A 185,370-nucleotide genomic window follows, 5' to 3' on the forward strand; every position below is an offset into this window, starting at 1 on the left:
CAGCCAAGTGATACTAATCGCTCGATTGGCTTGACCATATTACAATTTGCATGTTTTCGAACGTGCAAGTCAGGAAGTGAGTCTCTCTTGAAAGTTTATTATCTTTTACGTATGTCGTATACGATGTTGGGAAGCCATCCTTCTATAGGATGGCTTTTTTATTATGTAACCAATGTTTATCTACGAGGAGTGACGGCTGGCGCAGTGTTCCCCGAACGTAAGCGAAGCCACGATGGCGTAGCGCCCGAATCGGGACAGGACGTCCCGTGAGGGATAGTTGGGGAACATGAAGCTTTGTGCTCCGACTGGCCATCCCATACATTTGATACACTGTCGTATATAGATTGTTAGAAGAGTAAGAAGCTCGTGTCGTAAGATGCGGGCTTTTTTATTTTGTAACCAATGTTGGTATTCGATCTGTAACGGAATGCGGAATGTCTTTCTATCGGAGGCGGAGCAGGATTGCGTAGCTCGCGAATCGTGACAGGGATGTCACGTGAGCAGGAGTTAGGAAGACATGGAGCCTAACACGGACGTCCCGTGAGGGAAAGTCGGGGAACATGGAGCACTGTGCTCCGACTGGCAATCCCATACATTTGTTACTCCGTCGTATATAGATTGTTAGAAGAGTGAGAGGCTCGTATCTTAGGATGCGGGCTTTTTTATTTGGTAACCAATGCTGGTAATCGATCGGTAACGGCTGGCGGAATGTCTTTTTAGCGGAGGCGGAGCAGGATTGCGGAGCTCGTGAATCGTGACACGGAGGTCACGTGAACAGGAGCTAAGAAGACATGTAGCCCAGGCTTTCCCTCGTTCTAGGATGGGGAGGCATTTGTGGAGATAGACCATGGAAAAGAAGATGTCGTATATAAAAGTTGGGAAGCCATCCTGTTATAGGATGGCTTTTTTATTTTGTAACAGATGTCAGTCTAGGAAGAGTAACGGCTGGCGGAATGTTTCCCGAACGTAAGCGAAGCCACGAGGGCGTAGCGCCCGAATCGGGACACGGACGTCCCGTGAGGGAAAGTTGGGGAACATGAAGCACTGTTAGAAGAGTGAGAAGCCTTACGCCAAACGATGTGAGGCATTTTTATTCGGTATGAATGTTGTTTTAAGAGGACTCATCGATCATCTACTAAATTTAATCTTACGCGACTAGGACAAAAGGTTCTCAACAGAAAGACGCAACTTGATAAAAAATGCAATAAATCCTTAACGAGTGGTAATAATATTAGATTCGAATCATCATCGAATATTTTTGGGAGGATTTGAAGAAAGCAACCTGTTATATTGATGATAGTAAATTCTTTTAAGACTGAAAAAGTTGAATCTTCTTTGCAAAAGACCAGGCTACAATTTTAATCAGCGAAAATCTTTATATAAAAAGTTTGCATCACATGGTAATGCATGATTGTTACGGCAGATTATCTCGCGATATTAATATGATAGAACATCGTATCTGTTGATTGTGCAGTGATGATCGCTGATGAAGTATCAGCAGTTTCATCGCCTGGCATAAAGGAATTCCAGTGATGGATGTAAATCCTTCCTAAATTGGAACTATAACCAGCGGCACCGAGGACTAAATCCACAGTTCCATCTCCTGTGAGGTCAAGAGCCCCAACGGAGTATCCAAATCTGTCAGATGCACTTTCGCCAATTTTGAATCGATCTGCTGAACTTGCAGTTGTAAGTGGAATTCCGCTTGCCCCAGAGGAATGGAAGACGTAGGCTCTACCTTTTCCAGAGCTATAACCATGGGCTCCTGCTAAAATATCCGCATAACCGTTACCATTCAAGTCTTGGCAGATTAAAGCGAATCCAAATTTATCGCTCGTTGCCTCTCCGGTAATTGTACGACTTGCAGAACTTGCTTGTGTGATTGTGATTCCAGACGAACCCGAAGAATGAAATATATAGACACGACCTGTATTGGAATTGTATCCCGAGGCTCCGACAACTAAATCCGCATAACCATCAATATTGATATCTCCTACAGAAACAGCATCACCAAACCAATTCAATGTGGATTCTCCCGTGATGATTGTTGAGGCAGAGGCAGCCGACGTGGTTGTGATTCCAGATAAACCGGAAGCATGGAATACATAAACACTTCCCGTGTTCGAATTTCTTTCATTTGCACTAACCACAAGATCAATATATCCATCCCCGTTGATGTCACCAGAAGTTAAAGCATATCCAAACATGCCTGAACCAGATTCTCCAGAAATTGTAATCGATGCCGAGCTATAGCTAGAAATCGTGACGCCGGAACTTCCTGCTGAATTGAAAATATAAACTCTTCCAGCTGAGGAAGAATGATTTCGTGCTCCTACAACTACATCAGAGTAGCCATCGCTATTTAAATCTGAAATGAATATCGAATAACCAAAGTTATTATTTGTCGCCTCTCCCGAGATAATCTTGTCAGCAGAACTAGCACCCGTAACCGTTATTCCAGATGTGCCAGAGGAATAAAAAATGTAAATCTGACCTGTGTAACTGCTGGTTCTATAAGCTCCGACAGCAATGTCCGAATAACCGTCACCATTTATATCTCCCATACTAATACTGTAGCCAAATCGATTGACTACAGCTTGTCCCGTGATTGTGGTTGTGGCCGAGGATACATTCGTTGCCGTTATGCCCGAACCTCCCGTTGAGTGAAAAATATAGACTCGACCCGTATCGCTTGTATGTAGTCCAGATCCGATCACCAAATCAGAATAACCATCGCCGTTGATATCTCGATTGATTCCTTTTTTTACATTGATGGTTTTGATGATAGATTGGTTGGATGATGCATCCTCACTTCTCACACTGATTGTATGAGAGGAACCTTCCTTCCATGAATTGGAACCAGATGGCAATTGAAACTTCCAGGAGGTGGTACCTGTTGCAAGAGTGTAGGAGCCAGAATCAATGGAGACTTCCACCTTTGAAACGGAAACATTATCAGTTGCCGTTCCGTAGAGAAATCCAGTTTCGACTGTAGACTTATTGATCAAATTTCGAATGGTAACGGTAGGAATTGAGGTGTCAGGCGGAGGAGATGTGATTTGTGAAATCGTATTATAGATATTTTTGTTACCAGCTTCATCTCGTATCACCAGATTGAAGTAGTAGGTTGTTGAGTCAGTCAATCCGGTAACATTGACACTTGTGATACCCGCAGAATAGGAGCCGACGGCCGAGCCATTTGTTTCCGCATTGCTTACCGAAGATAGATTGTTTGAAGTAGAGAAATATGCTAAATATTGTAAAGACCCTTGGGCAGTGATCGCATCTGATCCCGCGGTCCATGAAAGGGTTAAGCCAGAGGCCGTTACATTTGATACAAGAAGAGTTCCTGAATTTCCAACGTTTGGTGAAGCGCTATCGGCAAGTGTCGTCTGGGATTTCATAGTATACGCAGATTTGTTTCCAGCGGCATCCTTAACAATTACGTTATAATAATATGTCGTTGATGGAAGTAACGCAGTCGCATTTTTAGTCACAATGCCTGCTGCATAGGATCCGATTGCGGTTCCGTTTGTCTCTATACTGGATACAGAGGACAGATTTGATGAATTGGACTGGTAAACTAAATAGGATAGGGCATTCTGAGCGGTGACATTGTCTGTTGCTTGCGTCCAGTTTAGGGTCAGTGATGTGGCTGTGATGTTAGAAGTCGTCAATGTTCCAGAGCCACCAGCAACAGGTGAAGTTAGATCAGGTGCCGCAGTTGTCGCCTGGCTACGTGTCGTATAACTAGACTTATTGCCAGCTGTGTCTCGAATCATGACGTTAAAATAGTATGTCGTAGAGGCAGAGAGGCCAGTTATATTGAGGGATGAGATGGCGCTCGAATAACTACCGATAGCTGTTCCATTTGCCTCCATGCTGGCAACATTGCCAATATTTGAGCTATTGGATCTGAATACTAAATATTCTAAGGTACTTTGAGATGTAATATTGTCTACTCCTTCTGTCCAGGAGAGCGTCATACTTGAGGAACTAATACCAGAGACAGACAAAGTTCCACCACCACCGACGATCGGTGCCGTAGTATCTGGAGTGGCAGTAGTCAACTGATTAGCCATGGAATATGCTACTTTATTCCCGGAACCATCCTTGATGATGACATTAAAATAATAGCGGGTAGAAGGCGAGAGCCCTGTAAAATTAATCGTACTAATGGCAGTCGCATAACTTCCAAGAGCTAACCCATTACTTTCCATTTGACTTACACTACTGATATTTGCCGAAGTTGAAATATAAGCCAGATAAAGTAAAGACGTTGTCGGCGTTTGGGCATCCGTACCTTGTGTCCAAACGAGGCTTAGAGAAGTGGCACTGACATTTTGAAACGTAAGCGTGCCAGAGCTTCCAGGAATCGGAGCTGTTTGAACATCGAAGTTGGTAACACTGGTAGTTTCGTCGCTTATAGGAGATGTGGAGACGCCTCCAAATCCGAGGAGCAGACTTGCTAGCGCAGAACCGGAATTGTCTCCCGAAGAAGCTGGAGGAGTGCAGGTAAACAGGCAGAATACGAGAATAGAGTTGATTATTAGATTTCGCATATTCCAATCCTATTCTTTTGATATAAGTCGGCAAGGAAAAATGTTAAACTGACACCAGTTTCGTTCTAATTTGCAATGGATTTTAACAAATCGAAGTCGTAAATCTTTAAGATTCGAATCTCACTTAGCCCGGATTATTTCGATACAAACAGGAATAAATTTACCGATTTAGGTGCTCATGCCAAATTGTCGGAGAATTTCCAGTTTTTTTTCGATTCAATATTTTTCCGTATAGCAGCTCTCTTCAGAAAATAGGATTACCTAGAACATGCTTATGATCGAATAAGCGGTCTTGAGAGTGTTTCTGGATGCCCAGCGCAAATTCGAGGAGGCTAAGAATCCTTTCAGAGAAGCTTTTGATATGCCAGTTCGAATTACTTTCGTACATACAAAAATAAGAATGTTATGTAAAGTAAGTAACCTCGCCAGATGTTGTTTCTCTATGATTTACGTAACAGTTTGATCGCCAACGCTGGGGTGGCGATATGAGTAGATCCCGGATTTTCGACATTTATCGATGGTTCTCAAGCTTTATTCATGTCATACTAAGTATTTACGAGTCTTACTTTGTATTAACCTCTGTTTTGACATCGGAAATTTCGCAAATTAATTATACCCATTATATTCGTAAAGACTCACGAAAGGTCTTATTCACTACGTAACAAAAGTTTTTACTTTCTGATAAAAGGATATTGCTTCTAGGTTTCTATCCGTTTGAATTTTAACCTTATAGGAAGTTTGTAGCGTTTTTCAGAACTACACACCAAAAATCCAGGAGGATGCCTAATCCTACTCGCAATAGATTGCCCATTAGAGATAGCCAGTCGGCTTTAATGCGGCAATAAAGCAAACAGTCGTTACTATATAAAAATTAAATCTTGGATCAAAATTCATCGATCGGCATCCTTGATCTTTGATATGATTTTTGTATAGTGATTATTTTTACATTGATTTGTATGTATATTCCAATGATTGTTAATTTGAATCCATCTATTAAATTTAAAATATTCATTTGTATGGAAAATTCATGATTACGATTCTTTAAAATTTGTTTTAGAAAGTAAGATATCTAGTATCTTCATTCCACTAACATCTAAATTTAATTTGAAGAGCGAATCGGATACTGATTCACGATTTGTTGGAAACCATCGGAAATTTTTAAACAATCAGCATTGCTAATGTGGAAGTCCAAAATCATTTGGCATGAATCAAAAAAACGAAGGTCAGGGAGAAGCGATCGATCAAGTTCAATTCTTAGATTTTCCTTCGTTTGGTTCGAGTGCTCATCCAATTTATAAAAATAACATGTATTTTCCAAATTAAAAATCTGGGAACCAACGGGAAGGGTTGGGAAACTTAAAAACCATTTTGAAAATTCTAAGCATTCCCACGTTAACAAAAAGGGAACTTTTTTCATATAAATTTGCTCTTCCATTCGAATTTCAATTTCAAAATTCAACCAATTGTCATCAAAATACGAATCATTTTCGCCTGGGAACTGATAGCCGATGGCTTTAAATTGGATCCATTGATTTTGTTCTTTGGATTGGAAGCGGACCATATAGAATATGATACGTAGTAGGTGGGACAAAATAAAATTTCACCTATTTAGAAATTTGTCCTAGGTTCGATATAATCTTTAGCGTATGAGAATCGACCGAAAGATAAATATAAAAGCGAAAGAAAAAGAATTGATCCGGCTCGATAGGGAACTTGCTAAAATCCGGGATGAAATCAGCACTTTGCCATTGATTGAATTGAAGAAGCCTATCTTCCACTCTTACGGATTGGTTTGGAATTTGAAATTGCAATCATCAAAATATAGGGATGCGTATTTGTATATTATCGATACTTACTCCAAAATCAAGCGTGTGAAGAATTTAAAAAAAAGCCACCAAATGGAACCAGAACCTATTGCTTTGCATAAAGGGGAATATCGATTGCTTTTGGCAAAATATCCTGATTCCATACGTTGGTTTCTTAAACGAAAAAACAAAATCAATGTAACCGAATATGTCTTCAATAAAGTGGACATTTTGGAAAAGAAAATTGTTAAAGTGATGATCACCCATAGAAGAGACATTGATCCAAATTTAGAAAGTCGAAAACGAGAGATTGAAGAGATTATTTATATAAACAGAGATAATTCGGGGAAATTAGACAATTTATTTGGAAATCGGTATGAGTACGGCTCCGAATCCTATAAGATAAAATTGAAAACGATGGACCTGATACATCCGATCCATCTGGATTCGTAATATCAATTTTCATTCCATTCTATCATTGCATTTAGAATCCGCTTTTCATAATTTTCATTTCTATCCTGAATATAAAAACGCAATTCACCAAACCTTAATTTCACTCTGCAACGGCTCTAGAGCCTAAGATTTTTACTGGTCCATTAAGGTAGGTTGAATCGCTTTATAAGGCACCTCACATTCCCGTCTCTTTTTTGCGATTTTTATGCATTCGATCACAGTGAGATTTAACAGTGCTTCGTTATTTCCTTTTGAGTTGTCGGAAACGAGGGCGTTGAAGAAGACATTTCCTCCGCAAAGAGAATTGTCCCAATATTCTTGGTAGGCAGTTCTGCAACGACGTTTCTCAGTCGTGGGTACGGCAAAACAGGCAAGCAAAGAACAAATGAAAAATATAAGTAGGAAGGACAGATTTGTTTTCATTCTAAATCAACTCCCATAATAAAGATTCGCATGTCTCCTATTAGGAATCTTCTGTAGACGTCTGTCAACTGTTAAGGCATAAGGATTTTTGGAAAAAACCTCCAACGGATCAATGCGTCAAAAGAACGATGAGGCAGGCATACAAACGGAACAAAAAACATTCGTTAATCGAAAAATTTTATGAATTCCCCTTGCTAAATATTTGGGGATATGGATAGATGGTATCAGATTCAAAGTATTATCGTTTTTTTAACCACTAGAGTAGTTTCCACTTTCTTGCATTCTGATCGCTTTCTTAAGTTTTCCCCTGCATTTTCGTAGAGTTTTTACCTAAAATCCCATTCGGGATAGTCGTTTTTAAACCATAAAATTTTAAGAGTCCAAAATAAAATTTTTAGGATATCACATGTCAGTTAACATATACGTTGGCAACCTTTCTTACGAAATGACTGAGAGCAAACTCAGCGAACTTTTTTCAGCACACGGTGCTGTAACTTCTGCTAAAATCATTACAGACCAGTACTCTGGTGGATCAAAAGGTTTCGGTTTTATCGAAATGAAAGAGCGTAATGAAGCGGATAACGCAATCAGCGATCTAAACGGAAAGAACATTCTTAACCGTGAGATGAAAGTAAACATCGCAAAACCAAAAACAAACAACTGGAACTAGTTTCTAGCTAAATGATTTGATTCCAGCGCTTCGGAAATGTATTTCCGAAATGGCTGGGATCAATTTTCTACAAAATCCTTCAATCGCGAAAGCGAATCTTCCCATTGTAAAGCAATCACATCCAAGTATTCCCGAATAGATTTTAGGGGAACGGGATTTAGTTCATATAGACTCTCCCTCCCATTTTTTACTTTTGAAACAAGACCCACATTTTCTAATACAGTTAGATGTTTTGTGATCGCTTGCCTTGTAATGTCAGTTCCCTCTGTAAGCGTAGAAATAGAGTGAGCCTGCTTGTCTGTTAGTTTAGAAACTAGTGACAAACGAGTAGGATCACCCAAGGCTGCAAAAATTGTAGCCTTTTGTTCTATTTTGAGCGCAGAAGCCCTAGACTTCATTGGCGACAAAATTTGCGATATTATTAAGTTGGGCTTCCCAGCCACCACTGTGCATACGGAACGCTTCTGCTCGACGAACGGCCGTAATTTGATCGAAACCAGATTCTATCACTTTTACTAAAGTCATATTTCCCTTTCCTTCTAGAAAAAATTCAACAAGAGTCGGTTCTTCCTTGGAATAATCGAAACTCTGGTCCATTGGAAATGGGATCCATGTGTAGGAAAAATATGAGGTAGGCTGAATTTTTTTAATGTTAAAAGTCATCTGCATCTCAAATCCTTTGGATGTGTTTCTACCATGTGTCGTTTTTCCTGCAATAAAATCGGATTCTAAATCTACACCAAACCATTTTCCGAATTGTTTCACGTCCGTAAGAGCCGTCCAAACTTTTTCGATTGGGGCCTTGATTTCAATCTTTCTTTCAATTGAATTTTCTGAATTTTCCATATGCAACCTCTTTGTTGCATAATAATTCGACAGCAAAAATATGCAACTATTTATTTGCATAAATTTCTTATGGAACGGGAATAGGAAGAAACTAAGCAGATGGAGCTTCGTTTGAGGATTTTGGAAATTCTAATATAAATTTACTGCCAGACTCTGGGGAAGACTCGACTCGGATGCTTCCTTCGTGGAGGCGCATGAGTTCATAACACAGATTCAAGCCAATGCCAAATCCTTTTTCTCCTAAGGTTCCTGGTGTCGAGACTTGTTTCGTAAATAAATTGTTTTGTGATGAGAATGAGATTCCCTGACCATTGTCCTCAATCGAAATTTGTTTTGTAGAAGCAAACTCCTGATATATGATCCTGATCCATCCATTTGGTTTGTTGAATTTGATGGCATTGGTTAAAAGATTACGTAGGATTTCTGTTAAGATGGATCGATCAGCAAAAACTGTCTCCGAAGGAGATAAAGAAGTATCGAGTCTCAATGTTTTCCTTGCGAGTTCAAAGGAAAAGGATTCAGAAAGTTCTTTGATGACTTCCCATATCGGAACTTCGGAAAGATGTAAACGTAACCTTCCCGAATTGAATCGATTCAAATTTAATAAATTTTCGATCGTAGCCATTGCATTCTCTAAAATTAGAAACAACTGTTTGAGAATGTGGTCTTTTTCTTTTTTATCCTCGAACGTATCTTTTTCCGTAATCAGCATTAACCCAGAATACACTGTACTTAAAGGGGATCTTAAATCATGTGCGACAAGGGAAATGAACTTATCCTTCCACTCATTGGCATCCTCAGCAATTTGTTTTGCTTCCTTGTATTCTCTCGTACGCGAAATCACAGTTTTCTCTAAATTTTCATTGAGCCTGTTCAGCTGTAAGCTGAGTGTTTCCGATTTTGAAAAAGCTCTCGAGAAGTAAGAAGCCAGGATGAGTGATTGAAATAGAACAATCGATAGATACGAATACTTTAGGATAGATACATACGGTAAAATTCCATAGAGATAGAGAGTATCATTGATCGCACTTAAAAAAAGAAATATCTGCAAAAGCAATAAGCTCGTTGAAAATTCATACCTTCGCGCAGATGCACGGGCAAGGCATACAATCGAGTAGAGAAGTGCAAAAATGGAAAGAAGTATACCAATAAAGGTTGTTTGCGAACCAACTTCTGTTGGAGCGATTAAGACAAAAATAAATAAACCAACACAAGAAACACTAATGATTCTATTAAAGGATTTTGAAAAAACATCTGGATATAAATTTGATAAGAAGGCTAGAAATAAAGGCATAGATAAATAAAATATAAGAGAGATGGTAAATGAAAATCGGTACGTAATGCTAGGCATGAGGTAATATAAAGAATCTCCGTTTAAAGAAACTGAATGGAGGGCAATGACGAGGCTATAAAATCCAAAATATAAAATTAACTTTCGATTCCTTCTGAAAAAGTATAAAACGAAATGATAAAAAGCCATAAAAGTTAAGGCGCCTGTCAAAAGAGAGTCTCTTACAAGCTCGTACACCATCACCTTGTTTATGCTTTCGTAGTAACTTAGTGTAGGTGCGTACCAGAAGGCCCCATCATCATGGTGGTAATTCGAAATTTCTATGAGTAGTTGGACCTCGGTTTTTGGGTGCGGTATCAGGACGATTCCAGAGCTACGTGTAGGAATCATACTTTCCTTACTGATTCCGACCTGTCCGAGTTCTAATTGCAATGTCGAGTCCAAATAAACCTTAAGGGCGGCACCACCTGTTTGTGAAAAACGAAGAGCAAAAATTTTATCTTTTGCGCTTTGAGGAAACTTCAGTTTTAATCGGTAGCTACCGTATCCTAGTCCATCATATTTGTTTTTCCATCTTTCACCTATCGGTTCGTAAGTGGGTGGCGTTTGATCCAGTTTTTGTTGGTTCGAAACCAGGGATTTCCAATAGAATTCCCATTCTCCTGCTAAGAGAAGCGGAGTGGTATCCTCAAAATTCCAAGATTGCGTATCGAATACCCCTTTTGTTGCTAAAGGCATTTCTTTTTGTGCGCTAAAAGGAGCACAGGCAGAAATCAATAATATCCATATATAATGTTTCCAGTTTTTGATCATTATAGACTTTATTCTTTTACAAGGACTCGCATTTCCAATCTATCTGAACTGGATCGTTATCAGATAAAATCGATCCATCCCCAGATTAGGAAACGATTTGAGCTACTTATAATATTTCAAATATTCTCATAAATGAAAATACATTTTTACATTCGGATTCACTTAAATCTGAGACAAGCCTGATTTCTAAATTTTTCGGTGTATGCCTATGATGGTGATATCATCCTGTAAGGGCATTCCCGCTAAAAAATGGCTCTGTAATTCTAGCAGGGCATCGATATCCCTTCGGAACGATAGGTTTGTTTTCTTTGTAAAAAAGGATTCGACCGTAGTCTCTCCAAATTCCACTTGATCGACATTCCATTGTTCCGTGAGTCCGTCTGTGAACATAAAGAGGGAAGATCCTTTGGGAAAATCGATTTCTCTAGAATCGTATATACTCGTCGTTTTTACACCTATGATTCTACCAGTTTTTTCAAGTTTTTGGATTTCCGATTCCTTGATGAGAAACTGAGGTGGGTGGCCCGCAGACGCATAACGAATTTTATTTCGGTTGGAATCAATATCGATAATCGTGCAGGTAAAAAACTGATTTAGATTTTCAAAGGAATGAATGTACTCGCTATTGATATATTCTAGAAGTTCATGAACGCTATAGTTGCCTCTTTTTAAGGTTTCATAGATCGTCTTAATGGCCATGGTGATGAGGGCTGCCTGCACTCCGTGACCTGTGGCATCGGCAATAAAGACTCGGACCAATCCAGGTTTGAGTTCGGTGATGTCAAAAAAATCGCCACCGACTTCCGTGAGCGGAAGGTATTTGATTGTAAATTCTAAGTCGCCAATGATACGATCTTCCTTCGATAAAATACTCGATTGGATTTTTCTAGCAGTTGAGAGATCACTTTGGATGACACCAAGATTTAGCTCCAATTGGTTCGTTAAATTTTCCTTTTCTTTTATATTGGTTCTGATTTTCTCAAGAACCAAATTGTATCTTTCTGCAATTTGACCAACCTCTGTAAACGGTTCAATGGAAACATTTTTGCTTAAATCGCCAGTGGCTTTCTGATACTCCATCTCTGTAAAGAGATCATGCAATTCAGTTGTGGCTCTATGTTCGGTAAAGTTTAATCCTTGTTTTTCGGCAGAAACAGAAACCCGAAGCTTATAGAATTTATTTATTATAGATAATAAAAGGTAACTGAGAACAAAGGAGAGTAGTCCACAGGAAAGTATGCCAAGACATTGGACTTGAATTTGTTCGAACCTGGATAGATCCGTTTTGATCGTTTCTAGATTGGCAAAGATTCCGACTGCCAAAGTGCCCCAAATTCCACCCGTTAGGTGGACTGGGATCGCCCCAACGGCATCATCGAGCCTGAATCTCTCCAGCAGGTTTCTTGTTTCAAACATCAGTATTCCTGAGACAAAACCGATGAATAACGCCTCTCCCGAGCTTACGGCATGGCAGGAGGCGGTGATCGCGACAAGCCCCGCAAGGGCTCCGTTTAAAGGAAGTGTGGCCTCAGCATAACCTAAACGAATCCATCCATAAATGAGAGCAGCAGCCATTCCTCCGGAAGCAGATAACATGGTGTTTGCGAGAATGCCTGGAATGTTCTTGGAAAAGGAGAGCGTACTGCCTCCATTGAAACCAATCCAACCAAACCATAATATCAATGTTCCAAGCATAGCAATCGGTAGGTTATTGCCTGTAATGTGATTGACTTTTCCGTCTGCTCCAAATTTTCCCATTCTATTGCCGATGATCATCATAGCCGCAAGACCTACCCATCCTCCGACGCTATGAACTGCCGTGGAACCTGCAAAATCTATGAAACCTAAACTGGCAAGCCAACCCGTCTTTACATTCAGATCGAAAAGGGTCCTTCCCCAAACCCAATGTCCAAAGAGAGGATATATGAGTGAAGAGATAAGGGCTGTTATGAGAATGTAAGCGCCAAACTTCATTCTTTCTGCGACAGCTCCAGAAACGATTGTGGCTGCGGTTCCGCAAAACATCAGCTGGAAGAGAAAAAAAACGGGAACCTTAGGATCATTGATCTCAAAAACGGGAAGAAAGTGATCGGTACCAAAAAATCCATTGTATGAATTTCCATACATGATTCCAAATCCGACCGTAAAATAAAGGATGGTGGCGATTCCAAAATCCGTAATGTTCTTAATGGCAACGTTGATGGAATTTTTAGTTCTAGTTAATCCAGACTCTAAACACAAAAAGCCTGCCTGCATAAAAAAAACGAGCCCAGAACAAATGATGATCCATAGTATATCGAAATCTTTAATTAACATTAGATAACCTTAGCTGGGCTAATATCAATTAACACATTGCCTTTTTTGTGTCCCGCTTCTACGTATGTATGCGCCAGAGACATGGACTCCAGGGGAAATCTTTTATCAATGACGGCACTTATATGATTCTCAGAAATGAGTTTGCTGATCGCTTTTAAATTTTCTACGGCTTCTGAGGAGACACCGATTAGAAACGTATATTTGGTAGTTAGATTTTTCCAAAGTGCCCAAAACATTTGAGCTGCACTAGCATTACATAAAATCAGACATCCATTCATTTTTAAGAGAGGTAGAAAGGTATTAGGTACATATTTTCCAAGGGTATCAAATACAATATCGAAAGTTTCTTTGGTATCGGTAAAATCTTGTTTGTCATAATTAATAACATGATTGGCTCCGAGTTTTTTTACCAAATCAGAGTTAACTGAGCTGCAAATGGCAGTTACTTCCGCACCGAAAGCTTTTGCCAATTGAATCGCAGCAACTCCAACAGAACCAGACGCACCATAAATTAAAACTTTGTCTCCGGATTTGATTTTGCTTTTTGTTAGAAAGTGGTAGGCTGTCATGGTCCCAAATGGGATTGTTGCCGCTTCCTCTTTAGGCATAGAATCTGGTATGATGTCAATCGTTGCAGATTCAGAAAGACATATATATTCCGCGTAAGTCGACATTTTCATTCCCGACATACCATATATCTTGTCACCTACACGAAATTTGGTGACATTTTTGCCAATAGCCTCTACTTCACCAGAAAACACAATTCCGAGTATCGGATTTCGTGGTTTAAACAATCCGAAAACAAGCCGAACGACCTGCGGATCAGGTTTTCGTAATCGGTAATCACCGGAGTTAACGGCTGTTGCGTATATTTTTACCAATATCTCATTGGCTTTCGGTTCTGGTTTCGGTAATTCTTCCAGACGCAAGACCTCTGGAGTTCCGTAGTTTCGATAAGTGATGGCTTTCATGCATTGGTCCCACTCTTTCTTATGAAAATCAGGTTTTTTGTCAAGGCACTTGGTAACATTGCATAATCGAATGAAATAAATGGAGCATTTTATAGGCTGGCAGTATGAGACGACCTGTGATCGTGGATGGGTGTAGAACTCCTTTCGGCAGATTTAAAGGGGCATTGAAGTCTGTGCGACCAGATGACCTCGCTTCCCTTGTGATCCAAACGTTAGCAGAGCGACATGACCTTAAGAATCATCCTGTAGATGATGTCATTCTAGGCTGTGTAAACCAAGCCGGTGAAGACAATCGCAATGTGGCAAGGATGTCACTCCTACTTGCAGGACTCGCGGACGTGACACCTGGGGTGACAGTGAATCGGCTTTGCGGCTCAGGACTCGAGGCAGTCAACCAAGCTGCTATGCAAATCCAAGTGGGACGCGCCAAGGTAGTGATCGCTGGCGGCGTCGAAAGTATGACACGCTCCCCTTACGTGATGTTAAAACCAGAGATTGGGTTTAGTCGCGGGAATCAATCCTTAGTGGACACGACCATCGGCTGGAGGTTTATCAATCCACATTTGAACCAACTTTATCCGATCGTGAGCCTGGGTGAATCTGCAGAAATCATGGCGGAGAAATTCCATATTTCACGATTAGAACAAGACACATTTGCCTTCGAAAGTCATCATAAGGCAGCAAAGGCCGAAGAAGCCGGTTTATTTGCAAAGGAAATCATTCCCGTTTATGAGCCTCATTCCGAGGAAGTTCTCCTGCAAAAAGATGAACACGTTCGTGGGCAGACCTCTGTGGACGCTCTCTCAGCGCTTCCACCTGCCTTCAAAAAGAACGGAACCGTAACGGCCGGAAATTCCTCGGGAATCAACGATGGTGCCTGCGTTCTCCTTCTGATGGAGTACGATTATGCCATTCAGAATGGATACACCCCACTTGCTGAAATCCTTTCATCGGCAGTAGCCGGAGTCCATCCTTCCTTACTAGGAATGGGTCCCATTCCAGCATCACAGAAAGCCTTGTTACATGCAGGCTTACAGATAGAAGACATTGACCTTTTTGAAATTTCGGAAGCATTTGCCGCAATGACTTTAACTTCAATTAAAGAGATGCATCTCCATCCGGAAAAGGTGAATGTGAATGGAGGAGGCATCGCCTTAGGACATCCGTTAGGTGCAAGTGGCGCGAGGATGGTTTTGACTTTGATTCAAGAATTGCAGAGAAGAAAAAAAACATACGGTCTTGTGACTATGTGCATTGGTGTGGGGCAAGGCATTGCGACCATCGTTCGGGCGTTATGATTTGCTCTAAAAGTTCTTTTTATGTTCTATGATTAAGCAGCGATTGGATACAACTTTGATGCCGGCTTTCTCTGCCCGAAGTTCAGCTTCCTTATTTTCAATTCCGAGCTGTAGCCACAAAACTTCTACACCACCGATTTCCAAAATTTCATCTACAACTTCTGCGATCCGATCAGAACTACGGAACACATCCAAGAACTTCCGATCCTCTAAAGGAATGTCGCTTAGTTTTTCAAAAATTTGGAATCCACCAACTTCATGTTTTTTGGGATAGGTTCCTAGGATTTGCCATCCTTGGTTTCGCATGTATACAGGAACATAGTGGCTCGGCTTAGCTGGATCAGGACTTAGACCGTAAACGGAAATCCGTTTGTAATCTTGAAGGAGAGACTTGATTTCGTGTTCTGCGACATTCATAACAAATCCTAAGTTTAGTCCTGAAATTCATAAAGTAAATTCAATTTTTATTTCCAGAATCCTTTACCCATTCCATTCTAGCTTAATGTTATCATTAAAATTTCCAAAAGACTTCCTCTGGGGCACAGCCACTTCAGCCTACCAAATCGAAGGCGCTTTTAACGAAGATGGCAAAGGTCCTTCGATATGGGATAACTTTACAAGAAAGAAAGGTAAGATTAAAAAATTGGAAAATGGTGATATTGCCTGTGACCATTACCATAAATACAAAGAAGATGTAACTTTGTTAAAAAACTTAAACATCAAGTCTTACCGGTTTTCGGTTGCCTGGTCTCGGGTGTTGCCGAGTGGAAAAGGACAAGTAAATGAAAAGGGTCTAGATTTCTATGATCGCTTGACAGACGAACTTTTAAAAAAAAATATACTGCCTTTTGTCACTCTATACCATTGGGATCTACCACAAGCACTTGATGATTTGGGAGGATGGTATAACAGGAATACGGCGGAATATTTTGCTGAATATACTGAGGTAGTTGTACGAAAATTAGGTGATCGTGTCAAAAATTGGATCACCTTAAATGAACCATGGATCATTATGGCTGCTGGTCATCTCTTGGGTGCTCACCCACCCGGAAAATATAGGCCCTTCTCTAGTTTTAAAGTCGCCCACAATCTACTTCTTGCCCATGGCAAAAGTCTAGAGCGCATTCGTCAGATTTCGCCCAAATCAAAAGCAGGGATCACCAATGCTCTTTCTCCCGTTTACTCATTTCGCCGAGATAAAGATACACCTGCTGTCAAAAGAGCAAATGCGATCATGAATGAGCTTTGGTTAGATCCCATCTATAAGGGAAAGTATCCAGAAGAGATCGAACGGTTTGTTTTGTCGCAAAACAAGGGCAATATCCTCGACGGAGACATGAAACTGATTTCGGCAAAAACAGATTTTTTAGGATTGAATCATTACTCCCGAATGATTGTTAAAAAAATACCCTTTCCGATTTTCAATTTTTTACCTGTATTACCGAAGGATCGAGAGGCAAAATTCACAAGCATGGGATGGGAAATCTATCCAGAAGGTTTTTATGATCTACTCAAATGGGTGCAGAAGGAATATGACAACCCACCTATATACATAACTGAGAATGGTGAGAGCCTTTATGATAGGTTAGAAGCTGGCAAGGTAGACGATCCAGAGCGTATCGATTATCTCAAAAATTATTTACTCAGTATGAAAAGAGCCATGTCGGAAGGTGTAAATGTAAAAGGTTATTTCGTCTGGTCGTTTCTCGATAATTTTGAATGGCAGGAAGGTTATGAGAAACAATTTGGCATTGTTTATGTAGACCGGTCCGATTCAAGCTTGCGCCGCATACCGAAAGAAAGCGCGAAGTGGTATGCGAAAGTCTGCAAAGATAATGGTTTTATATTTTAAAGAACTTGAAATATTTTGGCACCTCGTATAATTTTTTTCCATGCCCGCTATCAGTATTGTCGTTCCCGCATTAAACGAAGAAAAATTTCTTCCCATCCTACTCGAATCAATAAAACAACAAACATTCACAGACTACGAAGTAATTGTTGCTGATGCAGGTTCTACAGATAAGACCAAAGCAATCGCCAAAAAGTATGGTGCTAAGGTTGTGCCTGGTGGTATGCCGGGTCCTGGACGGAATCGTGGCGCAGAGGTAGCGACGGGCGAGTTCTTATTCTTTTTTGATTCTGACGTCTATCTACCTAAAGATTTTTTAGAAAAGGCGTATAACGAAATGCAAGACCGCTTTCTGGATATGGCAACATGTGAATTTTTACCTGAGTCGGATTTACAGTTAGATAAAATCATGTTCAAACTTGCCAATCTACATGTGAAGCTAAATCAGACATTCAATCCTAGAGCAGCTGGTTTTTGTATTTTTATTACCAGAAGGCTTTTCCATCGGATCGGTGGCTTCGATGAGTCGGTGAAGATCGCAGAAGATCATGATCTTGTCGATCGAGCTTCTAAATTCAGAGCTCTTGGTTTCCTTAACTCAGTGCAGCTAACGGTAAGCATTCGAAGGTTAGAGAAGGAAGGAAGATTTTCCTTAGTCGAAAAATACCTTCAAGTCGAGATGCATCTTTTTACAAAAGGTAGTATCAAAGAAGATATTATCGAATATGAATTTGGAAATTTTAAAACAGACGAAGATAAAAAGAAAAGTAAAAAAGTTTTAGATGAAATAGAACAAAATCTCATAAAGATAGAAGGTCAGTATAATAAGTTGTCTAAGAATATTAAAGCCGGTATTACTGAAATGCAGGCAACAAGAACCAAGTGGATGGATAGTCTGGATGAGATGGGTAAATCCTTTCAGAATATATTCAAGAGCAAGAAGAAATAAACAATCGAGTCTACTCATATGAAACTAAAAGATTGGTTTATGATGCAATTTGATGGAAGTGTGGATCCTTCCATTCAGACTCTTCCTCTTGACTACAAAGTAAGGGATTGGGAATTAATACTCACTTCCAACCAAAAGATTAAAATTTCAGACATTATAAAACGTGGACCTCTCATTCTTGTTTTTATCCGGGGTACCTGGTGTCCATTTTGCCAAATCCATTTAAAAAATCTTTCGGAATGGGCGACACGTTTAAATGAAAAAGAAGGAAATGTTATTGTGGTGTCGACAGAACCTTTAATTTCTCTCAAAAGTTGGCTGAATCTGAATCCTATGAATTTTATTTTTGCGAGCGATTCATCGATGGAGCTCTGCCATTACTTTGGAGTCAGAATTGCACCAAACGATTTTGCGCAAGCGGCTACCTTTTTAATCGATTCTGATTTTACGATACGTTTGGCGTATAAAGGGAAGCGAACTCAGAAATATTTTGATGAAGTTGAATCTGTAATGAAACACGAAATCCATAGTTCAAAGAGTTAAGTCTAATCGATGTCAGATTTATTTTGTATTCACCTAAACTAGGAATTATACTTGAACTCACCTATGAAAGTCATTCGTTATGAATTGAGTGACCCAACCACCGGCTCCCATTTTCATTTTACAAATGATCTCACACAAGATTTAGATAAAGCATTGGCAAATCCTACAGCCAATCGAATTCTTTGGAACCGCAACCGAGAAAATTTTACATTTACCTGTGATGATAAAACGGTTGTTTTAAAAGAAAATTCATTTTGTACTTTAACGGCATTAAATTATGTAAAGATCCCAAGTAATAAACAAAGGTTGACCGCTATTTCCTTCAATCGAGAATTCTATTGTATAAGAGATCATGACCACGAAGTTTCTTGCAATGGCATATTATTTTACGGAGCACAAAATTTTTCCGTATTAAAAATCCCAGTCAAAGAAACCGGTCCGTTTGATAAGCTCACTGATCTCTTTTTAAAAGAATTTGAGGAGGGTGATAGTTTACACGGAGAAATGCTCGTTAGTCTTCTAAAAATTCTAATCATCCGGTTAACGAGAATCGGAAGAAATCATATCATCGGAATCCAGGGAGATAAACAGAGCATTGAGACCATTCGTAAATTTAATTTACTAGTGGAGGAAAATTTTAGAAAATACAAGCAAATATCAGAATACTCCATTATGCTAAATATCACTTCAAAAAAATTATCCGAATTGTTTCGTCATGCAAAACTAGATCCGCCTCTTCAAACTATCCACCAAAGGATCATACTAGAGGCAAAGCGCATGCTTTTATTCACATTGAAGTCGGTGAATGAAATCTCAGATGATTTGGGATTCGAAGATGCCAGCCAATTCAGTAAATTATTTAAAAAATATACTGGGAAATCCCCTTCAATTTTTAGATCTAAGAAAAATTGACATAAAAAAATCCTCTTTGGCCATTGCTATTATTTGCCAGAGAGATATAATGAAAGGATGATCATTACTCCTTTTTCGTTTTTCTGTGGACTGCAGCCAAAAGATGTCTAAACTCTGGATTGTTAATGCAGTGAAGCTGGCTGTCGGCATCATTTTCCTTCAGACCTTATTTTTCAAATTTAGCGCGGCTGAAGAATCCGTTTTTATTTTTTCTTCTCTCGGTGCAGAACCATGGGGGAGAATTGGATCAGGAGTCATTGAGCTTTTGATTGTAGCATTGTTATTATTCCCTAGATTGGTATGGTTAGGTGCACTTCTGGGAATCGGAACGATGATTGGAGCCTTGGGTGCACACATATTCGTCATTGGAATCGAAATATCGCAAGATCATGGATTACTTTTCTTTTTGGCTCTGTTTAATTTTTTAGGTTGTGGTTTTCTTTTGTTCCGTGAAAGAGAAACGTTACTGATGTTATTGAAAAAGGTGAGAAAACAAGCATGATCCTAGTGGAAGAATCGAAGTTGATCTTCGCATCCTTAGAGAGTCTCATTCGTCAGCTTTCTCAAATGGAATTCTGCAAGCCGCTCTCGATCTTAAATCAGAGCTCCATCTCCCAGCACGTTCGCCATATTCTGGAATTTTATCAGGAGTTTTTACTAGGCTTGCAACGTGGTGAGATCGATTTTGACGCGAGAAAAAGATCGAGCCAGTTAGAAGAAGACAAAGAATTTGCTTTAGAATTTTTAACACTGCTCCAGAAAGAAATGCTCGGTATCATTAAAGACCATCCCATCGCGATTCGTGTTTCTACACATGAGAAAGAAGTGCGTCCACTTCTTACGAGCTCCAGTTTTAGAGAGTTAGCTTATTGCAATGAGCACTCCATCCATCACATGGCCATCTTAAAAATTGCGCTTAACCACTCTTTTCCTAATGTGATTGTCTCAGAAGGATTTGGTATCGCCTTTTCTACCCAACACGTAAATCAATTGGCAGTTACTTGTTAGTTTGGGTATGATACACGACTTGATTGCGTCCTAGTTTTTTAGCTTCATAGACTGCTTGGTCTGCAATTTTTATGAGTAAGTCGATGTTCATGGAATCCTGGCTTTGCATCTTAGAAACTCCAAAGCTGGCGGTTACGTTGATACTTCGAGTGGCTAGCTGGATATTCATTTCTGCTATTTGCAGACGTAGACTTTCCATGAATTCTTGAAACGAGTCATCATTAGAATCAAAAATGAGTAAGCAGAATTCTTCACCTCCAAATCGGCAGGCATAACCCTTATTTTGCACACTAAATGAGATCTTCTCACCTATTTGACGTAAAACTTCATCACCAGCATCATGACCATAGGTATCATTAATACTTTTAAAATAGTCTAAATCTAGGAATACAAAGTATAGAGTCTCAGCTTTCATCGGTCTAACTATTTGTTTTTCTAGTAACTCCAAAAATGCACGCCTTCCGAGAAGGCCAGTCAGTTCATCATAATTTGCCAATCTTTCCATCTTTAAATAAGCGGCAGCTAGCTCTTCGGATTTAATTTTTAATTCAAATAGAGCCATAACTTGCTTTGCCAGTTGGTTTAATAATTGAAGGTGAACGTCTGTTAATATTCTTGGATGGTCATCTAAAATACAAAGAGACCCAAGTCGATATCCTTCGGATGTAATTAAGTTTGCACCTAGATAACATTGGTAAGGTGAATTTTCTTTTGCGATAGGTAAATTCCGACTGATCGGATGTGTTCTTAAATTTTCAATGGTAAGATTGATCCCATCTTGGATGGCGAAGTTACAAAGATCTTCCGCTCTCGAAGTTTCTGTATTCTCTGTACCGTAAGCTGACTTTGTCCAGACAGTATCTTTATCTACGATAGAAATAAAAGCGTAAGGAGTATGACAAAGCTCAGCGGCGACTCTAGTTAACAAATCAAATTCTGATTCTGGTAGTTTCGAGATTTGATATTTTGTTAGTACCTTTAATCGATCCTCTTCGTGAGTCATTGGAACAAATTTTTCCAATTCGCATTCGCTTTGGGAATAAACTCTTTTTCTTTTTCGTTCCAGGGTTTTAGAGTGTCTCCGAAAATTCCATTATAGAACAAATTGATTTTACCATTGATGATCTTGAATCGCTTCGGATCTACTTCCACCTTTTCTCCGTCAAGGCCCATTGCATAGGCACACCATCCACCATACTCTGGTTCGAAGCTATCCGGGTTTTTATCGAATTTTATTTTGTTTTCATTGGAAATGAAGTAATATATAATCCCTTTGTAGGTAGTGTTGAATTCACTTTTTCCTTTCGTAGGTTGGTTCGAAAAGTAAGATACCGGATCATAGCCATCCAATGCGACTCCCTGACGATTTAAGAGAAAGTGTTTCTTTCTGACTTCGCTCGATACATTGTTTGTTTGCGCTTGACTCAGTACTGAACAAAGTAAGGCGATCGAAATAACAAGAAATTTTAAAGTTCTCATGAACTCCATACTATCACAGTCTTTGCCGATGGGAATGTCTAATTGGCTTTTTTTCTTGTCAATTTTTCAAAGTATGCGATTTGAATTCTCTCTTTGGATGAAAAAGAACTTGACCTTCGTTAACTGCAAAGTGAGAGATAGAAATATGATGCCTGACCGCATAAGATTGATTTTTTTTATCGATTTTATTGGTGCCTTAGTTTCCGCCTTTATGCTCGCCATTGTCTTGCCTAACTTTGAATCCTATATCGGCATGCCCAAACATATCTTGTATGGTCTCGGCGCTTCTGCACTCAGCTTCGCGCTCTTTTCTGGGTTTTGCTATTTTTTGAAACCAAGTCGCTGGCGTCTAGCTTTGCGAACGATTGCTTTGGGGAATGGTTGCTACTGCCTTGCTTCCCTCGTGTGTATGGCATTATTTTGGGCTCCTTTGACAACCCTTGGCGTTTTCTATTTTGTATCCGAAAAAATAATAGTGATCACACTCGTTGGCATCGAGGTCTATCACGCCACTGTGACTCAAGAATAAGTATTTTTAGATTTATCAGTGACTCGAGATCCCTCGACTGGAATGCAACGTAAAATTTAGATGATTCTTCGACTTAGTATTTCTAAGTTTAAATCATGATATGGGAGAGTGCGACAGCCAATGCATGAGAAACATTCAGAGAATTCACGCTGTTTTTCATCGGTATATAAAGGATTGCATCGGCTAAAGATAGCAAGGGCTGTTCAATGCCTGTAGCCTCATTCCCTACCACCAAAACAAATTTTTCTAATTTTTTAAAGTCATAAATAGATTTTGTTTTTTCCAAAAGAGAGGATCCTTCTCTTGGTAGGCTTAATGCGAGTATGGCGTGGCCGCTTGCTTTTTCTTGCAGCAAATACTCTTTTCCATTTGTGATTCGGCAAAGTTTCGAGGCAAACATCGTTCCCATCGAGACTCGCACACTTCTTCTGAGGAAGGGGGAGGCACAGGTGCTATCGAATATATGTGAATTGACTCCAAGTGCCGTGCCCGTTCGTATCATGGACCCTATATTTTCGCTATCGGCAATCGAATTGAAAAGGATTTTGGGGGAATTTAGATCGGTATGCCCTGCCCATTTTTGATAACCGATGGCCATAAATCCTTGGTGGACTGAAAATCCGATCGTATTTTCAAAAACACCTTTCTCCGCAATGTAACAATCGTTTAAGCTTGTCAATTTTGAGGAGATCAATCTTTCATATTTATCAAAAAATTTGCGAAGACAAAATACGGACTTGATTTGGTAGTCAGATTCGAGTAACCTTAAAGTTGTTTTTTCATTATCGGCTACAAAGATATCCGCATTATCGATCTTTCCTTTTAGTAAAGAATAGTCGGAAACACGAGGGTCAAGATGAGATTCAATGATTGGCATGGGACCAGTTTATGAAATTATGATAAATTTTATCCTTCAAGCTAAGAAACCATTTTTAATATTTTTTCTTCTACTACTATTGGGCTCGATTCCGCTACGGGCACGACCTACCTATGACTTTCAATTTGTAGATGGAAATGGAAATCGATATGTGATCACGAAAGAGAAATTGATTTCGCTTCAATATTTTGCCATCACTCCGATAATGAGTTCGAGCGGAATCTATTCTGGCGGAGAATCACGCAGAATATTTATAAATCAAAAACAAGTAGATGCTTTCACTGCGCTTTTATCAGGTTTGGAGTGGAAAAATGATCAGGAAACAAGAGATAGGCGAAAAGGAATGAGTCATGTATTCTGGAGAAAGAAACGCGAGATCAAATTTCATTCCTTTGAGATGTTGGATGAGAAAGCCGAAAAAATTGAAAATCTATTAAAGGGTTATCTTATGAAGGAGTCGAATCAATCGGAAAATGACCCGTTACTGGGAAAAAAGATTTCGGTCACACGAGAGGAAAGTCCTTGGCTCGGTTTTACGAATTCTTATGAAGAAGAGGAACAAGGTAAACATCTTAAGGCTAAACCATTTCCGATGCCAGGATATAGCGTATTCAAATTGCCTACAGAAATTTCAATGGAAGCACAATCATTTCTGGCTCGGAATGACACCCTTAGAGAAGTGATCGTCAATGAAAGATATTTTTCAAATTTGGAAAGGATTGATGTCACAAAACTAATACTTGGAGAATCACAATTCGTCGGAAATATAAAAGATGTTAAAGTAAGAAGTGCAGAAGTTTTGATTCCCTTTTTATTGAAAGGTCAAATTCTGATCACGTACTGGCATACAGATTCAGAAGTGACGATCGAAAGAAAAGAGATTAAGGAAAACGAAGTGATCTATAATTTATCTGGAACACATCATTACTATACGAATGAAAAAAATTCATCCAATTTTAGATTTAAAATTAGCATCAATCAAACATCAGGTGACGTTTTCGTGTATGGAGAATAAAGAGATTTTATTAGCTTAGATTGTGTAAGACCGTATCTTTTCGCGAAGGTGTTCTATCTTCAGGGTAGTCCGTACTAAAATGTAATCCTCTACTTTCTTTACGAAGGAGGGCCGATCTAACAATCAAATCTGCAACTTTCACTAAATTTCTAAGTTCCAGAAGTCCCAAAGACACAGTGGTTCTGTTATAATAATCTTTTACTTCTTCTGAAATCAAATTCAATCGGCGAAGTGCCCTTTCCAATCTTAAATTGGATCTGACAATTCCTACATAATTACTCATGATGGTTCTCACTTCACCTAAGTTGTGTGATATGAGTACCCATTCTTCTGTATTGGTAGTACCCTCTTTGTTCCAGTCAGGAATTTCTTTACTTTCACTTGCAAAATTGATAGGACCTTCTTTTTTTATGTCCTCGGCAATTCTGTGCGAAAATACAAGACACTCAAGCAAACTATTTGATGCCAAACGATTCCCACCATGCACTCCCGTACACGTCGTTTCACCACAAGCATACAAATCTTGGATGTTTGTTCTGCCAAGTAAATCGGTCGCAACACCACCACACATATAATGAGCTGCTGGCACAACAGGTATGGAATCTGTCGTGATATCTATACCAAGCTTTTTGCACTTTTCATAAATGGAAGGGAAGTGGTGGATGATGTCATTTGCTGGTTTGTGAGTGATATCAAGTAGGACATGAGGCTCTCCACGTTTCTTCATCGTATCATCTATCGCGCGTGCTACGATGTCACGAGGAGCTAGCTCTCCCATCTCGTGGTAATCCTTCATAAAAGGCCTACCATTGATCTCTCTTAAAATACCACCATGACCACGTACAGCTTCAGAAATTAAAAAGGAATTGCCTTGTTCGTGAAAGAGAGAAGTGGGATGGAACTGATAGAATTCCATGTTTTTGATGATGGCACCTGCACGGTAGGCACTTGCCACACCATCACCCGTCGCAATACTTGGATTCGTTGTGTGGAGGTAGACCTGTCCGGCTCCGCCTGTCGCTAGTAAGGTTTTTTTGGCAATGACTGGAAACACTTCTCCCGTTTCTGTATCTACGATGTAGGCTCCGTAACAGCGAAGAGGGAGGTCAGACTTATTTTTGATATGATGCCTTGTGATAAGATCCACGCAAGCATGGTTTTCTAATATCTGAATGTTTGGCCTGGCATGAACGGCATCCAAAAGCGCAGCTTCTACGGCACTCCCAGTCCTATCGTGCGAATGTACGATACGGTTTTTTCTATGGCCACCTTCACGAGCAAGATCTAGATTTCCAGAATCGTCACGTGTAAAAGGCACCCCAATCTCTAAAAGCTCCCTGACTCTCGTTGGTCCTTCTTCCACTAGGATGCGCACCGCATCCAAGTCACAAAGGCCAGCTCCCGCACTTAAGGTATCTTCAATATGTTCTTCGAATTTATCCTTATCATCAAACACAGAAGCGATGCCGCCTTGAGCATAATTTGTATTTGATTCATAGTCAGACTTTTTTGTGACAACAACCACAGAACCAAGCGGGGCAAGCTTCAGCGCACTGAAGAGCCCACTCACTCCGCTCCCGATGATGAGAAAGTCTGCTGTAATGCGGTTCACTTTGAGTTCAAAAAACCTTCAATGTAGTCAACAGCTCTCACTAACATAAAATCTGGTTTGATGGCATCGCTGGCATGTTGTTTTAGGAAAGCATCTGCTTTTCCATTTTTCTTAACATAGGCTTTGATCGCGTCGATATTGAACTTTGATTTGGCGACACCTTCATGCGGAATTTTCGGTAGATGGTTCCACATGTCTTCTTCCCGGTAACGGAAAGGAAAGGATCCGTCAGCTTCTTCGGAAAGTTCGATATCTGGAGAAACTCCCACAACTTGAATGGTTTTTCCGGATGGTGCATAGTATCGTGAGTTTGTCAATTTGAGCACATAATCGTCGTTCCCTGGGAGGGGATCAATGAGACGTTGTACGGTAGCTTTTCCGAAAGTCCTTTCTCCAAGGAGGAGTCCGCGTCCGTGGTGTTGGATGGCACTTGCGACAATTTCCGAGGCGGAAGCAGATTTTGCATTGATCAGAACCACTAAAGGAAGTTTGGTGATATCTTCTTTGCTCGCGTACTGATCATCAGAAGACAATCTGTTAGGAACTTTTGTGGATACGATAAGACCTTTCGGTATAAACATATCGGCAATATCAACAGCAAGATCGAGATACCCACCAGAGTTGTTTCTTAGGTCAAGCACGACTGCTTTCATCTCTTTCCCGTTGTTTTTAGCTTCTTCTTCCAAAGCACGTAGGCCTTTCACAATCTGAGAATCAACAGGCTCTTCCCCAGGTGCTTTTACAAAACCTGTAAGTTTGATGTAACCGATTTGTGGATTTTCTTTGAGTAGGTGATAGGTGACGTTTTTAATCGTAATCTTATCTCGGATCACTTCGATATCTAAATGAGCCGTATTTCCTTTACGTTTGATTGTTAAAACAACCTTTGTTGCTTTTTTGCCCTTGATTTTTTTGACAACTTTATCGAGAGACTGGCCTTTGATGATTTTGCTATCAACGGCGATGATGATATCACCAGATCTTACCCCGGCCTTTACAGCGGGACTTCCTTCGAGTGGACTCTCCACGATGACATCTCGGGTTCCTCCACCGGAAAGTATAGCACCGATGCCTTCGAAAGATCCATCGCTGATTTTAGCCATGGACTCTTCCCACATTTCTTTTAAGAATACACTGGAATGCGGGTCTAGAGAATTAAGATAACCATTGGCAGCAGCGAGAAACACTTGTTCCATGCCGAATTCTTTTTTCTCTTCCTCGGAATCCTCTTGTAAATCATTATCAAGTTCAGATAGGCCTTTCAAAACTGGAACCTTATATGTGGAAAGATTGTCTTTTACATAAGTGATCACTCGATCAAAATCTTTTTTTGTGAAATTGATTTCTTCCCACTTGGCTGCCAGAACCGATTTTCGAATTTTTTCTTTTTCGATAAGAGTTTTTAGCTCTTCATCCGAAAGTTTTTTATTCTCATTCTTTTTGATCTTTTCTTTTTGAATTTTTTCTACTTGATCGTAGTCAGGATCGAATAATACAAATTTGTCGGAAGGTGAGATTTTGAAAGACTTACCTGGAAACATCTCCTCTTTTTCTTCGTATTTTTCTCTTTCTGCAAAGTAACTTTCGGGATAAAGATACATCGGATGGGGGAGAGTCATAACAGAATAAACAGCTGCGTCCGTAAAGGCCCGATTTTTGTTTATGTTTTTATCAATGTAGTATTTATCGATGGAATCCACAACTTGTTCAAAGTCACGGTAGGTAAAATCGGTGTCCCGTTTAGGAGCTTTTTTGGCTTCTCTTTCACATGAAATGAATCCTGCAGGAAGGGTAAATGTGAGAAGGAGAAAGATGGAAATTAGATATAGATTTCGTCTCAAGGGAACTCTCTGATTGGTGTATTGATAATCCAAGGAAATCTATATTTTCCATTGTGGGCAACTGAAAAAAAATATGAGACGTATCTTGAACCGCTTTAAAGGATAGACATAGTTATGAAGGCATTTGGCGGTTTTCTTTTGGTTCTTAGCTTTTATTTTGCCTGCACGGGCCCGACCAAGAACCCAACTCGGGATCCGTACAGCCTGGAAACCCTTACTTTTCTGGAGGAAGTCCTTCTGGATGTTTGGGAAAGTAGCGATTCTCGGGAAAATGCCCTCTCACGCTTGCGGTACGTTTGCCGAAATCGTGATACCGATGACGGATTTTTATGTTATACCTGGGGTCTTATCGAATTTAAAAGCGGAAATTATAACGAAAGTTATACTGCGTTTAAGCTTGCTCTCGAAAAAAATCCGAATGATTCATTGTATAAAAACTTACTTCGGCTATCGGCCGTTAAATCTAACAATTTAGAAGACTTGGCAAATTCTGGAGAGGAAGGGAGAGTGATAGCCTTATACTCCGAGACGATTTCCTCCTGCCAGACAGAATCCAAACGTGCAAACGCGTATACATCCTTTTTGGAATTGGCTCGTGCTGGGCATCTAACGAAAGATATGTTAAAAAAAGGCGTATTTTCCCTATGTTTTGCAAGTTTTTCTGAGGTTCAAAAATCTGAGATCCTACCTTGGATGAAAACGGCTCGCACCAATTATGCGGATCGCTTGGTGGCAGATAAAGTAAAAGCAGATCCTTTTTCAAGGGTCTGGGATACATCTTTTTATCACAAAGGCGCAGAACCCAAAGAAGGAATCTTTTACAGCCATCCAATCTCGGAAGCTTGGCGAAAGCTGAGGCTTGCCGCCAAGTCTGGAAACGAAGCTCAGGCACGCGAATCCTTACATCAATTTCAAAACGAGATTGCGATCGCTAAAAAGAAAAGCAAAACAGAGGCAAATCTAGCTCTTGCTTTGGAAAGATCAGCGAAATTATTATTGGAACAAGACCCCGTTTACGCAAAAATTAGTTTTTTAGCGAAAGAACTTTAAGATATTCTAAAATGGTACTTTCCATTCCGATCTCGAGGGCCCGGGAAATCAGCCTATGACCTATGGAAACTTCTGCGAGATGTGGCAGGGTCGCAAATACTTCTAAATTATCCGTATCGAGATCATGCCCCGCATTGACCTGCAGACCGAGTGCATGGGCAGCCTCAGCCGCGAGAATGTAATCCTTGAAGAAAACCTTCCCTGCTTCCGCGGAACTGTCAAAAGCGTGTGCAAATGGTCCCGTATACAATTCAATACGGTCAGCCCCAATTTCTTTGGCGATTTTATAGCCTGCAGGATCGGTTTCCATAAAGAGGGAAACTCGAAAGTTTTCCTTTCTACATCGGTCGATGATGGGAGCGAGCAATTCTTTGACAGTTGTATCGAGCAAATGAAAACCATGGTCCGAGGTAATTTCACCTGGTTTTACGGGAACAAGTGTGACCTGGTTTGGTTTTGCCGCAAGGACGAGATTCATAAAACGTTCGCTAGGCTCACCTTCCATATTATATTCTTTTTTTGTGTTATGTTTTTGATTGTAAGCTGTAAGAAATTCTTTGATTTCGAAAACGTCGTTTCTCGTGATGTGCCGTTCGTCTTCCCTAGGGTGGACGGTGATGCCATGAGCTCCCGCATTCAGAATGATTTCGCAGAAATGGGTCACGCTCGGTAATTTTCCCGCACGAGAATTCCGGAGAGTGGCGATCTTGTTCACATTTACACTTAATTGGGTCATATTAAAAAAAATACTTTCCTATTAATTTAGTCCAAGAGAAAAACGTCAAATTTCAAAAAGGTTGTCCCGTAACTGGGGTCTCCGAAGATCGTCAAAAGTGTTCCTATGGTAGCAAAGAAAGCATTGAAAAAATCAGCCCCACCGCCGAAGAAAAAAGCTCCGGCTAAGGAAAAGGCGTCCAAGGAAGTAAAACCAGCTGCGAAAAAAGAGGCGAAGACAAAACCCGCACCTTCCTCGAAAGCTGTTTCCAGTAAGCCTACTACAAAGCCGAAACCGTCAACGTCCCTAGCTTCGGCCAAACCCCCGAGCAAAGACAAAGCGCAGACCCCGAAAGCCGAAGCCTCGAGCAATGGACCGCTAGGTAAAAAATTTACCTGTTATTCTTGTAATACAAAATTTTACGATCTGAATAAACCAGAAAAAAAGTGTCCGAAATGTGGCTCTGACCAATTGGCAAAACCTGCCATCAAGTCCAGGTTAGCTGCCCTTCGCCAGAGCGAATACGAGGTTGAGGAAGAAGAAGAGCCGGTCGTTGAGGATGATGAAATCCTCGAAGATGCAGAAGAGATAGAGGAGACAGAAGAAGAAGAAGAGGTTGTTGCCGAAGAAGAGGAATAAAACACCGCACGAACTGTGGTGCCCCTGATATGCCTCCCTTTTCTCGTATCCTACCTGTTCTTGCCGGGCCTACGGGCTCCGGTAAAACATCCCTTGTCTGCTCTCTCCCCTCGGATCGTTTCGAAGTCGTTTCTTTTGATTCCCGACAGGTCTACTGGGAACTTCCTATTGGAACGACACTTCCCTCACCCACAGAACGTTCACTCATGCCTCATGCTCTTGTGGGAATCTTGACGGCGGACCAATCCATCAATGCGCGCGCTTACTCCGAAGCGGCTAGACTTGCCATTGATCGCATCTGGGATGCTGGCAAAATACCGATCTTGGTTTGCGGGAGTGGGTTTTACCTTCGTGCCTTTTTGAAGGGAATGTACCCTGTCCCAGACATTTCTCCCGAGATTCGCGAACAGGCACAAAACATACCCTTGGCGGAGGCTTTGGAGATCATTCGCAAAAAGGATACATTAGCACTTGCAAATATAGATGAAACAGATGCTTACCGAGTTCGTAGAGCCTTAGAAGTCATTCTATCGGGAAGTATGTGGTCTGAAGTGTCAAAAGTAACCGTTGGAGGATTTTTGGAAGACCATCCGGGTCTCCAGCTGAAGGGGTATTGGATCAATTGGCCAAGGGAAGAATTGTACAGGCGAATCAATGAACGTATCCCCCAACTCATCAAAGATGGTATGCTCGAAGAAACCAAAATCATATTAGAAAAATACGGAGAACAATGCCCGGGCCTGGGTTCTCTGGGATATAATTTTGCGCTTGATTTCTTGTCTGGAAAAATTGATACTAATTCATTCGTTGCGCAGTTAGCACAGGCACATAGAAACTATGCTAAAAGACAGGTCACTTGGTTTCGCAAAGACCCTCTCCTCCTTCCGGCAACTTGGAATGAGGTGCTTGATGAATTTAAAAATATAGAAAAAATATAGAAAACACTCGGGATTTTTATGTCTGCAAAAAACAACATCCAAGACCAACTACTCAACACAGCAAGAAAAGAAAAAATCGACCTCACCATTTATTTGTTAAATGGAGTCCCCCTTAAAGGGAAAGTTGTCAGTTTTGATAACTTCACTATCATCCTCGAAAATGAAGCAAAACAAAATCTGGTTTATAAGCATGCCATTTCGACCATCATCCCTGCGAAACCGATCAAACTTCATTCGGAAGATTTACCGAAGGAAGGGGTCTAATTTCTCTACCCTCTTTTTTGGTTTTGTTTTTGATCTCGTCCTAAATATTGGTGCAAACGAAAGTTTATTCCGATATGGCAAAGTTACCAAAAGAACAACCAGTAGTACTCATTATGGCTGGCGGGAAAGGTGAGCGCTTCTGGCCTCGTTCCCGAACCAATTCCCCCAAACAGCTCCAAAAGGTTTATTCCAATAAAACCCTCCTAAAGGAGACCATAGATCGTGCTCTAACAGTAACGAGCATGGATCGGATTTTTATCGGGACCAATGCAAATCTAAAAATTGAGATCCTAAAGAAAGATCCAAATTTTCCTTCGAATAATTTTATCATCGAACCCGAAGGAAAAAATACGGCACCCATCATAGCTCTTTCTGCCCTTCATTTTCAAAAGAAATTTGGAAATCCAAACCTCATCGTGCTATCCGCAGACGCCTTCATTGACCCTGTCAAAGAATTCACAAACACCATAAAACAGGCATTATTTGAAACGGAACATGGTCTGGTTCTGTTAGGAGTAAAGCCAAACCGCCCAGAAGTTGGGTATGGTTATATAAGTGCTGGAAAACCAACAGATGTGGGATACCAAGTGAAGGCATTTTTCGAAAAACCAGACTTCAAAACTGCACTAAAATACATTAAAAAGAAGAATTTTTACTGGAATCCTGGTATTTTTCTTTTCCGAGTGGAGACCATTCTTTCCGAATTTGAAAAACATGCTCCGAGCATTTTGCAGGCGTTAAAGAATGGTTTTCCCTTCAAAAATTTTGGGGATTTAAAAAACGCATTTGCACTCCTACCAAGCGAGGCCATTGACACAGCCATCATGGAAAAGAGCACCCGCATTAGAATGGTCGAAGCTACCTTCCAATGGGATGACGTAGGCTCCTGGATGTCACTTGAAAGGATACTTCCAGGGGATGGGTTTAAAAATCACCACCAAGGCAAAGAAGTCTATTATCATAAAGCGAAGGGAAATATCTCTTCTGTACAAAAAGACCTCGTTGCGTTTTTAGGGGTAGATGATTTAATTGTCGTAGAGGAACCCGACGTACTCTTTGTATCTTCTAGAGACGGCATTGGAGAGATCAAATCCATGCTCGCTTCCATGAGGAAAAATAAAGTTTTACAAAAGTACCTTGATTAGAATTTTGGCTTAAACGGCCGTAGTAAGGAGGAAGGAATGCCTTCCGGAAAAAAGAGAAAGCGCAGAAAAATTGCCACCCATAAACGTAAGAAGAAAAGAAGAGCCAACAGACACAAAAAGAAGAAATAATCTTCCTTCAGTGACTTTCTCTTTCCTCCGATAGATTTGCTATGAAGCAAGTCTGGAGGAAGCAGAAACCCCGAACACCAGGTTTCATTCGAGCATTTCATATGGTAACTCCTTGGGGCGATGTCCTTGAGGCAGAGTTTAACTTCCACGAAAAGCTCGTTCGGCTAACAGCAGAAATAAAAGAAGAAAAGGGTCGTATTTATGCGACCACGATTCGCAACGGAGTTGTACTCCAAGAAAAAGACGTCTCCTCAGGACGTGCCTATCCTGTTTTTCGCAAGATCTGGCCCTTTAGAGAGCTTTTTGGAGCTTTGCCTGACAAAGACCTCCTTTCCTGCATCGGGGGCTCTTATGAGATCTATCCGCCTCATGAGCACGAGGATTTAGAAGACTCATATGCAAGACGCGAACGACGCGGAGGTTCTCCGTTTTCCACGCGATACGATTCCGTTTTTGGTATTATCAGAGAGACCAGATTCCAGCGCTGGCGACGCAAACGAAGAGAAGCTAGACTTGCGTTAGGAACTCCTTGGGAGAGATTTAAGCGTCGAATTTGGGGAGATGTACAGGACTTATGTTTTGGTCTAGGAACAGCTAGTTTTGTATATTATGCATATTATGATTATGTCTTATTAGGTTGGAGCCTTGCTTGTATGGGTATGGTCGCAGGCCTCTTAGATTTTCTAGTGAGAAAACGTGCGATCCTAATGACAAAAGTGTTGTCTTTTCTCTCGCTTGGTTCATATTTCTTTTATAACGGTTTCGTCTATTACTAAGACAAAGTTGTAAAAGAAGAACATGGCAAAAGACCCCGCGAGCACGAATCAATTCATACACGAACAATATATTATCTTTAATTTGGGAGAGGAAGAATACGCCATTCCCATCACGATTGTGGAAGAAATTGTAAAAATTACAAATTTAATCCGAGTGCCACAATCTAAGAGTTATTTTGCGGGCATCATGGATATCCGTGGCAAAGTCGTGCGCATGATTGACCTCACCAAAAGACTCAACATTCGAAATGCAAGTACGGGAGAAACCGCGGAACGCGCGATTGTCATTAATATCGCTGGAAAATCCGTGGGTGTCATCGTGGACAAAGTTTCCCATGTCATCCACTTTCCAGCAAATCAAGTGGATCCGCCACCGCCATCCGTGAAAGGCATCTCTTCTCGTTATATCACGGGGGTTGGAAAAAAAGACAACCGCTTCATAATCCTCATCGATATCGAAAAAATTTTGACAGTTGAGGAAATTTCGGAACTGGCAGTTGTTTAACTCCTTGAACAACCATGATCATTTCAAAATTTTATTACCTTAGGAAAAATCTTTATTCGATGGCGGAACTTGTCCTAGAACAAGTCATCCTGCTCGGAGAGGCCTTAGAGAATGATGATTATGAGCTCGCCAATCAAATCGTAGAAAGAGATGATATGATCGATGTTTTGGAGAAAGAAAACGACAACCTTTCCCAAATTGCTATCTTAGAAGCCATCACAAATCGAAACATTTTAGGTATGGGAGATGTTGATAACGAAATCGTTTTGAAAAAAGATCCCTTGCGATTTGCTCTCTCTGCCATCCGCATCACGCGAAATATGGAACGAATGGGTGACCAAGTGGTAAATTGTGCGGAAGTATTCCGTTATAAAACCATTAGACCAGGAGTCTTTAAAAAAGAAGAACCAATGGGGCTCATCCTTTCTCGTGTGACGACTCTTGCTGGGATGGCCATCGAATCTCTCGTAGAAGAGAAAGAACGGTTTATGGGAAGCGTCAATACGATCGAAGATGAGTTAAATGGACTATGTGATGATGCCTTCAAAAAATATAGAAGTTCTGAAATGGAAAAAACGGAATTTGCGGATGTCTATCGTATCATTCTCGCACTAGAAAGGTTAGGTGATTATGCAGTGAATGTCGCAGAGGAGCTAGTTCGGCTCAATACCGGAAAAGACATTCGCCATTTGGAAAATTCGAGTGTCGGATCGGTTCGGTTTCCTTAGGTTTTCCTTTTTGATTTTTAAAAATGAGCAGCTTCTACTTTAAATGTAAAATAAACTCGGCTTAAGTAAGGAATCGATCTTTGGATTCTTTGGTTGGCAGAAAACAGGTTTCTCTTTTACCAAAAATTTGGTATCTATGTTTGGCAATCAAATCGTAGATCAAATCGAGGACAAATAAGGGAAATAATTTTAAAGTGAACCCAAGGATTGAGTAAATGCTACCGAGCGTTAAAAGAATATGAATCACTGCATCTGTCCTGGTATGTAAAACTCCATTGCTCCAAAAAACAACGCTCTCTTTGGCATTTTTATCTCTAAAAGAGGGAAGGGACTTCGCGATCTTTCCATCTAACGAAGAATACTTTAATCTTAGATTTTGATCCAATTTGATGAGGATTTGGACTGTCCGGCTACAAAGTACGCAGATGTCATCAAAAAATATGATAGAGTCGTGTTTCTTTGTTTGGTGAAGGGTTCGCCTTTTTTCAAAAAGTAGGGAAAGGGTTAAGCAAGGTATCGTAATTATGGCATTCATGATTCCATGGGTCATTGCCATGAAGCTCTTGCCCGCGATCTCTCTCGGAAATCCAGGATAAAATTCATTGCATAAAGCGAGAATCATAGAAGAAACAAGGGAAAGGAAGCTGAGAGCTGCAAACAAAACCGAAGACGAGTTTTTCACCTTTAAATGAAATAGATAATCTGCGATCAAAATGGGTAGAATCAAAGATAATCCCACTACGCCCAAACGCTTTATAAACGGAACACCATTGATTCCAAAGGCGACCAAAAGAAAGCAGAAAAAAATGAGATAACAACTCGTTAAATAGATTTTTCGGGATTCGCGTTTATAAAGAAAGGCAATGGATCCGACGAAAAGCCAACCGAGAAAGCACCCATGTAAGGCTGCGTAAAAGCTCCATTTCGGGTCATAGCCGAGTAAACGCAAATCTAGAATGCCCGAAACCATCCAAAGAGAAGAGATAAGGCTAAAAATAAATGGAATCGAAAAGGCCACACATGGAACCGAAAAAATAGTTTTGTATTCGTTACGTAAAAAAAGCAAAAATCCAAAAAGGCAAAATAAAGGCCAAATAAAAAACCAAAAAGTCTGATTTAAGAATTGCCCACATAACAAAGTATAGATAGCGATTTTATGTGCATCAGAGTAGGCGCGTGAGTTTTTTAAGAAAAAATGATTTGTTTGTATGGGAGCGATGATCAACCCAACGAAGAGCAGCAGTTTCAGTATTAAAATCTCAAGCATCGGAACTCCTTTTTTAAAACTTCTAATTGACTTAACTCTAAAGATACAAAGTATTTCATGATAATTACAAGTTCAAATGCATGAGAAGTATAAATCAATCTAACGAAATTTTTACGTTTCATTTGGTAAAGATACCGTTTCTTTCCCTGCCAAAATTTTTGTTTTCATCACTCCACAAAAGAAACATACCAGGTGTGTTACATTCGGAAAGTTTTTTTACCATGAATTTAGGAGAATCCATTTTTTCTCCAAATAGATACAACCTCCAGAGTTTTGCTTTTTTTGTTTGGTGGCGAGAGGAATCTTTTCTTGATGCAATGCTCAATGACCCTTCTTTTGGAATTTTGAAGGAAGGATGGCACGTTAGAATGAAACTGTACCGACGTTGGGGGGAGATTTCATCCTTAAAAGAAGCCACGATTGTCACAAAACAAGAACTTTCGGAAAAACCAGTGGTTGCCGTGACTCTTGCTCGTTTAAAATTGACGCAAACGCTTCGTTTTATCAAATGGGGCAAGCCAGTTGAGAAACAAGTTAAAAATCATAGCGGTCAAATACTTGCCCTTGCCGCCTTGCGTCCGTTAAACACATTTTCCACATTTAGTATTTGGAAAAATGAATCAGCGATGATCGATATGGTGTACGGTCGAGACAGACAATTTGACGGAGAAAGTCATCAGCTAGCGATGATGGAAAGAAACCGAAAGGATTTTCATTATGAATTCACAACGATGAGATTTACTCCCTTTAAAGAAGTAGGAGTTTGGAAAGGAGAATCAAACTACTTGAATTTGTCATAGAATTTTTTTATTTACGACCTTCGTTACCCTCCATATAAGATTGCAATTCTTGCTGCAATCCTTCTGGTAAATCTAGACCTCTTGCGCGAATCCTTTCATTGTACTTGTTAAATGACATCCTATGTTGGTTCGTGCTAAGATAACCTTCCAAGGCTTCGGATGCCCAAGGTATGATTTCTTTTACAAAGTCGTGATTTTCTTCTAACTCATCACAATAATGAATGAAAAGAGGTCTGTTGACTGGTCTGCCTATATTTCGATAAAAGAGTAAACAATACAGCGTTTCATCTCCTAGGACTTCATCCCTACGAATTTTCTCTTCAACATACTTTAGATTGATCGTATCAAGATACTCTATGTTGAAAGTTTCTGGCTGTAAGCGCTTATTGATGAATTTCCGAATCTCATCTTTTACGTAGGTAACGTTAGGGCAATGTGCTGGGCATGACCCTTGGTCTTTATGTAAATCACATTCAATGAGTAAAATACAATCTACGTCAGAGGTTGGTTCTACAATCCCAAAATTGATCGATCCTAAGATTTCTAATGCGGTTTCGTAGCCCTTTCGAGAAAGTTCTTGGGTGGCAAGGCGAAAGGCTTGCATGCGCTTAAGGGCATACTTGGTATCATAATTTCGGTATTTGTTTTTGAGAACTAGGTATCTTTCTACTATATTTTTTGACACTAAGCCTCCAGACCACTCGCATGAAAAATCTAACTATATATGACTTTCATGGCAACACCTTTTGGTAAGCCGTTCTCCTTTTTTAGCCGATAGGAGTAGTGGGTATGGCTTTAAAAATGCAAAGAATCTTCTTCCTTGTTCTGACCGTCCTTTTTTTAAGGCAGGCAACAGAGCTTGTGGCAGGAGAAGAGGATAGGCGATATGCGCTTAAGGATCTATACCTAAATCCACTGCAGGTCATATCACCGGAAGAGCTCCAAAGGCTGGATACGGACAAGAGAATCCCCATTGATGAAGATTCGGGAATTGCCTTCAAAGAGACTCCGAGACCACCCGCAGATACAACAACAATTCCACCGGCGGATGGGATCGTAACTCCAACAGATCCGACAGCCGAGACAGGCCCAAAGTCGAACGAGACCAAGATTCGTGAAGCAGAAGGACTTTTAAAAAGATATTACAGTCAGTTCATAGAAGAGAAACGTATATGGGAAGATCGGGAAAGAGGAAATATTTATAACTCTCGGTCCGATCAAAATGATATTCGGTTGTTACTTTGGCAGAATACTCATAAGGACTCCGAAACTTTCATTGTTCGAGATTCTCCTATCTTATATGATCTTCACATAAGAGCCGCTAAGCTTTATGCAGAAAACGGCAAAACAGCACCTTCTTTAAGACATTACCTTGCGGCCTTTCGTTACCATCCTTTAGACCTAACAGAAGATATGTATCGCAGTGGGGAATGGCAAAAAGAAGACTATAAGGGAAACTGGGTGAACCAGGCAAAAGACCATCAATCTGCGTATGAAAATTTAAGAAAAACTGAGAAGGAACTAAGAGAGAGTAAGGATGAAAAACATGTAATCATCGCTAATCTTGCCAGAAAAAACGCGCCTTTATTGGAAATCAAGCGAGAAGAGACAAGACTCGACCAGATTATCCTAGGAAAAGATAGGCTCTTTTTGGAGGCTAAAAAACAATATGAAGCCTCCGTCCAAGAAAGATATGGAAAATATCTTTCGGATCGACAGAAGTCAGATTCAATGACCCTGTTTGAAATGGCGAATGTGGTTAAAAAGGTCGAAGATGATAATAAAGAAAGGCTAAAAATCATCAACAAACTGGGAACAGCTGGAAAAGGGATTTATGTATTATTTGATTATAAGCGCAATGTTGATTTTTTTGCTTATGAATTAATACTCGAAAGAGCCTACAGCCAATGGCCAGACAATCCAAATGTGATTTATGATGTGGCCGAACAATACAGACAAGATAGCCAAAAAGCCAAGGCAATCGATTTCTTCGAGAAGTATGTAAATCTTCTTTCAAAGGAAAAGAACCTTGATGAAGCACAAAAAGAAAAATTGATTTATACTTATCTTCGTATTGCGACTCTTAATGCAGATATCAAACGTAAGGTCATCGCGAGTGGATATTACGAAAAATATTTCGAACTATCTCCTGATACAAAAGATAAAACTCGAGTTTCCTTCGAAATGGGCGTCTTTTTTGCGGAGCACATCGGAGATCTAAAAAAATCTAGCGCATACTTTTCCTATTGGTTGGAGAGAAATAGTAAAGATTGGAATCCAAGTCTATCAGAGGAAACAGGAAAGGAGGATCTGGAAGGAGTCGCATTTTATTACCTCGCCAAGCTTGATAAGCAAAATCGAAAAACAGATGCAGAACGTAACAAACTGAATCTTTCCTATACTAAATGGAAAAATATTGATCTGGAGCTTGTTGCTGCTGAGAAAGAATTGGGAAATTTGAAAAACCAAAAGCAAAAAATAAAAAAAGACCTTCTTGTTACCACAGAAGATGAAGCATTATCAAAATACCGGCTTTTGGATCTAAAAATTGAAGACCAGGAAGCTAGACTTCGAGTATTAAAAACAAAGTTAGATAGAATCCCTGTTCTCAAAGTTTTATTTAGGTCAGGAGTGTTGTCTGAATTTGATCGAGACTTTAAGAAAGCAATAGAATATTATGATTCTGTGATTGAGCTAGGGGGAGAGACCGAAATTCAGGCGGCATTAAAAGAGAAAAAGAGAGTCTTAAAAATTATTGAAAATGGTGTGGTTTTGTCGCCATTTAACGAGAGTATTTGATAATTTCATCTTCTTGCTCAGCTGCAAGTTCTTGTTCTATGATTTCCTCGGTATAACCTTCCTCAGGTAGTACTTGAAACTTTACTTCATCTAGGACTTCTCCATCATGAACAATTTTTATCAAGTATTCTCCCGTCCGCAGCTGTGAAAAACTATCGCGAATTGATGCTGATTCAGCTTCGACATTCTTTTTTTTGATATCTATTTCTACATAATCTAGTTCGTATCGATTGAGGGAGATATAGAAATCTGTTTCGATCCCAGGGTTCCGAGAAAATGTATACACATAATGAATGGTATCATTCGGAGAAAAGATCAGTCCATCTCGCATCATTTTATAATCAGTAATCATCTGAATGTGACGCTCTAAGAGGTCGAGACTTTCTGCTTTAGAGGTAGCCCATCCAAAATCACCCTTTGGAATCCCGCAGTGGATCGTAAAAAGGAAAACAAGAAACAAACTGAAACGGATCAGGAGAGACATGCTAAATTGATTATCGGGACGTTGCGAATTTTCCACACGGTGGAAAAGGAAAAAATGTCAGTTACTTGTCGATGACGCGGCCCTTGTCAGAAATGTCTTTTTCTTTCGGAGAATTTTTAAGGTTTTGGACGTCCTCTCGGTAGACGAATACACGGGGATTTTCTCTATCATGGTTCATGCGCGCCGGATAAGTCAAAAACCGAGCTATCATCCGAAACACATAATACAGGAGAAAAGATAAAATCAGAATCTTGATCACGTAATTAGACTGACAGAGTTTAAAAATTGATTCAAGTCTTTTCCTTATTTCCCCTCTTTTCGTCGAACGGTTTGGGGAAGTTGGAAGTCGATCGGGTTTTGCCCCCAACCTCTTTTGGTGATGCCATAGAGGCCAAGGAATAGATATGCCAGGACAAGTAGGCAAAGATACGGATTGTATTCTTCCTGCAAAAATACCTTCCCCTCCCCCGGGTTAGGTGTAATCTTTGGCGTTAATGGTAATCCAAACTTTCGTGCTAAGGATTCTATTTGAATGAAATTGATGACAGGTATATCTTTCTCCAGAAAGGATTTTAAAACCGAGTTAGGCGGATTGACGTCTTCAGGCAATTGTTTGATAAGACCGCTTTTATAAATTTGTTTGCCTAAACTTGTTCCGAGGATCGTTGTGCCCCCACCAACGTTTACAAATGCTTTGATCGGTTTCGTACCTGCAAATTTAGTATAAATCTCCATTCTCTGTTTGATGGAGTCTTCAAAGCTAGTGGGAGTTAACAACGCTACTTTGTTTCTTTTAATGCCAGCTAGCAAAAGAGATTTCCCTTCTGCAGACATACCAATGCCCTTATCTTGGGTCCCGCCAAGAGAGGCAAAATTTGTTTTCGTTGTAAAAATAGAGTCTTCTATAAATACGGATTCCATATCTAGCCATAAAAACTTAGGATGGTTGGCACCGTATTGGCTCGCAGAGACGCTTCCGACTATAATCACTTTTAATTTTAAAGTTTCAAATGCCGCATACGCACAGATATTCATAGCAGGGAATGATCCTGACATAGCCACAGCGATGGTATCTCCATCCTCTACGCCAGCTTTCTTTAGCAATTGGACAAAAACAGCTGCAAAGTTCGGATTGATAGAAGTCTGTTTTGCAGTAAGGGAACCAGAGTTACTGGTGACAGGACTTAAAAAATCGCCAATCAAACCTGTGTTTGCTGGATCTAATTCTAAATAATCTGGTTTTTTTAATTTAAGCAATTCGGGTCTAATGGCAGAGAAGGCGCGTTTCGCTAATTTTGCGGCTTGCATTTTCTTTTTATAATATGGCTGTTCTTTTTTTACTTTACATGATTCGATTGTTATTAATCCACCTATAGCAAGTAAGGCGAGGATCGCGATTCCAATCCGCGAATGTTTCCAAAGATGCCAATAAACACGTCTAATCATGTTATCTCTGAACCAAGAATGAGTATGAGTAAAATTTTGACAAGAACCGAACCTATAATCAATATAGAACTGGTCTCGATGATGCCTTGTCTTTCAAACCAAATTCCGATCAATCCGGGAATGATGAATCCGATGCTTCGAATATCTGAAACTAGAGGAGATTCAAGCTCTGGCAAAATTTGATAATTAAAAAGATAACCGAAAAAATAGCCAAACAAGAGTATAAGTACTGTTTTTCTTTTTCCAAAAAGAATAAAAAAATAGGAAAACAATTCAACAGTAAGATAGGCAAGGATTGCTACGGAAAAAGTGACAAGTAAATTTTTCGGATGATTTAAGTGTAAGGCTATGTATCCGGGAACAACGAGACCAAGGCCGACGATCCCGAAAAGTTCGGAAAACACAAGACTGATCAGCAAACTGAGTCCAATGGATAAAGATAGAATGTCATTCATAAACTAGAACTCGCTCGATTCTTCAGATATTGATTCATTTCGAGACCAATACCCGCAATGTTTCCCAAACCAATGATATAGGATTTTTCTTTCACTTGTTCCACTAGTGATTCAAATATATGATCTAGTTCCGCAGACTCCCAATTGAAAATGTGGGCTCCTTCCTTGCATCGCTTTTTTAACGTATGAAGAGCATATTTTGTTCCACTTCCGATTAAAAAAATAGCTTCGATTCCATCCCATTGTGCAATCTCTTCAGCCATAAGAGCACTTCGATCCATACGGTCCTCTCTGCAGTTGAACAAAATGTATGCAGTTCTCTCCTTTTTGTGACGCAAAGAATACTCATCCCAAATTTTTCGAGTACTTTCTGAATCGTTTGCCGCCATAGCATTTAAATAGATAATGTCTTTCCCGAAAAAATGAATCGTCGTCGGAAGAAGTGCACCAGGGTCTGGATTTGCCTTCCACATACCACTTAGTGCCGTTTCTCTATCGACACCTAATTCATTACAGACGGCAAGGGCTAAGTTGACATTTTCTCTATGTTCCCAATAGGAAAAATTATCCATTTCAGCATCTGTGATCTGGAATCGATTTGTTTCTGTTAGTATTTCTAATTTCGTTTTTCTTTCATCGCAAGCCGTTTTCAGGATATCCTCGTGAACGACTGGGTTTGAGAATAATTTTCCTGAGACGGGAATAGCAGAGGAAAGAGCGAGTGTAACGTCTCGTAATGTTGGACCCATCACTTCCAAATGGTCTGCTCTCACATTTGAAATCACACCAATATGAGATTTTAAGATCTGGCCTTCCGAAGCCCATTGGTATCTGGGTTCAAGTGCCATACATTCAATGACGATTGCAGAAGCCTTTTCAATTTTGGCAGTTTTTAGTATTCCAATTTGTTCCAGTATGGAAGGCTTTCCCCATCTTTGGATCGCATGTTCTGAACCATCGGGATAGATCATCCTTGCCATAGTACCCGTTGTTTTCGCAAAAGTGCTAATTCCTGCTTCTGAAAGACCAGCTCGGATGAGTCTTGTTATACTAGATTTTCCACGTGTACCATTGACATGAATTCTGATCTTAAAATGACGAAGGGTATGTTTATGAACAAAATACTCGATCGTTAGAAAAACGATCAGAACCAAAAGAAGGCAGAAAAAAAAGAGTGTAGTTGATTTCATGATCCTATAATACAAAGATGAAACATATGATTTAATAGAATGTCATCAGATTGAAATGAAACTCTGGTATAAAGAAGATCGGAAACAAAACCATGAGCATTCGATATAAATTTCTTTTGATACTAAGTGTAAGTCAAATATTACTTTTGGTGGCACTTACCACAAGTTTTGCCTACCTGCTTCAGGCTGTAAAGAACATCCCTCAAACACAAAGAGCAGAAGATCTTTCCCGGAACTTTCAGAGAGAACTGGAATTCAAGGAAGAAAAATTAAAATTATTACTCAATGAAATCACGAGCAATCCAACAACAAACAGTATCTTAAGGCGCGGAATTTCAAATCGAAACGTCCTGATGAGTGAGCTAAAATTTTTTCAATCTCTCATGTCAAAATACGATCTCTCGATTTTTGAAATTGGAGATAAACGGGGCATTGTCCAGTTTCGTGCTCATCGGCCAAAGGATTTTGGTGATAGCAAAGTTAACCAACCGATGATCCAAAAAGCTCTGCAAGGAGAGACTTTCGCAAGCATTGAAAATGGGCATAGTGGTTTGGGATTTCGACTCGCATCTCCCTTGTTTGATAATGCCACGATCCTCATAGGCCAGGTCGTGGATGATGAATTTACTAAAACAATTTCCAGAGACAAACGCACACATCTCGCAATCTACCAGAACACAAATCTAAAAACCATCGGCTCGGATCTAATGAGAGCAATCATCAAAGAAGAGCCTGATTTGTTGGAGAACAATCGAAGGTTCCATTATAAAGATAAGCCGTATTACATAGTAAAAATTCCTTATACAGGGAAAGAAAATACAATTCCTGATTTAAATTTTACAGTTATGATTGATGAGAATGAGGTGGAGACGAAAACGTTTCAAATTTGGACGTTTTTTGTCATCGCTGCCTTTCTGTTATTCGGCATCATTTTTTTGATCTCATTTGTATTCTCCAGAGATATGGTGGAAGCTATAAAAGTTTTAACGTTTGCAATGAACGATTTAGAAAACTGGAAACCAAATCTTCTACCCACGCATCGGTCTGACGAGATCGGTCAGATGGGGCGAGTTTTCGTTGGTATGAAAGAGGAACTTTCACACCATCAAAATCATTTAGAGGAAATGGTCGCACGTAGAACTTTAGAATTAAACATAAGTTTAGCTGAAATTCGGGAGTTGAAGGAAAAGCAGGATGGTGATTATTTTTTAACATCTCTTCTTATTAAACCATTAGGTGGCATTTTTTCAAAATCTGAGACAGTCAGAATCTCGATATTGGAAAGGCAAAAAAAAGAGTTTAGCTTTCGCAATCGAAAGAGCGAGATCGGAGGTGATCTCACTCTTGCAGATAGTATTTTTCTTATGGATAAAAAATATACTGTTTTCTTAAATGCAGATGCCATGGGAAAATCCATCCAGGGTGCTGGTGGAGCACTTGTTATGGGGACAGTCTTTAAATCTATTTTGACAAGAACTCAAAAATTAAAATACATCCAAGATCGACATCCGGAAAGATGGTTAAAAGAGTGTTTCCAAGAAATTCACAATGTATTTATCAGCTTTGATGGTCATATGTTGATATCTGCGATTATGGGCCTCGTGGACGAAGAAACCGGAACTCTTTATTACATTAATGCGGAACACCCTTGGCCTGTCTTGTATCGAGATGAGACAGCTCAATTCATCAATCCTGGAAATTCGCTACGAAAGATAGGATTCACAGAGATGAGTGGGGAAGAAGTAGTGATAGAAGTTTTCGCCATGACTCCAGGTGATGTAATCATTATAGGATCAGATGGTAGGGATGATATACTATTGAGCGGTCTCGATGAGAAGAGAGTGATCAATGACGATGAAAATATGTTTCTCCATCATGTAAATGAAGGAGAAGGGAAGTTAAATGAGATTCTCAATTCAATTCAAAATTTAGGTGAGTTAACGGATGATTTGAGCATGATGCGTATTTCCTTTCAGGAAGAACTATCAAATAACGAATCGGGAACTTATCATCAAGATGAATTCTTGCGAAGATTAGGCGAAGGCATACTCTCCTTTCGAGATGGACTTTATGAAAACGCGATCATTTCTTTGGAGTTGGCACTTGAGTCCGAGCCGCATGATGCCTACTGCCTTCGCGAATTATCGAAGCTCTACCTGAAGACAAAAAATTATGATAAAGCAATCGATCTCGCAGAAACGTATTTAAATCAAAATCCCCATGACACGGAATTTTTGTTTTATATTGCCTTTGCTTACAAACAACGAAGAAACTTTGGCTTTGCTTGTGATTTTTCGGAGAGACTAAGACTAAGGGATCCAAACAACTTTAAAAATCTGATGTTGTTATGTGAGATATTGATGCACATGAAAAATGTAAAAAAATCGGAAGTGATATTAGACCAGATGGAGGAAATGTCTCCTAACAATCCGAAGGTTTCAAAGTTAAGATACTTTTGGAAAAAGATGTCTTTAAGTGTCACATCTTAAAACGAAGAAATCGCGTCCTCAGTGGTCACATAAATTTGGATCACCGAGGATATTTTTGAAATTTTAAAGATTTGTTGGATGGTTTTTGAAACATTAACAATCTTTAAACCACCACCTTGGGCTGCCAATTTATCGTTTAACGACATGATCAAACCAAAGCCAGATGAATCGATGAAACTCACACCACCTAAATCAAAAATGAATTTAATTTCTCCAGCTGACCCAGATTCTTTGATTCTTTCTTTGAGAATCCCTGCATTTAGCATGTCAAGGTTTCCAAAAAGTTTGAGAATCGTAACGCCTTCTACTTTTGATTCAGTGTATTCCATTCAACCGCTTAGACAATAATCGTTTTTGTTGTTTGGTCAATCAGTTTAATTTACAAATTTATCCCATTTTTCCTGCATGGAAACGCTTCGAAGGATCCTCCAGATCAGATTGGATCCATTCTCGGAATTGGTCAGAATCACGATTCCGTACCCTTTTCGAGAGTTAAAAAATGCAAGGGCCTTATGACCCATGGTATGGCCACCATGGAAAAAATACTCAGAATTTCCCGTTCGATTCAGAAAAAACCCCCTTCCCACCAGTGCATGTACGGTAAGATTGGCGGCGCTCATTTTGGGAGTGAGCAAATACTTTGCCGTTGCTTCCGAAATCAGTTCCGATTTTCCCACATTGGCTTTTGCAATCTCATTAAAAAGAGAGCCGATTTCCTCAGGTCGTGTCCAGAGACCGCCCGACCCAAGTTCTGGCGTAATGAATTTTTTGAGGGGAAGTAGTTTTCCCTCTTCGTCGTGTCCGTCACAATGGTCATCTTCTGCCGACAAATTTTGTCGGAAGGTGCTCTCGGACCAGTGCAAAGGTTCTCCTACGTAACGTTCGATGATTTTTGGAAAATTCATTCGTAAGGCATCCACAAGTGCTTCTTGAATGATGGAATAGCCTCCTCCTGAGTATCGAGATTTAGAGTCAGGAGTGTAATATAATTCAAGTCCATTTCCATTTTTCGTAGAATAGATATCTTTAATGTCCGTTATATGCTTTTTGCCACTGTTGATCGGATCATCCCAGTTTCCCTTTTCCGTGAGCCCGCTTGTATGCGAGAGAAGTTGATCAAGATTTACGATTTCGCCTTTTTTTTTCTTCCCTAAACCGACTCTAAATTTTCGCAGTTTTCCATTCCAACTCTGGAAGGGATCAAGTCGTTTGGTATCAATAAGTGATGCAACTGTGAAGACGATTGTAGTTTTAGATAAAGAACCCGCACGAAATAAGGTACGATCTGTAACTTTCTCTTTGGTCTCGAGATTACGCACACCGAAATTCTTTTTCCAAAAAAGGGAATGGTTTTTATATACGGCAATTCCGACAGCAGGTACATTTTGTTCCTTCATTACATCTTCTAAAGATATTTCTGATTCTGATTTGATAGGTTCCTTTAATTTTAATCTTTTGCCGCCAAACATAATTTCAGTGATGATAGATTTATAAGAAGATAATTCCCCTTTGGAATCTCCCCATGGACTTGCGAGACAAATGAAAAAATCACTTTTTCTATCTTGGTAAATGAAATTTGAAATACCTTTATCATTTCCGTAAGTCCAATGAAAGTAGTCTCCGACGAATACTCCTTCTCCGAAAAAGATCGGATCACTGGCAACGGCATCACGCAATATAGTTCTTTCGAAAATACGATCTACCTGTTTTTTAAAAAGTAGTGTTGGTTTAAATAGTTCATCTTTCCAAAGCACTAAATCTTCCGGATTCGAATAAATTCCAGAATTGCCTAGGACTGGATCACTCATATCGACAAAAGTATGCTCGAGGTGTAAGGGAGAAAAAATCTTTTCTTGTAAATATTCTTTGAAAGTTTTTTTAGATATTTCCTCAATCAAATAGGCCAATACAAAATAATCCAATCGACTATTTTTCCAATACTCTCCCTCGGGGAATGCAGGTTTTAATTTGGATTCCGAAAGTAAAGTTTTCAATTTCGATCTTTGGTTTTTCGGGTCATTTGCGTCGTAATTTGGATCGAGTTCTAAAAGCTTGGGAAGTCCACTCGTATGAGAGAGCAAGTTTTGTATGCGAACTTTAGGATACGGAAACCATTTGAGATAGGTTTTCACATATTCGGATTCTTTAATGTTCTTTTCAAGGAGCAGAATTTTTAACGCATAGGTCGTAAACGGTTTAGAAGATTCTCCTAAGGGAAAGCTATGTTTTCTATATAATTGTTTTGGTTTGTCTCCCCTTTTGTTATAAATCGTTTCACGCATGAGGATTTCTTTTCCTTTTGCGATGAGAACCACACCTTGGTAATTTTCTGCCTTTAATCTCTGCCTAATTTCGCTTTTCTTATCTTCCGATAAAGATCCCATGGAATCTTCACCACAGGAAATAATGAAAAAGAAAGTGAAAAAAAGAGAAAAAACAAAACGCATGTTATCTTTTTATTAGACTCTCGTGATATCCTTCTGGAGCCTGAAATCCTAAGGCATCGAGCACAGTCGCAGCTACGTTTGCAAGGCCATAGGACTTTAAGTCTTTCCGAAACTGTATTTCGGAATCGGGATCGAATGCTACGAATTGAACAGGATTGAGAGTGTGGCTCGTTTTAGGAACGGGCTCTCCTTTTGTTGAAATTTGTGGGTTTCCTTTTTTATCTAATTGGTACATCTCATCCGCATTTCCATGGTCTGCTGTAATGAACATCAACGTATTCGTTTCTTTGCAAATTTTTACAAGTCTATCTATGCAAGCATCAAGATATTCTAATCCTTTGATTGTGGCTTCCATATTTCCAGTATGCCCAACCATGTCGCCGTTGGGGTAATTAACTCGTAAAAATGGGTATTTATGAGATTGAATCGCAAGGACAAGAGTGTCCGTGATTTCCTTTGCTTTCATTTCTGGCTTTTGATCAAAAGGAATGATATCTGATTTTACCTCCTCATATGTTTCTAAGGACTGATTGAAATAACCCGACTTATTTCCGTTCCAAAAAAAGGTAACATGACCATATTTTTGTGTCTCAGAAATCGCATACTGAGCGACACCTTCGTTTACAAGGTATTCTCCCATGGTTCTATCTATTTGAGGTGGAGAAACTAAGTATTGTTTGGGGATAAATGAATCACCATCATACTGCATCATTCCCGCGAATTCAATTTTTGGGAAACGAACGCGATCAAAAAATGAAAACGACTCTTCAGTAAAAGCACGTGAGATTTCTATCGAGCGGTCACCTCGGAAATTGAAGAAGATGACTGAGTCGTTATCTTTGACTTCGCCTAGCGGAATGCCATTTTCATCGCACACCACAAAACCAGGCATATACTGGTCTATAAGCTTCGGATCTTCATTATAGAAAGTTTCAATGGCTTCTCTTGCTGATTTAAACTTGCGACCCTCACCTAGAACATGGATCTTCCAGCCCCGTTCCACCATGGACCAATCAGCATCGTAGCGATCCATGGTGATTTCCATTCTGCCGCCACCGGAAGCGATCGCAATATCGAGACCTTTAGCCCTTAAAGAATCTAGTAATGATTCAAAGGGTGTCAAATATTCCAAAGAAGATTTTTCTGGTACATCTCTACCATCGAGTAGGATATGAATGCGTATGCGTTTGACTGATTCGTTTTTTGCAACATCAATCATTGCTTTTAGATGGTCAATATGACTATGTACATTTCCATCGGAGAATAAGCCTAAGAAGTGCAAGGTGGATGTTTTTGTTTTGACCTGATCTATTATTTTTTTCCAGATGGGGCCCTCAAAAAGGGAACCGGATGCAATTGAGGCACTTACTAATTTTGCCCCTTGGTCAAATATTCTTCCAGAGCCGAGCACATTATGACCAACTTCCGAATTTCCCATATCTTCATCACTTGGCATACCCACAGCAGTTCCGTGAGCTCTTAAGAAAACGGAAGGGTGTTCAGACCATAATTTTTTGAGAACAGGCATTTTTGCGGCCGCTATTGCATTTCCTTCTTTTATGCCATGTTCGGTGTATCCTACACCATCTAAAACAACAAGTAGTACTTGTTTCGAGATCGGTCCCTGGGGGTTCTTTAAAAGAGTTAACATAGATTAGATTCCTCTTGATTTTCCATAGTATGAATTAATCCGAATTTTGCAACTGGAAGATATCTAGCGGCGTAAGGTCAACGGAAATCGGTGTTGGACTCAGTAAAACATTGCCCTGATTTGTGTCATATACATTCAAGCCTGGATTTTTAAAGTCTGTAACACCAATGATGAGTTTTCCATCCATTGTCAGAGCCATCCCATTTAGGCTAACTCCAGTCGTACCAGGGATCTCTAGTAGAGTTCCTAATCGCTCTCCTGTGGCTGGTCGAAAGGCCTGTATGGTTTTTTTAAAACTCGCATCAAGTACAGACGCATAGCCAATAGACTCATCTTTGATCTGAAAATTGAGGATATCGCCACCCGCTGTGGACTCAGCAAAGAGCGCATTGGCACGGAAAGTTTTCGTGGGTAGATGGAATGCAAGAATGCCACCATCAGCTCTAGATAAAAATCCAACGTAACCAACGCATGAGATCAAAAGATATAGATCACCGAAGATCACTTTTTTATAGATTCTGCCGGATGGATTTCTGATTGGGAGAGTATAAACACCGATGACCTGGTCTAGATTCATGTCAATTTCGATGAGTAGGGAATCAGAATTTGGTGGGAAAAATCCAGAGACGTCGTTTCTGTCTAATCTCTGTAATGTTACAAATAGACTTGATTCATGTTGGACCATGGCTCCAATTTCGACGAATGCATCTGGAGTACCTGAACTCGAAAAACTTTCTTTGTAGGCAGATAAGGATATGAAACTTTGTTGGATGCCCGTAGAAGCATTGTATATAGGAATGTAATCTGCATTATAAAGAGCAACATAATACTTGTTATTCCATACGGAGATGTCTTGCGGATTTTTACCCTGGCCTACACTGAAATCTTGGACAGTTAAATAGGCAAGATTGGGATCTAGTACTTGGATGGTATCGCGATTAAGTCTATTGATGATATAAACTTTATTATTAAAAAATCTTCCGATGGCATCTGAGTGAATGAGCGCAGAAGTTGGTGAAGGAGTCAAAGAATTTGGATCAAAAGATTTAAACCTGCCCCCACTTCCAAAGTCAGTAGTGATGACCCCAACAGAAGTCGGAGAGGAAAAAAGAAATAGAAATTGGAATAAGTCTGGTTTATTGATCTCCATTTGATTGCATTGAAGGAGAAAACAAAGAAATGCCAAAGTGCTCTTTTTGTTAAATACTATCATATCAGAATCGGTAACTCCCTGTTAGGTAGACACTTCGTCCAGGCAGAGGATAGCCAACTAAATCTTCCACTTGTTTGTTTGTTAAATTTCTAATTTCAAATGTGAGCAAAAATTCCCGCTCCAATTCGAGGTCCCGGTATGGTATATATGTGAAAAAACAATTATAGATTTGACGCGCAGGAAGGTAGCCAAAATATTCATTGGATCTGTCTCTGTAGTTGGCACCAATGAATAGATACTCGAAACCGATCTCTCCCCAATCTTTGAAATAAGTAATTTGGGAACTAATTTGGTTTTTAGGTCGGAGTGGTAAATATTTACCGTTTAACGCTGGTGCGTCGGAAGTGTTTTTTGCATTTTGGTATGTATATTGTATATTAAATTTCCATCCTTGGTTCCAAGTAATCGAGTTACTTGTTTCGATTCCGTTGATGATCGCAGAATCAACATTTTCTGGTCGCAAGGTGAACTGAGAGTTGGGTAAAAATAAAATCATATCGTAAATTTTCTTTTGGAAATGGGCAATTTCAAAATCCCACTTCCAATTTTTTGCGACCTTTGATTTTGCAAAGAAGCCTAAATCAGAATTGCGACTCATTTCAGGCTTGAGTAGTGTATTGCCTACTATGCTTCCACGTTCACCGAATAGCTCGATGAAAGTCGGAATCCGAAATTCCTTACTGATATTTCCCATGATTCCAAAATCATAGTTTGCATTCTGCAATATGATCCATTTTAATCCTAGGCTCGGATTAGTAAAATTTCTGTTTACAACAAATTGATCAGTTAAGGGATCGTTGAATTGATTTCTAACGGATGTTAAATCTTTTCCGAACCTGTCTTTATATCTGTCAAAACGAATTTGAGGGACAATGAAAAGTCGATTTTGAAAAAATCGGAATTCGTCTTGGATTTGTAAGCTTTGGTAATCTCTTCGTTTTGAGGGATCTTTAGATTCTGTTTCATGGTCACTTCGTTTACGAAGGCGATTAAAGAATTCTTGCTCGGCATTTAGCGAAAGGCGTAGGATTTGATTGTATTTTAATAAATAGAGTACAGGGGTAATTTGGAGGCCATATTGTGAAATATCAGTTCGCGAATCTGGTATGCCAGAAGTGAATTCGCTTTTTGGATCAAATAAATCATCGCGAGAGCGGTTGTGGAAAAGTTTTGTTTCAAGAGCCAATTGATCGAATAAAAATTCTTTCGTATTCGTCGAAATGGCAGAAGATAATTTTGAAAATTTTCTTTCAACTGAATCAGTCTGACGATTGCCCGGACCAGGTAGACCTTGCTTTCGATAGAGGTAGTCATTCAAAAGTGATACTGTCGTTTTTCCAATATTGTAATTTAAATTTCCAGTGAAGCCAGATTTTTCATATTGGGCATTTTTACGTCTATCTATTGAATCATCATACGTATTAAATAGTAAGGTACCTTTATTGTTAAAATAAGAAAAATTTTGATCGGATTTTTCACCTAATGCCTGCACGTAAAAGGAACCATCTTTAAAAGAATTTGTATGCGAAATAGTAGATTTGACAGTATTAAAACTTCCTCCTTGAACGGTGATCCGCGTGCTCGGCTTGATAGACCCAGTTTTTGAAACTAAATTGATCGAGCCGCCGATATTGGATCCAGAAAAGCCTGCAGGTGTCGATGACTTATATATCTCAATTTTTTCTAAATTATCAAATGGTAAATCAGCAAGATTGATCTCGCCCCCCTGGGAATTATTAAGTGGGATGCCATTCCAGTAAACTTTTGTTTGGTTAGGATTTGTCCCGCGAATGGATAGAGTGGAATAGGATCCAAGACCTCCGTATTGACGAATCCGAATGCCCGCCTCTCTTTCCAAAATATCAGGTAAGGATAGGTAGCGATTTTTACTTCCTTCAAGAGAGATTTCTTTTTGGAAGGAAGTAGGGTTTTTCGAAAAATTTACATTCTTAGAGGAATTGTCTGTTTCGGCCTTTACCTCAATAGTTTTCGTTTCATTGCTTTGGGAGTATAGATTTGGTAGAAATAAAAAAAATATGGCAATAGTAACATAACAAAGATATTTCACTTAAAATCACTCTCCCTTTAGCCTAGAGGAATGTCAATTTTTAGTGGTAAAATTATTATCCAAAGGTTAAGAAAAAAAGCGGACTTTGAAGTGGAATTTCAAAGATTTGTTTCTATGAAGAAATATGATGTTTTTGGTGTAGGCAATGCCCTCGTAGATATTATCGCGTTTATCGATCCGAAGTTTTTAGAAAAACAGAAAATAAGCAAGGGAGTCATGACCCTTGTGGATGAAACTAGGCAAGGTGAGATTCTTGCAGACTTACACGATATAAAAAAAGAATTACGTTCGGGTGGCAGTGCAGCTAACACGATGATTGCGATCGCAAATTCCGGAGGTACATGCGCTTATACAGGCAAAGTCACCCATGATACCTATGGGGAATTTTATAAAAAAGATATGGAAGATGCAGGCGTCTTTTTTGAGACAAAACCAGACAAGGCAGGTCACACAGGAACTTGCGTCGTACTTACAACACCAGATGCGGAAAGAACGATGCTTACCTCCTTAGGTATTTCAACTTCTCTTGGTCCAGAGGATATTGATTTAGAAAGATTGAAATTATCAGCATATGTTTATGTGGAAGGCTACCTTTGGGATGGAGATTCGACAAAAAAGGCGAGTGAACTCTCCATGTCTGAAGCCAAAAAAAATGGAGTAAAAGTGGCATTTACCTATAGTGACCCGTTCTGTGTGAATCGATCTCGAGAAGAGTTTATCCGCCTAACAAAAGAATATGTAGATGTTGTTTTCTGCAATACTGAGGAAGGATTGGCGCTAAGCGGAAAGACCGATCCTAAGGAAGCAGTCGCCTTCATCGGAAGTCTTGCCGGTTTAGTTTTTATGACCGCGGGAAAAGATGGGGCCTATGTTTGCGAAAATGGAAAGGTAACGCTTGTTCCTGGTTTCCCTGTGAAACCAATCGATACGACAGGTGCTGGTGATGCGTTTGCTGCTGGTACGCTTTATGGCTTAACTCATGGATATTCGAATGCGAAATCTGCCAGATGGGGAAACTATGTAGCCTCGCGTATAGTGCAGGAAGTTGGGCCAAGGCTCACAATCCACTTACTTGGTAGACAAGACGAAATTTTAAAAGATTTTAAGGATTAAGTTTTTTTAACTGTTCATTTTCTTCCAGGAGAAGATGGATGCGTGTTACGATTTCGAGAGGTGCGAACGGTTTTTCAATCAAGCCGATCGCGCCTCTTTTTTTATACTCTTGGATCTCGCTTCTTTGAACTCTCGAGGTAATGAATATAACCGGAATCTGTTTCAATATCTCATTTTTATTCAACTCATCCATCAGCTCAAGTCCACTCATGCCAGGCATAAGTACATCTAATAGAATCAAATCTGGTTTTTCGATATTTGCCTTTGTGAGACCGTCCTGGCCATTGGTGGCGAACGATAGTAAGATATCGGAACTATGCTCAATGGCTATTTTTAAAATTTCGGTGATGTCTTCCTCATCTTCGATAATAAGGATGGATTTTAATTTTTTCATAAAGAGGCTACTGGTTGTTTATCGAATGTGCATGCACTTTTACTTTTGGAAGTTCTATCATAAATGTTGTTCCTTCCGTAGATGTTGAATAAGATATTTTTCCAAGCATGGCCTCGACAAATGCTTTTGTAATCGCAAGTCCAAGTCCAGAACCTCCCACCAACTTATCCTTAGGTGGAACACCTTGTGCAAACCTATGAAAGAGTCTGGGTTGAAACTCCGGATCGATGCCAGGTCCAAAATCCTGAACCGTCAAGAATGCCATCGACTCATTCTCCCCGATCTTAACTAGAATTGAGGAATACTTGGGAGTATATTTTACTGCATTGGAAATTAAATTTCCGATGCAGTGATTGAGTCTATCGTCATCAACGAAGACGAAAATTTCACTTTCAGGTTTTTCGTATTGTAATACAACGTGAAATTGTTCGGCAAAAGTTCTCATACCTTCTACTGCACTGAGTACAAGTTCTCCGAGCTGATGATTTTGATATGAAAAATTGATATTCCCAGAGTCCAAGGATTCGATATCTAGTAAGTCACTCACGAACCGAACCAACCTGAGTGTATTCTTTCTGCAGATATTTAGCAAAGATTTTGCCTGGCTATTGATCTCTCCTGCCACTCCACCTATAAGAAGTTCGATGGCACCTTTAATCGATGTCAGTGGAGTCCTGAGCTCATGACTGACTAAGCTTATGAATTCGTTTTTTAATCGTTCCGCCTTCTTTCTAATCGTTATATTTCTGACAATGGCGAGAACTTCATTGTTTCCACTTTTTGTCAGACGGATCTCATAAAATTTTTCACCATCATAATCATCAACAGAATATTCCTGAGTTGCGACAGAATCCTTTTCCAAAACTTCCTGTCTCATTTTTTCGATAGATTCTATCCGATTACCTGGGAAAATTTCATTGAGTCTTAAAAATTGAACTCCTGAATGATCCTCCCAATCCGAAAAATCTGGATATTCTTTGTAATTGATTACATTTCCACTTATATGGATTCTGTAAAGTGCATCGGGTATGGCGGTAAGTATGGCTCTATTTTTTATTATAATATTATCATAACCAAATTCTACCTGTTTCAGGTTTGTGATTTCCGAGGAAAGTGCAATTAGATAGGAACTAAATGGAATGAGCATCATCTCAAACCATCTTCCATCTCCATAGTTAAACTGATCGATTTTGATTGTTCTATTTTCTGCAAGGGCCGATTGCATGGCGATACCAAGCTTGGAATCCTTAATCTCGGGATAAACTTGCCAGACATGCTTTCCAATCAATTCTCCGTTTCGGCTACGAGTGATATCTTCTGCTTTGGCATTCAGATATTCATATTTCCACTCTTGATTGATAATGAAAACAGCATCACGTAACGAATCAATGATGCGGTATAATATCAATTTAGGCAATTTTCCTTCGGATTCAAAAAGAAGTTGCTTTGCGGCAAAAAAGCTGGGCTCATCCTTGAAAAAGCCTTTGATTTTTTCTAATTCTTCGTACATAAGTCCAAATATATCTAAATTAAATCTACAGTTATGATCCAAGTCAGCAATTTATCTAAATTTTATGGGGAAAAACGGGCCATTTCTGGTCTGAATTTTAAGCTAGAGAAGGGGGAAGTCGTTGGGCTTCTCGGCCTGAACGGTGCGGGAAAGACCACAACCATTCGAATTTTGGCTGGATTCCTGATTCCAAGTGCCGGTGATGCCTTGATTGATGGAAAATCAATTTTTGATTATCCACTCGAGGCGAAGAAGAAAATCGGATACCTGCCCGAATCGCCTCCGCTTTACGAAGATTTTGCGGTTTTTGATTATCTACAATTTGTGGGAAGATTGAAACAAATATCTGAAACAGAACTGCCCGCAGAAATAGAAAAAGTATTAAACAAAACAAATATCGTGGATGTTCGGGACCGCCTGATCTCTACGCTCTCTCTTGGTTACAGAAAGCGAGTGGGCATAGCGCAGGCGATCCTTGGCAATCCAGAAGTTGTCATCATGGACGAACCAATCTCAGGTCTCGATCCAAAACAAATTGTAGAAATTCGAAATCTCATACGAAGTTTAGCAGGAGAACATACAGTACTCATATCCAGCCATATCTTAAGTGAAATTTATAAAACTTGTGATAAGTTTTTATTTTTACATAAGGGTGCCCTTAGACAGGAGCTCAGCTTTTCTAAGTTAGATGAAGAAATGTCAAGACTTGCGGGATTGGAGATCGGGCTTTCAGGAGGCACAAAAGAGAATTTAGAGATTTTTTTAAAAACTTTTTTGGCAGCAGATGATAAACTACAGTTTATCAGTGGAAGTTCCGAAGAACAGCTTTTTCTAGTGAATAGCAAAGACCCAAAATCGTTTAAAGAAAAACTTTTTAGTCAAGCCAATGTTTCGGGCATACAAATCGAATCGATTCGCAAACAGGAAGTATCTCTAGAACAAATCTTTTTGGAGAAGATATGAATTTTCAAACATCCCTCTGGATTTATAAAAAAGAATTAAAATTATTCTTTGGAACCTATATGGGACCTCTTGTTTTAGGAGGCACTGCCTTCCTAAATGCTCTCTTCATTATGATTTTAAATTTTAACGGAAGAGCAAACTATGAGGAGGCGACGGTGGTTACATTTGTCTCGTTTATGACGACGATTCTCATTGCTATGATCATTATTTCTATGGGTTCCATTGTGGAAGAAAAGAATAAAGGTACACTTGAGCTTCTCTTTACGAGTCCCATTACAGATGTAGATATTGTCATCGGTAAATTTTTGTTTGGTGTGACAATATGTGCGATCATCACAGTTTTTATCAATGGACTATTTCCGATTCTTTTGTATTCTTATTGGCAAGCACCTTTATATATCGTAATTTCTGGAATGATAGGGGTGTTTTTATTAGGAACATTTACTTATACAGTGGGACTATTTGCGTCAAGTCTAGCGAAGAGCCAAATGATTTCTCTTTTAATTTCTGTGGTCATCATTTTGACTCTTTGGGTTGTCGGATACTTTTCTCATCTATTCCAATCAACGACGCGAAAGGTATTGTTTCATTTGCATATTTTTTCGCATTTTATCAGTTTTTCTAAAGGCGTGCTTCCGCTTACGGGCATTATATTCTTTATAAGTGGCACTTTCCTTTTTCTATATCTGACTGTAAAGGTTCTCGAATCGAGAAGATGGAGGGGGTAGTTCGATCATGATTCCATTAGATAGAGTGTTTCCGTTTTTAAGTGTTCTTTCCTTATATCTATTTTTTTTAATCGATGGAATGGTCACCGATCCTGCTAAGAGGTGGCTATGGTTAGGCATCATTGCGCTCTTTATTCTTTCCGATGTCATTTATCGGATCATCTCTTACGGTATACGGTCTGAGGATCAGAACCGATATATAGGAACAGGATTGGGTCTTTCCTCCTTTTTCTTATCTCTTCTTCGTGATTATCTGGATATATCGAATGTTGCTGGGATCAATGCAGAGGCAAGTGCCATTCCGAAGGTAAGAGAGTTCTTGCTACTCCTTGTCGTCATATTTGCTTTTTCGTTTCTATTGCAGGTGGTGTTACTCGAAGTTGGTCGAGCATCACTCGAAGCGCAGAGCAACCTATCTAAGTCAAAGAGCTCGTTGTTACAAAATGCTCTTCTTGGATTTTTATTATTGCTTCCGGTGCTTGTTGCTATTAATTATTTTGCCATCAAAAGAAATTATAATTTTGATTTAAGTGCAAAGGGAAAATATTCCTTGTCTCAAACGGCAAGAACTCTATTAAAACAAATCAAAAAAGAAACTTCCATTACTGCTTTTTATCCAAGGCCTTTGGAGGCCGATGGTCCCTCAAATTCTTTTACGTTAACACGGATTCGTCCAGATGTAGAAATCATTTTGGATCAAATCCGCGCTGAAAATGCAATGATTTCGACACAATTTATCAATGCAGACGTAGAGACAGATCTTCTCAAAGATTTTCCCCAGGCTGCCAATGGAAGCATCGTGATTCGAGCGAAAAAAGAATCTGTTGTCGGTGACATCCCTTTTGCTGAAGAAAAAATTTTCGTGAAAGATGTGGCTGATCTGGAGGAGATGGAACGTAAATTGATCTCTGCTCTTTTTACTGTAGCGACGGAGCAGAAGAAGGTATATTTTACGACATCGAATGGGGAAAGATTTGGCGTCGGGTTCAAATCTCTCCCGAATGAACAAATCAATCGCTTTACGAGTAACCTCCAATTTTTGAATTTTAAAGCGGGTGAGTGGGGTTTCGCACAAGGCTGGCCTTCTGCCTTTCCAACAGATGCAGATATGGTGGCAATCATAGGCGCGACCGTACCCTTTTCGGAGGAAGCACGTGCCGAAATTAAGAAATACGTACTTGAAAAAAATGGAAAACTTTTTGTAACCATAGACCCTCGTGGCAGAGAAGATTTTTCTTGGTTACTTTCCGCGTCTGGGCTTGAGATGAAAAACGAAGCACTCGTAGAAGTTTCAGAAAAACCAGGGGTTATTGTCGCGAAAAGAATGCCTGATCATAAAATCACAGAACTGATTCCCAAAAAAGATCTGGGAGTCTTGTTCCCGTATAGCGGGTATTTTGTGACAGTGTCCGCGGGAACCAATCCATTTTTGTTTAAATCGGAAAACATTCTCGAGACGGGATTTGATGTTTATGCCGATCTAAATAAAAATTCAAAATTGGATGCAGATGAGAAAAAAGAGAATCGAATCTTAAGTGCCATTCTCACTCCCCTATCACTTACTGGAGATAAAACAGGAAGAGTTGTGATTCATGCAGGGACGTCCTGGATTACGGATCAGTTTATTTCTTATACGATCAATGTGGCTTACTCAAATTCCCTTGTAACAGGACTCTTTTTAGACGAGGCCATTTCCGAGATTCCGAAAAAGAAGGAAGAAGCCACAACTGTGAATCTATCTGACAGTCAGAAGCTCATCGTCTGGGCGATCGGAGTCTTTCTCTATCCAGGATTCATCTTTGGACTGGGTGCTTACTATGTTAGTTCAAGAAGAAAAAAAGCATCTATAGAAGTATGAACAAACGTTTCTTATATTTAATCTTCACCTTAATTTTTTTACTCGTAGTATTCTTTTTCCAAGAAGAGAAGCTTGAGAACCAATCCGAGTTAAATTTCTGGAAAGAAAATTGGAAATCGATTCATTTCCAACCACCTAAAAAGGAATGGTGCGGAGTGGGCGAACCTGCCTTTATCTCGACGGAAATAGAGATGAGACTTTATGATAGAGGTTGGAAAAAAGCTCCTATATTTTCTATCTCCTCTATAGATGAAATGACCAAGGAAATCGTTACCTACGAAGGCAATTACAATATTAAGAATACATTCTCAGATTTAAGTGTCTTAAAAACTAAGTTTATAGATACCGCCAAGGAAGAAGAATTTAGTAAATATTGTTTGTTAGATGATGCACCGAAATTTATCTTAAGTCTTGATTCACCTCTTGTGTCAGAAACTAAATCTAATAAGACACTTTATTTTGGGAAAAAAGTAGAGTCTGATTCCGCTAGAATCCTTGCTCGCGAATCAATGCAGTTAATCTCACCTTATGCTTATTTATTAGAGAAGTTTCGAGGGAGTCTTGTTGGATTACGTGAAAGACAATTTTTTACCTATAACGGTGGTTATATTAAGAGAATTGAGCTCACAGGACAAGGTCTGAGAATTATTGCTGAAAATTTTGCAAAAAAAAATCAATATGAATCCTACGTAAACCAATGGAGTCGACCTACTGGAGAACGAATCGTTCTCCCTCCAGATATTGGAAATGATTGGGAGATAAAATTGAAAGCCTTACGCGCTGATTTGTACCCAGACGATGTGGAGGGTCCAGGTTTTTCCGAAGTTAAAAAATGGAAAGGGGCGACTCCTGAGTTTACGGTTTCGGTCGCGCATTCTGATTCCCAGGAATGGAAACTTTCGATTTATCCACGAGTAGAATGGAAGGGCAAAACCTATAGACCTGTTCTGAGGGAAATATCGCCCTATTTATCAGAGAGTATGAGCTTTGTAAATGAAGAATCTTTCCAAAATTTTCTCCAAAGCGCACTTCGCGTGAAAAGTGCTTCCCGCTACGAACGTCCCAATCAGAAAATCCAATAAGGTGCAAAAAACAGATCTATACAATGCCAGACGGCAACTTCTAAGAGACATCTTTTTCTCGCCAACGTCGGCCTTTGAGTCTTACTTCCAGAAATCAGATTTGGGCGGAAGAGACTTGTTTCTCATCCATTTGAATCTCGCTTTAATTGGCGGGCTAATGAAGTTTTTTGGCAATATAATCCAAATCTTCATATTCAAAGTGACCACAATAGATGAGGAAACGACCTTAAGTCTTACTCAAGGAATCATTCCCCTTATTACATTTTATCTTCTAATATACGCCTTACTTAGATTAACTGATAGTTTTCGGATGTATCACCAAATGCGCGATAAATCCAAAGATTGGTCGGGACCAGAACCTCACGTTTTTATACTTTCCTTTTTACCTTTTACTTCTAGCGCAGTTTTTTGGATTTTACCGCCTCCCTTTCCCTTGTTAATCCTAGGTCTTGGCTTTTTGTATTCCTTGCAATTAGCATATTTGTATTTATCCATTCACCATGCATGGACCTCTCTTGAATTTTTCTTTTTCCTGATGAGGGTCATTCTCTTCTTTTTAGTTCTAATAACCATTCCTCTGGCGTTTTATCATGTAATCAGGACGGCTCTCAATTGAAGATTTTTTTAGTTGGTATTGGCGGTATTGCCATGGGCAATTTGGCTTACATGTTAAAAGAACTTGGGCATGAAGTCTCAGGCTCGGATCAAAATTTATACCCTCCCATGTCTGATAAATTAGTAGAATGGGGTCTATCACCTAAATCAGGTTATCATGCAGATAATGTAAAAGAAGCGGATCTCGTAATCATAGGAAATGCGATCTCTCGTGGAAATCCAGAAGTGGAAGCCGTTCTTAATTCTGGAAAGGAATATATGAGTATGGCTGAGGCCATCGGTCATTTTTTTCTTAAAGGTAAAAAGCCCATTGTAATTGCAGGGACACATGGAAAAACAACGACTACATTTCTTACACATTATTTGCTTTCAGAGATTGGTCTTGAGCCGGGTTTGTTTGTCGGTGGAATTCGTGCCGATGGTCATGCTGGTTTTTCTTTAGGAAGGGGAGATTATTTTGTCATAGAAGGTGATGAATACGATAGCGCTTTTTTCGATAAGAGTTCAAAATTTCTCCATTACCGCCCCTACTACCTTGTGTTAAACGCACTCGATTTTGATCATGCAGATATTTTTGCAAATTTAGACGCGATTAAAGTGATGTTTAAACGATTGCTTAACTTAGTCCCAAGTAAAGGGAAAGTTTTGTCTTGGAAAGGATCCAAGAATCTAAATACGATATTAGAAAATTTTAAGCATGCACCAGTGGGACTTTTTGAACTTGGCGAGAAGGGCTCGGTTTTTAGCTATAAAAAAGGCATTTTAAAAGACATACAAGCAAAACAAACATTAAGACCTTCTTTGATTGGGGCGCATAATTATCGCAATGCGGAAGCTGCCGTACGTGTTTGTTTGGAGATCGCGCCTGACAAACGAAAACAAATTCTAGAAGCTTTTTTACGTTTTCCTGGAGTCAAAAGACGGCAGGAAATTTTAGCAAAGACTGAAAATAGTTTGTTGGTAGAAGATTTTGCCCATCACCCAGTAGCGATCCATGAAACGATTAAGGCTCATAAGGAGGCCTATCCTGGTTACAAAATCATCTCTCTCTTTGAACCAAGAAGTGCGACTTCTCATAGAAATGTGTTTCAAGATGATTTTGCAAAAGCTTTCAAAGGCTCCGACTTAACGCTCATAACAGAAGTGTTCCAAGTAAATAAAGTTTCGGCTAAAGATCGATTGAATGTAAAACGACTCATCAAAGACACTGCCAAACATTCAAAAAAAACAGCCATATATTGCAAAGAACCAAAAGACATTCTGCACATTTTACAAAAAGAAATTTATAAATTTAACAAACACAAGATCATCATACTTGCCATGTCGAATGGTGCATTTGGTGGAATCTACCCTGAGTTAAAAAAACTTGTTATAGAAAGAGAGCAAAAATGAGCTTACTCGAAGAAATCAATTCCCTAATCCTTGAAGCAGAATCTTCACTATCAAAATGTAATTCCGAAGAGGAATTGGATGCATCCAAGAATTTGTTTGTTGGAAAAAAAGGAAAGCTAACACAGGTATTAAAAGGACTCGCCGCCCTATCTGTCGAAGAAAAGAAAACCATCGGTAAAGTTGCCAATGAAGCGCAAGTTCGTATCGAATCCTTTTTAGAAAATCGCCGAGCAGCTTTAAAAGAAGAATTCTATCAAATCAAACTGAAAGAAGAGTTTATTGATGCACTTAGGCCAGTAAATGGCAATGAAAGAGGTACCTTACATCCGATCACTCAAATTCAATACGAAATTGAAGATATTTTTACTTCCATGGGTTTTTCTGTGATGGATGGTCCCGAAGTCGAGACGGATGAAAATAATTTTGCGGCATTGAATTTTACAGAGGATCATCCTGCTCGCGATATGCAGGATACGTTTTATACGACAGATGGAAACCTGCTTCGCACGCATACATCAGCGATCCAAGTCCGTGCACTTCGTAACCTAAAACCACCATTTCGCATCATTGCACCTGGGCGTGTCTTTCGTTATGAAGAAGTCGATGCCTCTCATGAAAACACCTTCTACCAAGTAGAAGGAATGGTGGTCGGTGAAAATATTTCTATTGCTAACTTAATTTATACGATGGAAACTCTTCTTTCTAGTGTTTTTCGAACCAGTGTAAAAACCCGACTCCGTCCGGGATATTTCCCCTTTGTGGAACCGGGTTTTGAACTTGATATCCAGTGTCTTGTTTGTGAAGGTAAGGGATGTTCGGTATGCAAACAATCAGGTTGGTTGGAGTTACTTCCTTGTGGACTCATTCATCCCAATGTCCTCAGTCACGCGGGGCACGATCCAAAAAAATGGACAGGCTTTGCCTTTGGTCTGGGACTTGATCGTCTCGTGATGATGCGGTATGGTATCAATGATATCCGCTATTTCCAATCTGGAAATTTACGATTTTTGAATCAGTTTTAAGTTACTTAAATATTCGACTTTCGTAAAATCTTTTATTTTAAGATCGCTTGTAATTTTCCATCGATCATTTTTAACTGAACCTTTGTTTTGCGAAAATCCAATCCATCAGTTGTTTCGATTTCATTTTCGTCAGAGGTGAATAGATTCGTAACACACATGCTTCCTCTTTCTGTTTGTAGTGCACATAAAACATAGGGAGGCTTTTTTTCACCACCTGGATTGAAATGTACAGTTGTCGCTGATAGGATTTCACAAACATCCCCAGCCTTTGCATCCACTTCATTCACTTGAATCGGCCGTGGGAATTGAGGGATGCGAATCGGCTTTGAACTCTCTTCAGTCGAAAAAATGACAACGGAATTGATGCTATCGATTCCTCCATTTCCGCCAAGTAGGCTTACTCGTGGCTTAGATTTTAAAATTTTTGGAATGGGATCAACGGCTAGTTGGTATTGGCTGGCTACGTCAATCAGACCGGTTACGCCTGACAGAGACATGGCGGCCTGATAGTTTAAAATTCCGCCACCGCAGTTGATAGGGATATCATTTTTACCATTGCTGATATGACCTGTTTTTAAAGAATCGGCAACGAGTCGGGGTGAGACACCGAAATACAAGCTTGCTTGCTGGATGATCATTCCTGTAAAACAATCATAGATCCAGGCATACTCGACTTCTTCCCTGGCAAATCCGGAAAGACTGAAAGCCTTTTCGCATGCGATTGCCGCGGGACTGCCCATGCCTTTTTTTTGATAAAAATATTCTGCATGAACTGCATGACTTGCGCCTGTCATGAAAATATGCTGAGCATCCTTTCTGAGGATGCCCTTATCGATCAGCTCTTGTTTTTTTTCGACAGTCGTCACAAGTGTAGCAAATGCATGGTCGGTGACGATAGCGATCATCGGTGTGGAATATGGACCCGCCAGAGGACGATGTAGCTGTTTATCCGTTAATTCTTTTTGGTATTGAAATGCCCTGGGGTTACCTACTGCATTGCTTCGAAAATGTTTGGCAATATCGATATGGTCATTTGTCGTAACGCCAGATTCACTCATCTGCCGCTCGGCAAGTAATGCATATAAGGCGATGAGCGTTGCACCATAATTGATTTCAAAATCTTTGTGGCATACGGTTTCAGTTAAACGTTTAAGATCAGATACTTGTTTAAAAACGGATTTTGGAACATCTGCCGCGGCGACTAAAACAACGGCGTTGGGATTGCTCGTTACGATTGAGTATGCTTGATGAAGAGCACCCCCGACACTTGCCCCGCCCAGGTCGACCATATGGCAGGATATACCCGTGAATCCTAAATCGTTCGCATCCCGAACGGCATGTCCGTAACCCGTTCGGCCTAAGGAAAGTGAATCTATCGATACAAAGTCTGTCAAAAAGGGAGCTAAACGATTTCTATCTGTACCCAAAAAGGTACAGAGTTTGTCGACGGATCGGAATAATAATTTAAAATATTTTTCCATCGTGCTTGCCTGTTTGTATGAATCTTGGTCAAATTCTGATTCGATCGTATCGGCAACACCGAGGAAAATAGGTTTCATATTCGTAAGAAAATATTAACTCTCCATACCTAGCAACGAATTCATACGAAAATCTTGTATGATTTCCTTGCATCGTTCAGAGATCATTTCCAGAGACCTTCCGAATCTTTTACCACCATAAACCACGTGAGCTTTCGGATATTCCCTGTCAGATACTTGTACCATTAAGTCTGGATTGATGCGATTTTTAGCAGTCAAATCTTGAATGGATTGCGAAACATTTTTTAAAGCGATGCAGCCGTCCCGGAGGAGTGCCTGCGAAACTTTTTCGATAAGTATAGGATTGCCATTCGCATCGAGCAGACTTTTTGTAACTTCTTGTATCTTAAGTGACGGCATTCCTCGTCTCGAGATACCGATCCGCTCAAGAACTAAGACGCTATCTTGTAAAAAAGAATATTCGGGAGTTCCTTTGAATATATTCAATAACACTGGCAATTCTGTATCGGCAAATTGTACCATGGCACCATAAAAATAGCGTAACTCTAGTTTGGCGACAGGATGAAAATCAATTTTCTGATATTTCTCAAGCTTTTCCATGGACTCATCCATGATTCGGTTAAGTGTGCTAGCTTTAGCTGCTTCTTTTTTCGCAGCTAAATTTTGTATCTTTCCTTTTAATTGTTCAAGAAAGGCTATCTCTTCTGAAAGAAACTTGCTTAGATTTCCTCTAAGTCTCAAAACTTGTAAGTATCTTGTTTCGAAACTTGTTTGATCAAATACTTTTGGATTTAACTTACCATGTTCTTGGTATTCGCTTCTTATCTTTTCTAATAGTGTTTTGATTTCATATTCAGATAATTCTTTGCTCATTTTTGATTTTTCCAGGTATCGACTTCCAGCATTGTTTTATCAAGGTCTTGAGAGAAATAGAGTGAGGCATTTTTTGCATCAACAAACATCAATTGGTTGGGATATTGGAGTTGTTTGACTTGGGAATCTGTTTTCAAATTCATGATATTCATAAGTTGCAAACTCAATTTTTTCATATCAATGATGATAGCAGACGTATGACGTTGCATTTCATAAAGGTGAAGTTTATCCAATTTTTCACGATCCGATTCAATTGATTTCATATCTTCTCGCATATCTGCAGGAGCTTTCGAAATATAATATGTTATTGGACGAGGGTAGGCTGTCATTTCTTTATGAAGATCGATCATTTTATCGATCGCCTCAAAAATTTGGGCTTCAAATTCTCTAGCTAAATTACCTACAATGTTTTTGTTTTCAGAAGGGTCACCCGTGACTTCGAAGATGCGAGAAGATTGGATGTTTCGGATCATCGCATTCGCACGCTCTTTATAGGTACCTAATACTTTAATGAAATGCTCTATCAAATTGCTTGGTTGGCGACTGTCAATTTTATCATTGGCAAAAATAGCCGATTCAGGATTAGAAATGGATTCGGATTGCTTTTCTGTTACGCGTGACTCATCCATACCCATGATGTCCAATTCAATTTCTCCTCCAAGAAGAGGTTCCTCTGATGCTTCTGGCTTTGGCCCTCTAGGAAATTTTCTGCGTTCTGCTTGTACTTTTTGAGGAGTGGGAGGCGCGAGAGGGGCTTGGGGTGTTAGCATTTCCTTTACTGTAGGTATGGGAGTTCGTTCCGGTGCCTCAATGGCAGGTTTTACCACCTCAACACTTTGGTTCGTAGTTAGTTTAATGATTTCCATGCGTCGGATTTCTTTGTTAAATCTTAGCGCATATCGGTTGTTATCTTTATCTATAAATCGCTGATTGATTTGTGAAATCGACATTTTGTTTGGATCGATATCCGAAATGGAGTCGATTTTGGTATAAGTTTGTTTTCCTTTCTCTGGGTTCACAGTCTGAGTATATCCAATAATGTCTGAATAAAAGCATATGAGAGGAGCACGTTTGGGTCAACTTCGATCTCTTGTGACTTTCGATATAAGTCAAAAAAATCTTTCCTACTGAGATGGACTCTCTCAAATACGGAATTTCTTTCCAAAGAAAATTCCCATTTGTCAATTTCGTTATATTGAAGTTCTAATATGGCAAGTCTTATGATAAATCCTAAGTCGAGATGTTTTTCATTTAAAATCTGTGCTATTTCTTTGTCGATTTCCAAAAGGCTGTAAAACATCGGGCACCTCTTCGATTTAAGGTCCGAATTCTCGCAAATTGGATCGGAAATTTTTATGTTTCCCCTTGACCCTCAGACTGGTACTCAAAAGATAAGTAAAAATTCCTCGTAGGGGACGTTCCTTGGCTAATTTAAGATCCTCCAAAAAAGACATCAGACGCTCAGAGCGCCGTAAAGAGCGCAACGCTCAGGACAAAACTGAGATTCGTACATATGCACGTAATTTGCTGAAAGCAATCAAATCTGGAAACAAAGAAGAAGCCTTAGGCTTTTTCGGTAAATATGCTTCTAGATTGGACAGAGCAGCGAAAACAAAACTCATTCACAAGAAAAATGCTGATCGTAAGAAATCTCGAATGGCAGCACGTATCAATACGATCGGAAAGACTGCTACCGCATAACTCTGACGCATCGTTTTTATTCCTTGTATGGGCCACAGTTTCTGTGGCCTTTTTTATTTTATCCCTGAAAATTATAGACAGCAGACACCATCTTGCTTTTAATGACATTACGAACGGGCGATTAGCTCAGCTGGGAGAGCAGCTGCCTTACAAGCAGCGGGTCGGCAGTTCAATCCTGTCATCGCCCAAATCCGTTTTCATCTCATCTCACCCCCTCTGCTCAGAGGGGATACTCCTAACAAAATGGATCTGAAAAAGATAGACTTCCGTCTGATTTGCTTCAACTTGGACTCTATTACATGATCATCTCTAGACAATACGATCTATCGAACCTGATGATCTCCATTTCGGGAGTTCGGGGAAAAATAAACAACGGGTTTGGCTTGCCAGAAGCATTACTCTTCACCCAATCTTTTGCAACCATGATGGCTGGCCAAACAGTCGTTATCGGTAGAGACTCCAGACCCAGCGGCCCCTATTTTGAACATTTGCTCATCGCATCTCTCCTTGCGACGGGATCAAATGTCCTTACTTTAGGTCTCGTACCCACACCTACCACCAAAGCAGTCGTAAAACTTGCCAAAGCAAAAGGTGGGATTATGATTTCTGCTTCTCATAACCCTATGGAGTGGAACGCTTTTAAATTTATTTCGAAAGATGGTTTTTTCTTTAATGCAAAGGAAAATGAAACGTTAGTCTCCATCTTAAAGGATGGTAAATATGCAAAAAGTTTAATCCATCCGAAAAGTTATGTGGAGTCGGGAGAAGATTATATTGATTTGCATATTAAATCTGTTCTCTCTCGAGTGAATCTAGCAAAAATCCGAAAGAAAAAATATAAAGTGTTTGTGGATGCAGTAGGCGGAGCGGGTTCATTCGTTGTTCCTAGTCTATTGCGGCAGTTAGGTTGCACGGTGATTGAACATAATTGTAAACCAGATGGTACCTTCCCTCGCCCACCTGAACCGACACCAGCAGCACTTGTATCCTCTGAAAAAGCATTTAAGAAATCGAAGGCCGACATTGGATTTGCACTCGATCCTGATGCAGACAGATTGGTGTTATTTACGCCAAAGCGAGGTGCAATTTCAGAAGAATTGACATTACCGCTAGCTTTAAGAAGTGCTCTCGGATCAGCCAAAAGAGGTAGCAAAGTGATCGTAAATCTTTCCTCAAGCTTTTTAAACGAACATGTCGCAGAAAAATTTGGAATGAAAGTCTTACGCTCCAAAGTAGGAGAGGCAAATGTAGTTTCTGAAATGATGAGCGAGAAAGCAGTGTTTGGTGGTGAAGGAAACGGCGGAGTCATTGATCCAAAAATCCCCTCTTTTGGGCGGGATACGCTTTCTGGAATCGCGCATATTTTAAACCTAATGGCAGAGGAAAATCGAAAGATCGATGATTTTGTCGATGAATTGCCAGAGATTTGTATGGAAAAGCAATCATTTCCATTGGCAAAGGATGTTTCTCTTTCCACCTTATACGAAAAATTTAAATCGGAATTTTCGAAAGCAAAGATGTCTACCAAGGATGGGCTTTGGCTCTCTGAGGGTAGTAGATGGATCCATATTCGCCCATCTAACACCGAACCAATCTTTCGAGTGATAGCCGAATCAGAATCGGCTTCGGATCTTAAAGAAACTTTGAAGAGAGTAAAAAAATGTGTGGAATCGTAGGATATTTAGGTAGGCGCCAGGCATTACCGATCATCATTAAAGGTCTGAAACGCCTTGAATATCGAGGCTACGATAGCGCTGGCATTGCGTTATTGAATGGCTCTCTTGACATCGTCAAAAAAAAAGGGAAAGTGATCGATCTTGAAAATGAGATCGGATCGAAGCCCATGGATGCAACTCTCGGCATGGGACATACTCGTTGGGCAACACATGGTGAGCCAAATGATAAGAATGCACATCCACATGCGAGCACGGATGGTAAATTAGCAATCATTCACAACGGCATCATTGAAAATTATGCTTCTTTGAAAAAAGAGTTAGAAAAAAGCGGGCATAAATTTCTATCAGATACGGACACAGAAGTTTTGATCCATCTCATTGAAGAAATCAAAATTCAAAACAATTGCAATATAGAAGAAGCAGTAAGGTTAGCATTAAACGAAGTCGTAGGTGCATATGCCATTGTCGTGTTATCTCAAGATGAAGAACGGACCTTGATTGCTGCAAGAAAGGGTTCTCCTTTAGTTATTGGTATAGGCGAAGATGAATTTTTTGTAGCATCCGATGCTACACCTATCATCGAATATACGAATAATGTTACTTACTTGAATGACCGTGAAATGGCAATCATTAAAGATGGTAGTCTAGTCGTTAAAAACCTAGAGAATATCGTAAAAACTCCCTTCATTCAAAAATTAGAATTGGATCTAGAAGATATCGAAAAGGGCGGATACGCGCACTTTATGCTGAAAGAAATCTTTGAACAACCAAAATCGATACGAGATGCAATGCGAGGACGTTTGGTTCTCAGGGAGCACCAGTTGATTCTAAGCGGAATTGATCAATATCTGAATCGGTTTATTAATGCTGAACGTATGTTGTTAATTGGTTGCGGAACTTCTTGGCATGCAGGACTCATAGGGGAATATTTATTTGAAGATTTAGCCAGGATACCTACAGAAGTAGAATATGCTTCTGAGTTTAGATATAGAAATCCCGTAATCAGAGATAAGGATATCGTTATCGCCATATCACAGTCAGGTGAGACGGCGGATACATTGGCGGCCATAGAATTGGCAAAATCGAAAGGATCTCTGATATTTGGTGTATGTAATGCTGTAGGTTCTTCTATCGCAAGAACTGCTGATGCAGGTGCCTATCTGCATGCAGGTCCCGAGATAGGTGTCGCGTCTACCAAGGCATTTACATCTCAAGTAACCATTCTTGCGATGATGGCGATGTATCTTGGATTAAAAAAAGGAACGATTCCGCTCTCTAAATACCAAGAATTGCTAAATGCTCTTGATTCTGTGCCTGATAAAGTATCCAAAATTCTTTCCAAGGCTGATGAGATTTTGGAGATTTCAAAATCGTTTTATCAGGCAACTAACTTCCTTTATTTAGGGCGCGGTTATAATTTTCCTGTTGCCTTAGAAGGCGCACTTAAATTGAAAGAAATTTCCTATATTCATGCAGAAGGGTATCCTGCCGCGGAAATGAAACATGGGCCGATTGCCCTCATTGATGAGGAAATGCCAGTTGTTTTTATCGCAACGAAGGATAGTTCCTACGAAAAGGTAATCTCTAATATACAAGAGGTAAAAGCTCGAAAGGGAAAAGTGATCGCGATTGTAACTGAAGGTGATACGGAGATCAAAGGTATGGCTGATTTTACATTCGAAATACCGAATATTGCCGATCCATTAGTTCCACTTCTTGCCGTAGTACCTTTGCAACTTCTTTCCTACCACATAGCGATCCTTAGAGGGTGTAATGTGGATCAACCTAGAAATTTGGCAAAATCAGTAACGGTAGAATAGTGTCTGTGAATAAAAAAATCTTAATAGATGAAAGGAATCGGCCCATTTCCTTAGACCCACTTTCGAGATTTCATTCTTTTATGGAATGGAACCTTGGCGGGTTGACGTTGATTCAAAAACTGGAAATTCAACATCCAGGATCTTTGGTTTATTATGCGAGTAACGATCCTCTCTTTCAAAATCTCATTTTGGAACGTTACCCAAAAGTTCTTCCCTTTAAAGAGCAATCGTATGATTTGATTTTAACACCTGATTCTTTCCTTCCATGGGATCTCCAACGAGTCATTCCCTCTGAAATTGAAGATACTTTAACTCTAAATAAAGAGTGGAAGAAATTTAGACAAAAATACAAAGTAAAGTCGGCGGGTTTTCATGTCGTTGGAAAAGACAAACATCTTTATCTTCACCCGAAGGCCATTGTCTATCCAGGGGTCGTTTTCGACACTTCAACTGGTCCGATCATTATCGATGAAGATGTGAAAATTTCTTCGTTCAGTTTTCTGGAAGGTCCACTTTACATCGGAAAAGGATCCCAAATTGACAATGCCAGAATTACTGGTGGGACACTCATAGGTAGGTCTTGTCGCATCGGCGGGGAAGTTGAAAATTCTATCATCCAAGATTTCACCAACAAACATCATGAAGGTTTTTTGGGTCATTCTTTTGTTTCAAGTTGGGTAAACCTTGGGGCTCTAGCAACCACTTCCGATTTAAAAAATAACTATGGCATCGTGAAATTGAAAATAGATTCACACGAAGTGAATACCGGAACTATAAAATTTGGCTCAATCATTGGACCATTTTCGAAGGTAGCCATCGGTGTTATGTTAAATACAGGCGCTGTTGTAGACATAGGCTCGAATTTAGTTGAATCACGGATCTCTGGTTACCAACATCCTTTCACCTGGATATCGAAAGGCAGTCACTACCAAAAAGAGGCCTTTATAGCGGATACCAAAAAAATCATGGCACGTAGGGGAATTAACCTTTTTGAATTTGAAGAGCAATATCTAAGATCATTATATTCTGAATTAGTGGATTCCAAAAATTGAGCCCCTCACTTCAAGATCACATCAACTCTGGCAAATACGCTGAAATAGATGGGATAAAATATTTTTATCGAGATTCTGGAAATAAAGAAGAAATCGTGGTTCTCTTACATGGCTTTATGACAACTTCCTATCATTATCGAAAACTGATCGCTCTGCTTGAAAAAAAATATAGGGTGATCGCTCCTGACTTTTTAGGCATCGGGCTTAGCGAGAGACCATCGACACCGCTCTCACATAGAATGCAGGCCTATTATTTATATAAGTTTTTAGAAAAAGTAACGGATGAAAAAAAAGTACATGTGGTGGCTCATGATTTTGCGCTGCCCATTCTTGGATTCCTTTTAAAAGAACATCCTGAACATATAAAATCGCTTTCCATTGTGAACGGATTTTTAAATCTTCCTAAATTTCGATTTTACTTACCATTAAGTATCATTCGAATTCCCCTGCTCGGTGATGTTTTTTCATTCTTCTTTCGACCTCCTTTCTTAAAATGGATATACCAACTCTTCTTAACTAAAAAAGGTTTTCGATTCGACCCGGATTGGGAAAGAGACACCTATCAGTTGCTATTTTCAGGAAAGAATCGTGGAAATACATTAGAGTTTCTGAGAAACGTAGACAGGTCCTCACATACTTTGAGAGATCTCGAGGATGGCGTGAAATCACTCGTCGGACTGAGACAGATCATTATCGGAGAGGTAGATTATCGCATTTCTCCTTATCAAACAGAATTCATTAAAGAAACACTGAGAACCAGCGCTTTGTCAGTAGTTCCTTCCAATCATTTGCCCATGGAAGAATGTCCAGAAGAATTAGCGATGAAGATCGAGTTTCTCGTGGATTCTTATTCACGAAACAGCAATAAAACCAAAACATTTCATTTTAAACGAACCAAACCGAATGGAGAGGAGTAGTTACTATGGAAACGATTATTTCGAATATCAAATCCAATTCAAAAGATTTCCTTGAGAATCGGTCCGCTTTTCTAGAGATTTGTGTCCCCCTTCGCAATCTCTTAAAGAAGATAAAGTTAGGTGGTGGCGAAAAAGCTACAGAGCGTCATAAAGCAAGAGGAAAGCTTACTGCAAGAGAACGAATCTCCCATTTGATCGATGATGGTACCCATTTTCTAGAGGTAGCACCCTATGCTGCAGAAGGAGTTTACCCTGACAATGTTCCTTCTGCCGGGATAGTAACTGGCATTGGGCGCGTTGAAGGCATTGAATGTATGATCGTTGCTAATGATGCGACAGTGAAAGGTGGGACCTACTACCCACTCACGGTGAAAAAGCACATTCGTGCCCAAGAGATAGCTGAAAGAAATTATCTGCCCTGTATCTATTTAGTGGATTCGGGTGGAGCGTTTCTTCCGATGCAGGATGAAGTTTTTCCCGATAAAGATCATTTTGGCAAAATATTTTTTAATCAAGCGAATATGAGTGCGAAAGGGATATCGCAAATAGCGGTTGTTATGGGTTCTTGTACTGCGGGTGGAGCTTATATCCCTGCCATGAGCGATGAGTCTGTGATAGTAAAAGGGAATGGTACCATTTTTCTCGGAGGTCCCCCTCTTGTAAAAGCGGCGACGGGCGAAGTTGTGACTCCAGAGGAGCTAGGAGGAGCAGACGTACATTGCCGTATATCGGGCGTTACTGATCATTTCGCAGAAGATGATTTTCATGCTTTGGAAATCACTCGTTCAATTGTTCGAAATTTAAATTATAAAAAGAAAGTTTTCCCAAAATCCATTTTGGACCCACTCTATCCAACAGAAGAAATCTATGGCATCATACAAAAAGATTCACGGAAGGCGTATGACGTAAGAGAAATCATTGCCCGTCTTGCAGACGGATCATTTTTTCATGAGTTCAAGAAACTATATGGGAATACTCTCATTTGTGGCTTTGCAGAAATTCACGGCTATCCGGTCGGCATCATTGCTAATAATGGAGTTTTGTTTTCAGAGAGCGCTCTAAAAGCATCTCACTTCATTGAACTGTGTGACCAAAGAAGAACTCCTTTATTATTCTTGCAGAACATCACTGGATTCATGGTCGGCAAAAAATTTGAAAATTCTGGGATTGCCCGCGATGGAGCAAAGATGGTAAATGCTGTGTCTACGACAACGGTTCCCAAATTAACAGTCGTAACTGGTGGCTCTTATGGAGCAGGCAATTACGGAATGTGTGGTCGAGCTTTTTCTCCCGACTTTTTATGGATGTGGCCAAATGCTCGCATTTCTGTTATGGGCGGGGAACAGGCTGCCAATGTGCTCTGGACCGTAAAATTGGAACAGGCAGAAAAAGAAGGGAAAAGTCTTACAACGGAAGAAGAAGTGGCATTTAAGCGTCCGATTTTAGAAGATTATGAAAAAAAGTCTTCCTCCCTTTTTAGTTCCGCGCGTCTATGGGATGACGGCATTATTGATCCAAGCGAAACAAGAGATATCCTGGGAAGAGCATTGTCCATCGTGTCATCTCGGATAGAAGAAAGAAAACCTTTTGGGGTTTTCCGAATGTGATATTTTTTTCTTTTCTATTTCACTTTAGAGAGAATCATCAGACAAATGTTGATACACGAGAAAATTGTTGATACGATCCCAGTCGTTTCCATTGAAGGAGAGGTAGATCTCTACAATGCGAAAGAGTTGAAGGATATTTTAGATCAGAAAATCAAAAACCAACAGTATGAAATCGTAATCAATTTGGAAAAGGTCCCCTTTATGGACTCCTCTGGGATCGGAACTCTCGTGACGGCTATGTACAAACTGAAAAAATATCATGGAAATCTGAAAGTCTGCAATGTACATGGTTCGGTGGCAAAAGTTTTCAAACTCACGGGAATGGAGAGCCACTTACAAGTCTTGGAAGACGAAAAGGCGGCGATTGCCAGTTTGATATCAGAAAGAGATTCTAGCCCACCCCCACCACAGTAGAGTGGTATGAATTGGCCGAGAGGCTTGCCCCTGTTAGCTTGGTAAATAAAGACCTTCCTCTACTTTCTTTCGTATCTCTCCTCCCTCTAGTATCTCCAAAAGAAATAAAGCAAATTCAAATGCAGATCCCGGACCAATGCTTGTGATAATATTCTTATTTTGAACGATGCGTTCTAAAGTATACTTACCACCGTTTGCAAGAGAGATACTTGTTGGAAAGGCTGTAAATGGATCGTCGTTTGCTATGATGCCCCAATTTCTAAGTGCATTGGGAGCAGCGCAAATGGCTCCTATCAGACCCCCTCTCTCGTTCTGAGCTTGCACCATATCTCGGAGTAATTTCGAATTTTGTAAATTCAAGGTTCCTTCGAGTCCTCCGGGCAAAACGATCAAATCAAATGTGAGGGAAAAAATTTGTTCGAGGATGGTGTCTGCTAGGTGAGAAGTTTTTCGTGAGGCAAGAACCACTCCTTCTGATAACGACGCTATGGTTACATTCACTCCCCCACGACGGAGTACGTCTGCTAAAATGATTCCTTCCATCTCCTCAAATCCTGGTGCAAATGGAATCAGTGTGTTTGTTTTCATGAGGGAAAGTCTTTTTCTTCGAACAAGTTGTTCAAGTCGAAATTATTTCTTAGATTTTTTACCCGGAAACGAAGTCTAAGATATAAGAGGAGAGTATTGTTTCGCGATCTATGAACCAAACAAAATCAAATCAAATTAAGTTTATTGCCGTTGCTTCCACATTTTTACTGTTGGGCACATTTTTATCCCCCATTTTAACCTGCGGTGATTCTCGTTCAGACAATCCCTTGCAATTAAAAGCAGACGGCTCCGATAAGTTATCACCTGCGCAGACACAAGCTGTCGCATTGGAAGACGCCTTCCAAGAGGTATTTGAAAAAGCATCTCCCAGTGTTGTTTCGATTGCAACAGAGAGACGAGTGAACCGAAGGCAAGGTGGTCCCTTAACGGGAGATCCATTCTTTGACCATTTGTTCGGTAGGCAAGGAATGAATGGAGGTAAGGTCATACAAGAAATTCAAAATGGTCTTGGCTCGGGAATCATTTTGAATGAGGAAGGATACATCCTTACCAACCATCACGTGATTGATGGAATGGATAAGTTGACAGTCAAATTGAAAAACAAAAACAAATTTGATGCCAAGTTGATCGGCTCCGATGCGACTATGGATGTCGCCTTACTCAAGATAGATGCTCCGAAGTCTGAATTGCAACCAGTAAGGATTGGAAATTCCGATAAAGTAAGAGTCGGAAACTGGGCGATGGCCATCGGTGCGCCGCTTGGACTTGAATACTCCTTCACTGTCGGTGTTGTCTCCGCCGTGCAAAGAGGTGGCATTGATGAATCTGGCCTTTCCTACATCCAAACAGATACTGCTATCAACCAAGGAAACAGTGGTGGGCCGCTTCTCAACATTCGAGGAGAAGTCATAGGAATCAACCGCATGATCTTATCTCAGTCAGGCGGCTCGGAAGGGATTGGACTGACGATCCCGATCAATGAAGCCAAGCGCGTGGCAGAGCAGATCAAAGTGGATGGAAGAGTCACAAGGCCTTGGATTGGTGTGAGTCTATCACCTATCAATAAAGAAGCTGCCGACCAATTGGGACTCAAATCGACGGAAGGGGCACTCATTATGGAGCGTGCTGGCAATTCGCCTGCCCAGAAGTCTGGCCTACGTCCGTATGACGTGATCATCGAAATTGATGGCAAACCGGTAAAATCTCCTTCGGATGTCCAAGCTGCCATTGCCAGTTCTAAAATTGGCAAGAAAATAGAGCTAAAAATCATTCGAAATAAAAATGAAATCTTGACTGCGATCGTTCCGGAGCAGAAACCAAATTGAGTGAGTCTTCGAGAAGAAATTGAATCTATTGGTGAGGACGAACCGACACTTCGTCCCACCAAGTTATCAGAATTTATAGGTCAAAAAGAAGTTTTGGCCAATCTTTCCGTCTATATTGAAGCCGCCAAAAAAAGAAAAAATCCTTTAGACCATGTATTGATTTCGGGTCCGCCAGGGCTCGGAAAGACGACACTTGCGAACATCATTGCCAATGAGTTACATGCCCCCTTTACGCCTACCTCGGCCCCTGCAATTTCGAAGGGAGCAGACCTGGTGCGTTTTTTAACTCTTTTAAAGACCAATGAAGTGCTCTTTGTTGATGAAATCCATGGTTTTGTAAAAAAACAGGAAGAGCTACTTTATCCTGCCATGGAAAACTATTTTGTAGACCTCGTGGTGGGAGAAGGGGTTACTGCTAGTGCTCTCCAAATCCAACTTCAGCCATTTACGTTAGTCGGAGCTACGACTAGGTCCGGTCTAGTGAGTGATCCGTTAAAATCGAGATTTGGAATCCATTTGAAATTGGATTTTTATTCTGATGAGGAGATGGCCATCATCGTCGACAGATCCGCTGCTCTTTTGTCCGTGAAGTTAGAAAAAAATGTCGCTTTTGAAATTGGAAAGCGAAGCCGCAAAACACCTAGAATTGCCAACCACCTTTTGAAGCGTGTCCGTGATTTTGGGGAAGTAAAGAATGAAAAGAGTATCAGTAAAGAAACCTGTTTGTATGCTTTCGAAAGGATGGGGATCGACTACTTGGGTTTAGATCCAGTTGATCGCCAAATATTGAATATACTAATCAATCGGTATAACGGGGGGCCTGTCGGCATCAAACCCATCGCCGTCGTTGTCGGCGAAGAGGAAAGGACGATCGAAGATACGTATGAACCATTTTTGGTTCGTGCAGGACTCATTGACCGAACCCCTTCGGGAAGAGTAGCGACAAGGTTTGCCTATGAGCATTTGAATCTAACTTATTCTAACAGTTTAAAAGGGGGAGATACAAATGCGCCCACCTTATTTTGAATTTGATCTTCCTGAAAACGAGGAAGGAGAAAGACGGTTATTTTATTCAGCTTCGTTTGTAGTTTTAATTTGCTCTTTATTCCTCGGTCATTTTGTCACGCGTAACATGTTATGGAAAATGTTAGGTGAAGAGAATTCGACGATGATGCTGCCCGCGGAGGAAAAAGAAAAAATTTATGATGTTCTCGTGGAACAACAGTTTATCAATCCAGAAAAAAAAGACGAATATAAGGCACTCTCAAACCAAGATTCCGCTGGAGGAGGGGGGATCACAGAAAACCAAGGATTTCATACCTTATCACCTTTTCGAGAATTTATCTTTGGGAGCGCCGCTTCGAATCCCTCCAAAGCTCAGCCAAAGGCAGAACAAAGCAAAGAAGAAGATATCTTTGAAGTAGGAATCTTTAAAGCAGATCCTATTTCCAAACAGAACCAAGAAGAATCACCAAACCAAAGTCAATCTTCTGGAAAAATGATGAAGATACCTTTCAATTATCGTTTCCAACAAGATTTTTTGTTTCGATGGGATGGAGCGAAAGCATTGACCGTCCCCACCAAACAGTTTGCAGGTTTTTATTATTTTAAGAATATGCTCAGGCGCATTGAAGAATCCTTTGCTCCGCCTGGGGGTGGGAATTTTGCCTACCGAGATATGGCAGGTACTGTAGTAAGAGAGGGGATCAAACCTGGAGAAACCAGAGTACAATTTTTACTCAGCGAAGGTGGACAAGTCTTGGATGTGAAGCTCATCTCCTCACAAGGTCAGGTCGTTGTGGATCAGTCCTGTATGGATTCGATCCGAGGACAGAATTTTGGTCCTGTCCCCGAAGAAATCAAAGCAAAAGGCTTAATTTTTGGTATTAATTTTATATTTCCGGGAGCCTACCGCTAAAGCAAAGAATCATTCGCTAACAAGAACACAGCCCTGTTTTTCGTTTAGGAAAATAGCTTTGTTGGTCCTTCCAAGTCCCGTCACACTTACTTCTTTTTTTTCTATATCATTTGTAAATTGACTGATAGGAACCCACTGCCTAGCAAAATCGTGGCACTGCTCTTCCGATTGTTTCATAACATAATAACAGGAACAAAATTCTTTTGAATAAAAGCTGGAGATGATGGAAGGAAATGCCTCTACGTGTTTCCAATTCCATTGGATCCAGAAACCAAGAAGGAAGGTAAAAACTAAAAGTGCGGTGAATATATTCTTTTTCATCTGATTTACCTGATGACCGATTCTTTAACTAATTTTAAAAATTCATTTTTGTTGAATGCTTTTTCTCTATCATCACCATATCTAACGATGATTATATCAAGACTTGGTATAACGAATAACATCTGTCCCCAATGTCCAGAGGCAGCAAATGTATCTTTGGGAGCATCGGGCCATGGCTCTGGAACTCCCCTTTCTGGAATACCTGTATTGGCATACCAATGAGAAGTATAATTATCTTCAGGCAATTCAATGGAATACGGAGTGGTTTTGTAACCTGGTGCGGGGGTCATCGTAAATGTCACCCATCCTTCAGGCAAAAGACGTTTATTTTCCCAAACTCCATCATTTAGGTAAAGGTAACCAATTTTGGCTAAATCACGTGCCGACAAATAGAGATAAGACGATCCGACATAAGTTCCTGAGGCATCTTGTTCAAAGGTAGCATTTTTTATCCCTAATGGTTCAAACAAATGTTTAAAAGGGAGATCGTTATATGCGTCCTTCCCATAAATATTTTTTAGAATCGCAGATAGAATATTTGTATCACAGCTAGAATAGTAGACCTGAGTACCTGGTTCAGAACGGATTGGAAGAGAACTACAAAAGGTAGCCATGTCTTTTCTACCTCGGGTATATAACATGGCAATGACCGAAGATTTTAAAGGACCACTTTCATAGCCTTCTTCTGCTTCTAAGCCAGATGACATATTTAACAAATGTCTGATCGTGATTTTTTTATGTGCCTCATCTTTTCCTAATGCTTCAAAATGATAATAGCCTGGATCATCCAATTTTAATAGTTCGTTTTTGATGCTTATTCCATAAAGTGTTTGAATGATACTCTTTGATACAGACCATGTTAGGTGAAGTGATTCCTTTTTGAAATTACGAGCATACCTTTCTAAAATTATTTTGCCATTGCGTATGATGACAAGGGAATCCGTGCGTCTGCCCTTTCTATCTTTTTCATCACCTGTTCGTTCAAATGCATAATCTTCTACTAATTTCAGTTTATCTCCAGAAATTCCAACAAACTCTGGTTTGGTTTCCTTCCAATCAACTGTCGGCCAATCTGGTTTGACCCTTATCGGTAAATTAGAGACTTCGGGAGCCCCGCCGTAAGGAGATAAATCCTTTCCGCAATTTAGGAGAACAAACATGAATAAGAGGAAAAATATTTTCTTCATTTAGAAACCCAAAGGAACAAGATTGATCGTTAGAGTTTTCGCGATTTGACCAAATTGGACAAATCAAAAATTAAGTTTTGGAATTTTTTGCGTAACCTTGTAGTTGATTTACCATGGAAGAAAGACCGTTGCGTCTTGAGATGGAAAGGAATTTGGAAAGTCCAATTTCATCTATAAAACCTAAAGAAGCATTCGCAATTTCACTAGCCGAATGGCCGGAAAACACACGGATCAAAATTGCTATGAGTCCTTTGGTTAAAGCCGTATCACTGTCCGCATAAAACGTCAGTGTCTCTCCTTTAAGTATAGGACAAACCCAAACTCGAGACTGGCAACCCGGAACAATGTAGGCGTCTGATCTTTTATCTTCTGGATACTCAGGAAGCTCCTCTCCTAACTCAATGAGATACTGAAACTTTTCTTCCCAATCAGTGAGTTCAGAAAATTCTGAGATGATTTGATTTTGGATTTCTTGAATGGATTTCATCGACATTGGATACTATTTAGACTCAGGAAACTGGGAAAATTTTTCTTTCTTACGCATATAGAACTTATTCAATGCTTCCCCAGGAAATTTTAGATCGATTCTATTTTCTGTCGAAACTAAAAGTTCTGCGATTTGATCCTTAAACTGGAATGTATATTCCGTACGTGTTCTCAGTGTTAGATCATACACGCCTTCGTTATAAAAAAGTTTACGTTTTTCAAAGTCGGCAAAGAGACAAGTCGGAGGTTTTGCGAGGACATAGCAGAATTCGCCTTTTTTTGGCAGACCTCTATGAAAGAGTCCACAATTAAAAATACCGACCTCAGTAAGTAAGAAGAGAAATGAAAAAATGTAGGATTTCATTTCAACGGACCAATATCAAGCTTCGTTTTCGTACCGGGACGATCCTTGATCATTTGTCTTACAATATTTAATATTTCTGGATTTCTTTTTCCTGATTTTTCATAATAAACCTCTAGTAGATCTATTCCTTTTTGCGTCAGGTTTTGCATATGGAATATCGTGGCTTCTGTTAAAATAGATGTTTCTGTGATTCGATCAGGGTTCTCCGTTTTGGTGCTGCGTAAGAGGGAAAGAGAGCCAACATAATCCTTTTTATAATATTTGCCCATTCCTTTTAAAAAGTTTTCTTCTCTTGGTGAAAACTTGATTTCACCTTTGTAGGTGCCTTGTTTGGTGGTTTCGATTATTTTTTCAAGCCCATTCGCATCTCCAGCCTGCATCATATTAAATGTTAGTAACCAAATAAACATAGATTGAAATTCAGGAGACATTTTCTCTGTATCCAGGCTTCCGTATTCTTTGGTTAGAACAAGAGGTAGTTTAACCTGTCTATGAGTTTCCACGAGAAAAAGTAAAACTCTGTTGTTCTCCCAATCAGAAAAGGGACTACTCGCAAGTGCTTCGGCCTGCCTTGCATTCCAAAAAATCCGATCGAGCGTCTCCTCGGCAAGCTGGGTACGGCCGATAAAATCTGAGAAATTTGAACCTAAATTTAAAATCAAACTAGAAGAGTCGAAGCTGATTCCTAATCGAATTAGATTCCAGTATAGACTACGTGAAATTAGGTGGAAAGCAACGGGATCAAGCGGATCCTTTTCTGAAAAAGTTTGAGCAATATTTTGAAAATCAATGATGTCCTGTTCTTTCAGATTGCCTGCTTTCCAAAGCTCAATCGCTTTTTCCTTTGCTTTTTCTGCCCGAACGCTTTGGTCCCTGGCAAAAAGGAAATAAATATCGCGACGATAAATATAGCCGAGGGAAACGATTCCAAGTAAAAAAAGCAAAAGAAACCAATTTGATTTAGATTTCTTTTTGCGGTGCGGTTCGTATCTGGTATGGTTCATCATTTGTAGTCTCCATTTTTTTTTTACCTCCGCACTTGACACGGCTTTTTCTTTGTGATTTAGTAAGAAGGGTATGGAAGAAGATATATTAGACGACGATGAATTTGATGTGGATAGCCTCAATGAGGATGGCGTTACCTATGCCTGTGAAGATTGTGATCATAGATGGGAGGCAGATACCGAAGACGAATTTCTCGAGTCCTGGGAATTGATCTGCCCGATGTGCGGCTCTGCCAATATTACAGAACTTTAGTTTGTATTGGGTTTTGCTCAAATTCCTATTCTTTTTACTTTTCACGAATGCATTGGTGGCTGAGGATTTATCCTTTAAATACATTCATGAAGAATACAAAAAAGGAAATTATGAGACGGTTGCAAGGCTCGCCGTTAAATCCCTAAAGTCCCAAGATCCTTCCAAAGATCCTAGAATTTTCTTTTTATACATTTCAACCGAGAAAGATTGGAACCTGCTAAAAGCTACAGTTCAAAGCTATACCAACCCAACAGGAAAAGATAGTTCGTTTTATTGGAATGCCATTTATTTATTCATGGAAAGAGCGCTTGTATTTGGTGAAAGCGATTTGGTCATAAGATACGGAAGGCAATTCCAAAAAGATGGCAAATCGAATGCTCGTTATCCTGACGCTTTATTTATGTTATCGTATTCTCTTTCGGATTTGAAAAATGATTCTGAAGCCAGTAAAATTCTGGAAGAGCTTGAAAAGCAAAACTTGACGGTGAAATTACAAAGCCAAATTGCTGAATTTAAATCTGAGCTCAAACAGAGTGGAGCGCAATGAAAAGCCTTCGAGTAGCGGCAGGCAAATGGAAAGGAAAAGAAATTCCAGCTCCCGAAGAGATATCAGGTCACTTAAACTTTACCAATAGCCTAATTAAAAAATCCATTTTTGATTTAATAGATTCAAAATTAGAAGGATGGGGGTTTAGTCCTGAAGAATCTTTGTTTTGTGATTTTTTTGCAGGAAGTGGGCAAATATCAGCGGAGGCTTATAGTCGAGATTATTTTCGAATTCTTGTTTACGAACTGGATCAAAAACGATTCTCAAGCCTACTTAGTTTATTTAAAGGTTTAAAAAACATAACACTTTTCCGAAAAGACGCCACCAAACATTCGCTCAAGTGGGAGGTGGGAGAAGAAAAAGTCTGCATTTTTTATTTAGATCCTCCGTATACTTATTGGTCTGTGACACCCGATCGGATGAGACAGATGATAGACTCTCTTTTCAATCATTGCAAAAGTCTAGGCAAGCCTTGTATCATTCTCTCCCAAATCCCAGAACAGCAAAAGACAGGTAAAATATGGGAAGGACTTCCTTTTCGAGAAAGACAATATGGAAGTCACATCATAGTCGAACTAACCATCGAGTAAAACGGGTATCGTTGATGAGATGCTCTCTGGTTTTTCTCTTATTGGTGTTTACACTTGGACTACCTTGCCAATCTGCACTTCCGACATTTGCCTTTGTAAAAGATAATTTTGCGCCCTCGGATTTAAAGTATTACGATAGAGAAGGAAAAGTCCTACAAGCGAAACGTGTTCGTTACGATTACCGATCTCTTTCTTGGGTTTCCCTACAAGAGATATCTAGCGATTTTGTAAAAACGATTCTATTTTCTGAGGATAAAAAATTCTTTCAACATTCAGGCGTTGATAGCTTGGCATTTGTCGGCTCCTTGTTCTCCAGCTTACGCGGTGAGCCACTTCGAGGAGGCTCCACAATTACTATGCAGTTAGTCGGCCTATTAGACCCTGAGCTACATATTAAAAATAATCGAAGGACTCTGACTCAGAAAATCAAACAAATACAGAGAGCGATCGAGCTCGAGGAGACTTGGACTAAGGAGGAAATCTTAACAGCGTATTTGAATCTTGTTTATTTTCGGAGCGAACTAAGGGGAATCGGAGCAGCTTCCATGGGACTCTTCAATAAAGAGCCTTTTCTTCTTACGCCAAACGAATCTTATTTGCTCACCGTCTTGATACGATCGCCTCAGGCACCTATGAATCGTATTGTTCAAAGGGGATGTAGTCTGAAAAAACAGTTTGAAGAAGATCGTTTTCAATCCTGTCAAGAATTTGATCTCTTCGTTAAACAAACTTTATTTAGAACTCCAATTTTTATTTCCAAACCAAGTTTTGCGCCACACTTGATCGACCTTCTGAGTAAAGACCAACCATATGAAACTCAGACAACCATATCTTTATCTTTACAAACAAAAATTCTCTCCTTAATGCAAGAAAATCTTAAACCATTAGAAAGTCAGAATGTAGATGATGGTGCAGTTTTGGTAATTCACAATCGAACAGGCTATGTGCTCGCTTATGTGGCCAATCAGGGAAAAAAAAGTAAGGTTCAATCAATGGATTTGATTCAGGCGAGAAGGCAGGCAGGGTCTACACTCAAACCATTTGTTTACGCGCAAGGATTTGAGGAGAAAAAACTTAATCCTTTATCCATGTTAAACGATGCACCGATAGATCTACCGGTATTTCGCGGAATTTACCGTCCACTCAACTACAGTAAAGGTTACCAAGGGAAAGTGACGGTGACACAAAGTTTAGGATCTTCTTTGAATATACCAGCTGTTAGAGCACTCTCCTATTTGGATATGGGAAAGTTTTTAAACACACTTTCCAAATTGGGATTTAAGGAACTTGCATATCCAGAATTTTATGGCCCTTCTCTTGCGCTTGGGTCTGCTGATATTACTTTATGGGAGTTAACAAATGCTTATAGAACTCTTGCGAATGGCGGTAAGTTTACGAAAGTAAATCTCCTCCCTTCCAACTCTTTGAATACCGAAATTGAGAGGCCAGAAGGTGAAATCCAAGTTTATCGAGAATCGGTAACATTCTTAATCCAAAAAATTCTTTCCGATAGGGAGGCACGAGCCTTAAGCTTTGGATGGGAAAGCAATCTATCCACTCCATTTTATACTGCAGTCAAAACAGGAACAAGCCAAGACATGCGCGATAACTGGTGCGTGGGTTTCTCTAGTGAATTTACTGTCGGAGTTTGGATTGGAAACACAAAGGGAGAACCCATGCGAGATGTTACTGGCGTTTCAGGAGCAGGCCCTATTTGGCGAGAGGTGATGGAAGTTCTCCATCAAGATATTCCTTCGAATCCTCCAACTATGCCCAGCGGTGTTATCTATGATTCCAACAAACAAGCATATTTTGAAATTGGAATGGAGGAGCTGGCAGATGAGAGAGGATCAAAACATAGGGAAAAAGTCCCTCCTAAAATTTTGGTTCCTGCGGATGAAACTATTTATGCGTTTGATCCCGACATACCTGTAAATCACCAGAAAATATATTTTAAGGCAAATGTGTATCATGCCAATTGGAATTGGGTTTTGAATCAAAAAGTCATTGGAGATGCATCAATCCCTTTTTTTTGGACAGTTGAGAAAGGTATTTTTATATTAGAATTGCAAGATCAGACAGGAAAAGTTTTAGATAAAACTAATTTTGAAGTGAGATAAATCGGATGCCTAAACCAAATAAATACAAACATCGTTACAAACAACAAGTGGCTTGGGGAGAAATGGATGCCTTCGGTCATGTTAATAATGTAACATACGTGAGGTATTTTGAATCAGCGAGGGCAGATTATTTTTCTGCAGAGACATTATGGGACTCTCCTCTAAAGCCTGTTAGATTTGGTCCTGTTCTTGTTCACCTTGATATGGATTATAGAAAACAAGTTGTGTTTCCTGCAACTTTGGAGATTACACTTGAGGTAGACTCGATTTCCTCACGAGGGTTTAGTGTGATCTGCTCTATGTGGAATGAGAAGGATGATTGTGTGGCTACGGCCACCGCTGGTCTCGTTTGGTTTGACTTTGAAATGGGCAAGCCAGCTCAAATTCCAGAAATATTCAAAACAAAATTTGGTAGCCAATATAATAAATAAGTAATTTATTATCATCAATGGAGAACAAGCGAAGAAGGGTAGATGCGTTTGAATTGGATGAAGAAGTCCTTAAGATATCTAGAATTTGCCTCGCTGTATTTTTTACATTTATCTCTTTCGGGATTTTTGCACCAACAGAGGAACTCGGATTACATGATCCTAAGTGGATGCGGATCCTACACAGTTCTGTAACATTAATCATTTTCGCTTTGACATTCTTTTCATCGAAACTCAGAGAAAATATCCAATCAGTGATGCTCGTTTTGTTTTATTCAATGAGCGCGCATTCTCTTATACTCTTATATTGGAATGATCTGTATATTGGATACCTGGTAGGTATGATTTTAGTCATCACCTGTATTGGTGTCAGTTTTGTGGACCGAAGATGGCTTGTTCACTATTTAGGCTTTGTTGTCACCGCGGGAATTCTCGTAGGTATATATACTGAAAAACCAGACGTAGACCTTTCACTATACTTATCAGCCATTCTGACACCGGCAATAGTCTCATATCTAACCCTGAATATACGATTGAGTTCGGTCGAAAAACTGAGAGAGTCTCAACTTCAATTAAAATTGTTTCATGAGCGTATGAGCTATGATTTAGAGTTGGCTTCGGATACCCAAAACAATCTTGTAACAAGGGTTTGGCCAAAAACTAAGGGATACAAATGCAGTAGTTTTTTTAAAGCATTCGATGGCGTCGGAGGAGATGCCATCAGTTATGTCATAAGACCGGATGGAAGGATCGTATTTTTTTTTGCAGATGTTTCTGGACATGGAATTGCATCTGCCATGGTTTCAGCGATGGCAGTTTTATCTTTTAAGAATAACGCGTTAGATTACGAGGATCCTGCATCTTGCTTAAAAGCTATGCATAACGGTCTTAAAAATTTGGTTAGCACAAATCATATCAGTGCATGCATCCTTTATTTTTCTCCAGAAGAGAAAAAAATAGATTATTCTTATGCGGGACATCCCCCCATGTTATTAATTAATTCTTCGGGTAAACTAGAAGTACTTGAAGGCAAGGGTACATTGATTGTAACCGCTTTGGAGCCTAGGTTAAAGAATTTTAATCGAATTTTAGATTCTGGAGATAAGATACTTCTTTATTCGGATGGTGTAATCGAAATTTTTAGTGAAGAAGATCATATGTACGGAGAAGATTCGTTGATATCACTGCTGAAAAAAAATGCAGAGCTAGATGGTGAAAATTTGCTAGAATCAATTTATCAAAATATTTCGGATTTTTCTAATGGCGTTTCTACAGATGATATTAGTATGTTGCTATTGGAAATGGAATGAACATACAAAGATTACTTTATCCAATTCATTGGTTTAGAAGAGAATTTATTCCGTTTCGAATTTTAGACCGTTATCTCTTCTTCGATTTTTTGAAGAATTTTCTTGGAACCCTAATCCTTCTGACATCGATGATCGTCATTTATGAGTTCACAAATAATATGAAGTATCTTGTGTCTTCGAAGGTAGACCAGCTGCATGTTTATTTATATATACTTTACTCAGTTCCTGGAATGATCGTGCAGGTAGTCTCGCCTGCATTGATGTTTTCTGTATGTTTCGTTGTGGGTCAGTATAGCGTTAACAAAGAACTTGTGGCAATTATGGTTGCTGGAGTTTCTTTTTTGAGAATCATCACACCCATTCTGTTTTTTGGTTTTTGCATATGGATTTTTATGTCTATTTTCTCACAATTTGTCGTAATCCCAGCAAATAAAAAAGCCCAAATTGAATACAGTTACATGATCAAGGGAGCGAATAAACTCGTAGATTTTGTCTATCAATTGCACATCAAGGGAAAGAATGGTTTCTATTACATTTACTGGATCGATGAGAAAGAAAACACAGTAAAAGGTGGATTTAACTATATCGATATCAGTTCTGAAGGTCTTCCAAATTTTGTAGTCGCTTCACAGAAAGCAAAGTTTACTCCTGAACCTCATCACTGGACTTTATATGATGCAGAAGAAATTAGATTTAACAAAGATTTGGAAATTACGTCACGGGAAAAGTTTGTCGAGAGGGATTATCCTTTTCCTGAAGATATTAGTTATTTTTCAAAACCAACGAGAAACCCAGAACAAATGAACTTTTTCGAATTGGCTGACGAAATTGAATCTCGCATCATCAAAGGTATCCCTTATAGAGATGTCATTGTACAAAGGCATGTAACGTTCGCTATGCCTTTAATGTCCTTTGTCGTCGTCGCACTGGGTGCGCTTGCAGGTGCCATCACCAAAAGATCTGCTGGTGTGGCTTCTTTAGGCTTGACCATCGCAGTTGTTTTGTTATATTATATTCTATACTCTACGATGAAAACACTTGCAGAAAACGGAGGTCTGCCAATTTGGTTTGGAATTTGGTTTACCCCCGTTTTATTTATTTCGGCAGCTTATATTTTGTATAAGCGGATGAATATTTAATTTAGTTTTTGCTACTTTGTTAAAAAAATCCGTTTATATAAATCTGTTTGTAAAATCTGATTCGGATCGTATTTTTTTTTGTAAGCATAGAACTTTTTGAGATTCTCTTTTGGAAAGTAAGATTCCATGATTCGATTTCGGAGAGTTGAGTCTTTCGCAAAGTAAAATTTACCCTTATTGCGGAGGACCACTTCATCCATCGCATAACACAGTTCCCATAACTTCTGCTTGTTAGCTTTTGTAACCGGAAAGTCCATGGCCATAGAAAATCCATCTAGAGAGTGGGTTAATAAAAAGGGATCAGGTTTGTGTTTTTTAAAGACAGAAAGATAATTTACGATTCCTGCCTTTTGGCCAAGTGTAAAGATTTCTTTCATTGCTTCTTTTGCGGTATCTTTTGGAAGAAATACTTGGTATTGGATCATCGAACCCGGTTTATAGATAAATTTCCAATTCGGTACATAATCCAAAAGGAAGGCGTATTCGGCATGTCCCTGATAATAGTCCTTATGGTTCACCAAAATGCTGGCAACATATTTAGCGAAATTGATGAGCCTCATTCCTAGATTGAAACTAAATGGTTTCATCAAGATCCACATCCACTTCTTAGGTATGATGTAAAAAAGCATCGAGGGAAGGTGTTGCCTTTCCAATTTGCAATTTTGAGGATAATCTGGATCTTCACCTTCTTTCAGGTTCACTGCCTTATGAATCTGACCTCTTCCCATTGACTTACCCGATGCGAAGGCATCGATCCAGCCAACAAGATAGTCCGAAGTTTTATAGTTTTCTTCAAAGTAAGTAAAAAGCTCGTCAAAATTTTTGACGACAACGGGAGAGATTCGCATTTTGCCAGCATAAATCTTTTTCATTTTGATTTGAACAGTTAAAAAGCAGCCTAACATCCCGAATCCGGAGATTGCAGAGTAAAATAACTCCGAATTTATTTTTGGTGAACATTTTAGAATATCGCCTTTCGCAGTAAGAAAGGTAAATTCTTTGATGTGTTCCCCTATGGTACCCACTTGGAAATTATTTTTTCCATGGATGTTCATAGAGAGTGCCCCACCTAATGTCGGTAGCATGGTGCCGGAAACTACAGGTGGCCAGTATCCTTTTTCGATACCTGTTTGCCAAAGGTCTCTAATTCGTGCACCTGATTGCACTGTCATGATACCAGTGGCTAAATCAAAATTTAAAACTTGATTAAAATCGGATAAATCTAATACAATTCCTTCGCTGTTAGTTGCAGCATCGCCGTAACTACACCCACCACCTCGGAGTGCGATTTTTGTTTTTGTAGTGTTTGCCCATAGAAAAATGTCCTGAATTTCTTTTTCGGTCTTCGGGCGAAGGACGGGACTATGAGAAAATGAATTCATCCCCCAAGCTTCGACTTTTTCTGGCTTTGGTAGAACTATATTTGGAGTTGTTATTTTTTTCTTTGCGACCATTGCTATATACTCATTTTCTTAAAGATAAAATTAGGAATATTCCGAATGATGAAACCTACGAGTGCCCAAATTCCTGGTACGAAAGCCTCATCTTTACCTGATTCTACGATTTTTATGATTCGATCGGCGGCATCTTCTGCTGAGATTACTTTCAGCAATCCTTTCTCAGGCAGGACCAGACCACTTACCATCTCTGTCCGAATGAATCCAGGTTTAATTGTTGTTACTTGGACACCAACTTCCGAGAGACGATTTCTGAGCGCTTCGAGGTAAGTATTTAAGGCAGCCTTGGAGGTGTTGTAGACAGGATTTCCTTTTCTACCTCGTTCGCCTGCGATCGAGGAGATTCCGATGATTTTTCCATGCTTTTGGTTGGTAAAATGTGAAGCTGCTAAATTCAAAATGGAAATAGCTCCTAAAACGTTTACATTCATCATCGCATGGTCTTTAGTTGTATTGTATTCTATTTTGCCAACTTCAGGCATTACACCCGAGGCATAGTAAATCTCATCGAGTCCTCCCAAGGTCTTCAAGGCTTTTGTGAACACCTTGTCTGCGGACTTGAAATCAGTCACATCATAGGCTAGAGCGAAAGCCCGCGGACTTTCTGCCTTGTTCCAGAGAGATATGATCTGATTCATTTCTCTCTCTCTTCTTGCCATAAGCAATACTTTTGAACCTTTCTTCCATTCAGCCTCTGCGATTGCTTTTCCGATCCCACTAGAGGCGCCAACGACGATTATTTTTTTCATCTTGTTTCCTATTTTTTGGTTTTATGGAATCTGGCAAGTTCATTCAATAGGGGAAGTGTCCAATTCCACACGAATCTTAGTCGATGGGATGAATTTAATCTATAAATTCCCAGATTTGACCTCTTTTCTTGTAGATTCTCAATTAGAAGAGGCACGCCAAGGTCTTTTATCCTATTTATGGCAGTATTACAAGGAAAAGAAAATGTCGGAAGTTTTGGTTTTCTTTGATGGGAAAAAATTATCGGATGCTGATTGTTATTCGGAAGTGTATGAAAGTATGTCCGTCCATTATAGCCATGCTAAAAAGGCCGATGATTTGATCATTGGATATTTGACTCAGACACCGATACCTTCTCAGTGTTTGGTGATTACTTCAGATAAGGAAATCGTAAATTTTGCTCGTAAGGTCAGAGCAAAACGAAAAACGTCGGAAGATTTTTATACGGAGTGGGTTTCCTACTTTCAAGCTAAAGAAGACGCAGAATTAAATCAAATAAAGGAGGGTTTAACTGAAATGCCAGAACAAGATTATTGGGCAAAACAGTTTTTAACCTAAATCAATATGCTTTTCAATTCCATTCCATTTCTTGTTTTTTTTTCCATTGTATACCTCTTTTATTGGGGGATACCAAAAGGTTATAGAAAAAACTTTTTACTATTAGCTGGCATTTCTTTTTATGCTTACTTTTCGATTTCACTTACTTTTCATTTTTTATCTGTCATTGCGATAAATTATTTCCTGTATCGAAAAATTAAAGATAACCCGACGAAGTTTATGATCAGCGTTACGGTGACGTTGAATCTTTTAAACCTAGGTGTGTTTAAATATTTTTATTTTTTTAACCGAGTTCTAGCTGACATCACCGGCTATCCTTTCTTTCAAAATATTCCAAATTTTGTACACATTGTACTTCCTTTGGCAGTCAGTTTTTATTCTTTTCAGGTCATCGCGGCAGCCATTGATACTTATAGAGACGCTTCCAAACCAATTGTAACCATTCGGGATTATTTTCTTTTCGTAGCATTTTTTCCGGTGCTGATCGCAGGGCCCATCATGCGGTTCGAAAACTTTCTTCCAAACTTAGAAAAACTAGATCCTGATAAAGATAAAATGTACAGGGCTTCCTACCTATTGATGCTTGGGCTCATTAAGAAGGTGTTAGTTGCTGATCCTATGTCGATTACCATCAGTCCTATTTTTTCAAACCCGTCAAATTATGATTCCTTCTCTTTAGTAATGGCAGGTATCTGTTATTCGATCCAAGTATACTGCGATTTTTCCGGGCTTACAGACATGGCTCGATCGATTGCTTTGTACCTTGGTTTTGAAATTCCTGAAAATTTTACGGGACCATTTTTTTCTACATCTGGCCGCGAACTATGGAGAAGGTGGCATATCACTTTGTCTTTTTGGTTGAGAGACTATATCTATTTTCCTCTCGGTGGCTCAAGGCTCGGAGAAGCTCGTACCTATTTTAATTTAATCGTGATCATGACATTGGGAGGATTCTGGCATGGTGCAGACTATACTTTTATCTGCTGGGGATTTTATTGGGGTGTGATCCTTGCTGGTGAAAGATTTTTAGAAGATGGATTAGGATGGAAGCTAACTCCTACAAAAAGTCTTCCTCTGATCGTCTTAAAAGCCTTTATAGTATTTTTCCTTTTTTCCATTAGCGGTTTGATGTTTAGGTCAAACAATGCAACTTCCATGGTTGATTTATTTATTGGAATCTTTACACATTTCCCGCACACATTGGAACATTTCCTGCAAAGTCAGAATAATGAGTGGTTAATCTCAGCTACCACTCTGATTTCGAAAGACTCTCTGTTTTCATTTTCTAACATTGAAAATTTAGAACGAGTCTCGTATATGTCTGTAGCTTTATTTTTATTTCATCACTTCCAATACTTTCCTGAATACTGGGCAAAGTTTAGGAAATATGATGCCTATATAGCACCAGTATGCGGCGTGATTACAATCTTTTTGCTCGCTACACTTTCACAAGATGGAGGAGATTTTATCTATTATAAATTTTAGATAAACCGATAAATATGGATTTAATCAAACATCGTTTTTTACTTTTACCTCTTCTTGTCATCTTGATCACCTTTGGTCTTGACAAGTTACTTTTAATAGAAAATGTACATACGTATTTTTCGAAATCATTATCGGATATAAATTATATTCAGAAAAATCAGCTTTTTCTAGATCTGAAATCCTATCTCTCCACCCCGAATCGGAAAAAGGTAATTGTTTACTTTGGGAACTCGAGAGCACTTCTCTTTGATACAGATTATATCGAAAAAAAATATCCTGGTTGGACGATGTTTAATTTTTCCGTTCCAGGAGGAAAATCCGATTATACTTTACAGTGGATGGAAAAATTTGAAACAGAACATGTTAAACCTGATGCATTTTTATTTGATCATTCCGTAGAATTGTACAATGAAACCGCAACTTTAAAAGTAGATGAGACACTGACCAATGGTCTGGATGTTAGTTTTGTACTCAGGCATTTTGATTTATTTACAATGGATGAGATATCTACCCTTATCGCCAAACGTATGTTTCGAAGTTATCAGTATCGCCCGAAGCTAGAAGTGATCCTTGGACGTGCAAAACAAAAAGAAAAATTTCTATATTCTTACAGAGAGCTTCGGAGTAGTCTACTTTCCAGACTCAATGCAAATAGAGGTTCTGCGATGACGCCAGGAACTCATCAGGCGGTTTTGCCCGAGGAGTTGTTAAAAAAATCTTCACGTGGGGATTTCCAATCGTATCTTGTGCCATTTAAATTTTCTGAAAACACGCTTACTTTTTTGGATAAATCCATTCAAATTGCAAAGATTTTAAATGTTCCATCCGCCACAATCTGGGTCAGATTGTCTCTTCCGTACATGGAGCATATCAGAGAAGATCTGGTAAAAATAAATGATTCGCGCAATGGGACAGTCTATGATGCTTGGATCCCGCGAATCTTAGAGTATCAAAAGAATACCGATGTGCCGTTTTGGAATATGAATGATGATCCCCATTATAGTTGTAATGAATTTAGTGATGCGGGGCATATGTCCCCATCATGTTACAAAGATTATACGGATTTTATTATGAAGAGAGTTCTTCTGCTCAATCCTTAGTGATCGGTGTTCTAAAAAATTCGACACGATTTTGAGTATCTATTGGCGATAGTTTTTCAGTGTCCGTGGGACTTACCTTTTGAGCAGGATTTTGCATCACTGGTTTTGTACTATTTTCTTTATCCACGGAATAACCATAGTAAAACCCGTGTACGACTTCCACGACCGCGATGGCTCCGGTAGAAGAGAGATTGCGGATTTCAACGACAACGTCTTCAGGCGGCGCTAGGATTTCGAATACCCATTGGTTTTCTCCGACAATCTTTTCGCGCCTTAAAATCTGGGCAGAATCATCCGGTCCCTCACCGTTATACACTGTTAGTTGCCATTCGCGCAAGGTTCCGTCGCCAGCAATGCCGATACCAATGGATTGAGGTTGGGATTCGGTAGCTCGTAGGTCAAATCGTATGGTTTCCCCTTTTGTAACGGCACCATACAATCGTTTCTTGGATAGATTCGGATAGAGAGCTAAATCTTGAATTCTAGCAGTTACTTCTTTGACATTGAAGTTGAGTAGAGAGCCAGTGCCACCCTGGCCAAACAATGTATAAGATGCGATCAATAGGAAAGGTAGCAAGGTTCTAGAAATTCGTTTCATCATAATATCGGACTCTCTGAATTCTCTCAGAACCTTCTGGTTATTTCAATTTATTCTACGCAAGAATTGATTTTTTTTACTGATTTTCCCAGAAAATCGATCTCTTCTGGGTCGAGGGAACCTCGTTGTTTCAAATAAAAATCGTTCATTCTCTCTTTTGCTGCTCGGAACACGGGCTTACATCGATTTTCAAAATAAACATAACCATTCATGCGGTCTTGCTGGTTTTCGCTGATGAGCTTGTAAAAAGCGAATATGTCTTTACTATCTTTTGATTTGGAATTTAGGGTTACGTAGGTTTGAAAGCATTCGGAGAGTGCAGGTTGTGGGACAGTGGAAGCCGGGCAGTTTTTGGCTTTGTTTTCTGCAAGATATGCCATAAGTTGCGCAAAGCTATACGTATGTAAGCCTATCCCGCGCGGAACTTCGATGGGCGTAGCCACTACTGTTTTTGGTTTTTCCGGTTCCCTCTCTATACTTAGGAACTTAGGGATCTTTTGAGGTTTTTGATATGGATTGATGATCGTTAAATCATACTCGCCTGGATGTGCACCAGTGGTATCGACCTTAACATCGATACGTTTCTCATTATAAAAATTTTTACTAAGAATCGGTAGTTGTTTTTTCTCTTGAGAGATTTCGACCTCAGTGACATCTAAAAAATGTTCTCCATCGATCTCAATGAGAGAGACCTTGGACTTCTTTTTCCCTTTGCTGACTGGCGGCCCATGGATCGGTTTTCCATCCTCACCAACCTCGACAGGACCTCCGGTTAGCGCATCCACCAATTCATCCACTTCTTCTTCTGAATCGACAGATTTGATTTTAATTGTAGGTTTGTCTTTGTAAAAATCTACTTTTGGAACCGCAGATAAAAGAACTTCCATCTCTTGCCAGGGTGACCATATAACTGGCTTCTTAAAAAGGTTGAGAGGTGCCGTACGAACCGTATAATCACCGATATTTAGTTCTTGGACAGAATAAAAGTTTTTTTCAATTTTTCTATCAATGATGATATTCCCTTTTTTATCTTTGATTTGGATTTGATAGCCAGATGCATCGACAATCGGTTTCCATGCGATAAATTTTAATGGATCCGACGCATGCATCGGGGAAAATAATGAGAATAAAAAGCTAATGAGTATTAAATATCTTTTTTGCTTTTTCATTTTTATTTCCCTTCCTTATAAAGTCTCTTAGGTGATATAAATTGTATGTCGGAAGACTTCAAAGTCTTTAATTGATCTAATGTGATGATGAAATTTCCTTTTCGAGACTGTGTTGCCTCACCATCACGATACTCAATCAGCTCCCATGAGAAAGGACCTTCATCTAACAATGATAAATCTTTAATTGTAACGGGAGAAGTTTTCGATTGTGATCTAAAAACCGCTGTCCGTTTTGCGCCTTCAACTTGGTAGAGAACAAATTCAAATTTGTCTGCGCCAGGGCCAGCTTTCCAAGTAAATACTATGCTTTGTTTTCCTTTCATCTCTACGACTGTATTGAAGGGCGAAATGAGTTCTAGTGGAGGTGGTTTAGGCTTATCATCTTTTTTAATTTCTTCAGGCTTAGGGATCTCGTCAGGAGTTTTCTTATCTACGATCGTGAAACGAGAAACAGGTGAGACCTCTCCCTCTTTTCCATTTTCAGCAATCCCTCTGATTCTGGCATAAAATACCCCTTGGCCGTATTCTTTCCAATTCGGTGTGAAAAAATTGGATACACTTTCTTTTGAAAGTAGAGTGGATGCAAATTTTGGATCTTTGGAAAGCTCGACTTTGTATTTTACGAGTTCTGGGTTCCCTTCCCAAATCATGATGGCTTGACCCTTTTGAATTTCTTCTAAAGTGATTTCAATTCCATTCGAAGGTCGTATCAGATGAGGGGCAGGATAGGATTCATTTTTTTTAATTTTGAAATGATTAGGTCCTACCTTCTTATCGGGCGAACCCGGAAAAGAGGAATGAGCTGTGATTCTCCAATGGTATTCTCCAGCGGCAAGGTCATCAAAAGATAAGGTGTTGGCCTCGGTTTCAAGACTTTTTACTAAATGAGTAAATTGAGCGGTGTCTGAAAGCTCAAATTTATAAGCACGGGCCGTGGTAATTTTCGACCAGCTAAAGTTTATGAGAGGAGGTTCCGTAACATAACTAAATTCAGTCTGATTACTTGGTGTATCGAGACGAAGTGGCTCGTCTTTTGCGACAAAAAATTTACCCACATCACTGGATTCCCATTTTTCAGTTTTTGGATCCTTTACTTTTACTCTCCAATAATAGGTTCCTTCTTTAAATCCAGTTTTATAATTATTCCCACTTACTTGCTGTTTAATGAGCTGCAGTTTAAACAAAGGGGACCTAGATACCTCTAATTGCGATTCCGTGTAACCAGCATCTGGCTGCCAGTTAAATGATACAGGGGCGTCGTGTCCTTCAACACTTAAGTATAACTGTTGCGAAGAAGGGAGCGCCAATTTAACCGGAATTTTTTTGACTGTGACTTCCGCGCCTTCGACCAAATCAGCTTTTTTTCCACTTTCAACTTCGATTTGTTTACCGTTATGCGTAATTTTTGAAGACCCATTTTCGACAAAAAGGCTGAGATCCTTCTTTGCTTCTTTCTCGATTTTGAGATTTCCGCTTCCAACATCAATCTCACTTCCTTGGGATTTGATTACAAGATTAGAATCTTTGGAGGTACCGTTCTTGACTTGCATGGAACCTTGTGAAAATTCTAAACTAGGCTTATCACCTGACAAATCCAAGTTGAACATAGAATTTTCATCAATGTTAATTTCCGTTCCGTCTTTAAGGCGAATGATGGCATCTGAGAAGGCTTCTGAGCGAATGGTATCTTTATTCGTTAGGGGACTATTGTTTTCTAAAGTTTCCCAAACGACCTGATCTTCCAACTTTCTCTGTACGATGTTATTTTTAAAATGAATGGTTCCTATAATTTCTCTATCACCAATATCGATTTTTTTATTTATATCGATATAAAAGAGTGAAGTGAACCCAACAGCTATTAGAAGCAATAAAATTAAAACACGGTAATCGGCTTTGTCTAGTTTCATATTCGATCGATTATTTTTTTTCTGGAGTAGGAATCCCTACTAACTTACGTAAATCAGCAAGGGTTTTCGGGCATTTTGGGTCACCTTTTCTTCCAAGTACAGCATAGATTTTCTGCGCTTTTACTTTTCCTTTCACCTTGATCTCTCCCATGCTGATGGTGTTAAATTTACTTTTCACATCATCATATGTATATTCCGAGATTAATATATCCGTTCCGGATTCTTTATTTAGCGACTCGACTCTTGAAGCTAAGTTTACTGTATCTCCGATGACCGTGTATTCCATTTTGTCTGAAGATCCAATTTGTCCCGCAATCACATAGCCAGTGTTAATGCCGCAACCGATGCGAATGATCGGTTTTTTAACGCTACCACGACCTTTGTTAAAAATTAGGAGTCTTTCTCTCATACGAACTGCTGCTTCTACTGCATCTAGTGAATCATTACCGGAACTTCGAATCGCTCCCCAGGTTGCCATAATGGCATCTCCGATGAATTTGTCGACGATCCCCCCCGTTTCTTTGACGCAAGTTACCATTTCACTCATATATTGATTTAAAAATTCGACCACATCTTCCGGTTCGAGCTTTTCGGAAATGGCAGTAAAACTACGAATATCCGAAAAGAAAACGGCACAGTTTTTCCTTTCTCCACCGATGGATAATTGTCCTTTTGCGGCGAGTTCTGCTATGTCTGTATTTACGAATTTACCAAAGGAGTCTTTCAATTTTTCTCTTTCTTCCAGGCCTTGGCCCATGGAAACGAAGGATCGTGTCAAGACTCCGATTTCATCTCTTGTTGTGGCTTTTAAATTCAGTCGGAATTGACCTGCCTGGATCATACGCGCTGCTTCGACTAATGCGAGTATAGGTGTGGAAAGTGATTTTGCAAAAATATAGACAACGATAAAAGCGAGAGCTAAAAAGATAACCAGCAAATACATGTTTCTTTTCTGGATGTCATTGACCGCTTGAAAAACCTTCTCTTCTTCTACTTGAGAGATAACACCAACACCACCGATGCCCAGTTTTTTAAATGCGCCTAGATAGTATGCACCCTCTTTGTTTTCATATCTGAACTGCCCATTGTCTACGAGAGACTTTTTCATCTTTTCAACTATGGGTAAGTCGTTTAACTTTGAACCAGATAATACAATTTTGGCGTCAGGATGAGCTAGGACACTTCCATCCTCACCAATAAGAAATGTTTCGGTTGTTCCTGAGGTTTGGAAAGCATTGAGAAGCCTGTCTAACTTTACTAAGGTGACAAGAATGGTTTGTGTATCTTTTGATTCAGAAAGTGGAAATGCTAAACATAACATAGGATGACGAAAGTAGGGACTGGCATTCCATATGACAGTAGAACCCGAATATGCTTTTTTAACTTTCTCTTTAATCGTCCCCATCAGATTTTGAATTTCAGATTTTTGATAATCGAAGTTTTGAAGAAAATCTTCGTTTAACACCTCGAATTTTGGTTGGAGACCGGGACCGTAAGCACCGATCAATATAAAACTTTGGTCAAATCCAAAAAGCTCTTTGGCAATGGCTTGCGATGCTTTCGGGTTCCTTAAAATACCTGCAGCTGTTATGTGAACGTCCTGACGGATCGACTGCAAATCAGATTTAACTTTTAAGGCTAAGATATCGTTGATTTTGATATTGTTCTCTTTTACCACCCCCTCACTGTCTTTTCTGAAAAAGTAGGAGGCGAGAAAGATCACACCAGATACCGAGACAAGTAAGACGAATGAGATGATCAGTAACATTTTGAAGCGTATTGGAAACGCCGAGTTCAGAGATTTTGAATCTTCTTTGGCAAAGAGGTTGGTGATAAATTTAAATCTGGAGCTCATATTCTATTCTATTAGTATTATTTTCGTATACCACTAGTACACAAAAAAGATAAAAATAAAATTATCCAAAATTTATTAGAGAAATCCCTATTTCAGCCGCACTTACGGGCAGGAAAGGTCGACTGAGTATGTTTGACGGAAGGGATATTCGGGAATGGCAAAAGTAGTTTGGCTGATTACCGTTTCTGGAAAGCCGTCAACCCTAGTTATGTCTCCCATACAAGCAAGCGTATAGAGGCCTGGATTGAGGTATTTGATTTTGGCTCCCGCTTTTGCAGGTGTTGCTGCCAGAGGAAGAACCGTTGTTAAATCAGTTTCTGCCGCTCTGAAAACGGCATAATGGTGGAGTAGGGAACCAGTTCCGCCGGTTATGCTGAGGCTTGATGCGGTTTCAGGATAAATCACGCGCGCGCGTGAAAGAAAATTTCCGCCAGCATCCCCCTCTCCTTTGTGGTCGTTGAAGATATCACTGATTCCTACGTAGGTAATCACTTGAGCTCGTGCCGAGAGGTAGGAATGGAGCATAAGATTTTCTTTCAAATTGACTCGAACTTCTAAGATATAAGGATCGAAACCTTCACGAATTTCCATATCTGCTTGCGTCGGTTTTTGGGAGTAGAGGACGGGAAACATTTTGGGAACAATGCTACTCTTGGAAATGGAGGAGGTGCCTGGATTGTAATTATTTCGCGGAACAATGTTTAAACCGATCACTGGTTTGTTATCAAACCGAGTTGTAGTGATCGGAACTCCAGCATCGTTTGCGAAGCCAGTTACAAGTGATCGAAAGTAGATACCCGAATAATAATATTGTCTTCCGAAGGTACTCAGTCCGTAACCTGCACTTTCCGTTTTGGCAGAAGGATCGTTGGATGGGTACTGAGCTCCGACTCCATTGAAAAAATCAACAGCTTTTGCAATTCCATTATTTTGAACGCACGTATTTTCATCAAAAGAATAAGAAACGGTGCAGTACACTTGCCTTTCATTTCCTATAAAATCCCAGAATTTTGTTGAATCCAAGCTATCTCTAATCTGCGTTAGGTCATTGATACCCTTCGTATATTTACTTGAGATTCTGACTTCACCGATATCTATGAAAATGGGCAATCCACCAACAGTTGGTAGGTTAGTGAGTGACATTGCGGGATCATTGCCCTCAACCTGACTGTCTACATAGAGTGCGCCTGTACCGTTATTCAACTCCGACCATTCTAGGGGGCTGTCCGTAGAATAAGTTCCTTTTAATAGAAGTAACATTCTATTATTAAATAATGTGGAGAGTACAGGAAGACTTGTTTCGTCCCCGAGGTCTAGTTTCGTTTTACATTGCACTAACAAAAACAAGGCGAGTAAAATGAATTGATTTTTTTTCATAACATCACTCCGACCATAAGACCAAAATAGAAAAAGTCGGCATTTTCGAGTCGGTAATAATTCGGATTTAAAAGCCTTGGGTCGTCGTAGGGACTCGCCAGGGGAACGTTATAGGTCGCGGGAAGATTTAAATTTGTTTCCCGAATCTGGTTGTAATCCAAACGGACTCCGATGCGGATTCGTTTGCCGGCGATGAAACTCGCTTCAAGACCCGCATAAACTAACGGATCCCAACGAGCCGTATCTGCAGGTCTTGCCACCACATAGGCTTGTCCCCCACCTGCTTTGACAAAAAATTGTAAGGGCATTTCTATGGGAATGCGGTAAGCGAGGGCTGCATAGAGCGGAATCGTGGTTAGACCTCGTTCGGATTTAGATAGGAAAACGGCATACGAGGTACCGATTTCGGTATAAAAAATGTAGGGAAACGGCATACGAAAGTAAGCACCGCCTCCGAGGGTGGTATCCAATAATTGGATGGTTTTTGATCCTGGAAAGGGATTTCCGGCACCCACCCATCCTCCGACTTCATATCTGCGCTTGTTGTAATCTTCCAAAGTCTGCGCCGAGAGAGCGCCCGTCAGACAAAAAAAGGAGAGAATGCTGAGCCCTTTAAGGATAAAGCGTGTCATAGAGAGATTGGATTTCTGGATACTCTTGGTAATGGGCTTGTACAAAATAAAGACCGTAAGGTGGAAGTGTGACCCCAGCGCGGGTACGGTCAGCTTCCTCTAAGATTGACTCAATGGATCTAGATTCCCAACGCCCCTTTCCGATGTCGAGTAAAGTTCCTACCGTAATCCTTACCATATTGTGCATAAAACCATTGGCTCGGATGCGGATTCGGTAGATTTCGGGAATAAAGGCATCCCGTTCGATGGAGAGAGACTGGATCCTACGAACCGCCCGCCTTCCTTTGCTCGACCTTGCCTTTGTAAAGGAACGAAAGTCCCTTTCTCCAAGTAAATTGGGGATTTCTTCCGCAATTTTGTCCCAATCCACCCTATGTTTGACCCAGAAAGACCGATTTTCCTGGAGCACGCTCTGGTATTTGGAGTAGTAGAGTTGGTAGATATATTCCCGGGAGGTGCATGAAAACCGAGCATGGAACTCTGGTGGTACTTCCATGGCTCTTCTGATGACAACACCTTCATCCGTAAGGGCATTCAGAGAAACAATAAGTTTGTGTAGATTGGGTAAGGGGTTTTCTGTTTTGAAATTGCAGATCATCCCCAAGGAATGAACCCCTGTATCGGTCCGTCCAGCTACGGTTAGGTGGGTGTGAGGGTTGGTTCGGAGTATGGTTTTAAAAGCATTTTCGATACTGCCTTGGACAGATTTTGATGTTTTTTGTCTTTGCCAACCGTGGAAACGAGCTCCATCGTATTCGACACATAAGGCGTAGTTGGGCAAACCTTACTTTTCTCCGCCCAATTCCTCAATCAGAACATTGTACTCGTCGTATAACTCTCTCGACATTTCGAGAATAGGTCCTGGTTTTCCTTTGGAAGATTTTCCGGAACCATACAAACGAGCCAAAGTACGTTTCGCTCGGGAGAGTAAAAGGAGTTGGTCTTCTGGTTTTGGAGCCAATTCGTTTTTAAAACGTTTGGTCAGATAGGCATTTAAATAGATCACACCATCAAAACCCCAGTTATTGTCAGTATCGGGACCAAGCATACCCGCTGCCGAATCGACTGGTTCTTGTCCACTCTGCATGAGTTCCAATGTCGTGCCGTAGATGATGGCTGCTTTTTGGTACATCAAATCTCTGATCTTGTCATATCCAAGATTTGGAAATTCTTCATGAAGGTCGCCAAAATACCATGCCGCACGAATCGCGCTCACGGCTTTTTTAGGAGTTGGTGCAATGGCTGGACCGCGCAATTGGTAACAGTCATAGGCGAGTAGGTAGGAGGCAGCGCCTGTTGCTAAATGTCGATCCTGCATAAAATCTAAGGGTCCAAGTATTTTCTCAATGTAGGACTTCCGCAGGTCTGTCTGCATCCGAATGGCTTCATTTTCCGCATTCGAGAGAGTTCCAAAATCCTTCGGAAAAGCGGAATAATAACACCGCGGACAAACGGTCATCACGTAGTCTAGGGGACTCACACGACCGAATTTTTTATTTTTTTCATAGGTTCTGCGTAAATCTTGGGCAAGTTTGCCTGCAATCAGCCTGCCACCCCCTTGGAACATCTGCTCTTTTTGGTGATTTTCATCACAAATCGGGCAAGCTGTCACTTCTTTGGCGCGAAAGGATACTTTTTTTGATTGGGCTGCGGCTGTAGACATCGTTAAAAATCAAATAAAAGCCTGATTTTTAAATACATTCTGTCAATCCAATATCGTAAATCTCCGATAATCCTTGTAGGGAACCACCCTGAAATTACTTGTAAGATTCTTCATGTGAAGGAAATTACAGAAAGGTATGAGCGGCAGAGCAATGAAACATTCCATTCTGATATTAATCCTGACCCTAGCGGCACAAACAGCGTTGTTTGCGGAGTCAGTAGCCAACAAAGCTTACAATAAGCGCATTGAACTTCTCACCTACTTACGTGAGTTAGAGCCAATGATCAAAAACTTCCGTGGTGAAGACCCTGAAGGCAAACCGACACCTATCAAAGCCCCCGAAGGCAAAGAAGGATTTCGACTGAAAAAATACGATGAGTTAAAGCGTATTTACCAAGAAGGATTGCAATATTACTTCGAAGGAAATTATGTATCTGCTTACCAAAGATTTCTTGAATGCCAGTTAGGTGTTGAGAAAGTAACAGAAGAATTATCTCAATTGTATGTGTTACGTGCTGAAGAAATGATGAAAATGGCGATGGAAAGAAAGAATTCAAACAATGAACTCGATAAAGCGTTGTTAGACATTTCTATTGAATACGGAAAAGGTTCCTACTTCCGTCACGATGTCATGGACGTTCCCCGCGAAGCGCCTTTCTCTAGAAGGATGTATGATCCTAAGGAAGTTCACTACGTATACAATAAGTATGCGATTGAAAAAAACATGGAATTGGGATTTCGCCATTTGGGACTTGCAAAAGAAGCTAGAGTGACAGCCCTTAAAGTAGAAAAGAATTTGGAAAAACACCAAAAGCTTCAACCAAGTCATAGAAAGTATCGAATCGAAAATTACTTTGGCGCGATCAATCTTTGTCGTGATTCAAAAGCCAATGCGATCAATATCTTTAAATTAAAATATCCTTATGATAACTATTATCTAAATAATTCTGCTGCTAAGTCAGAAGGAAAAAAAGATGAAACAGGAAAACTAGTTGATGGAGAACCTGTAAAGATCGATGGATCGACTTATGATTTTTCCAAAAATCCATATGTAGAGTATGATCATAGACTCCAAGCGATGTTTGACATCAGGGTACCCGAAGATTACCGCGTGGACCATGCTGACGTTAGGGGAAGAATTTACGATATCGATTCCGAAAATATTGTATATTTCAAATATGACCCGGAACGTAAAAAACAGTTAAACGTTCCAAACAAACCAACACCAACAACAGGAAGTGGCGCAACCACTCCCTAACTAACACCGTTTACTCTGCCGTGAAAGCCCGGATCTTCCGGGCTTTTTTTATTTCCTAGAACACCGATCCTAGACTAATTGTTATCTGTGGCTAAAATTCCAATACTCGATGATTTTCTCACCAAAGCTTTAAAAGGCCAAACTGCTGAATATGGACACTTTGTGATAAAGATTTATCTCAGAGTTTTGTTACTTATTTTCGGGAAGGCGAGTCCATATTTGGTTCAGGGACTCTGGTATGCTGCTCGAGGCAAAAAGGAAGAACGCATAGAGGCATTTCTAAAAGGTTCAAAAGTTTGGGCAGAGGATGTACGTAAGATTACAAAAGCCAACCTAGTCTTTTTTAACGAACTAAAGCCGCCCGTGAAGGGCCATTTTATTTTCCTAAACCATGTGAACGAAATCGACTTCCCGTATGATTGTTATGCGATAGGAAGACCGTATCTTGCCAATCAAGTGATTAAAAAAACGTTATTCGCGTATTGGTGGATGGTGGCAATGGGTTCTCTCGTTTTTGATAATTCCAGAGCGATGTCAATTGCCGTATCCATTAAAAACCTGATTGCTGGTTTGGCGACAACTTCCTACATCGTCTATCCTGAAGGTCATAATTCCTATAGCGAAGACATTTTACCGATCAAAAAAGGTATGGTAAAGATTGCCTTTGATCAAAAAATTCCGATTTACCTAGCTTTAAAATCAGGTGTCACTTCTTACCAAACGCACCGAAAGGGAAATACCGTCGGTTATATGGAAGTCGGATTTTTGAACCCTAATGATTTTTCTAAGTATGAAGACTTACAAAGTCACCTGCATGAACTCATGGTCACAAAGAAAAAAGAATTAGATGTGTTCGTAAAAAAGGAAATCGAAAAGGGGTAGGGCCTCGACCCCGCTCCCTTTCATGTTACCACCAAGCCAATCCTTACTTTGAACAATCGTGTCCATGGAAAGGTTTACTCTTTTCCGATATTGGTGATTTCAAACTTCTGTAAAAACCTTTCTTGTTCTCTTGACTCGATTGCCCGTTCACTTCTAGATTTTCGAACCATTTGGATGGCAGCATCCGCACTTATGTGATACTTCCAAATCATATAAGCCGCAGCGAGAGTTCCTGACCTTCCAAGCCCGCCCACGCAATGGATGAGGATTTTATTTGAAGTGTTCGATAGCGTTTCCTCCATCCATTGCAATGTGTTTAGAATTGCCTCTGTGGTAGGAACTCGCTGGTCAAAAATGGGAAGATAGTGCGTGCCAAAACCAGATTTTTTATATTCTTCCTTTAGGTTGGATACACCATATTGACCATATTCTTGTTCGGTTAGGAGAGAAATGATGTGTGTGATACCTTGCCTTTTTATTTCGATCAGATCTTCTGATAGGGATCGTCCTCGGTCTTTCCGACCAGGAAGGATGGTTAGCCCAATGCGCTTTCCATACAGATTTTCTTCTCCTGAATCCATTTCTACAAAATCAATTCTTAGCGATTTTGTTTTTAATATGTAAGCCCTGACTTTATCAATGAGAATGCAACCCGTATGTAAGGCCCATTTTCTTTGGATTTCATTGCTTTCATCAAAAGAAAGAGTATGCATCGCATAACGAAGAAGACCTACATGCATTTGGTATGGATCTCTATCTAATTTGACAAGATCTGGAAAAAAGGATCTTAATTTCGCGATGACGCGGTAAGCCTTTTGTAATTTTTCGTTCTTTAGGAAAGAAGGGATAGCAAAAGAAAGAGGAATCCCCAAGTCTTCTTGGTTGAGCAATCGGTCTGTCAATGTGATCGCCTCCTTAAGTTCATCTTCCGTTTCAATTTTGGTAAAGATGTATAGGATATCATTTTCCAGCTTCAAAAGATCTCTTAAAATATGCCCTCTATGCGTATGAAAAAAATCAATGAGCCAGACATTGTCTTGCGCATCTAATATGATATTTGCACCATTTAAATCTCCATGAACATACGCTAGGTTATGATTCACTGCATTGTATTCTTTTAAGGTCAATAGATCAGATTCGTAAAAAATACAGGGGTTTGTTACGGTAATACCACTTGCAATTTCAATCTGATCGCCAGTAGCGGGTTTACCGATAAGAGCCTCAACTCTAGATCTTACTCCTTTACTGTATTTTGATTGAAAATCGTAATATTCTAAAAGATTTAATTTTTCAACACTACTTGCTTCGTAAAGCCTTCCTAATTGGTGTTTAAAAACGACTTCGATGACATTGTCTGCCATCGATGGATCAGCTATGGTTCCAAACATTTTTTGAAAGGTTCGAACATTTCCATCCAGCATGGCCGCATAACGATATTTAATCGCTCCACGTTCTCCTAATTCACAGAAATCTACTATGGAGGGAGCATTATTTCCGAGAACCTCTTGGATGCGTTCGAAGGAAGTACGTTCCTTGGCTATTAAATCCCGATTTCCGATTTTTACCACGCAAGGAACTTGTGTGTGCCCGAATAAATCAATGGCCTTTGTTTTGATGACAACATTTCCCGAGAAACCGCCATCCAATGTTTTGAACTCGGCTTCCTTACAATCCCGGAATAGATAGAGAAGGATTTTTTTATCGGTATCGGAAATCGGATACTTTGGATCTAATTTCAAATGATCTGATGAAACTCGTGAATGCGTTGAAATTTTCTTTTCTAAATCTGGTTGAGATCCAGTTAAAAACTGAGTGAACGAGCCTATGGATGGATAGATCGTAACACCTAAGATTTGTTTTAGTTTGTCGAGAGCAATGAAGTGCATAGAGAGAGAGGAACTCGCAGTAAGAGCCGAACAGACAGCAATTTCAAATTCCGGAAAGCGCGTCTTTAAGTCATAACATAAGAAAGTAACCTTTGCTTCCGTCCAGACTCCTGTAATCCCTACTTTAATTTTCCTGCCCTTGTATGGTTGTAAAATTTCTTGTAAGTCGGTATTTACAAAATCATTCAAACCCGATGCATTTACGATCTGATGGCGTGTAGGATCTTCGTTGATCCAGGATTGAAACACAAACTCTGCCCCTTTTGTATCTCGGATGCAGTGTGGACCAAATTGAAGCAAATGGTCCTTTTGTTCGATCGCATCGGCATCATGCCAATCACGAATGTGAATGATTTCTAAATTTTCTATTGGTGTCTGATACGCCCACTCAATCAGCGAGTAAACAGGACCATGCTCCGCCATTTCCCCGAGGAGTCGGTTCGATTCCGCATAACCGACATGAAGTGCATTTGGTAAGGGATCATATTTATCCAGTAAGGATGTGAAATCATTTTGGAGGCATTGAGTGATTAAGATTGCAGAAGGTTTCGCCATGCAGAGAAATGTAGACGAGAAACTCATAAAAATCTAGTTTAAATTTTGATTTTGGTTGCAAAATTAAATGGGAAGAAAGAATCAGAGACCGTCCTTGGGAGGGAAAATGAAAGTCATTCTTTTTCTAATGATTTCTGTGATGATGTCACCGCTTCATGCGGGGAGTGTAGGTTCCGATTGTAAAATAAAGGGAAAAAAAATGTCCGGAAAGGTCCAAATCGTGAGTTCCTTTGCTGACTTTAAAGTGCAAATCGTAAACTCATTTCCAGATTTAAAAGTGCAGCAGGTAACATCTTTTCCGAATGATTGCGGGAAATGGCAATTTGTGGAATCGTTCCCAGACTTTAAAATCCAAATTGTAAATTCGTTCCCCGATTTTAAAATCCAGTATGTAAATAGTTTTCCAGGTGTTCCCTAGCTTCGGACCAACTTACTTTTTTGGATTGATCCTTGTATGTAAGGCTTCCTCATCGATCCCTTGGATTGAGATATCAACAGCGATACTCTGTTTCTCTTTAGAAATTTCAATCCAACCAAAATTTTCTTTTGCATAGACGCTGCTTATCCTTCTCGGATCTGTATCATCTTGCACGCGATTTGGTATCGGTTTATTTAAGGAACTGGAGGTAATGTCCAAAATGGTATTACCCGATTTTAACTTTTCTTGAAAGATTTCAGCGATATGTCTATCCCCAGATAGAAACATCGCATTTCCGGAAGTATACCTGTCTATCATAGCAAGTAACTTTTCTCTTTCTAATGGAAAATTTCCCCACTTCTCAAATCGATGAGAATCGTTTAATACCTGTATGCTGGAAACGATGATGATTACGTCGCTTTTTTCATTGAGTTGTTTCTCAAGCCAATTCCATTGTCCTTCACCGAGAATCGTTGCTGTTTTTTCATAATTGGCAACATACTCTTTAATCCCAAGCTCATTTATTTTTGAAACAAGGGGAGATCGAAAACTCCGTGTATCGAGAAGAATCAGTTTTATCTTTATGCCCTCGTGAATGATATTCTCGACAGAATATGTTCCTTCATGCTTTCTTATCTCTGCATTTTGTGGAACATCCAGAAATTTCAAAAAGAGATCCTTGCTCTCTTTTTTCATTGGATATTCTTCGCCTACATCATTGTAACCAAAATCATGATCGTCCCAGATTCCTAAGACCTTCGTCTTTTTTCTCAGTATTTGATACTCTGGATTTGCTTTTTGGATCTCATAGGCAGATTGTTTTTCATTCATGTCCACGGTATCTTTATAGATATTGTCACCTAACCATAACCATATGTTTGGATTTTTGGTTAAAACCGAATTCCAGATTTTTATTTCCAGATTTTGATCCAGGCAGGAACCAAACGCAATTTTAAAAACAGGACGTGGTTGCTTCTTTTTCCCATTAACGGGCGTCAGGCTAAATAAAAAAAAGAACACAAGGAAGAAGATTCTAAATTGAGACGTGAAAAATTTCATTTGGTTAAAAAAGTGAACGTAAGTAGGCTATCGATAACTACATTTTTATAGGAACACTCTCAAAATGCAACGAAAGTCCGAAAAAAAGAAATTCATTTTTCTTCAAGTCGGTAAGATTACTAGATTGAATTATTTCCCTTTTCGAAGTCCCAATAGCAATGGTGTGATGCTAAGTGAAGTGTTCAGCTTCTCTCTTGCCTCTAAATTTTCAAAATCTGCACTCATCGTAAAACAACTATTTTTCATGACTCGGTCTTTAATCCACCATTGGTGAACAGCAGCACTTCGTTCAGCAAAAGGTTTTGATTCTTGGCTATGATATTCTTCATTCCATTCTTTGGGGAGTTGTCTGCTTTTAAGTTCGTAGCCTAATGCCGAAATAAAGTTATCTACCGCATAGAATAAAAGTTGATCAATACGAATGCATCCGTTTTTGGAGAGGGGGATGTGCTCTCTTAACATGATTTCTAAAGCAGGCCGATTGAATTTTTTTCCATTCAAAAAATCATAATTGGTGATGGCTCCAGGACATGAAGAGAAAGGAGTTCTTCTTTCCTCTATCTCAGACTCGATAATGGTTTGTTTTGATAAATCGATCTCAAGTAGCAAACTGATGTCATGGTATCTATCATAAATCTTTGATTCGACGACTGCCTTCTGTGGTAAGCTATCAAAAAACCACCAAAACGAGACACTCATATTTCGCTCTAGGCATACGGGTACATTCTGTATTTTATTTCGAATCGGCATCCGATGTTTCTCCTGGAAAAATTTTGTTTTGATTCATCAAATCGATGGAAAGATTAAAGAAGGATTTTGCTTTCAAAAGCGATGAGGCGCAAACTTCTTTAGAGAGATTGCATTCTTTATGTTCTGTATATGGAGGATTTGCCGTAAAGTGTAAACTTTTTTCTCCATCTACCCACTGATATACGAACTGATTTCCTTCAATCCATCCGTAAGCTGCGCCATATGCAAAATAAGCCTTTCCCGGCCCCAAGTTTTTAGCAAGAAGATTCCTGCCCATGGCCGAGAAAGTAGTCTCTTTGCCAACTAACCCAAGTATCGTTGGAAAAACATCCAATTGGGAGGAAATGGTATCATCTAATTTTGCCTTTATCTTTGAGGGGGAATAAATTAAAAAAGGTACATTTCGATCTTCATAATAAGATAGGTAGCGATGGTGAGTATGGTCTGCCACGAAAACAAAAATCGTATCTTTAAAATAGGGTTCAGTCTCTATCTTAGTGATGAAATCTTTCAAAGCTGCATCTGAATAATGGTAGGTATTTAAATAATCATAATCTTGGATCGATGGATCAAAGATTTCATATTTTTTATCCGGCACCTTATACGGATAATGTGTAGTCATAGTTAATGCTGTTCCCAGGAATGGTTTACCTTTTAAATAGGAATCATTCATCTGTTCGTGTAAAATGGAAAAAATATCCTCATCATCATAGCCCCAGGCCCCAATCTTATATTTTCCGGAGTTTGCGATTTCTTTTTTCCCAATTAAATTCTTGAACCCCCAATGAGGGATGATTTTTCCAAGATTATCAAATTGTAAGTCATCGCCAGTAATGAATATAGTGTCGTAACCCCATTTTTGAAATACGGTTCCTAGGCCAGAAAAATTCCCCAATATTTGGTGAGAACGAACAGCTGTTAATCCGGGTCGGTCGGGAATTCCGGTGAGAACTGACATGAGTCCATTAGAGGTTCGACCTCCGTTTGCATAAAAATTTTTGAAAGAGTGACCTCGACGTGCAAGCTGATTGTAGTAAGGTGTTAATTCTTTGCCATGAATGATGCCATTGCTGATAGGCCAGACAAATTTTCCTGTCCAAGATTCCTGAAAAATAAGAACAATATTTGGAAATTTACCATCATTTGTTTCCATTTGTCGGCGGAGCAAAGGAAACTCTTCTCCGCCAATAAATTCAGCTCCTTCATAGCCAGTTTCCTTTTGAAATATCTGGGTTGCTTCATAGGTTCCCATTTTATGAATTTGAGGAATCGATTGACTCTTTAAATCCATAACAGTCGTATAGATACCGTTAAGTGCAATGTTATTGGTGAATGTATCTTCGCCGACAATGGCATTACTTGCTCTTAGAGGTGTTTGTTGGACTCCGCCTCGGATAGCGAGTATGATGAGAATAGAACCAACCAAACCTTTTGCAATATTTCTTAATAGAGATGTATTATCCGTTCGATTCAGAATTTTATATTTAAAGTAAAGTGTAAATAAGACAATCATCAGGCAGGCAAATCCCAAAAGGATGGCACTCATCGAGTAAGGACTTTCCATAAGCGCGGATTTGATTAATAACGGTAGGTCCGCAAAAAAAATAATAGCCTCGTATCCTATGTGTTTGTTGGCATTTTCGTAATAGAGTAAGTCACTTGTCAAATGTCCGAAACTCCAAATAAAGAGGAGTATCGGAAGAAAAGACCAAACTAATCGAAAGGCATAGTATCGATTTAAAAAACTCATTTTAGATAAAACATAAGGTAACCCGAGAATCATGGCTGAGGTTGCTAAATCATACCTAATACCGATTGCGAATGTGAAACAGATCGTAAGCCAATCAAACTGGACGATACGATAAGAGTAGAGTAGGAAAAATAAAACACGGAAAACAGAGAATAAAGTTAAAAAGGAGGCTAAGTAAGTAAGGAACAGTCTATCAAATTCGGAGAGTCGATGCCAGAAACGTTTCATTCTATTCCATCAAAGCCTTTTTTTAGTTCTGGTCAACTCCCTTCCAATCGTAGTTGATTTATTTAAAGTCATCATGGAGAGTGAAACTATCCATGATGAACATACAAAAAATTCTAATTGCGAATCGCGGTGAGATTGCGGTTCGGGTCATCCGTACTGCGAAACGATTAGGAATCAAAACAGTAGCGGTCTATTCCGAAGCAGACAAGGACAGTATGTATGTTCGTCTTGCGGATGAGGCCATTTTCATTGGACCTTCGGAACCTAGGCAGTCTTACTTAAACCAGGATGTCATTCTTTCTGCGATACTCGAGACAGGCGCCGATGCAGTGCATCCTGGCTATGGTTTCCTTTCCGAAAATGCTGAATTTGCTGAGAAATTAAACCAACATAAAATTAAGTTTTTGGGACCAAAGCCTGATTCGATACGAGCCATGGGTGATAAAATAGGTTCACGCTTGTTAGTGGCTAAGTATGATGTTCCCGTGGTACCCGGTTATGAAGGCGAGGACCAAACCATGGAGCGCTTCCGTAAGGAAGCACAGATCATCGGATTTCCTATCATGGCAAAGGCGAGCGCTGGTGGAGGAGGAAAGGGAATGCGTCGAGTCGACTCCATGGATGAACTTGAACCACTCATCTTATCTGCAAAAAGAGAAGCCTTGTCTTCGTTTGGTGATGATCGAATCCTTCTTGAGAAATATATTTTGAATCCTCGTCATGTGGAATTTCAAATATTTGGTGATACTCATGGGAATGTAATCCATCTTCATGAACGTGATTGTTCCTTACAAAGACGACATCAAAAGGTTGTAGAAGAAAGCCCCGCTCCTAATTTTCCCTCTGCGTTGAAACAAAAAATGGCGGAAGCCGCCGTACAAGCCGCGAAAGCAGTAGCCTATGAAGGCGCAGGAACCGTTGAATTCATCTTAGGTGAAGGGGGAGAGTTTTACTTTTTAGAAATGAACACCAGATTACAGGTAGAGCATCCAGTAACCGAACTAACGACGGGCCTCGATTTAGTAGAATTACAAATTCGCGTTGCCGAAGGTGGGAGGTTACCAGAAACTCCAAAGCAGTCGGGACATGCCATAGAAGTTAGGCTCTATGCCGAAGATCCTTCCAACCAATTTTTGCCTTCGATCGGTAAAATCCACGCTCTTTCTTTTCCCGAAAGTGAGGGGATACGCATTGATTCGGGAGTGGAGTCTGGTTCAGAGATATCTATTTTTTATGATCCCATGATTGCCAAAGTCATCGTTTGGGCTGAAGATAGAGCTCTGGCCATTGATAAAATGGTTTCTGTGTTAGATGAAACTATAGTCTTCGGTCCAGTTACAAATGTTAGCTTTTTGAAATCTCTAATTTCGATGGATGAGTTTCGAAGCGGAAAGGTATCTACTCATTTTATTGCGAGTAAGGAGGAGGACCTGAAGCAGCGTAAGGTTAGCCTTTTGGATCGACTTGCACTTGCCGGAATTGCCAGCTCCGTTACTCGAGACTCGGATCCCTGGCTCTTTGTTGAGGAGCAAAACCGATGAACCACCGATTTGAGACCGCCAGCGGCGATTTTTCCGTCCTAGTGTCAGAAAATTTTCTAAAAATAAACGATGGTCGCGAGGTTCATAAATGGAAAGTAGCCCCAGTGGAGGCCGTTCTCGACAGAGAACCATTTGGCGGGGAAATCCTATTTGAAGATGGCCATCGCCTGACCTATCTACAGGTAAAATCGGAACTTTTTTTACATTTCCAAGGGGAAACCTGGTCGTTTCGGAGGAAAGAGCGGGAAGTCGCGTTCACTCACTCGACCTCGCCAGAAATCAAAAGCCCCATGCCAGGAAAGATCATCCAGCTCTTCGCTGAAATTGGCAAAACATTTGCCCAAGGAGAAACGATCCTCATTCTAGAGGCAATGAAAATGGAAAATGCGATCAAGGCACCCTTTGCTTGTTCTGTGAAAGAAATTTTACATCGTGTTGGGGAAATCGTGCAACAAGATGAGTCAATTGTCATACTAGACAAGATTAAAACGTAAAAAACATAAATATCCGAATTTATTTGACATTTTTAATTCCATTCAGAACCATTACCAAGCCTGTTTAGGCAAATAGGTGGATAATGAATTCTAATTTCATCAAAAGCGCTATCATTTTAGCTCTATTTTCAAACTTGTCACTCCTTGCACAGGCAGTAAGGGAACCAAGAACCGACTTACCGTTTGAAATCGACGAAAAGAAAAGGATGTCAGAAAAAGACGTCGAGAAGAAAAAAGAAGGCGGCTATTTTACAGGCTTACCTCTGATCAATTCTGACCCGAACGTAGGTATCGGTTACGGAGCTCGGGTGATTTATCTTTACAATGGGGATCGTAAAAATCCTTTGTTCGAGTACACACCGTATCGATTCCGAGTTTTTGCCCAATACTTTAATACGACAAAAAATGCTCCTTACCATTGGGCAAGCATAGACGCTCCGTACATCTTTGATACAAAATGGCGCCTTAGGGCCGATTTGATTTATGACCGAAATCCAAACTCTCTTTACTTTGGCATTGGTGAAAAAACATTACAGCCATTATCTTACCTGGAGAGAAATGACCCTTCTGGAAATTTAGTTCGAAATGCCAATTTTAATGACTACGAGGCAAACTTAGCTTACCGACGACCAGGAGATGCTGGTGTCGGGGAAGCTCCTTTTGTCACAAATTCTAGATACAATCGTTATGACATCGAAAACCCTAACTTCGGAACTTCGGGTGAATATTCCTTTCTTGGAGGAACGATTCGTGCTGTAACAGGGATTCGTCTATCGAAGCAGATCGTTCGTACCTATGATGGAAAGTCTTATGATTCAAAATTTGGTGCTTTTGATCAAATTGCTGGATTTCCGCTTGGGCTTTTTGATACAGACAGAACACTCACAACTCCACAAGGAGAAACTCGCTTAACACGCGATAACAATGATGATAAGATACTTGGATTCAAAGGTGGATTTGTTAATACGGTTCGCGCAGGTATCGTTTATGATACCCGAGATTTTGAACCAGATCCGAACCGTGGTTTGTTTTTAGAATATACGCATGAAAGATCTTCGAAGAGCGCAGGTTCCACTTACGATTTTAATAAAAACTTCGTATCTGGAAGACTTTTCGTTAGCCCTGTTACTTATTTTACGAAAAAGCCTCCCGAATTACTCGAGAAGTTAGTCATTGCCATCCGTGGTGGTGCCGTCCAAACAAACGGTGATGCCCCTTTCTATGAATACAGAAACATGTGGGGAACGGAAACAAACCAGTCTGGTCTAGGTGGACGAACGACCATTCGCGGTTACAAACAAGATCGTTTTGTGGGCCAGACTATGGCCTATGCGAACTTCGAAATTCGATGGAAATTTGCCTCCACGGATCTTTGGGGTCAGCACTTTGACTTCCAATTGGTTCCCTTCTATGATGTGGGAAGGGTTTGGGATCGAACAGCAGATATAGGCTTGAAAGGATACAAACACTCACGCGGTATCGGACTCAGAATTCCTTGGAACCAAGCCACTGTTATCTATTTCGATTATGCTAAGTCATCCGAAGATTCGCAGCTATTCGTGAATTTTAATCACATATTTTAGGCACATAGGCGTATGAAAGAAAATAAATATTATAAACTAATCCTTCTTCTACTTTTTGCAGCTCTCCTTGGGAACTGCGAAGCAAAACCCGAAAAAGAGACATACGGATTCACGAATGATGACTTTAACGTGGCTCTTCTTGGAGTCGTTTCCAATGTCAATATGATCGACAATACGAATGGGACGATCACCGATACAAATTTACGACTCATTTGGCAAAAGTGTTCCTTCGGTCAGGTGTATCGAAGTGCTACAAACGATTGCCAGGGCGCTGTTACTGGATCTGTCTTAAATCCACAAGATCCCTACAGGTATGGCGCAAAAACCGTTGCGTTTTGTGATTCTCGTACGCATGCTTGCAACCGCGTAGCACCTCCACAAACATTGATCGCCACGTCAGAAATTGCGATTGTTGGAAGCAGTGAGGCATTTAACGCATGTAATGCACTTGTAATCGATAGTAGCGGCGGATACCGTGTTCCCAATCCGTATGAATTGCAACGATTGACGGCAACGGGTAGAAATGCGGTTCTTGCTCGATTTCCAAATACGGTAGAGGGCGAATACTGGTCGAATCTGTCGGAAGTAACGGATTTGCCGGGTGAAACTGCGATCTCCATTTCCTTTGACAGACAGTCCTTCGGTCAGGAAATAAAAACGGTCAAGACAGAACGAAATTACCTTCGCTGCGTAAAAAGCTACTAAGTCTTGTCGATTCCCAGCCTCTCCCCTGAGGGGCTTCCAGAAATTTCTTTCCTTTTTCCGATTTTTTGGTAATCTAATTCATGGAGTTGCCGAAGTACCATTTAGGTAACTTCGGATACAAAACACCATGAATCGCATCGCTCTACAGCCCAGTGCCACTCAGTTAAATCCTCTAGCGGATCGACGGGTGAGTTATGTAGGTCACGGAAGGCTGGAGAGTTCGCCTGAAACTCTCTCCCCGCTACATGTGATTGCTCACGAAATGGGTCATGTACAGGAATTTCGTGGTGAAGCGTATCGTTCTGGCAGCGAAGTTCGCAATATTGATGTCAAGATCAACTATGAGCTGCGTGACGGTCGCATGGTCGCAGTCAGTGGCGAAACCTCAGCAATTACAAGCAAGCGACCAGAAAGGAAATCTGCCGATGCGAGCCTCGAACCATACTCTGATGGTAAATCCTTTAAGGATATATATGCAAATTCTTTAGAAGAAGAGAAAAAAGAGAACCAAGAGCCGAAAGCAAATCCTTTAAAAATCAGCGAACGAGAAAAGAAAGAAGAATTAGAGACAAAAATTAAAGAACTCTCTGTGAAACTGGAAAGTGAGAAAACGAAAATCGCAGCTGAAGGCAAAGATCCGAAAGAGGAAACCCAAAAAAATGAACGCACTCACGAGATCGCGAAAGAAAAACAGAGGTTAGAAGAACAAGTTAGAATTTTAAAAATGAAAGAGGCACTCAAGGAGTCCTTTGACCTGTTGACAGACATTCGGAGTAAGATGCTTTCCGACGTACTCGGAATTATGCAAGTCGGAAACGAAACAAAACCAGGCCAGTTCGTAAATACTTTAATCTAACCCAGATTTGCTGGCAAAGATACCTTCATTTTCTCTAAAATAAACTTTCTTATTTCATTGATCCCCTTCCCAGAATTGGTAGAAGTAAAAAACAATGGAAAAGTAAAACCAAGCTCATTCATCGCAAGCTCCATATCTTTCTGAACCAAGTTTTTTTCCTTTTGATTTAATTTATCTACTTTCGTCCTTACTACAACAGGAATGATCTTTTTTTGATGGCATGTTTCTACCATTTGCATTTCTTCTTCTGGCAAAGTCCTTGCTGCATCACATAGTATAAATAAAAATCTGAGATTTTTTGTTAGGTTTAGAAATTGATCAAGTAAGAGCATCATATCTTTATGTTCTTTGTAAGAAGCCTTCGAATAACCAAATCCAGGTAAGTCGATCAAACTAAAGCCGGCTTTCGTCCCAAAAATATTGATCAGTTTTGTTTTTCCTGGTGTTTTTGAGACTTTTGCGAGTCCTCTTTTGTTGGTAATCGCATTTAAGAGTGAAGATTTTCCAGAGTTCGACCTACCGACAAAGCCGAGAAGTGGCTCCTCTGGTAAATCAGCACCCTCTGCAAACGATCCGATGGAAGACACAAAATATGTATTAGGAAAGTGTATTTCTTCGTGGTAAGGGTTGCCTGAGGAGGTATTCATTGAGATTCTGATATCGCTTTTGGGAAATCGGATAGGGATGGATCAAACATAGAAAACAGGATCCTGATTGGTAGGTTTTTTTTATAAAGAATGGGAATATGGTTCCTAAGAAGAAGAGGAATTTTCCATTCACGAAAGATTTCGGATACTTCCTTTTTCCCGTATTTCATCTGCATTTTTTCTCCTGGACTCTGAATACGTATCATCAAATCCTTTTCCGCGGATTCAAAAGTTCTTATCTGGTGATTCCATTTAGCAGTGAATATATTTTCATTCCAAAAAGATTCCACTGACTTAAATACTGCGGAATCCTTACGAAATATATATATACATTCCGATTGCTCCCGTAATAAGAAATATCCATTTGATTCCAGATGAGCTCTACCATGCCCCAGTTGCTCTCGAAAATTCTCAAAGGCATTTTTATATAATGGAGGAAAATTTAGAATGGAAAGATAGGAGTCTAAAATGCCCTTTAATTGCTGTTTTGTTAAATGCTCATAATTTTGTTTTGGAATCTGAAACCACTCAGATTTTCTTTTTATAATTTGTTCGTTTAGCTCCCTCTCATCAAAGAATGAAAAAGATTCCCACTCATGAAAATTCCAGTAGAATTTATGGAAGTCCATATTTTCTTTGATTAGGAGCGGTAGGATTTCCGCTCGTATCCTATTTCTTTTAAAACCAATATCAACGTTTGAATCGTCTTCAAAGATTGGGTATAAGCTTGGTAAAAAATCATACATCTTTAAAAGTTCAGCATCTTCTAAAAAGACTAGAGGCAAAAAACGCCTACCCTTGTTTGGTTGTAACGTATGAAAAGAACCGGCTCCAGCACCTCTTGTCAAGTGCATGAGAATGGACTCGCCATAATCGAAACAGTGATGTCCTGTTACATAGTACCCAGACAATTGATTGGAGATTTTTTCTAGAATTTTATACCGGACGAGTCGTCCCGTTTCTTCCAAACCTTTGGAAAGGCGGTTTGCTAGGTTAGGAATATTTTTTTTTTTAGGTCAAAGTGTGGGTAACGAGAACGAATGAAGTCAACAATTTCGTTTTCTTGGGAATCATTGTCTCGTATTTGATGGTTGAGATGGAAGATGTGAGGCCGAGGGATTAAATATTTGGAATGCAAGTATTCATAAAACAGTAGTAAGATGCTTGAATCCTTTCCGCCAGAGTAGGAAATAAGTGCGTATTTACCGAAAGATGGTTTTAAAACTTGTTCTCTCCCGATTCGGTCAATCAAGGATTCTAATATATTTTGGATCTCTCGGGGAAAGTTCATAATTTGCGAATGGCGACCATCGTAATATCATCGTGTTGTTCTTTATCACGCATGAATTTTTTTATTTCACTGTAGATCGATTCCAAAATTATCTTCGGTTCGCTTTGAATCGAATCTAGAAAAATCTTCTTAAGCGCACTTTCACCGAACTGATCCTCTGCTTCATTATAAGCTTCTGTGACTCCATCGGTAAACATTAAGATGGTATCGTTTTTTTTCATAAATACAGATTCTTCATTTTTGAAATTTGAGATATCGGGTGTGATTCCGAGTATGACTCCTCCCGTCTCCACTTCCTCTAAAGTATTCGCAATTCCTCGATGGATATAAAAATTGCCATGACCTGCCCCTGAAACCACAATCTTATTTGATTCCAAATTCCATCGAATTAAGATTAAACTCATAAATCTCGGAGTCACTGCATCCCTATAACTTGAATAGAGGTAGTTGTTTATATCATTAATGATCTCCCAAGGAGAATCTTTAACACGAACGAGAGAATGGAGAATGGTTCTGACCGTAGCCATCACTAAACCTGCAGCAACCCCTTTCCCGCTTACATCACCGATGCATAAAAATACTTCTTTATGATTTGGAGAAATGATGTAGTCATAGTAATCGCCTCCGATTCCACGAGCAGGCATCATAAAGCCACCAAAAGAAAGATAGTCAGTTTCGGGAATTTTTCTCGGCAAAAGAGTCAGTTGGATTTCCTTTGCGATTTCTATTTCTTTTTCGAGTCGTTCCTTTTTTGACAAATTTGCATAAAGAGTCGCATTTTCCATGGTGATGCGGGCAAGAGAAACAAACGCGTTCAATGCTTCTATCTCATCTTGTGGAAATCGTGAGTCAGGTTTTGCTAAAACAAAAATACAATCTGTACCATTATCTAAAGTAACAGGAAGTATTACTATCTCCTTTCCGATCACGCCCAATGTAGAAAATAAGGGGTAATCCTTTGGATCAATTGTTATAGTTTCTTTAGCATTCATTAGGTGGAAAAGACTTGCTACATTGATCATGCTGGTTTCGGTATCGATCTGAAAATTATCAAGATCGCGTTGTAATTTGAATACCTTCACTGTCATCGTCGTTTTAGGTTTTTCAATTAAACAAGCCACATTTGATTCTACGATGCCTGATAAAGTAAGTAAAATCATTCGAATCATCTCATGATGATTATCTAAATATAATTTACTCAGTGTAAGCGCTGCCGTGTGCAGACTCTGGAAATTTTTTGACTGATTTTGAGATTTCGAGTAAAGAAGAGAATTGCGAAGAGAAACAGCAAATTGACCTACTACGAGTTGCAAAATATCTTGGTCTTCTAAATGTTGTTCAATATCTTCGTCTTCATAATCGACAGCTAACATACCAACTGCAGTATTTGCATAAAGTATGGGAATTACAAGCTGAGCTTTTGTACCAGTTAGATCACCATAAAACTTATAAAAAGGATGCGACTGGTCGGCAAGGGCGTAAAATTTCGTTTCCCGTTTAGCCATACTTTCAACAAGAATTCCAAAGCTTAAATCATAATCAATGTGAATGCGTTTGATTGCACGTTGTAAACTCTTTTGATTGGCCGAATAAAACGCTAAACGGATATCGCCTAGCTCTAGATTTGCGATGAAGATGGCAAGCTTTTCTCTTTTGAGTCTATCTCGTATAAGTTCCGTAAAGCGGTAAAGTAAGTCATCTAAACCCATAGAAGAGTTGAAGAGCGAAAGGCAATCTAAAAGAAATTCTGTTTTCTCTTCGGAGCTCAGAACCGTTTTTGCCGCACGTGGGATTTTACGTTTCTCGAGTATCCATTCCTTATCGCAAGTACGGCAGTAGAATCTGCCCTGATTGGTGATTCCATCCGGCACCTGTGGTTCTTGGCAAAGTAGGCAAAACGTCTCTTCCACAGGGTTCATATCCATCTTCGTAACTTAAAGGATAGTAGAATTGAATTTTTTAGATACTACAAGTATTTTCCAAGATCTGTGGGAGTTGGTACAATTTATGCTTAAAGTATAAGCAAAACTAGGTCATTCTCGCACAATCGGGAATTACCGAGTCTAAATGTTTAAACAATAAGTTTATTGCCTTTGAATGAGGCAGTATGAAATATAATTAAGCAGTGCTATTTTGTCGTTATTTTATGCAGTGCGTAGATTTTAAGAGCAAATGATATGAGTACAAAGAAAATCAATCCGATTCAGTCGATTCATGACGTGGCAACCGCGATGAATTCGACACAGGACCCCGACGGGCTACTTGAGCTCATTTTAGACAGGTGCATCCAGATTTGTGGCGTAGAATCGGGTTCTCTCATGCTCATCGATGAAAAATCGGGGGTCTTGGATGTCGTGACCTCGCGCGGAATGAACCAACAAGTTTTACGCGATACGAAACTCAAAATCGGGCAAGGGATCACGGGTCTGGCCGCATCAACAGGCAAAGCAAAGCTGATCAACGATGTTTCCAAGGATCCAGATTACATACAGGTAAAGGAAGATATCAAATCAGAGTTAGTTGCTCCAATGATTGTCGAGGATGGAATCATCGGAATCATTTCTCTAGACTCGAACCGGTTGCAGGCCTTTACGGCGGAGATGCTTGAAATCGTAAGCGTTCTTGCAAACCAAGCAGGTCAGGTCTTTAAAAATTTACAGACTATTCGTAATTTAGAACAGAAAACCAAAATCCAAGCAACCTTAATCGAAATCTCCAAAGTTGTTACTACTACTTTGGATCTAAACGAAATTTTTGAAGGGATAATGGTAACTATAGATAAATCACTGAGACTAGAGAAAGGTAGTATCGTACTTTATAATAAAGAGGATGGTCTTTTAAAGATTGTTGCGGCTTCTGGTTTGTCTCCGGAAGAGGTAGAAAAAGGAACGTATCAGCCAGGAGAGGGTATCACAGGAAAGGTATTTGAAACTGGCGAACCGATGATCATCGAATCCGTAGCCAATCATCCCGATTTTTTAAACCGTGTTGGCTATCTATCTCATTTCAAACATGATCCGCATAATGTTAGTTTACTTTGTGCTCCCATTTTAAGTGAGCAAAATATTTTGGGAGTGGTCAATGCGTTTATTGTCCAAAATAAACATACCGACCTGAAATCGTATTTGGACTTCCTTCAAGTTGTTGCGTCTATCACCTCGCAATCGATTAAGATTCAAAATCTTGTGGAGGAAGCAAAAAAAGAAATTTCAAGGGAAAATATTCAGTTAAAGAGAGAACTTAAGAATAAATATAAATTTGGAACATTGATTGGTAAAGCAACAGCAATGGAAAAAATGTTTGAGAAGATTCAGCTTGTTGCTGATTCTCGTGCATCCGTCCTCATTACTGGCGAGTCTGGTACGGGAAAGGAGATGATAGCAAATGCGATCCATTATAATAGCGCGCGTTCCGAGAATCCTTTCATAAAGATCAATTGTGCCGCCATCCCAGAAAACTTACTCGAAAGTGAACTATTTGGACACAAAAAGGGCTCATTTACCGGTGCGGTCAGTGACAAAAAAGGTAAATTTGAGTTAGCCGATACCGGTTCCATCTTTCTAGATGAAATCGGAGAGATGGATTTAAACCTTCAATCTAAGCTTTTGCGAGTCTTACAAGAACGTGAAATAGAAGCTGTAGGCTCCACAAAAGCTAAAAAGGTAGATGTCCGAATTATTGCTGCCACCAACGCGGAGTTAGAGCAACTAGTCGCTGAGAAAAAATTTCGTGCAGATTTGTTTTATCGTCTAAACGTTGTTAAAATTAACACTCCTGCATTAAGGGAACGGACAGAAGACATTCCGCTACTTATAAGTCACTTTTTGGATAAATACGCCAAAGAAAACAATAAGAACATAAAAGGGATCTCAAGGGAAGCAAGTCGACTGCTGTTAAAATATCGTTGGCCCGGAAATGTTAGAGAACTTGAAAATGTGATAGAGCGAGCGGTAGTATTATCGCAAGATGAATTGTTAACGGAAGATGATTTTTCTGATCTCGTATTCAGTGTGGATCAACATGCAGAAACCAATCCAGAGATTGCGAGCGTTACACATGTGGAAATACCTGCTAATGCTGAAGCTTTGGACCTAACCTCTGGTAAACTAACACCGGGGCAGTTAGATAATTTAGATGGAAAGGCAATGGAGATCGTTGTGAATGAAGTCGAGTCACGACTCATTCAATACGCCATGAAAAAGTTTAGATACACCAAAACACGCGTCGCAAAGTATTTAGGAATCAATCGAAACACATTGGATAAAAAGATAAAAGAGCTTAATATCGAATATTAGTCTCAATTTTTAACGATAAGGGAAATGATTCAGGTGAGTGGTCTTTCCCGTTTGTATCGAATCTTCAATGCAATTTTGGATGTAATCTTTGGCGCGCCCAACGGCTTCTTGTAGGGAAAGTCCATTTGCAAGATAAGAGGTAATCGCTGAGGAGTAGGTGCAACCTGTTCCATGAGTATTTGCATTTTTGATAAAGGGCTTTTTAAATTCAAACATTGACTGGCCGTCGAAAAGGATATCAATCGCTTCTTTCGCATTTTTAAGATGACCTCCTTTTAGTAGAATCGGAACTTTAAACATAGCATAGAGTTCCTTTGCAGCAGTCCCGAGTTCATCGTACTCAGCGATCATTCTGTTTAAGAGATGGGAAGCCTCATCTAAATTTGGAGTGATGATATCAGCAAGTGGGATGAGTTTGGATTTCATGGCTTCAATCGCATCGTCTTGTAGAAGTTTTGCGCCGCTTGTTGCAATCATAACAGGGTCAACTACGAGTCGAATCTTTCGGTTCTGAGATAAAATATCGCTAACGGTCGATATGATGCCTTCCGAGAATAGCATTCCTGTTTTGCAGGCGCTAACGGGAAAATAATTTAGTACGGCATCCATTTGTGATTTTATGAAAGTTACGGGCACCTCATGTATCGCAGCCACTCCATCGGGATTTTGTGCTGTCAGACAAGTCATTACCGTTGTCCCAAATGTAGACAGTGAGGTAAAAGTCTTGAGGTCTGCTTGAATGCCTGCGCCACCTCCAGAATCGGAACCAGCAATACTGAGTGTAATAGGAAAACGTTTCATACTTTAAGATTTGAACCAGCCATACTTTTTAAAGTCAATCGAATCTGTGTTGTCGAATACAATTCCCTCGAAGCTCAGTAATTTTTTTTGCAGAATGGCCCTTGGTGTATCTCCCTTGAAAGAAATCTGTCCTTTGGCGTTGATAACGCGATGCCAGGGAATAGATTGTGATTTTTCTTCTTTTTTTAAGGCATTTAGTGCATAACCTACGGCACGGGCCGCCCGAGGATGATCAAGGATTAGTGCAATGGTCCCATAGGTTGTTACCTTGCCATACGGTATCTTTTGCACTGTGGCATAAACTTGGGTAAAAAAACTAAGATTTTTCATGTGTAAAAAAAGCTTTCAGTAAATCCCAAATTCACGATTCTATTCCTTAGAGATTCCTTCAATCCATAAAATGAAAATATCCGAATACGCAAAACATTTGTTACTTTCCGATTCTCTAGAGGATAAATTTTTAGCACCAGCAAAAGTTTGGGAAGAGGATGACGAAAAAAATCCCCTCCGTATTGAAAAACCGAATCGTCCTGCGGCATTAATGTTTTCCGATCAGAGGACGAAAATTCCGAGAGTAGAACACCTGAACCAGCCTTCTGCACGTGGATTGACTTTGCACCATTTTGCCAATCACGAATTGATGGCTATCGAATTATTCGCATTTGCTTTGTTAGCCTTTCCGGATGCTCCAAAAAGGGTTAAACTTGGTTTTCTTAAAACAATAGAGGAAGAACAATTTCATCTAAAGCTTTATCTTAATCGCATGAATGATTTTGGAATCCAGTTTGGAGATATCCCTCTAAATTATATGTTCTGGAAACAAATTCCTAAAATGAAATCCTTGGAGTCTTTTAGTGCCATTATGTCGATTTCTTTTGAAGGGGCAAATTTGGATTTTTCTCAAATTTATACCCAAGCCTTTCTTCACTTTGGAGATTTCGAAACTGCCAAAATCATGAATCAAGTTTTTGAGGATGAAGTGAAACACGTGAAAAGAGGACTTAGAATCCTTCAAAACAAAACGACATCTACGTCATTAGAGTGGAGCCATTATCTATCATTACTTGAGTATCCACTGACACCTAGAAGGGCAAAAGGATTTTTTTATTTTCCAGAGACACGAAAGTTGGCTGGACTTAACGATGAATTTTGCAGAGAACTCGGGAATTTCAGAGATGAATACTCGGAAAAGGTGAACTTAAGAGGACTTGGAAATCTGAAAATTGAACAGAAGATGATCAGAAAATCGGACTTGCAGTATCCAAGCCTATCACTATAACTGTTCTGCAATCTACGAATAGGAACATTCTATGAAAAAATCATTACTCTTCAGTTCATTTATTTTGTTTGTTTGTTTCACTTTGGTCATTTACTCCGAAAAAAAAAGTAAAACCTATCAGTCTGAGATGACCCTTCATGATTTTATGGAAGACTATACGAAACCAGCCACAAAGTTATACGACAAGCAAGGAAATGCAGAGTATCTAAATAAGATTCTTGAAAAAGTTTCTGCTATGGCACCGGCTGACGAACAGGCGGAATGGAAAGAGATTATAGATTCTAAACTGGCAGTTGGTAAACCAGAAGATTCCTGTAAATCCTGCCATACAAAGTTTAAGAAAGACTATAAGAAAAAGTACCGCAAAAAGTTGATTTCAGTTCCTGAAGAGTTTCGAAATTTTCCCGAGGAAATCAAAACACTTCTCAAGAAAAAATAAGGTTAATGGTTTCTTAATTATGAAAAATTTTTCTTAATCTCGCTTGTCTAGCTATTCTTTAATCATTATGCTTAAATAGTAATTATAATGATTAAAGAATTTTGTATTTTATTTTTCATTTTGTCTCTCTCGATCTTTTCAGAAGCGATCGAAAAGGAGTCTTCTGTTAAAACGACTGACACAAAACCTTTCAACCCTTTGCCGACTGATCAGGTATTGCCCAAGTCTCTGAAATTTGGTGCTTTTATCGATGCCTACTACCTATACAATCTCAATTTACCTAAAGGTACAGAGCGAAAGTTCACGACACAAGGTGTAAGAAACAATGAGTTCAATATCAACTTAGCGCATATCGATGTAAAGGTAGAAGAAGATAAGTATAGAGGAAGGATAGCACTGCAATGGGGGACATCAGTAAACAGCAATTATGCGGGAGAGATTTCAAAGGATGTAACTTCAAACCAAGCTTCTGTTAAAAATATACAAGAAGCCTATGTAGGATTTAGATTATCTAAGTCAACATGGGTTGATGGCGGTATCTTTTTTGGAAATATCGGACGTGAATCTTGGATCTCACAGCAGAATTGGAACTATACGAGAGCTTTCGCACTGGACTACGTGCCTTACTACTCTACAGGCGTAAAACTTTCACATGAGTTTTCAGATAAATTGAGCATGCAACTTCAGATCTTAAATGGATGGCAAATCATCACGGATACAAATAGGGATAAATCCTTCGGGAGCCAAATTAAATATTTATTTACTCCAAAATTAAGTATGACCCTCAATCAGTATGTGGGAAATGATGCGCCAGACAATGAAAGAAGGCAAGTTCGTCTTTATAATAACACCATTCTTGAATGGAATGTTTTGGAGTGGTTGTCGCTTGCTGGACAATTTGATATTGGTGCACAGAAAGCCAAACAAAGTTTAGTTTATGAACCTTGGTTACAAAGTTACAATCCAGCTCTTTTTTCATCTCCTTACCGAGATGCGGCGGCGAGTGCATACAAACAGTGGTACCATGGAACATTCTGGATTAGTTTCAATCTATCTCCAGATTATCGATTGAGTTTTAGATTGGAACGCATGTATGATCCTTTGCAAGTTGTTGCATCAACTGGAACACGAAATGGATTTATGACAAATGGATATACGACAACCTTTGATATCCTCTCGTTTCATCCTGGTTTGTTGCGATTTGAGTATGCCTACCGCAGGTCTGCGGACGCGGTCTTTGAGTATAGAAACTCACTTACTTCCAAGAAGGAAGATTTCCTTGTCGTGGCCTTCTCTATGAAATTATAGAAATAATTTTATGTAAGTGAAAGTTCAAATGCGCGTATTTTGAAACGGACAATTAAAAGGCATGCGCGAAGTCGATGAAGAGCTGTGTGTCTTCTTTTGACTTCGCTAAATCGATCAGAATCACTGTCGCCTGGTTCCAGATAATGCGTAATCCACTTCCGTAAGAAAATTTATAGCTCTGCAATCCGATTTTTTTCTCTGAATCCCAGACTCTTCCATAATCATAAAAAGGGACGAAACTAAAGGTAAACTCTTGTTCACCCATTTTCAGTGAGGCAAATCTCCATCTTACTTCGTAACTTCCGAATCCAGCCATGGTACCAATAAAACGATCTTGTCTATAACCTCGGACTGTCTGCAATCCACCAATGCCCGTTAGGGGACCGTCCACGCTCCACATATATCTGATTTCAGAGAAAGGAGTACCAGATGAGGAGTATGATCCTGCAATGCGAGTGGCAAAAACAAGTTCTTCAAAGACCGAAGGAAATAGTTTTCTAAAGTATTTCATCTGAAAGAATAATTTATTATAATCAAAAGAGGAACCAGTGTTTTTGGATACATTCGCAATATTGAACTCAACCAAAATCCCACTATCTGGGTCTGGTTCGAAATCACGGGTATCGTAGGCAATGCCTGTCCTGAAATAATTCGCCTGACCACCATTATATCCTTTGATCCTTCCCGCTAAAAAATCTTCGGTTAATTTTGACTCACTATTTGGAACTGATGTTTCCCAAAGGGCGTCGCCAAACAAAGGATCTTTTGAAGGCGACCAGGCCTTGTCAGAATGCCGGATGATATTTTTGGAAATCTCACTAGCCCCGATCCATTTAAACGCTTTCCAAAAAGTATAATCAATACTGTTGAACAAGGTTGTTGAATTGAACGTATAACTATTGTAACCTTGGTCTGAATAATTCCCTCCTGCAATTTCAGAAGGCTTAAATGCAGGACGTCTATAAGATTGATTTTCCTCATAGCCATTATAATTGGGGCTATCATAATCACCATATCCTGGTTGGTTTCTCGGACGTTCCTTTAATGTTTCTAGGGATTTTTCACCGACACCGAAATACTGAGAATTCGGGTTATAATCCCAACCAAGACTCGACTTGAATCGAAATGCGGTTTCGAAAATATAAGGAGTATCTAAAGAGATGAAATAATTTCTCACGCCCTGGTTAGTTTGGAAGAGTTGGGAACTCACCTTGTACTGATAAGGTTGGTATTCGAAGTATTCATCGGTTTTTTTACCGTTAAAAAATAAGTTTGTCCGTAGGCCACCCCCTTGTCCTCGAACAGGATCAGAACTAAAAAGCGGAAGGGCATTGAAATAAAAACCCTCTTTTTTATGAGCTAACTCTTCCTCGTCGAGTTTTTTATCTTCGTGAAGTTCGATGCGCTTGGTTTTTTCCTGAGAATACAAGGGATTGCTAAATGCTAAGACCATCGTGCCGAAATAGAGATAGCGAAGGAGGGTAGGCACAATTAGCTTAGGTTAAAGAATTGAATCGAGCGAGTCAAATTGAATATCAAAAGGAAAATAGGTGATATGATGAAAATAAAAAAGCCTTAAACAATCTCATGAATTGGTAAGGCTTTCAAAATGTGTATTTTCTAATGATTTGTATTTTTAAGAGCCAGCGGATCCATCTCTTTTTTTACTCATTTTCTTGCTTTTTTTCGCGATTTTCTTTTCTTCATACGAAGACAGTTCTGATTCTTCAGCAGAATGTGCGAAGCTAGAATCAAATGTTCGGCTAGGAAAATATTCCTTCGAAGATACCTCTTTTCTTTCCCCGACTACCATCAGATAAAGAGACGGAAGAATGGTTAAAACGAGTAACATTGCAGAGAACAGTCCACCAACAATTACGGTTGCTAGTGGTCTTTGGATGTCGGAACCAACACCCGTTCCTAGAGTCGCTGGAATCAATCCAAGTAAAGCAAGGAGCATCGTCATAAGCATGGGACGAAGCTGGATCACGGCTGCTTTACTTACAGCATCTTTGGTAGATATGTTAGGCTCATCGATGAGTAGATGGTTCGTTCTGGATACAAAAAGTACTCCTGACATCGTTGCAATCCCAAATAAGGATATGAAACCAACACCACCTGATACGTTAAAATAGTAACCACGTAATAAGAGCGCATAGATCCCACCAACTAGTGAGAGTGGGATACAAGCGAGAGCTACGTATACATATTTTAAATTTCTATATAACATGTACAATACGCCAAAGATAATTAGAATAGTAATTGGAATTACAATTGCTAATTTTTTACCTACGCGGGCTAAATTTTCATATTGCCCACCAAATCTAATTTCGTAACCATCTGGTAATTTAATTTTTTCTTTGACTTTCTTTTGCAATTCTGCAACAAATCCACCCTGGTCCCTTCCCCTAACATTTGTTCGAACGGTAACAACACGTCGTCCTTCTTGTCGAAAGATCATCGTTGGACCGTCGATCAAATCAATATCGGCAAGTTGAGATAGTGGAATGCGTTCACCTTTCGGCGAGATGATCGGCATATTTTCAATCGCCTGTTTGGAGGCACGGTAATCCTTTGAAAATCTCACTACAATTCCAAAACGTGCTGGCGTTTTGGGTGGCGTATCCGATGGACCTTCATAGAGAGTACTCACTCTTTGCATTCCGATGGCTGCCTCGATCATTTGTTGGATATCAATGACGTTGATGCCAAATCTAGCGGCTGCCTCACGATTGATTTTGATGGTGAGTTGGGGACTTTGGTTTTCTTGCTCGATTCCAAACTCGCTAGCCCCTTTCATGTCTTTAACAATATCTAAGATTTCAGTTCCGATATCTCGCATGACTTTTAAGTCATTGCCTGAAACGAAAACTGCCAAATCGGCAATCGTCCCCATGATGGCTTCCGATAAATTGTCCATGATTGGCTGAGAAAAACTAATGCGAGCTCCGGGAAGAGTTGCTTCTAGGTCATTTCTCATTCGCAGCAGTAGTTGAGTTTTCGTTATCTTCTCTTTCCAATCATCATAGTCTTTTAATCCGATGAGCACCTCTAGCCTGTTTGGTGGAAGCGGATCAGTTCCGTCGTCGTTTCGACCTAACTGTGATAAAACAACTGCAATTTGTTCATTCTTATAAATTGTTTGGCGAATTTTAGGCATGAACTTTCTTGCTTCTGGGAGAGAAATACCGACGGGAAAGAAAATTCGAATGTTAAAACCGCCTTCATCCATCTCTGGCAAAAACTCGGTTCCCATTGCATACATTCCGATGGCAAGCAATACTGTAACGACACTGAAAGTGACTTTCACCACCTTGCGAGATCGTTCTACAATGTATTTTATCAAAATTTCATATTTCTTCTCAAGCCAATGATAAAAAGGATTGTGCCATTCGATTGGTCCAGGATTTGCCGATTCAAAATACTTACGATAGATGATCGACATGATGACGGGAATGACTGTCATCGCAAAAATGAGAGCACCTAGTATGGCAAAAGAGATTGTAAAGGCCATAGGTTTGAAGAGTCTACCTTCGATTCTCTCAAATGAAAAAATAGGTAGATACGCCAATATGATAATCAAAATTGAAAAGAGGATTTCTGTTCCTACTTCTGCCGATGCATCTCTTGTAAAAACAAGGATACCTTTTTGCTTTTCTGCTGGTGTCGCATCCCTGTAACGCCGCATGATATTTTCTACCATAATTACAGCACCGTCTACGATGATACCAAAATCGATGGCACCTAGCGAGAGCAAACTTGCCGGAATGCCCGTTAGGTTCATTAGTAAAAAAGCAAACAGCATGGCGAATGGTATGGTAGCGACAACGACAAGGGATGCTCGAACACTACCGATAAAGAAAATTAATACTAAACTGACAACTACGATACCTTCAATTAATGTTTTACCAATCGTTCGTAATGTATAATTTACAAGGTCTGTTCGATCATAAGTATTTCGAAGCTGTACGCCTTCAGGTAAATAGTTTTCATTGATTTCTTTGACCTTTGCACGTATTCGTTCCCCCATCTCATTCGGGTCACCCCAACGTCTCATGGCAACTAACCCTTGTACAGAGGAGTCAACATCGATCAATCCATCTATGTCGTTCTGTATCGTATATCCGAGCACACCGCTTGGTATCGGATGTGAAATCTCGACTGTTCCAAGGTCACGTATGAAGACAGGAACGCCATTTACAGTTTTTACGACTATATCTTCAATGTGTTTTGGATCACGAATGGCTCCGAGCGATCGAATCGGAAAGCCTTGCTCCCCTTGGAGTAATAAATTTCCACCTGTGTTTAAGTTGTTTTCTTGGATGGCGGTGATGACATCTCGTATCGTTAATTTATATCGAATTAATTTGTCTGGAGAAGTCACTACGTGGAATTGTTTCGGAAGCCCACCGAATGTGACTACATCGGCAATCCCTGGTATCTGGAGCATCTTAGGCATGACAATCCAGTCCTGAATCGTTCGAAGTTCCATCGGCGTATGGTTTCCGCTTGATTCAATGACATAACGGTAAATCTCACCCACGGGTGAACTCATCGGACCTAAAGAAGGATGGACATCTTCCGGTAAGTCGGCATCGGCCACTCTTTCCATAAGGCGCATACGTGCAAAGTAATCATCTGTACCGTCTTCAAAAACGAATTGGAATACCACGAGACCATTGATAGTTCTCGACCTACGTACCGAAACCTTTGGAATTGCATTTAATACGCGTTCGATGGGAAGTGTGACTCGTTCTTCAACCTCCACAGCTGCTTTCCCAGGAAACTTGGCAATTAGACGCACTTGCGTGTCAGCAATATCCGAGTAGGCTTCTTTTCTGATATCTACCCATGCCCAAATTCCAAAAAGGACCGAGACTAAAGCCGCAGAAAGTGTATAAAGTTTGAATTGTAACGCTTTTTCTATAAAATCTTTGATCATTGGTTTGACCTCGTGTCAAAAAGATACCCCATCTGTAAGAGAAGTTGAGGATTTTTATAATCTCCCTGGCCGATCCCTCCTCCTAACTGAAGAAAGAAGTTTCCAAGTAAAATGTCGTAAGTAAGCCCGAGGTATTGTTGTTTTAAATATACTTTTTGTCTGTCCCTGCTTTCATATTCCAGAATGAAGGCAGCCGTAGGATCTACGGAAGTAACATAGGAGCGGATCAGAATGTCCTCATATGTAGGATTTCGATTTTGATATCCCGGCACATCCAGTCCAGTAGGGTAGGATGTTTGACCCCCGCGCCCCACTTCAGGATTAAATGGGTCAACTTGAAAAGCACCTGCAACAAGTGATATACTATGAGTGATGACAGGAGTTTTCCAAAACGTATAACCAAAATCGATTTGCCCGCCATACCAATGAGGTCTCCATCTCCCACCTGACCCGCGTATCACGAAGTCTTTAAAATAGTAGCCAAGATTGAAGTTGATACTTGCCGGTGATCCAATCGACGCACCATAGACAAAAAAATCAGTTGTTTTAGGTAACTTTTTTTCCTTGAGGGTTTCGGAGTTCAAAGAATCTTCTTTGCCGATCTGAGATTTTTTATCCGAGCCTGGACTCCAATCCCAATCTGGTTTGATTTCTTTATCGTCCTTGTCCTTTTGGTAAGGTGACTCTGAGAATAAATGACTACTGATCAGAAATAATAAAATGACAAATACTGTGATTTTCTTCATATTAGAATCCGAAACTGAGTCCCTTTAGTAGAATCGAACCTTGGATGACTACCTTTTCTCCTGGCTGTAATCCTTCTATGATGTTCACTCTTTCTTTAGTCGATACTCCAAGTACAACTTCACGTCTTTTGAAATTTAAAGGAACTTCCTCCACGAAAACATAGTTTTTTCCTTCGACTGTGACAATGGCATTATAAGGAAGCACAACAGATTGACTCTCAGTTTCCTCGGGGAATCGAACTGTCCCGAACATTCCTGGCTTTAGTTTGAACCCCACATTAACAACGGCGATACGCATCTTTGCTGTTCTGGTAAGCGGGTCAACGTTATCACCTATGGCTTCTGCGATCCCGACAAATTCTTCTTCAGGAAACGATGCGAAGACCAACTTCACTTTTTTCCCTTTATTGAGGCTTGTTATTTGAGATTCAGGTACGTCAGAAATAATCCAAGATTTATTCTTCCCGCCTGATGCCAGTTCGTTTGGATTCAATCCTTGTGCTCTCAACTTACCTTCGAATTCTGCTAATTCTGCTGAGTCATTGCCAAGTTCCGTTTCAGCCTCTACCAAATCCTTTTCGGTTGCAACCCGATGTTTGTACATATCCTCGATTCGATTTAGGTTTTTTCTAGATCGATAGACTTTGTTTTTAGAGTGGATGTAGCCGACATAAAGATCATTTAACTCAGATGATTCAAAGAGAATGATTCGATTTCCGCTACTTACAGAAGGGGAGGCAGAAGCGATGATCCTCGCGGGCGCTTCCAAACTCACAAATTCACCTCCGCCACCGATCACCGTTGATTTAACAATCTCGAGGCCAGGGCTATTGGGTTTAAATTCAATGCGAAGCCCATTTTCGTGTGCGACAGCTTTCTCTGGATGGGCGATCACCTTTTTAGGAGATCTTGCAAGCACAATGATGATGGTAACAACGACAGCGATCGTTCCGCCAGCTAAGAGAAGTAATGTTCTACGGTTGAGTGATGCGATAGGATTATTCATTTGATTCCTCTTTATGGGGTATTTGGTTCAGTTTTAGTGGTGTTAGATTTGGGAATGAAAATTCCGAGTCCGACAGAATAATTGACGCTCTCAATTGCTTCCATTCGATCGGTTTGTAGCTTTAGCATTTCAACGACGCTGGATCTGTAAGTTTCAAAGAAATCGGCAAATTCTAAAATCGTAATATACTTTCTCTCGTAGCTCATAATCATATCGAGAGATAAATTCGCATAATCCTTCAGATATGTATCGATAAATCTTCGATACAATGCATCCTTGATGCGAGCCGATTGGAAGGCGATGGCTACTTCATTCTCTACTTCTAGGATCCGGTTTTTTAATTCTTGTTTGCGCACCAAAATTGCTTTTTCTGCAGCTTGAATGTTACCTTGGTTGCGATCAAAGAGTGGCACATTGAGTTGAGCGGTTACTCCCCAATAATTTTGAAATGCCGTTCCACCTCGGTTGTAGGTAGGTCCGAAAGCTAAGTCGGGGATTGCATTGGCATGTTGTAGTTCTAAATTTGCTTCTTCATACTTTAAGGTTTGGAGTGCGACTTTTAAATCGGGTCGGTTTTCTCTCGCCTTTTCCACAAGTTCCGCGAGTTTCGCCGAATTGGGATTGATCTGATCTAACGTCGGTTCCTCGACGATTGGAAAGATTGCCACATCCGCCGCCCTGTATTTATCATCGTTCAAGAGAACTTTAAGCTCGGCTTCTCGTTCATAGACTTTGATCCCTAAATCCTCTCTCTCTTTCTTAAGAAAAAAGAGAAGTGCGCGCAATCTAAGAAGTTCTGCTTGTAGAATGGCTCGTCTTTTATAAGCGAGCTCTGATGACTCCACAGTTTTTTCTATGGAAGCAATGCTTTTGTCGTAAAAATTAACTGCCTTGCGGTAGAAGTAGATTGTATAATAAGTTCGTCTAAGCCTCGTTAGGAGCGCTCTTGCTAAATCATAAAATTCTTGTTCACTGATTTTAGCATTGAATTCGGCAACCCGGACACGTTTGTCAATTTTTCCACCTAGCAAAAAAACTTGCTGGATTTGGACAACCGATTGACCCGATCGTGTGGTATCGAAGTATCTTTGTGTTGGTTCTGCAAAAATACTTTGGTCAATAAAGATATTCGGATTTGCATATAGACCCGCTTGTAATATGCCAGCTTTTTTGGCATCTACTTGGAATTTTGCTGCAATGAGAAGTAAATTGTTTTTCCAAAGCAGATACTCCGCATGCTCGATATCTAGTTTGGTCTCTGTCCTCCTATCAGTAGGATAGAGTTCTGCACCGAGCGCTGTGGGGTCATCATCTGAGAGTTGTTTTTCGAGGGAGTCGATAGCTCTATCTTTCGATGCTTGTCCTAAGACAATTGTTGAAAAAAATAATGTGCATAATAACACGAACGAACTAAATTTCATGCATGAACCTGACGTTTGAATAGATTTGAAAATTCCATCGTATCCTCCTGATACTGATTCCCGAATCGCAATCAGGCTAAAAAACGTCCTAATTCAAATAGGCGAATTTTTACTTTAAATGCGCAGGGAAAGTTTCGTATGCGTTAAACGATGGGAGGAGGAAGGTTGAGAAGGAAATAGGATAATAGAAAATGATGTAGGTCGTCACGACCAAGATGAGGTTGGGAGAAGGAACTTGAGTGAGAGATATTCTGATTGTAAATGGAATCTACAACGAGATCCAAAAAATCACATCGGTTTCTGACAAAGGTGGCAGATTCTTCATCACCAGTGATCTCTGTTTCAGCTAACGTATCTGGCGCGAGGATCTTCTTTTTTGTCGCAATATGGCTGGTATCTGGAGTGCTGGGAAGGAATACGGAGGCAAATACCCCATCCTCCTCGGTAGGCATGATGATCATCACGAGAATCAGTGAAATCAGAAAATTTTTACACCACGCAGCAAGCATTCCTATCCATTTTTTTAAGATCGACTTTGGAAGCAATCTACAATGAGAGTTATAGAGGAAATTTTGTATCAGGTATTGTACGAATGATCCAAAAAGGGGACCGCCCTTGAATACAACATACAAGGACGGTCAAAGAGATTGGCAAATGAGAAATAAACGACGCTTAAAAAAAATTTGATAAAAACAGCCTGTGCTCTAAACCAGAAGGCATAGAACACAGGTTAAGGGAAGAGAGGAGTTAAACTGGTGGTGGTAGACTTAAATACAAGTCTTGTAGAATAAAAGTGCGAGTTCTAGGCTCAATGTTTGTCAGCTGTGCGGAATCGATAAGAATAAAACTAAAAAAAGCAGACGCTCTGACAGCAATCTCATCAGTTAGGTCTTTCTCTTTCGATTCTTCCTGGTCAAAGGATCCGAAGGTTGTAAAGGCAACTTCTGAAATTTGAGTGAATTTGCCGCCGACTCTCTGAGAGGGAGCGGATTTCAAACGAACAATCAGATTCTCATTTGATAAGAAGGCAAAGCCCAAGCATAGAGAAAGTAGGGAAATCCCGAATCCTCGTATCATTTTCATTGCCATGCATCGAGTATCGCACATTTGAGATTAAAATCTAGCATTTTCTGAGCAGAATGCTGATTTTTGGGTAAAATTCTTACAAAATTTTTCCCAACCACTCGATCCGGAACAAATCTAGCCTCCGGTCGAGCATGTTACGGACAGAACCTTTTTTCCGCACTTCCTTGAGTAAATCTAAATCCAAATCCGCTATGAGCGTCATTTCCGTGTTCGGAGTTGCTTCGGCGGCTATGGCATCATGGGGAAAGGAAAAGTCAGAGGGTGTGAAAACAGCGGATTGGGAATATTGTATGTCCATATTCTCGATATTCGGGAGATTGCCTACGGAACCTGTCATGACCACATAGATTTCGTTTTCAATCGCCCGTGCTTGGGCACATTTTCGGACCCGTAGGTAGCCATTTTTCGTATCAGTGTAGTAAGGAACAAAAAGGATATCAATCCCCCGTTCACAAAGTATACGAGCGAGTTCGGGGAACTCGACATCATAACAGATGAGGATCCCAATCCTTCCAGCATCCGTTTCAAATACGCGAAGGGTATCTCCACCAATCACGCCCCAATACGAACGCTCGTCAGGTGTAGCATGTAGTTTATATTGACCATCATGAGTACCGTCCCTTCGACATAAAAAAGAAACATTTCGAAGTTCTTGGTCTTCATATTCAAACATAGAGCCAGTTATGATATTTATGTTATACGAGACGGCAAGTTTGACCATTTCGTCTCGCATTTTTTCTGTGTAATCAGCTAAGGCTCTAACAGCATTAGAAGCATTCATCTTATTGAATTGCGTGAGAAGGGGGGCATAAAAAAATTCAGGGAACAATACAAAATCTGCGTTGTAACTTGCAACTGTATCTACAAAAAATTCTACTTGGTCTCTGAGTTCTTCAAAGGATTTAACAGAGCGCATTTGCCATTGGACGGCTCCGACCCGAACGACAGTTTTTTTACCACCAATGAGTCTCTCTTTTTCCTGATAATAAATATTGAGCCATTCTAATAAGCATGCATAAGAGCTATAGCCTTTGTTTGCTGGAAAATAATTGGTAACGATGCGTCTTACGTGAAAATCATTGGCCAATTGAAAGGATAGAACTGGATCAAAGAGCTCTTTTTGTTTCACAAGGTTAACGTACTCTTGCGGAGTCATCTCACCTTCATGATTTTTATAGCCAGGTAACCACCCGCCAACAATGATACGACGAAGGTTTAGTTTTTCACAGACCTCTTTTCTGGCATCATATAGCCTTCTACCAAGTCTCAAGCCTTGGTACTTTGGATTTACAAAAACATCAACTCCGTAGAGTGTATCACCGTCTGGGTTGTGATTGGGAAGTCCACCGCCACCAGTGATTGTGTCGTATTTATGGTTGTCTCCGTGTTCGCTGTATTTCACGACCATAGAAATAGCACCTGCGATGACCTTACCTTTGTCTTCGATTGCGATTTGACCTTCGGGGAAAATGGAAATTTGACGTTCGAATTCTTCTTTTGTCCAAGCCCCATCAAACTGTTTAGAAAAAACAGTATCCATGATATTTCGGACATCCTCATAATCAGAAGGACGAAGGTATCTAAGTTCTAATTTGTGTTTCTCGGACTTAGTTGCCTTCGATGGTTTGGCTTTCTTCTTGGCTGCCATCGTAACTAGCCTAAAACTTTGCCAGGGTTCATGATATTCTTTGGATCAAACGCTTGTTTGATGGCTTTCATCGTTGCAATTTCTGCCTCGCTTCTTGAATATCCTAAATACTCTTTTTTTAGAAGCCCTATACCGTGTTCCGCAGAAATAGATCCTTTATGTTTTTGGATGAGAGCAAACATTTCAGGATCTACACTTTTGCAGCGTTGGAAAAAATCCTTGTCTGAAAGAGCTTTGGGTTTAACAATGTTTAAGTGTAAATTGCCATCTCCGATATGTCCAAAGAGGGCAATTTCAAAACCACTGTAATTTGCATCCAGCAGAGATTGCATATCAGTTAAGAAAGCTTCCATATTGCGAAGAGGTAGGGATATATCATTTTTATGAACGGTATGAGCTAGAGAAAGTGATTCTGATATTCCCTCTCTGTATTTCCAAAAGGTTTGGTTTTGTCGTGAGTTTTGGGCAATGGAACCGTCAGTGATCAGCTCTTTTTCAGTGATAGATTCAAGAATGGCAAACAGTTTCTCTTCGTCACCTTCTTCATTGATTTCATATTCCATCAGTACATAATACTTGCTTGGTGCCTGAAAAGGATCGGCAACTCCGAGATGTTCTTTTACTTTTTCTAAACAATAGTCGGTTAAAAATTCAAAAGCTAGCATTGGAAGGGAAAAATTATGTGTTTCTTTGAAAATTTCAAGAATACTTTTATACTCAGGGACGGCTAAAAAAACGACACGAATGTCTTTCGGCGGTTTCGTTAATTTAACCACTGTTTCGGTAATGATACCAAGCGTACCTTCTGATCCAATAAAAAGATGTTTTAAATCATAGCCCGTATTGTTTTTTAAAATTTCCCCATTGAATCTCATGATTTCGCCTTTACCGGTAACGACCGTTAATCCAAGTATCCATTCGCGGATCAAACCATATCTAACAACTCGAACACCGCCAGCATTCGTGGCAATGTTTCCGCCAATATGACTCGATCCAGTAGCTGCAAAATCTACAGGAAAATAAAACCCACGTTCTTCGGCTTGGGCATGTAAATCTTTTGTAATCATACCAGCTTGTACGTGTAAGGCGCCAAGAAATGGATCAAAATCTATAACTTTGTTCATTTTGTTTAGTGAAATGACGATTTCACCATTCTTTGCTACAGCACCACCTGCGTATCCAGTGCGTCCGCCCGATGGTACAATTGATATATTGTTTTCGAACGCGTATTTTACAATTTTAGCTACATCATCTGTAGATTCAGGGAAGAGTAAAATCTGGTAATTTGGAGGATAAACTTTTGTTCTATCGGTTCCATAAGAATCAAACGTATTTGAATCAAATTTCCCATCTTCCCTCGAAAAAACTTTTTCTGTTCCAATCAGTGCGATGAGATCTTGTAAGGTTGTAACTGGCATTAGGTAGATCCTTTTGTTAAACTTCGACTAAATCGATTTGGGAATTTACGGCAGGGTCATCATCATCGGGCATCAATCGGGTATAGCTGCCATCAGAATTCAAAATACGAGCTTGCGTATTATCCCTAAGCAAATAATCGAATATCTTATTAATTCTTTTTTTATGCTTTTCTGCAAGTATCGGAAACATAACTTCGATTCGGCGTTGAAAATTTCGAGGCATACAATCAGCAGAAGCCAGATATACTTCGGATTTTCCAGCATTCTGAAAATAGTAGATTCGTGAATGTTCTAAATACCTTCCGATAATGGAACGAACATTTATATTGTCCGAGACTCCAGGAATCCCTGGTCGCAAACAGCAAATTCCACGAATGATCAGATCCACTTTTACACCAACTTGTGATGCTTCGTATAACTTCATAATGATGTCAGGATCAACTAGGGAATTCATTTTAAAAATGATGCGTGCATCTCGCTTTTCCAAAGCATTTTTCGATTCCCTTTCTATTAGGCGGATGAACTCTTCTTTTAAAAAAGTAGGAGCAGCATGGATTTTTGAAAGTCGAGGCATCTTTCCTGAACTAGTGATCGTATTGAAAAGGATGGCGGCATCTTCGGTGATTTCTGGATTCGCCGTAAAAAGACTGAGGTCCGTGTAAAATCTAGCTGTCGTCGAATTATAATTTCCAGTTCCGAGGTGGACATAACGATTTAATTTATCATCTTCTCGCCGAACAATGAGCAACATTTTGCAATGGATTTTTAAACCAACCACACCATAGACGACATGCACGCCAGAATCTTCGAGTTTTTTTGCCCAGCGGATATTTCTTTCCTCATCAAATCGTGCTTTTAATTCCACAAGGACTGTGACTTGCTTCCCATTCTCTGCGGCTTCGCCTAAATATTGTACGATGGGAGAATCCCCTGAAGTCCTGTAAAGTGTCATCTTAATAGCTAATACCTTTGGGTCGGCACTCGCTATTTTAAGCATATCCTCTATTGATTTAAAACTCTCATATGGATGATGGAGTAGTTGGTCATTTTTACGTATCTCCGAAAAAATGGACTCTCCTTTGCGGACAGCGAAGCCAGATTTAGGGACAGGGTAAGAAAATTTTAGATGGCTAGTTTTTTTGAGCGATTGGAAAAACATTAAATCGCTTAAGCTAAGTAAGGTTGGGATTTCCATTACCTGGTAGTCATCGAGTTCTAATAAATCTCTTAAAATATCTCGAATGTGTCCTGCTCCACTATGAACATCAAGTCGAATTGCATCTCCCCACATTCTATTCTTTAATTCATTTTTCATGGTGGTGAGTAGATCACCTATGTTCTGTTCTTCGTTGATAGATATATCTGCATCGCGAACTATCTTAAAAGTATGGATTTGTTTGACGTTCATTCCATAAAATAAATCACTTAAATGGAGTTTGATGATTTCTTCCAAGGGAAAAAATCTGCGCGCCTCCGATTCGTTTGCTCTCGGTAGTTGTAAAAATCTGGGAAGAACGCTTGGTACTTGTACAATGGCGAAAAGTTCTTTGACTTTATTTTTATCATCATCGGAGAAGAGAGTGATCCCTAGATTGAGAGTTCGATTTAAGATATGCGGAAAGGGATGAGAGGGGTCAATGGCAAGTGGCGTGAGTATTGAGGAAACTTCGCGTTTATAATAATCTTTTACAAATTGGATGTCATCTCCAGCAAGATCTGCCGGATCTTGAACAATCAGAATATCGTTCTGTTTCAATTCATTTAAAATATCATCTAGGCAAGTATATTGTTCGCTGACCATATTTGTTACTTTTTGAAACAATTCCGTGAGGACTTCCGAGGTTCTTTTGCCATCCAGGCTTTTTTCTTCCACGCCTGCCTTTTTTAAGTTGATAAGACCTGCGACCCGGACCATAAAAAACTCATCTAGGTTCGATTCGGTAATACAGAGAAATTTTAATCTTTCAAGTAGGGGATTCATTTTATCCTGAGCCTCCGCAAGGACTCGGAAATTGAAATCGATCCAGGAGAGTTCGCGGTTAAAGAAGATATTTGGGTTCCCTAGTTCAATTTTTTCGATCGGGCTAGCAGTCATAATTCTAGAATTCGGGAAGGAAAAATTCTGTAAATTCCTAATCATTTGGTGGAAATCGACGACACTAGGAATGAGGGTTATAGGGAAATTCCATGCCAGCATATACAATGCCAGGTCTTATGACCGGTCAAAATACAAACGAAATCGTCAAAAAGCTCGTAGAACTCGAGCGCAGACCCATCAAAAGATGGGAAACAGAAAATGAATACGCAAAAGCGCAAGTGGCCGTTTGGAATGAAGTCAAGAATTTGACAGCCAATTTGCAGACGAAAACGAGAGCCCTTACTTCCTTTACAGCACCGTTTGCGACAAAATCCGTATCCTCTTCCACGGAAGGTGTGATTACGGGAGAAGCTTCACGGGCAGCTAAATCGGGAGAACGGCCAATTGAAATTGTTGAGCTTGCCGCAAAACATCAGATATCTGGAGTTGAAGTTGATTCGGACATTAAGCTGCCAGCAGGGACGTTTACCATCTTTTCTGGCAAACAGAGTGAGAAAGTAAATTTTTCAGGTGGGTCTCTTCTCGAACTTTCAACTGCGATTCGAAATTCCGCAGGCTCTCTCGCTGGGGCCACTCTAATAAAAATAGATAAAGATTCCTCACTCGTCACAATCATCTCAGTTAAGACTGGTAAGTTGAATGCCTTACAATTTTCAGATCCAGATGGGATCTTAAAATTGGCAGGGATCGTAGGTGAAAACAAAGCATCTGGTGAAAGTGTCGTGACTCCATTGACTTTGGACATCGCTACCGCGACCCCTTATGAAGAGACGAAATATAAAAATACAATCTTACCTGGAAACACACCGGCTAAAACAGAGACTGGTATAAGCTTTAAGCCCGATACAGGCTTTGCCTTCTCCTATGAATCAGCAAATATCCCCGCTAGATCTTATCTTGAATTTTCCGTCGTTGGCGATGCGCCTGCTGTTTGGGAAATCGGATTTACCTTTGAAAGAGAAGGCAATCTTCGTACAAAGTTAATTCCAGTTGCCGGCAAAGATGGGAAATATACCCTTCAAATCGGTGATATCGCAGAAGCTAAAAACCTCAAAAAAATCATCATCACAAATACAGCAGCTGCGGACATCCAGTTAGGAAGTTTGCAACTCGTGGCACCACCAAAGCCTGGTACGGCGGAACCATTAAAGGTCCTCGCAGAAGCTAAGGATGCCAAATTTAAAATTGATGGTGTAGAGATTACGCGAGAATCCAATGATGCAATTGCAGATGTATTGGAAGGTATATCTTTTAATATCCACAAAGTGACTACCGAGCCTGTGACCTTAAAGATCAACGTTGACCATCAAAAAGGGATGACGCTAGTAAAAGAATGGGTAGCCGCTTACAATGATTTGATGAAGTTCTCAAAAGAAGTCACATCCGTCGATAAAAATGGAAAAGTATCAGATAGTAAACCCTCTGATAATTCGAAAGAATTGGATATTTCCAAAGAGTTTTGGGATAACAAAGTAAAATCCGGGATTTTGGCCGGTGAAAACTCGATGCTTCGGCTTATTGCGAGCATGAAGACAGTCGCCAATTCTTATTATCCTGTAACAAAAGAGGGCGGCTTTCGCGTACTTACAGATATCGGTATTTCAACGGGAGCTGTTGGGTCTAACTGGGAAAAAATCCAAGATGGAGTTCTTCTCATAGAAGAAGAAAAGCTCGCGATGGCTCTTGCCGACAATCCTGACGGCCTCAGAGAGTTATTTGCCTCTGATACAAATAACGATGCGAAGATGGAAGATGGAGTGGGGATACGACTGCTCGATACCTTGAAGCCGTACACACAGTATGCCTCGGGCATCATAACGAGCAAGGTAAAGCTGATCGAAGAAAATGTTGTTGGTAATAATAAAAAAATCAAAGAGCACGAATCACATTTAGTAAGCTATGAAGCAAAACTAAAACAGCGATTTCTCTATATGGAACAAGGCGTCGGAAAGAACAAGTCAGTAGGAAACTACCTTCAAAATAATATGAGGAACAATCAGGAGTAATATGGAAATTTATATCAACGAACAGAAATTAGAATCTTCACTGAATGGTGAGACCTATCTTGGTCAGGTATTTGATGAAATTTTAAAATGGATTGAATCCAACGGTAAGTATTTACGCTATTATGCGATAGACGGTGAAGAAATTAACCGACAAGAAATGGAATCTATGGAGCTAGCAAAGGTTAATCGTCTCGACATATATGTAGGAGTAGAGCTTGACATCATTGAGGATAGTTTGATAGAGCTTGATCTTTATGTAGATAAAGTGGGCTCTACGTTGGTCGGAAGGGATTCGCTCACAGAAAAAGAAACAAGTGATCTCAAGGACGGGATTTCTTGGATTGAAAATATGCTCGTTTCTACGAAAAATCTCTTACACCTCAACTTGGCTTCCATCAGACCCATGGGAAAGGGGAAAAATGTTGAAGAAATCATCGCTTCTCTAAAAGAAGTTTCAGCGAATCTAGATGGAACCTCTGCGATTGATTTATTCTTGGAAGATCTAAGAGATTTAAAGCTATTTCTGATGGATTTAAGTTCAAGACTTGCTGTCATTAGAATGGAAGATCCAGAATTGCTCGTCATTATACAAAAGTTTGTTGATGATAAAGATAAGATCATTAAGGACTTTATGTTGATCAATGAAAATTTCCAATCCGGAAAAGACCATTTAGCAACAGAGATTATGACAGATGCAGTGGGAAGACTCAATGCCTTGATATCTGCGATGGTTTCTATCCAAGGTCGACATGCTGAAATCAATTGGGCAGACTTTAAATCAGGGGAGAAGGCACTTTCTCAAGTGACAACGGCTCTCAATGATGCACTTGGTAATGTAGCGGATGCGATGGAAAAAAATGATATCGTATACGCTGGCGATATTTTAGAATATGAACTTCCTGAACTGCTTGAGAATATGATCCCTCTTCTTAAAGAAATTCTTTCCGCAGTTCAAACGGAAGCTTAATCTCGTTCGGGGACGAGCGAGCTGATTCCGAAGAGGAAGCCCGCTCCTAGTAGTACAATGCCCCAAATTAGATTTATGTTTTTGCCGAGTGAAACTGAATACATAGCATCACCTTCCGTAAAAAAACCATAAATCGCAAGGATCGAACCGAGAAGTAAAAAAAGTATAGATAAGATACGAGAAAATCGAATCATTGAGGAGACTCTAGTAACACTTTCCTTGCGAAGTAATGTCAACCATCCAAGATCCAGAACTATCTTTTACTAACATAAAGTCTATGTCACGGCATTGAATGGATTTGCCATCTGCATCTGTTCTATTGATATCTCCTTCATAACGATAAAAGCCGCCACTGGAGCCTTTATTAAAAGTACCATCATCGATTAAAACTTTTGACCAAGTATAATCCGAATACTTACTAGAAAAAGCCTTAATTACAAGCTCTTTCACCTCTGATTTGCTAGGCGCCTTTTCTTCCTCAGAAGCTACAGTTTTTACATCGCCAACCCCAATTTCGGAGAACTTCCAATTTTTACCTTTTTGGATGTAATTTGCGCCGGCTTCAAATTCTCTTTGAGTACCTGCTTTTTCCGCAACCACCTGAAAGGGAATTTTCAGCTTACGTTCCACTAGTTTTCCCTTCTTATCGACTTTCTCAAGTGTCCCAGGTTCGCCTGCGGATGTGACAGAAAGAATTTTTTCACCTGGGTATTTTTTTGACCAGGCGGAACGGAGGTCTCTCTCTGCTTGCTCAGTCGTAACTGGTTCAGGGATACTGTCCGCAAAAGAGACGGATAAGGATAAGAAAAAAACGCTTAAAAAAAGTTTCATGGTGCTCATAATCAAGTTCGTATTATAAATCGAAAAACGAGTAAAGCAATACAAATAATTTCAAAACTCTTAAGGATTGAGATCAGTCGCATTCGCAAAGAAAAAGGAAAAGGCGTCGATGATCGTAGGAAATTCTATTAATGTTTTCAAGGAAAAACCAGTATCTCCATGAGAGATCAAACTCGTGATACATAGTTTGCTTTTAATCTGACGTTTTCGTAATTCCTTATATAAGAGTAAGGACTCGCTTGAAGGAACAACATCATCCTTGATCCCGTGAACAAGCAAGGTCGGGATTTTCATTTTGTCTATGTATTCAATGACAGATAATGCGGTTAATAAAACACGGCTCTCTCCTCCATTTTGAACGATTTGATTCCAATGATACATTCGAAACTCGGTATCATTTTTTAATCGATCAAATAAGAGTTGATCCTCCTTTTTCATCGAATGGTAGTGTGGGCCTAAGGTTGCCTCATTACTCTTATGATAGTTATCCAAGATCGCCAAAGTGAGAGCTCGAAACAAGTTTTCATTTTCACCAATGGATATGGGAAGGAAATTTAATAATAAAATCATTCTTCCATATGCATCTAGCTCTTGGTTCGCAAATAAATTTCTTATCACTGTCTCCACATTACCAAAAGCACCAATGGTACAAATAGCATTGATTCTCTCATTGATTTCTGCATCAGTGGCTGCAATCAGGCTTAAAGAACCAGAAAAAGAAGGAGCGAATAAAGATACCTTACCCGTTTTTGTAAATTCAGATTGTTTCGAAACATAGGAAATGGAGTCCTTTATATCTTCTATATTTCTGAGTGAGATTTTAAAATTGCAGATTTCTTCATAGAAGGGACTGACAACCGTGTAGCCAATTTTGCATAAACTTTTATTAACGATAATAAATCTGGGATCTCTATGGCCTAGAGGAGCCAAACCATTGATCGTCATGATCGTGCCTTTTGAGTTTAGCTTTGGTTGGTAGAGATCCGCTTTGAGAATTGAGTTTTTTACAGGAATCTGTATCTCTTTGACATCTGGCAATAAATCGTTGTTATTCTGCAAGCCAAGCAAGAAATCGAGAGACATTTTCCAATGAGAAAGTTTTTTCATACTGATGATAATTGAAAAATACGTTACTGAACTTTGCGAAAGATTCAATCATAATTGTCAATTTCTGCACAAGTATCCGTTACAAATCAATGACATTCTGGCGATTGTTTGGATTTGAAAAATTGGATCTGTGAAAAAAAGACTTAGCTTATCTTTCCAAATGCTAAATGAACCTGCGAAAGACTTATTTCTTTCCCGCGAAAATTCACGATTTGTTTTGACTCAGTCGAGGGTATATCCAATGTTTTCACACATCTGGCTAAATGAGTTCTTAAGTCTGTTTGCAACGCTTTTGCGGTAGGAATATTTTGCGAGCGAAAGGAATCGATCCCTCCTCCAAAAATGGTACGCTCAAAAAAGTCCCAAAGGCGAGTGTTATTAAATAGGTCTTCCCAGTTCGTTCCATAAAAATCACAAACAAATTCGTAAGCCTGCCTAGTATCCTCTTTAAACTCGTCTGAACCTGTCATGCGGTAGGAAACAAGCGGGGAGAGAACAGATTGAAAGGCAGCGAACAGAAAAGTGGAATCCCATAGATTTGAAAATCGAGAATTTTCGGCTTCTTCAAAGGCCAAAAGTTCCATTTCAATTACAGACTTCGAGTTGTTCATTTTCTTTTGCATCGATTGGAAGTAATGTTCCATCTGTGGACTGGAAACGACACCTAAAGATTTTTCGGCCGTGGAAGATTCGGTTTTGCCAGATTGTAAAAGTTTGTTTAAACCTTCTCTCATCGTCTGGACTAAATGGCTTTTTGACATTTCTAAAAATAGATTTTCTTCTTCCATTCGAAAAATAAACTCAGGTCCAGTACTGGATTCTCTTTCTAAAGCAAACACGCGTTCGTAAACCTTGCGAATGTTAGTATCGTTTTTGGCGTCTCCCATTGATTCGAAAGCGATATGATACCCTTTTGCGATTTCTGAAGGAGTCGGTATTGTCGTATTTTTTGGTTTTAATCGATACAGCTCGTTTCCTAGCTTTGAATGGAATCCAATGATTTCGGTGAAATAATTCCTCTCCTGGGCTTCGGTCAAAAAGGCAGAATAATCACTGCTTTTTTCCGCAAGGGATTCCATTTCAATGAGCAATTGGTTTGCGTTTAAGACCTCTGGATTATCCGCAGGTAAGGATTCAAAATAAGTCTTTAGACCGGTTCGATAGGATGCTAGTAAATCTTTTAGTTCTTCTTCCATTAAAAAGATTCTCCGAGTAAAGCTTCTGCATTACGTAGAAGGCGATTCAATTGTTCCTTTGTAAAGGGATTTACCAAAAGATATGGATTCTTGAAATATGAATCAAAACTGAAACTCTCATCTAACGCCTTTAGATTTAATAAAGTTTCATGCGCCTGTTTGGCTTTTGCTTTACGTGAAGTTTCCTTAGCGAATGTATTTACTTGAAAGAGTAGCTGCAATAGGATTACTGATTGGTTTATTTTTTCTGTAGCAAGATTTTCCGATGAAAGCGATAGCGTCTGCGGAAGTTTTGTCGCAAGGTCTGCATAACTTTTGCTTTTTGAAGCAATTTCTAATCGTTTTTTGTAAACTTCTGCATTTTCGGCTAAACCAAATTTTTCGTAAAGACCTTGCATAGATCGATATCGATCGATTTGTTCGGCCTGGGCAAGGGAGAATAAATCAGCATCCTCTCCTAATTCAACTATGTATTCTTCATAACTTGTTGAAGTAGTGGCAACTTGTAAAACTTTCTCATAGGCTTGAATTTGCTTTTGGTTTTTTTCAGGATTTTGTTTTAATTTGGAAATTCGCAACTCAAGATAAGAGATGTGGTGCGATGCTTTGCTATCCATTCCCACACCAAGTTACTTAGGCTTCTTTAAAGTCAGAAATAAAGTATTGTTCCAGTTGATCTTTCCGAAACTTAGCGCAAAAATAAACTTTGTTACTAAATAATAACCTATCTTTGCATAGATGGCAAGTTTACTCTTTGAACCGGCCACTGATAAGATTGGCATAAGCACTTTGTATTTTGGATCGATAAAACCGCATTGTTTACCGAGGTCTGCAAGTGTATGCATTTTGTAATTATTTACATGGTCCTTGGCTTCCAGGTAATGACCATCTTCCTGCATACCTTTTAGTCGTACTTTTAGTTTCGCCTTCGCGAGCTGGATCGGAAAATTTGGTGTTTGCAAAAATAGAATCCCACCTGGTTTGAGAAGAGAGAATAGGTAGGTGAGGAGAGAATGTGGCTTTGGGATATGTTCGATCACATCCCAAAGAGTAATGATATCAAACATGTTTTCAGGGAGCTTTGAATTTTGGACTAGTCCTGCAAAAATATTTGGTAGGCCATTTTCCTTGTTTGCAAAAGCAACTGCCTGTGTAGAGATTTCGTATCCAATGGCATCCCATTTCGGCTTCGAAGTTAACACTGCTTTCACGAAAAAACCTAAACCGCAACCAACATCGAGAAGTTTCCCTGATTCTGTTTTTAGGTAACTCGCAATAAAATCTTTGTATACCGACCTGTGTGCTGTGTCCCACCAGTCTAAATCATAGGTCTGGTTTTCACCTTCCCAGTAACCATCGTAATGTTCGGCTTGTTCAAAGGATGAATATACGTGATTACAATTTTTACATTCTAGGATATCGATCCCGTTTTCAGTAAAGACGGATTTTGAGTCGGTGGAGTTACAAAGGATACAACTTTTCATTTTAATGGATGTGCTAATAGTCTGAATTTTTGGCAGGAGTTGGTCAAATCAAAAAACACTCTATCCTGCTTGCCAGACCTTCGACCAAAAAAAGATTAGTTATAGGGGCATACGAGCATGAAGATTCAATTCACTAAAATGGAAGGCATAGGGAATGACTATGTCTATATAGATGCAACCAAGGAAGACATTCGCCTCACTCCCAAACAGATCCAAATTCTTTCCGATCGAAATTTTGGAATTGGAAGCGATGGAGTCATATTTATAAGAAATTCTGAAGCAGGTGAGTTCCAGATGGATATGTACAACTCTGATGGAAGTTCTTCAGAGATGTGTGGTAATGGGATTCGCTGCGTAGGAAAATTTGTTTTTGATCACGGTCTAACAAAAAATAAGCGACCAAATATAGAAACTGGTAAGGGTGTTCTGACTCTTGACCTGACTACAGACCAACAGAATAAAGTCACGATGGTATCTGTAGACATGGGTGAGCCGATTTTGAAGCCGAGTTTAATTCCTTTAAAATGGGCAGACGAAAACCCCGTAATCAATCAAACGATAGAGATTAAAGAGAAAACGTATCATTTTACTTCCGTTAGTATGGGAAATCCGCACTGTGTCATTTTTGTAGACGATGCGGACGCCTTTCCAGTGCACGAAATTGGTTCACTCATCGAGAACCATCCTTTATTCCCGAAACGAGTGAATGTGGAATTCGTTTCTATCAAAGGGAAGGACCATCTTTACCAAAGAACTTGGGAACGAGGTGCTGGCGAGACTCTAGCCTGCGGAACTGGTGCTTGTGCTGTCATGGTGGCTGCAGTTTTGAATGGAAAGGCTGGGAAAAAAGTGAATATCGACCTAAGGGGTGGAAGTTTGCAGATTGAATGGACAGAAAAGGGTAATATCATTATGACTGGCCCCGCAAAAGAAGTGTTCAGCGGAGTTGTCGAGATATAGATTTATTTTTTAAGAAAGTTTGCTTGTTGAAGTTCCGCCATTCTCTTTTTTGTTTCGCCAGAAATGGCGAGCATTCCTTGGTCAAGAGGTAGATGCAGATAATCTTTGTGATTGATAACTTCACCAAACACAAGGTTGACTTTTTTATATACTACCCTTTTTTTAATATCACACACTTCCTTTGGCATACCCATGAAGGATCGCACAAGAGGAGGAATTGGATAATCAGAAATCGTTTCTTCGTCGGGTATGATGACTGAAGGAAGCACATCCACTTTGTTTCTCAAGCTAAAGGCAGCAAAACCATGATGGAACTCCGCGAGTGGGCCAGCAAAGTCATTTTTTACCATATAGTCATGACCTTCTGGAAAAATCCCGAGCACATCCCCATTCTTAAAAACCTGCTGCACTTTCTTGATACTCGACATAGAGATATTTCCATCGATCGCCATTGGAATGGTCCCTGTTCTTTCGACTAGGTCTTTGAAGAGAGGGATCCTTGTCGTGTATTCGGCTGCGATCCAAGAAATAAATCTAGGAAAAGCAGATCCAATGACGAATGGATCCATATCGCTTCTGTGATTGCAGGTAAGAATGAGTTTCCCTGTAGGAACAATATTATGGTATCCATAAACGTTTGTGGTTACTGCTAAATTGAAAAATGGAGTAATGAATTTTTTCATTGTCTCCACATTCTTTTTTGCCTGATCTACAATTGGATTTTCCATTTAATCACCGATTATTTTTTTCCACCAGGACTTCGTTTGGTGGTCGGCATTGGATGAGGAGGAATCTCTACCTGCATGCTCTGGATCATTTGGATCGGCGGCTTCTCCCATAGACATAGGATCGCGCCTCCGTTTCCCCATAGACGAGGTTGAGGGCAGAGTACGTTTGATTTCTTCTAACTCCCTCTGTGCGGCAGCACTGGACTTTAGATAGGCACGAATCTCATCCCATTGAGAGTCATAATCGTTACCGTAGATAGCAAAATTCATTAGATCGATTCGATCAAAATCGGGCATTTGTTTCGGAATCCTTCCCTTATTCCCTTAGATTTCAGACTGATATTTCTTGGAATTCAATCCAATTTTTAATTTAAGAAACTCAATTGCGAGTCAGATTTTTATTCACACACTCTAGATTGAGGGTACCGAATCCCGATGATATAAAGGTGAGAGAAAGAATCGAGTCCAAGAGACATAAGATCAAAACTAAAAACCAGTTTCCAGTGCAATTGCCCGATAACGTGATCCCCTTCCCAGGTGTGGTCCCAAATAAAGAGAAAATTTCTGACCTTTGTGAAGATTTGTTTTGCGCCGGTGAGAAGGAACATGAAGGCTCCTAAGAGATGTATATGAAAGTGTTGCTTTTCACCGTTTTCTTCTTCTTTTTTTCGAACTCGATGTGCCTTCGGCTTTGGATTGTTTCTGGCAAATATCGAACTATAGAAGAGTCTCGGGAAAACAAAAGTTACCAAAGGACGCGGTCTTATCTAAAGGCGAAACAATGGTTAGAGTATAAGTTGTCACCTGAAACGTCACGAATTCAAAATGAAAATCCAGACTCTGGCTTAATTGAAGGAATTGGATTGATTCGTTGTTATGTGCCATATGGTGTTGGGGAAGTCGACGCAAACGAGCACGAATTTCAGTATAAGATAACGATTCGTGATGGAAATGCCACATTTTTGGTAGAAAAAATATTTTCCTTCATTCGAGATCCGAACGATATCATTTTAAACTACGGTCCGAAAGATGAAAAAGTAGCAAAAATAACCTTACGATCTTGCTTTAAGCCCCTGATGGACGATTTTTTTGAGTATGTAAAATAGATCCGGAAGTGGGACTTTTATCCTAACGTCCTGTGGGGTTTGCTCCTGCAGGGGAACCAGAAGCTCCACCAGTCGTTGTTCCTGTCGGAGAGTTTGTGAGTCCATAGTAATCAAGGTTTTGGGAATTGGAAATCGGTGTGTTGTTTCCTGTGTTTTCAGACTGAGTGTTAGAGGATGGTGAGCTAGAACCTGGAGCGCCTCCATCGTCTTCTAATAAATCTAAAATATCCTGTCTGCTAATCAGTTTTTCACCGCATGAAGTTAGTAAAAACGAGGCAAGGATTAGAATTAGAAATGGCAGAAGTCTCATACAGTAAAAGGTAAACAGATAACAGAATTTCTGCAAGTGCGATTTAAAAATAAAGTTTCTCTTTGCTGTTTCTCCCTTTCAATTCGTATTCCCCCAAATATTGGAAAAACCCTTTCGTTTTTTCACTCAACCGCAAATAACAAGCCTCAGTAATCAAGAGATCTTTCCCAGTACCCTTACATAAGCCTTCGACACGTGAGGCAATGTTGACTGTATCGCCTATGACAGTATATTCCATCCGACTGACAGAGCCAATATTGCCTGCTAGGACTTGACCCACATGAATTCCGATTCCCATTCTGAGTGTGGGTAAACCTTCGCTTTCAAATTCTTTGTTCAGTGAAATTAAGTTTTGTGCCATGGTTCGTGCCGTTATGATGGCTGTATCCTCGGGTTCTTCTAATGGCATGGGTGTACCAAAAATAGCAAGGATTGCGTCACCGATAAACTTATTGATAAAACCGCCATGAGTCTCAACGGCATTACTCATTTCCTGGAAGTAACGGTTTAGAATGTGTAATACCTGAGTCGGGGTTCGTTTTTCAGACAATTTTGTAAAATCGCGAAGGTCTGAGAATAAAATAGTGGCCTCTACCGTTTTGCCACCTAGCATTTGATCGTTGGCCAGAAGGTAGTCCCGAATGCGAGGATCTACAATACGGCCAAAGGTATCTTTAATTTTCTCTTTTTCCTCTAGTCCCTTTGTCATTTCATTGATCGCATCTCCAAGAACCCCCAGTTCATCAGAACTATGTATGATGACACGGGTATCAAACTTTTGATCTTTAATTTTGAATGTTGCTGATTCCATTTTACGCAATGGATTGTGTATGCTTTTGGCCAGCACATAGGTAATCAATAAGGAAAGAATGAGTAGGACAAATGCCAATTGGAAGAGGACATCCGTTTCAAAAATATGAAACATATCATAAATATTTAATTCAGATCGATTCATCAGACCAAAGAGTAGGAGTAAGGAAGGGAAAAGAGAAGCAGATATCCAGAGTAAAATATGTTTGGCGATGATAGAAAATCGTGCCTTATTTGCATATTTACCAAGCCCGCCATCTGGGAAAAATTCCGGTATGATAAATATACGGTTTAAGTATTCAATCGTGAAAAATGAGAACGCAAAAACAAAAAATCCCCAATAGGCAAAAATAAAAAAAAGTAGAATCAATGTTTGTTCACTTAGGTTCGGGAAAATAAAATAAATTCTAAGTATGGAGAGTGCCGTCGAGATTTCCCAACCTATCATTCCCAAGAGACTGATCACAAAAGGCGAATTTAAAATTCGATTTTTGACGAGTTCTGATTTGTCTCGATAAGTTGATGGATTCTTAAAAGAACGAATGATGGGATAACAATAAAAAGTGATGATCGCACTAATGATAGGAAAGGGAGCCCAGCTTATGAAAGTTAGAAGAAAATCTTCAGCCATGCGAATCCCATCGAAAATTTGGATGTAATTTTTTGGTAAAAACTGTGGTGAAGTATAGTTGGCAAAGAGTAGTGCAAAAAAGTTTGAAGTAACAGGAATCACTATATAAACCAATGCGAAGCCAATTAGGATTTTGAGTCGATGTTTACTGATCATAGTACTACCTACTGAGAGATTCCTTTTCTTTTTAAAAGTATCTTTTGGATTGACATATGTTTGGCGTCCGTCAAGGGAAAAGTGAGAAAGATAAGAGATCCCAGTATGAAGAAAAATCCAACGCCAGGTCCGAAAATCATAGCGAGTCGAAAGCCAACCTCAGAGGACTGGGATGTGCTCGAAGGATCAAAACCAATGAAATCGAGTAAGAATCCACTCAGTCCGATGCCGACTGCCTGAGAGAATTTAACCCCCATTTTCCATACTCCAAAATAAAGACCTTCTCTTTTTTGACCTGTTTTCCATTCATCATAATCTACAACGTCGGTTAGAATCGAGTCCATAATGAGAATCGATCCCGCAAAGATACCACCAAACACGGCAACTATGAGGGGAGGATGGAGTTTGCCATAAGGAAACAAAGGATAGGCTATGACCGTTAAAAGTCCTAAACCAAAAATTCCAAAGAAGGCTGGTTTTTTTTTGCCAAATTTTTTAGACAACCAAACCCAAAAACCGATCGAAAGCATGAGAATTAGAAAGAAAGGCAATAGGATGTTCATTACAACTTCCGATTCTTTGAGTCCTAGACGATACTCGTAATAATAAAGTGCGATTGCGGAATTAAACGTTCTTCCAATTGTCGCGATGACAAACGCAAGTAATAAAGGTATGAATACGCGATTGCTGAGAACCGATTTTAACGAACTAAAAAAAGCAAAGTTTGGCAAGTTCGATTTGGAATTCTCATCTCTCCCTTTGGTCGCCCAAAAAGTGATCATCGAAGAAATGAGTATGACACCAGAGACGACTTCACCTGCCTGCAATCGCGAAGATTGAATATTTGCTTTTGAATTTTCATCACCTAGTGATTGCAATATGGCGGCAGGAACGATCATTCCTATTAACATACCGACATTACTAAAAAAAAGCCTCCATCCGAAAATGGCGGTTCTTGCGTCTCTCTCAAAAGTCAATTCGCCTCCGAGTGCAATGTGAGGAACTGAAATAACAGTCATTGCTGTATTTACCAGAAGGTAGGAAAAAAGTAAGTAGGCGAATTTACCAGCCTGTGTGTTTAAGCTGGGGGGAGAGAAGAGCATGAGGATGGATAGAGAGAGAAAGATGCCTCCGACAAGAATGTAAGGTCTTCGTCTTCCCCATTTGGAATTTGTCCTGTCCGAAATATTTCCCATAAGAGGGTCACTGACAGCATCCCATAAAACAGAAATTGCAAGTGCGATACCTGCTAAACTTGGCATCAAACCGACGATATCTGTATAGAATTTTAGTAAATAAATTTGTGTGAAAAGCTGAACGGCTGTTATTCCCGTCTCTGCCAATCCGTATCCCAGTTTTACTGGCAGTGTAAGAGGTTTTTTGTTCATGAGAATGTTTTCTTATTTGACTCATACATTCGTCAATTTTGGGAAATTTAAACAATCAGTGCTTCAAGAATTTTTATTTGGTCCTCCGGATGGTGTAAAATGCGCAGATCATTGAGAATTTCCCTTGCCTTGTTTTGGTTCGGAACCTTTAGATAGAGTTGGAACAAATGGATCAAATATTTGATCTTTCGAGGGGCTTTGAGTCTTAGTCCTTCTGCAATTTGCAAGGACTCCGCGATTTTCCCGATTTTTAAAAGCATTTTGGTGCAGAAAAATAGAAATTCCTCATCCTCTGGATTGGACACGAGGTACCGATTCATGTGCTCCATCGAACGTTGATAGTCTGATATTTGAAAGTATAGTTTGGAAAGATTTTTCTGTAATCTTACACTTGCATTCGGTTCATTTTCGATCAACTCATGAATTGCTTGTATGGACTCGTTAAACTTACCTTTAACATAAAGTTTCTTTGCAAGTTTGAATTTCTCCTTACCGATTTCGCTTAGCAGGTCTTTATTGCGTGAAGTACCAAGGTATTCTATTCGAATCATTGAAATATCATCTATCACTGAACCAGTTTTCAAAAGTGTTTGGTATATTTCTTTGGGTTCAGCTTTAGTCGCGGCAACCATGCCTAAAAAGAAAGAATCATCAGAATTGACTTCTGACTCAAGACCAGGTCTTTCTATTAGGATGTCATCTTTGCCATCAGAGCCAACTATGATCACATCACCTGGTTTGAGATCTAATGTTTTTACCAAAATATTTGGGTTACTACCAAGTGTTCCAAGCTTATGGTAAGAATAATCGGAAAGAATATAAGAGGCTTTTTCGTCACGATAAAGAACAGGCCATGGATGCTCAGCATTGACGAAGTAGAGTCTACCGGATTTTTCTTCAATCAGCCCCATTATCAGTGAGATCAGCATGGTTCCGTCAAACGCTTCAAAAATTCTCTGTAATTCTGTAAATGCGGCCGCTAACCATTGCTCAGGTCCGACATTCTGGAAAGTAATATTATTTTGAGTTCTTTGTACGATCGATTGGAATACTGCTCCAAAAACCAATGCGCCACCTGCACCCTGCATGGATTTTCCCATGGCATCTGCATTTACAAATAATACATACTTTTGATCACGTAAGTAGATGTTATGTGATATGTTGAGATCGCCGCCGATATTGTAATTTATACCCTTAAAATCAAACGTTTTCTTTTGCATCAAAAAAAACTCTAAATCAATTTTGTCACTTTTTGCTTCTTTGAATCCAAGTGGAGCAATCAATTGATACGTTAAAAAATAATCTCCATCTTGTTGAAATTTTAAGGCTTGAACTTCATTTAAAGATTGGTTGAGCTGTTCCGTTCTCTGAATCACCTTGCCTTCCAAACCTTCGTTTAGTCCGCGGATTTCAGCATACATACCACGTAAACGTTGTATGACATTATTTAAGAAGAAGGCCTGTTGGCCAAAATCATCTCCAGAGGTAGGAGTTACGACAACATCGAAATTACCTTTGGCTAGCTCATCAAGAGACTTGCTTGTCTCGGATAATCCTTGTCTTACCGTTTTTGCGACGATATAGGAGCAGACTATCAATGGAACGATAAAGATTGAGGACACCAAAAAGATTGGAATGAGTGGTTGAGAAACCATGGTCTCGCCCGTTGCTACTGAGTATAATATGTAAGATAAAACCGAGACGGGTAATGCCGCCAAACTAAAAAATGCGAGAACAATCCTTTTGAAATAATCGAATTTTGGTATTTCATCGGGTTTAATCTCTACGTTTCTAATCTGTGGTAGATCGAATAATGGTCGCAGTGCATTTTCCGTAATGAAATAGTAGGTAACAAAAGAAATCGGCGGGATCATTGCGATCGTAAAAATACCTGAACGAATGACAGATGGCGTATATTCGACAATGATAGTGTATAGACTTAAGATTGGAATTACGCCCGCAAACCATCGTATGACTATAATGATGGATTCAATTAGAGGGTATTTAAAAATATATAATTTAACGGCTTTAGCATAATCTCTATCCTCGTAAGTATAAGCTATGTTAGAGTCTTGTGAATAGAGTCGAATTTTTTCAATCCGAGTGAAGAGGTTATTGATTAGAAAATATCGAATGATGGTTCCGAGGATTCCGATGCCAGTCGCAAAAGTCACACAAAGTGCGATGAAAATGACCCACTTTTCGGTCTCCATTTTCTGGGTAATCACCGCATAATAAACAGCAAAAGGTACAGGGACAGTGTGTGTAAAGGCCTCAAGCTTAAGCGTGAGCTCCCAGAATAGGCTTTTTCTGTTCACGTTGCCACCACCTATAGTATCGGTGGAAAGCTTGGCTTAACTTAGGTCACCGACTTGCGAATTTTGGATTCTAGAGCAAATTTGAGCTTTTTCCACTTCTCATCATGAAGGGGTCTCGAGCTGCTTTCCCACTCTTTTAGTATTGTGTCGGCCCGATTTCGATTGCCAGTCATTAAATACAAACTGACAAGGTGGAATGCATTTTTTGTTAGATTTGGATCGCGGAGTCGAATCCTTTCTGCAATCTCAATCGCCTGATGGAGACGACTGGCTTTTCGCCACAGAATAGATGTAAGTTCCATAAAAGGAAGATCCGAAGGATGAGTCTCCATATATGCCTGTGCATGTTCGGCAGCATTCGCATATTCTTTATTTTTAAAAAGAAGTTTCGCTAATAATTTATGTAGTTTTGCATGGGTGTGCGGGAACTCAGAGAGGAGCTGTTTGAGAGTTAGGATCGCCGTTTTGGGGTCTCCGGCCTCTGCGATTTTCTTAGCTTCTTTATAGGTTTTGATAAATCTGTTTTCCAGGCGTTCTGGTGGCCTTCCCGTGTAACCCACACGAACGATAGATAAATCATCTGTAATTTCCCCGGCACTTTTTAATTTTTCATACAGAGAGGGAAGATCTCCTCTCGCTTCCTCGATGTATTTTAAGATTAAATTTTCATCGTGGTTGATGAGCCTATCATTTCCCATTTGCTTAGTCTCATGCAATACCAAATCATCTTTTCCGTCAGATCCAGAAATCAAAACATCACCCGGATGTAATAAAAATGTTTTTATGAAGACTCCAGATTCGATTCCCTTCGTACCAAGCTTTCTGTAACTCAGTTCTGTTTCGAGAAAGGATGCTTTGCCATCTCGAAATAGAATCAGCCAAGGATGTTCTGCGTTAATAAAATATAAGAAACCAGAATTCTCTTCGATAAGACCAATGATGAGAGAGACTAGCATACTTCCATCAAAACCTTCAAAAATTTTGTGCATCTCTATGAATGCATTCTTTAACCAACGTTCGGGGGCTTGAGAAAATGTACTCGAGGAGAACTGGGTTCGTTCGATAATGGATTGGAACACTGCACCTAATACTAGTGCTCCTCCAGCTCCTTGCATAGATTTTCCCATCGCGTCTGAATTTACGAAAACAGTATATTTTTTCCCTTGCAAAATGATGTTATGTGCAATGTTTAAATCTCCTCCAATCTCATATTCTTTGCCCCGAAACTCAAATTTCTTTTTTTGCCGGAGAAGGAACTGGATGTCTACACGCTCACTTTTAACTTGGTTTTTTCCGAGTGGCTTGAGCAGTAAATGTGTCAAAAAATAATCGCCGTCCTGTTGGAACTTGAGCGCATTGACCTCGGAAAGAGATTTTTCAAGTTCGAGTGTACGTTCTTTTACTTTTGATTCTAGTCCAATGTTTAAGGTAAAAATTTCCGTATACATCGTATTCAACTGTTCAATCACTCGATTCATATGAAAGGATTGTTGTCCAAAATCATCGCCCGAGGAAGGCATGGAAACGACAGTGAAGTTTCCTTTGGCCAACTCATCTAAAAGTTTGCTCGTCTCGCTGATGCCCGTCCTTACTGCTTTCGCCACCAGATAGGCGACGAAAAGCAATGGTAAAACGAAGATGCCACCAATTACCAAAACCTGAAGAAGAGGGTTCTTTACATTCATATCTCCATTGGCGACCGAGATTAACATATAACTCAAAACAGTGACGGGTAATGCAGCTAGCGAGAAAAACGAAATGAGGATTCTCTTAAAATAATCAAATTTTGGAATTTCTTCTGGTTCTATCCTTACCTGTCTTACCATTTTCAGATTGAAAATCGTTCGAAATGAATTTTCTGTGATGAAGTAATATGCCACAAAAGATATTGGCGGAATCATAATGAGATAGGATAAAAAAGTCGTCCATAGTTCTTGACGATAAAGCCCGAGTATCGGAGTCAGGGCAAAGATAAGACCAACCCCGATGAACCAGCGTAAAATGATGACAAACCCCTCATAAAAAGGATATCGAAAAAGGAAAAGTTTTAGGCGTTTAGCTTTTTGATGATAATCTTCTTTTTCATTCAATAGATCAATTTCATTCTCGTTAATTATATTTTCTGAAAGCTGTTCTTCTGTATTTTTGAGGTTTTCTAATTCGATGAATAATTTTCTTAAAATCTGGAAACGCCAAAAGCAACCACCTACTACCATGAGTAGACCACTACCACAACATAAAACAAGAAATCGAATCCAATCTTCAAGACTATACTCTTGTGTGATAGAGGCCATGTAAATGGCAAAGGGAACAGGTACGAGATGAGTAAATGCTTCTAGTCGAATGGTAAGAGGGATAAAAGTTGATTTTAGCATTGGATACCTAAGCTAGATAAAAGAATCCAATCGATGGAGAAGTGTCAAGAAAATCATGACTTTTACTTTCCGTAAGCATTGTTCACTTTCCGTCTTCGTTTAGGGAAAGTTCTAATGTTTACGGCTTTCACCTAACAGAAAGTTTGGTAAATCTTTATGTTCTAAGATAGTGTAATGTATGTTATACATCTTTCGTTTTCAAACTGATTGAAGTGCGGTAAAATTTGAAATGAATTTGCAGAATTATTCTTGAATTTGTGCATTAAATCGTATAATCTTTCTGGGTTGGACAGTGATCAAAAACAAGATTTTATAGAAGAAATTAAAAATTCAGAACAGGCTTTAGATTTCTTACTGAATGAGAATACCTTTGGATATTTTTTATGCAGAGGGAGCGATCCGAAGGTTTGGATTAGCAAATCACTTCAGCAACTGTTTGGAATTTAGACTAGGGAATCCTATTTCCCTCTCACGAGTATCCTTTCTCCCACTGATGTTGGTCAAATTTTGAAATGCAATGAGAACGGCATTTTCCCCGAGCCTTTAGAAATTCGCTTTCACGGTCCAGCCGGGATATCGTTACCAATGTCTTTAAAATCTTGTCGTTGGGTAACGAAACAAGGTGTACCATTTGTTCTCTTTTCCCTTCCTGCATTACCTTTTTTTCCCTTTCAAAGATCCGAATCAGAACACAATCAAAACTTACATCAGATCCTGGACCAAGTACCTTCCATGATTGGGTTTTGGGACAAGAACTTAATCAATCGTTTTGCTAACGCCGCTTACGCATCCTGGTTTGGAAAGACACCAGAGGAAATTTTCGGGAAGCACATTCGATTTCTTTTGGGAGACGCTATCTATTCTGCGAACCTTCCTTATCTGGAAGGGGCATTGGCAGGAACTACCCAAGTTTTTGAAAGAAAAATCCCTAAACCAGATGGGTTAGGGTATAGGCATTCTTTGGCTTTCTATAAACCAATTTTTGTGAATCAGGAAGTTGATGGGTTTATTGCTATTGTGAACGACATAACAACCGTTAAGGAAGCCCAGGAGGAGACAGAAATCCAACAGAAAAAACTCTCGGCGATCATTGATGCTCTTCCCTTAGGTATCGCCATTTTAGACCAAAGGGGAAAAATCGTTGAAGTGAACGCGGCACTTCTGGATATCCTTCGGCTCGAAAAGGAAGAAATTCTTGCAGGAAAGTATAAAACAGTTCGTAAGTTCTTGAAACCTAACCATCTAGAATATGAGGAATCGGAATACCCAACTGTTAAAGCCAGAAAAATAAATCGTATGGTCTCCGATGTGACTATCGGTATCCAAATCGAAAAAGAAGATATCATCTGGACTAGTGTAACAGCCGTGCCTTTAGATTTGCCAGATGTTTCGATGTTTACAATTACCAGGAACATCACCGAGAAAAGAATTTCCGATCTCGAAATTGAAAATCTAAAACGAATTCTTGAAAAGACCACACGAATGGCAAGGGTGGGTGGCTGGGAGATTCAAAAAGAAACCACCCGCATATATTGGTCAGCTATCCTAAAAGAAATCTTAGGTGTCGGAACGGATTTTGTCCCCGACATTCATTACTTGCAAACATTTATTGCTAATAAAGAAGAAGAAGATGAGTTCATTCAAAAGTTTAAAGAGTTGATGGAAAACGGAAGTTCCTTTGTTACCGAAATTCAAATTCGAAGAGAGGGCGGAGAGGTCATTTGGGTTAGAATTGTAGCAGAGGCAATTTTCGAAAATGGCCAATTGAAGAGCCTAATAGGTACCTTACAAGATATCAATGATAGAAAAATTCATGAAGTAATCAACAGTCGTTATGCAAGTATCATCAAAGCCTCAACCGATGCTATTTATAGCAAGAATATGAAAGGGGAAATTATTTCCTGGAATAAAACTGCAGAATGGCTGTTTGGATATGCGGAAGAAGAAGTAATTGGTAAGAAGATTGAGAATTTTATACCTGCCGACAGAAGGGAGGAGGAGACAGAAATTTTTTTCAAACTGGCCATGCAGATTGGTATTAGTCAGCTCGAAACTGTTAGGATTGCCAAAAATGGTGAGAGAATAGATGTATCCTTGACGATTTCGCCAATTCCAGATTTCCGAGGAGAAATCACTTCAGCATCTTTTTTCGCAAGAGATATACGCGAGAAAATACAAGTTCAGAAGGATTTGCTCAACGCGAAAGAAATCGCGGAAAAAGCAAACAAGGCAAAGTCGGAATTTGTAGCCAATATGAGTCATGAACTTCGAACTCCATTGAATGGCATTTTGGGATTTCTTGAACTGCTTAGTAAATCTTCGCTTCAGAATGTTCAAAGGGAATATTTAGAGACAATCAGTCTTAGTGCCAATTCCCTTCTAGAGATTGTAAATGATATCTTAGATTTTTCAAAAATTGAATCAGGCCAAATCGTTTTATTACCAGAGGTTGTAAATATAAAGCAGTTTGCTTTGAAGATTAAAGATTTTGTCTCACACAGTGCCAATGAAAAGAAAATAACTCTAGAATTGAAAATAAGTGATGACCTTCCAGAGAAAATTGAGGTCGATAAACAGAAGTTACAACAAATTCTAATTAACCTACTCGGGAATGCCATAAAGTTTACGATTCGAGGATCAATTTTCTTTTCGATCGAGCTCATGGAGATACTCTCTGATCGGATGGTAAAGCTCCGAATCAGTGTCAAAGATACCGGAATAGGTATCGCCAAAGAAAATCAGATGAAAATTTTTCAGCCTTTTATTCAAGAAGACCCTTCAATAACGAGAAATTTTGGTGGGACGGGGCTGGGATTGACTATATCGAATGGATTGCTTCGTGCAATGAATTCAGAATTAGAATTAGAAAGTAAGTTAGGTTTAGGATCAGAATTTTTCTTTGTTCTGATTGTTCCTTACACCAAAGAAACAAGCGAGAAAGAGACGAGAGAAGTGATTAAGCATACTCAAACCTTCCTGAATACAAATAGGTTTAAAGGGATTACTTGTAAGGTTTTAGTAGTGGAGGACAATGATGTCAATATGAAGTTGGCAAATACGTTTCTAAAAAGATTACTTCCCAAGGCTACTTTCGTAAAAGCAGAAAATGGGGAAGAGGCAATATCGATCTTCCAAACTGAGAAACCTGATTTGATATTTATGGACATTCAAATGCCGATACTAAATGGATACGAAGCAACGAGGGCCATCCGCTCATTGGAAGATGCAAAGAGAATTCCGATCATTGCGCTTACTGCGAATGCAATCTCAGGTGAGTTAGAAAAGTGCCTTGACGCCGGCATGGACGACTATCTTTCTAAGCCTGTTAGCTTGGCCGACTTCGAAAATATTTTACAAAAATGGCTCTAGAGAAAAATTTAATTAGCAGGTAAAGGGTATGATTTTTTCACGCAGATGTAGATGTATTGCTTTCCTTTTTCTTTTATTTGCAAGTCCTATATTTTCCGATTCGATTGACCTTTTTGAAACCATAGGTTGGGAAGATGAAACCGAATTAAAGAAAGCCATAGCGTCTGGAGGAAATGTAAATCAAATCGATTCATCCTTAGAAATTTCCATTTTAATGAAAGCGATCGATACGATGAAACCGAACTTAGTTAAAACTTTGTTGGATGCAAAAGCAAATGTCAATCTTAAGATTCCAAAAACCAAAAAGACAGCTCTTATGCATTTTATGGAAAAATACATTATGAATACTGAAACTAATGATGCAGATCAGACAGTTTACAAAGATGATGAAGCCATGATTGCCATCTTCAATCACTTAATGAAAGCAGGTGCGAATGTTACAGACACAAATAGCGATGGAAAATCTGTCTTATCATACGCCATTGATTCCAGTTATGCCTCCCAAAGTGACCTCATCATGAAGAAACTAATCTCACAGAAAGCCGATCCGAACGTAATGTTTAGTAGAGATAATCCTAAACCCATTTGTTTGATTGCTGCTGAAGATTCTAGTGGATATCAAAGATTCGCATTTAAATTGTTTTTAAAAGGAAAGTTATGCGATCCAAACAAAGTATATTCTGAAAGAAACCAACGAAAAACAAATCTACTTTATATAGCAGTTTCCAAGAAGGACCTAGAGGAAGTCCAACTGTTATTGGAAGCTGGTGCGAATCCGAATCTAGGTGCGTCGGACACGATGATGGATTATCTGCCTATCAATCAGGTAATTGCAGATTATGAAATTCTGGAGTTGCTGCTACGTTTTAAGGCCAACCCGAACTCGATTGAAAATGAGATCCATTTGATGGAACATGCGGCCAGAAATATTGCCGATGACGAATCCGGAGAAAAGGTGATAGACTTATTATTAAAGTATGGAAGTGATATCAATCATCCTAAACTTTTTGATACGTATACTCCGTATAACAAAGCAGTCTATGCCGCTCATATCGTAGGAAAATATCGTATTGAAAAATATTTAACAAAAAAAGGTGCCGTTACTCCAGATAAGTTGAAATCAAAAAAACCTTAGTTTTTATCCATTCACGAAATCTTGGAGATACCCTCTATCTAATATGACACACGCACACAATCACCAAAAGGAATCTGAAAAGATTCTCAATCGTTCTTTTATCGCGGGAATATGTTTGAATCTCGTCTATGTGATCATTGAAACGATTTACGGTTTTACAGAAAATTCAACATCACTTTTGTCAGATGCTGTTCATAACATTGGCGATATTTCCGGCTTACTTCTGGCCTTTCTAGCATTTAAATTAGTAAAAGTAAAATCCTCCTCTAAATTTACCTATGGTTTTAAAAAGGGATCCATTCTCGCCTCATTCGTCAATTCGATCCTCTTGGCTTTCGCTATCGGAGCAATTGCCTGGGAAGGGATACAGAAAATCGCAGAACCCAAGCAAATCAGTGGACTGGTTGTCATCTACGTGGCTTCTGTAGGAGTTGGTATCAACTTTGTTTCTGCAATTTTATTTAAAAAAGAGAAAGACCATGACCTAAATGTAAAGGCAGCATACTTACATCTGCTAATAGATGCATTGGTTTCCCTTGGCGTGGTGTTGAGTGGGATACTCATCTATTATTTTGACTTGTACATTATGGATGGGATCACGGCAATCGTTGTCGCGATGGTAGTTTTATATAGTAGTGTGAGTTTATTTAAAGATAGCCTTATTGCTATTCTGGATGGCATACCTGAGTCTGTCAATTTAGCTGAAATTAAGAATATTATACTAAATGTAACGGGAGTTAAGGGGGTTCACCATGTTCATATCTGGGGTCTCAGCACAAGTGAGATTGCGCTTACTTCTCATATATTGATTTCTGATTTAACTCAAATCCCTCGTATTAAAAATTCAATTAAGCAACAATTGAAGGAATGTTACATTCAACATTGTACTTTGGAATTTGAGATAGATTCGGAGGTTTGTGCGGAGGCTACAAAGGTTGGGATTATTCCTCATCCCAACCAATAGAAAAAATAGAACCGACGGTCATTGCATAAATCGTTTGGAAACAGGCCCATACCCACCAGAGTAGAGTTGGTGCAACTTGCGTTAGATTGGAGAGTACCAGAGTCGTTCCGAGGGCAGAGGTAATTGCATAGATTAGCCCAAAGAGAATGCCACCTACAAGCCCTTTTGGCAAACTTTCTCTTGCATATACGTACAGAATCGCAAGGAATAACGTTTGCACAAGGTCTCCCGCAATCGGTCCGATCCAATACACGTCAGCTACAGGTATAAAAATCCCTTTTAATGAAGGGTCAAAATAAAATTTTGAGAAAAATAACATGCGTAAGGGGATGGCGATAGCTTCCCAGAATGCAAACGCAAGCAAGAACCGGACAAGTATCCGGTTCCAAGTTTCTGTTTTTGGCGAGTGCATCCTAGCGTCCTACGATAAATACCATGTTAGTCGTCGCAGAACCACCGATGTTTAGCATCAGTCCGTTCTTTGCTCCCTTCACTTGGTAATCTCCCGCTGTCCCTGTCACTTGTTTGTGGAGGTCAAGCATCATACGAACGCCTGAAGCCCCTACTGGGTGACCCACGCCAATGAGACCACCAGATGGATTGACTGGTTTTTTCCCGTCGAGGGCAATGGTGCCTTCCGCTATGGCGATGTGTTCCTTGCCTGGATCAGAAATACCGAAGGCAGAGATGGCAGCATATTCTGAAGAAGTGAAACAGTCGTGTGTTTCAAAAACATCAATGTCTTTCACATCCATATCAGCACGTTTGTAAGCATCTTTTACTGTTTGGCGAGTCCAAGGGAGAATGTATTTATCGCCTTCAGATTCATTTTTTTTAGCTTCAAACGTAATCGGTGCAACACGGTGTCCCCAACCTTTGACTCGCGGGATATCCCCTAAATCTTTTCCATGGCGTTTTGCGTAATCTTTTGCATAATCTTTGGAAGCAAGAACGGTCACCGCAGCACCATCTGTTACTTGAGAACAATCTGTAATACAAAGTCTTCCACCTACTGCCATGTTATTTGCCCCACCACGAGCCATCGCATGTTCTTTGTTCATGAACCAAGAACGAGTTTGTGACTTTGGATTGAGTTTTGCATTCGCATAGTTGATGCGAGAAATTTCAGCGAGAGCATCCATGAAAGTTTCTTCTTTCAACTTGTATCTTTCGAGGATGACATCTGCGAGTTTTCCAAAAAGTTTTGGGAAAGGAAATTGGACACCTTTTGCTTCTTTTTCGTAATACGCAGCGGTTCCGAGGAAGTCGCCACCGACAGAAGAAGAAACAGTTTTCATTACTTCAATGCCAAGAACAATCGCTAGATCGTAATCTTCGGCGCGGATGTGTGTGATCGCTGCATCAAGTGCCACCGAACCTGAAGCACACGCTGCTTCATAACGAGCTCCAGGCACACCGTAAAAGGCAGGATCCACTTCTGTTAAGAAAGCGCCCAAGTGACCTTGGTTTGTATATTGTTCTGCATCAAAATTTCCAACGAAAACCGCGACACGGTTTTCCTTGTTTAGTTTTTTGATTTCATCATATTCGATGCCTGTTTTTTCCAAAGCATCTTGAATGACTTCGCGCATCATGGACATGAAGGATTTACCTTCTTTCGACCAATTTCTTTGGAAGTCTGTTTGTTCTCCGCCGAGTACGAATACTTTTTCACTCATATTGGGTCTCCTAGATTAACCTTTGAAAAGAGAGCGTGCGTCTAATTTATCGCCTAACTCGTAAAATTTCTTATTTGGCTTAGCGTCTGCCAAGATTTTTGGAACAGGAAGTTTTGCGGCTTCGATCAATTTGATCGCATCTTTTGGACCGCCGAGAAAATCGACAAACGCGGAAGCGGGAACCCAATTGAATCCAAAGCCCATCGCACCATCTGTGTTTTCTTTCGTTTCCACCACTTCACCAACAAGAGAAAGTGAATAGCTGATGTAACGGCTGATAAAATAACGTGCAAGGTCTGCTTCGAAACCGGAAGCCGATTTTACAATCGCCATGGCACCTTTATAATCAGATTCTTTGATGCAGGCTCGGGCTTGTTTGATGAAAGGAATGTCAAACTTTGGATAGGCATCATAATTACCGCTGGTGATGTTATAAACAAACTTTTCTCGTTTGCCATCCGCCGTTTTTGTCACCTTTGTGAGTCCGCCACCAGATTTCATTCCAAGTTTGCCTTCGTTAATCAACTTTTGCATGTAAGCTGGAAGTTTGAAGGTTTCGTGAGCAGAGTCCTTTGTGTTTTCGTAGATATTGTCTACGATCGCCTTATGAACATCGAGTCCCACGAAATCGGCTGTCGCCAGTGGAGACATGGCACGACCTGTATATCCTGACATGATTTCGTCGAGGAGCGCAATGCCACCTTTATCAGCATACTTTTCTGCAAATTGACCGCATTCGTTCATCAACTGGAATCCGATTCGGTTTCCTGCGAACGCTGGTGTGTCGTTTGTATAAACTACGGCACGTCCAAGGACTTTGTCCAAGTATTCGCCGAGTGCCTTCGTTACTTTTTTATCGTTTCCTGCGTGTGTGACAAGCTCGCAGAGAATCATTTTGTAAGGAGGGTTAAAAAAATGTGTTCCGTAATAGTGTTTTTGGCCGTCCTCGTCATATGCTTTTGCAAGCCTTCCGATCGAGAGACCAGAGGAAACAGTAGATACAATCGTGCCAGGTCGTCTTGCTTTCGCTATACGGGCATTGATCGGTTCCTTCACCTCATAACTTTCAGCCACGAGCTCAAATACCCAATCGGATTCGGCTACTGCCTTTTCTAAGTCGGCATCATAGGAACCTGGAATCATTCGACCACGGATGGTATCTGTTTTGACCGAATTCACGGCGGCTTCGATCCCTTGTTTCGCCTTTTCTACGTCGCGGGCGAGCATATGGACCTTGGCACCACCGAAAGAGGCAATCACGCCTGCACTTCCAGAGCCCATTGCCCCATTGGCACCTAAAATCGTTACTGTTTTGATTTCTCTCATGTAAATTGGTTTCCGAATCTGTTTTTACATACCGTTTTAGAAAAGGAAGAGGGCAGGAAAATCGTTTTTTTTGTCATTTTTGTTACAATGTGGCCGTGGGTGGGAAGAGGGTATGACGCTCCCCGCCCGATGGAGGGTGGGGAACTAGACCCGCCACCCAATGCGTTCTCTCTACCACGCGCCCCAAAAAAACGCGAGAGAGATTATGAACACGTAAAAATTTTCCTTTGAAATGTTCGCCTTTTCAGCTTTTGGATGTTTGGCGTCCGGGCTGGCTCACTTCGGGGTGCGCTGACGCTTCCGTCTGCCTAAGGCAGACCAAGCCCTACGGATCCGTGACGCATATCTCTAGACAGGAAATTTTTGAATGTAACGGATCATTTCATCCGTAGACACAGGTTGCGACCAGAGATAACCTTGCGCAAAATCACAGTTAAATTCTTTTAGTTTTTCTTTTGTTGCTTCATCTTCAACGCCTTCCGCGATCGTCCGTAGCCCCATCCCCGATGCCATTTGAATGATGGCCTTTACGATTGCTTCGTCCTGAATGTTTTCACTCATTTTTTTGATGAAGGATTGGTCAATTTTGAGAATTTCAACCTGAAATTTTTTAATATAACCTAGGTTAGAGTAGCCTGTCCCAAAATCATCGATCGAAAATTTTATGCCTAAATTTCTTAGTCGTAGTAGGGCATCCAAAAGAACATTGGAATCATCGATGAGGATGGACTCAGTCATTTCGATTTCTAAATACTGGGGTGGCAGACCCGAATCTCGAAGCGCGTTGAGGACTATTTCTTCTATATTTCCTCGTTTGAATTGAATGGCAGAAACATTGACTGCGACTGTTAGATTCTTGTAACCAAGATCATGCCATGCTTTGCATTGTTTACAGGCTTCTTTTAGAACCCAATCACCAATGTCTATGATCAACCCAAAGGTCTCGGTGATAGGAATAAAGGACAGAGGGGAGATGATACCTTTTTGTGGGTGTTTCCAGCGAATTAATGCTTCTGCTCCAATCAAAGAGTTGTCTGAAAGATTAATCTTTGGTTGATAGCAAAGATAAAATTGGTTTTCGAGAATTGCCGTTCGCAAATGGAGAAGAAGGTTTAATTGTTCCTGCGTATCGACATTCATTTTTGTATCGTAGAACACAAATCGATTTTTCGTCGTAGCTTTTGCTCGATCGAGCGCTAGGTTTGCTTTCTTTAAGAGAGAATCAAATTCTATATCATCATCGGGTGAGATCGCGATTCCGAGGGAACATGTTGTCACATAATCGATAGATTTCAGCCGAAACGGGATAGTCATTTGATTCATAATATCGATTGCCACTTCAAATACGATATCTAGATCATTTTTTGAATCCACAATAATAAGAAATTCATCCGCACCGAGACGAGCTATCGTATCTGTCTCTCGCATAATTCCAGACAGACGATGTGCAACTCGAAGGATAAGTTCATCTCCAATACTATGACCCAAAGAGTCATTTATGGTTTGGAAATTGTCCAAGTCTAAAACAATTAACGCTATTTTTCCTTGATTCGCTTTTGTATGTAAGTATCCTTGTTCGAATCGATCGCGAGCAAGGATCTTATTCGGAAGGCCTGTCAATAAATCATGATTAACCATATGCTCTACGAGCAAGGTAGAACGATTGGCTTTGGCGGCCTCAGCAGTCGCTTTTACTAGAGATTCATTGAGGTCGTGAATTAAAAACCAGATGATCGCACCGATTGTGGAATAGATCAAAATGGTATCGAGAATGATTGTGTAGTCTAATTTGCGTATGTTGTGAATGTACAATCCTGTTATATTCGCATAACCCATTGCCATGATAAAGGCAATGGTGTATGCCAAGATAATGGCAAATAGCCTGTTCGCACCAAGCGCCGCAGCACAGATCAGAATGCCAGAGAAGGCGATGAGTCCCGTATCTCGGATCCCAGAATCAATCCAAATAAAAATCGAAAAACCCATGGTTAAAACCAAGAGTAAAAGTCCACGTGCTAAGATTACCTTTCGTAAATAAATGAAATAATAAACTAACAATAAGAAGATCGCGGTTGAGAATTTTGCGATCGTCTCAGGGAATGGAACCGTTGAGAAAGAGGATATGATAGAAATCGTCAAAGTAAACTCAGCGATCCAAAATAATTGTTTAAGTCGTCTAATCTGAAAATCGATCGGATCAAACGGAATGATTGGCTTCATCCTGGAAGAAAAAAATTTGGTGATTTTGAAACGTAGGGAAGTTTTCATTCTCTGATGCGAAATTTGAGTGCTATATTTATATGAAACCATCCGAGTTTCGCAATCAGAAAATTTTTTAATTCAGTCCCAGGTTTTAATTTTTAGTAAACTTTTCCTAGTTGAAAGCCTAACCACTGATGTTGTTGGGGAAGACCCTTGGCAGATTGAAAGTCAATGGACTGATAATTATAATTGAGGGAGAAAAGAAATCCTGCCTCAGAAACAGAGACAAATCCTGCCCGGAAAAATCCAACGGCGCGTTTCAAATCTCCCGTATAGGTTTTATCCTCTCGGAATTCAACTTCCTGCCTAAGTAGTTCAAGAAGGGCACTCCTCTGGGTAGGGTCGAGGATGAATTGGGATAAAATTTCATAGGCATAGTACCTAACGAAGGCTGGCTGTTCTCCCCCCTTCGGGCGAAACAAGGAATAAAGAGCCATAATCCGAGCGTTCTCTGGTAGAGCTTCCCAGTTATCAGAAATGCTTTTTATGAGTACCAACTTGAAGAGTCGTTCAATATCCTCCGCGCCGTTAAATATGATATTGAATAGCAGGTAATTTGTTCCGAAATCGTACGGATTGCTTGATCCCTTCACTAGAAATTCGTTAAAAATAATAAACCTTCTCAAAGCATTTCGACCGTTATCCTCGGAGAGGGTTCGATATAATAATTCGCGTTCGCCTGTTTCATATGTGGGGCTTTTCAAAAAGCCATCCCAGTCCCCTAGGGAAGAGCTTCTGCTTTGATTTTTATAAGTTTTGTCGGAGCCAATCTGTCCCTGAATGGTTGCATTGTATACTTGTAAGGTGGATCCTGGATTTATATAAAAATACCAATATCCTTTGCCAGGAATTTGTAGAATGGGTGCTCCGGGCATTAGAGCGGAAAAACCAGGTCCGGGATTTTGATCTACATTTCCAAATCGTAGGATGACCCCAACTGAGGCATTTGTATAAATATTCCCTAAGTTAATATTATAATGAGTTCCAAAATATTTATGCCAAAATTTTCTCACATCTGTATTCACCCCTATTGAATAGGAGTTTGGAATTTGTGTATCCCATCCTTGCGGTGTAGGCGAGCCAATCAAATTATGAAAGTTGATTTGTGCCGACTTACCTCCAACAGACGGTCCGATCATACCGAGTTCAAGCTCGGTTGTTACACTCGATGATTCGGTCCATGAGGTTAAGGTATTTCCAACATAGCCTCGGCTGGAGTAAGGTCGATCGCCAAAGGAGACATCCGCTTTGCGAATATTTGTTGGAGTGTAAAATTCTTGTCCTGCTGTAATGCCCATTAAATACTTCGTATCTTCGGTTTTTGGGATAAACAAATGGTTCCAAACTCCAAAAATCTGGCGCGTTACATTGGATTCAGAGGCAGTTGTATTAAATTCTAGCCTGGTTCCATTGGTATAATAACGGTCGGAGAAACCGCCGAAGGCATCGTTTTCCATGATGAGACGCAATTGAGAAAAGGATTCAGGCTCTTTTTTTTCTAACTGTATCTCTTCGTTTGCTTCCGCATTTGGAAGCAACGTTTTTGCGGTCTTGGGATTTTTTACTTGGGCTAAGACATCGAGAGAGAAAAATAGAAGGTAAGAGATTAGAATGTTGTAGACCACGATTTCACACATTGGTTTCAGCGACTGAGTTTGCAAGCTTGATCGGGAGAGGTTGGGTCTATTTTTAAAAATATGAGATTGAAATTTCGTAAATCCATAAAGGAATTGTGGAAATTGCAGAAGGTGTCAAATGAAAGTAATCACGCGAAATATTTTAGCTGTCGTTTTGGGAGCGGTACTCGGAAGTATCGTTAATATGGGAATCATCGTATTCGGGGGTTCGCTTGTGCCTCCACCAGAAGGTGCCGACGTAATAACAATGGAAGGCTTAAAGGCATCCATGCATTTATTCCAACCCATTCATTTTCTTATGCCTTTTCTGGCACATGCTTTGGGAACTTTTTTTGGTGCTTTGGTCGCGATGCTTGTTGCGGCAAATCATAAAGAAAAATTTTCCTACGGAATTGGTATATTGTTCATGTTAGGCGGAATAGCGAATGTCTTTATGTTACCTTCCCCTCTCTGGTTTTCCATTTTGGATGTATTAGGCGCTTACCTTCCCATGTCCATCCTTGCGATTATACTGGTTCGGAAACGAGTTCAAAAGTAACGGATCTATATTTTTTTCGTTCAATACCTGTCGTGGCATTTAATACGATTGGTTTTTTGAGACGCAATCTATCCTTGGGAATTCCCTTTGAGATGAGAAAAGTATATACATTCGTCGCTCTGGCCTTTGCTAATTCTCTATTTTTCGAACCAGTTGCATCCGCCAGCCCTTGAATCCTTACATAGGAATTGTCTGGTATAAAGATCAGACATTCTATTAATTCCTGCAACTGTATCAAATTTGATTTGCTGAGATTGCTTTCGCCTGCGTCAAAATTAATTTGGGAGAAAGGAAGTTCGAGGAATTCATTTTGTTCCTTTAAATGTTCTCTCGAAAGAATGATCAAATCTGTTTGCGTATTTAAACTTTTAGTGCGAGGATTCGCACTTGATTTAGAGAAAAAAACGATTAAGATGATGAAAGCAGTAAATAAGGAAATGAGAATGAAAGACAATTCCACTTATTTTAGACTTTGGACATAGGTGATGCTAGAGTGGGAAATGTGAATAAACCGAGTAATTTTAATTTAAATCTTAAGATCCAAGTTTTTAAAACCATTATGCAAGCGCTTCGATGGGATCAGAGATTTTTGTTTGTCATACGCTTTTTAATGCAGAAAGCAAAGATTAAGAAATCCGATTTCTTTCACGGTTCTGACTTTGCATTGGAAAATCGAGAGAGATTTAAATTACAATTAGATATTCTGGCACTTCATGCGGCACTTAAACAGACGATAGGTGATGATCGTGCTCTTCGAACAATGATAAGCGTGCTGCAGACTTCGGCAAGCGAAGCATTTCTTGAAACCATGCAATTGATCACAAAACTTACCTCCATGAAATAAGGCATGGGTTGTAAAATGAGTGAGCCGAAATCTCGGCAAATTTTTAGGTTAACGTTTTAGTTTTGCATCAAGTTCTAAGGCTTTTCGGAGCATAATTTTTCGCATGAAGAAGCCCACTAAAAAGACGATTGCACCTACAATCACCGGCCACCAAGGAGCAGTGGTTCGCTGGAAGAAGTGATTGATGACAGCAGTTTGGTGAGGACTTGCGGGATCATAAATTACCTCTACCTGGTCCCCTTTTTTGTATTTTTCAAAACTATGATTCCAGAATAACTTATCTAAAAATCTGATTTGTTTGCCCTCGGAAGTAGTAAACATGACCCATGCTTGGCGGTAAGGCTCGGTCACTTCCAAATCGTAGACCTCTCCTGTTGTTTTTAATCCTTTCTGGTCTAAATCTTTTTCAATGGAGAGGTTATAAAAACCATAAATGAGTAAAACGATACCAAAGAGATAAAGTACAAATCCAACATAAGATGCGTTTCTATATCCATTCATATGTGCATATTGTAATTTAATTTTTAATGCAGTCAAATATTTATTAATCGGCGAAGAGTTCGCCGAGGGAGATTTTAGAGAAAACCCAATTGAATTTAATTTATCATTTGGGCCAGGTCGAGTAAAATCCCATACCAAAACGGACTCCTGATTCAATAAAGTCATCAAGATTGCCACTATTGCCTTTTGCGATGATTCTTGACTGGTATACCTCGCTACTTAAAAAAAAGGTCGTATCGAGCTTCCACTTGAACCCTCCCGACCAGCCTGAGCGAGCGATCAACTCCTCTGTCAAAAAACCCCGCCCAATCGAAAGCCGGAAGTAAGGATCAAAGTTACCTTGAGCAGGTAGATGAAAAGTGAGATCATAATCATAAGTGCGAAGACTTTGCGTTTTTTTTCTGTCTGGAAGAAGCCCATAAACATTAAAAAAATCCGAGAGTGCCGTTAATTCAGGAAAATATATCGCTACTGATTGCAGATTTCCGTACAAATCGCTTGTGAGTTCTGTATCATTTTTTGTTAGGTGGTAGGTAGTGATCATCGAATTTTGTAAGGAGCCACCTATCCCCAACCAGTTGGTGATTAAATATTCTAAGTTTAGTTTTTGGTTGTTGCCAGTATAGGAAAACTGTTTTTGTGCATCTTCAATGCCAGCAATTCCTAGAAATGCAAAATTTGTATCAGTGGCACCAAGGTAGCGGTAATAATTTTTTTCATAGTCATTTGATTTTGCAGACGGAGAACGAACAACTTCTCCCGCCAAACCAGCCTCGTAAAAGATGCGACCTTTTCGAATCCATGGATCCTCGGAAGGAGAGTTCTCTGCATGTAAAATGGTAGAGAATAGAAAAAGAGAAAGGCCGAAGCGAATCGACCTTATGTTTTTACCTTTCACCAATTCTCTATTTGGTTTGGATGAAGTTTGCCTCATGGAGATTGCAGCTTAGTGCTTGAAAATAACTCTGAGCCGCAGGAGCTGTGTAACCACCACACATAGCGTAGTATTGAACGATTTGTGCATTTGCAGAAGCAAATGCGATCGCAATGATTTCATATTTCTTTTTACATTCTGCAAAGGAATCATACTGATACACTTTATTGTCCTGTAGTTTCGTAGCATTTGCAAAAATCTCGTCTGAAAGTAAGGTTTCAGGGCTGAGAAGTGTGGAGACAGCTGAGGAACTACCAGCGGTTGGTCTTGGGTTTAAGGAAACCGTGTAAGTTTGAGCAGATGTCGAAGCAAAGTTTGTACAAACTATATCTAATCTTGATAAGGCGGAAGAGATCGTAATCGTTGTTCCAGCGGAGTTCGAAGAGGTAATCTGAGTCGTTCCTGCAAGGTTGACTAAATAATTACAGGTAACCGACGTGTTTGTATTAAGAGCATTGATGATCATCGGTTCTTGGACGGTTGTTGTCCAAGTGGTAGTACCTGTCACTGCAGTTAAAGTTCCCGTTAAGTTAACGTTGCTATAGCTATTGGCACCAGGGAGTGTAAAATCGGGAGCAGCGGAGTCGGTTGTATAGCTGGGACAGGTTTTTGCGGTAATGGCTGTAGAAGCACCCGTGACTGAGGCAAGTGTATTAAGAGCACCAACAGCAACACCACTTAAACTCTGGTTGGATTTTCTAATTTCAGCTTTGATTTCTTTTCCTGTAATCGTTACTCCCTTAATTGATTTTTCATAATAATTACAAGCAATCAAATTGCTAAGTAAAATCGAAAAGAGTACATATCTTAATTTCATATTTAAAATCTCCGTTGGATAGAAATTTTATCTTGTACGGGTTTCTTTGTCAAGCAACTTCGCTATACAATTAAAAAGAAACGAAATATAACTTTCTTTAAAAACATAACGTATGTAATGCGAAGTAAGGAAGAAAATAATATAGAATGATAATAAAAAATATACAAAGAAGATTGGGTATTGCTCCATGAATTTAAGACGGTAATTGTTTGGGTTTTATAAAATACATCTCGCTTTTTTTTTGCCTCATGATATGCTCCTGCTCCCGTCATTACCTTGGAGATCCTTTAGATCATAAGAGCATTCAAGGTAACAAGAAATTTGCAATTTCTTATGAGTTGGTGGGTTGGGGACTTGAGGACGATAAGATTCATGCTTCAGAAGTGCTTTCGACTCTGCACAAGTCGGGGGAGTTTGCGGAGGTGAAATCTGCATTCCGCTATCCCTTAGAAAATCGAATTCAAATCATATTACAATCGAGCCAAAGGATAAAGATTTTTTTCGGGGAACAGAGCGAGCCCGTCTCTCGGAATTTGGAAAGAAATCCAACAAAAATGATTTTTACATTCGTCAATCGTGTCCTTTTGATTCGCACTTTTTTTATCGTCCCCTTTTTTCAGAAGGAAAAAACTAGCATTACATTTCGACACTGGAAAGAGAATCGAATCGTAAAAGATTATACTTATTCTCTTGATAATTATATAGTTATAGGATGGGTGCCTCTTCTTTTCCGACCATTTGATGATCATAAGGAAATCGAATCCATTTATGCGAAGGCAACCGAAAAATTTATCTCTGATTTTTACGGTGATAATTTATGAATTTATCTAAATTATTAATATATGTTCTAAGCATGAGCCTATTCATTTCTTGTGTTGGTTATCCAGGGAAGGTGAGTCGAACCGAGAGGTTGAGTGGATTCAATCAAAAATCCGTGGATGTTGTTTTTACAGGATTTTCAAAATACCACACCGAATGCAAATTGATTGCTGAGGCACTTGAGGATTTGGGATATAGATTCGATGCATCTTCTTCTTTACTTTTGGAAGTAATCTTGGAAGAAGAGGACGCAAAATATAAATATAATTATTTACATTTTGTAAATTTAGTCACTTCCATAGTTAGCCTAACAACGATTCCGTATCATGTCCAAACGGAACATAAATTAACCTTTAGATTTCGAAATAAAGGAATCATTCAGGGAGAAATTGAATTGAAAACTGTATTTCATCAATGGAGAGGAGTCCTATTCATACCCATTACCTATTTTTTCTGGCCCTCTTCGGAATTTGAACAGTATTTATTGTCTTCTGTAAAATCGGAGCTGATTAAAGAATGAATTCCAGACAATTTATCATTTGTTTCATTTCCCTTGTTTTATTTGTCATGAACTGCCGTTTGCTATCTCAGAAGCATCCACAAGAAGGAAAAGATTTTACCAAACACGAGATCGAGTGGGGAGGAAAAAAAAGACAATTTTATGTCCATGTACCTTTTTCAAAGGATTTATTGAATGCTAAAATTCCATTAGTTGTGATGTTACATGGGCGATTTGGTTCAGGACTTCAGGTCATGGAGCAGACAAACCTGAACGCTTATGCGGACCAGGAAAAATTCATGATCGTCTATCCTGATGGATACAAGCGTAGCTGGGCGGATGGTCGTGGCAATACGCCTGCGGATCAGGAGAATGTCGATGATGTCGGATTTTTGGAAAAACTCGTAGAAAGGCTCATCCGAGAGTATCCTGTTGACGGGAAAAAGGTCTTTGTTGCAGGTCACTCTAACGGTGGTTTTATGACACAGAGACTTCTTGTGGAACGTTCGGGAATATTTGTTGGAGGTTTCAGCGTGGCTGCTCATCTGAGTATGGCTATTGTTAAAAAATATGTACCTTCAAAACCAGTCTCTGTTGGATTCATGTTAGGTACCGGAGATCCATTGGTACCATATTATGGAGGTTATGTTAGAGATGGAGGAGAGATTTTAAGTGCCACAGATAGTTTCGATGTTTGGAAACATTGGAATGGATGTTCTTCGAAGTTGGTGGAATCTCACCAAGATAACATTGATGATTTAACAACTGTGGATTTTTTTCAATATTCCGAGTGCAAAGAGAATACAATCACGAAACTCATTCGAATCAATGAAGGCGGTCATTCCTGGCCGGGACAAGATCAAAGGATTCCCTTCGTCAAAATGGGAAATCCCACAAAAGAAGTGGATGGAGCAAAAGAGATGATTTCGTTTTTTAAAGAAATTGGGATGAAATGATGTCAAAAATAGATAAGCTAGCGATTGTTACTGGTGCATCTCGCGGGATCGGCCTCGCTTTAGTGAAAAGCCTCATTGCATTGGAATATAAGGTCGTCGGATGCAGTCGAAATCCAGAACTATGTGATTACAAACATCAGCGGTTCCAGTTGGACAAGGTTGATCTCGCAGACTTAAGCCAACTCGAAGCTTGGATCACTAAATTAAAGACCAATGCCAGTATTGACCTTCTCATTCATAATGTCGGAGTGGGATTCTTTGCACCTCTTGAAGAATTGAACTGGAAACAAATCAATTCTATGATTACCCTTCATCTAACAGTCCCTATGTTACTCACAAACTCTTTACTCAGAGAATTGAAAAAGTCAGAAGGTAGACTCATCTTCATTGGTTCGGTTGCAGGAACTAAAATTTCCCCTTGGGGATCAGTTTATGGAGCGACAAAGGCAGGATTGATTCATTTTGGAAGGGAAGTATTCCAGGAACTCAGAAAATCGGGAGTGAAGGTGACAAATATCATTCCGGACATGACCGATACAGAATTTTATAAGGATTTAACTTTTGATGTAGATGAGGACCCGAAAGCCTACATTCTTGATTCTTGCGTATCCCAAGCGATTGAAAATATTCTTTCGCAAAGGGAAGGGACAATCATTTCTGAGATCGTCATCCAACCAGAGAAGTTTAAAATTAGGAAAAAATAGCGGAAGCTAGGCGGGAAATAGCGTTTTGTTTTTAAACTTCTGGAATGATACCCTCAACTGGAATCATAGGAATCGAATCAGGATCAACTGCCTCCTCTTTTGACTCAGATTCAGCTGGGCTAGTGACACCATTAGAAATATCGTCCTTAGACCGTTTGATGGCTCTGATTTTAGAGTCTGTCTCATAAAGTCTTTCGATCACTCTTTTTAATAATAAAAATAGAAACTCTGGGCTTTCTTGGCTCATCTTAACAAAGGTATTTCGATTGATGATGCCTAGCTTTGCTGATTCGGAAACGGTAACGATGGAAGCGGCCCGAGGACTATTATTTATGATAGCCATCTCTCCAAAAAATTCACCTGGAAGGATGCTTCTAAGTTTAGAATGTTTTCCTTCGATATGCTTATAAATATCCAATTGGCCTTCGAAGAGAAAGAACATAGCGCCGTTTGACGGTACACCTTCTTTAAAGAGGACTTCGCCCCTTTTGATCGTAATCATGGATAACTTTGCGAGTGATTCTTTAAGTCCCATCAGTAAGCTCTTTCAATTTTTGTTCTGCTTCGATCAATCGTTCCACGTACGTTTGTAATAATGCATAAACAAACATAGGATTTGAGTTTGCAATTTTGATTAAGTTTTGTTTGTCGAGGATTCCCAATTGGGCCCGGTCGGAATGAATATAGACAGTCATCGTTCTGGGATGTGCGGAAATAAGTGCGATCTCACCAAAAAATTCACCAGTGCTTAGTTTTCTCACTTCATGAAAATTGTTTTGGTCAGGCGAACCCATGCCGACAGAAAGTATGCCACTTAAAATAAAATACATCTTCTCGTTAGATGGCTCTCCTTCTCGAACGATGATTTCTCCGCGTTTGAAAGATTTTGTTGGAACTGTATTAACAAAATCGAATATATTGATCGTGTTTTCTTTTGACATTAATTTCCGCGATAGATTTCAATCAACTCAGTCAACATTTTGTCTTCCGCATATTCTAATGGTGATTTCCCGGAGCTATCCTTTAGCTTCGGATTGCCCCCATTTAGAACTAAAATTCTCGCCACTTCGAGTACAGAATCTTTTTTACCAGAATCGAATTGGAGCGCGAGTTCGGAAAGAATAGTTTTCCCAGATTTGTCCACAAGGTTCAGATTGGCCCTTCTTTCGATTAGGAAAAGTACTAGTTTCTTATACTGGTCGGATACAAGCGATTCTTTGGATTGTAAAAATCGAATGATCGCTTTTCTCAAAACAGTAAATCCATTATTATCGGCAGAATCTACTTCCGCTCCGAGATTGACAAGCATGGTGATGAGATCCACGTTATTTCTATTGAACGCAAGATGCAAGGCAGATAGTCCGCGTTTGTTTTTTGCGTTAACGTTAAGACCTTTTGTTAACAGGAGTTTAATTGTCTCTTGGATGAATTTTTGATCTTTTTTGTCAATCTCTTGTTTGGCGACAATCATGATCAAGGTTTCGTCCTCCGCATTGCGCTCGTTTGCATCGGCACCCGAGTTTAAAAGCAGTTTGATGGCATCGACATCCTTTCTTTCAATGGATTCTGAGAGCAGAGATTTTCCTGATTTGGAAATATGGTTCGGGTTTGATTTTTTTGCTAATAAAAGTTTGGCGACACTCCCTTGTTTTGCTTCCAAAGCGAGTGCTAAGGCAGTTTCGCCATTTTGAATGGTGAGAGTGTCAACGCTTACATTCTTTTTAATGAGTTCTTCTACGACCTGGGCATTGCCTTTTTTGGCAGCCAAATGGATCATTTGGTACCCGCCATCTGTCATAATTTGCAAGTTTGCATCATTTTGAATGAAGAGGAGAGCAAGAGGGGTTCTGCCTTTTTCTAATGATTCTTCTAATGGATAGTGTTTGGTGGTGAGCTTTTGGTTGATATTTACTTTGTATTCGATTAAGAGTTTGGTGAGAGCGATGTCATTTTTTTCAATCGAAAGCTCGAGTAGAGTTTTTCCTTGTTTTCCCGCAAGATCAGGACTCAATCCCTTTTGTAAGAGTAATTTGAGGATGCCATAATTTTTTTTTGCATAGGCTGAAAAGGTGAGTGGTAAATCTTCTTTGTCCAAGATAGTCCATTCCGCACCTCGATTTAAAAGTAGTTCTGTTCCCGCTTGAAAGGATTTGTCAATCGTGAGTAGCAGCGGTGTGGTCTCTTTGGCATCCTTGGCATTTGGATCTGCGTTTGCGTCTAGCAAAACGGTCATTAGCTTTAGATTTTTAGTGTCTATACTAACAAAAAGGGGAGTCCTTCCTGTCAATTCCGGCAGATTGACGTTTGCTCCATTTTGGAGAAGGTAGGTTAACGTGTCCATTTTGCCTTTTTCGACAGCAAGGAACAAAGGAGACTTACGCGGATTATTTCTTAAGTTCACATCTGCCTTACTTTCTACGATTGTCTTTTGGACAGGAAGTGTAGATTTTAATACGGCAATGTGTAGGGGCGTATTTCCTTCTCCATCGTACGCATTTGGGTCTGCTCCCTTTTCTACTAAACTTTTGAACTGATTGATAAACTTAGAGGTGACTATGTAATGGAGCAATGTTTTTCCCGTCAGGTCACGGCGGTTGAGATCGGCACCTGCGGTCACCAAACTATCAAATTGTTTGGTTCGGTTTTTCTCAACAGCGAGCATGAGCAGAGTTTTTCCGTCCCCATCTGCCGAGTTGATATCTCCGCCTGATTGGATGGCCGCATCAAAGTCCTTCGGGTTTCCTTTCAGCAAAATCTTCACCATGTCAGGTGCCACGGATTCCGCAGGCGCTGGTGATTCCTGTGCGGAAATGGATTGTACGTCGAGTAGGGCAGCCATACAGGCAAGGACGAGAATGTTTGTTTTCATTTTATTTTTTTGATTCATAGAATTTTTATTTTGGTAGATAGGCGCCTGGGTCGAGGGCTTGTTGGGACGGACCTTTTCTCACCTCAAAGTGAAGGTGTGGTCCCGTGGATTTTCCAGTATTTCCTACCTCACCTATCACATCACCTGATTTAACATTTTCTCCTTCTGCTACCTTTCTTTCGTTTTGGTGGGCATAGTAGGTATAAATATTATTTTTGTGACTGAGGATGGTGAGCATACCGTAGCCACCTGAGGTTGTTATGGTTTTCCAAACCTTTCCATCACTCACGGCACGGATAGGGGTTCCAATGGTAGCAGGTAAGTCAATGCCACTATGAAAGGCTCCGACTTTTCCTGTGACGGGATCAACACGTGTTCCGAAAGATGAGGAAACGTAACGATCGTTATCTACGGGTATCTGAAAATACTTAGAGATATCATCGTTGTCCACGAGGGCACCCTTATCCTTAGAGACAAATCCGCCAAATATCCATCCCTCCCATTGGTCATCCCAGCTAACATAGATCCATTTGCTTCTCACTCCGCCGATCGTTTCTATCTCTGGCTTTGCATCAATGATTTTGATCCTCTCATCACCTGGAATTGTGGTAATCACGGTTCCGTAATCATTTGGTTCGTCTCTCATGCGTAAGGAAAGGGACCTAACATACCTTTTGGCACCAGGTTTTAAGTCCTCTGGATTTTCAGAAGGAAACGAGGGGCCGCCTGAGTTGTCGGTGTTTTCATAGGCTACCACTTCAGAGGAACTTAAATAACCCGCAAACACCCAACCTTTTTGGTATCCGCTTTCAATTTGGTGCCAAACTCCGGAGAGGCCATCAATGGTTTCTTCATAGTTTGTGGATTGTAAAACTTTTACCTTTCCACCCCGGACAATCCTGTCTAGGATGATGGAATTGATTTCTGGGTTTTCTCGGACGTTGAGGCTTGAGGCACTCACCCAAAATTCTTTATCTTTATAGCGATCGTCAACTTTTGGACCCGAATCGGTCGTACCTACGTTTTCTCTTCCCGGAATTTCTGTAAATTCAGGTATGTTTTCTGTCATTTCGCCTGTCGCTGGATCAAAAAAGGGACGCTCTGTGCCACGAGCTTTTTTGGTTCCTTTGGCCTCGTCTGGAAAGGCAAAGGAGCGCGTGTTTGGTGGAGTCAGGCTTGCTAAGCGCCTTTCAGGAGTATCGTTTTTGCCAACCTGTGAGGAGGAAAGATATTCCGCAGGGATGTAACCTTCTTTTTTATTTGCTGTTCTTACCAAGCACCAATTGGACTGCTCCTTCTTTGCCGACCCATCATTTTTTAATACTAAGATGACTTCCAGTTTTTCTCCACGACTGATTTTGGTGGGCAAATTGTTTTTTGGGAGTAGGTTTGGTTCTGCTTTTAATATGAAATTCTCTGCCGCATAACTAAAAATAGATTTTGCCTTTTTGTTGCCGCCACCAGGTGAATCGTTGTGTTCGATTACGTCCTTGGCAAGGCTCGGATCCATGGGAAGTTCTTTAAAATCTAAACCTGGGTATTTATCTTTGATGCGGGAGTAGAACTGCGCGTACTTTGTTAGGATGCGTTCCCGAGTGGCTTTGTCTTTTTCCAGTAGGGCATTTTGTTTATCGTTTGCTTTGTTGTCTAAGTTCGATTGGGCTTCAGAGTTCTCACTCAAAATAAAGAGAGCAAGGAAGACCATAGGTAGGATCAATTTTTTCACGGAATCCTCATGATGTACAGAAAACGATACCTGAACTTTTCCTTGGGTCAAGGTTTTTTGGCAGTTCTCTTTTCAATCTTCCTCGGGCAAAAGTGGGGTCAAAAAGAAAGAGATAAATTCTAATTTGCCGCGCATGGAGGATTTTTCATAGATCGACGCAGTTTGGTTTTCTATTGTCCGCAAGCTTTTCTTTCGGACGCCCGCAATCTGTTGGTGCGAAAACCCTCTGAGAAGGAGGATGGCGATCTCTTTTTCCGTATTTGTTAGTTTCCAAGCTTCCATCTGGGATTTCACTTCGATCCAAAAACTGGATTCTGGGTTTTTTAGGATGCGGTTTGTGCGTTTGAGATCGAGAATGAGAGTCTGGGCTTGGGTATTTTCGCCTTCTTCTGTTTTGAGTTCTCGGTATAGGATGGAGATTGCGAGAAAAGAGGAGATGGCAATGAAGGATTCGAAGGTAGCAATGAGCAAACGAAACCGATCAAAGATTTCGGGAGGATTGGTAAGGGTGTATGCCTCCTCGATGATCCATAAGACCAGCGAGACGACGTAAAACCAAAGAAAAAGGATTCGATAGCTTCTTTTTTCCATACAATCTAATCCGAAACTAATTTCATTTGCCTTCCGTTCAAGGAGAATATAGTAGTTTGCCACAATTGCGGTGAACCGCCATTTTGAATCCTTTGTTTCTATGCGAGAATGCTTGCATGAAACAGAAATTCTTCATTGCCCTCACTCTGCTCCTTCTTATGACCAGATGTGCCCATGTAGAGCATAGGTCAGAGGATCGTTTCCAGAATCTATACTACCAAGTAGCGATCGGCAATACGGAAAGAGTCAGACAATTGATCCAACAAGGCTATGATGTCAATGCACCTGAGGATACATTTGAAAGGCTAACACCCCTGATGATTGCAGCAAAAGAAGGACATGCGGAGGTAGCTCTTCTTTTGATTTCCAAGCGTGCGGATCTGGATGCCAAAACAAGAAACGGACATACGGCGCTGATGATGGCGGCATACAATCGTTATCCTAAAGTGGTAAAGATTCTCCTTGATGCGGGAGCCAATCCAAATCTCATATCAAACGCAGGACATACAGCATTATCTGAAGTACTTATGACAGAAAAGGAAGAGATCCTCCAACTCTTGACTGAGAGGGGCGCGAAATGAAAACAAGACAGTATGTGTTACGGATCCTGATTTCTCTTATAGCTTTCTTTTTATTTGCCCAGTGCTCCAATACGGGAACAAACCGAACTTCTGCAGCTTGCAGAAACCAATGTCTCGTAGAACAATCGCTCTGTTATCTTGTCACCACTCAAGGCGGTGCCTTGCGGTCCGCCGAACCAAATCTAACCTGCCAAAAAACCTTGACCCAAGGAAAAGTTCAGGTATCGTTTTCTGTACATCATGAGGATTCCGTGAAAAAATT

General features: G+C 39.9%; 173 protein-coding genes, 1 tRNA gene and 1 pseudogene. 79 read left to right on the plus strand and 96 right to left on the minus strand.

Annotated features, from left to right (window positions below):
- Window positions 1–270 (plus strand): hypothetical protein (locus EHQ58_RS09110; RefSeq protein ID WP_210412799.1); only part of this gene is annotated, 270 nt, incomplete at its 5' end.
- A gap of 1,154 nt (window positions 271–1,424) precedes the next feature.
- Here the strand turns inward: EHQ58_RS09110 and EHQ58_RS09115 are convergent.
- Window positions 1,425–4,562 carry an FG-GAP-like repeat-containing protein gene (locus tag EHQ58_RS09115; protein ID WP_135623592.1) on the minus strand — a complete coding sequence of 1,046 codons (3,138 nt, stop codon included), beginning with the start codon at window positions 4,560–4,562 and terminating at the stop codon, window positions 1,425–1,427.
- Between the two features lie 1,099 nt (window positions 4,563–5,661).
- Window positions 5,662–6,153 (minus strand): WapI family immunity protein, encoded by a 492-nt coding sequence (locus EHQ58_RS09120; RefSeq protein WP_135623593.1) that lies wholly within the window; start codon window positions 6,151–6,153, stop codon window positions 5,662–5,664.
- A gap of 55 nt (window positions 6,154–6,208) precedes the next feature.
- Between EHQ58_RS09120 and EHQ58_RS09125 the strand changes: the two genes are divergently transcribed.
- A complete protein-coding gene (locus EHQ58_RS09125; protein WP_135623594.1) occupies window positions 6,209–6,820 on the plus strand; it encodes a hypothetical protein in 612 nt (203 codons plus the stop codon).
- A 132-nt stretch (window positions 6,821–6,952) separates the two neighbouring features.
- On the opposite strand, the gene EHQ58_RS09130 is transcribed toward EHQ58_RS09125, so the two are convergent.
- Window positions 6,953–7,243 (minus strand): hypothetical protein, encoded by a 291-nt coding sequence (locus EHQ58_RS09130; RefSeq protein ID WP_135623595.1) that lies wholly within the window; start codon window positions 7,241–7,243, stop codon window positions 6,953–6,955.
- 406 nt (window positions 7,244–7,649) lie between these two features.
- Between EHQ58_RS09130 and EHQ58_RS09135 the strand changes: the two genes are divergently transcribed.
- Window positions 7,650–7,913, plus strand: a complete 264-nt coding sequence (locus tag EHQ58_RS09135) for an RNA recognition motif domain-containing protein (RefSeq protein WP_135623596.1) — start codon at window positions 7,650–7,652, stop codon at window positions 7,911–7,913.
- Between the two features lie 59 nt (window positions 7,914–7,972).
- On the opposite strand, the gene EHQ58_RS09140 is transcribed toward EHQ58_RS09135, so the two are convergent.
- The 5 genes from EHQ58_RS09140 to EHQ58_RS09160 form a co-directional block, all read right to left on the minus strand.
- Window positions 7,973–8,311 (minus strand): ArsR/SmtB family transcription factor, encoded by a 339-nt coding sequence (locus EHQ58_RS09140; protein WP_135623597.1) that lies wholly within the window; start codon window positions 8,309–8,311, stop codon window positions 7,973–7,975.
- Window positions 8,301–8,759, minus strand: coding sequence for an SRPBCC family protein (locus EHQ58_RS09145; RefSeq protein WP_135623598.1), 459 nt, complete (start codon window positions 8,757–8,759; stop codon window positions 8,301–8,303). The genes EHQ58_RS09140 and EHQ58_RS09145 overlap by 11 nt, the downstream gene beginning before the upstream one ends.
- A 91-nt stretch (window positions 8,760–8,850) precedes the next feature.
- Window positions 8,851–10,863 (minus strand): sensor histidine kinase, encoded by a 2,013-nt coding sequence (locus EHQ58_RS09150; protein ID WP_210412800.1) that lies wholly within the window; start codon window positions 10,861–10,863, stop codon window positions 8,851–8,853.
- Window positions 10,864–11,049: 186 nt separating this feature from the next.
- Window positions 11,050–13,179 carry an ammonium transporter gene (gene amt / locus EHQ58_RS09155; protein ID WP_135623600.1) on the minus strand — a complete coding sequence of 710 codons (2,130 nt, stop codon included), beginning with the start codon at window positions 13,177–13,179 and terminating at the stop codon, window positions 11,050–11,052.
- Window positions 13,179–14,150 (minus strand): NAD(P)-dependent alcohol dehydrogenase, encoded by a 972-nt coding sequence (locus EHQ58_RS09160; protein ID WP_135623601.1) that lies wholly within the window; start codon window positions 14,148–14,150, stop codon window positions 13,179–13,181. The genes amt and EHQ58_RS09160 overlap by 1 nt, the downstream gene beginning before the upstream one ends.
- Window positions 14,151–14,254: 104 nt before the next feature.
- On the opposite strand from EHQ58_RS09160, the gene EHQ58_RS09165 reads away from it, so the two are divergent.
- Window positions 14,255–15,448, plus strand: a complete 1,194-nt coding sequence (locus EHQ58_RS09165) for a thiolase family protein (RefSeq protein ID WP_135623602.1) — start codon at window positions 14,255–14,257, stop codon at window positions 15,446–15,448.
- Between the two features lie 6 nt (window positions 15,449–15,454).
- On the opposite strand, the gene EHQ58_RS09170 is transcribed toward EHQ58_RS09165, so the two are convergent.
- Window positions 15,455–15,865, minus strand: a complete 411-nt coding sequence (locus EHQ58_RS09170; protein WP_135623603.1) for a CoA-binding protein — start codon at window positions 15,863–15,865, stop codon at window positions 15,455–15,457.
- A gap of 85 nt (window positions 15,866–15,950) precedes the next feature.
- On the opposite strand from EHQ58_RS09170, the gene EHQ58_RS09175 reads away from it, so the two are divergent.
- From EHQ58_RS09175 to EHQ58_RS09200, 6 genes are all read left to right on the plus strand, one after another.
- Window positions 15,951–17,300, plus strand: coding sequence for a GH1 family beta-glucosidase (locus EHQ58_RS09175; RefSeq protein WP_135623604.1), 1,350 nt, complete (start codon window positions 15,951–15,953; stop codon window positions 17,298–17,300).
- Between the two features lie 40 nt (window positions 17,301–17,340).
- Window positions 17,341–18,246, plus strand: a complete 906-nt coding sequence (locus tag EHQ58_RS09180; RefSeq protein WP_135623605.1) for a glycosyltransferase — start codon at window positions 17,341–17,343, stop codon at window positions 18,244–18,246.
- Window positions 18,247–18,264: 18 nt separating this feature from the next.
- A complete protein-coding gene (locus tag EHQ58_RS09185; RefSeq protein ID WP_135623606.1) occupies window positions 18,265–18,789 on the plus strand; it encodes a peroxiredoxin family protein in 525 nt (174 codons plus the stop codon).
- Between the two features lie 51 nt (window positions 18,790–18,840).
- Window positions 18,841–19,701, plus strand: coding sequence for a helix-turn-helix domain-containing protein (locus EHQ58_RS09190; protein WP_135623607.1), 861 nt, complete (start codon window positions 18,841–18,843; stop codon window positions 19,699–19,701).
- A gap of 103 nt (window positions 19,702–19,804) precedes the next feature.
- Window positions 19,805–20,203, plus strand: coding sequence for a DoxX-like family protein (locus EHQ58_RS09195; RefSeq protein ID WP_135623608.1), 399 nt, complete (start codon window positions 19,805–19,807; stop codon window positions 20,201–20,203).
- On the plus strand, window positions 20,200–20,709 hold the full coding sequence (locus tag EHQ58_RS09200) for a DinB family protein (RefSeq protein WP_135623609.1): 510 nt from the start codon (window positions 20,200–20,202) through the stop codon (window positions 20,707–20,709). Before EHQ58_RS09195 ends, EHQ58_RS09200 begins: the two co-directional genes overlap by 4 nt.
- On the opposite strand, the gene EHQ58_RS09205 is transcribed toward EHQ58_RS09200, so the two are convergent.
- Window positions 20,699–21,712: a sensor domain-containing diguanylate cyclase gene (locus tag EHQ58_RS09205; protein ID WP_135623610.1), complete on the minus strand. Its 1,014-nt coding sequence runs from the start codon at window positions 21,710–21,712 to the stop codon at window positions 20,699–20,701. The genes EHQ58_RS09200 and EHQ58_RS09205 overlap by 11 nt on opposite strands.
- Window positions 21,709–22,188 carry a YHS domain-containing (seleno)protein gene (locus EHQ58_RS09210; protein ID WP_210412801.1) on the minus strand — a complete coding sequence of 160 codons (480 nt, stop codon included), beginning with the start codon at window positions 22,186–22,188 and terminating at the stop codon, window positions 21,709–21,711. Before EHQ58_RS09210 ends, EHQ58_RS09205 begins: the two co-directional genes overlap by 4 nt.
- A 148-nt stretch (window positions 22,189–22,336) precedes the next feature.
- On the opposite strand from EHQ58_RS09210, the gene EHQ58_RS09215 reads away from it, so the two are divergent.
- Window positions 22,337–22,717, plus strand: coding sequence for a hypothetical protein (locus tag EHQ58_RS09215; protein WP_167883581.1), 381 nt, complete (start codon window positions 22,337–22,339; stop codon window positions 22,715–22,717).
- An 88-nt stretch (window positions 22,718–22,805) separates the two neighbouring features.
- Here EHQ58_RS09215 and EHQ58_RS09220 read toward each other — a convergent pair whose 3' ends face one another.
- The gene (locus tag EHQ58_RS09220; protein ID WP_135623613.1) at window positions 22,806–23,594 is read right to left on the minus strand and encodes a TrmH family RNA methyltransferase; all 789 of its coding nucleotides are present in this window, start codon (window positions 23,592–23,594) and stop codon (window positions 22,806–22,808) included.
- Between the two features lie 19 nt (window positions 23,595–23,613).
- Here EHQ58_RS09220 and EHQ58_RS09225 point away from each other — a divergent pair, with 19 nt between their 5' ends.
- Window positions 23,614–24,609, plus strand: a complete 996-nt coding sequence (locus tag EHQ58_RS09225) for a hypothetical protein (protein WP_135623614.1) — start codon at window positions 23,614–23,616, stop codon at window positions 24,607–24,609.
- 10 nt (window positions 24,610–24,619) lie between these two features.
- On the opposite strand, the gene nadB is transcribed toward EHQ58_RS09225, so the two are convergent.
- A complete protein-coding gene (gene nadB / locus EHQ58_RS09230) occupies window positions 24,620–26,221 on the minus strand; it encodes an L-aspartate oxidase (protein ID WP_135623615.1) in 1,602 nt (533 codons plus the stop codon).
- Window positions 26,218–28,062 (minus strand): S41 family peptidase, encoded by a 1,845-nt coding sequence (locus tag EHQ58_RS09235; RefSeq protein WP_135623616.1) that lies wholly within the window; start codon window positions 28,060–28,062, stop codon window positions 26,218–26,220. Before EHQ58_RS09235 ends, nadB begins: the two co-directional genes overlap by 4 nt.
- A 114-nt stretch (window positions 28,063–28,176) precedes the next feature.
- On the opposite strand from EHQ58_RS09235, the gene EHQ58_RS09240 reads away from it, so the two are divergent.
- Window positions 28,177–29,112: a hypothetical protein gene (locus tag EHQ58_RS09240; protein ID WP_135623617.1), complete on the plus strand. Its 936-nt coding sequence runs from the start codon at window positions 28,177–28,179 to the stop codon at window positions 29,110–29,112.
- Here EHQ58_RS09240 and EHQ58_RS09245 read toward each other — a convergent pair.
- Window positions 29,087–29,848 (minus strand): pyridoxine 5'-phosphate synthase, encoded by a 762-nt coding sequence (locus EHQ58_RS09245; RefSeq protein ID WP_135623618.1) that lies wholly within the window; start codon window positions 29,846–29,848, stop codon window positions 29,087–29,089. The two genes, EHQ58_RS09240 and EHQ58_RS09245, sit on opposite strands and share 26 nt — an antisense overlap.
- Before the next feature lie 105 nt (window positions 29,849–29,953).
- Here EHQ58_RS09245 and EHQ58_RS09250 point away from each other — a divergent pair, with 105 nt between their 5' ends.
- The 7 genes from EHQ58_RS09250 to EHQ58_RS09280 all read left to right on the plus strand — a co-directional run bounded on the left by EHQ58_RS09250 (window position 29,954) and on the right by EHQ58_RS09280 (window position 34,951).
- On the plus strand, window positions 29,954–30,466 hold the full coding sequence (locus EHQ58_RS09250) for an FYDLN acid domain-containing protein (RefSeq protein ID WP_135623619.1): 513 nt from the start codon (window positions 29,954–29,956) through the stop codon (window positions 30,464–30,466).
- Window positions 30,467–30,495: 29 nt separating this feature from the next.
- On the plus strand, window positions 30,496–31,404 hold the full coding sequence (miaA, locus tag EHQ58_RS09255) for a tRNA (adenosine(37)-N6)-dimethylallyltransferase MiaA (protein WP_135623620.1): 909 nt from the start codon (window positions 30,496–30,498) through the stop codon (window positions 31,402–31,404).
- Between the two features lie 18 nt (window positions 31,405–31,422).
- The gene (hfq, locus tag EHQ58_RS09260; protein WP_135623621.1) at window positions 31,423–31,668 is read left to right on the plus strand and encodes an RNA chaperone Hfq; all 246 of its coding nucleotides are present in this window, start codon (window positions 31,423–31,425) and stop codon (window positions 31,666–31,668) included.
- Between the two features lie 74 nt (window positions 31,669–31,742).
- Window positions 31,743–32,813: a mannose-1-phosphate guanylyltransferase gene (locus EHQ58_RS09265; RefSeq protein ID WP_135623622.1), complete on the plus strand. Its 1,071-nt coding sequence runs from the start codon at window positions 31,743–31,745 to the stop codon at window positions 32,811–32,813.
- Between the two features lie 170 nt (window positions 32,814–32,983).
- Window positions 32,984–33,718, plus strand: a complete 735-nt coding sequence (locus EHQ58_RS09270) for a hypothetical protein (protein WP_135623623.1) — start codon at window positions 32,984–32,986, stop codon at window positions 33,716–33,718.
- A 22-nt stretch (window positions 33,719–33,740) separates the two neighbouring features.
- Entirely contained in the window at window positions 33,741–34,223 is a 483-nt protein-coding gene (locus EHQ58_RS09275) for a chemotaxis protein CheW (protein WP_135623624.1), read from the plus strand.
- A 17-nt stretch (window positions 34,224–34,240) separates the two neighbouring features.
- A complete protein-coding gene (locus EHQ58_RS09280; RefSeq protein WP_210412802.1) occupies window positions 34,241–34,951 on the plus strand; it encodes a phosphate signaling complex PhoU family protein in 711 nt (236 codons plus the stop codon).
- Window positions 34,952–35,012: 61 nt separating this feature from the next.
- On the opposite strand, the gene EHQ58_RS09285 is transcribed toward EHQ58_RS09280, so the two are convergent.
- Window positions 35,013–36,218, minus strand: a complete 1,206-nt coding sequence (locus tag EHQ58_RS09285) for a thiol-disulfide oxidoreductase DCC family protein (RefSeq protein WP_135623625.1) — start codon at window positions 36,216–36,218, stop codon at window positions 35,013–35,015.
- 80 nt (window positions 36,219–36,298) lie between these two features.
- Between EHQ58_RS09285 and EHQ58_RS09290 the strand changes: the two genes are divergently transcribed.
- Entirely contained in the window at window positions 36,299–37,018 is a 720-nt protein-coding gene (locus EHQ58_RS09290) for a hypothetical protein (protein ID WP_135623626.1), read from the plus strand.
- A gap of 7 nt (window positions 37,019–37,025) precedes the next feature.
- Here the strand turns inward: EHQ58_RS09290 and EHQ58_RS09295 are convergent, their stop codons facing one another.
- Window positions 37,026–37,703 carry a hypothetical protein gene (locus EHQ58_RS09295; RefSeq protein ID WP_135623627.1) on the minus strand — a complete coding sequence of 226 codons (678 nt, stop codon included), beginning with the start codon at window positions 37,701–37,703 and terminating at the stop codon, window positions 37,026–37,028.
- A gap of 104 nt (window positions 37,704–37,807) precedes the next feature.
- Between EHQ58_RS09295 and EHQ58_RS09300 the strand changes: the two genes are divergently transcribed.
- The gene (locus tag EHQ58_RS09300; protein WP_135623628.1) at window positions 37,808–39,817 is read left to right on the plus strand and encodes a BAR domain-containing protein; all 2,010 of its coding nucleotides are present in this window, start codon (window positions 37,808–37,810) and stop codon (window positions 39,815–39,817) included.
- Here the strand turns inward: EHQ58_RS09300 and EHQ58_RS09305 are convergent.
- From EHQ58_RS09305 to pgsB, 4 genes are all read right to left on the minus strand, one after another.
- Complete coding sequence (locus EHQ58_RS09305; RefSeq protein ID WP_135623750.1) at window positions 39,801–40,301, minus strand: LIC_12238 family plasminogen-binding lipoprotein; 501 nt, start codon at window positions 40,299–40,301, stop codon at window positions 39,801–39,803. The genes EHQ58_RS09300 and EHQ58_RS09305 overlap by 17 nt on opposite strands.
- 303 nt (window positions 40,302–40,604) lie before the next feature.
- Complete coding sequence (gene pgsW, locus EHQ58_RS09310; RefSeq protein WP_135623629.1) at window positions 40,605–41,747, minus strand: poly-gamma-glutamate system protein; 1,143 nt, start codon at window positions 41,745–41,747, stop codon at window positions 40,605–40,607.
- Window positions 41,744–42,202 carry a poly-gamma-glutamate biosynthesis protein PgsC gene (gene pgsC, locus EHQ58_RS09315; protein WP_135623630.1) on the minus strand — a complete coding sequence of 153 codons (459 nt, stop codon included), beginning with the start codon at window positions 42,200–42,202 and terminating at the stop codon, window positions 41,744–41,746. The genes pgsW and pgsC overlap by 4 nt, the downstream gene beginning before the upstream one ends.
- Window positions 42,199–43,392, minus strand: a complete 1,194-nt coding sequence (gene pgsB / locus EHQ58_RS09320; RefSeq protein WP_135623631.1) for a poly-gamma-glutamate synthase PgsB — start codon at window positions 43,390–43,392, stop codon at window positions 42,199–42,201. Before pgsB ends, pgsC begins: the two co-directional genes overlap by 4 nt.
- A 92-nt stretch (window positions 43,393–43,484) precedes the next feature.
- Between pgsB and EHQ58_RS09325 the strand changes: the two genes are divergently transcribed.
- A complete protein-coding gene (locus tag EHQ58_RS09325) occupies window positions 43,485–45,881 on the plus strand; it encodes a PP2C family protein-serine/threonine phosphatase (protein WP_135623632.1) in 2,397 nt (798 codons plus the stop codon).
- Here the strand turns inward: EHQ58_RS09325 and EHQ58_RS09330 are convergent.
- From EHQ58_RS09330 to EHQ58_RS09350, 5 genes are read right to left on the minus strand one after another with little or no spacing between them, the layout of a single operon-like run.
- Complete coding sequence (locus EHQ58_RS09330; RefSeq protein WP_135623633.1) at window positions 45,878–46,210, minus strand: STAS domain-containing protein; 333 nt, start codon at window positions 46,208–46,210, stop codon at window positions 45,878–45,880. The genes EHQ58_RS09325 and EHQ58_RS09330 overlap by 4 nt on opposite strands.
- Before the next feature lie 45 nt (window positions 46,211–46,255).
- Complete coding sequence (locus EHQ58_RS09335) at window positions 46,256–48,328, minus strand: serine hydrolase domain-containing protein (RefSeq protein ID WP_135623634.1); 2,073 nt, start codon at window positions 48,326–48,328, stop codon at window positions 46,256–46,258.
- Window position 48,329: 1 nt separating this feature from the next.
- Window positions 48,330–49,979 (minus strand): 2,3-bisphosphoglycerate-independent phosphoglycerate mutase, encoded by a 1,650-nt coding sequence (gene gpmI, locus EHQ58_RS09340; RefSeq protein WP_135623635.1) that lies wholly within the window; start codon window positions 49,977–49,979, stop codon window positions 48,330–48,332.
- A 34-nt stretch (window positions 49,980–50,013) separates the two neighbouring features.
- A complete protein-coding gene (locus EHQ58_RS09345; protein ID WP_135623636.1) occupies window positions 50,014–51,192 on the minus strand; it encodes a hypothetical protein in 1,179 nt (392 codons plus the stop codon).
- Window position 51,193: 1 nt separating this feature from the next.
- A complete protein-coding gene (locus tag EHQ58_RS09350; RefSeq protein WP_135623637.1) occupies window positions 51,194–53,260 on the minus strand; it encodes a TonB-dependent receptor in 2,067 nt (688 codons plus the stop codon).
- A 114-nt stretch (window positions 53,261–53,374) separates the two neighbouring features.
- Between EHQ58_RS09350 and EHQ58_RS09355 the strand changes: the two genes are divergently transcribed.
- Complete coding sequence (locus tag EHQ58_RS09355) at window positions 53,375–54,373, plus strand: adenosine kinase (RefSeq protein ID WP_135623751.1); 999 nt, start codon at window positions 53,375–53,377, stop codon at window positions 54,371–54,373.
- Here the strand turns inward: EHQ58_RS09355 and EHQ58_RS09360 are convergent.
- Together EHQ58_RS09360 and EHQ58_RS09365 are read right to left on the minus strand one after the other, a co-directional pair.
- Window positions 54,363–54,767, minus strand: coding sequence for a response regulator (locus EHQ58_RS09360; RefSeq protein WP_135623638.1), 405 nt, complete (start codon window positions 54,765–54,767; stop codon window positions 54,363–54,365). The two genes, EHQ58_RS09355 and EHQ58_RS09360, sit on opposite strands and share 11 nt — an antisense overlap.
- 7 nt (window positions 54,768–54,774) lie before the next feature.
- Window positions 54,775–56,319, minus strand: coding sequence for a PAS domain-containing sensor histidine kinase (locus tag EHQ58_RS09365; protein ID WP_246047275.1), 1,545 nt, complete (start codon window positions 56,317–56,319; stop codon window positions 54,775–54,777).
- Here EHQ58_RS09365 and EHQ58_RS09370 point away from each other — a divergent pair.
- From EHQ58_RS09370 to pheS, 7 genes are all read left to right on the plus strand, one after another.
- Window positions 56,311–57,240: an ABC transporter ATP-binding protein gene (locus EHQ58_RS09370; protein WP_135623639.1), complete on the plus strand. Its 930-nt coding sequence runs from the start codon at window positions 56,311–56,313 to the stop codon at window positions 57,238–57,240. The two genes, EHQ58_RS09365 and EHQ58_RS09370, sit on opposite strands and share 9 nt — an antisense overlap.
- Window positions 57,237–57,968, plus strand: coding sequence for an ABC transporter permease (locus EHQ58_RS09375; RefSeq protein WP_135623640.1), 732 nt, complete (start codon window positions 57,237–57,239; stop codon window positions 57,966–57,968). The genes EHQ58_RS09370 and EHQ58_RS09375 overlap by 4 nt, the downstream gene beginning before the upstream one ends.
- 7 nt (window positions 57,969–57,975) lie before the next feature.
- A complete protein-coding gene (locus EHQ58_RS09380) occupies window positions 57,976–59,826 on the plus strand; it encodes a motility-associated ABC transporter substrate-binding family protein (protein WP_246047277.1) in 1,851 nt (616 codons plus the stop codon).
- Complete coding sequence (locus EHQ58_RS09385; RefSeq protein WP_135623642.1) at window positions 59,823–60,908, plus strand: hypothetical protein; 1,086 nt, start codon at window positions 59,823–59,825, stop codon at window positions 60,906–60,908. Before EHQ58_RS09380 ends, EHQ58_RS09385 begins: the two co-directional genes overlap by 4 nt.
- A gap of 322 nt (window positions 60,909–61,230) precedes the next feature.
- Complete coding sequence (locus tag EHQ58_RS18925) at window positions 61,231–61,524, plus strand: hypothetical protein (protein WP_246047279.1); 294 nt, start codon at window positions 61,231–61,233, stop codon at window positions 61,522–61,524.
- Window positions 61,521–62,915, plus strand: a complete 1,395-nt coding sequence (locus tag EHQ58_RS09395; protein WP_135623644.1) for a UDP-N-acetylmuramate--L-alanine ligase — start codon at window positions 61,521–61,523, stop codon at window positions 62,913–62,915. Before EHQ58_RS18925 ends, EHQ58_RS09395 begins: the two co-directional genes overlap by 4 nt.
- Window positions 62,912–63,937: a phenylalanine--tRNA ligase subunit alpha gene (gene pheS, locus EHQ58_RS09400; RefSeq protein WP_135623645.1), complete on the plus strand. Its 1,026-nt coding sequence runs from the start codon at window positions 62,912–62,914 to the stop codon at window positions 63,935–63,937. Before EHQ58_RS09395 ends, pheS begins: the two co-directional genes overlap by 4 nt.
- A 32-nt stretch (window positions 63,938–63,969) precedes the next feature.
- On the opposite strand, the gene EHQ58_RS09405 is transcribed toward pheS, so the two are convergent.
- From EHQ58_RS09405 to EHQ58_RS09420, 4 genes are read right to left on the minus strand one after another with little or no spacing between them, the layout of a single operon-like run.
- The gene (locus EHQ58_RS09405) at window positions 63,970–65,496 is read right to left on the minus strand and encodes a thiolase C-terminal domain-containing protein (RefSeq protein WP_135623646.1); all 1,527 of its coding nucleotides are present in this window, start codon (window positions 65,494–65,496) and stop codon (window positions 63,970–63,972) included.
- A gap of 15 nt (window positions 65,497–65,511) precedes the next feature.
- Window positions 65,512–66,309 carry a hypothetical protein gene (locus EHQ58_RS09410; protein WP_135623647.1) on the minus strand — a complete coding sequence of 266 codons (798 nt, stop codon included), beginning with the start codon at window positions 66,307–66,309 and terminating at the stop codon, window positions 65,512–65,514.
- Window positions 66,306–67,328, minus strand: a complete 1,023-nt coding sequence (locus EHQ58_RS09415) for an LIC_10450 family protein (RefSeq protein WP_135623648.1) — start codon at window positions 67,326–67,328, stop codon at window positions 66,306–66,308. The genes EHQ58_RS09410 and EHQ58_RS09415 overlap by 4 nt, the downstream gene beginning before the upstream one ends.
- Window positions 67,325–67,609 (minus strand): hypothetical protein, encoded by a 285-nt coding sequence (locus EHQ58_RS09420; protein ID WP_135623649.1) that lies wholly within the window; start codon window positions 67,607–67,609, stop codon window positions 67,325–67,327. Before EHQ58_RS09420 ends, EHQ58_RS09415 begins: the two co-directional genes overlap by 4 nt.
- 122 nt (window positions 67,610–67,731) lie before the next feature.
- Between EHQ58_RS09420 and rpsT the strand changes: the two genes are divergently transcribed.
- The 8 genes from rpsT to EHQ58_RS09460 all read left to right on the plus strand — a co-directional run bounded on the left by rpsT (window position 67,732) and on the right by EHQ58_RS09460 (window position 75,496).
- A complete protein-coding gene (gene rpsT / locus EHQ58_RS09425; protein ID WP_135623650.1) occupies window positions 67,732–68,010 on the plus strand; it encodes a 30S ribosomal protein S20 in 279 nt (92 codons plus the stop codon).
- 115 nt (window positions 68,011–68,125) lie between these two features.
- A tRNA-Val gene (locus tag EHQ58_RS09430) sits at window positions 68,126–68,198 on the plus strand.
- Between the two features lie 111 nt (window positions 68,199–68,309).
- Window positions 68,310–69,686: a phosphoglucosamine mutase gene (glmM, locus tag EHQ58_RS09435; RefSeq protein WP_135623651.1), complete on the plus strand. Its 1,377-nt coding sequence runs from the start codon at window positions 68,310–68,312 to the stop codon at window positions 69,684–69,686.
- Entirely contained in the window at window positions 69,671–71,506 is a 1,836-nt protein-coding gene (gene glmS / locus EHQ58_RS09440; protein ID WP_135623652.1) for a glutamine--fructose-6-phosphate transaminase (isomerizing), read from the plus strand. The genes glmM and glmS overlap by 16 nt, the downstream gene beginning before the upstream one ends.
- 5 nt (window positions 71,507–71,511) lie before the next feature.
- Complete coding sequence (locus EHQ58_RS09445) at window positions 71,512–72,558, plus strand: GlmU family protein (protein ID WP_246047280.1); 1,047 nt, start codon at window positions 71,512–71,514, stop codon at window positions 72,556–72,558.
- Window positions 72,555–73,475, plus strand: coding sequence for an alpha/beta fold hydrolase (locus EHQ58_RS09450; protein ID WP_135623653.1), 921 nt, complete (start codon window positions 72,555–72,557; stop codon window positions 73,473–73,475). Before EHQ58_RS09445 ends, EHQ58_RS09450 begins: the two co-directional genes overlap by 4 nt.
- 5 nt (window positions 73,476–73,480) lie before the next feature.
- Complete coding sequence (locus tag EHQ58_RS09455) at window positions 73,481–75,082, plus strand: carboxyl transferase domain-containing protein (protein ID WP_135623654.1); 1,602 nt, start codon at window positions 73,481–73,483, stop codon at window positions 75,080–75,082.
- Window positions 75,083–75,127: 45 nt separating this feature from the next.
- Window positions 75,128–75,496 carry an STAS domain-containing protein gene (locus EHQ58_RS09460; RefSeq protein ID WP_135623655.1) on the plus strand — a complete coding sequence of 123 codons (369 nt, stop codon included), beginning with the start codon at window positions 75,128–75,130 and terminating at the stop codon, window positions 75,494–75,496.
- A gap of 33 nt (window positions 75,497–75,529) precedes the next feature.
- Here the strand turns inward: EHQ58_RS09460 and EHQ58_RS09465 are convergent, their stop codons facing one another.
- The gene (locus tag EHQ58_RS09465) at window positions 75,530–76,084 is read right to left on the minus strand and encodes a DJ-1 family glyoxalase III (protein ID WP_135623656.1); all 555 of its coding nucleotides are present in this window, start codon (window positions 76,082–76,084) and stop codon (window positions 75,530–75,532) included.
- A 110-nt stretch (window positions 76,085–76,194) separates the two neighbouring features.
- On the opposite strand from EHQ58_RS09465, the gene EHQ58_RS09470 reads away from it, so the two are divergent.
- The 3 genes from EHQ58_RS09470 to EHQ58_RS09480 are packed head-to-tail and all read left to right on the plus strand — an operon-like array spanning window position 76,195 to window position 79,288.
- The gene (locus EHQ58_RS09470) at window positions 76,195–77,370 is read left to right on the plus strand and encodes a trypsin-like peptidase domain-containing protein (RefSeq protein ID WP_135623657.1); all 1,176 of its coding nucleotides are present in this window, start codon (window positions 76,195–76,197) and stop codon (window positions 77,368–77,370) included.
- On the plus strand, window positions 77,371–78,396 hold the full coding sequence (gene ruvB, locus EHQ58_RS09475; protein WP_135623658.1) for a Holliday junction branch migration DNA helicase RuvB: 1,026 nt from the start codon (window positions 77,371–77,373) through the stop codon (window positions 78,394–78,396).
- Window positions 78,377–79,288, plus strand: a complete 912-nt coding sequence (locus tag EHQ58_RS09480) for an energy transducer TonB (RefSeq protein WP_135623659.1) — start codon at window positions 78,377–78,379, stop codon at window positions 79,286–79,288. The genes ruvB and EHQ58_RS09480 overlap by 20 nt, the downstream gene beginning before the upstream one ends.
- 9 nt (window positions 79,289–79,297) lie before the next feature.
- Here EHQ58_RS09480 and EHQ58_RS09485 read toward each other — a convergent pair whose 3' ends face one another.
- The 5 genes from EHQ58_RS09485 to EHQ58_RS09505 all read right to left on the minus strand — a co-directional run bounded on the left by EHQ58_RS09485 (window position 79,298) and on the right by EHQ58_RS09505 (window position 82,650).
- A complete protein-coding gene (locus tag EHQ58_RS09485) occupies window positions 79,298–79,609 on the minus strand; it encodes a hypothetical protein (RefSeq protein WP_135623660.1) in 312 nt (103 codons plus the stop codon).
- 5 nt (window positions 79,610–79,614) lie between these two features.
- Window positions 79,615–80,796: a serine hydrolase domain-containing protein gene (locus tag EHQ58_RS09490; protein WP_135623661.1), complete on the minus strand. Its 1,182-nt coding sequence runs from the start codon at window positions 80,794–80,796 to the stop codon at window positions 79,615–79,617.
- Window positions 80,797–80,866: 70 nt separating this feature from the next.
- Window positions 80,867–81,283, minus strand: a complete 417-nt coding sequence (locus tag EHQ58_RS09495; protein ID WP_135623662.1) for a SufE family protein — start codon at window positions 81,281–81,283, stop codon at window positions 80,867–80,869.
- Window positions 81,284–81,295: 12 nt separating this feature from the next.
- Window positions 81,296–81,646, minus strand: coding sequence for an LIC12806 family lipoprotein (locus EHQ58_RS09500; RefSeq protein ID WP_135623663.1), 351 nt, complete (start codon window positions 81,644–81,646; stop codon window positions 81,296–81,298).
- On the minus strand, window positions 81,643–82,650 hold the full coding sequence (locus EHQ58_RS09505; RefSeq protein WP_246047282.1) for a hypothetical protein: 1,008 nt from the start codon (window positions 82,648–82,650) through the stop codon (window positions 81,643–81,645). Before EHQ58_RS09505 ends, EHQ58_RS09500 begins: the two co-directional genes overlap by 4 nt.
- 73 nt (window positions 82,651–82,723) lie before the next feature.
- On the opposite strand from EHQ58_RS09505, the gene EHQ58_RS09510 reads away from it, so the two are divergent.
- From EHQ58_RS09510 to EHQ58_RS09540, 7 genes are read left to right on the plus strand one after another with little or no spacing between them, the layout of a single operon-like run.
- Entirely contained in the window at window positions 82,724–82,903 is a 180-nt protein-coding gene (locus EHQ58_RS09510; RefSeq protein ID WP_135623664.1) for a hypothetical protein, read from the plus strand.
- A gap of 13 nt (window positions 82,904–82,916) precedes the next feature.
- Window positions 82,917–83,450: a tetratricopeptide repeat protein gene (locus EHQ58_RS09515; protein WP_246047285.1), complete on the plus strand. Its 534-nt coding sequence runs from the start codon at window positions 82,917–82,919 to the stop codon at window positions 83,448–83,450.
- The gene (locus EHQ58_RS09520) at window positions 83,447–84,040 is read left to right on the plus strand and encodes an RsmD family RNA methyltransferase (RefSeq protein ID WP_135623665.1); all 594 of its coding nucleotides are present in this window, start codon (window positions 83,447–83,449) and stop codon (window positions 84,038–84,040) included. Before EHQ58_RS09515 ends, EHQ58_RS09520 begins: the two co-directional genes overlap by 4 nt.
- Before the next feature lie 14 nt (window positions 84,041–84,054).
- Window positions 84,055–86,160, plus strand: coding sequence for a penicillin-binding protein 1C (gene pbpC, locus EHQ58_RS09525; protein ID WP_167883582.1), 2,106 nt, complete (start codon window positions 84,055–84,057; stop codon window positions 86,158–86,160).
- Between the two features lie 5 nt (window positions 86,161–86,165).
- Window positions 86,166–86,591: an acyl-CoA thioesterase gene (locus tag EHQ58_RS09530; protein ID WP_135623667.1), complete on the plus strand. Its 426-nt coding sequence runs from the start codon at window positions 86,166–86,168 to the stop codon at window positions 86,589–86,591.
- Window positions 86,592–86,608: 17 nt separating this feature from the next.
- Window positions 86,609–87,898 (plus strand): PP2C family protein-serine/threonine phosphatase, encoded by a 1,290-nt coding sequence (locus tag EHQ58_RS09535; protein ID WP_135623668.1) that lies wholly within the window; start codon window positions 86,609–86,611, stop codon window positions 87,896–87,898.
- Window positions 87,895–89,037: an LptF/LptG family permease gene (locus EHQ58_RS09540; RefSeq protein WP_135623669.1), complete on the plus strand. Its 1,143-nt coding sequence runs from the start codon at window positions 87,895–87,897 to the stop codon at window positions 89,035–89,037. The genes EHQ58_RS09535 and EHQ58_RS09540 overlap by 4 nt, the downstream gene beginning before the upstream one ends.
- 11 nt (window positions 89,038–89,048) lie before the next feature.
- Here EHQ58_RS09540 and EHQ58_RS09545 read toward each other — a convergent pair whose 3' ends face one another.
- Window positions 89,049–90,491, minus strand: coding sequence for an FAD-binding oxidoreductase (locus EHQ58_RS09545; protein WP_135623670.1), 1,443 nt, complete (start codon window positions 90,489–90,491; stop codon window positions 89,049–89,051).
- Between the two features lie 2 nt (window positions 90,492–90,493).
- A complete protein-coding gene (locus EHQ58_RS09550; protein ID WP_135623671.1) occupies window positions 90,494–91,243 on the minus strand; it encodes an SDR family NAD(P)-dependent oxidoreductase in 750 nt (249 codons plus the stop codon).
- A 55-nt stretch (window positions 91,244–91,298) separates the two neighbouring features.
- Between EHQ58_RS09550 and EHQ58_RS09555 the strand changes: the two genes are divergently transcribed.
- The 3 genes from EHQ58_RS09555 to EHQ58_RS09565 are packed head-to-tail and all read left to right on the plus strand — an operon-like array spanning window position 91,299 to window position 94,384.
- A complete protein-coding gene (locus EHQ58_RS09555; protein WP_246047287.1) occupies window positions 91,299–91,799 on the plus strand; it encodes an NYN domain-containing protein in 501 nt (166 codons plus the stop codon).
- A 6-nt stretch (window positions 91,800–91,805) separates the two neighbouring features.
- Entirely contained in the window at window positions 91,806–93,284 is a 1,479-nt protein-coding gene (locus EHQ58_RS09560) for an MBOAT family O-acyltransferase (RefSeq protein ID WP_135623672.1), read from the plus strand.
- A gap of 14 nt (window positions 93,285–93,298) precedes the next feature.
- The gene (locus EHQ58_RS09565) at window positions 93,299–94,384 is read left to right on the plus strand and encodes a DUF1574 domain-containing protein (protein ID WP_135623673.1); all 1,086 of its coding nucleotides are present in this window, start codon (window positions 93,299–93,301) and stop codon (window positions 94,382–94,384) included.
- Here the strand turns inward: EHQ58_RS09565 and EHQ58_RS09570 are convergent.
- The 8 genes from EHQ58_RS09570 to EHQ58_RS09605 form a co-directional block, all read right to left on the minus strand.
- Window positions 94,374–94,982: a hypothetical protein gene (locus tag EHQ58_RS09570; RefSeq protein ID WP_246047289.1), complete on the minus strand. Its 609-nt coding sequence runs from the start codon at window positions 94,980–94,982 to the stop codon at window positions 94,374–94,376. The two genes, EHQ58_RS09565 and EHQ58_RS09570, sit on opposite strands and share 11 nt — an antisense overlap.
- A gap of 50 nt (window positions 94,983–95,032) precedes the next feature.
- Window positions 95,033–96,151 (minus strand): hypothetical protein, encoded by a 1,119-nt coding sequence (locus tag EHQ58_RS09575; protein ID WP_135623674.1) that lies wholly within the window; start codon window positions 96,149–96,151, stop codon window positions 95,033–95,035.
- Between the two features lie 2 nt (window positions 96,152–96,153).
- Window positions 96,154–98,058 carry a FecR domain-containing protein gene (locus EHQ58_RS09580; protein WP_135623675.1) on the minus strand — a complete coding sequence of 635 codons (1,905 nt, stop codon included), beginning with the start codon at window positions 98,056–98,058 and terminating at the stop codon, window positions 96,154–96,156.
- 10 nt (window positions 98,059–98,068) lie between these two features.
- A complete protein-coding gene (locus EHQ58_RS09585) occupies window positions 98,069–99,913 on the minus strand; it encodes an adenylate/guanylate cyclase domain-containing protein (RefSeq protein ID WP_135623676.1) in 1,845 nt (614 codons plus the stop codon).
- Window positions 99,914–100,015: 102 nt separating this feature from the next.
- Window positions 100,016–101,290 carry an LIC11270 family surface protein gene (locus EHQ58_RS09590; protein ID WP_135623677.1) on the minus strand — a complete coding sequence of 425 codons (1,275 nt, stop codon included), beginning with the start codon at window positions 101,288–101,290 and terminating at the stop codon, window positions 100,016–100,018.
- Complete coding sequence (locus EHQ58_RS09595) at window positions 101,287–101,922, minus strand: hypothetical protein (protein WP_167883583.1); 636 nt, start codon at window positions 101,920–101,922, stop codon at window positions 101,287–101,289. The genes EHQ58_RS09590 and EHQ58_RS09595 overlap by 4 nt, the downstream gene beginning before the upstream one ends.
- A complete protein-coding gene (gene truA / locus EHQ58_RS09600) occupies window positions 101,903–102,703 on the minus strand; it encodes a tRNA pseudouridine(38-40) synthase TruA (protein WP_135623678.1) in 801 nt (266 codons plus the stop codon). The genes EHQ58_RS09595 and truA overlap by 20 nt, the downstream gene beginning before the upstream one ends.
- A 3-nt stretch (window positions 102,704–102,706) precedes the next feature.
- On the minus strand, window positions 102,707–103,585 hold the full coding sequence (locus tag EHQ58_RS09605) for a DUF2225 domain-containing protein (RefSeq protein WP_135623679.1): 879 nt from the start codon (window positions 103,583–103,585) through the stop codon (window positions 102,707–102,709).
- A gap of 151 nt (window positions 103,586–103,736) precedes the next feature.
- Between EHQ58_RS09605 and EHQ58_RS09610 the strand changes: the two genes are divergently transcribed.
- Both EHQ58_RS09610 and EHQ58_RS09615 read left to right on the plus strand, forming a co-directional pair.
- Entirely contained in the window at window positions 103,737–104,843 is a 1,107-nt protein-coding gene (locus EHQ58_RS09610; RefSeq protein ID WP_167883591.1) for an LIC11274 family protein, read from the plus strand.
- Window positions 104,844–104,939: 96 nt separating this feature from the next.
- On the plus strand, window positions 104,940–105,725 hold the full coding sequence (locus EHQ58_RS09615; protein WP_425460481.1) for a lysophospholipid acyltransferase family protein: 786 nt from the start codon (window positions 104,940–104,942) through the stop codon (window positions 105,723–105,725).
- Between the two features lie 74 nt (window positions 105,726–105,799).
- Here the strand turns inward: EHQ58_RS09615 and EHQ58_RS09620 are convergent, their stop codons facing one another.
- Window positions 105,800–108,193: an isochorismatase family protein gene (locus EHQ58_RS09620; RefSeq protein WP_246047291.1), complete on the minus strand. Its 2,394-nt coding sequence runs from the start codon at window positions 108,191–108,193 to the stop codon at window positions 105,800–105,802.
- Between the two features lie 79 nt (window positions 108,194–108,272).
- Between EHQ58_RS09620 and EHQ58_RS09625 the strand changes: the two genes are divergently transcribed.
- Window positions 108,273–108,584, plus strand: a complete 312-nt coding sequence (locus tag EHQ58_RS09625) for a 7(1) septoil knot domain-containing protein (protein ID WP_135623683.1) — start codon at window positions 108,273–108,275, stop codon at window positions 108,582–108,584.
- Window positions 108,585–108,596: 12 nt separating this feature from the next.
- On the opposite strand, the gene EHQ58_RS09630 is transcribed toward EHQ58_RS09625, so the two are convergent.
- The 3 genes from EHQ58_RS09630 to EHQ58_RS09640 all read right to left on the minus strand — a co-directional run bounded on the left by EHQ58_RS09630 (window position 108,597) and on the right by EHQ58_RS09640 (window position 112,371).
- Window positions 108,597–109,643 (minus strand): alkaline phosphatase D family protein, encoded by a 1,047-nt coding sequence (locus tag EHQ58_RS09630; RefSeq protein ID WP_135623684.1) that lies wholly within the window; start codon window positions 109,641–109,643, stop codon window positions 108,597–108,599.
- 129 nt (window positions 109,644–109,772) lie between these two features.
- Complete coding sequence (locus tag EHQ58_RS09635; RefSeq protein WP_167883584.1) at window positions 109,773–110,342, minus strand: DUF2889 domain-containing protein; 570 nt, start codon at window positions 110,340–110,342, stop codon at window positions 109,773–109,775.
- Between the two features lie 34 nt (window positions 110,343–110,376).
- Entirely contained in the window at window positions 110,377–112,371 is a 1,995-nt protein-coding gene (locus tag EHQ58_RS09640) for an LTA synthase family protein (protein WP_135623686.1), read from the minus strand.
- 92 nt (window positions 112,372–112,463) lie between these two features.
- On the opposite strand from EHQ58_RS09640, the gene EHQ58_RS09645 reads away from it, so the two are divergent.
- From EHQ58_RS09645 to EHQ58_RS09665, 5 genes are all read left to right on the plus strand, one after another.
- Window positions 112,464–113,912, plus strand: a complete 1,449-nt coding sequence (locus EHQ58_RS09645; RefSeq protein ID WP_135623687.1) for an acetyl-CoA carboxylase biotin carboxylase subunit — start codon at window positions 112,464–112,466, stop codon at window positions 113,910–113,912.
- A complete protein-coding gene (locus EHQ58_RS09650; protein ID WP_135623688.1) occupies window positions 113,909–114,406 on the plus strand; it encodes an acyl-CoA carboxylase biotin carboxyl carrier protein subunit in 498 nt (165 codons plus the stop codon). The genes EHQ58_RS09645 and EHQ58_RS09650 overlap by 4 nt, the downstream gene beginning before the upstream one ends.
- 83 nt (window positions 114,407–114,489) lie before the next feature.
- Window positions 114,490–115,989: an Omp85 family outer membrane protein gene (omp85, locus tag EHQ58_RS09655; RefSeq protein ID WP_135623689.1), complete on the plus strand. Its 1,500-nt coding sequence runs from the start codon at window positions 114,490–114,492 to the stop codon at window positions 115,987–115,989.
- 12 nt (window positions 115,990–116,001) lie between these two features.
- Window positions 116,002–116,694, plus strand: a complete 693-nt coding sequence (gene lsa25, locus EHQ58_RS09660; protein WP_135623690.1) for a surface adhesin Lsa25 — start codon at window positions 116,002–116,004, stop codon at window positions 116,692–116,694.
- Between the two features lie 127 nt (window positions 116,695–116,821).
- Entirely contained in the window at window positions 116,822–117,550 is a 729-nt protein-coding gene (locus EHQ58_RS09665; RefSeq protein WP_135623691.1) for a hypothetical protein, read from the plus strand.
- Here EHQ58_RS09665 and yihA read toward each other — a convergent pair.
- From yihA to EHQ58_RS09685, 4 genes are read right to left on the minus strand one after another with little or no spacing between them, the layout of a single operon-like run.
- A complete protein-coding gene (gene yihA / locus EHQ58_RS09670; protein ID WP_135623692.1) occupies window positions 117,547–118,197 on the minus strand; it encodes a ribosome biogenesis GTP-binding protein YihA/YsxC in 651 nt (216 codons plus the stop codon). The genes EHQ58_RS09665 and yihA overlap by 4 nt on opposite strands.
- Window positions 118,194–119,198: a tRNA lysidine(34) synthetase TilS gene (gene tilS, locus EHQ58_RS19000; protein ID WP_281277110.1), complete on the minus strand. Its 1,005-nt coding sequence runs from the start codon at window positions 119,196–119,198 to the stop codon at window positions 118,194–118,196. The genes yihA and tilS overlap by 4 nt, the downstream gene beginning before the upstream one ends.
- A complete protein-coding gene (locus EHQ58_RS19005; RefSeq protein ID WP_135623694.1) occupies window positions 119,186–119,488 on the minus strand; it encodes a PP-loop family protein in 303 nt (100 codons plus the stop codon). Before EHQ58_RS19005 ends, tilS begins: the two co-directional genes overlap by 13 nt.
- Complete coding sequence (locus EHQ58_RS09685; RefSeq protein ID WP_135623695.1) at window positions 119,485–121,413, minus strand: GAF domain-containing SpoIIE family protein phosphatase; 1,929 nt, start codon at window positions 121,411–121,413, stop codon at window positions 119,485–119,487. The genes EHQ58_RS19005 and EHQ58_RS09685 overlap by 4 nt, the downstream gene beginning before the upstream one ends.
- A 306-nt stretch (window positions 121,414–121,719) precedes the next feature.
- Between EHQ58_RS09685 and EHQ58_RS09690 the strand changes: the two genes are divergently transcribed.
- Entirely contained in the window at window positions 121,720–123,783 is a 2,064-nt protein-coding gene (locus tag EHQ58_RS09690; RefSeq protein WP_167883592.1) for a sigma-54-dependent Fis family transcriptional regulator, read from the plus strand.
- 9 nt (window positions 123,784–123,792) lie between these two features.
- Here EHQ58_RS09690 and thiD read toward each other — a convergent pair whose 3' ends face one another.
- Both thiD and EHQ58_RS09700 read right to left on the minus strand, forming a co-directional pair.
- Complete coding sequence (thiD, locus tag EHQ58_RS09695; RefSeq protein ID WP_135623697.1) at window positions 123,793–124,584, minus strand: bifunctional hydroxymethylpyrimidine kinase/phosphomethylpyrimidine kinase; 792 nt, start codon at window positions 124,582–124,584, stop codon at window positions 123,793–123,795.
- A gap of 3 nt (window positions 124,585–124,587) precedes the next feature.
- Window positions 124,588–124,914 carry an MGMT family protein gene (locus EHQ58_RS09700; RefSeq protein ID WP_135623698.1) on the minus strand — a complete coding sequence of 109 codons (327 nt, stop codon included), beginning with the start codon at window positions 124,912–124,914 and terminating at the stop codon, window positions 124,588–124,590.
- Between the two features lie 70 nt (window positions 124,915–124,984).
- On the opposite strand from EHQ58_RS09700, the gene EHQ58_RS09705 reads away from it, so the two are divergent.
- The 3 genes from EHQ58_RS09705 (at window position 124,985) to EHQ58_RS09715 (ending at window position 127,610) form a co-directional block, all read left to right on the plus strand.
- The gene (locus EHQ58_RS09705) at window positions 124,985–125,863 is read left to right on the plus strand and encodes a DUF455 family protein (protein ID WP_135623699.1); all 879 of its coding nucleotides are present in this window, start codon (window positions 124,985–124,987) and stop codon (window positions 125,861–125,863) included.
- A 31-nt stretch (window positions 125,864–125,894) separates the two neighbouring features.
- Window positions 125,895–126,302 carry a hypothetical protein gene (locus tag EHQ58_RS09710; protein ID WP_135623700.1) on the plus strand — a complete coding sequence of 136 codons (408 nt, stop codon included), beginning with the start codon at window positions 125,895–125,897 and terminating at the stop codon, window positions 126,300–126,302.
- 87 nt (window positions 126,303–126,389) lie between these two features.
- Window positions 126,390–127,610 carry a porin gene (locus tag EHQ58_RS09715; RefSeq protein ID WP_135623701.1) on the plus strand — a complete coding sequence of 407 codons (1,221 nt, stop codon included), beginning with the start codon at window positions 126,390–126,392 and terminating at the stop codon, window positions 127,608–127,610.
- 52 nt (window positions 127,611–127,662) lie between these two features.
- Here the strand turns inward: EHQ58_RS09715 and omp85 (EHQ58_RS09720) are convergent, their stop codons facing one another.
- The 10 genes from omp85 (EHQ58_RS09720) to ppk1 form a co-directional block, all read right to left on the minus strand.
- The gene (gene omp85, locus EHQ58_RS09720; protein WP_135623702.1) at window positions 127,663–129,063 is read right to left on the minus strand and encodes an Omp85 family outer membrane protein; all 1,401 of its coding nucleotides are present in this window, start codon (window positions 129,061–129,063) and stop codon (window positions 127,663–127,665) included.
- 183 nt (window positions 129,064–129,246) lie between these two features.
- Complete coding sequence (locus EHQ58_RS09725) at window positions 129,247–132,552, minus strand: efflux RND transporter permease subunit (protein ID WP_135623703.1); 3,306 nt, start codon at window positions 132,550–132,552, stop codon at window positions 129,247–129,249.
- A complete protein-coding gene (locus EHQ58_RS09730; protein WP_135623704.1) occupies window positions 132,549–133,298 on the minus strand; it encodes a hypothetical protein in 750 nt (249 codons plus the stop codon). Before EHQ58_RS09730 ends, EHQ58_RS09725 begins: the two co-directional genes overlap by 4 nt.
- Before the next feature lies 1 nt (window position 133,299).
- Window positions 133,300–134,304, minus strand: a complete 1,005-nt coding sequence (locus tag EHQ58_RS09735; RefSeq protein WP_135623705.1) for an efflux RND transporter periplasmic adaptor subunit — start codon at window positions 134,302–134,304, stop codon at window positions 133,300–133,302.
- Window positions 134,305–134,315: 11 nt separating this feature from the next.
- The gene (locus EHQ58_RS09740) at window positions 134,316–135,725 is read right to left on the minus strand and encodes a TolC family protein (protein ID WP_135623706.1); all 1,410 of its coding nucleotides are present in this window, start codon (window positions 135,723–135,725) and stop codon (window positions 134,316–134,318) included.
- A 143-nt stretch (window positions 135,726–135,868) separates the two neighbouring features.
- Window positions 135,869–136,270, minus strand: coding sequence for a hypothetical protein (locus tag EHQ58_RS09745; RefSeq protein WP_135623707.1), 402 nt, complete (start codon window positions 136,268–136,270; stop codon window positions 135,869–135,871).
- A gap of 202 nt (window positions 136,271–136,472) precedes the next feature.
- Complete coding sequence (locus EHQ58_RS09750) at window positions 136,473–136,808, minus strand: hypothetical protein (protein ID WP_167883585.1); 336 nt, start codon at window positions 136,806–136,808, stop codon at window positions 136,473–136,475.
- Between the two features lie 79 nt (window positions 136,809–136,887).
- Window positions 136,888–138,459, minus strand: coding sequence for a bifunctional GNAT family N-acetyltransferase/carbon-nitrogen hydrolase family protein (locus EHQ58_RS09755; RefSeq protein ID WP_135623709.1), 1,572 nt, complete (start codon window positions 138,457–138,459; stop codon window positions 136,888–136,890).
- Between the two features lie 5 nt (window positions 138,460–138,464).
- Window positions 138,465–139,877 carry an FAD-binding oxidoreductase gene (locus EHQ58_RS09760; RefSeq protein WP_135623710.1) on the minus strand — a complete coding sequence of 471 codons (1,413 nt, stop codon included), beginning with the start codon at window positions 139,875–139,877 and terminating at the stop codon, window positions 138,465–138,467.
- Between the two features lie 16 nt (window positions 139,878–139,893).
- Window positions 139,894–141,972: a polyphosphate kinase 1 gene (ppk1, locus tag EHQ58_RS09765; protein ID WP_135623711.1), complete on the minus strand. Its 2,079-nt coding sequence runs from the start codon at window positions 141,970–141,972 to the stop codon at window positions 139,894–139,896.
- A 92-nt stretch (window positions 141,973–142,064) separates the two neighbouring features.
- On the opposite strand from ppk1, the gene fliD reads away from it, so the two are divergent.
- Window positions 142,065–143,981, plus strand: coding sequence for a flagellar filament capping protein FliD (gene fliD, locus EHQ58_RS09770; protein WP_135623712.1), 1,917 nt, complete (start codon window positions 142,065–142,067; stop codon window positions 143,979–143,981).
- Between the two features lies 1 nt (window position 143,982).
- Window positions 143,983–144,948, plus strand: a complete 966-nt coding sequence (locus EHQ58_RS09775) for a hypothetical protein (protein WP_135623713.1) — start codon at window positions 143,983–143,985, stop codon at window positions 144,946–144,948.
- Here the strand turns inward: EHQ58_RS09775 and EHQ58_RS09780 are convergent.
- From EHQ58_RS09780 to EHQ58_RS09805, 6 genes are all read right to left on the minus strand, one after another.
- A complete protein-coding gene (locus EHQ58_RS09780; protein ID WP_135623714.1) occupies window positions 144,945–145,142 on the minus strand; it encodes a hypothetical protein in 198 nt (65 codons plus the stop codon). The two genes, EHQ58_RS09775 and EHQ58_RS09780, sit on opposite strands and share 4 nt — an antisense overlap.
- Before the next feature lie 10 nt (window positions 145,143–145,152).
- Window positions 145,153–145,779, minus strand: a complete 627-nt coding sequence (locus EHQ58_RS09785; RefSeq protein WP_135623715.1) for a hypothetical protein — start codon at window positions 145,777–145,779, stop codon at window positions 145,153–145,155.
- A 69-nt stretch (window positions 145,780–145,848) separates the two neighbouring features.
- Entirely contained in the window at window positions 145,849–146,895 is a 1,047-nt protein-coding gene (locus EHQ58_RS09790) for an alpha/beta hydrolase family protein (RefSeq protein WP_135623716.1), read from the minus strand.
- Between the two features lie 143 nt (window positions 146,896–147,038).
- Window positions 147,039–148,091 carry a hypothetical protein gene (locus EHQ58_RS09795; protein WP_135623717.1) on the minus strand — a complete coding sequence of 351 codons (1,053 nt, stop codon included), beginning with the start codon at window positions 148,089–148,091 and terminating at the stop codon, window positions 147,039–147,041.
- A complete protein-coding gene (locus EHQ58_RS09800; RefSeq protein WP_135623718.1) occupies window positions 148,091–148,708 on the minus strand; it encodes a hypothetical protein in 618 nt (205 codons plus the stop codon). Before EHQ58_RS09800 ends, EHQ58_RS09795 begins: the two co-directional genes overlap by 1 nt.
- A gap of 12 nt (window positions 148,709–148,720) precedes the next feature.
- Complete coding sequence (locus EHQ58_RS09805; RefSeq protein ID WP_135623719.1) at window positions 148,721–149,575, minus strand: class I SAM-dependent methyltransferase; 855 nt, start codon at window positions 149,573–149,575, stop codon at window positions 148,721–148,723.
- Between the two features lie 117 nt (window positions 149,576–149,692).
- Between EHQ58_RS09805 and dapF the strand changes: the two genes are divergently transcribed.
- Window positions 149,693–150,535: a diaminopimelate epimerase gene (dapF, locus tag EHQ58_RS09810; protein ID WP_135623720.1), complete on the plus strand. Its 843-nt coding sequence runs from the start codon at window positions 149,693–149,695 to the stop codon at window positions 150,533–150,535.
- 2 nt (window positions 150,536–150,537) lie between these two features.
- Here the strand turns inward: dapF and EHQ58_RS09815 are convergent, their stop codons facing one another.
- From EHQ58_RS09815 to EHQ58_RS09825, 3 genes are all read right to left on the minus strand, one after another.
- Window positions 150,538–151,263, minus strand: coding sequence for a lysophospholipid acyltransferase family protein (locus tag EHQ58_RS09815; RefSeq protein ID WP_135623721.1), 726 nt, complete (start codon window positions 151,261–151,263; stop codon window positions 150,538–150,540).
- Window positions 151,264–151,560 carry a hypothetical protein gene (locus EHQ58_RS09820; RefSeq protein WP_135623722.1) on the minus strand — a complete coding sequence of 99 codons (297 nt, stop codon included), beginning with the start codon at window positions 151,558–151,560 and terminating at the stop codon, window positions 151,264–151,266.
- Window positions 151,561–151,661: 101 nt separating this feature from the next.
- Entirely contained in the window at window positions 151,662–151,871 is a 210-nt protein-coding gene (locus tag EHQ58_RS09825) for a hypothetical protein (RefSeq protein WP_135623723.1), read from the minus strand.
- 15 nt (window positions 151,872–151,886) lie between these two features.
- Between EHQ58_RS09825 and EHQ58_RS09830 the strand changes: the two genes are divergently transcribed.
- Window positions 151,887–152,369, plus strand: a complete 483-nt coding sequence (locus EHQ58_RS09830; protein WP_135623724.1) for a DUF4468 domain-containing protein — start codon at window positions 151,887–151,889, stop codon at window positions 152,367–152,369.
- Window positions 152,370–152,391: 22 nt separating this feature from the next.
- On the opposite strand, the gene EHQ58_RS09835 is transcribed toward EHQ58_RS09830, so the two are convergent.
- The 5 genes from EHQ58_RS09835 to EHQ58_RS09855 are packed head-to-tail and all read right to left on the minus strand — an operon-like array spanning window position 152,392 to window position 160,357.
- Window positions 152,392–152,679: a hypothetical protein gene (locus EHQ58_RS09835; RefSeq protein WP_246047296.1), complete on the minus strand. Its 288-nt coding sequence runs from the start codon at window positions 152,677–152,679 to the stop codon at window positions 152,392–152,394.
- Window positions 152,680–152,722: 43 nt separating this feature from the next.
- Window positions 152,723–154,276: an adenylate/guanylate cyclase domain-containing protein gene (locus EHQ58_RS09840; RefSeq protein ID WP_135623725.1), complete on the minus strand. Its 1,554-nt coding sequence runs from the start codon at window positions 154,274–154,276 to the stop codon at window positions 152,723–152,725.
- 8 nt (window positions 154,277–154,284) lie between these two features.
- Window positions 154,285–155,664, minus strand: a complete 1,380-nt coding sequence (locus EHQ58_RS09845; protein ID WP_135623726.1) for an MFS transporter — start codon at window positions 155,662–155,664, stop codon at window positions 154,285–154,287.
- 47 nt (window positions 155,665–155,711) lie between these two features.
- Complete coding sequence (locus tag EHQ58_RS09850) at window positions 155,712–157,982, minus strand: SpoIIE family protein phosphatase (RefSeq protein WP_135623727.1); 2,271 nt, start codon at window positions 157,980–157,982, stop codon at window positions 155,712–155,714.
- Between the two features lie 41 nt (window positions 157,983–158,023).
- Complete coding sequence (locus EHQ58_RS09855; protein ID WP_135623728.1) at window positions 158,024–160,357, minus strand: SpoIIE family protein phosphatase; 2,334 nt, start codon at window positions 160,355–160,357, stop codon at window positions 158,024–158,026.
- A gap of 585 nt (window positions 160,358–160,942) precedes the next feature.
- On the opposite strand from EHQ58_RS09855, the gene EHQ58_RS09860 reads away from it, so the two are divergent.
- The 3 genes from EHQ58_RS09860 to EHQ58_RS09870 are packed head-to-tail and all read left to right on the plus strand — an operon-like array spanning window position 160,943 to window position 165,825.
- Window positions 160,943–163,726 carry a PAS domain S-box protein gene (locus EHQ58_RS09860; RefSeq protein WP_135623729.1) on the plus strand — a complete coding sequence of 928 codons (2,784 nt, stop codon included), beginning with the start codon at window positions 160,943–160,945 and terminating at the stop codon, window positions 163,724–163,726.
- A 28-nt stretch (window positions 163,727–163,754) separates the two neighbouring features.
- Window positions 163,755–164,861 (plus strand): ankyrin repeat domain-containing protein, encoded by a 1,107-nt coding sequence (locus EHQ58_RS09865; RefSeq protein WP_135623730.1) that lies wholly within the window; start codon window positions 163,755–163,757, stop codon window positions 164,859–164,861.
- Window positions 164,862–164,904: 43 nt separating this feature from the next.
- Window positions 164,905–165,825 carry a cation diffusion facilitator family transporter gene (locus tag EHQ58_RS09870; RefSeq protein WP_135623731.1) on the plus strand — a complete coding sequence of 307 codons (921 nt, stop codon included), beginning with the start codon at window positions 164,905–164,907 and terminating at the stop codon, window positions 165,823–165,825.
- Here EHQ58_RS09870 and EHQ58_RS09875 read toward each other — a convergent pair.
- The 5 genes from EHQ58_RS09875 to EHQ58_RS09895 all read right to left on the minus strand — a co-directional run bounded on the left by EHQ58_RS09875 (window position 165,803) and on the right by EHQ58_RS09895 (window position 172,729).
- Window positions 165,803–166,237, minus strand: coding sequence for a hypothetical protein (locus tag EHQ58_RS09875; protein ID WP_135623732.1), 435 nt, complete (start codon window positions 166,235–166,237; stop codon window positions 165,803–165,805). The genes EHQ58_RS09870 and EHQ58_RS09875 overlap by 23 nt on opposite strands.
- A gap of 1 nt (window position 166,238) precedes the next feature.
- Window positions 166,239–167,504: an acetyl-CoA acetyltransferase gene (locus EHQ58_RS09880; protein ID WP_135623733.1), complete on the minus strand. Its 1,266-nt coding sequence runs from the start codon at window positions 167,502–167,504 to the stop codon at window positions 166,239–166,241.
- Window positions 167,505–167,519: 15 nt separating this feature from the next.
- Window positions 167,520–168,830 carry a 3-hydroxyacyl-CoA dehydrogenase family protein gene (locus EHQ58_RS09885; RefSeq protein ID WP_135623734.1) on the minus strand — a complete coding sequence of 437 codons (1,311 nt, stop codon included), beginning with the start codon at window positions 168,828–168,830 and terminating at the stop codon, window positions 167,520–167,522.
- A gap of 348 nt (window positions 168,831–169,178) precedes the next feature.
- The gene (locus EHQ58_RS09890; protein WP_167883586.1) at window positions 169,179–171,098 is read right to left on the minus strand and encodes a putative bifunctional diguanylate cyclase/phosphodiesterase; all 1,920 of its coding nucleotides are present in this window, start codon (window positions 171,096–171,098) and stop codon (window positions 169,179–169,181) included.
- Between the two features lie 92 nt (window positions 171,099–171,190).
- Entirely contained in the window at window positions 171,191–172,729 is a 1,539-nt protein-coding gene (locus tag EHQ58_RS09895; RefSeq protein WP_135623736.1) for a lipid A deacylase LpxR family protein, read from the minus strand.
- Window positions 172,730–172,847: 118 nt separating this feature from the next.
- Between EHQ58_RS09895 and EHQ58_RS09900 the strand changes: the two genes are divergently transcribed.
- On the plus strand, window positions 172,848–173,267 hold the full coding sequence (locus tag EHQ58_RS09900) for a hypothetical protein (protein ID WP_135623737.1): 420 nt from the start codon (window positions 172,848–172,850) through the stop codon (window positions 173,265–173,267).
- On the opposite strand, the gene EHQ58_RS09905 is transcribed toward EHQ58_RS09900, so the two are convergent.
- Window positions 173,236–173,721, minus strand: a complete 486-nt coding sequence (locus EHQ58_RS09905; protein ID WP_167883587.1) for an OmpA family protein — start codon at window positions 173,719–173,721, stop codon at window positions 173,236–173,238. The genes EHQ58_RS09900 and EHQ58_RS09905 overlap by 32 nt on opposite strands.
- A gap of 48 nt (window positions 173,722–173,769) precedes the next feature.
- Here EHQ58_RS09905 and EHQ58_RS09910 point away from each other — a divergent pair, with 48 nt between their 5' ends.
- A complete protein-coding gene (locus EHQ58_RS09910; protein ID WP_135623739.1) occupies window positions 173,770–174,111 on the plus strand; it encodes a hypothetical protein in 342 nt (113 codons plus the stop codon).
- A 48-nt stretch (window positions 174,112–174,159) separates the two neighbouring features.
- Here EHQ58_RS09910 and EHQ58_RS09915 read toward each other — a convergent pair whose 3' ends face one another.
- The 3 genes from EHQ58_RS09915 to EHQ58_RS09925 form a co-directional block, all read right to left on the minus strand.
- Window positions 174,160–174,648, minus strand: a complete 489-nt coding sequence (locus EHQ58_RS09915; RefSeq protein WP_167883588.1) for a DUF3592 domain-containing protein — start codon at window positions 174,646–174,648, stop codon at window positions 174,160–174,162.
- 67 nt (window positions 174,649–174,715) lie between these two features.
- Window positions 174,716–175,546: a hypothetical protein gene (locus EHQ58_RS09920; protein WP_135623741.1), complete on the minus strand. Its 831-nt coding sequence runs from the start codon at window positions 175,544–175,546 to the stop codon at window positions 174,716–174,718.
- Window positions 175,518–176,363, minus strand: coding sequence for a hypothetical protein (locus EHQ58_RS09925; protein WP_135623742.1), 846 nt, complete (start codon window positions 176,361–176,363; stop codon window positions 175,518–175,520). The genes EHQ58_RS09920 and EHQ58_RS09925 overlap by 29 nt, the downstream gene beginning before the upstream one ends.
- Before the next feature lie 248 nt (window positions 176,364–176,611).
- Here EHQ58_RS09925 and EHQ58_RS09930 point away from each other — a divergent pair, with 248 nt between their 5' ends.
- From EHQ58_RS09930 to EHQ58_RS09945, 4 genes are read left to right on the plus strand one after another with little or no spacing between them, the layout of a single operon-like run.
- Window positions 176,612–177,184: a hypothetical protein gene (locus tag EHQ58_RS09930; protein ID WP_135623743.1), complete on the plus strand. Its 573-nt coding sequence runs from the start codon at window positions 176,612–176,614 to the stop codon at window positions 177,182–177,184.
- Window positions 177,181–177,702, plus strand: coding sequence for a hypothetical protein (locus EHQ58_RS09935; RefSeq protein ID WP_135623744.1), 522 nt, complete (start codon window positions 177,181–177,183; stop codon window positions 177,700–177,702). Before EHQ58_RS09930 ends, EHQ58_RS09935 begins: the two co-directional genes overlap by 4 nt.
- The gene (locus EHQ58_RS09940) at window positions 177,699–178,637 is read left to right on the plus strand and encodes a CE1 family esterase (RefSeq protein ID WP_135623745.1); all 939 of its coding nucleotides are present in this window, start codon (window positions 177,699–177,701) and stop codon (window positions 178,635–178,637) included. The genes EHQ58_RS09935 and EHQ58_RS09940 overlap by 4 nt, the downstream gene beginning before the upstream one ends.
- Window positions 178,637–179,341 carry an SDR family oxidoreductase gene (locus tag EHQ58_RS09945; RefSeq protein ID WP_135623760.1) on the plus strand — a complete coding sequence of 235 codons (705 nt, stop codon included), beginning with the start codon at window positions 178,637–178,639 and terminating at the stop codon, window positions 179,339–179,341. The genes EHQ58_RS09940 and EHQ58_RS09945 overlap by 1 nt, the downstream gene beginning before the upstream one ends.
- A gap of 31 nt (window positions 179,342–179,372) precedes the next feature.
- Here the strand turns inward: EHQ58_RS09945 and EHQ58_RS09950 are convergent, their stop codons facing one another.
- From EHQ58_RS09950 to EHQ58_RS09970, 5 genes are all read right to left on the minus strand, one after another.
- Window positions 179,373–179,876, minus strand: a complete 504-nt coding sequence (locus EHQ58_RS09950; protein WP_246047298.1) for a Crp/Fnr family transcriptional regulator — start codon at window positions 179,874–179,876, stop codon at window positions 179,373–179,375.
- Window positions 179,866–180,282: a Crp/Fnr family transcriptional regulator gene (locus tag EHQ58_RS09955; RefSeq protein WP_135623746.1), complete on the minus strand. Its 417-nt coding sequence runs from the start codon at window positions 180,280–180,282 to the stop codon at window positions 179,866–179,868. Before EHQ58_RS09955 ends, EHQ58_RS09950 begins: the two co-directional genes overlap by 11 nt.
- The gene (locus EHQ58_RS09960) at window positions 180,282–182,228 is read right to left on the minus strand and encodes an ankyrin repeat domain-containing protein (protein WP_246047299.1); all 1,947 of its coding nucleotides are present in this window, start codon (window positions 182,226–182,228) and stop codon (window positions 180,282–180,284) included. The genes EHQ58_RS09955 and EHQ58_RS09960 overlap by 1 nt, the downstream gene beginning before the upstream one ends.
- A gap of 7 nt (window positions 182,229–182,235) precedes the next feature.
- Window positions 182,236–183,936: a peptidoglycan DD-metalloendopeptidase family protein gene (locus EHQ58_RS09965; protein WP_246047304.1), complete on the minus strand. Its 1,701-nt coding sequence runs from the start codon at window positions 183,934–183,936 to the stop codon at window positions 182,236–182,238.
- 72 nt (window positions 183,937–184,008) lie between these two features.
- Window positions 184,009–184,527 (minus strand): helix-turn-helix transcriptional regulator, encoded by a 519-nt coding sequence (locus EHQ58_RS09970; protein WP_135623747.1) that lies wholly within the window; start codon window positions 184,525–184,527, stop codon window positions 184,009–184,011.
- Between the two features lie 116 nt (window positions 184,528–184,643).
- On the opposite strand from EHQ58_RS09970, the gene EHQ58_RS09975 reads away from it, so the two are divergent.
- Both EHQ58_RS09975 and EHQ58_RS09980 read left to right on the plus strand, forming a co-directional pair.
- Window positions 184,644–185,108 (plus strand): ankyrin repeat domain-containing protein, encoded by a 465-nt coding sequence (locus EHQ58_RS09975; RefSeq protein WP_135623748.1) that lies wholly within the window; start codon window positions 184,644–184,646, stop codon window positions 185,106–185,108.
- A pseudogene (locus EHQ58_RS09980) lies at window positions 185,105–185,370 on the plus strand (hypothetical protein); the annotation flags it as partial. The gene EHQ58_RS09975 and the pseudogene EHQ58_RS09980, both read left to right, overlap by 4 nt.

Source organism: Leptospira ognonensis, assembly GCF_004770745.1.
GTDB classification, from domain to species: domain Bacteria; phylum Spirochaetota; class Leptospiria; order Leptospirales; family Leptospiraceae; genus Leptospira_A; species Leptospira_A ognonensis.

What these genes read in the sequence shown, in the direction of transcription:
- EHQ58_RS09115 (WP_135623592.1), bottom strand. Translation starts at nt 4,562, where the DNA reads ATGCGAAATCTAATAATCAACTCTATTCTCGTATTCTGCCTGTTTACC.
- EHQ58_RS09125 (WP_135623594.1), top strand. Translation starts at nt 6,209, where the DNA reads ATGAGAATCGACCGAAAGATAAATATAAAAGCGAAAGAAAAAGAATTG.
- EHQ58_RS09130 (WP_135623595.1), bottom strand. Translation starts at nt 7,243, where the DNA reads ATGAAAACAAATCTGTCCTTCCTACTTATATTTTTCATTTGTTCTTTG.
- EHQ58_RS09135 (WP_135623596.1), top strand. Translation starts at nt 7,650, where the DNA reads ATGTCAGTTAACATATACGTTGGCAACCTTTCTTACGAAATGACTGAG.
- EHQ58_RS09140 (WP_135623597.1), bottom strand. Translation starts at nt 8,311, where the DNA reads ATGAAGTCTAGGGCTTCTGCGCTCAAAATAGAACAAAAGGCTACAATT.
- EHQ58_RS09145 (WP_135623598.1), bottom strand. Translation starts at nt 8,759, where the DNA reads ATGGAAAATTCAGAAAATTCAATTGAAAGAAAGATTGAAATCAAGGCC.
- EHQ58_RS09150 (WP_210412800.1), bottom strand. Translation starts at nt 10,863, where the DNA reads ATGATCAAAAACTGGAAACATTATATATGGATATTATTGATTTCTGCC.
- amt (WP_135623600.1), bottom strand. Translation starts at nt 13,179, where the DNA reads ATGTTAATTAAAGATTTCGATATACTATGGATCATCATTTGTTCTGGG.
- EHQ58_RS09160 (WP_135623601.1), bottom strand. Translation starts at nt 14,150, where the DNA reads ATGAAAGCCATCACTTATCGAAACTACGGAACTCCAGAGGTCTTGCGT.
- EHQ58_RS09165 (WP_135623602.1), top strand. Translation starts at nt 14,255, where the DNA reads ATGAGACGACCTGTGATCGTGGATGGGTGTAGAACTCCTTTCGGCAGA.
- EHQ58_RS09170 (WP_135623603.1), bottom strand. Translation starts at nt 15,865, where the DNA reads ATGAATGTCGCAGAACACGAAATCAAGTCTCTCCTTCAAGATTACAAA.
- EHQ58_RS09175 (WP_135623604.1), top strand. Translation starts at nt 15,951, where the DNA reads ATGTTATCATTAAAATTTCCAAAAGACTTCCTCTGGGGCACAGCCACT.
- EHQ58_RS09180 (WP_135623605.1), top strand. Translation starts at nt 17,341, where the DNA reads ATGCCCGCTATCAGTATTGTCGTTCCCGCATTAAACGAAGAAAAATTT.
- EHQ58_RS09185 (WP_135623606.1), top strand. Translation starts at nt 18,265, where the DNA reads ATGAAACTAAAAGATTGGTTTATGATGCAATTTGATGGAAGTGTGGAT.
- EHQ58_RS09195 (WP_135623608.1), top strand. Translation starts at nt 19,805, where the DNA reads ATGTCTAAACTCTGGATTGTTAATGCAGTGAAGCTGGCTGTCGGCATC.
- EHQ58_RS09200 (WP_135623609.1), top strand. Translation starts at nt 20,200, where the DNA reads ATGATCCTAGTGGAAGAATCGAAGTTGATCTTCGCATCCTTAGAGAGT.
- EHQ58_RS09205 (WP_135623610.1), bottom strand. Translation starts at nt 21,712, where the DNA reads ATGACTCACGAAGAGGATCGATTAAAGGTACTAACAAAATATCAAATC.
- EHQ58_RS09210 (WP_210412801.1), bottom strand. Translation starts at nt 22,188, where the DNA reads ATGAGAACTTTAAAATTTCTTGTTATTTCGATCGCCTTACTTTGTTCA.
- EHQ58_RS09215 (WP_167883581.1), top strand. Translation starts at nt 22,337, where the DNA reads ATGCCTGACCGCATAAGATTGATTTTTTTTATCGATTTTATTGGTGCC.
- EHQ58_RS09220 (WP_135623613.1), bottom strand. Translation starts at nt 23,594, where the DNA reads ATGCCAATCATTGAATCTCATCTTGACCCTCGTGTTTCCGACTATTCT.
- EHQ58_RS09225 (WP_135623614.1), top strand. Translation starts at nt 23,614, where the DNA reads ATGATAAATTTTATCCTTCAAGCTAAGAAACCATTTTTAATATTTTTT.
- EHQ58_RS09240 (WP_135623617.1), top strand. Translation starts at nt 28,177, where the DNA reads ATGAAGGCATTTGGCGGTTTTCTTTTGGTTCTTAGCTTTTATTTTGCC.
- EHQ58_RS09245 (WP_135623618.1), bottom strand. Translation starts at nt 29,848, where the DNA reads ATGACCCAATTAAGTGTAAATGTGAACAAGATCGCCACTCTCCGGAAT.
- EHQ58_RS09250 (WP_135623619.1), top strand. Translation starts at nt 29,954, where the DNA reads ATGGTAGCAAAGAAAGCATTGAAAAAATCAGCCCCACCGCCGAAGAAA.
- miaA (WP_135623620.1), top strand. Translation starts at nt 30,496, where the DNA reads ATGCCTCCCTTTTCTCGTATCCTACCTGTTCTTGCCGGGCCTACGGGC.
- hfq (WP_135623621.1), top strand. Translation starts at nt 31,423, where the DNA reads ATGTCTGCAAAAAACAACATCCAAGACCAACTACTCAACACAGCAAGA.
- EHQ58_RS09265 (WP_135623622.1), top strand. Translation starts at nt 31,743, where the DNA reads ATGGCAAAGTTACCAAAAGAACAACCAGTAGTACTCATTATGGCTGGC.
- EHQ58_RS09270 (WP_135623623.1), top strand. Translation starts at nt 32,984, where the DNA reads ATGAAGCAAGTCTGGAGGAAGCAGAAACCCCGAACACCAGGTTTCATT.
- EHQ58_RS09275 (WP_135623624.1), top strand. Translation starts at nt 33,741, where the DNA reads ATGGCAAAAGACCCCGCGAGCACGAATCAATTCATACACGAACAATAT.
- EHQ58_RS09285 (WP_135623625.1), bottom strand. Translation starts at nt 36,218, where the DNA reads ATGCTTGAGATTTTAATACTGAAACTGCTGCTCTTCGTTGGGTTGATC.
- EHQ58_RS09290 (WP_135623626.1), top strand. Translation starts at nt 36,299, where the DNA reads ATGAGAAGTATAAATCAATCTAACGAAATTTTTACGTTTCATTTGGTA.
- EHQ58_RS09300 (WP_135623628.1), top strand. Translation starts at nt 37,808, where the DNA reads ATGGCTTTAAAAATGCAAAGAATCTTCTTCCTTGTTCTGACCGTCCTT.
- EHQ58_RS09305 (WP_135623750.1), bottom strand. Translation starts at nt 40,301, where the DNA reads ATGTCTCTCCTGATCCGTTTCAGTTTGTTTCTTGTTTTCCTTTTTACG.
- pgsW (WP_135623629.1), bottom strand. Translation starts at nt 41,747, where the DNA reads ATGATTAGACGTGTTTATTGGCATCTTTGGAAACATTCGCGGATTGGA.
- pgsC (WP_135623630.1), bottom strand. Translation starts at nt 42,202, where the DNA reads ATGAATGACATTCTATCTTTATCCATTGGACTCAGTTTGCTGATCAGT.
- pgsB (WP_135623631.1), bottom strand. Translation starts at nt 43,392, where the DNA reads ATGAAATCAACTACACTCTTTTTTTTCTGCCTTCTTTTGGTTCTGATC.
- EHQ58_RS09325 (WP_135623632.1), top strand. Translation starts at nt 43,485, where the DNA reads ATGAGCATTCGATATAAATTTCTTTTGATACTAAGTGTAAGTCAAATA.
- EHQ58_RS09330 (WP_135623633.1), bottom strand. Translation starts at nt 46,210, where the DNA reads ATGGAATACACTGAATCAAAAGTAGAAGGCGTTACGATTCTCAAACTT.
- EHQ58_RS09335 (WP_135623634.1), bottom strand. Translation starts at nt 48,328, where the DNA reads ATGCGTTTTGTTTTTTCTCTTTTTTTCACTTTCTTTTTCATTATTTCC.
- gpmI (WP_135623635.1), bottom strand. Translation starts at nt 49,979, where the DNA reads ATGTTAACTCTTTTAAAGAACCCCCAGGGACCGATCTCGAAACAAGTA.
- EHQ58_RS09345 (WP_135623636.1), bottom strand. Translation starts at nt 51,192, where the DNA reads ATGATAGTATTTAACAAAAAGAGCACTTTGGCATTTCTTTGTTTTCTC.
- EHQ58_RS09355 (WP_135623751.1), top strand. Translation starts at nt 53,375, where the DNA reads ATGAAGAAATATGATGTTTTTGGTGTAGGCAATGCCCTCGTAGATATT.
- EHQ58_RS09360 (WP_135623638.1), bottom strand. Translation starts at nt 54,767, where the DNA reads ATGAAAAAATTAAAATCCATCCTTATTATCGAAGATGAGGAAGACATC.
- EHQ58_RS09370 (WP_135623639.1), top strand. Translation starts at nt 56,311, where the DNA reads ATGATCCAAGTCAGCAATTTATCTAAATTTTATGGGGAAAAACGGGCC.
- EHQ58_RS09375 (WP_135623640.1), top strand. Translation starts at nt 57,237, where the DNA reads ATGAATTTTCAAACATCCCTCTGGATTTATAAAAAAGAATTAAAATTA.
- EHQ58_RS09380 (WP_246047277.1), top strand. Translation starts at nt 57,976, where the DNA reads ATGATTCCATTAGATAGAGTGTTTCCGTTTTTAAGTGTTCTTTCCTTA.
- EHQ58_RS09385 (WP_135623642.1), top strand. Translation starts at nt 59,823, where the DNA reads ATGAACAAACGTTTCTTATATTTAATCTTCACCTTAATTTTTTTACTC.
- EHQ58_RS18925 (WP_246047279.1), top strand. Translation starts at nt 61,231, where the DNA reads ATGCGCGATAAATCCAAAGATTGGTCGGGACCAGAACCTCACGTTTTT.
- pheS (WP_135623645.1), top strand. Translation starts at nt 62,912, where the DNA reads ATGAGCTTACTCGAAGAAATCAATTCCCTAATCCTTGAAGCAGAATCT.
- EHQ58_RS09405 (WP_135623646.1), bottom strand. Translation starts at nt 65,496, where the DNA reads ATGAAACCTATTTTCCTCGGTGTTGCCGATACGATCGAATCAGAATTT.
- EHQ58_RS09410 (WP_135623647.1), bottom strand. Translation starts at nt 66,309, where the DNA reads ATGAGCAAAGAATTATCTGAATATGAAATCAAAACACTATTAGAAAAG.
- EHQ58_RS09420 (WP_135623649.1), bottom strand. Translation starts at nt 67,609, where the DNA reads ATGTTTTACAGCCTTTTGGAAATCGACAAAGAAATAGCACAGATTTTA.
- glmM (WP_135623651.1), top strand. Translation starts at nt 68,310, where the DNA reads ATGATCATCTCTAGACAATACGATCTATCGAACCTGATGATCTCCATT.
- glmS (WP_135623652.1), top strand. Translation starts at nt 69,671, where the DNA reads ATGTGTGGAATCGTAGGATATTTAGGTAGGCGCCAGGCATTACCGATC.
- EHQ58_RS09455 (WP_135623654.1), top strand. Translation starts at nt 73,481, where the DNA reads ATGGAAACGATTATTTCGAATATCAAATCCAATTCAAAAGATTTCCTT.
- EHQ58_RS09460 (WP_135623655.1), top strand. Translation starts at nt 75,128, where the DNA reads ATGTTGATACACGAGAAAATTGTTGATACGATCCCAGTCGTTTCCATT.
- EHQ58_RS09465 (WP_135623656.1), bottom strand. Translation starts at nt 76,084, where the DNA reads ATGAAAACAAACACACTGATTCCATTTGCACCAGGATTTGAGGAGATG.
- EHQ58_RS09470 (WP_135623657.1), top strand. Translation starts at nt 76,195, where the DNA reads ATGAACCAAACAAAATCAAATCAAATTAAGTTTATTGCCGTTGCTTCC.
- EHQ58_RS09480 (WP_135623659.1), top strand. Translation starts at nt 78,377, where the DNA reads ATGCGCCCACCTTATTTTGAATTTGATCTTCCTGAAAACGAGGAAGGA.
- EHQ58_RS09485 (WP_135623660.1), bottom strand. Translation starts at nt 79,609, where the DNA reads ATGAAAAAGAATATATTCACCGCACTTTTAGTTTTTACCTTCCTTCTT.
- EHQ58_RS09490 (WP_135623661.1), bottom strand. Translation starts at nt 80,796, where the DNA reads ATGAAGAAAATATTTTTCCTCTTATTCATGTTTGTTCTCCTAAATTGC.
- EHQ58_RS09495 (WP_135623662.1), bottom strand. Translation starts at nt 81,283, where the DNA reads ATGAAATCCATTCAAGAAATCCAAAATCAAATCATCTCAGAATTTTCT.
- EHQ58_RS09500 (WP_135623663.1), bottom strand. Translation starts at nt 81,646, where the DNA reads ATGAAATCCTACATTTTTTCATTTCTCTTCTTACTTACTGAGGTCGGT.
- EHQ58_RS09505 (WP_246047282.1), bottom strand. Translation starts at nt 82,650, where the DNA reads ATGAACCATACCAGATACGAACCGCACCGCAAAAAGAAATCTAAATCA.
- EHQ58_RS09510 (WP_135623664.1), top strand. Translation starts at nt 82,724, where the DNA reads ATGGAAGAAGATATATTAGACGACGATGAATTTGATGTGGATAGCCTC.
- EHQ58_RS09520 (WP_135623665.1), top strand. Translation starts at nt 83,447, where the DNA reads ATGAAAAGCCTTCGAGTAGCGGCAGGCAAATGGAAAGGAAAAGAAATT.
- pbpC (WP_167883582.1), top strand. Translation starts at nt 84,055, where the DNA reads ATGAGATGCTCTCTGGTTTTTCTCTTATTGGTGTTTACACTTGGACTA.
- EHQ58_RS09530 (WP_135623667.1), top strand. Translation starts at nt 86,166, where the DNA reads ATGCCTAAACCAAATAAATACAAACATCGTTACAAACAACAAGTGGCT.
- EHQ58_RS09535 (WP_135623668.1), top strand. Translation starts at nt 86,609, where the DNA reads ATGGAGAACAAGCGAAGAAGGGTAGATGCGTTTGAATTGGATGAAGAA.
- EHQ58_RS09540 (WP_135623669.1), top strand. Translation starts at nt 87,895, where the DNA reads ATGAACATACAAAGATTACTTTATCCAATTCATTGGTTTAGAAGAGAA.
- EHQ58_RS09545 (WP_135623670.1), bottom strand. Translation starts at nt 90,491, where the DNA reads ATGGTCGCAAAGAAAAAAATAACAACTCCAAATATAGTTCTACCAAAG.
- EHQ58_RS09550 (WP_135623671.1), bottom strand. Translation starts at nt 91,243, where the DNA reads ATGAAAAAAATAATCGTCGTTGGCGCCTCTAGTGGGATCGGAAAAGCA.
- EHQ58_RS09560 (WP_135623672.1), top strand. Translation starts at nt 91,806, where the DNA reads ATGCTTTTCAATTCCATTCCATTTCTTGTTTTTTTTTCCATTGTATAC.
- EHQ58_RS09565 (WP_135623673.1), top strand. Translation starts at nt 93,299, where the DNA reads ATGGATTTAATCAAACATCGTTTTTTACTTTTACCTCTTCTTGTCATC.
- EHQ58_RS09570 (WP_246047289.1), bottom strand. Translation starts at nt 94,982, where the DNA reads ATGAAACGAATTTCTAGAACCTTGCTACCTTTCCTATTGATCGCATCT.
- EHQ58_RS09575 (WP_135623674.1), bottom strand. Translation starts at nt 96,151, where the DNA reads ATGAAAAAGCAAAAAAGATATTTAATACTCATTAGCTTTTTATTCTCA.
- EHQ58_RS09580 (WP_135623675.1), bottom strand. Translation starts at nt 98,058, where the DNA reads ATGAAACTAGACAAAGCCGATTACCGTGTTTTAATTTTATTGCTTCTA.
- EHQ58_RS09585 (WP_135623676.1), bottom strand. Translation starts at nt 99,913, where the DNA reads ATGAGCTCCAGATTTAAATTTATCACCAACCTCTTTGCCAAAGAAGAT.
- EHQ58_RS09590 (WP_135623677.1), bottom strand. Translation starts at nt 101,290, where the DNA reads ATGAAAAAAAATCAATTCATTTTACTCGCCTTGTTTTTGTTAGTGCAA.
- EHQ58_RS09595 (WP_167883583.1), bottom strand. Translation starts at nt 101,922, where the DNA reads ATGACACGCTTTATCCTTAAAGGGCTCAGCATTCTCTCCTTTTTTTGT.
- EHQ58_RS09605 (WP_135623679.1), bottom strand. Translation starts at nt 103,585, where the DNA reads ATGTCTACAGCCGCAGCCCAATCAAAAAAAGTATCCTTTCGCGCCAAA.
- EHQ58_RS09610 (WP_167883591.1), top strand. Translation starts at nt 103,737, where the DNA reads ATGAAACATTCCATTCTGATATTAATCCTGACCCTAGCGGCACAAACA.
- EHQ58_RS09620 (WP_246047291.1), bottom strand. Translation starts at nt 108,193, where the DNA reads ATGAGTTTCTCGTCTACATTTCTCTGCATGGCGAAACCTTCTGCAATC.
- EHQ58_RS09625 (WP_135623683.1), top strand. Translation starts at nt 108,273, where the DNA reads ATGAAAGTCATTCTTTTTCTAATGATTTCTGTGATGATGTCACCGCTT.
- EHQ58_RS09630 (WP_135623684.1), bottom strand. Translation starts at nt 109,643, where the DNA reads ATGAAATTTTTCACGTCTCAATTTAGAATCTTCTTCCTTGTGTTCTTT.
- EHQ58_RS09635 (WP_167883584.1), bottom strand. Translation starts at nt 110,342, where the DNA reads ATGAGTGTCTCGTTTTGGTGGTTTTTTGATAGCTTACCACAGAAGGCA.
- EHQ58_RS09640 (WP_135623686.1), bottom strand. Translation starts at nt 112,371, where the DNA reads ATGAAACGTTTCTGGCATCGACTCTCCGAATTTGATAGACTGTTCCTT.
- EHQ58_RS09645 (WP_135623687.1), top strand. Translation starts at nt 112,464, where the DNA reads ATGATGAACATACAAAAAATTCTAATTGCGAATCGCGGTGAGATTGCG.
- EHQ58_RS09650 (WP_135623688.1), top strand. Translation starts at nt 113,909, where the DNA reads ATGAACCACCGATTTGAGACCGCCAGCGGCGATTTTTCCGTCCTAGTG.
- omp85 (WP_135623689.1), top strand. Translation starts at nt 114,490, where the DNA reads ATGAATTCTAATTTCATCAAAAGCGCTATCATTTTAGCTCTATTTTCA.
- lsa25 (WP_135623690.1), top strand. Translation starts at nt 116,002, where the DNA reads ATGAAAGAAAATAAATATTATAAACTAATCCTTCTTCTACTTTTTGCA.
- EHQ58_RS09665 (WP_135623691.1), top strand. Translation starts at nt 116,822, where the DNA reads ATGAATCGCATCGCTCTACAGCCCAGTGCCACTCAGTTAAATCCTCTA.
- yihA (WP_135623692.1), bottom strand. Translation starts at nt 118,197, where the DNA reads ATGAATACCTCCTCAGGCAACCCTTACCACGAAGAAATACACTTTCCT.
- EHQ58_RS19005 (WP_135623694.1), bottom strand. Translation starts at nt 119,488, where the DNA reads ATGAACTTTCCCCGAGAGATCCAAAATATATTAGAATCCTTGATTGAC.
- EHQ58_RS09685 (WP_135623695.1), bottom strand. Translation starts at nt 121,413, where the DNA reads ATGGATATGAACCCTGTGGAAGAGACGTTTTGCCTACTTTGCCAAGAA.
- EHQ58_RS09690 (WP_167883592.1), top strand. Translation starts at nt 121,720, where the DNA reads ATGAATTCGACACAGGACCCCGACGGGCTACTTGAGCTCATTTTAGAC.
- thiD (WP_135623697.1), bottom strand. Translation starts at nt 124,584, where the DNA reads ATGAAACGTTTTCCTATTACACTCAGTATTGCTGGTTCCGATTCTGGA.
- EHQ58_RS09700 (WP_135623698.1), bottom strand. Translation starts at nt 124,914, where the DNA reads ATGAAAAATCTTAGTTTTTTTACCCAAGTTTATGCCACAGTGCAAAAG.
- EHQ58_RS09705 (WP_135623699.1), top strand. Translation starts at nt 124,985, where the DNA reads ATGAAAATATCCGAATACGCAAAACATTTGTTACTTTCCGATTCTCTA.
- EHQ58_RS09710 (WP_135623700.1), top strand. Translation starts at nt 125,895, where the DNA reads ATGAAAAAATCATTACTCTTCAGTTCATTTATTTTGTTTGTTTGTTTC.
- EHQ58_RS09715 (WP_135623701.1), top strand. Translation starts at nt 126,390, where the DNA reads ATGATTAAAGAATTTTGTATTTTATTTTTCATTTTGTCTCTCTCGATC.
- omp85 (WP_135623702.1), bottom strand. Translation starts at nt 129,063, where the DNA reads ATGGTCTTAGCATTTAGCAATCCCTTGTATTCTCAGGAAAAAACCAAG.
- EHQ58_RS09725 (WP_135623703.1), bottom strand. Translation starts at nt 132,552, where the DNA reads ATGATCAAAGATTTTATAGAAAAAGCGTTACAATTCAAACTTTATACA.
- EHQ58_RS09730 (WP_135623704.1), bottom strand. Translation starts at nt 133,298, where the DNA reads ATGAAGAAAATCACAGTATTTGTCATTTTATTATTTCTGATCAGTAGT.
- EHQ58_RS09735 (WP_135623705.1), bottom strand. Translation starts at nt 134,304, where the DNA reads ATGAATAATCCTATCGCATCACTCAACCGTAGAACATTACTTCTCTTA.
- EHQ58_RS09740 (WP_135623706.1), bottom strand. Translation starts at nt 135,725, where the DNA reads ATGAAATTTAGTTCGTTCGTGTTATTATGCACATTATTTTTTTCAACA.
- EHQ58_RS09750 (WP_167883585.1), bottom strand. Translation starts at nt 136,808, where the DNA reads ATGAAAATGATACGAGGATTCGGGATTTCCCTACTTTCTCTATGCTTG.
- EHQ58_RS09755 (WP_135623709.1), bottom strand. Translation starts at nt 138,459, where the DNA reads ATGGCAGCCAAGAAGAAAGCCAAACCATCGAAGGCAACTAAGTCCGAG.
- EHQ58_RS09760 (WP_135623710.1), bottom strand. Translation starts at nt 139,877, where the DNA reads ATGCCAGTTACAACCTTACAAGATCTCATCGCACTGATTGGAACAGAA.
- ppk1 (WP_135623711.1), bottom strand. Translation starts at nt 141,972, where the DNA reads ATGACTGCTAGCCCGATCGAAAAAATTGAACTAGGGAACCCAAATATC.
- fliD (WP_135623712.1), top strand. Translation starts at nt 142,065, where the DNA reads ATGCCAGCATATACAATGCCAGGTCTTATGACCGGTCAAAATACAAAC.
- EHQ58_RS09775 (WP_135623713.1), top strand. Translation starts at nt 143,983, where the DNA reads ATGGAAATTTATATCAACGAACAGAAATTAGAATCTTCACTGAATGGT.
- EHQ58_RS09780 (WP_135623714.1), bottom strand. Translation starts at nt 145,142, where the DNA reads ATGATTCGATTTTCTCGTATCTTATCTATACTTTTTTTACTTCTCGGT.
- EHQ58_RS09785 (WP_135623715.1), bottom strand. Translation starts at nt 145,779, where the DNA reads ATGAAACTTTTTTTAAGCGTTTTTTTCTTATCCTTATCCGTCTCTTTT.
- EHQ58_RS09790 (WP_135623716.1), bottom strand. Translation starts at nt 146,895, where the DNA reads ATGAAAAAACTTTCTCATTGGAAAATGTCTCTCGATTTCTTGCTTGGC.
- EHQ58_RS09795 (WP_135623717.1), bottom strand. Translation starts at nt 148,091, where the DNA reads ATGGAAGAAGAACTAAAAGATTTACTAGCATCCTATCGAACCGGTCTA.
- EHQ58_RS09800 (WP_135623718.1), bottom strand. Translation starts at nt 148,708, where the DNA reads ATGGATAGCAAAGCATCGCACCACATCTCTTATCTTGAGTTGCGAATT.
- EHQ58_RS09805 (WP_135623719.1), bottom strand. Translation starts at nt 149,575, where the DNA reads ATGAAAAGTTGTATCCTTTGTAACTCCACCGACTCAAAATCCGTCTTT.
- dapF (WP_135623720.1), top strand. Translation starts at nt 149,693, where the DNA reads ATGAAGATTCAATTCACTAAAATGGAAGGCATAGGGAATGACTATGTC.
- EHQ58_RS09815 (WP_135623721.1), bottom strand. Translation starts at nt 151,263, where the DNA reads ATGGAAAATCCAATTGTAGATCAGGCAAAAAAGAATGTGGAGACAATG.
- EHQ58_RS09820 (WP_135623722.1), bottom strand. Translation starts at nt 151,560, where the DNA reads ATGCCCGATTTTGATCGAATCGATCTAATGAATTTTGCTATCTACGGT.
- EHQ58_RS09825 (WP_135623723.1), bottom strand. Translation starts at nt 151,871, where the DNA reads ATGTTCCTTCTCACCGGCGCAAAACAAATCTTCACAAAGGTCAGAAAT.
- EHQ58_RS09830 (WP_135623724.1), top strand. Translation starts at nt 151,887, where the DNA reads ATGTATATGAAAGTGTTGCTTTTCACCGTTTTCTTCTTCTTTTTTTCG.
- EHQ58_RS09835 (WP_246047296.1), bottom strand. Translation starts at nt 152,679, where the DNA reads ATGAGACTTCTGCCATTTCTAATTCTAATCCTTGCCTCGTTTTTACTA.
- EHQ58_RS09840 (WP_135623725.1), bottom strand. Translation starts at nt 154,276, where the DNA reads ATGATCAGTAAACATCGACTCAAAATCCTAATTGGCTTCGCATTGGTT.
- EHQ58_RS09845 (WP_135623726.1), bottom strand. Translation starts at nt 155,664, where the DNA reads ATGAACAAAAAACCTCTTACACTGCCAGTAAAACTGGGATACGGATTG.
- EHQ58_RS09855 (WP_135623728.1), bottom strand. Translation starts at nt 160,357, where the DNA reads ATGCTAAAATCAACTTTTATCCCTCTTACCATTCGACTAGAAGCATTT.
- EHQ58_RS09860 (WP_135623729.1), top strand. Translation starts at nt 160,943, where the DNA reads ATGTCTTTAAAATCTTGTCGTTGGGTAACGAAACAAGGTGTACCATTT.
- EHQ58_RS09865 (WP_135623730.1), top strand. Translation starts at nt 163,755, where the DNA reads ATGATTTTTTCACGCAGATGTAGATGTATTGCTTTCCTTTTTCTTTTA.
- EHQ58_RS09870 (WP_135623731.1), top strand. Translation starts at nt 164,905, where the DNA reads ATGACACACGCACACAATCACCAAAAGGAATCTGAAAAGATTCTCAAT.
- EHQ58_RS09875 (WP_135623732.1), bottom strand. Translation starts at nt 166,237, where the DNA reads ATGCACTCGCCAAAAACAGAAACTTGGAACCGGATACTTGTCCGGTTC.
- EHQ58_RS09880 (WP_135623733.1), bottom strand. Translation starts at nt 167,504, where the DNA reads ATGAGTGAAAAAGTATTCGTACTCGGCGGAGAACAAACAGACTTCCAA.
- EHQ58_RS09885 (WP_135623734.1), bottom strand. Translation starts at nt 168,830, where the DNA reads ATGAGAGAAATCAAAACAGTAACGATTTTAGGTGCCAATGGGGCAATG.
- EHQ58_RS09890 (WP_167883586.1), bottom strand. Translation starts at nt 171,098, where the DNA reads ATGAAAACTTCCCTACGTTTCAAAATCACCAAATTTTTTTCTTCCAGG.
- EHQ58_RS09895 (WP_135623736.1), bottom strand. Translation starts at nt 172,729, where the DNA reads ATGTGTGAAATCGTGGTCTACAACATTCTAATCTCTTACCTTCTATTT.
- EHQ58_RS09900 (WP_135623737.1), top strand. Translation starts at nt 172,848, where the DNA reads ATGAAAGTAATCACGCGAAATATTTTAGCTGTCGTTTTGGGAGCGGTA.
- EHQ58_RS09920 (WP_135623741.1), bottom strand. Translation starts at nt 175,546, where the DNA reads ATGAGGCAAACTTCATCCAAACCAAATAGAGAATTGGTGAAAGGTAAA.
- EHQ58_RS09925 (WP_135623742.1), bottom strand. Translation starts at nt 176,363, where the DNA reads ATGAAATTAAGATATGTACTCTTTTCGATTTTACTTAGCAATTTGATT.
- EHQ58_RS09930 (WP_135623743.1), top strand. Translation starts at nt 176,612, where the DNA reads ATGATATGCTCCTGCTCCCGTCATTACCTTGGAGATCCTTTAGATCAT.
- EHQ58_RS09935 (WP_135623744.1), top strand. Translation starts at nt 177,181, where the DNA reads ATGAATTTATCTAAATTATTAATATATGTTCTAAGCATGAGCCTATTC.
- EHQ58_RS09940 (WP_135623745.1), top strand. Translation starts at nt 177,699, where the DNA reads ATGAATTCCAGACAATTTATCATTTGTTTCATTTCCCTTGTTTTATTT.
- EHQ58_RS09945 (WP_135623760.1), top strand. Translation starts at nt 178,637, where the DNA reads ATGTCAAAAATAGATAAGCTAGCGATTGTTACTGGTGCATCTCGCGGG.
- EHQ58_RS09950 (WP_246047298.1), bottom strand. Translation starts at nt 179,876, where the DNA reads ATGGGACTTAAAGAATCACTCGCAAAGTTATCCATGATTACGATCAAA.
- EHQ58_RS09955 (WP_135623746.1), bottom strand. Translation starts at nt 180,282, where the DNA reads ATGTCAAAAGAAAACACGATCAATATATTCGATTTTGTTAATACAGTT.
- EHQ58_RS09960 (WP_246047299.1), bottom strand. Translation starts at nt 182,228, where the DNA reads ATGAATCAAAAAAATAAAATGAAAACAAACATTCTCGTCCTTGCCTGT.
- EHQ58_RS09970 (WP_135623747.1), bottom strand. Translation starts at nt 184,527, where the DNA reads ATGGAAAAAAGAAGCTATCGAATCCTTTTTCTTTGGTTTTACGTCGTC.
- EHQ58_RS09975 (WP_135623748.1), top strand. Translation starts at nt 184,644, where the DNA reads ATGAAACAGAAATTCTTCATTGCCCTCACTCTGCTCCTTCTTATGACC.